The organism is Shewanella sp. 10B (genome assembly GCF_023475885.1).
Lineage (GTDB): Bacteria > Pseudomonadota > Gammaproteobacteria > Enterobacterales > Shewanellaceae > Shewanella > Shewanella mangrovisoli.
In genome coordinates, this window is record NZ_JAMDJO010000002.1 from 634,385 (window position 1) to 865,070 (window position 230,686).

The window sequence follows — 230,686 nt, forward strand, 5'->3', positions numbered from 1 at the left end:
ATCACCGCTTTATCGGAGAAAGGTGAACTGTTGAATCCGTGAATATAGAGCAGCATAGTTCCTCAAGCTGCGGTCACTCGCGTTAATAACCGCTGGAATCTTTATCGGGGGAAAACAGATTTCCCGGCACGCGATACACATTAGTGCAGATGCTACCATCGGCCTTCAGCTCCAGCAAACGATAACCGGGTTGCAGTCCATCGAGGGCAAAATAAGGCGATTGCGGTTTAAACTGGATACAAGTAGAAGGCGTTGCCATTAATTGCAGTGGGCCATGGGGACCGTCGTAGTCGGTATCCAACTGTTGATGCACATGGCCCCAGAGTAACCCCTTAACCTGTGGGTATTGTGCGACACGTCTGAGAAACTCAGTGCCGTTATCCATGCAATGTTGGTCTAACCAAGCGCAATTCACCAAAATAGGGTTATGGTGCATCACCAGTAGAGTGTGGCGGTCTGGATGCGCGGCAATGGCCTGTTCAATGAGTTCGAATTGACTCTCGGCCATATTGCCGCCGGGCTTTCCCCGCACGGTGGAGTCCAGCATCAAGATTTGCCATTTACCCGCAAGGATACGCTGCTGACCAAAAATCCGCTCGCCCTGCATATGCAGATACATGATCCGCGGATCATCATGATTACCCGGAAGATAATGGCAAGGTAAGTTGAGCGGCGCGACTGCGGCCACGAATTGACGATAGGATTCGGGGGAATAATCTTGGCTTAAATCGCCCGTGGCTAACATCAGATGCGCTGGATAGTCGACAGCGCGGATCGTATTAAGTACAGCAGCAAAACTTTTACTGGTGTTGACCCCTAATAACTGCGCCTCAGGATCGGCAAAAAGGTGCGGATCAGTGACTTGCACTATGCGCACACTTTCTTCTTCAGCTATTGAGTAAGAGACAGCCTCTTTCAGCACATTGAATACCCAATTCTAAGATTGACACACCAAACGTTGTTGGCAGCCAATCTTCAATAACTCCCCCAGGAATGCATTAACCTGGTACTTTTCATCGCTATGATACATGCGTAAATTGGGATAATCATACACTGGGCGCAATTGGTAAATCTGTTGACCAGTTAACACTTCTGCTAATTTAGCATCATGATAAATTCTCACTAACACCTTGGGAGTATTAATAAACTCCATGATTTTAACCGGGCGTGAGATCTCAACTAATTGAGTGTATTTGGTATTTTCTAAAATACGGATTACTAATACACCCGCTTCACCTTCGAGTTGCCAAGACTGGCCCACTTCAATATCGAGCGGTAACCACTTCTGCATATAGCCGTAGTTACGCCCGCATAGCGCTAAAAAGTCGCTCACGTTAGGTTGGTAGCGCGGTTTTCGGTGCGATGTTGAAGTAGCCAAACCTTTATCCAACTTTAACCAGTTGCTGATAGTTTAATTGCAACCACTGCAATCCAATTACGGTCGACGCATTGTCTATTGCCCCGTTGACGACCTGATTATAGGCATCCTCACGGTCTAACACATGCAATCGAATATCTTCGTGTTCGTCAGCTAATCCGTGCAGACCTTGCGCCAAGGATGAATCCACCTCGGCCCAATAGAAATAGAAACGCTCCGTACTGCCACCAGGACTTGCCAGATAACTATTCACATAATGCATATTGCGGGCAGTCAAGCCGGTTTCTTCCAGCAGTTCGCGGTGCGCAACATCCAGCGGCGTTTCGTCGGGCGCAATCATACCCGCGACCAACTCCATTAGCCAAGGAGATTTAGTGGTCGCTAATGCAGGAAAACGAATTTGTTCAATTAAAACAATCTTGTCACGCGCAGCATCATAGGGCAGGACCACCACTGCATGGCCACGCTCGAACACTTCACGGGTCACGGGTTTGCTCCAACCACCAGCAAATAATTTGTGTTTAAAAGTGAACTGTTCGAGGGCGAAAAAACCTTGATACAGCGACTTTTTCTCGAGAATTTCCACATCTGTTTGCGAAAAACCAGCAGGCTTCATATTTCAATCCTTAAGCGTTAAATTTTCGCCTATTATCAAGGCAATTTGGCTCATTTTTAAAATAAAATCTGTTACACTTCGCAGTTGACTTGAACGTGTGGGAGTTTTTAGACTCTACGACATTAAGTTTTAGCTGTATCGGGAAGCGTCGGGAAGCGCAAACCGCCTTGGTAAAGGCATTACTTAGTCTAAACGAAGTTACATATTTCTCCTTTGGGAGAATTTGTCTAATAAGGACAGCAAATGAAATTTAAGATCCGTTCTCTATGCGCAGCATTAACTCTCGCGGCTTCCGCTCAAGCGGTTCAAGCAGATGATTTACTGCAAATATATCAACAAGCACTGACGAGCGACCCGCTAGTATTACAAGCACAAGCTCAGCGTAATGCCTTGTTTGAAAAGATCGAACAAAACCGTGCACCACTGTTACCGACCATCAGCGCTAACGTGGGTTATGACAAAGCATGGAATGATCCTAAGAGCGATACCAGTGGATTGACCGGTAGCCTAAAGCTGAACCAAGTGATCTATGATCACAGCGCTTGGGTTGGCTTAAGCCTTGCCGAAAAAGCCGCTTCTCAAGCCGATTCGACCTATGCATCAGCACTGCAAAATTTGATCACTCGTGTGACTAAAGCCTACTTCGATGTATTAACGGCAAAAGATAACTACGAGTTCCAAGGCGCAGAAAAACGTGCGATTGAGCGTCAACTCGAGCAGACAAAACAACGTTTTGCCGTAGGTTTAACTGCGATTACCGACGTACATGAAGCGCAAGCTCAGTATGACTTAGCCTCGGCGACTGAAATTTTGGCTGAAAACACACTAGCCAACAGCTACGAAGCCCTGCGTGAAATCACAGGTATCGATCACAAGACCATTAATGTGCTCGACACCAACCGTTTCTCTGCGGTAACACCAGCACCTACCTCATCGAGTGAGTGGCTAAAGATTGCTGAAACCAATAGCGTCGATCTGATGACTCAACGCATCGGTAAAGATATCGCTCAAGAGACCATTAGCCTCTACAAAGCGGGCCATATGCCATCTCTTAGCCTAAACGCTGGCTATAACAAAGGGTTAGAGCAAAAAACGGGCGACGTAAATGAGCCAGATTTTGACAATGTGAACGTTGGTGTGAACTTAAGCATTCCGATTTTCGAAGGCTTTAAAGTCACTTCACAGGTCAAAGAAGCACAATTCCAATACGTGGAAGCGAGCGAGAAGTTAGAGCAAACCTACCGTAGTGTGGTGAAAAACGTTCGTAACAACTACAACAACGTAGGTGCTTCAATCAGCTCAATCCGTGCCTATGAGCAGTCAGTAATCTCATCTGAGAGTGCGTTAAAGGCAACACAAGCGGGCTTCGAAGTCGGTACTCGTACCATTGTTGACGTGCTGAACCGTACCCGTGACCTGTACGACTCAAAACGTAAATTGTCGGATGCACGCTATAGCTACATCAACTCAATTATTGCGTTGAAACAAGCTGCTGGTACATTAAATGAAGACGATGTTATCTCTATCAACAACGGTCTAAAAGCCGAATAAGATAGCAATACCTCCCATAAAAAAACCGCCTTAATGGCGGTTTTTTATGGCTGATTCATTAGCGCTAGCGCTTAGAAATCAATTTCAACACCGGCGAAATAGCCTTCAAACTTAGTATCGGCGCTGATGCCAGAGAAGTTGTTCACATCGAAGGCAAACTCACGGTAACCCACACGCACACGGGTATCCACCGCCACGCCGTCAAACTCCCAGCCTAAGCCGATAGCATAGTCGTGTACGTTAGACTCGTTTACCCCAAGCATTAAATCCGCAAAGCCGAATAACCCAAGGCCTGGCATGCTTACGTGCGTACTGGCATAACCCATCACAATGCCGCTATCGACGTCTTTCTCTTCTGGATGACCCGCATCTTGAACGCGCAGAGAACCGTTCATCAGCTTATAGGCAGCACCGAGATCCAAAGACAGAATGTCGTTATCCAGCAACTCGTAATACAGCACAAAATCGGTGTTGCTCAGATCGGTATAGCTGGTCACATTGCCAGTAAAATCATGGCCATTGAAGCTGAAGTCAGCGTTAGCCAGACTGCCCTTCTGATCTAAGCTATTTTCACGAATTTTAAGATTCGGGATAAATGGCAGCGGATGCTCAACCGCAATCCAGTAGCTACCTTGTGCCGATGAACTGTAGTCAAACCCTTGTTGTGGCTGACCTTTATCGGAAAAAGTACCGCTGGTATCGGCGCGCCAGTAATCGCCACCAATTTTGAATCCAACCACAGTAGCCGCTTGGGCTGAAGTGGCCATTAAGCATCCTAATACCGCACTGGCGAGGAGTGTTTTTTTCATAATTAACCTTGAGATAGCAAGTTCGTTAAATCAATCACCGCGGCATTCGCACGGGACACATAGTTAGCCATAACCAATGAATGATTAGCGACTAGACCGAAACCACTGCCATTAAGTACCACAGGGCTCCAAACCGTTTGTTGAGTTGCCTCCAGCTCACGAATGATCTGTTTCAGGCTGACCTCAGCATTTTTCTTTTTCAATACGTCAGCAAAGTCGACTTCGACTGCACGCATAAAATTCAGCAGTGCCCACGAGGCACCACGGCTCTCATAGAACACATCATCAATTTTCCACCAGCTGGTTTTCACCTGATGGCTGGCTAAATTCGGGGTCGATTGGCGCGCAGCATTGTCGCCGGCTAAATCGGTATTTAATCGTTCCTGGCCAACACTCGCCGATAAACGTTGCGACATACTGCCTAAGCGTTTTTGGACTTCTTTGAGCCACTCGTTAAGGTTGTCGGCACGGGCGTAAAACTGGGCATCCTGATTGTTTGGATCCATCATGCGCGCGCGATATAGCTTGAGCAGCTTAACCCCATCGCGGTATTCGCTCTCAGCGCTGGGCACTAACCAACTGGTATGGTCGATGTTCAGTTTAGCCTGCGCTTCGCTTAAGTCCTTATCCGCAGCGGATTGAGACTGAGAGCGACTAAACTCTTTACGCATAATCAGTGCTAAATCACGGACTTGCTCTAAAGCGCCGTACTCAAACGCGGGCATGTTATCCATAAAAATCGAAGGTGGCATCACATCGTTCGATAACCAGCCGCCCTGCTTATCCAGCAGTGTTTCAACGGTCAGGATCAACGACGTAGTGGTTGCATAACCCACGACATTCTTCTCTGTGGCCGTCAGCTGTTGTGGTGTCAGGGTATCGGGTTCAATACTCCACCACACACTGACTAGATAACCAATTAAAACAACAAATAAACCAACTCCGGTGACCTTCTTCCATGTTATTTGCATCAAGTGACTCCTTAATGATGGTGATGATGCTCATGTTCAGCAGCATTGTCGGCCTGCTTAGCAACAGGCAATGTAATCGTTAGATTCTCGCCATCGTCAAACGCTAACTGCAGTTTAACTTGCTGATCTAGGGCTAATGGGGCTTTGAGTCCGATGAGCATCACATGCTCTCCAGACGGCGAGAGGGTTAATTTTCCGTGGGAGGGAATATCGAAACCTTCAACATGGCGCATCTTTACCATGCCTTGTTCTTCGATGATGGTATGTAATTGTGCTTCCTTTGCGACCTCAGTGGTCACTCCGGTGAGGCGAACCGTTTTATCGCTATGGTTCTCCAGCGTAAAGTAAGCGGCGGTATTTGGTACTGTATCAGGCATTGCACGGACATGACCTTCGGTCATCACTACGTTAGCGAAAACAGAAAATGAGGCACAGGATAATGCGACAAAATTAAACATCTGTTTGAATATCGGTTTCAATGTCTTAAACTCCATGTCTACCCAATGTCGTCGTAAAGGAAAACAACCCATGAGTCATATACAGGTTCGGGATGATCAGGGCGTTCGTATTATCAGCTTTAATCGCCCAGATAAACGCAATGCACTTGATCTTAATATGTATAAACAACTGACAGAATACCTGATCGAAGGTGAAGCAGACAACGACATTCGTGCCTTTATGCTCCATGGTGAGGATAATTGTTTCACCTCGGGCAATGATGTTGCTGACTTTTTGAAAAATAGTGACTTAGGTCCAAATCACCCCGCGGTGCGCTTCCTATTTTGCCTATTAGAACTCAAAAAACCGCTGGTTGCCGCCGTCTCTGGTGCTGCCGTTGGCATTGGCACTACTGTGCTGCTGCACTGTGATTTAGTCTATGCCGACAACACGGCTAAATTCCAACTGCCCTTCGTGAATTTGGCCCTAGTGCCCGAGGCTGGCGCAAGCTTACTCTTACCCGAATTGGTGGGTTATCAAAAGGCGGCGGAGCTTTTATTACTCGGCGAAAGTTTTGATGCCAATACAGCGCACAGACTGAATATCATTAACGATGTCATCGCCCAAGAAGAGTTGCTCGGTTATGCCCTAAATCAGGCCAAGAAACTGGCTAATCAGCCACCGCAAGCACTGCAAATTACCCGTCAGTTGATGCGACCACATAAAAACCGCGTGCAACACCAGATGCATCAAGAATTAGAACAATTTAGTGCAAGACTTAAAAGTGATGAAGCAAAAGCCAGATTTCAGGCTTTTCTTAAAAAGTGATACTCACTTAAACAGTGTTCACTATTGGCATGAGGGTCGATGTGCCCTCTTGTTGATAGCATCCCGCTAAAGGCTATGTCCATAAACTTGCATCGGCTAACCCATTCACGTCCCCAAATTGAGGGAGCAAAAACGTGGGTTAAATCGGTCTTTTCCATTGGTCCACAAGTAAGGCCAGTACAAAGTAAACCAGCAGACTCACACCCGGCATAAACAGAATCGCGCCGGCCCACACTACACGAGTCCAAAAACAGGACCAACCAAATTGCCACGCCATACCAGAGGCAACACCACAGACTAAACGTGCTGAATTGTCCATTCGCATTTGCGCTCGTTTCATTTTGAACTCCAATTGATGAATAATTTACTTATCGCTGACACTGTGCCACTGAAACCAGCAGATAATTCCTGAAAACAACGCGAGGCTAATCACTGGTAGCAGTAGCAGAGTCATAAGAGGTGCTACAAACCACATAGGCAGCTCCTTACTTGTTTGCGCTGTATTCGCCTGAGCTGACAGACTCACCTTGGTTATCCGCGCTCAGTGTTAGCTGGCTATTGAAGTCATAGATACTTTCAGCTAATTGTGTTTGCAGTGATAACACCAGTTCACGCTTAGTGTTAACCAACAACTCCTGCGCTTGGGTGCTCAGCGTTTGCTCGATGGCGCCCACTACATCAGATACAGGCGCCGCTTCGGCGTGTACCGCAACACTCGCCATTAATGCACCGAATAACACACTTGCTTGAACTGATTTTTTAACGTTTGAAGTAAACATGATGTCGTCCCTTTCCGATTGATTAACTTGACATAGGGACTATTACAAAGGGCGTGCCAACTTATCAAAATAAACTTAACACACTGATTTAAAGTGATTTAATAATTTATTTTAAGCAGAAACGATATAGGCGAGATATTTGAGAAAGGTAAAGTGGTGAAAAATACTACAAGCATTAGTCAATCTCACTACTTTTTAAATCGAATAATTATTGAGCAAGCATTTCGCTCTGAATACTTTGATAAGCCTGCTTGACCACCTCAATACCTGCACCGTTTTTATGGGCGTTTTCGCTCAAATAACGACGCCACGCACGGGCACCCGGTAAGCCTTGGAATAAGCCAATCATATGGCGAGTGATATGATTTAAGCGCCCGCCCGCCTGCAAGTGAGCCTCGATATAGGGCAACATAGTCTCAATTACAGCTTCACGGCTAATCACCGCCTTCTGACTGCCACAGAGCAATTGGTCAACCTGCGCCAGAATATAGGGATTTTGGTAAGCCTCACGTCCTACCATCACACCATCTAAGTACTGCAAGTGAGTTTTAGCCTGTTCAAGGCTAGTGATACCGCCGTTAATGCTGATATTGAGCGTTGGATAATCACGCTTAAGCTGATACACCCGGTCGTAGTCTAAGGGCGGGATCTCGCGATTTTCCTTCGGACTTAAGCCCTGTAACCACGCCTTACGCGCATGGATAATAAACTCACCACAGCCTTTGGCCATAACAGTATCAATAAAGTGAGTCAAAAACTCATAGCTATCCTGCTCGTCAATGCCGATGCGCGTTTTTACCGTCACTGGTATATCAACCACTTGCTTCATGGCATCGACACATTCAGCCACCAGCTCAGGTTCCGCCATCAAACAGGCACCAAAGCGACCGTTTTGCACCCGATCGGAAGGACAGCCCACATTGAGGTTCACTTCATCATAACCGCGCTCGGCGGCAAGTTTGGCGCAGCGAGCAAGCTCAGCAGGATTCGAGCCCCCCAATTGCAATGCAAGGGGATGTTCTTCTTGGTTATAGGCAAGATAATCACCACGGCCATGCAAAATCGCCCCCGTTGTCACCATCTCGGTATACAGCAAGGCATTGGCCGACATTAAGCGAGCAAAATAACGGTAATGACGATCCGTCCAATCCAACATGGGCGCAATGGAAAAGGTTCTATCTATTGATTTTGGCATAAATTCTTTTGTTTCAAGGTGCTTAGCTAATGTCATTTAATTACAGTGAAAATATATATTTACTAATTTTTGCACATTTTTAGCTATTTTCCACTTGTCGGGGAACCAATAGGGAACCACAATACATTGGATTTTAGGATTCGGGGAACCACAAAATGGCGTCGTACAGTATTCAAAAACGAGAAAAAGCAGATGGAACTGTTCGCCATCGTTGTCTTATTCGAGTCAAAGAAAATGGAAAAGTATTATACACGGAGCAGCGAACCTTTACCAAACACGCGGCGGCTGAGGCGTGGGGTAAGCAGCGGGTGGCAGATATTGAAACCAACGGTTTTGAGGATGACGCTAAGCCGGAGGTGATGCTAGGTGATGTGATAGCGAGGGCGATTGCCGAACCCCACATTGACGCAACCATTGGCCGCTCTAAGCGCTATTGCCTTAAGTTGCTCGCTGATTGTGACCTATCAAAAGTGCCGCTTGATGAGTTAAAGCCTCACCATATTATTGAGCATTGCAAATTACGCCGCAGTGCGGGTACTGGTCCATCAACCATTTCAATCGACGTGAGTGTAATCCGCTGGCTACTACGCATTGCTAAATCAAACTTTGGGCATGATGTATCTCAGGTCGCGGTGATTGATGCTTATGATGCACTGTATACCCAAGACTTGATTGCAAAATCTGGTAAGCGCTCGCGCAGGCCGACCGCCATCGAAATCGATAAACTTAAGGAGGGGCTAGAGGCACGATCAAAACAGCGCGCTGCCCATATCCCTTTTGTTGATTTGCTCGATTTCTCGATACTCAGCTGTATGCGTATTGGTGAGGTATGCCGCATCACTTGGGCTGATGTTGATGAGGCGCAAAAGGCGGTATTGGTTCGCGACCGTAAGGACCCTCGCAAAAAGTCGGGTAATCATATGCTGGTACCGCTACTTGGTGGGGCGTGGGAGATATTGCAAAAGCAGCCAAGGTACGATGAGCGGGTTTTCCCGTACAATGCCACCTCTGTTACTGCAGGGTTCCAACGAGTGCGTAATGAATTGGGGATCACTGATTTACGCTATCACGACCTAAGGCGCGAAGGCGCAAGCCGGTTATTTGAAAAGGGCTACACTATTGATGAAGTGGCGCAGGTAACGGGGCATAGGAATATCAATACACTTTGGCAAGTGTATACCGAACTATTCCCTAAACGTCTGCATGATAAAGATATCTAGGACAACACTATGTGCGGACGTTTAAGTATCGATGGCCTAATACTGGCTCAGTCTGTTAAGCAACAGTTAGGCGTGCCGTTTAATCCTCAAACTAATTTGGATTTAAGGCCGACTGAACAGGTATCAACCTTAGTGCTATCCGATGGCCAACTGCAGCAGCAAGATTGCACCTGGGGGATAAAGCCCGCTTGGTCCAAGTCATTACTTATCAATGCTCAGTCCGAAACGGTGACAGAAAAGAAGACATTCGCTGCAGCCTTTGCCAAGCATCGCTGCCTAGTGCCCTGCTCTGGCTGGTACGAATGGCGTGATGAAGGCGGCAAGCGCAAGCAAAAATACCTGTTCAGTAATCCCGACGATCAACCGCTTTATATGGCAGGCATCTTCTACCCATTTGACGATGGCGCGCAGCTGGTGACCTTAACCACCTCACCTACCGAGCAATGCCTAGCCTATCATTCACGGATGCCGTTATTAATAGACCCAGCTGATATTGGATTTTGGTTCCAGTCAGCACCCACCATGCTGGATGCCCTGTTACACCACCCAAATGGAATGCCAATTTCGATTCAGGCGAGCTGAGTCAGCACTTAATATCAGGCAGGCTGCCCCAGTCGGTGGTGTATTGTGGAGTGAGTAGTTCGCGGCGCATGGCCCACTTTTGATTAATGCCTTGGGCAGCGAGAAATAAGGTATCGGAGCCATAGCGATGGTTGATGCTATCGAGGGCCTGCATCAACTGAGGGTTGGCGGTCGGTGCGTTGAATAAATCAAACTGATTGTGTTTTTCGCTGACTAAATCTAACAAGCCCACACCGATTTTATAATAGCGCACCCCTTGCCGAAACAATTTAGGGGCAGCTGTGCTCATCGCGCGAGTGAGCTCGGCGCTGCAATTAGTAGCACAGGGGAAATTAACTAATGTCTTTGCCCCTGTTGGATGCTCATCATAGGGTGAGTTATTGGCGAACAGCAGCATGGTTTTACACAACGAACCTTGCTTTCTGGCTTTAGCAGCCGCAATGCCAATATGCTTGCTTAAGGCTTGGTGGAGTTGTTGGTAATCAGTGATACGTTCACCAACACTGCGAGTCGAGAATATCTGCTTTTTATCTGCCCTTGCCTCGTCCCATTGCTTGCAGGCTTGGCCATTCAGTTCTCTTACTGTGCGCTCAATCTCGATACTAAATTGTTTACGGGCAAGTCCTGCTGGCATACTGGCCAGATCATAAGCGGTATTAATTTCCATTAGCGCCAGCTTTTTACTGATGCGGCGGCCAATCCCCCACACCTCGCCCACTTCTACCGACTTTAAAATAGCAAGTCGGTCTGGCTCATTATCTATCACGCAAACGCCTTTATAACCGGGTAATTTTTTGGCCGCGTGGTTAGCCAGTTTTGCCAGCGTTAAGGTAGCACCTATGCCCACACAGACGGGTAAACGGGCCTCTTTCCATACCGCACGGCGGATTAACTGCCCTTGGTCATGTAGCGACTTAATTGCGGGGCAATTTTTAAAAGATAAAAAGCTCTCATCAATGGAATACACATGCTGCTCAGGCGCATAGCGGCCGATAATCCCCATCATCTTGGTGGAGAGATCGGCATAGAGCTCATAATTACTTGAGCAAGCAATCACCCCCAACTTTTGGCACTGGTTCTTAAATTCAAAGTAAGGTGCAAACTTGGGGATCCCCAACTCCTTGGCCTGACGATTAGCCGCCACAATACAGCCGTCGTTATTACTCAGGACTATGATCGGTTTACCGCGCCAGTCTGGTCGAAACACCTGCTCAGCGCTGCAATAAAAGCTGTTGGCATCAACTAGAGCATACATCTTAATCTTGCCAGTATTGGGCTATCACGATGAAAACGGAGTGAGCTAGTAACAACACCTTCAATGTTGAAAGTGTCGTGCTCATTAATGAACTGCGGTGTATAGTGCTCGTTTGCTGATAGCAGTATGCCATTAGTTTTATCAATAATTTTGCAAACAAACTCGCCGTTATAATTGGCAACAATCACATCATCATCACGTGACGTTTCATAACGATCAACTATCAACAAATCGCCGAAAAAAATGCCCACCCCTTGCATTGAATCCCCTCGAGCAAACCCCATAAAGGTCGAATTGGGATGCCAAATTAGGAGCTGATCTAGACTCAAGCCCAGCTGACGATACTCTTCGGCAGGGCTTTCAAAGCCAGTAATGCCAGCACTAGCATAAAATGGAATAAGTCGCATAGCTAAAACCACTGTTTAAACATACAGTGATTTTAGCAGTAATCATACGGCTGGCAAGCGACTCATTCAGAAAAACGTGCTCGCATTAACTCTTCATCATATAGCTCTTCACGTAAGATCTTGACGCTACTGGCTGCGAGCACTCCTAACCGAGAGCCAGGAAGTGTGATGATTTTGATATCGGGTAGGTGATTGCCGTTCTCATCATAGATGTTTTGCAGCATGATGGATTGGTACTCGTATCTCTGTACTATCAACATAGGATCTCCTTGTCTAATGGGTGCAGATAGAAGTTTAGACGTACCTATCAAATGTATACAATTTTAAATTATATTATAGCAAAAATTTAAAATGATTGATGACTATAGTGATTTAAAACAATACTATATTAAAAGTTTTTATATTTTTTAAGCTGTGGCAGCTTATACACCGAGTACTAATATGGAAAATGAACCTTACGAAAAACCCATACTTGTGTTTAGGAAAAGAGAAAAATTCTTTTATGCAATGATTATAATTGCATTTGCTGCATTAGCTTATAGAGCCTATGTAGTTACTCGCGGTACAGAAAATGTTACAAAGACCAATTTAGTAATGATAGCTAGAACGCCTCAAAGCTTGACTAAATTACAACATCATTCTGAAAAAATAAATCTTATGATTAATGATATTGAATCATTACCGTTAAAGGACATAAAATCCACAATAGTAGAAACTGTTGATTTAATCAATTTAACTAGTAAGGAAATTGAAGCTCAGTACGCAGCTTGGATAAATTTAAAGAATAAAATGGATAATGACGGGCTTACATTTGTTGAATTAAAGAACAAATTAGAGACTGTTCAAATTCTTCAAAAGCAAGAAATTGAAAATTTAAAGGGTGTAATGAATGATATATATGAACAATCATTGCTATCTCAAATTACGGCACTGTTTATAAGTTTTATTATAGGCGTATTCTCTTCTATTGCAGCAAGTTTTTTGTTCCCTAAACTAAAGTTAAAACTATTAAAAGTAATAAGGAAAAACTAGTGATGTAAATAACTAAACTAGTTCATTCCCCAGTACCATATTGCACATCATAGCCAATTCTAGCGCTACCAATGACGCATTGATTGGCTCTGGCGTAAATATCAGACCTGATTAGATGTGGAGTTGTGTATAGCCATATACTCGGCGATATAGGCATCAACCGTGTCAAAAAATCCAGCTCTGCATTCAGCGTTTTCATTTAATAACATTGATGAAAATGAATTTAATGAAAAACAATGGCATGAATTACCTTGTCGAAATGATAAATACAATTCGGCCATAACCATGCCCTGCTCATATAACGGTGATTCCACTGCATCGTAGGTATTCTGTAAATTTGTCATACACGTATCCGCACCACAAAAATTTGTTGGGCTAACAGTACAAATCAAACATACTCAAGTCAAACCGAGTTTTTACCTATCTAATTGTTTTAATTACTTATATAGCAGTTTAAAAGTTAGAGATTCACTGCGTTGATTTATAACCATATTTTACGTCTCGTTTTGGTTAACGCTCGCAGGTCAGCATTCAACATACTAATTTTTAATTAAATTTATACTGTTTTTTAGCCAGCCTTATATATAGAAATTTCACTCTTACACCCAATTTAGTTGAAAGCATTTTTATGAAGCGTAAAGAAATGTAAAGAATTTTATTCCACAATTTTTAACCTCAAATCTCTATCTCCACAAATGGAAGACCGGGTGCAGTCCCTAGCACCCTACCATCTTGCACATAGATATGATCGCCAACACTGGCGCTACCAATCGCGCGAATGGTGTGGCCGCTCGAGCTGCTGGCGGTGACAGTGCCATCGGCATTTACGGCAGACACGAGCATGATCTGCCGTGGCAGCACCAAGGCAGATTGAAGTTGTTTAAGCATGGGGACCTCGATAGGGGCTAGACTCTAGAATCTATAAGAGCGGAGCCCGCTCTAGTTTCTAACTTTCTAACGGGCTGATGAGTGTGATGCTTTGCTCGATATCGATATCACCGCGGTCGCTTACAGTCGCGCGGATAGTCCAACTATCGCACACGCCTTTAAACACTTCGCTGTTGATGGTCACGCCAACCAACATGCCAGGTATTGCGGGTGGTAAATCGGCCATCACGGGCATCGACAAATTCACACTCAGCTTATCGCCCGTTTCGGCCAGTGCATTGGTGCCGGCTACACGGGCGGCTTGGTTGTCAACAATCAACTGGGCGCTGATATCAGCTGCGGGGATATTGCCCGCACTGCCTGCGCGTTTGACTTTGGCGCTAATGCCATGCTGTTCGCCACGCAGCCATACCACGTTACACAATGGATTGCGGCTAACCGAGTCGCTATAGCTAGTGATCACCGCATCGTGCAACGCTAGATCGGGCACTGCGGTAGCCATTGCCCACGGTGCCGTTGGCCAACGTGGGACTATGGTCAGCTTTTTGGCCGCATCATCGGTTAAGATCATGCAGCCCAATTGCCCTACCGCCTCGGCGACTGCCTCAATCGGGGTTTTATTGCCCACGCTAAAGGCACCGGCTGGGATGGTAAAATCAGTGATGCCGTTCAGCTCCACTATCCAGCCAGTATTTTGCAGTAAATCACCCAACAAACCCGCAAAACTGCGGGCGCTGGCGTTGGTGTAACTGATTGGCAATTTATACGGCGCGGCCAGTTCGGCAACACGGGATCGGCCAGTGCTGTTATAAGTGGCACTGCCAAACACTTTGCTTACACTTGGCTGTTCAGCAATCGCGTAAAACTCATAGCCGTTGATGGTGATCAGCAATAGCTCATTGTGGGCACGCTCGGCATCGATACGACTTGAGAACTCCAAGCTCAGCGAACGGGCCCACTGGCCACGGCTTTGGCTAATGCTCACGTTACTTACCACAATGGGTAAATTGTCTGACACGCGCATGCATGTAAGGGTTGGCTGCATTAGATAGTACCTGCGGATTTGAGGTTCAATAGGGATTTTAAAATCAAGATTGGGTAATGTCGGGTTGGCGTTGATTGGGCCGCCGCCGTTATCCCAGTGGCACACCATGGGTACTTGATCAAACTGCAGCGTGATAGGCGCAGCCTTTGGCACAAGTGGCTTATCAAATAGCAGCGTGACCTTGCCTTTTGGCGCAAAATCAAGCCAGCGGTCAGAACAAACCCAACGAGGGCGTGGGTAGCCCCACTGCACATTTGTTGCCGTTTTGACACTATCCCCCTGCCATGCAAGATGGGTGATGCCTTGGCACTGTGGCCCGGTCAACCAATTTGCTCGAGTACGCAGGTAAACCGCTGGATAACAGTGGTAGCCAATCTTAGTACGGGTTTGGTGGGGCGTTCCGAGGCGCCAAGCGATAGCCGTGCGGCTTTCACGTATTAGCGGTAGTGACCACCTTAGGCTGATTTGCCGAGTATGGCGCAACCTCACCTGCCATGGCATAGCTACTCTGGTACCCAATGGATGAGAGGCCCACGCCATGCGATTATGCACCTCGACCTTATCACCTTGCCACGCAGTAACTATGCGCTGCTCGGCCTTGCTGGCATGGTGGTTAAGGGCGATATGCTGTTCAATCGCCGCGATGGCCTGCCAACCTAACCCCACGGCAATCCCTAACACCTGCGGTACTCGTTCTGGTTCGGGCTCGCCTGTGTCATCGCTGCCATCAAAGCGTAAGGTGATAGGCGAGGTTTTAGCGAGCCATGGCTGGTCAAAGCTCAGCGCTATACCATCATCGCCAAAGGTTAACGTGATGGGTGAGGTTTTGGGTTTGGCCAGCTTACTAAAACGCAGCGTAACGGCCATGCTATTGACTCATATTGACGGTATTGGCATCGACCAGCTCTAACATCAGGCCATCGGTAAACTTACAGTCATAAACACCATCGTCATCAGCAATGCCGACAATGCAATAGTGGCCCGTAGCCAGTTCTTGAGGCAATAACACCTTGGCCACTTTACTGGGTGGTCTAATGCCTGCGTGTAATACCGTGAAAGATCGGCGGTCAATCAACAGAAAACGTTCAGCGTTAGCGTCCATTGTGAGTGCAAGCAATGCCAACGATCTAACACCGGAGCGCTTTACCACAATATCAGATAAGACTTTGTTAGGCATACCAAGTCTCCAAGTTAATCCAAGTTCGGCCGAATCGATAACCTGGCATTAGCATATGCTGTTGACCATTAATGGATTCAATTACAGGCCATGGTTGGTCGCTGTATCCAGTTGAGGGAGAATGCAATAATCCCGGGACTTTCCCCCTAATATACGGTTGGATAATGCTGTTAGTATTAATAACGCCAAGGCGATCATTCGCATCAACGTTAGCAACAGTTGATATAATAAGCGGTTCAAAGAATACCCTATCACCAGTAGGCACGCCTGCAATCGTCTGTGTTCCAACGTTATAACGTGGATCCATCTTATAATTAGCAAAGTTTGCACTGCCATCAGTATCATAGACTTTACATATTGTCGTTGAGCCACTAATAGCTATCTCAAAGGAAAGACTCCATGAGTAACTTGTCATATCAGAGGTAACACCATTCATGATATTCACAAATCTACCCGGATCATTTGCAGTAAAGGCGTCAAAATCACCAACAAAAAACAAACCTTTTGCGTTAGTCGATGGGTTTGGGTTTGTTAATGTGCTGGTGCTCAAAAACCAAAATCCCGCTGAGGTAGCAATCAATACCCAGTAGTCAACTACTGCCGAAATGCTAAATTGCATTTGGTACTGAGCATCGATAAACGTATCGAGTGCCGTCATGCTTTTAGCGCCGCGAAAGCGCATATTCCCTGAGTTTGCATCTGTACCATCTATGCTCCAAAACTGCACAAAGCCGCCACTGGCCTCTGTGGTTGAGTTGCGAAACGCTATCTTAAACGCTGCGGCATTTTCAAAGGCGACTGACCACCCCGCCCCCGCTTTCGTGCCATAGCCCTCGACCAAGCACTTTTTTAAAATCGCGATAATCTCAGAGGGTTTACCATTGGTGAGTTGTGGCGCCCCGGCATCATCCCAGCGGTATACCGTTACAGGTAAAGACATAGTTGTTATCTCCTAATTCGATATTTTCAAATGGGCTATGGCTTAAGACTCATTCCCACGGAATGCCAGCACAGCGCGGTCAGTGGTGATTTGGCTGTGGCCACTGGCGACTGAGCGCAGCAGCATGGCAGGCTTGCTTGAGGCATAAGTGCGGAAGCGCACCGCCTCACCCTGTTGCCAGCCAGCACCAAACGCCTCTTTGCGGATAATGAAGTAAGGCTGCTGTGTTAGCGGGTTAACTGGTGAAAAGTCGTTTATGGTGTCGCCTGTGGCTATTTGGCCAACGCCTTTACCTACACAGCGAAACGCTGTTGGCGAGGTGAAAATCAATACCCAATCTTCGTTAATGGCATTGTTATTAATCACCTCAATCGGGTAATCCACCACGTTCATTGAAGCGGTGGCGGCATCGCCATCGGTATTCCAATCGCCGCCCCATGCGGTCATATCACGCACTGGCCCGACTCTGGCCTGCAGGTCGCCCAGGTTTTGCACTGAGGCCACAATGGCGCCCACTGGGTAGGTGTTTTCTAACGGCGCGGCCAGTTGTAACTTCCCGTTTTGCACCTCGGTCACTAAGGCTTCCTCACCAATGCTATCGGTGAGCACAAACGGCGCCACAAAGCCTGCAAAGTTACTGTTAATGGTGACGACACCCGTGGCGCTATTATGGCTATAGTGCTGGTTATCGACCGTCCACAGGCTTGAGCCTAGCGAGTCGGTAATATCCACATAGCGAGCATTTACGCGCACATTAAGGGTTTGCGCTGGGGCTGGGTTAGCGACCACCTGCACATTGGTATGTTCGATGGTGATGGGCGTCCACGCGGTAAACATATCGACTATGCCGCCGTTCTTAAGACGCAGCGGGTTAAGGCCGAATAGTTCGGGCGGCGGGTTAAGGGTCACGGTTTCGCTAATGTCATAACGCAGAGTCGTCAAATCAACAGACTGGCTAAAGGTGAGCGATACCATGCCGTTTTCAATGGTGCCTGTGATGCCAGCCCCTGTAATCACGCCGTTATTATCGCTGCTGGCACTCAGCAATGTATCGGCAGTGGTCGATACCACCACGTAAAATGTGTCTAAAATCGGTGTCGTTTGGCTAAGAGGGAAGCTAACCGAATTATCTGATATGGCGGCATCTTCCACTAATGCCTCATAGGCCACTGTAAATTCGCCTCGGCTATCGGTATTTTTTGTGACTGTGCCAGTCAAATAATCAATGGTGGCGATGACGCGGCCATTAGACTCCCTGAGTTCACCTCCACTACCATATTCGTTTAACGTAATCGTGCCATAGTTGCTGTCGGCAAAGGTGGCATTTGCAAACACAGTGCCCTTAACCAGTTTCTTGGCGGCAGGAAAAGCGCTAGCGCTGCTGTAGGTGGCATATCGCAAAGATGAGAAAAACTTAATCCCTACCGTGAGACTGCTAGACATAGCAGTGGTGTATGTCACGGTGACTGTGTTGCCAGTGATGCTAACCGTACCTAGGTGGCTATATGAGCCAATAACCTGCACGGGTTTTAGGCCGTGGTTTTCTAAAAATGGGTCGTTAAACAGGTTAGGTACATTGAAAATATAGGTGGTGCTACCGTTACCACTGCGGCTAATCGACTCGTAAATTAGGCCGCTTGCTACATCTGCGCTGTCATCGACTGTGATGCTGTTACCTGAGCTCACCGCAATTTGGCGTACTTTGGGCAACAACTCGGTGGTGGTGTTGGCTACTGAAAGCAGACTGTTAGTATTTTCGGCGGTGAGTGTGGTCACGCCATGGTATTTAATATCTGCGTTTTCGCTGGTGTAGCGCAATTTAGTGCAACCCGATTCGCCATTGATCACTACGCTGGAATCCGGCGTATCGAAGGGTATGGGCGGGCTAAAACGCACTTGACCTTCTTGGCCGCCCATTACCGTTTGTTTGATCTCGCAAAAATGCTCAAAGCGCGGGTAAAGCGCGTTCTCATTACCTGTATATTCCACGCTAATGCAGATAATTTGCCCTTGGGCTAAATACACGTTTGACCAGTAATCGCGATCGTTATAACGGTACATGCTCTGCAAATAGGCACGCGGGAAGGAGTCTTGCCCTGCCAGTAAGCCAATCATGCCTTTACGAATTAACTGGCCTGCACGGACTGAGGACTCAAGGATATCCACCATATCCGTCATGCGGCTGGCATCGGTAAGAGAGGACGACTCGGCAATCAACATGCTCACTAAAGGATCCGCTGGCGGCGCACTGATAAAAATGTGACCATCTAGTAAGGTTTCGGTGGCTGGAGTGGCCAGCGCCGGATAGCACTTAACAATATCCACCGCCGAGGTGGCGTGGTCGATATCGGATACTGCCTTAAATAACTGGTTAAGCTCGCCGGATTGCACAACTTGGGTGGTGCGCTGGCCGCCAGCATCATCGTTACTGCCTAAAACCTCTGGTTTAAAGATCTTTAAATCGGCACGGGTGATAGTCATAGAGAGCTCACATTTTGATAAATTTGAGGGTGACGTTAGTCAGCTGCGGATAGCCGGCGACTTCGTCGAAAACATCTTCGCCGGTGATCGGCGCGCCTTGGGTGTTATCCCAAACTACGTTGTAATCGGTACCCTCATAAGCGAGGGTGAATGCGGTTAAGGTGCTGCCAGCATGGGCCTGCAATTGCTCAAACTCGCTACGAGCAATCCAACCGGATTTGGTACCGAGTTCCATGGCATGACCAGCGGGAATAATGGTTTGTTGCACCTGCGGCGCACCGTTTAAAGCGCGCTTGAAATTGGCCGCGACACGCACTTGATTGTTGCGATTCAGCCACAGCAGATCGGCGCTGATGACGATGCTATCAACGGTTGTCATGTGTCACCTTGGCAATGGGGTAAATAACGAAGGCGGCGCCCTTACGGGCTAACCGCCGATAGATTGCAAACGCTTGATCTCAGCTACTAACTCAGTCACCAGGCTGCGCTTCATTTGGGCATCAAAGGTAGTGCCACCCACTTGCAACTTAAGCACCACGGTATCCGAGCTATTGCCCACTGGGGCATTCGCGCTAGAGGTTGTGGTGGTTGTGGTGGTTTGGGTAACGGCTTTGGTGCTGGCAGCGGCGGCAACGGTTTGCTGCTTAGCCTCGGCTTCGCTTTTGGCCTTGGCGGCTTTATCGGCTTCTTGCTGGGCTTTCACTTCGGCGGTGCGGAACTCATACACTTGCTTGAGTGTGCGCTCGGCTTCTTGTAAGTCAGCAATTAGCTGTTTATCGCCCGTGCGTTCTGCTGCTGCAAGTTGCTGCTTAAGGTCGGCAATCTGCTCTTGATAACGGCGCTTTTCGATTTGGTCTTGGCGGCCAAGATAACCGTCGAGCTCATCCTGCAGTGACTTAAGCGTGGACTCAGCACTATCACGCAGGGCATCCATGCGCTGTTTGGCGCTGGCCAGTGCCGAAGTGAGCAATGACATATCTTGATCATTGACCAAATCCAGCGCTTTAGTGGCGCGGTCAGCACTCGAGATAAGCTTAAGGTTAGCGTCATCAGTGTTATCAAGCGCTTCAACTAATTGCAGTAATTCAAGCTTTTGCCGATAGTAGGCGCGCTCGGCAATCTTTCCTGCCTTTTCGGTTTCCAATGCCCAAGTGCGAAGGCCAACAAAGTCGATGGTTTTAGCGAGGGTATTGTCTAACTCGTAGATCACCCCGGTTAAACGCTCGATTTCGTTTTGTACTTCGCCCAGTTCGCCAAATTCCTTTTTGACGTTTTGAGCACCATAAACAATGGTATTGAAATAACGGGCGGCGCCATCGCTTAAGGATTGCACCTTAGTGAGTACCGCCGCCCCGATATCAGCAAAGTATTGGGCAATATCACCTAAGCCAGTACCTGCATCCTCGGCAGATTTGACTATCGTATCGAGGGTGTTAACCACCGAATCGCCCATGTCGCTCGCGCCATTATCAACTTGATTAAAGGCGTTACTGCTATTTTGGGCGAAATTGTTTTGGGCTGTTTCTACCCTGCCGTATTGCTCAATAAGCTTACCGAGCTGATCGGTTAAGCCCATCGCAGCCGCTTGCTGTTTGAGTGACGCGGCAATGGTGCCATCACTCGACTGGCCATATTTTAGCGAAGCTTGTTCGGCTTTTAGCGCGCTTTCGGCATAGGTTAAAAACGCTTGGTTTAAATCGTATGTCGATGCTGCGCCATCCTTGGCCCCTTGCTTAACTTGCTCAAAGGTCTTTTTGGCTTCGGCGGCCTGATCCTGCAATACCTTGGTGGTGGTAATGCCGGCTTTCGCCATCACTAACTCATAGTCAGTCGCGGCTTGTGCGGTTTTTTTAACTTCGGTGGTGAGTTGGCTTTGCGCTTTAGCCAGTTCTGCGGCCGTTTTCTTGGCGTTTTCTTGCGCGGCTTTATAGTCATCAACCGAGGCTTGGCCAGCGATAAACGCATCACGCACTTTAGTAAGCTGATCTTGCGCTAGCTGGTTTTGCTCATTGCGCAAATTTACCGTGGCGGCGGCTAAGGCGGCGTTACCATTAGCAAGCTGCTGTTGGCTATCCGCCTGACTCAGTTGCACATCACCTAAACGCAGTGTGGCATTTTCAAGGGCGATTTGTGCCGCTTCAAGCTCGGCCATGCTGGCGGTGCCGGAATTTTTAAGGGCGGTGTAATGCTCCTTAGCGGCCTGTTCGCGCGCCTTCCATGCTGCCACCTCTTTAGTGGCTGACTCACTCGCCTTTTCAGCGGCGGCAACGGCTTGTTGACTGGCTTCTAACTGCTGCTCAAGCTGGCTTTTAACCGCCGCTTTTACCTTCTCGGCATTATTGACTTGGGTCTGAGTGGTGCTATCCGAGTCTAAACGGATATCAACGCCCATTTGTTTAAGGGCGGCGGTAGCGTCGCGGGAATCTTGCTCAACTTGATCAAGATAAGCTTTCGAAACCGCCTTTAACGCATTGGCCTGTGTCTCTAGCGTTCTGGCTAACTCATCACCGCCGAGAGTACCAACAACCGTTGCCCAACCTTGCAGGATCAAGGCGAACACACCGCTAAGCGTGGCGCCAAACGTGGCTACCACCGAGCTGAACACGTTGAAGATCAGCCGCACAGAACCCGCGACAACATTTAAACCAGTGGTAAAGGCGTTGATGTTATCCAGTGTCGCCTTAAGGCTTTCGCCACCATCGCGCACAAGGTTGCGGAAAAAGTCGCTGATATCCTGCGCGGCGGCTTTAATGCTGCCGCTTTTGTTCAGTTCATCAAACTGGGTGTTGATATCTTTGAGCAAATCAACCGCGACTTGGTAAGCGCCAGAGTCGGCAATGATTTGTAAAAACTGCTCCCATTTATTGGAGATTAAATTAACTTGCCCGCTTAAGCGCTCAAGGCTCTTTGCTGCTTGGCCGTTGGCCTGTTTGCCCATTTCGTCAAACAGCTGCTGCATCACCTCGCGGCCAAGTTTACCCTGTTCACTCATTTTACTGAGTTCTAGGGTATTTTTACCTGTGACCTTTGCCAACAAATCCCAAACGGGCACACCGCGTTCTACCAGTTGGAGAATTTCTTCGCCTTGGAATTTTTGCTTAGCCCATGCCTGACCTACCGCTAAGATGATCCCCTCTAAATCCTCTTGGCTACCGCCAATCTTAGCGTTGTAATCGACCATGGCTTGCAGTGAGCCATTCATCGGGTCGATGCCGAAGGTTTTTAAATTAGCAAACGCTTGCTTAGCGCCTTCTAACTCGGTGCCAGTACGGTTGGCAAAATCCTTAATCCATGCAGTGGCTTGCTCGCCACCCGCAATGCTGCCCATCATCGCCGTCATTTGGGCGCTAAAGGCTTGGGCTTTATCGCCTGCGGTGAGGATTGATTTTAGGCTTTCCCATAGGCGATCAACGCCAACATACGCGCTCGCCATGGCGATAAGCGAGCCTGTGGCGGCTTTAATGCTGCCACCAAAATCACTCGCCTCTTTTTGGGATTCATTGAGTAATTTATTGTGGCGTTCAAGCCGAGTGTTAACGCCCTTAAGTGCGGTTTCGGCGGCGGCTTGTTGAGTCTTTAACTCTTTGCTGGCATCGGCCAGCTTGTTCATATCAATGCCGGCTTTATTGAGCACGGCTTGTTGTTTATCGAGTTCGGCTTTATTGCGGCCAAGGCTAGTGCCGAGTTGATTTAACTCGGTACGGGCACTTTTAACTTTTAGCGCGTACTCGGCTTTTTGTTGTCCGGCTTTATCAACTTCACTGCCGAGCTGCTTTAACTCAGTCGATTGCTTTTCGAGTTCGTCAGCCAACGCCTTGGCGCTGGTTTCGGTATTCTTTTGAGCAGACTCAAGCTGCTTTAAATCATCTTTGGCTTGAGAGAGCGCTTGCGCCTGTGCCTTGCTGGCCTGTGCGCCTTCGCTTTGGGTGGCGGTTAAGCGTTCAACCTCAGCACGGGCAGCGGCGAGCTGCTGATCGTACTTAGCCAGTTCGGCAACGGTTTGGCTATATTCAGCCTCAAGCTTAGCGGTTGAGGTAGCCGCCTCTTTTTGCGCGGCTTCAAGCTGCTTGGCTTGGGTTGCCGCTTGCTTTTGTTGTTTAACTAACTCATCGAGCGCACGGGTACTATCAACGTATTTACGCTCACCTTTGCTAATGGCGGTGGTGAGATCATCAATGGCAGCAATGGCGGCTTGTTGATTTTTTAAATCATCCAGGCGCTCGTTTAAGACTTCACTTTGGTTTGCTAACTCTTGTAATGCCTTTTCAGATTTTGCCGCCTCGCTAGAAAACAAGTCGCGGCCTTGGATGATCAGGTTAATGACTTGATCTTTAAAACTCATGGCATCACCAATGGAATAAGCAAACCAAAATAAAAAGCCCACAGCATTGAATAAATGCTGTGGGCCTTCGTTTTACGAGATTGAACTATCCGGAATTTCCGGATAGTTGCGCCAACATTATGCCGCGCTACGGACGAAGAACTTAGACTTGCCAGTGGCAACGATAGAACTATCGGCGAGCACGCCGCCTTCGATATCAAAGCTACCGAAGTCGTCGCCAATCAAGTCCATGCCCGCTGTGGGGCTTGGGCTCCATTTGTAGAACTTGAGCGTCCACGGTTTGCCTGTGGCATCGTTTACACCGTCAATCACCACCGGAACCATTTGAGCTGACTCGGTTAATGCTTGCATCGCATTACCGGCTTTTTTGGTGTAGCTCACTTTAAGCGCTTGGCCTGCGGTGATATTACCTGATGATAACGCGCGGATACCGCCAGCACTGACCACATAATCAGTGTCTTTGACATAGGTAGTGGCGCCAGTGTCGTTAGTGACTTCTGGATCAACTGTGGTGTCGATCATAAACTTGGTATCTGCTAGGCCGTCCAATACTGCCGTGATTGGCTCATCATCTACTGCGCCAGCCGTTAATACTTCCACTTTACCGCGCAATGCTAATGCCATGTTAGCATTGCTAAAGTCGTTCATAGTGAATGACAATTTAACCGATTTTACTTTGGTAATTTCGGCCGCATTGCCGCCACCGCCACGGTAGTTGGGTTTGGTTTTAGTTTCTTGCTCGATGGCAATTTTTACGCCTGAGGCGTTGCCAACGTCGCGGCCAGCAACGTAAACGATGCCTGAGCCGATGTAACTCTCTACTACGGTTTCAATCATAGTGATTCTCCAAATTTAACGGTATTAACAAGGGATAGGGTGAGCACCGCTAAGGCGTGTTTCTCATGGGCTTCGGGCATGATGTACTTGCAGGCTTCTAACTCTTTAAAGGTGATCACCGAGGGCAACCAACTTGGCTGTTCAACATTGCGCTCATCTTTGTAGAATGCGGCGCGTATGGCGCGCACGATGTTGATCAGATCTGCCGTTGGCGTTTGGGTTTTATCAACGGCAATTCCCGCCACCACTTGCAGCACCAGATCATCGCGGTAAGGGTTTACTCCATTCTTACCGCCAAATTGATCGGTAAACGGCTGCAAAAAGATAAACATCTTTTCTTTAGCCACGCCTTGAGCATAAAAACCTTCGCGCACGGTCGCGCCTTCAACCGTTTTTAAACGGTCGATGATTGCTTTGATCATGGGGAGTCCTAACGATTTCGAGGCTAAGTGCCGCTGTACTGGCCGTATTTATTTCGCAGATACGCAATAATCGGCGGCTCAATATCGTCGCTGATTTTGCGGAAACTGCCTGCCACTGATGGGCCGTACATGGCATTTTGCCCCTTAAGCTTGCGCCAACTGTTATCGCCCTTTTGTCGCTCAAACATGATTTGATTGCCGTTTTTACCAATCACGGTAAAGGTGCCTTTAAACCAGGTTGGCTGATTACGCAGCGCACTAATCATATGGCCGTCGGTTCTTGAACGGCCGTTCTTGCCTGTGCGGGTTAATGGTCTGGCAAAGCGGGTTAAGGTACTGGCGCGATAACGGGCGGTGATCACCCCTTTTAAATTGCGCGGGTCCACACTTACCGAGAGGTGTTGCTCAATGTAACTGCGGGATTTAAAGCCATAGCGGTTAAAGATGGCATCTACCGCCGCCTTTTGCCCAAACTTAACCGTGTCATCAATGGCACGGTTAATGGCTGGTGCTTGGGAGGCACGGATGCGGTTCAGTTCCTTTGTTACCGCCTCCATGCCTTCAATACGGATGCGCTGGAAATTTGCCTTGGACATAGGCCACCTAATCGCTATCCAAGCTGATATAGATAAACGCCACGCAAACGCTATCCATGCTTACCCGCTGAGTGAGTCGGCCTTGTTGGCCGTTGGGGATGAATACCCCGCTTTCGTCAACCGTGCCTAAGGCAAATATATCACCGGCATTTACCGCACCTTCGCTTAGTAAGAACTCGGCGCGGCTGATGAGCTCAGGGACATACTCATTGGCTGAGGCGGCAATTTCGGCGCCGTTATCATCTAAGCTCACCATGCGAGTAAATGGCTCAGTGCCATCGCTTGGGGTAAATTGACACGGGTCAGCCAAACGCTTAAATACCCGTGCCATTTTACCGTTCACACGGTCGGCAAAGTTTTTGCCCACGTTAGGCATTGATCTTTACCCAAACCGTTTCAGTATTGCTTGCCGCCGCAGCCCAAGCCTTACCGACTTTGGTATTGTCTGTGTCCGTGGTGGTCAGTTCTTTTTCTGTATCATCCCAATACAGCTCAACGCCCAACGCGACCACATCGGTGGATTTTTTAGGCAGTTCGAACACGCCTTCGGTCACGCCTTCGCCTGCTGTATTAGCCGCAATAGCGCCGATAGCGACAACTAGCAACATACCAAGCAGAACGGCTTCACCACTTGCAACGGCAGCGGTGGGAGTAAAGCTGATGGTCTTGCCATCTTGAATGTAATTTTTCATCTTGGTTTCCTAATGGAGTAAAGAAGGGTTTAGAAGCGAGGAGACTAGGCCCTAGAACCTCGGGCCGATTACCAATTACACGCCGGTTGATTTCACCAAACCACGGTGATCAAGTGGCGCTACACCCGCATCGATACGCACCTTGGTCGCTACGCCGTCGATGGTGAAGCCTTGTTGCTGCTCAATGTAAGGCGTGTCGATACCATCGAGGTAGGCCACCTCAATGGTGTCGCGACCTTGTCCTGCCGCAAGGAACCATTCTTTATCGCTGTTATCGTCCAAGCGTGGCTCGGCGATTACTTCGGCAAAGTTTTGGATTGGGTTAGCAATACCCGCGTTAACATCCGCACCTTTAACAGAGCTAGACTTGATGATCTGGTTCATGGTGGTTTCGAGCGCAACCGGACACAGTACAAACTCAGGGCGAATATTCAGGGTACGATTGCCTGACTTTTGCTTACGCATTAACTGGCGGTTAGCGTCCAGTGCCGCCACGCTAGGCGCGCCGCTGCCTAAGTTGCCATGGTCAGCATGGAATAAAGCTTTACCATCTGCCATCTTAGGATTTTTGGTTAATACGGCATAAACCAAGTCACCAATGGTACCTTTGGCGGCAAAGCCCATCTTCATTGGGATATCAGTCAACATGCTCATATCATCGTTGATAATGGCTTGACGGGTAATGCTGAACAGCTCGCCATAGGTTGCCAGCGCAATTTGTTGCGCGTGGTCGCCAACGGTAACGTACTTATATTCAGCCCCTTCACGCACTTGTCGCAGGCTATTAAAGTCACCAAGGCCAACACGCTGGGCGATCTTAAAGTCGCCTAGAATGCCTTTTTTGGTCCAACGCTCGAAGGTTTCTTCGGCGGTTTCCCAACCCATTAAAACGCCCTTGTTAGCAACATCTAACAGGATGCTGCCAAAGTCGCTTGAGCTGTGAGTAAACGCTAGGCCAACCATCTCCATTTTATTAAGTCCAGCGCAGCCAATACCACGATCCAGCAGTGATGCACGGGCCAGTTCAAGCAGTCCATAGCTTGAATAGTGGTTGCCAGCTTCCGCTTTTTCATAACCAGCACGGCCCATTAATTGAGCGCGAATTGAGTCACCGACGATATTGCCGTTGCCTGAGTGGATAATCACCCGATTTGGCATGGTCGCCGCTGGCGTGGTGTTTTCACCAAGCTTGGCCAAGATCATATCTTTGGCTTTATCGGCATCAATGGACGCATCAGCGATACACTGATTTTTTAACTCCGCTAATTGCGGGAATGCCGCAAACGCCGTGTTAATGCCATTCATGCGCGCGGTATTTAACGCAATCGCCGCCGCTTGAATAGCAGCAGGATCGGGCTGTGCAACTGGTGCAGTATATGGTGCAGGTGCAGGAACCTGAGCATTAATGACAGGTGCGGCCGCTGGAGCGGGTTGTTGGGTAGTTGCTGGTGCAGGAGTATTGATATTACCCTGCATTGCAAATAAAGCTTTCAGTTTTTCAGGCATGTTTTCATACTCCTGGAGTCGTTTTGGATCAATGGATGCAGCTAGCTGCAACGGTTCAATAATTTGGTCAGCTAACCCAAGCGCCACGGCTTCTTGAGCACTTAACCAAGTGTCTGATTTAAAGAATTGAGCTAGCTGTTCTTCACTCAATTTTCCCTTGGCTTTGTCTTGATAAGCCTTACCCATGCTAGCGCGCCATTTGTCTAGCAAATCGGCGTATTCGCGTAAGTCCTCTGCTGTTCCAACTGCGCCGCCCCAGTTGCTATGGATCATCAAGTAGGCATTGGATGGCATGATCACTATGTCAAAGGCCATGCAAATAACGCTGGCCATTGATGCGGCGATGGACTCAATGCAAATTGATTTTTGGCAAGGCCAGCGGGCGAGGATGTTATAAATAGCCATGCCATCAATCACATCACCGCCACCAGATTGGATATAGGCTTTGAGCTGGGTTATTTTTCCCATAGCCCGTAAATCGGTTGCGATTTGTTTGGCGGTAAAGTCCCAACCAACATCACCATATAAAATTAATTCTGCTACGCCGCCAGCAGCGGCTTTCATGCTGTAGAAGCCGCGCTTTTCATTACTCGCGGTCTGACTGTTGCCTTGCGGCGCGATCAGCGTTCCGTTTGGCAGCATTGCGCTTAGCGTTGCTACCGCTACTGCTATTGGGGTCTTTTTCACTATTTGGATCTCCTAGCGATGGGTCGGGGTCGTTGGCGGTTACCATGTGGTTTTCACGGTTGTATTCCACCTCGCGTTTACGCTGGCGCTTCACTTCGGTTGGGTTGCGGCCTCGGGCACGGGTCCAATCGGCCTCGGTGGCCACGTTGGCGGCAATCATCATTTCCCAACCTTCGGCCTCTTTGCGGGGGTCAATCCACGGCATGGTTGGGCCGTAGTACACCGCATCAAATAAGGTGCGCGGGTCGAGATCGGGCGGTAGCACTAATGGGTCTTGCTTGTTGAGCATTTCCATTTTTAAGAAGTTGCGAAACACGGGCCGCGACCAACCGGCACAAAACCATTGCTGCATAATGCGGTTTGGTTCGTCTTGCTCAACTAACTCTTGGCGCTGGCTTGAGTAACTGCCGTTGTAATCGCGGGCAATACTCGAGTAACTACTGCGGCTCCCCGATGCAACGGCTTTCATTTGGCCGTTGCGAAACTCCACCATGTGAACGTTGGGGCGATTTGATTCAATCATCCCGACATCTTCACCGGGCTTGAGATCATCGAAGGTCATGCCTGGTGCGATGGGGATTTCGCGATTACTTGATTCATTACTTTGATCAGGCACATAACTCTGACCATCACCACGCTTGATATAAAACGCCAGCGCAGCGGCAATCCGTGCGGCTACACGCTCGGATTCCTCATAGTCTTTAATGTCGGCTAAGCGGGTTAAAATGCCGTGGAATATCGACACGCCGCGCAGCTGGTGCAGGCGTTTAAATAAACCGAGGTGCATCATGCTCGATGCAGGTACCGCTTTGGTTTTGTGTCGAAAGCCAATTTGATCGGCTGGGTGATCAAGCAATACGTGGTAATTAATCACCTGCCCCCACGCATTGACCTCAAACCCTTGGCGTACTCGCTTTGTGGGTTCGTTTAACTCGTAGGGGATAAAGTCGGCCTCAAGCGCTTCGATGCTGTATTGGGTGCCCTGCTCGTTTGGGTGACCAAACTTACTAACGCGCCCCATGACATGCTGGCCAAATACATCACCATCCCGCAGCGCGCTACGGAGCACTAAGCGTTCAAGCTCAGGGCGGCTAAAGCGGCCTGTGACATCACACTTAAGCGACCAAGTCGCAAAACGCCGCTGAATATCATTAGCGAGTTCGTCCAAGATCTCGCCGCTCATGCTGCGCGGCTGCGGCTCAACCACAATCCCTTGAGCACCGATCACCCGTTCTTCAAAGCGGTCTAAGATACCAATGCTTAAGTCGTGGTTTTCATCCAGCCAGCGTGCTTGCTCGCGCAGGCTTTTACCCGCAGCAAATACCGCTTGGTTGGCGCCACGGCTTTCTTTTTTGGCGCGGTGAGTGCGGCTTGGGTTTGCAGCGTCATAACCTTTAAGGCCACGATAGCTCATGGCCGCCGCTTCACGCTTTAGCGCCCACGCAGGGGAAAATATCGCCAGCGCATCGTTGATAATGCTCATGGAAAATCCTTATGGCTGACGTTAGTTAAAGCTTGCGAATTTAACCCCGCCTTGTGGGCGGCTGTAGGCGGCTAAGCGGCGTTCCCACTCCATGCGGCCTTTGCGGATTTCGCCAAGATCTTCGGTGGTCATTAACTTGCCGTTGATGGTGGTTGATTTACCCTCAAGTACATCAAGCTCGGCTGCGAGATACGCATCGATCATCTGTTGGCATTGTTGTTTGCTCATGGCGTTACCTGTGTGTTCCTGTTGGTTAAAGCCAGCCGCCGCTTGCACCACCGCCGCCACCGTTTAGCCAGCTATTGGCGCTTGCCTTTGGCTTGGCTGCAGGTTTAGGTTCTGCGGCGGTTTGCTCGCTATTGGTGGTGATGGGTTTAACGTGCGACAACTTGTCGAGATTGATGCCGAATTTTTCGAGCGCGATATACAACGCGGCCAAGGCGTAGACAAAACAGTCCAACGCCTCGTTACGGCGATTACCCGCATCCCAGCGGTATACAATGCGACCATCCACCCGCTTAGGGATTTTGCGTTCGGCAGTGAGCTGTTGCAGCTCAATGTCGTCACACACGGATTCATTCAACGGGAAGTGAATTGCACCAGGCTTACGCACATCCACATCGGGGTCGATTCGCAGCATGGCCATGATTAACTCTTTGGCGTTGTCGGTACCGACTTCGGTTAAGTACACACCCTTGGCGGTGCGCTTACGGGGGAAGTTAGCAATCGGCTTGCCGTAGACGTTGGCGCCCTTCATTGGGATCACCCGCATCACGCCAAGTTTTTTACTCATGGCGTAAACATCGTCGGTGTAGTGACCGCCAGAGTCCCAACCCGCTACGCCAATATTGAGGATCACCCCATCGGCACGGGCATAACTTTGGCCGATACGCTCGGCGACTTTGTCTTTTAAAACTTGGCTTGATGGATCGCCATATAGGATAAAGCGGTCAATAAGTGCCACCTCTTTACCTGCGCCCCAGCCCCACACACGGCCCTCATAGCGATCGTCTTGGGTGTCGATACCGCAGGTGAGATACACCACCCAATCAGGTACACAGCCTTTGGGGTACATTTCGCGGCGGCGTTTTAAATCTTCCCACTCAACGCGCTCGCCGGTGTCGTTATCCCACGGTAAGCCAAGCTTGGTGTTAACGAAGGTTTGCAGCTTTTCTTTATCGCCTTTGGCCTTTAAAAACTCAGTAACCAGTTTTGCCCAGCTGTTGAGCGAGTTATAAGCCGACCAAATATGGATTGAGATATTGGGCGGCGTGGTGATGTCGTTGCCTTCGGCATCGTAAAAATCAATAAAGTCGCGGGTGCGGATGCCGGTGTTGTCGCAAATCCAAATGGCGCGAGGGTCCAACTCCATATCATCGAGCTGGTTATTTTCAATGCAGCAACCGCAGTGCTCACACAGATAGTAAGCGGTGCTTGGGTCGTGCTCGCCCTTCTCATTCTTGCGCCACTTAATGCCGAATGCTTCTTCTAGCCCGCCCCATTTAAGCGATTGCAGTTCGCCGCAGTGCGGGCAAGGCAAATTGAATTTAAAAAAATGTGGTGATTCGCTGCAGGCCTTTTCCATTTGGCATGTGCCGAGCACCTTTGGCGTTGATCCCCTGATTGATTTGGGGAACATCGACAGCTCGATACGGGTATCACCTAATGAGGTGGCGTTACCTTCGTGCTCAATGGATTCATCAAAACCCGCTAGCTCGTCGTAGATCACATCGTCGGTGGAGATTTCGCGGTAGTTCGCCGCGGCGGTACCACCGCGCACCATGAGCGTTTTGCCGTTGGTGAAGATTTTATCTTCAAGCGTGCTGTCTTTATGTTTGCGCCCCATCCAAGGTGCGAGCGCACGCCAAACGGGGATATCGCGGATCGCCGTTTCAACGTGCTTTTTCATAAAGGTTTTGGCTTGCGCATCACGCGGCTGGTAGATGAGCACGTTGCGCTTTTTGTGCTCAATCTTGTAGGCCGAGTTAGCCATCAGCATTTTGGTGTAACCGACACGCGCCGACTTCATTAAGTTGAGCACGCTGATTTGGTCGTTACCCATGGCATTAAGAATGCCGATTTGAAACGGTAAGCTCTCCCACTTGCCCTCAGTATAAGAGGACTCAGACGACATATAAAAATGCTCGTCGGCGTACTCTGAGCAAGTGAGCATGGGCGGGCGATAGAATCCACGAAGCCCAGCAGTAACGGCAGCTTTCAGATTTTTAATCTGTGCTGCCGATATACTCATTTAGTAGGTCCTCAATACCCGATGCCAGTTCGGCAACGGTGTTTTGACTTTTAATCACCTCCGCTCTAAAGGCGTCGATTATGCGTTCTGGAATGTCGGGATATTTTCGCTTCATCCGAATGTGGGCTTGATCCAACACTGGGGCGATTTGGGCTGAGATTCGATTAAGCACAAAGGTAGAAAAGCCGACTTCGACCACCTCTTTGCGGTCTTTTTCGTTTTTGATTTCTTGCCCGTCTGCTTGAGCCTTGGTTAAGCGCCAGCGTTCATAGTCGAGATTTGGCTTTTCTGGATCATCCTCATCGGGTTTGCTGAGGTGTTTTTTACGCTCGTTGGCGACGCGATTGGCTACCACATCGGCCATGGTGTACAAACACTCACGGCCTTTTTTGCTGTGAACTGGCACATCCCATTTATCAAACGCTTGGGTACTCAACCCTAAGCTTTTGCACAGGTCGGTTTTATTCAGCAGTACAGGCGTTGTCTCTTGGGGTTGAATGCGGGCCATTGCGTTGTTCTACCTGTTTTAACTGTGCCTTTAGCACTTGCGTTTGCAACTCATGCCGCTCAGCGTCGCGCCTGTCTTTAAACGCTTGATATATCCAGTTAACAAGGAATGTGAGCACTGTTAAAAATATCCCTATCCACAGCGCTAAATTATTCACTGTAAATACTCCTCCGGCTGCTGTTGTAGCGGATGCACTATAAGACGCAGCGGCGAGCATTTTTTGCGTGCCAACTTCGCGGATTGATTCAGTTGAGTTCATTTAATTTGGCCTCACGCCATGTTTCGATATTCTGCAAATCGGTATCGCATTTTTTGATCACTGCTAGCTGTTGCGTTAGGCAATCGGCTAGGTCGGCGTTTGCGCCCTTGTTGTGTAAAAGGTCACATTCGGCGGGTAAGCACTGGCTGATCAACTCTTTCGGCGGCAGCACATACTGGGTCTGCTTGGTGACTACGGTGCGCACAGTAGGCGGCGTGTTTGAGCAGCCGCTGAACATCATCAGGCACGGCAGTATTAGCCCAACTGCGAGTTTGTTCATTGGCTGAGGTCCTTAGTTTTTTAATGGCGTCGCGCTGATCTGCAAGCTGGCTTTCAATCTCGGCCTTGGCTTTGGCGGCTTGTTGATTGAGCGCTAAGGCAAAGGCGTAATCCTTTGCGATTCGGTCACGTTCTTTGGCCTGAGCTTGCAGCTCATCGGTAACGGTCGTTAGGTCATCCTGCAGCATTCGCTGGTTGATAGCGGCAGACTCTAGCTGCGCATTTTTTAGGGCTAGGTCGGTTTTGGTGGCGGTGAGACTCATACCGAGTAATGCAATCACCATTATCAGCGCGCCGATAATGTACAAGTGCAAGGTACCTGTGGCGTTAATGAGTTTTTGGAACATGGAGATCCTTAAGGCATATCGCCTGTTCGTTTTGGCGCCGTACTTCTAAACCAGGCAATTTGACGTTATTGGCATAAACGAAACCATTGCAGCCATACTTGCCGCAGGCCTCGGTGAGTTGGCGACAAGCCGCCACTCGTTCGCCACGCTTTAACAGCTTTAGCAAAGTGGAGGCTTGAAAGTTGCCCGCACCAAAGTTGTAAATGAGGCTGAGATAAGCTGCGTGCTCACCTTCGGTTAACTGCACCGGATACGTGAGGCGGCGAAGCTGGCGATCGGCTTTGCCTAAGTCCTCGGCGAACATTTCAATGCATTGCTGTTCGCTAAAAAACTGGTTGAGTTCAAGCTCGGGGCCTGTGTGCCCAAAGCAAGCGGTGAGGATTTGCACCGGATCAAGGTAGGTGTGCAGAATCGGCTCACCGTTTGGCGCTTCAGCTGGGGCAATTAAATTCGCCCCTGCCAATGCAACAGCGGAGGACAGCCCAAGTGCCATGAGCTTTTGCTTTAATGACATGGGCAATACTCCTGTAATTTGGGGTTAGCCTTAGCGCGGCCAACGGTTAGATCAACGGTGAGACAACCGCCTCTAACTGCTGATGTTTTTAGTGTCTTTCAACGTCCGAGGCGGTACTGTCAAAACCTCGGCAACACATACCCACCACGGCCACCATTGCAGCGGCCGCTTTTATTCAGCTGGGGTTGGCTACGATTAAGACTTAGGGACTTCTTTAATTACAATGTAACGAGTGTCCCAAATGGTAAGTTCTTCCAATTGAACATTATGAAGTTCAAATTCTTTTACTAAATTGTCAGGCGCTGAATCAGTTCCTTTATCCCAGAGCTGTACAACCACTTTGTGATCACTGGTATCAGCGTTTTCAACTCGAATACGTTTAGTCATAACTTCTCCCATAGATGATGCTAAAGCCTGCAAACTTAAATAATTCATGCGCTACTGATGCATTAACGGGGCGCGAACCCGAACTACGTCATGCCGTTACCATTTCTAAAAATGGCTCGACTACCTTTCGCTGACTGCGTTGCTATTGCTTAGAGCAATGCGAATTCTCTTTTGGATTACACCTGTGAGAAATCAGGCGGCGGTTATTGATCTGCCCGCAAACCTAGTAGCGTTATTTCATGATCCACCCCATCTTGAAAAACAATCTCTAAGCCAAGTTTGTTAGCTAACGCATATTCCGCTTTGGCACCTTTTGAACTCGCCCAGTTATCCAGCAGATATATCCGATCGCAGCACATCAACATCGGCAAGCAAATTGCCATGTACTCGGGTTCGGTTAATCCATCCGGTATTGTTGCCGGGTTAAGCACAATATGACCAAGCTCGCGCTGAACATCGGCAGCCAAATGAAACTCAGGGCGATTGCAATCAATCAACCCGCTCATGGGGCCAGCGATGTAAACTTTTTTGCGGAGCGAGACACGAGCCATAAAAGCACCAAATAAAAAGGCTCCACGAGGGAGCCTTTGAGCAGGAAGAGTGCGACCTATTAAACGAAGCTTTAGCAAGCGTATATAAATCTACCCGATTTTAAGGGCTTTAAAAGCGGCAGATCTGCCGCATAAAGCGGCAAATGTGCCGTTTCCAAATTTGTAAACCTGTGATATGTGAAAAATCAATCACAGGGATTTTTTCGATTTACTTATCACTTAACTGATTTAGACAGGTGTAAGTTAGACTTTTTGAATTACTTATCACTTAACTGATTTTGCATGTAAAGACAGAACCATTTCGACAGCGTCGGCAAAATGGTCACAGGACAAAACGCGATGGTGTTTTGATTGGATGATCGAGCGATCAAAAAAGATCTAGCAAAGTTGTTATTTGACTGCGACCACAAATTCCAAAAACAAGCATGAGCAGCAATTAAATGTTATCAATTAATAATCAATAACTTATATTATTTTCATAGTGTATTTACTTCCATGGTTAGGTCACTGCCCTATAAAACAACAACTCAACCCCAGAAATTTTTCGTATGTAGTGAACCACTGCGAGTCACCGCCCCCGCAGTGAAGGAGGCCGGAAGGACCCGTGATGATAACGGATCGCATCCAGCCTAGATGATAACAATTCTCACTTAAGTAATTGCCACTTGTGACCGTTAGAACACACTGCGCGTTTGGATCCTGACTTAGTTTGAGTCAATGCACCGCCGCACTTACCACATTGCACATCAGCCACTCGCTGCACCATTGCAACATCTATGCGCATAACGTTGTTCTTACGTACATTGCTCTTTGGCATTAGACCAAGAGCCTTAAGAGTTCGTTTGTATTCAGTAGCAATCCACTTACCATCACGCTCATGGTGTAAACCATCACCCATCATATCGCCGAGCTTAATCAGTTGTCGGTGTAAGTACGCTGTATCATCCATCAATCACCTCACTTTACTAATTGCATTTCGGCTCGTCTGAGCCAGTACACATAAGACTTTTTACTATCAAAGCCCATCAAGGCCCATTGGCCTTTACATACATAATGGGCACGGATAGCGCGCTTACAGTTTGGGGATAGCAGTTCAATCATCCGGTCGAACTGTGCCACATGCTTAGGCACGTCAAGCTCATGCACAACTGCACCACCACGGGTTAATGGATCCCCTAACTTATCGCAGGCGCTGCGGTTACCGTAATTGCGGCCAAGCTCTTGGTAAGCCCAGTAACGGCCCCAGGTGCTCAGGCCAACACGTAACGCTTTCAAGTTAATTAACTCCTCGCGCAAATCCCTGCGCTTAACCCACTCCTGCAACTGTTGATTAGATGGCCTCATTCGCTACCCCCGTGATTTGCTCGATAGATAACTGAAATACGTCATTCAAAATCGCCAAAAAATGATTTGATGGCACATTGCACTTACCACTTTCCCAGCGTTGATAAGTTCGGCGATCAACCCCGTAAATCTCAGCCACTTCATGCTGACTAAAACCCCGAATCGCTCTGCCCGTTTTTAGAATTGTTGCTGCGCGATTGCTCATAAATTCACTCCATTTAGTGCCATTGCATACTCCTTAGGGGTTGATGCAACGATCATCACAGCCACCCGCTAGCCATCTGGGTTTGCGTGTTCTGACTCTTTACCGACGATCTAGGGATTATCTCGGGCGCAACCTCGTTAAAACCGCGCAAAATTAAATGAGCATGATAAGCATCGAGTGCGCTCAACATGCCCTTATCCAAGGTCGAGTGAACATAGGTACGCAAAAGCACAGGCAAGGCATGATTAAGCAGCCGCTCGCCGACCATCGTATCAACGCCCATATCGGCAATAATCGTGCGGCAAAGCTTTCTCAGTGCATGAGAAGTAAACGCCTTAAAGCGAATTTGTTCACTCCAATACTGCGCCGTACGAATGCTAATCTCCCCCTCATCACCAGGGAACAAAAACGCCCGCTTACCCACATGCTTAACCTGCCACTGCAAGTAATGCGTCAACAACGCCTTAGCCGTTGGCGTTAAAGGCAACCTATGCTCTTGGCGGTTCTTCGCATTCGTAGCCGGGATAATCCACCAATCACCCGCAAAATGCTCCCACCGTGCCAAACGAGTCTCGTTAATGCGGGTACCAAACATCAGCATCAACATAAACAACATCGCCACAGGCCAAATCGCATCACGCAGCGCAGTAAACAACGGCCCTAAGTCAGACTCCATCAACTGCGTGCCAACCGTTGGCGCCATCTTCAAACTCATTTCCACCCGATACCCCGCCAACGCATTGCCCTCGATCAACCGCAAATCAGCCGCCGCACTTATCGCCCGCTTAAAAATCTTCACCGCACTTTTGATGTAGTTAGTTGAATAACCCTCAGCCAACATCGGCTTAACCAAGCGGGTATCGACCGCCACAAACGAAAGATCAGCCAGCGGCAAATCAGCAAACATTCCCAGCAAATGCTTACTCACCACTGATTTACAATTCGCTCGCCAACTGTGGCTAAATGAACGATTACCCTCGATATGGCCCAAAAACCACTTAAGCAGATCAACCACAGTCACAAACTCACCGCGCAGCACCTCCGCCCCCGCACTACGCTTAGCCATCACCACAGGCAACTGCTCTAAAAACGTCTTAATACACATGCTTGGCCACACACCTTGCTTTTGCCAAACCGTCTTACCGCCCTCATTAACCACCAAAAATAACGAGGCCTTTTTACGATCAGCCGTCGCCCGCAAACGCAACTGAGGAAACTCAGGATCCCGATAATCTCGAGTAACCCCGCCACGCAGCCAGCGGCGCATAGGTGCATCTTTCAACTTGCCAACTTCAACACCACTCGCGTTAGCCATCGCCTAAGCCTCCAACCGATATTCAAAGGTGTTTTTAGTGCCATGCCGAATACGCTTACAGCGTTTATCCAACGGCATATCCCTAAACCGTGCACTTAACGCCGTTTCGCTATCCAACGAGCCAAAGCGGGTTAAACACTCCTGTTGGATCTCAAACAGCGTCCAATAACGTGACCCGGTAATAATCTTTGCTAGGCGTTCACGCTGAGTTAACGGCTTAGCCGGTTGAGTTGAATTACTGCTCATGGGGAACTCCTCTAAATCGCTTTGACTGCCTTACCAAAAACTGATTTGCCTGTTTACGCGCAGCTGGCCCACCCTGAGCAAATATCCTTTCGTACTCGATACAAACGGAATGCTTAAATTCAGGAGGGATAACCGACATATGCTTCACAATCTTCTCCATGTCCGACTCACCGCCGCGGCAATGCCACATTTGTGGTAGTTCGCGCTCACGCATAAAGCCTTGGGCCCGTAACTCAGCGGCAGTCACCGCATTTGGTACAAACAACTGCGCATCATTAACCGCCTCTTGCACAACAGGACGCGCCGCAGTATTGCTCACCAAAGCCGAATAAAAATCGGGCGCATCATCGGGTAATTGCTTAAGTGCCGCCATGCTCACCTCCGCTTACCGCGATAACTCGGCCAATTGAACGTCACCGCCACCGTAGCCGCATCGCGCAACCGCTCATATGCCCGTTCACCCAACATCTTTTGCAGCGAATCAGTATCAAGATTGGTGATAAACCCAGTCGATTTAAGCCCGTACAAACGCTTATCGATAATCCGCGTTAACCACAGCATTTCGTCAACACTGCCGCGTTGCAGGCCAATCTCATCGATAATCAACAACTCAGGCCGCATAAACTCGGCGATCAAACGTTCTTCTGTCAGAGAACGGTCGTTATAGCTCTCACGTACCCGAGCAAACAGGTCCATCACACTCAGCAACACCACGGTGTGATGCTTAGCCATCAACGCATTGGCAATTGCCGCCGCCAAATGGTTTTTGCCCGTGCCAGGCGTACCGATAAACAAAAACCCCTTACCCACTGCCGACAGCTCGGCAAACTTCTCCACATAGCGCTTAGCCAAATCGAGCGCCTTGCGCTGATCTGCTCGCTCAACCTGATAATTATCAAAAGAACAACTTAAAAAATGGGCATTCAAACCGCTCTTACCAAACAGCGCGTTATTCACTCGAGTACGATGCTCAATCGACTTTTCCAACTCATCACGGCGTTGCAACTCACGAAACTTTTGGCGATAAACCTCAGGCGAATCAGGCTTGATATGCTCAGGGCAACCAAGGCGTTTCAGCAACTTGTTAACCTCTTGGCTCATATCCATCATCGTCAAAGCTCCGTATTAAACTGGCTGCTCACCGAGTCAAACCGCGCTGCCGACTCGTGATAAACCGCAATATCCAAATGCGAGTTTTGCACCGCAGGCTTAGGCAATGGCGTTAACCAATGGCGTTCGCGGATAAAACGAGTGATACCCAGCGCGTATTGCCCATTGGCATGAGTTTGCCAACTGACATCCGCAGCAGCGGCTTGAGTTAACCAGAGGATTGCAGCTTCACAATCGGCCTCGGTCAGCTTTTCAGCTTTCCAGACCTTCCAAGAATGGGCATCGCTACCGCCTTTGCGATGCGCGGGATAGATTTTGAAAAAGGGATTAAACGCAGATTTCGGACAAATATTATTTATATTGTCTTTTGTAATATTGTCTTTCTTTTGTATCTCTCGTTTTCGACAATCTGAGCTGTCGATTTCGACAATCGCGTTGTCAATTCCGACAATCGAATTGTCAGTTTCGACAACGCTTTTTTTAATGTTTTCAGGCTTAGATAACTTAGCACTCCACTCCGAAACAACCGTATTTACCCCTAACTTACGACCATCTTTTATCAAAATATTACGCTGGGTGAGTGAGCGAATAGCATGGCAAATATTGCTAGTCGAAATCCCCGTCATTTCGGCCAATTGCTCTAAACAAACCCAATCAGTAGCCTTACCGTAACCGTAGGTTCTGCGCATCACAGCAAATACCACACGACTCTCACGATCGCTCAATTTGGTGCAGCACAACGCATCAACCAGCGTGTTTGACAGCCTCAAATAACCATCATCAAGATCTGCCTTCACCACATCACCCCGCTTAGCACTGTGATCAGTCAGTGGTCGCAAATGCACCACATTGCTATTGCTAGCGTCAAAATTGACGCAATTACTTGTTTCAAGTACCATGATTTTGCCTCTCGGTATTGAGCCCGCATCCGTCGCCAAACATCAGCGGGCTTTCTTATTTCAAACACACAGCCGAACTATCAAACCGATAACCCGCCTCAAACAACCGTGTTGCAATACCCTCAGCGCTATGAGTGCGTACCGTACTGCGGATCACATTCGCCATTAATGCAATTTCATGATTGCGTTCAATGCGAGCGAACTCAGACAATTGTTGATTGCGTTCAAGCAGTTCAAATGCCTCATCTTCCTCAGGTGTATAGGGGATATCTGCGTAACTCTCGCCAACGCCAATCGCCTGATTTAACGCAGGCCAATTACGGTAACGATTCTTAGGCACAACCAAAGGACTAGCATCGTTAATAGAAGCGGGTTCAAAATGAACCTCGAACTTATCACTTAACTGATTTGATTCGGCCTTAACCGTAACCTCATCGGCATAATCAAACGGTGCTTTCACCGCAACCTCATCTGCATAACTCATCGTTTCACGCTCCCTTTTGTCGCCGCATTGCGCTCAAAATCATCACGGCAATCGGCATCACAAAAAATCCGTGGCGACTCAACAGACTCACCGCACCAATAACAACAGCCAGTAAATGGCCTCATCACAGGGCGCTGTCTGCTGGCCATCGCCGCCCGCAGCTGCAACTCAACTAATGCATCCGCATCATCCGCTTTATCCGACATCAGCCACTCTCTCGCTCTTGCGTAGTTCGGGCTTATTCGCCAAAAACGGATAAGCCAATTCAAGCGCTGCCATACTGCCCTGCGTAGTCGCAGCCGATTCTTTAAGTTCTTTATAAGCCCGCAGCACTTCGTCTTTACTGGGGTTAGCCACTAAATGAATCACCGCTACTTGCGCCTCAGCGTTTTCTTTAGTCAGTTGCGCGGCCATATCAGCAACATGCAATACATGGCCATCACTCATACGGTCAGCAATCACCGTTACCCCAGCGCAACCAAACACATCATTGAGGTACTGCACTCGCAAATGCTCAGGTAACGCCGCAACAAGGGCTTGCTCAACGAAAAACAGGCGTTCAACCTGCGGATGCTGCCCCTCATACTGCCCCAGCCAACGGAACAGCTTTTGCGCATTTACCCGTGCGTTGTTATGCACATCATCGGTACGGGCAAAATTAATCCCCTCAGCCGCTAACACCTCGTTAAGCCCAAGGCGATCAACCGCAGCAACAAAATCCATCGCCAGCCCAAAACGGCTCATCTTCGGCAACTCAAGTACCCGATGGATGGTTTTCATCAATAAATTCAAACGTGATTGTGGTTTCATGCTAATAACTCTCTCTTTGCTAATGTTAATAACAAGGGTTAAGCCGCTTGGTGAGCATTCGGCAGCTGTAACGCCCCAGCCTTTAGCTTTCCGTTGGTTAACCGCTCAATTTGAAAAGCGCGCAGCGCAGGAACGTCTTCACCCCACTGAGAAACAGAAGCGGGGTTAATACCAAGCGCCTTCGCTAACTTAGACTTACCGTTGAAGTGCTGAACAGCATCGCTAGTTTTCATTTTTAAGGCATCCTTAAAATTTAAGTTTTCCTAAGTATGAATACCAACAAAACCTAAGTCAAATTGATTTAAGATAACTTATATGAAAACATTCAATAACCGCGTTAAGTCGCGAAGAGACGAATTAGGTTTGACGCAAATCCAACTTGCAAAAAAAGTAGGAGTTTCAGGCGTTACCATTTCGCAATGGGAATCTGGTGACTATTCACCTAAAGGTAAAAACCTCTATAAACTAGCGGATGCTTTGGAGTGCTCGCCTGATTTTTTAATCTTTGGTGAAGAAAAACAAAGTAAACCTGTAGCCAATGCAGAGTTTATGGGCGGTTTCGAAACGTGGGATAGAAATAGCCCGCTCGGTGATGACGAAGTGGAGATACCGTTTTACATGGAAGTTGAGCTAGCCGCCGGTGCTGGAATTGCCGATATACGCGAATACTACGGCCCCAAACTCCGCTTTGCTAAATCCACCTTGAGGCGTCAAGGCGTCAGCGCCGCCGATGCGGTATGCGTTAAAGTCAATGGCAATAGCATGGAACCCGTATTACCCCACGGATCAACCGTTGGCGTTGACACCTCCCACACCGATATTGTGGACGGCAAAATGTACGCCATTAATCACGATGGCATGTTGCGAGTAAAAATGCTCTACAAACTCCCAGGTGGCGGCGTTCGCCTACGCAGCTACAACATAGAAGAATGGCCAGATGAACAGATAAACTCAGAACAGATAAAACACATAAAAATCATCGGCAAAGTGTTTTGGTATTCGGTGCTTATTTAAACTGCTCACAAAATAAACTTTATTTTATTGCAGACATTTTAAATACTGTGCAATAATTCAAATGTTAGCGATGGCTAACTGTTTAGCCCCGCTCTTCGGGGCTTTGTCGTATAAAAAGCAAAGCAAAATCACAAGATGTAGTATAAGTATAATTATAAAACACAACATATAGTGTGAAGCGCTAGGAGGCCCAGATGACACCACAAGATCTGTATAAATTAGCAAATATTAATTACAACGCACTTCCAGCTGGTCAACGTAGTGATCAATATGCACGTACTGTTGTTTTTGAAAAAACTACGCTGCATGCACCAGTAAACAGCAAATATTTGTACTCATCACAACCTCAAAATAACAACTCTACAAGCACTCTTTATAGCTACTAATCTATGCCAAATTGGAATGAAGTGTTAAACGAAATAGGGGAAGCGTCTAGAACTTCCCCTATTGATTTCGTGCGGAAAAAATATCTAAAACAACTACATCAACACACTGGTAGAAATGTTATAGCTTATTACTCTGCGTTTCTTCAAAAAAGCTCGCCTCAAGCTCAGGCGTTAGGGATGATCAGGGATGATGATAAAAATGGATTTATGAATGTCATCCATGGTATGGATGCAACTAAAGGTTTAGACATTATTCTGCATACTCCAGGTGGTGATATTGCTGCAGTTGAATCTTTAGTGGCCTATTTAAGGGCTAAGTTTGGCACTGATATAAGAGCCATTGTCCCACAAATGGCAATGTCAGCGGGTACGATGATGGCATGCGCCTGCAACACAATAATCATGGGTAAACAATCAAATTTAGGTCCTTTTGATCCTCAGTTTGGTGGTATACCTGCGTATGGTGTTTTGGAAGAATTTGAAAAAGCAAAAACGGAAATATTAGCTAACCCAGTTGCAGCACATTACTGGGGAATGATCCTGCAAAAGTATCACCCTACCTTTATTGGAGAATGTGAAAAAGCTATTGTTTGGGCAGGAAAAATCGTTGATGAATGGCTCAAAACAGGTATGTTTTCTCACTTACCTCCAGATCAAGCAGCAAGTAAAGCGAATGATATTGTTACAGCATTAAATAATCATGACGCAACCTTTGCTCATGCTAGACATATCCATATAGACCAAGTAAGAGCATTAGGGTTGAATGTTGTAGCACTCGAAGATGATCATCAATTTCAAGATTTAGTACTAACTGTTCATCATAGCTATATGCATACGCTAAGTAATCCATTGTTCGTTAAAGCAATCGAGAACCATGAAGGTATCGCCATGTTCTGGTCAACTAACGACAACAGCTAGTTATGAACGTAACAAAAACCGCCTCACGGCGGTTTTTGTTTATCTAATCCTGCCAATTAACTACTTTTCCATCACGCACATATGCATATCTGTGACCATACATACCATCCCTAAATACCCATTGTTCAGGACCATAAGCTGAACGATTAATGTTGATAGGACTTCCCCAACTTTGTTGAAGCGCTTCAACACTCATCCCCACTTCAACCTTACCAGCCTTGATCAGCTTATTTTCCCAATCACTAAACTGGCTCTCATCATAAGCGAAGGGATCAACCTTTTTGTGGTCATTCTGAATCACCACATCAACAGTGGATTGCCGAACACCATCAGGGCAAGGCGTATCTTGAATTACTAACTTACCATCCACCTCGCACTTATAAATATCTGCCACTGCTAAGGGACTATTCGCCGCAAAAACAGCCGCAATTTGAAAAATAATTAATCGACCGAAAAAGCCCATAAACCCTCCTTAGTTCAATGTCTTAACTTATAACACTCCTTGCTCTAAAAATCATCAAATCAAAAATAACCAAAAATATTTTAAGTTTTCCTAAGTTTTTCCTTGACGATAAACTTAAGTTTTCCTAAATTGATATTAAGAAATCTTAAGTACCACTACCGAGGACAGGGAAATGATCTTAACCAGAGTTCAAACATCAGCAAAACAGCGCACCGAGTTTCGTCTACTGGTCGCCATCCGCTTTGCTTGCCTAATGGCTATCGCCAAAGGCCACACCAACCCAATGGACTGCCCACGGGTACAAGCGCGTTGTGCGGAGCTAACCAAGCACTTTGCCTACAACCACCCAAGTCCCGCATTTTACAGCCAATATATTGGCCGCACTGGCGAACTGGGCAACAGCTTCAGCCTGCGCTTTAACGAACCCAAGCAAGGCTTGTTCGGCACCGTCACTGTTTGGCGCAACGACCAAGCGCCAACCAACGTGCATCAACTCGCATAAGGCACAGCTATGAGCGAAACCCATGTGAGTGCCTTAGCCGATTACTGCGATAAACAAATCGCCGAAACCCAAAAGCTAATAGCCGATTACCCGCACGAACGTAATGCATTAAACGCCGTGCTAATTGGTTGGCAACTATGCAAAAAAATTCACCTTGCTGGATTAAGCAATCAAGGCGAACAACTTCAACCCAAGGAGCCTGCATGAACACAGCCTTTTTACTCATGGCCCAGATAGGCAAAGCCGTAGTGCCGCTAGAGCAAATTAGCGATGAATATCTCGGCTTGGCACCTCGCACCGCAGCGAACTACGCCAAAGCAGGCCGCTTACCCTTCCCAGTTTTTCGTGGTGGGCAAGGCAATAAAGCGCCGTGGTTGGTCAACATCAACGACCTAGCCGCCTACCTCGACAAACAGCGCGACGCAGCCGCAAAAGACCAGATTAGCAACCAAAGCCGCGCAGCCTAGAAGTTAAACATTAGCCAGCTTAGCAAGCAGCAAAAAGCGAGAGAGAAAATGAAAACCAAATTCAACATTGAATACCTGCCAATGCTGGCAGCGTTCGCCGCTAAAAATGATGTTCGTTACTATCTAAACGGCTTTCACGTAAAGCCGCACCCCGAAAAAGGCGTGATCCTCACCGCCACTGACGGCCATTGCCTCGTCACTATTTATGACGAGGACGGCTTTAGCGATGGCGAGTACATTTACCCAATCAGTAAAGACTTGGTCAAAGCCGCCAACAAAAAGTATTTACCTTCCATTCAAAACATCTTTATCAACGATGGCGTGGCAATGCTCACATCGATTTGCGACATCCTTGATACCTTCACCACCTTTGAAGCGTTGGGCATCGAGGAACGTAAGCTTATTACTCACATTGAGTTTATTAACCCAATAGATGGGTCATACCCAGATGCAGGCAAAGTATTTAAGTCTCTGTTAAGTGATGAAAATAAAAATCCAGTATCAACATTTGGCATGAATGTTGAGCTTCTAGGCCGACTTAAAAATTTGAAGGTTGGCATTAAAAAAGGCGGCGTTTTACGCATTTATGAAGGGCAGGCGCTTACCGCAGTTATGGGCTTAAAAAACGAAATAGTCGCCGCAATCATGCCTATGAGTATGGGAGAAAATGAGCGAGCACTCCCAGGCAACTTTATTCACATTGCTGGCCGCCAAAAAGCAGAGCATACCTCCGCCACTCAAACCACCTCACCAGAGCCTGAACAGTCAAGCGCCGCTTGATAGTTGCCGCCATCACGAAAGAAGGAGTAGAGCATGCTAACCCACGACAAACCCCAACACCGCGATATCAAAATCGGTCAAGGCCATATCGTCGCAGATAAAGACGGTTGGATGTTACCTGGTGGCAAGTTCACCACCAATCGCGCCGTCGCCATTCGCGCCGCCAAAGGCCTGCACCGCTTTCTGGTTAAAAGATAAGGACGTCATATGAGCCAACAACTCACACCAAAGCAAATCGCGGCAAGGGCTTACTACCAAGCGCATAAGGAAAGTATCAAAGCGAAAAAACGGGCTCAATACGAAACTAAGGCGCGAAAGCCAAAAGTGATGAAGGTCGTTAACTCATCGACTTCTCAACCGTCAACTGCTGCACCTAAAGCTAAGACAGTCCGATTCCAAGAGGAAAAGGAGCCAGTCATCCAGTCAATTAGGATATCGGCCGAGGATAAAGCACGCTTGGCAAAACGCCGCCGCATCGAGGACATAAAACTCGCCAAAGAGCTGGGCCTAAGCATGGAGGATTTTGAATGATGAGCCAATTATTCTACCTGCGCGACTCGCGCACCAATGTCGGCAGCACCTGCCTATTTTGGGCGCAAGATGGTTGTGGCTATACAAGCGATTTAGACAAGGCGCATGCATACACGCTTGAAGAAGCTCAGCGCAAATTCAACAGCCGCCACACTGACGTTCCGCTAGCAGCAAGGCTGGTTGATGAATTGGCAAGAGAGCGAGTTGATTGCCAGTACCTGCCATTAAATGGCGAAAAAGCCGGATGTGATGAATACGTTATCTCGCCAAAAGACAAGTGGGACGGCAACGATATTTACTGGCTAACCTTTGATATGTTCAGCGTTAACTACAAAAGCGCCGTTGTATTCAGCTACCGCAGAGCGCTTGAACGTATCAATGAACTTGGCATTGAGGCAAACATCTACGCCAAAGCAGAAATCGACGCCATCGCTCGCCGGACTTTTCAAGCGGCCAATATCAACGAACGCAAGATGATCACCGCTGCTGGCATCCGCAAACCTAAGCGCAAACGCACCCGCCAAACCACGGGCAAAACTCGCGGAAACTGCCCACATTGTGGGGCCATCACTTGGGGATTCAACCCATACGAGGCTTACACCTGCGCCCAAGCCGATGCAGAAGACCGTGGCTTTAACCTCTATAACAATTGCAAAGAGGTGAAGCTAGCCAAACAAACACGCAACGCCAAGATTGAAGGAGAAGCAGCATGAGCGCCCCTAAATCATCCCGCGAAATGCTTTACCTGCTGGCAGGCTGCGAACCTGAGCCAAAGCTCGACTTACTGCTATCGCTAACGCGCATCACCTCCGAGCCAACCATTGCCGCCTTAAAGCTGCACTACACCACAGGCTTGGATGCAGAACGCTGCGCCGCTCGCCACCGTATCGAGCTATCAAACCTGATGCGCGCCCAAACCACGCTCAACAGCATCATGGGCGTGATTGAGGCAATCAAAGAACTCGACTGGGAAAAGCATCTTGCCAAGTTAGCCACCGCCAACACGCGGATCACCGAGCTTGAGCAGCTAGTTAGCCGCGCCGCCAACTATCTGTATGAAATCGGAATGAATGAAGAACTTGAGCAGCAGCTTAGCGCTGCAATCAGCAATTCAAAGGAGCATGCCGCATGAGCAAAAAATATCAGCTGATTTACGCCGATCCGGCATGGGCCTTTAGCAACCAAAACACGGGCGGCTCGATGAAATCCAGCGCCCAAGCCAAGTACACAGTCACTAGCACCGAGGACTTAAAACGCCTCGATGTTAACAGCATTGCCGATGAAAACTGTGTACTGGTGATGTGGTATGTGGGGGCCATGCCGCAGGATGCCATTGATCTGGTTAAAAGCTGTGGCTTTACCCTTAAAAACATGAATGGCTTTGTGTGGAACAAGCTAACAGTCAACAACAACCCATTTTTTGGCATGGGTTTTTGGACCCGCGCAGGTAGCGAGTCGGCCATTATCGCCATCAAAGGCAAACCAACACCAGATTGCCGCAGCGTGCGCGCCGTGGGCAACTACGATCCACAAAGCCTTGATGAAGTGCTCGCTCACCTCTGCTACGTGGGCGCATATCAAAACATTCGCCACAGCCAAAAGCCCGATGAGTTTCGCGATAAATGCGTCGAGCTCATGGGTGACGTCCCTCGCCTTGAAATGTTCGCCAGAACCAAAACAAAAGGCTGGGATGTGTTTGGGAATGAAGTGAGAGGGTCAATCAGAATACCAATTAAATCATAACAAAGCTGAAGGAAAATGTGCCAAGTAGAGAAGTAACCTAATTACTTACATTTGGCACTTTGTTTACGATGTTATCTATAAAATTTGGCAGTGTTCTTCTAAAATTAGACCTAGTGAGACCAAACTCCTGAAAATATAAAATGGCATTTATAAGCGTATTAGAGCACATTTTTATGTAATCGAAATCTATCATTTTTTTACAAGCTGCACCATGAACAATACTCGAACGAACACTATAAATCTTTCCAGCATTCTTATATATGCTTTGATCAAAACCTGAACTTGTCATATTCAAATACATCACTCTAAGCTTAAATGTTTCTGTCGTATTTTCTTCTTTAAAGTTTGTAAGTGCCTCTATAGCTGTTACAATTTTCTGCACTCTTTGAAGTTCATTACGTTCAGAAACGGCCTCACCATACCATATCAGAGAACGCTCAACTAACTCGAGAACCAGTGGCTCTGAATTATTAGGGATAAGCAATAATTCAGGAATTTTTAAGATGGCATTGAAAATAGTATTTGGATTATCTTTATTAATAATAAGATCTTGCCAAAGCTGTTTAGAGCGAGGTTCTAAAAATGTGCGTGTTCTTGAGCTTTCAAGCTTACTTCCAATTTCACCATATCTGTAAAACTCAAATAAATGGCCGAAAGAATCAGATGAAGTAATTAGTGGAGCACAACGACCATACAAGTCAACGGAAAGAAGATTAAGAGAATTACAAATTGCATTCATTGACCTTTTTGCCAGAGATAATGAAAGTTCGTAACTACAAGCAGTCACAACTTCAATTTGAATATAATAATTACAACCAAAAAACTTAGTTTGTTTATAATTCTCAAACTCTTTATCCATCAATTCATCAGAATTTAATTTTATGATTTTAATATTCTTAGTTAAACTAATCTCACCAACACCATTAAATGCGTTTACAGGAAACTGAAAAACAAATTTTTTTAGGTTATTTTTAAACACTAACATTCGCTTATCAAAAATAACCAACAAATGCTCAAATATATCCCCACCTTCATATATTTTTGATAACAAATTACTTATTAATTCATAAGCGCAATCTTCAATTAATGAATCCAACTCCCAGAAAAAACAATTAATGTTAAGGCTTTTTTGAATAATCCGTGACAACTCAGACACCAAATTCACAGATAATCTTGATCTATAAAGATTTAAACAGTATCTATCAACGCCATTATTAACTCGGTCTACATTAATATCATCAGGTGGCGTTATAGTTGTTAGAATTAATCCATCTCGAGCTTTCTCAACAAAATAGGCATCATGATTTTCATTAAATAGTTTTCTAGTTCTAGCAAACTCAACTAACAACTCATTAAACTTTGACTTAAAAACTTTTGAAAATTCCATATTTAGACCATCCATACAATCTTGACTCTAATCTATAAGACCACCGAAACAAAAAGGAAAACTCATTTCAACCATCCAAGAATTTAAATAATTAAAATTGTTCTAATTAACATTATATGACTAATCAAAACCTTCAAAAAATGAAGATACAAAAGATAAAAGAGATATACATTTAAAACTATTAACCTTTGTTCCGTAATCTAAGTGCTTTCTAGAACCATGCATTATCCCATTACGGTTTGGTCCATTTCTCTTTTTACTGTCACTTGCAGATGAAATTCCTGCTGAGAATTGATTTTTTGTCTCAAAAGGCGCACTTAAAAATAGCATACATTGCTCAGCCTTACTGTCAAAAATTGCTTTAAGCCTCTCTTTTCTTTGTTCGTGTTCACTGAATAACATAGCTCCAACATTCTCAGAAAAAATCCCTTCTGTTTGAGACAAAAATAAAGGAATACTTGCAATCCAATTGTCTTGCTCGTGCAAATAAAATGCAGCAGATAAAATATGTTCTCTTTCAGGATGACTTTTGATAAGTGACTTTTTAATATCAATGTAATTACAAGTCATTTCCTCTACCATATAGTTATCGAGGCATTCTTGACTTTCATCTAATGCTTGCTTCATATCTGACAAAACTATCTCTGAAGTTAGAAACCAGCCTAATGACGCTGCACTTTCAGAAAACTCCCTTATGTTTTCAGGAAATGAAAGCATTCCAAATACAAACCTAACTAAATTTTCGGCAAACTCAGGTTCTTCATTTATTTTGGTAAGAAGTTCTCTCCTAAACCTCTCTGATAATTTTTTATTCATTAGAAATTTCCTTTTTAAATATCATTATATATTCATTGGTTTCATTAAAGTGATTAAAATCAGGTAAAAGTCTATTTTTGAATAGTTTTAATAACGGTATATAGGCAAAAATTTATTTCATATCTATCTTAAGTTGCTCAATCTGCCGATCAATAGACGCCACTTGAGTATCGGCCTGTTGCGCCACTGCGGCCATTTCCTGCGCCAAACTTTGCTGCCAAGTTGCACCGGCTAAGTTGTTATTGGCATAGCGCCTGCCGTTCTGCAAGTCACGCATACGCTGATCACGGCGCTCAATCACCCGCTTTCTATCGTTCTCTAACTTGGATATCTCACGGCTGATCCGCTGATTATCAATGTAAGAGTTTATCTCCTGCCTCTTACCGTAATCAGTAGCGCCATAGGCAGAACTACTACCACTTTTAACCACACTGCCTACATTACTCAGGTCAACAGGCTTGCTTGTTTCATCACAGGGATCCGCCTGGTATTTACCATCAGCGCATTTATAGACTTCGGCCACGGCCGAAAAAGAAGGGATGCTAGTTAAAACCACTGCCAGCAATACAAAAGATATTCTATCCATAGATCACCTCAACGTTGATAAATCCATCATATCATCAGCGGGGAACCATGAAATAACTATTTAAAATCGGGGAACCAATAGGGAACCACGAAATTTTAGCAGCTAGCAAAATCAATTAGTTAAATTTAAATCTTACCTATCCAACATGGGCGCAATGGAAAAGGTGCGGTCGAGCTGTAGACCATCATTAAGATTATTTTTCAACACGTGACTATCGACTCAAGTAATTAAAATTTGCCAGTAAGTTCAAGCTTAGAAGGATAAAGCGCCTTAATTTAAGCCGCTGATGAGCAATCCAGCACCAGCGTAAAAATACAAAAACAGTAAACGAGTTAACGTTTACTGTTTTGTTGCCCCTCAGAGCTGGCGGGATTATACCCTAAACCGCCCGCTTTGGGGAGATGAAGCGAGGAGAGAAGCCTAGCTTAGAATCACTACAACTCGCTCCAACGTCTGAGCAAGTTATGGTAAACCCCCGTCAGATTAAACAACTCTTGTTCTGGCGCGGCCTGCGCCGTCAACGCTTGAATCGACTGGTCGAGTTGAAATAGCAAACGGCGCTGCCCCTCATCGCGCACCATACTCTGCAGCCACATAAAAGCGGCGGTACGTTCACCCGAGGTAACAGGAGTAACCTGATGCAGACTCGTCGAGGGATACAACACTAATGAGCCCGCCGCGAGCTTAATGCTTTGCTGACCATAGGTATCTTGGATGACCAGCTCACCACCTTGATAAGTGTCTGGTTCACTTAAAAATAAGGTGGCTGACAGATCGGTGCGCACCATGCCTTCGCTGGTCGAGCGAATCGCATTATCGATATGATAACCAAAGGTTTCGCCACCTTGATAACGATTAAACAAGGGAGGATAAAACTGTAATGGCAGGGCCGCCGAGACAAATAAAGGGTGGGCCAACAAGCGTGCCATGATCAGCTCACCGATTTGCAGTGCGACAGGGTCATCTTTATCTAACTGCTGGTTACGCTTGCGGGTGCTCGCCATTACGCCCGAGGTCTGATTGCCATCAATCCAAGTGCGGGCATCGAGCTGTTCCCTTAGCTGATTGACTTCTTCTTTAGAAAAAACATTCGGAATTTCAATAAGCATTTCAACATCCTATTGGAATAGCATAAACATCAAAGGCAGCCCTAGGGCTGCCATTCAGATCTCGATTAATACGGCTTAGAAGTGCATATCGGCACTTAACATCACTAAGCGACCAGGGGCCATATTAGCAAAGTGCGCGGTGTACGCCTTATCGTAATAACGCTCATCCGTTAGATTCTGCACGTTCAGGCGTAAGGTCAAGAATTCGCTCATTTTATAAGATGAAGTCAAATCAAAACGCCAGTAGGATGGAATCGATAACGTGTTAGCCGTATTACCATAAACTTTACCCATGTAGTACGCACCCGTACCGACAGTAAAATCCTCAGTCACATCGTAAGTCGTGAATAAACTTAAGCTATTTTTAGCCGTATTAGGGAAGCGGTTACCATTTTGCGCTTGGTTATAGCCATTGCTTTCCAACGTCGCGTCCAAGTAAGTGTAACCACCAAAACCGTGCCAATGCTCAGTAAAGTCACCGGAGAAACCGAGCTCGAAACCTTTCACCTTTTGCTCGCCAACGTTTTCCTGCGGCGAGTTACGATCGCCAGAGGTCGCGACCCGAGCGTTGTTTTTCTCGATTTGGAATACCGAACCATTCAGAGATAAACGTCCAGCAAAGAAGTCCCACTTAGTGCCTAACTCATAGCTTTCAGTATCTTCTGGCTCTAAATCGGCGTTAGTACTGCCGAGACGATCCGCGCCATCACCATTTGAGGTCCCCGGAGGGTTAGAAGAAGTACCCCAAGCCGCATAAATACTGCCGTTTTCGGCAGGCTTATAAAGTACCGATAATTGATAGTTAAAGAAGTCGGTATCGTTACTGAATTCAGAAGTCGAATTCTCAGCACTGGTGCTGTAATCATCCCAACGGATCCCGGCGTTCACCATCCACGCTTCGGTTAACTCAATGGTGTTAAAGGCATAAAGCGAGCGAGTATCGGTTTCTGTAACAGTCGCATCGGTGCCGAGGGTGATAGTGCCAACCCAAGGATCGTGCGGATTTGGATTATCCAGCAGCGTACAGTTGTAGTTATCTAGCATCGCCTGATTACAACCCGCGTTGCGGCCATTACCCGTATCGACGGTGTAACTCAAGTTGCTGGTACGTTCGTTACTGAGTTCAGTACCAACGGCAAAACGGTTAGTCATTCCCGCAAGTTTTGCTTCACCCGAAAGCTGCAATTGAGTTGCTAAGGTCTTAGTGACCGAATGGCGCGACTTGGTGTTTCGCCAAACATAACCATTAGCCACGTTGCCCGTAGTGTCGTCTGGGTTAGTCACAATATAGTAATTGCTGTTACGGCTATAGATGGAGGTCGAAGTGAACTGCATGTCGTTGTTAAAATCATGGCTGATCAACACTGACGCCGTATCATCCATAGTGTCGCGAAAATCCCGCGACAACAAACCGTAGAAGTTATCAGGGTCGACATCCGCGGGTTGACCCGTTGCCTGATCGTAGGGAATACCGTAATCAGGAATATCATGATTTTCAAAGTGATAATATTCGAGCGTGACTTTGGTTGGCGTGGTTAAACCAAAGGTCACCGAAGGCGCTACACCCCAACGATTACCCGTAACTTCATCCCGCCCCGGGGTGTCGGCATCGTGGGCCATCATGTTGATACGGACCGCAGCCTCATCGGCAATCACATGGTTGACATCGACACTGGCGCGTTTTAGCGAATCCGTTCCGACGGCAACATCGGCATTAATAAAGTCTTCGGATTGGGCCTTTTTAGTCACAATGTTGATGCTACCACCTACGGCGCCACGACCGTTGTATACAGAGCTTGGGCCTTTCAGGACTTCGATTTGTTCAATGTTAAAGGTTTCGCGGCTTTGTGAGCCCACATTACGCATACCATTGATAAAGGTTGAAGATTGAGCATCGTAACCACGGATAAAGGGTCTATCACCGTAAGGGTTGCCGCCCTCACCTGTCCCTAGTGTGATACCGGGTGTTGCACGCAGTGCATCGGTAAAACTCTGGGCGCCCATATCCTTGATGAGATCTTGATTGATAACGGTAACGGTTTTAGCGGTATTGAGCAGATCTTCGGTAAATTTACCCGATTGCACTTTACGGGTGTTGTAACCTAAGTACTCACCGTTCACTTCAATATGTTCAACTTTCTTATCAACGACTTGTGACTGTGGCTCCGTCGCCATAGCCGGAGCGGCTGAAACCGCCATACCAATCGTTAACGAACCTAAAACATGGGCACCGAGCGTAACTCGGCCATTGCGGCGTTTTGCAAATTTCATCAAAAGCATTCCTGTTGCGGAGTAAACTCTGTAACAGATGTCCCCCATCTGTTAATCGCCGCTAATATATGCAAAACATAAATTGCAATCAATAATTATTATCATTTACATTACAATTTAATCTTAGTCACAATTTGAGACCGAAATGCGCGCTAGGTCTTACTGACGGTTGAACAAGTAAGGTTTTCATACCGAATTAAAACTAACACTATGAAAATTAATGCAATTAAATTTATATAACGGTGACAATCGAGAATATTCTCAGGAACGACCTATGTTTATTTAGGTGAAATTGGCTGATCTACAGGGAGTAAGCAAACTTAGGCTGACAAAATCGCGTATCGATAATCGGAGCTAAAAATGTCGAAAATGCGGCTCTTGAGTAATGTGGTTTTAAGCTGTTTCGAGGATAAATAACAATAAAATCGTGAAATTAACCTCACATTTCCATTTGTGTCATCTAAGCTGATAGAGTGTGATTAAGATTGCTGTGGTTCAGCGACTTTTCGTCTAACCTTAATGACATGGTGACCATAAGGCTTAAGTTCATAAGAGGAAACACTGAAGCATGAACGTCAATTTTATTAACCCTTTTCTGCAATCCCTGCTCAATGTCATTTCGACGATGGCAAGCATGGATCTCACTCCGGGCAAGCCCCAAATTAAAACCGACAACTTAGCCAAGGGTGATGTGTCTGGGTTAATTGGTATGGTTGGGCCACAGACTAAAGGGTCGTTATCTATTACCTTTGAACAAAAACTGGTACTGCAGATCATGCAAAATATGCTTGGGGAAAACCCAGGTAAGATAAATGAAGAAGTCACCGATCTCGTGGGTGAAATCACCAACATGGTCACAGGTGGAGCAAAAAATCTTTTAGGGCAAAAGGGTTACGAGTTCGAAATGGCAACCCCTATGGTGGTTTCAGGTAAAGGGCATACCATTTCCCACAAAGCGAATGGCACCAAAATTATCATGCCCTTCAGCAGCCCATACGGCACTGCCTTTATTGAAATCTGCTTTGAGAATTAATCCGTTACCACTGACTCCCCTTTAGCCTTCCTTTGACGTCGCTCTGCAAGCTTGATTATTGCCTCAAAGGTGCAATAACCAAGTGCAGAACGGCTGACAATTCTCTCAATCATCCGCTTTCAGGGCATAAAAAACGGCGCAAATGCGCCGTTTTGGTATTCACTCCAATGGCTTATGCAAGGCAAACTGCCACCCTTGGGGTGAGTTTAGTCACTAACTCATAGGCGATGGTGCCAATATGTTCAGCCACTTCCTCAACAGGTAAGGCGGCGCCCCAGAGCAATGCTTCATCGCCCACAAGGTCTGTCGCATCTGCACCTAAATCAACAGTTAACATATCCATAGATACACGACCGACAATCGGTACTCGGCGACCATTAACCCACACGGGCGTGCCTTCTGGCGCATTACGCGGATAACCATCACCATAACCAATCGCGACAACGCCAAGGCGAGTATCTTGTTTCGCCGTCCAATAACAACCATAGCCAACGGGTTGTCCCGCCTTGTGATCGCGCACCGCAATCAAACGCGAGACTAAATTCATCGCTGGGATCAGACCATGATTGGCGCCGCAATCCCCCGTCACGGGAGACACACCATAGAGTGCGATCCCAGGACGTATCCAGTCCCCTTGGCTCTTAGGCCAATACAGGGCACCCGCAGAATTGGCTAAGGTTCTAAACCCAGGTAAATCCGCGGTTAATTGGTTAAAGGTTTGCATTTGCACTTGGGTGTAATGATTTTCAGGCTCATCGGCACAGGCAAAGTGAGTCATCAAATGGATGGGCTTGGCGACATTGTCACAGGCCATCAAGCGCGCATACACCTGCGTAAATTGCTCAGGGGTTACGCCTAAACGATGCATGCCGGAATCCACTTTCAACCATACAGTGACAGGTTTTGATAGCGTCGCCTGCTCTAACATTTCGATTTGCGACTCGTGGTGCACCACAGTATCGATATCGTGGGCCACCAACAAAGGTAAATCAGTGCTGCGAAAGAAGCCTTCAAGCAATAACAAGCGCGCCTTCACGCCACCAGCACGTAGCTCTAAGGCCTCTTCTAAACGGGCTAAGCCAAAGCCATCGGCCGTGTGTAAACAGTTGGCGACATTTAATAATCCATGACCATAACCATTGGCTTTCACCACCGCCATTACTTGGCTGCGACTCGCCTGTTGACGCAAGACGGCGAGATTGTTTTGCAGTGCACTACTGCTAATTTCTGCTCGGGGAAAAGGTTTCAAAATTTGCCTTCTCTATTTGGAAAGTCAGGAAATAAAAAGAATACATAAGCAGTGCTTAGCTTCTAACACCAGAAATTAATCTTCTTCAAACTGCGGGCCAGCGTAATTATCAAAACGGGAAAACTGGCCTTGGAAGGTCAAGCGCACACGTCCAATGGGGCCGTTACGCTGCTTACCGATAATGATTTCTGCGGTGCCCTTATCGGGAGAATCGTTGTTATACACCTCATCACGGTAAATAAACATGATGAGGTCCGCATCCTGCTCAATAGAACCCGATTCACGTAAGTCCGAGTTTACTGGGCGCTTATCGGCACGTTGTTCGAGCGAGCGGTTAAGCTGAGAAAGTGCAATCACGGGGATCTCTAACTCTTTAGCCAATGCCTTGAGAGATCGAGAGATTTCGGCAATTTCTAGGGTACGGTTGTCCGATAACGCCGGTACTTGCATCAGCTGCAAGTAGTCGACCATGATCATCGACAACCCGCCATATTCACGGGCAATACGGCGGGCACGGCTGCGCACTTCGGTCGGCGTTAAGCCAGAGCCGTCGTCGATATACATCTTGCCCTGCTCAAGCATAATCCCCATGGTCGAGGATACCCGCGCCCAATCCTCATCATCGAGTTGTCCGGTACGGATTTTGGTTTGGTCGACGCGGCCCAAGGAGGCCAACATACGCATCATGATCTGTTCCGAGGGCATCTCGAGACTGAAAATCAGCACTGGCTTGTCTTCATTCATCGCCGCCTGTTCGCAGAGGTTCATCGCGAAGGTGGTTTTACCCATAGAAGGACGCGCCGCGACAATAATCAAGTCGCCGGATTGGAAGCCAGCTGTCATGCGGTCGAGATCGCTAAAGCCGCTCGACACTCCAGTCACACCGTTGTGTGGGTTGTTGTAGAGCTGCTCAATCTTATCGACGGTTTTTTCGAGAATGGTTTTAATGCCTTCGGGACCTTCGTTGGCATTGGTGCGCTGCTCGGCAATCTTAAAGACTTTACTCTCGGCCAAGTCGAGCAAGGCGCTAGAATCACGCCCTTCGGGATTGTAACCCGCATCGGCAATCTCATGGGCGACACGGATCATCTCACGCACCACGGCGCGCTCACGCACGATCTCGGCGTAGGAAACAATGTTACCCGCGCTCGGAGTGTTTTTGGCAATCTCGCCTAAATAGGCAAAGCCGCCCGCTTCTTCGAGTTGATTTTCCACTTCAAGCTGTTCAGAAACCGTAATTAAGTCGATGGGTTGACCACTTTCGACTAAACGGTGCATGGCCGCAAAAATCATTCGGTGAGAGCGGGAATAAAAATCCTCTTTCACCACAGTCTCGGCCACTTTATCCCAAGCGTCGGCGTCTAACATTAGGCCACCTAAGACCGATTGTTCGGCCTCTATCGAATGCGGCGGCAGCTTTAAGCTATCGACCTGCACATCTGTCGGCTTATTCTTAGGTTTAAACGCACCTTGTTGTGACATTAACACTCCCGATTTCCAACAACTTAACAAAATATGATATAAAACCCGCGTCAAGCAAACAGGCCGTTTACATTCGCCTGTTACCTCATTCCAACGGACACTCTAACTAAAAATAAGGAAAGAACATGCGTATTGCATTGGTTGCAGCCTTAGTACTGACCTCAGGCGTAGCAACAGCCGATGAAGGACAATGGCAACCTTACCAAATGCCTTCAATTGCAGACAAACTCAGCGCGCGTGGAATCGATATTCCCGCCGACAAATTAGCCGATCTCACCAGTTATCCTATGAATGCCGTTGTCGGGCTGGGCTATTGTACCGCCAGTTTTGTCTCGCCCCAAGGGCTAGTTGTGACAAACCATCATTGTGCCTACAAGGCGATACAATATAACACTAAGAAAGAACATAACTATCTCGAACAGGGCTTTTTAGCCACCTCGATGGATAAAGAACCGTCGGCGGGCCCTAACGAGCGTTTATACATCACTGAAGCTGTGACTAACGTCACCAGCGATGTCACCAAAGACTTAAGTCAAGATCCGCTCAAACGCTACGAAGACATCGAAAACCATAGCAAAGCCTTGATCAAAAGCTGTGAGGCCGATGATAACTACCGCTGTAACGTTCGCAGCTTCCACAACGGCTTGGAATATTATCTCATCAAGCAATTGATGATCCGCGATGTGCGCTTAGTATACGCGCCACCTGAAAGCGTCGGCGCTTATGGCGGTGATATCGATAACTACGAGTATCCACGCCACTCGGGCGATTTTGCCTTCCTGCGTGCCTATGTAGGTAAAGATGGTAAGCCTGCGGCCTACAGCGAAGATAACATTCCTTACACACCAAAGAGTTACCTGAAAGTGAACGCCGATGGCGTGAAAGCGGGCGACGGCGTGTTTGTAGCGGGTTACCCTGGCACCACTAGCCGTTATAACCTCACCAGCGAGCTTAAATTTGCCAGTGATTGGCTGTATCCAACTCAGGCAAAACGCTATCAATTACAGATTGATACTATCGAAGCCATGGGTCAGGAAGATGCCGACATCGCCATTAAATATGCGGGCAATATGGCGTCAATGGCGAACCGGATGAAGAAACTCAACGGTCTGCTGGCTGGCTTTAAAGCCACGGATATCGTCGGTATTAAGCAGCAACGCGAAGATGATTTTCTGGCTTGGTTAAAGAAAAACCCAACCCTTAATCAAAACCTTATCAGCGAATTGGAAGTTTTATTGGCCGAGCAGCAACTGCAGACCCAAACCAATTATTACTTCACCAATGCCCAATCGAGCACACTGCTCACTGCGGCCAATAGCCTCTATCGCTTAGCCAAGGAAAAGCAAAAGAGCGATGCCGAGCGTGAAATCGGTTACCAAGAGCGTGACCTTGCCATGTTCAGCTCGCGCCTTAAGCGTATCGACTCCAGCTTTGACGTTAAAGTCGATAAAACCCTGTGGTTACAAGACTTAAATGCCTACTTATCACAACCCAACCGTGTTGCAGCCTTAGACAATATGCTGAATCTAGACGATAAAAACGTCAGCCTAGAAGCAAAACTCGACGGCCTGTATTCGCTAACGACGCTGACCGACCAAGCGCAACGTCTGGCGTGGATGGACGCCGATGCCAAAGCCTTTGAAACCAGCAGCGATCCTTTTATCCGCCTCGCTGTCGCGTTGTACGACACTAATATGGCACAGGAAAAGGCAGAAAAAATCCTTGCGGGTAAACTGTCTACCGCGCGCCCTGCCTACATGGCTGCCGTTATCGACTACTACAAAGCCAACAACTGGCCAGTGTATCCCGATGCAAACGGTACCCTACGTATCAGCTACGGCATGGTCGATGGTTATCAATCCCGTGATGCCCTGTACAAACAGCCCTTTACACGCCTCGATGGCATAGTCGCTAAGCACACCGGCGTTGAGCCCTATAACGCTCCGAAAAAACTGCTCGATGCAATTCATGAGCAGCGTTTTGGCGATCACTTAGTGAAATCTGTCTACCAAGATCCACGCGGCTGGATTTGCCGTCTGTTCTCTTGCTTAGACAAGCCAGAAGAGTTTAACTCTGTGCCAGTTAACTTCCTGTCGAGTGTCGATACCACAGGCGGCAACTCGGGCTCGCCCGTCTTTAACGGTAAAGGCGAACTCGTCGGTCTTAACTTCGATTCCACCTATGAAGCCATTACCAAGGACTGGTTCTTCAACCCTACCATCACCCGTGCCGTGCACGTGGATATTCGATATATCCTGTGGATGATGGATGAAGTCGACCATGCCGATAATTTAATTAAAGAACTCGAGTTAGTGAGAAATTAATATTAAGTTAATATTCAGCATTAATGGATAATAAAATCAGCTAATATTAACTCAATTAATGTAACCGATATAAATTAAGCATATTTAAAAACCGTTCAAAGAATACTCTTTGGACGGTTTTTTATTTTAAGCAATTTACTAATTTGTGATCTATTACATTTTCCATTCGCCATAATAGTTCATCAACCATCTTAATTAGTATTATTTAAACCAAGAGAGATCATGGACAATTTGTCCAAGCACAAAATCAAAACGAGTGATAACACCCTCATAATGCAATAAATCACACCGTAAGCCTTTAAAATACAACAAACAGTGTTAGGCAACTAAGGCCAATACTACAACGCACTGTATATAATAATAAACTTAAAAATACCAGATAAAGCACAAACGGAAAATCCTATTTTTATTTCTAAAAAATTATCAAAAACGACTAATAAAACCATTAAAAACGCCTGTTTTATCAAAAACAATAAAACTTGATCGTTCTCAAGTTTTTTCCAGAATCAATTTCCTATTATCCAGCCGTCTAAAACTTACCAATACGCTTTTGCCATAGGCATAAGCTGCCAAATAAATACATTAAATAACACTGAAAATATAATTCAGGTTGAAAATGAGGAACGCGAAATCCTATGACAGCGACAACTTATCAACCGGGAGAAATCCAAGGGCTGATCAAGATAAATGCATCTAAATGCAAAGGATGTGATGCCTGTAAACAATTCTGCCCAACCCACGCCATTAATGGCGCCTCGGGTGCTGTGCACGCTATTGATGAAGATAAATGCTTGAGCTGCGGCCAATGTTTAATTAACTGCCCCTTTAGCGCCATTGAAGAAACCCACAGCGCCCTTGAAACCGTCATTAAAAAGCTCGCCGATAAAAATACTACCGTCGTAGGTATTATTGCCCCTGCGGTACGGGTCGCAATTGGTGAAGAATTCGGGTTAGGCACGGGCGAACTCGTGACGGGTAAGCTCTATGGTGCGATGAATCAGGCAGGTTTTAAGATTTTCGACTGTAACTTTGCCGCCGATCTCACCATCATGGAAGAAGGCAGTGAGTTTATTCATCGCCTCCATGCCAATGCCAAAGGTGAAGAAAATGCAGGTGCGCTGCCGCAGTTCACCTCCTGCTGCCCTGGTTGGGTGCGTTACCTCGAAACCCGCTATCCAGCGCTACTGCCTAACCTATCCACCGCTAAATCCCCTCAGCAAATGGCAGGAACGGTCGCCAAAACCTATGGCGCTAAGGTTTATCAAATGCAGCCGGAGAATATTTTCACTGTCTCTGTGATGCCTTGTACCTCGAAAAAACTCGAAGCCTCACGCCCCGAATTTAACTCGGCTTGGCAATACCATCAGGAACATGGGGCTAACACGCCTTCGTACCAGGATATTGATGCTGTGTTGACCACAAGGGAAATGGCTCAATTGCTCAAACTGCTCGATATCGATCTCGCTAATACCCCCGAATATCAAGGCGATAGTTTGTTCTCTGAATACACTGGCGCGGGCACTATCTTTGGTACCACTGGTGGCGTAATGGAAGCGGCATTACGTACCGCCCATAAGGTACTTACAGGAACTGAAATGGCTAAGTTGGAATTTGAACCCGTACGCGGGCTAAAAGGCGTCAAATCGGCTTCCGTCAGCCTGTTTGATACACAACTCAACCAGAATGTAACGGTCAATGTCGCTGTAGTACACGACATGGGCAATAACATCGAACCCGTGCTGCGCGATGTAATGGCTGGTACTTCGCCCTATCACTTTATCGAAGTGATGAACTGCGCTGGCGGCTGCGTCAACGGTGGAGGCCAACCTATTGAAGGTAAAGGCTCTTCTTGGCTTGGTAACATTTAACGGGAAACAAAAATGAACAAGAAAAAACACCTATTTGCCGAGGACAGTTTCTTTCTGTCACGCCGTAAGTTTATGGCGGTAGGCGCCGCCTTTGTCGCCGCCTTAGCCATTCCTATTGGTTGGTTTAGCAGCAAACTTGAGCGCCGCAATGAGTACATTAAGGCCAGAAGCCAAGGGTTATATAAAGACGATAGCCTAGCAAAAAAACGAGTCAGCCACGCCAACCCTGCGGTAGAGAAATACTACAAAGAATTCGGTGGCGAGCCATTAGGACATATGTCCCATGAGCTACTGCACACCCATTTTGTCGACCGCACCAAATTAAGCTATTGATTGGAGATGAAAAATGCATCAAGAACATGATATGAGACCCATTTTAAAACATCCGTTAAACATCAGGATCTTCCACTACATTCTGCTACTGAGCTTTTTGCCGTTAGCCGCGACGGGTTTGTTATTGTTTTTTAAACCGCTTTCCCAGGAAGGCATGCAGCTAACCTATGATGTGCACATCATTGCGGGGATTGTTATGGCCCTCGATGCCGTGGCATTTACCATTATGGCATTCGACCGAGTAGTGCTATTTATCGCCCGCGTGTTCAGCTTCTCCGGACGCGACGTGAAATGGTTTATGGTGTTAGGCGGTTACCCACAAAAATTCTTACTGGGTAAAAAAGTGCCTATCCCTCCGATGAACAAGTACAACTCGGGCCAAAAGCTGTTTGGTGCCTGTGTACTTATTGGCGGCACAGTGCTTATCCTCTCTGGTTTAGTGCTGTGGCTTATCCCCCACGCTGCGCCGCGGGATATAGTGTGGTTTTTAGGTCAAGCCCATTTGGTCTCAGGCCTAGTGTTAACCGCTTTCTTACCCGTGCATTTATTCCTCGCGGTGTACCGCTTCGATGACTTCAAAGCCATGATGATCCACGGCAATGTGCCCTACCATGATGCCGCCGAGTACACCCCGCTATGGGTCAAAAATGAAATTGCCCCCGTTGCCACAAACGGCGAACAACTGACCAGCAAATAGCTAAGTCTCCTGCGGCAGTTGCTCAACAACTGCTGCATTTCTGCATTCATATTCAAGGGCATAGATAACCATGAGCACACACGAGCATCATTCCATTACCGTCTCTGACTATAATCCCAACGTCAGCTTTATTGACGATCAGGCGATTTGGCAGGCCATTGAAGACGCCTGCAATCCAAGTCGCGAGCAAGTCCTCGCCATTCTCGACAAAGCGCGCCAATGCGAAGGCTTAAGCATTCGCGAAACTGCTCTCCTGCTACAAAATCAAGATAAAGCGCTGGATGAAGCACTTTTTGCTGTCGCCCGTGAAATTAAAAACACCATCTACGGTAATCGTATTGTGATGTTTGCGCCGCTCTATGTGTCCAACCATTGTGCCAACAGTTGTAGTTACTGCGGCTTTAACGCCGATAACCATGAGCTAAAACGCAAGACCTTAAAACAGGATGAGATCCGCCAAGAGGTCAGCATCCTCGAAGAAATGGGCCACAAACGGATCTTGGCCGTTTATGGCGAGCATCCACGCAACAATGTGCAAGCCATTGTTGAAAGTATTCAAACCATGTACAGCGTGAAGCAGGGCAAGGGCGGCGAAATTCGCCGTATCAACGTCAACTGTGCGCCAATGAGTGTGGAGGACTTTAAACAGCTCAAAACGGCGGCGATAGGCACTTACCAATGCTTCCAAGAAACCTATCATCAAGACACCTACAGTAAAGTGCACCTAAAAGGTAAAAAAACCGACTTCTTATACCGCCTCTACGCCATGCACAGGGCGATGGAAGCGGGGATTGACGATGTCGGTATCGGCGCGCTCTTTGGCCTGTATGACCATAGATTTGAGCTGCTCGCCATGCTCACCCATGTTCAACAACTCGAAAAAAACTGTGGCGTTGGCCCGCATACTATCTCCTTCCCGCGGATTGAACCCGCCCATGGCTCCGCCCTCAGTGAAAAGCCGCCCTATGAGGTTGATGATGAATGCTTTAAACGTATCGTTGCCATCACTCGCCTAGCCGTACCTTATACCGGGTTGATTATGAGCACTCGGGAGAGCGCTGCGCTGCGTAAAGAATTGTTAGAGCTTGGCGTTTCACAGATCAGTGCAGGCTCACGTACCGCACCAGGTGGCTATCAAGACAGTAAACAAAATCAACACGATGCCGAACAATTTAGCCTTGGCGATCATCGCGCCATGGATGAGATCATCTATGAATTAGTCACAGATTCGGATGCCATCCCCTCCTTCTGTACGGGCTGTTACCGTAAAGGGCGCACTGGCGACCACTTTATGGGATTAGCCAAACAACAGTTTATTGGCAAATTCTGCCAGCCCAATGCCTTGATCACCTTTAGGGAATATCTGAACGACTACGCCAGCGATAAAACCCGTACGGCAGGTAACGCCCTGATAGAGCGAGAACTCGCCAAAATGAGTCCATCACGGGAACGTAATGTGCGCGTCTGCCTGAAAAAAACCGATGCGGGTGAACGGGATATCTATCTGTAAATGGCATCTTATTTATTTTCTGAGCCCGGCGTGAAGTTGCATTTTGGCTTGAATACGCACGCCTTACTCGAGGCAATAGCCCAAGCCAATGACATAGTGTTGCACGCGGCCATTTACAGCAACTTTGCTAATAATGCGGTGGGGCAATTACTCTTACAGCACTTACAAAGCGAAAGCTTCAAACAACTCACCCTGATAAAGCTTGAACCCACAGGTTCTTGGCGGGATGAATTCGCGACTATCCTACGCCCCGAGATGCCGCGGCAGGAAATTGAGCAGTTGTATGAAATTTCACGCCACTGGTGCGCCGAGCTAAAGAGACAATTTCCTGAGACAGTCAATTTAGTGTCGACCCAAGCGCTGCCACTGCAACCTATATTGCTGATTGGCGACAGACTCTTTGTCGGTCACTATGCCCATAGCCATACCACTTCGGCTCAGGGGCTTTGGATAGAGTTTAATGTTATTGCTTTAGGCCTTGCGCCAAACAGCTTAATCGATTGGTTTTATTCCGGCGTCACCACAGAGCAAGACTCGCCGGAGGCAATAACACTTGGCCGTTACGTGGAAGAATGTCGCCGCGCCGTGGGCGATCTCTGGTATCAAAGTGTGATTGCGCTGGATAAGGAGCGTCACTGATGCATACCAGCCATATCCCAATCATTCAGCAAGCATCATTCAGCCCACAACCCAGTTTGCTCAAACCTATGGCGCTCAGCTATGCGCAAATCCTTGAGCTGCTTCAAGGGCAGGACGATGAATGGCTGTTTAGCCGTGCTCAGCTCGCCACAGAGCTCGAATTTCAGCAACAGGTCTATTTACGCGGCATTGTTGAATTCTCGAATCATTGCCGTAACCACTGCCATTACTGTGGACTGCGTAGCGAGAATAGGCAGGTAAAGCGTTATCGGCTCTCGAACGAAGAAATCCTCAGCGCGGTGAATAACATAGCTACACTCGGCCTCGGCACTGTGGTGCTGCAATCGGGGGATGATTTTAGCTACAGTTGCAAGCGCATCAGTACCCTTATTAGTGAAATTAAGCAGCGCCATGACCTAGCAATCACTCTCTCCCTCGGCGATCGCAAACATCATGAATTGGAAAACTGGCGTGAGGCGGGTGCCGATCGCTATTTACTCAAGATGGAAACCTTCGACCGCGCCCTCTTCGCTCGCTGTCGCCCTAAAGCCCATTTCGATGAGCGAATTGCAAGACTTGCTCACCTTAAGTCACTCGGCTTTCAGACAGGTTCCGGCATCATCATCGATTTACCTGGGATGACTGACGCTATCTTAGCCCGCGATATTCAATGCTTAACTGAGCTGCAGCTCGATATGCTGGCCTGCGGCCCTTTTATCGCCCATGCGCAAACTCCATTTGCCACATCGCCCAACGGCAGCGCCCTTAAGAGTCATCGAGTGAGTGCGATTTTGCGACTGATGAATCCTGGGGCGAATATCCCTGCGACCAGCTCTCTCGATGCCCTCGAAAAAGGCACTCGGGAACTGGCACTCAAGCGAGGCTGCAATGTGATTATGCCCTCCTTCACACCAACACAGGTGAGTGGTGACTACAGCATTTATCCAGGAAAAAACCAGCAACAACATCCGGCAACAGAGCGACTTAAGCAAGTCTGCCAGCAAATTCAACGCCATGGGCTAATCCCCTCCTTTAACCGCGGTGATTCGAAAAGGACTCAATATGTGTCAAGGCATTAATCCACAAGAGCATTCCCAAAACCAATCGGCACCACGGGGCATGCGTTACCATATCGCCTTAGTCGGTCGACGCAATGCGGGTAAGTCATCCCTGCTCAATATGATCGCGGGGCAACAAATCTCCATTGTGTCCGATATTAAGGGCACGACCACTGATGCCGTGGCCAAGGCCTATGAGTTGCAGCCCCTAGGGCCTGTAACCTTTTACGATACGGCAGGGATCGATGATGATGGAGAATTAGGTGCCATGCGGGTGAAGGCAACTCGTAAAGTGTTGTTCCGCTCCGATATGGCACTCTTGGTGGTGGACGAACAAGGGCTTTATCCATCGGATATCGCCTTAGCGAACGAAATACAGCAGATGCGAATGCCGATACTGGTGGTATTCAATAAAGCCGATATCTGCATGCCTAAAGCTGAAAATATTGCCTTCTGCCAACAGCAATCCTTGCCCTTTATTGTGGTCTCAGCCACCACAGGGCTTGCGGCCAAGACACTTAAGCAGCTGATTATCGATTTAGCACCAGCGGAATATAAACAAGACCCTCAGCTAGCGGGCGACCTCTATCAAGCGGGGGACGTTATTCTCTGCGTCGTACCAATCGATATGGCGGCACCTAAAGGACGCTTGATCCTGCCGCAGGTGCAAATTCTTCGGGAAGCATTGGATCGCAGCGCGATCGCAATGGTGGTGAAAGAAACGGAACTAGAAAAGGCATTATCCGTCGTCACACCCAAACTAGTTGTCTCCGATGCACAGGCGATTAAGCAAGTCGCCGCTCTAGTGCCAGCATCTATTCCACTCACGACTTTCTCAACTCTGTTTGCGCGTTTTAAAGGGGATTTGACCACCCTTGCCGCAGGCGCAGAGGCGTTAGATAAATTGCAAGATGGCGATAAAGTGCTCATCGCCGAAGCCTGCAGCCACAATGTACAGGAAGATGATATCGGCCGAGTCAAACTCCCCCGCTGGATAAATAGCTATACGGGTAAACAACTCGAATTTATCGTGACGTCCTGCCACGACTTTCCCGATGATTTAGAGCAATATGCCCTCGTCATCCACTGCGGTGCCTGTATGTTTAACCGTAATGAAATGCTCCGTCGCATCCACGAATGCCAGCGTCGTTGCGTGCCTATCACTAACTACGGGGTCGCGATTTCAAAGCTACAGGGCGTGCTGCCACGGGTGCTCGCGCCTTTTAACAGCAGTCCGCAGCAATAACATATTGAGCCTTAGTGCCAGGCTTAGCTGCGATGAGGTGGCTAAGCCTATTTATCATTGATGCGCGATCAAAAGCCACTTACACAGCAATACGAGCTAAATCGCGCCCATAAAAAAACACCGCCGAAGCGGTGTTTTTTAGTTTAAAGCAGTTGGTAATTAAGCTTCTGCAACAACAGATACTTTAACAACAGCTTTAACTTCAGTGTGTAACTGAACTTCAACTTCGAAGTCGCCAGTAGTACGCAGAGCGCCTAATGGTAAACGAACTTCAGCTTTAGCCAGTTCAACGCCAGCAGCAGTTACTGCATCAGCGATGTCACGAGTGCCAACTGAACCAAACAGTTTGCCTTCATCACCAGCTTTAGAAGCGATAACAACAGCTTCCAGAGCAGCGATTTTCTCAGCACGTTGGTTAGCAGCAGCCAGATCAGCAGCTAATTTAGCTTCTAATTCAGCGCGACGAGCTTCAAATACTTTAACGTTGCTTTCGTTAGCAACAACAGCTTTACCTTGTGGCAGCAGGTAGTTACGAGCGTAACCAGCTTTAACTGCAACTTGGTCACCCAGGTTACCCAGGTTAGCGATTTTATCAAGCAGAATAACGTTCATTATCAAATCCTCTATATTCGATTAGGAATACTGCAATTACTGATGTAAATCAGTGTATGGCAGTAGAGAAAGATAACGAGCACGCTTGATTGCGCGAGCTAGTTGACGCTGATATTTAGCACTAGTACCAGTGATACGGCTTGGAACGATCTTGCCGCTTTCAGTGATGTAGTTCTTTAAAGTAACGATATCTTTGTAATCAATTTCTGCAACACCTTCAGCGGTGAAACGGCAGAACTTGCGACGACGGAAATAACGTGCCATTTGACAGTCTCCTAAGTTTTCAATTCGACATTTTCGGCATGGATGACTAAGCGATTTTGGCCATTTCGCCCCTGTTGAAGCGTCATAAAACCTTGAACTTGTACTTCCACACCTGCTTTCAGATTGTCTGCCACGCTTTCAAAGCGTGGGCCACTCAATATCACTTGTATTTGTACGTAGACGTTGCGGAGCATATCTGCTTCATAACGCTGCGATTTGTGTTCTAGCATTATCACACTATGTGCGATGCCTGCCGGGCTTTTAAAGCGTCTGGAACGGGTTATGGTTCCTGACAACACCAAGTTATTGGTGGTCACAGATAAACTTACTCAGCGATTTCTTCAGCGTTAGCTTCATCATATGAGCGGTCGCCAGCTGGGCCACGACGTGAATCGCGCTCATCTTTAGCTTTCGCCATTGGAGATGCTTCAGTAACGGCAACTTTAGTACGCATTACCATGTTACGCAGAACTGCGTCGTTGAAACGGAAAGCAGTTTCTAGCTCTTCAATCGTCTCTGCTGGTGCTTCAACGTTCATCAGAACGTAGTGAGCTTTGTGCAGGTCTTGGATTGGGTAAGCCAGTTGACGACGGCCCCAATCTTCTAAACGGTGGATTTTGCCGTTAGCTTCGGTGATTGCACCGGTGTAACGCTCAATCATACCTGGTACTTGTTCACTTTGATCTGGGTGAACCATAAATACGATTTCGTAATGACGCATTTATTGCTCCTTACGGTTATGTAGCCTCGTTATTGGCTCAGTCAGACCAAGTGGAGGCAAGGAACGAAAATAGTGACTGATTCGAGCGCGAGATAGTACAGAAAGCAGACGTGAAACTCAAGCAATAACTTTGCCTCACCTCTCAATACGGGTATGATGACGCCTCACCCCTATTCGGATATCAGACACCAGCCATTCAAGAACCCTGACTAATGTTACGAGCAATGCTAAAAGTTATCGCCCCTTTGAGTTTGTTTTGCCTATCTTTTCCGGCACTTGCGCTTGTACCTCCCGATTATCAGGAGCCGCCAAGCGATTTTACAGCAGAAGTCGAAGCCGGCTTACAGTTGAACACGGGTAACACCGAGTCGAGCAGTTTTAATGGTCGCACCCAGCTGATTTACGATGCCAAACAAACAAAACAAGAAGCCACGCTAAAAGCGTATTTTGCTTCAGAGAAAAACAAAACCACTTCAGAGAAGTACGAACTCCAACTGCAGAGCAACTACAAACTCACCAAGGGCTATATCTTTGGCCGTGGTGACTTTACCTGGGATCAGTTCGGTAGTTATACCCAAATCTCAACCCTTTCTTCGGGTTATGGTTTTAATGCTATCAGTACCTATAAGACTAAACTCAGCCTCGAAGTCGGCCCGGGTTATCGATACAACCTGCCAGCGGAATCGGTCGCTGAGCCCGATCCTGCCGCCGAAAAGGATGTGATTTTACGTACTGCAGCAAAGTTTTCGCAAAAATTGCAGGAATACACCAGCATCAATGCCGATCTCACCGCCGAGGTGGGCGAGAATAACAACACCCTCACCCTCGACATGAACTACAAGAACCTAGTATTTCAGGACTGGGCATTTAAAATCGGCATGAACGTTAAGTACACCGAAGTGGTCCCCGAAGGTAGTAAGCAGACAGACACAGTCACCACTTTTAACCTGCTCTACACCTTTAGATAATAGCGATACCCAGTGGTTTGGCTGAAACTAGGTTCATCCTCTCAGCCAAATCCCATTTCAGTCGAATTGAGTGACCCACACACAAAAATGATAAGTTAGTCATTAAATCCCAACATTTTGCAACACGGAATACACACCAACTCCTGATATACTCTCCCTGCAACCATACAAGGAGTAGTTAATGGCAAACCCGCTACGCACTTTCGCCTCTTTATATAGCACGACTCTATTAACTGTGTTGGCAGGCGGTTTACTCACCACCTATTTAGGCCTACGCCTGTCGGTAATGCACGTTCCACAGCTGTGGATAGGCGGCATGATGTCGGCCTATTACGTTGGCCTAGTGGCTGGCTCTAAGATTGGCCACCGTTTGATTGCCCAAGTCGGGCATATTCGCGCCTTTGTCGCCAGTGCCGGGATAGTCGCCGCTTCCGCACTCGGCCACGCCTTAGTGGATGAGCTAGCAGTTTGGATCCTGTTAAGGCTTATCGTCGGTATGGGCATGATGTGTCAATACATGGTGCTCGAAAGCTGGCTCAATGAGCAGGCCGAAAGCAGCCAACGCGGCACTGTGTTTGCCAGCTACATGATAGTCTCGTACTTCGGCTTAATATTGGGCCAAGGTGCCATCAGCCTCTATCCTGAACTCGGCCTAGAGCCACTATTACTGATCGCCATCTGTTTTGCCCTGTGTATTGTCCCCATTTCCTTGACTCGCCGGATTCACCCGGCGCCACTGGTGCCCGCGCCATTAAAAATAGCCCACTATTGGCGCAAAGCCCCGCAAGCACTGACGACTATCGCCATAGGCAGCATGATTGTCGGCTCCTTTTACGGCTTGGCACCCGCCTATGCCAGTAACTTAGGTTTACCGCCCGAGAAAGTCGCCACCTATATGACGGCCACCATTCTCGCGGGTCTACTGGCGCAATGGCCAATGGGGAAACTATCCGACATCATGTCCCGCAGTCGACTTATCCGCATTAACTGCGTACTGCTTGGGATCTTAGCCTTAGCTATCGCCCTCACGCCTTACCATCCCACGCTCTCACTGGTGATGACGTTTCTGTTCGGTATTCTTGGCTTTACCTTCTACCCCTTAGCCACGGCACTGGCCAACTCCCGTGTCGAGCAGAGTGAAAGGGTTGGTCTGTCAGCCACCATATTACTGACCTTCGGCCTTGGCGCGAGTATTGGCCCGCTTATCGCTTCAACCCTAATGCAATGGCTCGGCAATAGCATGCTCTATGGTTTTATGTCGGCCTGTACCTTAATTCTGTTTTTACGCCTGCGTTATGTTCACTCACAACAAAAGGCCGAAACTAATGTGACTCAAGACTACATCATGGCAACTGGTGACTTAGTCTCATCTCCGCTCGCGGCCGCCCTCGACCCGAGGGTTGATGTTGAATCGGTGCAGGAGCAAATGACTCCTACGCCCAGCGACGATGAAGAAGATTTAGGTGCCGATGCCCTCGAGGATAATGACACTGACAGCGAACAACAGCTGACATTCGAGTTTGACGTTAATCCAGAGCCGACTTTTATTGAGGCAGAAACGAACGATCTAGAAGAGTCAGATCTCGATGCGGTGAAAACCGCTTAAGAGGGAGTTCAGTTATTCGAGACAATAAAAAAGACGGGCTAGTCCGTCTTTTTTATTGAAAGCTATCGATTAGCTACGGCGTTGACGCACGGCTTCGAATAGGCAGATACCCGTGGCGACCGACACGTTTAAGCTAGAAACGCTACCCGCCATCGGAATCGAGACCAAGGTATCGCAACATTCACGACTTAGGCGGCGTAAGCCTTTGCCTTCGGCGCCCATCGCAATCGCCAGCGGTCCTTTAAGATCGGCTTGATATAGCTCGCAATCCGCTTCGCCCGCCGTGCCGACAATCCACACGCCCTTTTCCTGTAGATGACGCATGGTACGCGCAAGGTTAGTCACTTGGAATAAGGGCACAGTTTCGGCGGCGCCGCAGGCCACTTTGCTCACCACAGCCGTTAAGCCTACGGAATTGTCCTTCGGCACAATAATGCCCTGCACACCCGCAGCATCGGCGTTACGTAAGCAAGCACCTAGGTTATGCGGATCGGTAACACCATCTAAAATCAATAAAAACGGTAAATCGGTCTTAGCTAACAACTCATCTAAGTCATGCTCACCAAGGATTTTTGCCGCTTTAACACGGGCAACAATGCCTTGGTGCTGAGCACTCTCGGCTTTATCGTCCAACACTTTGCGTGAGGTCACTTGGATGCTAGTGCCAAAGGCTTTAGCCTGGCGGATCAGCGGCGTTAAACGCTCATCTTCACGGCCCTGCAGCAGCCAAAGTTCAATAATGCGCTCTGGGCTGTGTTTTAACAGCGCTTCAACCGCGTGGATCCCAAAAATAATATCTTGTTTCTTCATTTACTTCTTTCTCGTGCTCCGCTTCGCGGCCTTTGGCTTTTTCGCCGAATTTTTTACGCTTTTCTTAGGCTTAGCGCCTGCTTTAGACTTGGACTTACTCGCCCCAGCTTTATCTGAACTGGCTTTCGATTTCGCGCCTGTCGATTTAGCTGCCTTAGCCATTTTGGCGCCTTCACGGTTTACCCGCTCACGCGCTGTCATCGGTTTTTCTCGACTCGGTGCAGACTTACGGCGACCGCCTTTTCCGCTATCGCCAAGCATGACTAAGTCAATCTGTCTATCATCCAAGTTTACCGCAGCCACTTTTACCGTGACGGGGTCACCCACTTGATAGATTTGACCTGTATGCTCGCCAATCAAACGCTGGCGCATAGGGTCGAACTGATAATAATCGCTGCCCAAACTAGAAATATGTACTAAGCCATCGATAAATAAGTCATTTAAGCGAACGAATAAACCAAAGTTAGTGACAGAGGCAATCACCGCCTCGAAGGTGTCACCCACATGGTCCTGCATAAATTCACATTTCAACCAGTCGCTGACATCACGTGTCGCTTCATCGGCACGGCGCTCGGTGTTCGAACATTCTTCACCTAAGAGGTCTAACTCATCGAGTTGATAATGGTAGCCACCATCGGATGTCCACTTTTCATTGGCTTCGCCTTTTTCCTTCGCCAATAAATAGCGGATCACGCGGTGCAGCACTAAGTCAGGATAACGGCGAATTGGCGAGGTGAAGTGCGCATATTCTTCAAGTGCTAAACCAAAGTGGCCTTCGTTATCAGGAGTGTAGATAGCTTGGCGCATTGAGCGCAGCAACATCACTTGGATAAGCTCGGCATCGGGCCTATCGGCGATTTGCAGCATCACATTCTGGTAATCCGCAGGGGTTGGCTCGAGACCGCCGCCCATGCTTAAACCACGTTCGGCCAGAAACTCTTTAAAGTTTGCTAGCTTCTGCTCAGAAGGCGACTCATGCACGCGATAGAGGATTTCACCCTTGTGCTTTTTCACAAACTTAGCGGCCGATACGTTGGCCAAAATCATACATTCTTCAATGATTTTATGAGCTTGATTACGCGCTCTTGGCACAATCTTATCGATCTTGCGCTGGTCGTTAAAAATAAACTGCGTTTCTAGGGTCTCGAAGGCAATCGCCCCACGCTCGGCGCGCTGTTCATCGAGCGCTAAATAGAGCGACTGCAAACATTGCAGATGTGGGAATAGCGCTTCATGCTCAGGCGCAATCGGTCCGCCTTCGAGCATGGCGGCCACTTGAGTGTAAGTGAAACGCGCATGTGAATGCATCACCGCGGGATAAAACTTATAACCCGACAGCTTACCGCGTGCCGAAATCGTCATTTCCGCGACCATACACAGGCGGTCGACATGGGGATTGAGCGAGCACAGGCCGTTAGAGATTTTCTCCGGCAGCATAGGGATCACTTGCGATGGGAAGTACACCGAGTTACCACGGGCACGGGCTTCGGTATCTAAGGCCGAATCGGTACGCACGTAGTAGCTCACATCCGCAATCGCCACCCATAGACGCCATCCGCCACTGGGTTTGACTTCGGCGTATACTGCATCGTCAAAGTCGCGGGCATCTTCGCCATCGATGGTCACTAAGGGCAGATCTCGCAGATCGACGCGGCCAACTTTATCGGCTTCGGTCACTTCATCTGGGATCCGACGCAGCTTTTTCTCAATCACCGCCGACCAAGTGTGGGGTAAATCGTAATTACGCAGGGCAATTTCGATTTCCATTCCCGGTGCCATTTGCTTGCCGAGCACCTCAGTGACTTTACCAGCCGCTTTCACGAATCGACCCGGACGGCGGGTTAATTCGACCACGACCACATCGCCTTGACGGGCACCATTGCGATCTTCCGTGGCGATTAAGATTTCTTGGGTAATGCGCTTATCATCAGCAATCACAAATGCCATGCCGCTATCGACATGGAATCGCCCAACAATCGCGGCACTGCGCGGTTGGATCAAACGGACGATACGGGCCTCGCGGCGGCCTTTACGGTCCATACCGGCTTTTTGTGCCAGTACTTTATCGCCATGGAAATACATCAGCATGTCGCGATTTGAGATAAATAAATCGTCGCCACCTTCATCAGGTTTAAAGAAGCCGTAGCCTTCTCTGTGCCCAAGGACAGTGCCGGAAATCAGATCCATTTTTTCAGGTAAGCCGTAGCTTTGACCGCGGGTAAATACCAGTTCACCGTCGCGCTCCATCGCCCGTAAACGGCGACGCAGGGCTTCTAACTGTTCTTCATCGTGGATCTGCAGTGCAACAGCAATGCTGTCACGGGTAATAGGTGATTTTTGAGAACGTAAGTACTCGATAATATACTCACGACTTGGGATAGGGTTTTCGTACTTATCCTGTTCACGCTCGAAATGAGGGTCTTTGATCATTCAATATCCAATATTTCTGTCTCAATCTGTAGAGACAACTCAACGGGTTCGCAAGTGCTCTTGCTGGGCCCGCGCCACTGCACTGGCGGGCATTTTAGCGGCTAACACCTGCAGTAATGACAAGGCTTTTTTCTTGGTCGCCTCATCGGTAAATACATTGTTGTATAACCAGTTATAGGCCATTTCATAGTCCCTTGGACTACCATAACCTTCACCGTATAAACGAACCAGCATCATACGCGCGGCTAAACTGCCGCTCGCCGCCGCTGGCAATAAATAATTGACCGCACGGTCCTTATTACGAATAACAAACTTACCATTTTGATAATATTCGGCAAGTTTCACCATGGCCTCAGGGCTGCCCTGCTCGGCCGCCTCTTGCAATAATCCCATCCCTTTGACTGCATTGGCTTTTACGCAGGTGCCATGGTTGAGCATCTCCCCCCACAAAAACTGATATAGGGGCTGCTTTAAGACTTCGGCGCGCGCTTCGATATCTTGCACTAACTGACAGTCATCTTGCTTAACTCTTGCCAGATATTTTTCGCCGCGGATCATTTCAAGTAATTGATCTTGAGAATAAATATCCACCGCCTGTGTTTCAGCAAAGCACATTGAAGATACTAAGGGCAGCAGCGCAACTAATGCAGTACGTAGCATAACGACTCTCAATGACAATAGGGTGAATACTTGCATCGGCAGTATAACCTATTTCTTGAGCTCAAGCCGAATTTCTAACCACAGAAAACAAACAGGAAGGAACAACAAAGGAAGAAAAGGCCGTGAAACACGGCCTCTACGATTTTAGTTAAATGGGCTAACTAAAATCATCGTTTCATTACGGTCTGGACCGGTAGAAATGATGTCGATCGGCGTTTCTAACAACTCTTCAATACGCTTGATGTAGTTGATAGCTGCTTGCGGTAACTGCTCTAAAGAGGTCGCACCGAAAGTTGACTCGCTCCAGCCTGGCATAGTTTCATAAACAGGCATGACCTGCTCATAACCTTCAGCCGCTAATGGCGTAACCTTAGAGATAGTGCCATCTGGATGTTGGTAACCCACACAGATCTTCACTTCTTTCAGGCCATCGAGTACGTCTAACTTAGTTAAGCAGAAGCCGCTTACACTGTTGATTTGTACTGCGCGGCGCATTGCCACTGCATCTAACCAACCTGGACGACGCTTACGACCGGTAGTCGCACCAAATTCATGACCTTTAGTCCCTAAATGATCACCCACTTCACATAAGAGCTCAGTTGGGAAAGGACCTGCACCCACGCGAGTGGTGTATGCCTTCATGATACCTAAGACATAGTCTAAATGACGTGGACCAAAGCCGCTGCCTGTCGCCACACCACCTGCGGTAGTGTTTGACGAAGTCACAAACGGATAAGTACCGTGGTCGATGTCTAACAGCGTACCTTGTGCACCTTCGAACAGAATTGGTTCACCCGCTTTACGCGCGTTATCCAACAGTTCAGTTACGTCAACACACATGCTCTTCAGGTAGTCAGCTAAAGCTAACGCATCGCTCAATGTTTGCTCGTAATCTACGGCGTCAACTTTGTAGTACTCTGTCAGCATAAAGTTATGATATGCCATAACTTCTTTCAGCTTTTCAGCAAATAGTTCAGCATTGAACAGATCGCCAACACGCAGACCGCGACGGGAAATCTTGTCTTCATACGCAGGACCAATACCACGACCCGTAGTACCGATAGCTTTGTTACCGCGCGCTTTTTCGCGAGCGATGTCTAAGGCACAGTGGAATGGTAGGATCAGCGGACATGCTTCAGAGATCAGCAGACGTTCCTCAACAGGAATGCCGCGCTCTTTGAGCATTTTGATCTCTTTCATCAGGGCGTCTGGTGCAAGCACCACACCGTTACCGATAATGCATTTCACATTGTCGCGTAGGATGCCTGATGGGATCAGATGAAGTACGGTTTTATCGCCATTGATCACTAAAGTGTGACCCGCGTTGTGACCGCCTTGGTAGCGAACTACATATTTTGCCTGTTCTGTTAGAAGGTCGACAATCTTACCTTTTCCTTCGTCACCCCATTGGGTGCCGAGAACAACTACGTTTTTGCCCATTGTTTGCTGCAAGGTTGTGGTTAAAAATGGATTCTAACAGATTTTAAACCGCAAGTGGTAAGGCATTTATGAAAAAATAATCAAAATGACCAGCCCAGCGGTGACTAAAGAACCGCCTATTCGGTGTAAAACTTGCTGATTCTGATGAGAAAGTTCGTTCAAATATCGGCGCCATTTATTGGGGAATAACAAAGGCCCCACACCTTCTAAAATCAGCACCAATGCCACGGCTAGCATAAATAACTGTAAGCTCATCTTTCCCTCTCTTCGAACTGTCAGCAAAAAACACTTTCATTAACGCGAGCATAGCCAATTTTAGGCAATAAAAAACCCAGCATAAGCTGGGTTTTTTGAGATTCCAAAACGTATTAACGCTTAGAGAATTGTGGCTTACGACGTGCTTTACGTAGACCCACTTTCTTACGCTCAACTTTACGAGCGTCACGGGTTACGAAACCAGCAGAACGTAATGATGGACGCAGAGCTTCATCTAATTGCATCAGAGCACGAGTAATACCGTGACGGATTGCACCTGCTTGGCCAGTGATACCACCGCCCTTAACAGTTACATAGATGTCCAGCTTGTCAGTCATTTCAACTAGTTCTAATGGTTGACGAACAACCATACGAGCAGTTTCACGACCAAAGTATTGGTCCAAAGGACGTTGATTTACAACGATGTTGCCACTACCAGCTTTAGCGAATACGCGTGCTGTAGAGGTTTTGCGACGGCCAGTGCCGTAGTACTGAGTTGCAGCCATTTGCTTAATCCCGTTTAGATATCAAGAACTTGAGGTTGTTGTGCAGCGTGGTTATGTTCTGCGCCAGCGTAAACTTTCAGTTTACGGAACATGGCACGGCCCAGAGGACCTTTTGGTAACATACCCTTAACTGCTTTCTCGATGATCATTTCTGGCTTGTGAGCTTGCAGCTTTTCAAAGCTGATTTGCTTGATGCCACCAGGGAAGCCTGAGTGCGAGTAGTACGTCTTGCCTTGCGCTTTGTTACCAGTAACAGTAACTTTCTCAGCGTTGATAACGATGATGTAATCACCAGTGTCAACGTGAGGAGTGTATTCTGGCTTGTGCTTACCGCGTAAACGCAGAGCGATTTCGGTAGCGATACGACCTAAAGTTTTGCCGTCAGCATCAACGACGAACCAGTCACGAGTTACAGTTTCTGGTGTAGCAGTAAAAGTCTTCATTATTACAAAAACCCAAAGTTAATTTCTGTCTCACATGTTGCCTACAATGGTAAACAACACAAAATTGCCTTTCAGTACCCCTTCGAGTACTTAACTCGGCGTACAACTTCCACCTAATTTGGTGGAGTAACGTGGGCAGGTGGCGGATTATAGACAAACGTGAGCTAAAAATCACCTGATATTTTGACAAAAATCATAAAAAATCGATCTGTGAAGCTGATTTTCACTGGGATGGATGAGCCACAGGAGGTTTGCCTAAAAAACGCGCTAACCTCCAATGATTGGCACTCGCTAACCTAAGGTAAATGCTCTGATTTTAAGTAATCGTGGGATTGCATTTCGATTAAGCGAGAGCGGCAGCGTCTAAATTCAAAACTCAATAAACCATCGGCGTAGATCTCTTCTAGCGGCACCTGCGCGGAAACGATCAACTTAACGTTGCGCTCGTAAAACTCATCCACCATGGCCAAGAAACGTCTGGCGATATCATCACCCGTTAAAAACGCGCCCATTTGTTCTATGCCACTCACCAACACGGTATGATAAATCCGCGCCAGCTCCATATAATCCCGCTGACTACGGGGACCATCGCATAAGGCCCTGAAATCCGCGAGTAACACGCCTTGCGCCTGTTGACGAATGCTGATTGCGCGCCCTTCAATTTCAATCGCATCGGTTGAAATTTCAGCCTCGGGAGCTAACTGGCGGAAATAACGCAGCAGATTAGTATCGGCCTCTTCATCGAGTGGATGGTGATAAATCTCAGCCTGCTCCAGTGTACGCAGACGATAGTCGATGCCCGAATCCACATTGAGTACTTCACAATGCTGATTGATCAAGGCGATCGCGGGGAGGAATCGTGCCCGTTGCAATCCGTTTTTATACAAATCATCGGGAATGATGTTTGAAGTAGCGACTAAGACCACGCCTTCTTTAAAGAGGGCTTGGAATAAGGTGCCAAGTAGCATGGCATCTGTGATATCGGAGACAAAAAACTCATCAAAACAAATGACTCGGTATTTCGCGGCCATTTGTTTGGCAATCACTAATAAAGGATCGCGCGTGCCTTTGAGCGCATCCAGATCCAAATGCAGTTGATGCATAAAGCGATGAAAGTGCGCCCTTAGTTTTTGATTACCTGGCAGCGCATCAAAAAAAGTGTCCATTAAATAGGTTTTGCCGCGACCGACACCGCCCCAGAGATACAATCCCTTAGGCGCGACAGGCGCAGACTTAAGGCCAAAGGAGGTCAATAACTTGCCTAATAGTGAGCCTGGCGCTTCGGCAGCGGTTAAATCTTCGTAGACGCGTTGCAGCGCCTTTACGGCCATTTCCTGCGCGGGATCATGGGAAAAACCATCACGAGTCAGATCTTTTTGGTAATGCTGCCAAGGGCTTAACTGGGGCACGTTATATTTCTCTTTTATCCTTTGGAAAAACTGCGTCGATATTACCACGGCCACTCTGATGCGGCATATATTTATCCCCTAACAAGCTAAAGGACGCTGGATTCCATATTTCGGCACTCGGCGACAACAAAGCAAGATTAAGCGTGAAAGGATAAAAACTTATTTATAAAGCGCTATGCTGTTAACTTATTTCACGCGACGATGAAAACATTTTAAGACTTGAAAAAGGCCTTAAAAGCCCACAGGTTTCACTTAAGTTACACTCAATAAAATGCTGATAAAATAACCGTTAAGAAATTAACCTTTGTTAATATTGATGAACTTTTTCAATGAGGTGCGTGTCCGAATGGTTACCTAGGCAAATAGCCGGTAACGATACAGATTCGATCTGGTGCGGACACAACTCACGACGCATTACATCCAGATCCTTGATCCCTTATTTGGAGTTATGAATAGATGAAAACGAAACTATCTGTACTTTCAGCCGCAATGTTAGCCGCAACTCTGACAATGATGCCCGCTGTCTCACAGGCCGCTATTCCGCAATCTGTTGAGGGTCAATCCATTCCAAGTCTTGCGCCTATGTTAGAGCGCACGACCCCAGCCGTGGTTTCAGTCGCGGTTTCTGGCACACACGTTTCTAAACAACGTGTCCCCGATGTGTTCCGTTATTTCTTCGGCCCCAATGTACCGCAGGAACAAGTGCAAGAGCGCCCTTTTAGAGGCTTAGGCTCAGGCGTGATTATCGATGCGGATAAAGGTTATATCGTCACCAACAACCATGTGATCGATGGTGCCGATGATATCCAAGTCGGCCTGCACGATGGCCGTGAAGTTAAAGCCAAGCTGATTGGTACCGACTCAGAGTCAGATATTGCCTTGCTGCAAATTGAAGCGAAAAACCTGATTGCAATCAAAACCTCTGATTCTGATGAACTGCGCGTGGGTGACTTTGCCGTTGCCATCGGTAACCCGTTTGGTTTAGGCCAAACCGTCACCTCAGGGATCGTCAGCGCCCTAGGCCGTAGCGGTTTAGGCATTGAAATGCTTGAAAACTTTATCCAAACCGATGCGGCGATTAACAGCGGTAACTCGGGTGGCGCGCTGGTTAACCTTAAAGGTGAGCTGATTGGTATTAACACCGCGATCGTAGCTCCAGGCGGCGGTAACGTGGGTATCGGTTTTGCGATCCCCGCCAATATGGTGAAAAACCTCGTGGCGCAAATTGCCGAGCACGGTGAAGTTCGCCGTGGCGTACTGGGGATTTCGGGCCGCGACTTGGATAGCCAACTCGCCCAAGGTTTTGGCTTAGATACGCAGCACGGTGGTTTTGTGAATGAAGTGACCGCGGGCAGCGCCGCTGAAAAAGCCGGTATCAAGGCAGGTGATATTATCGTTAGCGTCGATGGCCGTGCGATTAAATCCTTCCAAGAGCTACGTGCGAAAGTCGCGACTATGGGCGCGGGAGCCAAGGTTGAACTGGGACTTATCCGCGATGGCGATAAGAAAACCGTGAATGTCACCTTAGGTGAAGCAAGCCAAACCACTGAAAAAGCTGCGGGCGCTGTGCACCCCATGCTACAGGGAGCCTCGCTAGAGAACGCTTCGAAAGGGGTGGAAATTACTGAGGTGGCCCAGGGCTCGCCTGCGGCAATGAGCGGCTTACAAAAAGGCGATGTGATTGTCGGCATTAACCGTTCGGCGGTGAAAGATCTGAAATCACTCAAGGAGCAGCTCAAAGATCAAGAAGGCGCTGTCGCCCTGAAGATCCTCCGTGGTAAGAGCTTGTTGTACTTAGTGCTACGTTAATCGGTACGCCGCTCTGATCTTTATCCCATTATCAGATGCGGATCAGCATAGGGAACGCGGGTTCCCTATGCTTTAACTTGTTAAACATGTTAATCTAACTCACCTTTTTCAATACTTAGCCTGCCATGACAATAAAAGAAACCCTGTTATATCTCGGTAAAGCCGTGCTCTTCGGCCTTATCATGGCGGCCATGTTTTTGTTAGTTACACACTACTTCGACAATAAAAATCTCGGCAGCTCGTTACTGCAAAACCGTGGTAACAATACAGTCGAACTCTCCTTTGCTAAGGCCGTCCGCCGCGCCGCCCCTGCCGTAGTCAATATTTATAGCTTAAGTATCGATCAGAGCCGTCCGCTGAACTCTGGCTCCCTCCAAGGCCTAGGCTCTGGGGTGATCATGAGTAAAGAAGGCTATATTCTCACCAATTATCATGTGATTAAAAAAGCCGATGAAATTGTGGTCGCCCTGCAGGATGGCCGCAAATTCACCTCGGAAGTCGTAGGTTTCGATCCCGAAACTGATCTTTCAGTGCTTAAGATCGAAGGCGATAATCTTCCTACTGTGCCAGTCAATCTCGACAGCCCACCGCAAGTTGGTGATGTGGTATTAGCCATTGGTAACCCTTACAACCTCGGCCAAACCATTACCCAAGGCATTATCAGCGCCACGGGGCGTAACGGCTTAAGTTCTGGTTATTTAGACTTTTTACAGACAGATGCTGCAATTAACGCCGGTAACTCAGGCGGTGCCTTAATCGACACTAACGGTAGCCTGATTGGTATCAACACTGCCGCCTTCCAAGTGGGCGGCGAAGGTGGCGGCCACGGGATTAACTTCGCGATCCCGATTAAATTGGCCCACAGCATTATGGGTAAACTGATTAAAAATGGTCGGGTGATCCGTGGTGCCTTAGGGATCTCTGGCGAGCCGATTAATCCCGTTGTTGCGCAAATCCTCAACCTGCCCGATTTACGCGGCGTATTAGTCACGGGTGTCGATCCTAATGGCCCCGCAGCACGGGCGCAGCTACAACCAAGGGATGTGATCATCAAATACGATGGTGAGGATGTACCAGGGGTCGAAATGCTAATGGATAGAATTGCCGAAACCACACCCGGCAAGAAAATCATGATGACGGTTATCCGCCAAGGCAAAGAGCAAGTACTGCCCGTGATTATCGATGAAAAGGTCGTCGTCGATAATTAAGCTCAGTAAGCTACCTTGATAAATCTCAGAATGAGGCATGTATAAAACCTCATTCTGAGCCATCGTCCAAATCACCTATTACCTCATCCATCAATTAGCAGCTCTATTTATCTTGCACTGTGATTTTTCACCGACTTTCCTTAAACAGTGAGTATCTGTTGCTGCTGCTATAGTTATCGCTTTTAGAGGTTTGGTCTCTTGATAAAACAAGTGGCAGAACCACTCGCAAGTAACTTACCTTCACTGTTTCGAATCGTGCTTTCGGCAATACCCAACGAGCGAGAAATATGTGTCACTTTCGCTTCAGCAATAAGCTGCTCATTCATGGGAACTGGTCTCATCATTTTAGCGGCTAAATCCACAGTCCCGTAGCTAACACCGGCTTCTAGCAGGCTATGTACAGCACATCCGGTGACAGAATCCAATATCGTTGCAGCAAACCCTCCGTGTACCCCTCCCATAGGATTACAATGTTGCTCTGTTGCACGGCAATCCAATACAACCGCTCCAGGGCTTACTTGAAGATTAAAGGTACCCATAGTGTCAAAAATCGTTGGAGGTGGTATGTCGCCGTTGATGATTGCGCTTAAATGCTCCAATCCGCTGAGATGAGAGATATTCAATTTTTATCCTTTAAATTATTTATGGTTAGTAAATTAACGAGTAACAGTACGAAGCGAATTTTTATAAAGCAGCAAAATGTAACCGATCAATATGCATCCCATTATTGCTTCTAAAGCGATAAACAAATGGATTTTGACGGCAATACTTTCTAGCGGAGCGAACTTGTAGTGTCCAAGCGTAAGCATGTTGCATGCCCCGTAAGCGATAAGAAGCAGTGCGCCTATATTATGGTGCCCTTTTTTAATCGCGTAGAATCCTAACGGCGCCAGAGGTGTCATAACAAACCAAAAGAGGTCAACAAGCTTAGGATTTAACCAGTTTGGCTCAGGGTAATGGGCGAAAAAGAGGATGTTGTCGACATAATGTAAAACACTACTCAAGAACGTAGCGATCAGTATCCATTTAAGGGGAATTAACCAAGGTCTCGATGTACTCATATGGCTTTATTTTCCTTATTAATCGCCGTGAACCAATCTAAACTTGCTTGCCATAAAGGAATCGCGTTTTTACGAAAGTACCCCATATGCCCAATCTTGCCCCCTAAGAGCTTTGGTGATAAATCAAGACGAGTTAATGGCGCATTACTGTAGTGCTGAATAAAAGCATCTCGCGATTCAGGCATAGCCCAAAGATCATCTAGCGCATTGGCTGCAACCATAGGGGTCTGTACCGATTGGAAGAGTTTTTCAATTCCATCCATGGTGGGATCATCAAAAAAGTAATGACGAAAACGACACCAGTACCGCCATTGTTTAAACACGTTTTTTGGCAGATCTTCGCCCATTCCCAATAGGTTCCAAGCGCAGTATCCCTTCCACCACGTCAGGAACGGCAGAATGATATTCCACATAGTTAGTACTTTAACTTGTTCAAACAAGGGCATATAACCATGCCAACCCGCGCCTGTACCAAATATATAAGCACCTGTGACTTTTTGATGATTTGGCAGTAAACCAAATGCATGACCACCATAGGAATGGCCAACAATAAAGAGTGGAGCGTCATCTTTACTCATAAACTGGACTGCAGCAGCGAGATCTTGTTTACCCCAGTCGAGAAGGTTCATTTCAAAACCCTCTAGCGTTTCAGGTTTGGATTGCCCTATTCCTCGATAATCAAAGGTTAATGTTTCAAATCCTTGTTCACTTGCAAATTGAGCAAAGCGGCGATAAAACGCCTGCGGCACACCAGTCGCCCCCGCAACAATGACTCGACCTTGAATAGCTTTTTCTGTGCAAAACAGCTGACCACGGAGTAAATAACGATCTTCCGTGTAAAACGATGTTGAGATCATAGTGCTCACTAATTATAACGAGTGTCTTAATGTATTTTTGATGCTAGCCTATAACAACTGTTATAACAAGTGGGATTTTCATGGGCACAATCTCTAATGAAGGTCGTCAGCGGGTCATTGAAGCCGCCGCAATCATGCTTGCTTCAAGCGGTTTACGAGCCATAAGCATTCGTGAAGTGGTCAAGTTTTCAGGTACTCCGCTTGGTTCCGCGTATCACAACTTCCCCGGTGGAAAACAGCAGATAATTACTGAAGCTATTATTTGGGCAGGCGCTCAAGCATCCGCACAACTCAGTGCTTGTCTTGGTAAAGATCGAAACAACGGCATTAATTTGTTTTTATCACTGTGGCGCCAACGCCTTGTTGGTTCACAATATCGTCATGGCTGTCCGATTGTTGCAGCAGCGATAGAACTGCCAGAAGAGGATGAAGCTTCAGAAATAAAAGCGGCAGTGGCACGAGTATTCAGTGATTGGCAATCATTATTAGCTCAACACTTTGAGTCATTAGGTCACACAAAGACCTCAGCTAATGCCATGGCACTTAGCATTATTGCCTGCATTGAAGGCGCGGTTGTGATGTGTCGGGGATACCAAAGTATTGAACCCTTCGATGCTATTTTGGAATGTATTCCTAAATTAGTTGAGAAGACGCTCTAACCAACTCTTATTATTCCCCTTTGTTTTTAGCTGAATGAATACAATAAAAAACCAGCACTTGGCTGGTTTTTTATTGGAAGCGAATCCTACGCAAATGTTATTGCACACGCTCTACATGCGCGCCCAATCCTTGGAACTTCTGCTCGATATGCTCATAACCGCGATCTAAGTGATAGATGCGATCGACGATGGTTTTACCATCGGCAACTAAGCCTGCGATCACTAGACTTGCCGACGCACGTAAATCGGTCGCCATCACCTGCGCACCACTCAAAGACTCAATGCCTTGAATAATGCAGGTATTGCCTTCAAGCTCCATGTTCGCGCCCATACGGATAAGTTCTGGCACGTGCATAAAGCGGTTTTCGAAGATGGTTTCGGTAATGGTCGCCGTGCCCTGGGCTAATACGTTGAGCACGCAGAACTGCGCCTGCATATCGGTTGGAAAGCCTGGATATGGCGCGGTCTTGATATTGACCGCTTTCGGACGTTTGCCTTCCATATCGAGCTCAATCCAATCTTCACCTGTGGTGATCTTGGCGCCCGCATCTTCAAGTTTCGCGATAACAGACTCTAACGAAGCTGGATCGGCCTTTAAGCAACGGATACGACCACGGGTCACTGCCGCAGCAACAAGGAAAGAACCCGTTTCGATACGGTCTGGCATCACGCGGTACTCACAGCCCTGTAGACGCTCAACGCCTTGAATACGCAGTGTGGCACTGCCAACACCGGTGATCTTCGCGCCCATGGCAATCAAACAGTTCGCCAAGTCGATCACTTCTGGTTCACGGGCCGCGTTTTCAATCACGGTTTCGCCATCGGCAAGTGCCGCGGCCATCAATAGGTTTTCGGTCGCGCCCACGCTCACCATGTCCATAAAAATATGGGCGCCCTTTAAGCGACCATCGACACGGGCCTTGATATAACCTTCTTTCACTTCAATCTTGGCGCCCATCATTTCGAGGCCATGCAAGTGTAAGTTCACCGGACGAGCACCAATGGCACAGCCACCGGGTAATGACACGTCTGCGGTGCCATACCGCGCTAATAACGGGCCAAGGATCAGAATCGAGGCACGCATGGTCTTAACGAGATCGTAAGGTGCGCAGAACTCGTTAAGGTTCTTGGTCGAAATACGGATTTGACCATTGCCTAATTCATCCACATCGGCGCCTAGGCAGCGCAGCAATTTGCAGCTGGTGCTCACATCGCGCAAATTGGGGACATTCGACACAATAAAATCAGTCTCGGCTAACACGCCTGCCATTAGAATCGGCAGCGCAGCGTTTTTAGCGCCGGAAATAATCACATCACCAGCAAGCGGAGGGCTTGCTTGAATCGCTAATTTATCCACTTTTCCTCACTACTAGCTGTTGAAAATTTTCTCGCGTTTCCATTGGGTCGGCGTGAAAGTTTTAATCGTTAATGCATGTAACTCACCGCTGGCGATATAGCTCATCAGGGGTGCATAAATGGCTTGTTGTTGTTTTACACGGCTCATGCCGTCAAAACATTCACCGACGGCGATCACTTTGTAGTGGCTGCCATCGGAGCTGGCGTGCACTTCATCGAGTGCTAACGCGTCACGTAAAATCTGTTCTATTAAGCTGCATTCCATGAAATTCGTTACCTTTTCAATTCGCTTCTTCGGTGAAGAAGGACTGTAAATCATATAAACCGATTAATTTTTTTAGCTGATCCGACGCTGAGCACAACTGCAATGGCGTGCCATGCTGACGCACTAACGCCAGCAAAAATGCCACGCCAGCACTGTCGCTGTACTCCAGCTCAGTGAGCGACAACATTTGGGTATCTTGGCTTAACAGGCTTTGCCTTTGCGGCCAAAGTGCGACCACTTGCTCCTGTGATAAACGCCCTTTGAGGTGGCAAATTTTACCCTGTTGCACAAATTCAACCACGGCGATTACTTCCCTGCTTTAGACTGTTTAGTCACTTTGTCTTTGGTACGCTCTTCCAGCATCTTGATCACGGCATCAATTCCCTGTTGGCGGATAAGATTCGAGATTTCAGATTGCTTAGAGGACAGTAAACTCACGCCTTCGGCAACTAAGTCAAACGCCTTCCAAGAGTCATCCTTAAGGCGACGCACTTTAAACAACAGCTTAATCGGCGGACGACCCGCTTCGATAATCTGTACGTTGACATCGACAATCTTCTCATTGCTGAAATCACTACCGGGAGAAAACTCTACTTTTTGGTTAGTGTATTCGGTAAACGCTTGGGCATAGGTTGAGACTAGGTAGCCTTCGAAGGCATCGACGAAGCGATTGCGCTGATCTTCGGTCGACTCTTTTAAATACTGGCCTAACACTTTGTAAGAGGCGTATTTATAGTCGATGTAAGGCATCAACTCTTCACGCACGATCACCTTGAGATGATCCGCATCGGCATCGATCAAGGCTTTATCTTGATGAAAGCGGTCGAAGGTTTTGTTGGCAACGGATTTCACCATGGCATACGGGTCCATAGTGTTAATCGTGGCATCATCCGCCAGTGCGGTCGTTGCAGTAAATATCCATACTAACGGCAGTAAAAAGCGCGATAAGCGTTTAAACATAGCGGTAACCCCTATTTATCCTTTGAACCCATACTATATAAGAACTGACCAATCAGATCTTCTAACACTAATGCGGAGCGAGTATCGTCAATCTTGTCGCCATCTTTAAGCATACTCACGTCATCATCGACAAAGCCCGGTGTTAATCCGAGGAACTGCTCACCGAGTAAACCTGAAGTTAAAATAGCTAAGCTACTGGTTTCTGCGAACTTATCGAAACGTTTGTCCATCACAATCGTCACCACAGCCACCAGTTTGACTGGGTCTAAATCAATCTTACTCACGCGGCCTACCACTACGCCGCCGACCTTGACCGGAGAGCGCACCTTTAAGCCACCGATATTGGTGAAGTTGGCAGTGAGGGTATAGCTGCTGTCGCTGGTCTGCACTTCGATATTGGCGACTTTAAACACCAACACCAAAAAGGCCGCTAAGCCCGTTAAGAGAAACATACCCACTAATAATTCAATTTTTCGTGTCAACATGCTCAGTTACCACTCTGTTAATCCGTCTATCTGTATCCTTGGCGCTGCAATCCGTTAGCGGCCAAACATCAGGGCTGTTAGTAAAAAGTCCAATGCCAGTACGGCGAGGCTCGATTGCACCACGGTTGAGGTGGTTGCACGGCTGATCCCTTCTGGATTCGGCACCACTTGATAGCCGCGATATAAGGCAATCCAAGTCACCACCACGGCAAAGACGCCGCTCTTAATCAGGCAGTTCACTATGTCTTGGCGCCATTCAACCGAGGCTTGCAGAATCGACCAGAAGGCCCCGCCATCGATACCTTTCCATTCCACACCTACTAAATGGCCGCCATAAATGCCTACCGCAGTAAACATCAGCGCCAATAACGGCATGCTGATCACCCCCGCCCAAAAGCGTGGTGCAATGATTTGCCTGAGCGGGTCAATCGCCATCATCTCTAAGCTGGATAACTGCTCGGTACTCTTCATCAGACCGATTTCAGCGGTCAGCGCCGAGCCTGCGCGGCCGGCAAATAATAACGCTGTGACCACAGGACCGAGTTCACGCAGTAAGCTCAAGGCCACCATGGGGCCTAAGCTCTCCTCAGTACCGAAACCGACTAAGATGTTGTAGCCCTGCAGCGCCAACACCATGCCGATAAACAGGCCCGAGACCACAATAATGACCATAGATTGTACGCCGACCACATAGATTTGGCGCACTAATAATGGAAAACCTTTACGCACCCGAGGCCAGCGAAAAATCGCGCCCCAGAGCATCAGGCCCGCACGGCCAAAACCGAGCACTAACTCGATAGCGCTGCGGCCGAGGTCGGCAATACTGTCGAATAACTTCACTTGCCAGCTCCTTTAGCCATTAATTCTTGCTGATAATCCTTCGCCGGGTAGTGGAAAGGCACAGGGCCGTCGGGCGCGCCTTGAATAAACTGTTTGAGCTGCGGATTGTCCGCATGCTTTAACTCCTCAGGCGTGCCATGGGCAATCACTCTTTTATCGGCCACCACATACACATAATCTGCAATTCCGAGCACTTCATCCACATCGTGGGACACCACAATCGAGGTTAGATTCAGCGCATCGGAGAGTTCGCGGATAAGCTTCACCAGCACGCCCATGGAAATCGGGTCTTGTCCGGCAAAAGGCTCATCGTACATCACCATTTCAGGCTCAAGGGCGATCGCCCGAGCAAGGGCGGCACGGCGCTGCATCCCACCGGATAACTCACTTGGCATCATCTGCGCGGCGCCACGCAGACCAACGGCTTCAAGCTTCATCAATACGATTGAGCGAATAATCTCTTCGGGTAAACCCGAATGCTCACGCAGTGCAAAAGCGACGTTATCGAAGACGTTGATATCGGTGAATAAGGCGCCACTTTGAAACAACATGCTCATGCGCTTACGCAGTTCGAACAATTGGCTACGACTCGCGGCATGCACATCCTGACCATCGAACAACACTTGGCCGCTATCGGGCGTTAATTGGCCACCGATAAGCTTAAGCAAGGTGGTTTTACCTATACCACTGGGGCCCATAATGGCGGTGACTTTGCCCCGGGGGATAGACAGACTAATATCTTCATATATGACACGCTGGCCACGGCTGAAGCCCAAATGACGGATCTCAACCAACGGCGTTTGTTCTTGAGTCATGCTTGATTCCGATATTTGAAAAGAGGTGGCCTACGCTTCCTGCCCAGACCAATCGAAGAGCCGCAAATTGTACGTAATTGCGCTTTAACCTACAACAGAATCGACACTATCGTCCTGCGATACTTTCAATTTGCCTCATTTCCAGCGAGAATGCGCCCTAAGTTTTCGCTCTGTGAAGCTAAAGTGTTACTTAATGTTTTCACCCTTGTTGATAAATCAGCAAGTTTGTTTAGTTAAGGCTAATAAGATAAGCGAAATCACACTGAACTAGGCAAGACAACTTAACTCAAAAGCCATATTGAATGTCAAACTGGTTATCATGGCGGCCATAGCCATAAAAGTGGCAGCGCTAAAACAACCAAGACGATGATTTTGCTCAAGGCATTCAATCGCTAAACAGGTTATCCTGCCCTATTGCCGTCAACCCTATAGGCAAAGGCAGAACAATAAAGTGCTACTCCGAGTAAGAAGCCGTTAATTTTATCATCTTTATCGCGTACCAAATTGTGCTATTCCAATCCCAGAACGGGGCGACAAAGACAATGCAAGAAGAGAGATAGACATGGTAGACCAATCACAATTGCGCCAGTGGGGCTGTAAAGTCATCGATATTGAAAAATCGGCCCTCGACAATCTTTATCAATATGTCGATTCCGTTGAATTTGCCCAAGCCTGCGAGTTAATTCTCAACTGCACCGGCAAAGTGATAGTGATGGGAATGGGGAAATCTGGCCACATTGGCAATAAAATCTCGGCCACCCTCGCCAGCACAGGTACCCCAGCGTTTTTTGTCCATCCTGGCGAAGCCAGCCATGGTGATCTAGGCGTGCTTTCGGACAATGATGTGATTCTTGCGATTTCAAACTCGGGCGAGTCGAGCGAAATCCTTGCTCTGATGCCAGTCATCCAACGAAAAGCCATCCCTGTGATTGCCATGACTGGCAAGCCAGAATCCACCATGGCGCGTCTATCTAAAATTCATTTATGTATTGAGGTGCCAGAGGAAGCCTGTCCGCTTGGGCTGGCGCCAACTTCAAGCACCACAGCAACCTTAGTCATGGGCGATGCCATCGCCATTGCGCTGCTGCAAGCCAAAGGCTTTACCCGGGAAGATTTCGCCATGTCCCATCCGGGCGGCGCCTTAGGTCGTAAGCTGCTGCTTAAAGTCAGCAACGTGATGCACAGCGGCGATGACTTACCTTTGGTTAAACACGATATCTGCATCACCGATGCCCTGTATGAGATCTCCAAGAAAGGCCTTGGCATGACCGCGGTTATCGATGAGCAAAACAAACTCGTGGGTATCTTTACCGACGGCGACCTGCGCCGCGTTATCGATGCCCAAGTCAACCTGCGCACCACGCCTATCGCCGATGTGATGACGCGAAACTGTGTCACAATTACTGAAAACGTCTTAGCGGCGCAGGCGCTGCAAGTGATGGATTCCAAAAATATCAACGGCCTGATAGTGATAGATAAAGAACATCATCCTGTCGGAGCCCTCAATATGCTCGATATGGTTAAAGCGGGAGTGATTTAATGCCACAGCAAGGTTTTTACGGCCCCATCAGCGACGATGTTTGGCAAAGGGCACAAAAAATTAAACTGCTGATCTGCGATGTGGACGGAGTGTTTTCCGACGGCCGCATTTATTTGAGTAACTCAGGGGAAGAGCTCAAAGCCTTCCACACCCGCGATGGTTATGGTGTGCGCTCGTTACTAACCAGTGGTTTTAATCTGGCGGTGATCACTGGCCGTCAGTCTAAAATTGTCGAAAACCGCATGACGGCGCTGGGTGTGACGCATATTTATCAGGGCGTGGATAATAAATTCGTGCCCTATGAAGAGCTGCTGTCGCTCTACAATGTCACCCCAGAAGAAGTCGCCTATATCGGTGATGATATTGTCGACTTGCCGGTGATGAATGTGGTCGGCCTTGCCGTCTGCGTTGCCGATGGTCATCCCTATGTCCGTCAACACGCCCATTTTGTGACTCACTTAAATGGTGGGCATGGCGCACTCAGGGAACTCACGGATCTGCTCTTACTGAGCCAAAATAAGTTCACTTCCGCCCATGGGATGAGCATATGAGTCGTGTGACCCTCGCCATTATCGCCTTTTTTGGTACTGCGCTGGCGCTATATTGGCAAGTGCAGCAAAAACGCGGTGGCGATACGGATGACAGCTTGAACGTCAGCGACAGGCCCGATTACATTATCGAAGATCTGCGCAGCATTGAGTTTAATGAGCAAGGGCAAGTTAACAGTCGCGTCACGGCAAAGCACATGGAACACTATGAGCTGAAAAACCAAACCGACTTTACTCAGCCCGTCTATCTTGTCTATCCCGACCAAGGTAAAGCAAAATGGCAGATCCGAGCCGACCAAGGTCGACTCAATAAAGATACCGGCAAGGTTGTATTAGAAAATAATGTTATTATCGATGCCATCAGCCCTGGTGAACCCATACAGACATTGTCCACCAGTTTTTTAGAACTCGATCTCAACACTATGATAATGACCTCTGACCGCATCATTTACGTCACAGGGAAAGATTTTAATATTCAAGGGCAAGGCCTTTATGCCGACCTTAACGCGCAGGAAGTGCAATTGACCAGTCAGGTAGTAGGAACCTATGAAGCAAAATAACATATTACTTGCCGGCCTAATGCTAATCACCAGCATGAGTGCCTTCGCCAAGGTCGGTGACTTACAGCAAGAAGTGAAAATTAAAGCCGTCAGCCAAACTGCGGACATTAAAAATAACCAGATCATTTTCTTCGGTCCGGTTGAAGTCACTCAAGGCTCGATTAAAATCCATGCGGATCAACTACGTGCATTTTCTGCCGAAGGGGAAAACAGCAAGATTTTAGTGGCAACGGGCAACCCTGCGACCTACAGCCAAATTCTCGACGATGGACGCCCAGCGTCGGCGAGCGCCAAAGAAATTCGCTATGAAATGGCGACCCGCACCCTGACCTTAACAGGCTCAGCGACCCTAGACCAAGCGGGTAGCCAAGTGACGGGTAACCTCATCCGTTACGATATTATTCAGCAGAAACTGATCGCTGAGAGCACGGGTAGCGGTGATGATCGCGTAATCACCATTATTCAACCTGACAACTATCAGGAAGAACTCAAGAATCAGCCTGCGGACAAACCTGTGAAAAAACAGGATTCTAAATGACCCAAATCACCTTAAAAGCACAGAATCTCGCTAAGAGTTATAAGAGTCGTCAGGTTGTGAAAGATGTCAGCCTGACGGTGAAAACGGGTCAAGTCGTCGGCCTACTCGGCCCAAACGGTGCGGGTAAAACCACCACCTTTTACATGGTCGTGGGCTTAGTCAAAAGCGATAAAGGCCATATCTTTATCGACGATGATGATTTAACCGCCGATCCTATGCACCTGCGCGCTCGCAAAGGCATTGGTTACCTGCCACAGGAAGCCAGTATCTTTCGCAAGCTGACAGTGCACGACAATATCATGGCGGTACTGCAAACCCGTAAAGAGCTCAATCGCGATCAACGCGAAGAAGAGCTGGAACATCTGCTCGAAGAGTTCCATATCACCCATATTCGCGATAGCCAAGGCATGTCGTTATCGGGCGGTGAGCGTCGCCGCGTCGAAATTGCCCGCGCCTTAGCGGCCAATCCTAAGTTTATTCTGCTCGATGAACCCTTCGCCGGTGTCGACCCGATTTCGGTTATCGATATCAAGAAAATCATCGAACAACTCAAGAGCCGAGGCCTTGGGGTATTGATCACAGACCACAATGTGCGCGAGACTTTAGACGTCTGTGAACATGCCTACATTGTCAGTCACGGAAACCTGATTGCCGAAGGAACTCCCGCAGAGATCTTAGACAATCAGCAAGTTAGGGCTGTGTACTTAGGTGAACAATTCAGGCTATAGTTACTTAAACAGAGCCAATTAGCCTTGAATTTTGGCTTATCTGCGCCATCAATATGATAACAAGCGGCCTAAATTCAAAATAATAACGTAGGGATCAGCGGTAACATGAAAGCGTCACTCCAGCTCAAACTGGGTCAACAGTTAACCATGACGCCACAACTTCAACAGGCCATTCGTCTGTTGCAATTGTCGTCATTAGAACTGCAGCAAGAGATCCAGCAAGCCTTAGACTCTAATCCCCTTCTCGAGCTGGAAGAGGAGCAATTCGACGCGCCTACCGAACGTAAGCAAGATATCGCCGATACCGACTTTAGCGAAACGACAGCCCAGCCACAGGAACAAGACAATTCCACCGTGGACATTGCCGAGTCGTTGACCAAAGAATCCCTGCCCGAAGAACTACCCATGGACACCACTTGGGATGAAGTCTTTACCGCATCGCCAAACTCAGGTTCTGGCGCCAGCCGTGAAGATGACATGCCCTTCCAAGGGGAAACCAGTGAAGGCCTGTACGAACATTTAGAATGGCAGAAAAACCTCACGCCCTTCTCTGAAACCGATTTAGCTATTGCCACCGCGATTATTGATGCCATCGACGATCAAGGTTATCTGACTCAAAGTACTGAAGATATCCTCGAGGCCATGGGCAATCCTGAGATCGAGCTGGATGAAGTCGAAGCCGTACTCAAGCGCATTCAACACTTCGATCCCGTCGGTGTCGCCGCAAGGGATTTAAGCGAATGTCTGCTTATCCAACTCTCCCATTTTTCGCCGGATACCCCACACCTCGAAAACGCCCGTATGTTGATCAAAGATCATTTAGATCTGATCGCTGCCCGCGACTTTAGGTTGTTGATGCGTAAAACCAAGCTTAAGGAAGATGATCTGCGCGAGAGCATTGCCCTCATCCAAACCTTAAACCCTCGCCCCGGTTTGCTCATCACCCCTGTCGATGAAGAATATGTCATCCCCGATGTGTCGGTGTCGAAGAAAAATGGTCGCTGGGTGGTCGAGTTAAATCCAGACTGCATGCCAAAAATCAATGTTAATCAGCAATATGCAGCCATGGCGCGCAGCACCAAAAGCCAAGCCGATAGCCAATTTATCCGCGGGCATCTGCAAGAAGCCAAGTGGTTTATCAAAAGCCTTGAAAGCCGTAACGAAACACTGCTCAAGGTGGCAAACTGCATAGTGCAATATCAACAGGGTTTCTTCGAATACGGTGAAGAAGCCATGAAACCTATGGTCCTAAACGATATCGCCGAGGCGGTAGAGATGCATGAGTCCACCATTTCACGGGTGACCACACAAAAATACATGCATACCCCAAAGGGACTTTTTGAACTAAAATATTTCTTCTCAAGCCACGTCGGGACTGATGATGGCGGTGAGTGCTCATCCACGGCAATCAGAGCCTTCATTAAGAAACTGGTTGCAGCGGAAAACCAGAAAAAACCATTAAGCGACAGCAAGATGGCGCAACTTCTGGCAGAACAGGGAATTAACGTTGCGCGCAGAACCATTGCGAAGTACCGAGAGGCGATGCTTATTCCCCCTTCCAATCAGCGTAAAAGTTTATAGCCTAAAGTGGAAATCGGAGGACGTTTATATGCAAATAAACCTGAGTGGACACCATATCGAGATTACTGAATCGTTACGGGCTTATGTTGAGGAAAAGTTTTCAAAACTTGAACGTCATTTCGAACAGATCAATAATGTGCACGTTGTGCTCAATGTTGAGAAAATGCAACAAATTGCCGAAGCGAGAATCAACCTCACCGGTGGTGAAGTCTTCGCGACTTCAGAGCATGCAGATATGTATGCTGCCATAGACGTCCTGATCGACAAGCTTGATCGTCAGGTTATTAAACACAAAGAGAAGTTAACAAAACACTAGCAATGGAACTTCGTACCATACTGCGGCCGGAATGCACGACCTGCGCCACTCCGGGCAGTAAGAAAAAGGTACTGGAACTTATCAGCGACTTAGCCGCTGCCCAGTACCCCACCCTCTCATCTCAAGAGATCTTCGAAAGCCTAGTGGCGCGCGAAAAGATGGGGAGCACAGGTATAGGTAACGGCATCGCCATTCCACATGGTCGATTAACCGATATAACACAACCCATAGCCATATTGGTGAAATGTGAGGAGCCGATAGCCTTTGATGCTATCGATAAACAACCTGTCGACATTTTATTTGCGCTGCTAGTGCCTGCTGACCAATGTCAACAGCACTTAAGCACTTTGTCCTGCATGGCTGAAAAGCTCAGCGACAAGCAAATATTGAAGCAATTGCGCAAGACGCATGATGAAACGGAACTCTATCAGGTAATCACTGGATGAAACTGGTCATAGTGTCAGGGCGCTCAGGCTCAGGCAAATCGGTCGCACTAAGAGTGCTTGAAGATCTCGGCTACTATTGTGTCGATAATCTTCCTTTGCCGCTGATTGGCAGCTTACTCGAACAGCTCAAGGGCAGTAACGATCTCGTCGCCATCAGTGTTGACGTGCGTAACCTGCCGGAGCAAGACAAGGTACTCGTCAAACAGCTCGCCAGCCTGCCAGAGGGCACTGAACTTACCAGCTTCTTCTTAAACTCCAGCGATAAAGTACTGTTAAAGCGCTACAGCGAGACGCGGCGCTTACATCCCTTATCTAAGAGCCGAGTATCACTGCAAGAAGCCATTAAGCTTGAAGGCAAGTTGCTCGAGCCCCTGTCACAGCAGATGGATCACTACATAGATACCTCGAATCTGAATATCTATGAACTCAGCGACCAAGTACGGCAAATCCTGCTTGGCAGTGTCGATAAGGAACTGGTGATCAACTTCGAGTCTTTCGGTTTTAAGCATGGTATGCCAACCGAAGCCGACTTTATGTTTGATGTGCGCTTTTTACCCAACCCCCACTGGGAACCCGAGTTGCGCCCCCTCACAGGTTTAGATGAACCTGTGGCAGAGTTTTTAAATCGCCAGCCCTTGGTCAATAAGTTTATTTGGCAGATTGAGAACCTACTCGAAACCTGGTTACCCCACCTCGAGCGTAATAACCGCAGTTATCTGACCATTGCCATTGGCTGCACAGGCGGACAACACCGCTCTGTTTATATCGCCGAGCAACTGGCTAAACGCTTTAGTAACGGTAAACATCAAGTCAATGCACGCCATCGGGAACTGACAAATGCCAAAGCTTGAACGCCAGGTCACCATCTGCAATAAACTCGGCTTACATGCCCGCGCAGCAACTAAACTCGTGGTGTTGGCCTCAGAGTTTGATGCCAGCATTACGCTGATCCAAGGTGAAAAACAGGCCTCTGCCGCCAGTGTTTTAGGGTTACTTATGCTAGAAACCGGCATGGGTAAAACCATTACCCTGATTGCCGAAGGCCCAGATGCCGAGCCCGCGCTCAATGCCATTTGCGCGCTTATCGACGCTAAGTTCGACGAAGCCTGTTAATCGTATCGATATCTCTTCTCGATGATTCCTGCCGTTATTCAGCACCCCGTTTGGTTTTGATTTCAGCACCTTATACCAGTAAAACACATTTGTGACTCGACGCCCTCCCGTGCGCTCAATTACAATATACTGCTGCGCTTTGGCTTAAGCCCTCAACAGCCAAACGTCCCTATCCACCGTCGCCATCTTGGAGGAAACATGCCTGTAGAAGCCTCAGACAGCTTACAAGTCGAACAACGTCTCGACCAACTGAGCCATGCCCTCAATAGCGGTATGTTTGTGCATGTCAGGCAAATGCTGCAAAACATGGCGGCGTCGGATATCGCATTGATTTTAGAGTCCTCGCCCCCTAAAGCGCGGCAAGTGCTGTGGCAACTTATCGATCAAGACCAGCTCGGGGATATTCTCGATGAACTCAGTGAAGAGTTAAAAGATCCACTGATCCGCGCCATGAGCCCTGAGCGGGTAGCCAAGGCGACCGCCAGTATGGATACGGACGATCTCGCTTATATCCTGCGAAGCTTGCCAGATACGGTCTATAAGCAAGTATTACAGTCTATGAGCCTGCAAAACCGCCAGCGGGTCGAGCAAGCGCTCTCCTACCCCGATGAAACCGCGGGCAGCCTAATGAACACAGATACTGTGACCTTAAGGCCCGATGTGAATATCGATGTGGTGCTGCGTTATTTGCGCCAACGGGGCAACCTGCCCGACACCACTGACACCTTATACGTGGTGGATAAGCACGATCGCGTACTCGGCGGCGTCAAACTTGCGGATCTGCTCACCTGCGATCCCAATACTCATATCAGCAGCATTATCGATACCGATATCGAGAGCATTCCCGTGGGCATGTCCGACAGCGAAGTAGCACAGCTGTTCGAGCGCCATGACTGGGTGTCCGCCCCCGTGGTCGATAGTGAGGGCAAGTTACTCGGGCGTATCACCATCGATGACGTGGTGGATGTTATCCGTGAAGACGCCGAGCACTCCATGATGGGGATGGCGGGGATGGACGATGATGAAGATACCTTCGCCCCTGTAGTGAAAAGCACTTTCCGACGCTCGCTCTGGTTGACGATTAACCTGTTTGCCGCCCTGCTGGCAGCCTCTGTCAGCAATATGTTTGAAGGCACAATCGAACAATTCGCCACGATTGCGATTTTAATGACGATTGTCCCTAGCATGGGCGGAGTCGCGGGCAATCAAACCTTAGCACTGGTGATCCGTGGGATTGCCTTGGGTCATATTGGCCAGAGTAACGCCCGCTGGCTGATTGGCAAAGAACTCGCCATTGGCTTTTTGAACGGCCTCATGTGGTCGATTTTGGTGTTTATCGCGGTATTAGTTTGGAAAGACGATATGGCGCTTGCCAGCCTGATTGGCGGCGCAATGCTTATCAATATGACTGTCGCAGGACTGGCTGGCGCCAGTATTCCGCTGATCTTAAAGCGCTTAAAAGTGGATCCTGCGTTAGCGGGCGGCATGGTGCTCACCACAGTCACCGATGTGATTGGCCTGTTTGCCTTCTTAGGATTAGCGACCCTGTATTTAATGCACTAGTACTCAACCTGCTAAAACGAACAACAAAAATGGCGCCATAGGGCGCCATTTTAATAAGTCAATTAGCACTATTTTTTAGGCGGCTGAAAACCATAGCCCGTTAAAATCGCTTGCCCCTCAGGAGACAAAATAAACTCGGCTAAAGGCGCAGCTGCATTATTGGCATCCTTTAACACCAATAAGCCATAGTCGGCACCGACCGCTAGCTCAGGCGGTAAATCGACAATCTTGAGGCTTGGCACTTCTTTTTGTGCCAGCACCGCATTGGTGCAATAGGTTAAGAACACGTCCGCCTGCTTATTTTCCATCACCCAAGCATAGGGATTACGATCTTTCGGCGGTTTAGCACTTTCAGGCCCACCCGTTAGCTGCAAGGCTTTGGTTTCTAATGTGGTTTTTGCATTGGCTTTTAAGGCCTCGGCTTTCGCAAACACGGCCCAAGCATAATCCCCCGCGGGATCGGCTTTTGGCGTTGATGTGCCGACTTTAGTTTGCGGCGCGAGCATGGTATCTAATAAATTCGCACTGGTGAGTGGCACATCCGCCAGGGCAATGGCGCAGAGCTGGTTACGGGCAAACATTTGCACCTGTTGACCCACTCCCGCATCGACTAAGGCCTGCGGGTGTTTCATATTCGCCGAGGCGAAGATATCGACTCGCTCACCCTCTTGGATCCGCTTGAGTAATAAGCCCGAAGGCGCATACTGCGCTGCCACCTTAGCATCTGATTTCGCCTGATAAGCAGCAATAATATCGTTCATCGCCGCCTTTAAACTGCCTGCGGCCCTGAGTTCAATTGGTGCAGTTGCCTCAGAGCTCATTGTTGCGCCTTGTGCCATTCCCGCCATCAATGTCGCCCCTAAACTGATTGCGAACACTAAACTTTGTTTTGCCATGCTGTACTCTCCATTCACACAGAAATGTCCTAGTGCATACATGACGGCAAAACCTTTAGCGGATCAAGTATTACCTCTGCCGGATAAATGCAAATCGGGACGATTGTGGCCAAGATCACTTAAGTCTTTTAGGTGACGGGACAAATTGTCCACTAAGGAAAATTGTTGCCTAATGCAAAGAATCAGCGAGTGCTGATAGTAAAAAGTCGCCCGTAGGCGACTCTTATTTTATAGAAAATTATTGCCCCGTTGGGGTTAACACAATTTCCACTCGACGGTTTTGGGCGCGACCTGCGGCATTCGCATTCGATGCGATAGGACTCGCCTCACCCATGCCCTTCGATTTAACCCGAGCAGAAGCGACGCCTTTGCTCATCAGGTAGTTGCCCACTTCGCTGGCACGCACTTGTGATAAACGTAGGTTGTAAGCATCTGAGCCGCTGCTATCTGTGTAACCTAATACGTTCAGTTGAGTCTTGCTGTACTCCTTGGCCACCAGCGCTACTGAGTTCAATACGCGCTTAGCGCCATCGCTCAGCTCAGTTTGGTCAACACCAAAGGTCACTTCGTTTGGCATGTTGAGAATAATATTGTCACCGTCGCGGGTTACACTCACACCTGTCGACGCCAATTGTTGGCGCAGTTTGGTTTCTTGCACATCCATGTAATAGCCAATACCACCACCGACGGCGGCGCCAGAGGCTGCACCAATTAAAGCACCTTTACCGCGGTCACTCTTACTTGATGACGCAACCCCAACGGCCGCACCGGCAACCGCACCAATTAAGGCGCCAGTCGTCGCTTTCGCCGTTTGTTGTTCGTTGGTATAGGGATTGACAGTCGAGCAACCCGAGGCAATCAGGGCACTGGTAACCACGACAATCGCCAGCTTTGACGCCGGCAGAGATTTAATCAGAGAAGGCTTCATCATTTATGACCTCATAACATGATTGATGATGGTATTTGCCCGCCAAAAGGCAAAGGGCGTGGCAAGTCGCCAAAAGACACCATAAAAACCGCAGTATATAAACATTCTCTGTTGAGACAATCTTTAATCGCTTTATCGCTCAGTTTATGACTGATTTAATCGAAAATAACACTAAATGTAAACATCTCAAGATCATCTGCACAACATTTAGAGTAAAAGCACTGAAATAGTGCAAGCTGCACCGTTTCAGACATAACTTAAAAAAGTCACCGTTTGAAACATTTTAATAAACATATGATTTTAAATGAAAATACAAATTTTAAAAAATTGGCACGGATCTTACATACTAATAAATAGGTAGAAGAGCAGAGGCGCTCAAGCGACTCACTCAACACCTTAAGTAAGCTGTTTGACATCGATGGACGTTAATCTAAGTGCCCGTTGTGAGGCATGGTAATCGAAGCACAATCCCAAAACGGATTGAGGAGGAAGAGATGAAACATCTGATGAAACTTATTAGTCATTGTCGCCACGAATGGTTGTCCCTGCGCCACCTAGGACATAGCCAGTGGGATATAGAGCAGCGTCACTAATCAGCAAGGAAAACACCGAAAGAACCAGCAAGTAGACAGATCATAGAGTAAGAGGGATAGCCCATGGGAATCGCCAATCATAGTCTTAAACCAGACGTTATTTTTGAAGTGAAAGTTAAAGGCAGATTACTCTCTGATGTCGCACGACAGTACGGTATTTCGGCTAAAGCGGTTTACCAATGGGTAAGGGAAAGCGAACAACAACCGCAGCAAAGGGAATCCGCGTTAATGACTGAAATAGCGCAATTGCAGAAACGCATTAAACAGCTAAACAGTGAATTACGCACTATAGGTTGAGGTGACCTCGCCAGTGCCCTTATCGACAAGGCCGGACCCCATTGCATATTGCCCTGTAGGTCTAACGCGATATGAAAGTTGTGCTAAAAACAATAATAACAGCGCCCTTTTACGTCCGGCCTTGTCATCCAATTAATTGAATTAGATATAAATAACAGTTTAGACAGGGTCGGATGGGTATCTATTATCGCTCCCCAACGACCTAAGATATAAATCGTACAAATAACAATAATAACTGTGCTGTTTACTATCCGGCTCTGTCAACTTAATGCTCAAAGGGTATGCAATAGCAACAAAGGAAAGGTTTTGACAAGGCTTTAGAGGGAGTTATCTCCCCCAAAGATCAAATATGTGAATTGTGCTCCCCCAAGTCACGAACATATTACCCTCTTGGGTCTTGTCCTTTTATTCACGGATCAATGACGATCCAGCGCTAGGCTAGGATAGCGCGCCACGGATGGCTGTGTTGCTTGCAACACCAAAGGTTTCGGCAAGGCTCGAGGGAGTTGTCTCCCCCAAAGATTAATATGTCGATAGGGCTCTGTGACCCATCAATATATTTCTCCCTTTGGTCTTGTCCTTTTATTAAGTGGTCAATGGAAAGGAAGGGGCTGAATGCCCATGCCAAGGACGGCAATATGAGATATTCAAAATCAATAACTTAATAATATTCTCCAATAAAAAGACGCTTATAAGCGTCTTTTTTATTGGGATGTCAGCTAATAGTTTTCGTTAGCCTCTTGAAGTCGCAGCTTACGCTCCTGCGCCTCATCATAGGCGGCTTGGATTTCATCCAATACAGAATTCACATCGGCATCGACTAATACTTCGGTAAATTTACCCGTGAGCGGCGTATCCGCTTTTAATTGTCCCGCCTCAAACAGCGCCCACATTTCTTTAGCATATTGAGTCTTGAGTAGCTCGGGGGCGTACTGACCGTAATATTGCGTCATGTTATTAACATCACGCTCTAGCATCCATTTAGCATGGTTGTTGGCTGCGGCATCGACGGCCTGAGGTAAATCGATAATCACCGGGCCATTAGCATCCACTAGGACGTTAAATTCGGATAAGTCGCCATGGACTAAACCTGCGCAGAGCATACGTTTAACATAGGTCATCACTAACCCATGGTCGTGGATGGCTTGCTCGGCACTAAAGCTCACATCATTCAAACGGGGCGCGACATGGCCTTCGCTGTCGGTGACGAGTTCCATCAACAATACGCCATCGAAACAGCCAAAGGGCGTAGGCACTCTGACTCCCGCATCGGCTAAACGAAACAGCGCATCGACCTCGGCGCTCTGCCAAGCTTCTTCCATCTGTTCGCGGCCAAACTTAGAGCCTTTCTCCATCGCCCTAGCGCGGCGGCTATTACGGACCTTACGTCCCTCTTGGTATACCACCGCCTGCTTAAAACTGCGTTTCTCCGCTTCCTTATATACCTTGGCGCAGCGAATATCCTCACCACAGCGTACCACGTACACTGTAGCCTCTTTACCGCTCATCAGTTGGCTAATGACTTCGTCAACCAGCCCTTCATCAACCAGAGGTTGGATTCGTTTAGGAGTTTTCATACCGACCTTATACCTTACTTAGGCGTAAGATGGAATGTGCCGGGCAAATCTTCATATAAAAGCAGCCTTATAAAGAGGATAGATAAAAAGATTCAGTTAAAGATACCTGACTTCAGTAAAAACTAAAGCACCTCGCGCAGGAACACAATAGCAAAACGTAGTGGAATTAAAGTCAGTAAAGCTGCTGAAAATTCCCCTCTATTGCCTGTACCTTGGCTTAACGAGCGCTTCGATTGACTCAAGCAACAAGAGACTCATATCCATTGTGATTTATACAAAGAGCGCTATCACACTGCCCACGGTTGCAGCGACTTTCAGCAATTGCCCGGCTTTGTAGTAGCCTTGGGTCCCCTCTTGAGGCGGAGTTTCGGGAGCACAAAGAGATTCAGGGGTCTTAGGTTCTGCTAAACCAAGCGCGCCATGGGCGAAAGATTGCAGGGCGCCGACCTCTGTCGGAGTATTGTTATCACTCGACTCTTGAGGTTCAGTGCCTTTTTTAAGTTCTGCTTGCACCTCTTTAGAAGACGTCGAAGTCGTCGCCATGTGCGGCGCAGACCGTTTTGCCCCCAAGGGCGAACTATCTGATGGCGGCAGTGGAGCCAACATAAGGATTTCCAACACAAGATACTGAAAAGTAAAACTAACATTAACTCAATGCCTTAGCATTATCACTGCAAGTAAGTTGTGACTCAGATAGGAAAAGTCGCCCTGAATTCTGCGCCAGCTAACCGTATTCGCGGCGAAATATAGCGCTAGCTCTCCCCTTCCCTAGGCTTTATGCTGATGCCATTTTGTGACTTGTCAGATTTTAGAATGCGCTACCTTAATTTTGCTTTGGCTCTTACCGCCCTCTCCCTCACCCAATGCACTAGCCTCTCACTCGAGGAATGTCGAGATAATGATTGGTACGCCACGGGTTTAGCCGACGGTAATCGGGGCGCTAACGCGAGCCAGCTCAATCAGTATCAGCAGGATTGTCGTGAGTTTAATCTCAGAGTGGATGCAGCCCAGTGGCAACAGGGATATCAGCAGGGACTTATCAGCTATTGTCTGCCCGAAAATGGCTATCGCGTAGGTTTAGCTGGGGAGAATTACTATGGCGTTTGTAACAACAATCAGTTTGTTGAGCGTTATAACCAAGGACACGAGCAGTATCTGGTGAATAAACGTCTAGCCGAAATTGCCGACCGCTTAAATGCTATCGATAGCGAGATCAGTAGCATCAACAACAAGCTAAACAACCTCACCGATAAAGCCGAACTGCTAAAGCAAAAGAACGCCCTATTGAACGAGAAAAACCATCTCCTCGACGAAAGACAACGCCTTCGCCGAGGCGATATCCGCTTTGAGTTTCGCTTCTAAGCGTCCGCCTCAGAATGGCTTAAGGGATAAGCCATCACTTAGAGATGGCTTCTTTAGTACTGATAATACTGATTTTGTTGGCGACTTTAATCTTGTTAACCTTGGGTACACGCAGGAAGAAGCCATAGTAGAGCAAGCTAGCGGATGTCCAAGCGATGGCCAAGCTCCATAAATCATGGCTTAAGAAATGGGCACCACGAAGCTCCTGCGCAAAACCAAACACCGCACCTAAAACAATGCCGAAGATTAAGCCAGCCTTAGCATACTGTGGGCGGTATTCCTTAAGCACATAATAGCTTGCTACCCAAGCAAAACCGCCGCTCGAATGTCCACCGGGGAAACACTGACCAAACTCGGCGCCCTCTGGCAAACGAGCAAATAGGGATGAGTGCATCATGCGACCACCAAACTCAAGCACATCCCAGGGACAAGTCATATGGGTAAGACTCTTACCAAGGCGCACTAAAACCACGCTGGCCAGCACACTGCAAAACAAATAGATAAAACCTTTACGATAAGGGCGCAACTTGTCGACGCGAAAGCTTAAGCCAATACAGCTTACAACAACCACCGCGAGCAAAATAACCAGATTGCGTCCAGTGACATGCAATAGGTTTTCAGTCAACCAATGGCCACGCAAAGGCCAAGAATCGACCCCACCCTGCCAGTGAAATAACAAGCTGGCGAATCGCATATCGGCATGGGTCAGTTCGAGCCAAAAAATAATCACCGCAAACACAAGCCAAGGTGCAAGCAAATGTCCCTTTGCGAAGCTGAAAAATGTCGTCCTAACATTACTTTTCATAGTGTGATGCACTTAGTTATCCACTCGCCAAAATACCCAGCACCAGACTACGGGCGAATTCTTATCAAAAGCTTAAGGAAATTAAAACACAAAAATTAACATAAACTTTACAAAGTAAAGCAAACTTAATCGTGGTGGTAAACTCGAGAACGAAGAAAAAGGCTATAGTGTATAAATAACAAAGTGCTTTTTGGATGAGCCTCAAATGCCCTACAAGTTTGCCCTCCAACAATCTCAAAAAGAACGTTTATTCGCGGATATCGCTATTGATACAGGCAAGATTACCGTGCCGCCTGAGATGCTAGAGAATTGGCAACAAACCTTAGATCTACTCTCCGAGATAGTGGATACACCGGCCGCGCTTATCATGCGTGTTCACCCTACCGAGATTGAAGTATTTGCCTCAAGCCATAGTCAGGGAAATCCCTACAAGCCCCACGATAAAGAGCATTTAGGCCATGGCCTGTATTGCGAAACCGTGATGAAAGAATGTCGAGAGCTCCACATCCCCAACGCTTTGAAGGATGCCGATTGGGATAAAAATCCCGACATAAAACTGGGGATGATTGCCTATTGTGGGCTGCCCTTGCATTGGCCCGATAACAGCACCTTCGGCACCATTTGTATGCTCGACAGTAAGGAGCGCAACTACAGCCAGCAGTTCCGCAGTTTATTGGCACGATTTCAAAATGCTATCGAAACAAATCTGATCACTCTGTTCCAACAGGCTAAGTTGCAGCTCCATAACCAACAACTCGAACAGAAAGTGCAGCAACGCACCCATGAACTGGCAGAACTCAGCGCCAAGTTAATCCGTGAAATAGAAACCCGTACTACGACCGAAAGCTCACTTGAGTATCATAAAAGCTACGATCCGCTGACGGGGTTACCCAACAGAATCAATCTCATCAATACCCTAGCGAATATGCTGGAAGAGATTAATCGTAAAGAAAAAATCTCAGTGTTTTACTTAGGGCTACGTAACTTTAAATCCATTAATGACAGCTACGGCTATCTTATCGGCGATAAGATACTCACAATCTTGAGCCAGCGCTTGCAGCATTGCACTGACGGCCATACCTTTATTGCCCGAATTGCGGGGGCGGAGTTTGTGCTAGTGCAAGCCCATAAGCCCTCGCAACGCGAAACGAATAAAGTGCTTAATCAGATCATCAACTGCTGCAATTCGCCCTTTGGTATCGCCGACTTTGTGATCACTATTCCCTCGTCAATCGGCATAGCCCAGGCACCAAGCGACGGTATTGATGCTGCAATCCTGCTCCAAAAGGCAGGTGCCGCCATGACCATTAGTAAGGCCGAGGGCACACCCTATAGCTTTTTTAATCAAGATACCCAAACGGCGCTGAGCCAGCGTTATCAACTCGAGTCCCACTTAGTTGATGCACTGCAAAAAAACGAACTGAGCCTGCAATATCAGCCCTTTATCGAGTTGAAAACTCACAAAGTGATTGGCGCAGAAGCCTTGCTGCGTTGGCACAATCCCGTGCTAGGGCAAGTTCCCCCCGACCGATTTATCGCCTTGGCCGAACGTAATGGGCAAATCATGGAGATAGGTAACTTTGTGCTCCACAGCGCCATTAAACAAGCCGCCGACTGGTGCCGAATACTGCAGCGGGACTTTAAAATCGCTATCAATATCTCCCCCGTGCAAATGCGTAATCCCCGCTTTGCCGAACATATTGCCGAGCTACTAACCCTTTACCAATTACCTGCCACGGCACTGGAGCTCGAGATCACCGAAGGAATGCTATTGCAGGACGAGCACTTAGCCCATAACGCCATTCAACAATTGCAGGAACTGGGGATCCGCATCTCACTCGATGATTTTGGCACCGGCTACTCTTCCCTAAGCTATCTGCAAAAGTATTCCTTCGATACCTTAAAAATCGACCGCTGCTTTATCAGTAAGCTCGAAAACAGCCAGCAGGACAGGGAGTTAACTAAGGCCATTATCGCCATAGGTAAAAAACTCAAACTGAAGGTGATTGCCGAGGGAGTAGAAAACACCCATCAGGACAGTTTTATCCGCAGTGAAGAATGCGATTTAGGCCAAGGCTATCTCTATGGCAAACCCATGACGCCAGCGCAGTTTGAGCGGGATTTTATCCGCAAGCCAGAGGCTTAAATTGATTTTGTAAAAGAAAGCACTGTGACTTGATGCCGTCATGCCTTGTTAATACCAAACAAACAAGCATCTAGCTTGAATAAGCCCGAACAAACAAATCGGCCGTTAAAATAAAAAGCCCCCGCAACCTAAATTGCGGGGGCTTTGCTATGAGGGGTTAGCTCATATCAAGGATGTTTACTTGTAAGTTGCTTCGCGTTTTTTAGCTTCTTCATCCCACTTAGGTAACACGTCTTTCTTGAATGCTTCTTTCTCTGCATTCATCTTGTCCATGTCCATACCCAGTGCAGCTTGAGCCTTAGCTTTGGTAGAGATATCAGGAATAGCAACCGCGTCAGTCACGCCTTTCTTCGCCAGTAATTGGGCTAATTTCACACGGGCATCGGCCGCTTTATCAACCGCAGTACCTAGGATACGCAGTGCTTCTTCAGGCGCGTGAGCCGCAACACCATGGGAAGCAATCGCGAAGTCCCAACGCCATTGAGCGTGGCGGATGTCAGTCAGAATTGGCTTCATTTCGGCTTCAGTTGCACCCACTTCCCACGCTTTAGCCGCTTCGAAGTGTGCTTTCACTAATTGACCTTCAGCGCGAGCTTTTAACTCTTTCACTTTGGCATAACGCTCTTTAGTGATGCCTTGTAAGAACTCTTTGCTTTGGCTATGGCAAGTTGCACAGGTTTCTTCAAAGCGATCGAATGGATTACCCACTTTATGATCTGTGTACTTACGGCCTTTGTCGTTAGTCACTTTAGGCATGTGGCAGTCAACACAGCTCACATCGTTCTTACCGTGTACACCCAGTTTCCAGGTTTCATAACCAGGGTGTTGTGCCTTCAGCATTGGCGTTTTAGACAGCGCATGAGTCCAGTCAGAGAACTCGATAGCATCGTAGTAAGCTTCCATTTGTTCAACAGTAGTACCTGAATCCCAAGGGAATTTTACGAAGTTCTTTCTATCTTCTTTCTTCTCGAAATAGTATTCAACGTGGCACTGACCGCAAACCATAGATTGCTTGTCTTTCTTCGAAGCTTTGTCGAATGGTGTGCCGATAGTTTCCATTGCGCGCTCAGCGAATGGACGTGAAATGCGTAGTTTTGGGGTGCCTTTTTCGTGGCAGTCGCTACAACCGATAGTGTTGACGACTTCTGGACCACCTTTAGCCCACTTACCTTTGAAGTAACCGTCTTCACCTTGTTCTTCGATCAGGCGTGGTACGTCAGGGCTCTTACAGCTCCAACAGGCCATTGGCATTGGGCCGTCTTCAGCATTAGTTGGTGCGCCAGTACGCAGCGTGTTGCGTACGTCAGTCACGGCATACATATGGCCGCGAGGTGCGTTGTAGTCTTTAGCAAAACCATAACCAGCCCACAGGATCACTAAGCTTGGATCACCCGCTAATGCGTCAGTGATCTCTTCGCTTTTTGCGGTGTCATGCCAGCTATTATATTGATTAGCAAACTTATCTTTATAAACTTCATTGCGAGGCTCGGTCTTATCACTCGCCATCGCACCCGCCGCCATGAAGCTCGCGGCTACCAATGCACTGAGTGCAAAGGACTTACCTGTCATCTTCTTCATCATCTCATCTCCGTGTTGCATTATTTTAATAAATCACGACATCTCCAAGGCCAAAGTTAGTGGCTTAAACCCTCCAAAGACATACCTCTTAGGGGGTATCTAGAACGAAGTTTGCGCTAGATCAAAATGTAATAGTGTTGTTGTTCACACTTTTATGTTTTCGTTAGTGTAGTACATTATTTTCTAATGTAAAACACGACTAAAGTGCCATTAAATCAATGGCCCATATATTAGGTAATGGACATATGAAACGAGGCAGCCTTACCTCTAAAATTTTGGGTTTAATGTTAGTACTGATTTTGCTTTCTAGCAGCTTGGCCATCTTCGCAATCATCAATTTGTCTTACAGTTTAGGCGATGCAAAGGCCATCAACGCCTCGGGTTCACTGCGGATGCAAAGTTACCGGCTGATGTTTTATGCCAATTCGGGTAGTGACGCCGCCCAAGAGAAGATTGCCGAGTTTGAAAACACCTTGCACTCCGAGGCATTGCAACCTTCCACGGGTTGGCTTAGCCCGAAAAAGATCGCCGATCAGTATCAGCTCGTCATCGATAAATGGCTGGTGATGAAGTACTACATAGAGCAGGAAAACTCCCGCGACTACGCCGCCTCGCTCAAGGACTTTGTCGATACCATTGATTTATTGGTGTTAGAAATGGAGCACCACGCCGCCTTTAAGCTGCGCCTGCTTGCCGCGAGCCAGATCTTTGGGCTTGGGCTGATGCTCGCCATCGCCTTTTTAGCGGTACGTTTTACCAAACGAAAAGTTGTTGTCCCCTTACAGCAGTTAATGGAATCAGCCAACACCATTTCAAAGGGTAACTTCGAGATAGAAATGCCCGAGACCGAATATATTGAGCTCACCGCCCTGACCCACGCGCTGCAAAAAACCGCCCGCGAGCTCGCGACCCTGTATGGTAACTTAGAATCCCAAGTGGCCGAAAAGACTCTCGCGCTCACTAGGGCAAATAATGAACTCGCGTTTTTATACGATAACCTATTGACGCTTAACGCGAATAAACTCGATTACAAGGCACTTAGAGCGGCGTTAAATCAATTAAAAGATTATGAGTCTATCGACTATTTACGGCTCATTATTCAGTACCCAGAGCAAGAGTTAGAAGTGGTTGAAGCCGATGGTGGCTGGCCAGAAGATACCCAAAACAGCACCCGCTTCCCACTGCAATTTGAGCAGGCCGATTTAGGTTACTTAGAGCTTATTTCAGCGCAGGATACGAATACACCGCTGTTTAAAAACTTCGCCATAATGCTCACTCGCTCCATCGTCATCCATAACGCCACCGAGCAACGCCAGCAACTGGCCTTGATGGAAGAACGCGGCGTTATCGCTAGGGAATTACACGACTCCCTCGGCCAGGTACTGTCCTTCCTCAAAATCCAAATTAGCTTGCTGCGCAAGAACTTAGATCATAGTTGCCGCAGCCCTGCGATCGAGGGGCAACTGACGGAAATCAATGAAGGCGTCAGTACAGCCTATGTACAGCTTAGGGAGTTATTATCCACCTTCAGATTAACCATCAAAGAACCGAATCTGAAGAACGCGATGGAAGCCATGCTAGAACAGCTTAGGGCCAATACCGATATCAAGATCCATCTCGATTACAAACTCTCGCCCCAATGGCTCGAGGCGAAGCAACATATTCATATTCTGCAGATCACCCGTGAGGCTACACTCAACGCGATAAAACATGCCAATGCCAGCCAGATCAATATTCGCTGTTATAAAGATGACAATGGCATGGTCAATATCAGTGTGAGCGATAACGGTATAGGAATTGGCTATCTAAAGGAGCGGGATCAACACTTTGGCATAGGGATCATGCATGAGCGTGCCAGTAAATTAGCCGGTACTGTTGTATTTAGTAGCAATGATACGCACACTAATAGCAAGGGAATTACTGAACAACTAGACCAAGAACAACCGGATGTGCCCTTAGCGTCTAATAACAAATCCAATTTGTCACAGGGAACCAAAGTTACTTTAATCTTCCCTTCCCAACAGGAGCCTACACATGGGTAAACCTTATTCAGTCCTCGTGGTCGATGACCATCCCCTCCTACGTAAAGGGATCTGCCAACTGATCGCCTCCGATCCGGATTTTAGTCTCTTCGGCGAAGTCGGCGGAGGCTTAGACGCCCTAAGCGCCGTTGCCACCGATGAGCCCGATATTGTACTGCTCGATCTGAATATGAAGGGAATGACAGGACTCGATACCCTCAACGCTATGCGCCAGGAAGGCGTCACCTCAAGGATAGTGATCCTCACAGTGTCGGATGCCAAACAAGATGTGATTCGACTGCTACGCGCGGGCGCCGATGGATATTTGCTGAAAGATACCGAGCCGGATCTGCTGCTCGATAAGCTCAAAAATGCCATGTTGGGCCACAGAGTGATCAGCGATGAGGTCGAAGAATATCTGTACGAGCTTAAAAATGCCGCCGATGAGCAGGAATGGATTTCAAGCCTCACGCCAAGGGAACTACAGATCCTGCAACAGCTGGCGGAAGGATTAAGTAACCGAATGATTTCAGAGCACTTACATATCAGTGAAGGCACGGTAAAAGTGCACGTTAAAAATCTGCTGCGTAAGGCCAATGCCAAGTCGAGAACCGAAATGGCGGTAAGGTATCTGAACAACTAACGCTTCAAATCGAGTGATTCAGCACTAAGCTAAAAAACAAAGGCAATCAATCGATTGCCTTTATTGTCTGCTGGAATAGAAATTTGTGCTATCGCCCTTTTTGCACAAACTCATACCAACTTAGCAGAGCTTCCTCTAAATCTTCTAATCCACAATAGGCTTCCGATTCCGCATCGTAGAGGGACATCGACTCCTCGAGTTCATACTCTTGCTCAAACCCTAAGGCATTGGCATAAATGCGCGCCTGTTCTTCATCCAGATCTAGGGTGAGATCACCGCCGATTAACCGCCAAGAATCACGCTTACCCGCTTGAATTTCTTTGATAATATCGAGCACTTGTTGAATTTTGGCTAACTCTGGCCCCAACTCTTCCGAAAACCATTGGCCCAGCACTTCATGGTCCATACTAAAGCTGGCTAAATAAGTGCCCGTCAAACTGTTACGCCGAAATTCATATTCCATTTTATCTTCTCAATGCATTACAACTATGGCTAATTTTAATCTATTTCATCGTAACTTGCTTGGCCAGCAATTTAGCCCCACCAAGGGCTGCAATTGTCAGCACAATCATCGCCTAGACTTCATTTTCACAACGAAATCAGTTAGCTTGAGTCCATGATTTAGCAAGAGATGGAATGCGATATGCACGATGGATTTATCTACAGCTTAGTGCTTAGCGGCGCGCGCGCGGGGTCAACCTTAACCCCAGAAGAGCTTGAAAACTGGGATCCCAAGGATGGGCTGATCTGGATACACCTACGTTATCGCCACAAAAAAGCCCGCCACTGGGTATTAAATAGCGGCTTGAATAAAGTCGAAAGCGATGCCCTGCTCGCTCAGGATACCCGTCCGCGGGCAGTACTGGCTGGTGAAGGCGTTTTGCTGGCCCTGCGCGGCGTAAACTTAAACCCCAATTCAGCCCCAGAAGACATGGTCGCGGTGCGTATTTACGCCGATAAACAGCGGATTATCTCAACCTGCGATCGTGAGCTGCTCTCAGTCAAAGATGTTGCCGAACTCATCATGGAAGGCGCAGGCCCCACCACCACAGGGGACTTTATCGTCGCCGTATGCGAAAGACTCACCACCCGTAAAGTGGATTTTATCGACACCCTCGAAGAGCAGCTGTCTGAGTTAGAAGAACAAGTGGTCTCTGGCAATGTAAAAGACTTACGCACAGATATCGCCGAGTTACGCAGGCAAACCGTGGCGCTGCGCCGTTATTTAGGCCCGCAGAAAGAAGCTTACGCTAAGATGCTGTCCGATCAGTTTGTCCTATTTAACGAGCCCGAAAGACTCAAGATGCGTGAAACCACGGACAAACTGATCCGCACCATTGAAGACTTAGACGCCCTGCGTGACCGAGCCAATGTGACCCAGGAAGAATTACTCAGCCAACAATCGGAGCAGCTAAACAAGCGCTTGTATTTCTTATCCTTAGTCTCAGCAATCTTCTTACCGCTGGGCTTTTTAACCGGCTTGCTTGGGGTGAATATTGGTGGTATTCCCGGTGCGGATAACACCTGGGCCTTTGCGACCTTCTGCGGCATTCTTATCTCGCTGGTCGCCCTGCAAATGGCGCTCTTCTATCGCTTTAAGTGGTTGTAGACTGAAATAAAAAACGCCAATCACAGGATTGGCGTTTTGTTTTGTGGATTGCCGTTACTGCGGCAACTCAAATAGATTCGTCATGACTTTATACAGCTCTGTGCCTTGATGCACGGACGCCGAAGCAAAATGGAGTATGGGCACACAATCCTGCGGCAAGCTTAGCGCCGTTAGCTCCCGCTCACTGCCATATAAGTCAAGGCGCAGCAGATTGACTAAGGTCTCACCCGCCGCCAGCAGTTCTCCCACGGGCGCCACATATTCCACCAATCCCGCCATAGGCGCATGGTACTTTTTGTAATCCTTAAGATAACAGCCAAAACGCGGTATCTTTGCGGGTGCGACTCGCTCGGCGATCACCCCACGATGACTCAAATAGGCCAAAATCCCCTTAGCATCGACTAAAGCATCCTCAAGGCAAATGCGTTCTTGGCTCGCAAGTTCCAAGGTAAAGGCCGAAACGGCGATCTCGAGATCCCGCCCTTGTGCTTTAGCGACTTCACTCAATTGCCACCAAGGGCAAAATGCCGCTTCATCCATAGCCCCGCCAAAACTATTGGGGATCACTAAGGTGTAAGGAATCGAGAAATACTGCGCCGCTGTAAGGTCATATTCAGGGCAATACAAGTGTTTACAGGATTTAGGCCCGGTATGCAGATCCAATACTATATCCGCCTCGTGGGCCATGGCCTGCAGGTTAACCGCTAATCTGTGACCAGTCGTCACGCCCCACTCATTGCGTAAACGCTGCTGACACGCCTCGACTAAAGTGCTGCGGTAAGCTTGGATAAGCGCGCTATCGCTCAGCTCAGCATGCTCACGGTACCAAGCGGGTAAATCAATCGAGTGATTTAAGTACTCGCGGTTCCAGTTTGCCCCTGTGATAGGGTCAAAACGCCCCAGCGTAAACTCTCCACTCTTTTGATTTATCCCCAGCGGATTCGCTAAGGGCACTAAGGTGATTTCCCCTAAGATGTCGCAGCGTTCGAGCTGCTTCATCAATTGGAAAATCACCGCATTGCCCTGCACCTCAGCGCCGTGGACATTGGCCTGAATATACACTTTAGGGCCAGCGACTTGGCCACTTGGCTTAAAGTGGTAAATCGGCAGGGTGAGTGCTTGCCCTGCGGCAAGCTCCCCAATGGTTAAAGACGATGCAGTCGGTTGCATATTACGCACCTTCGAACAGGTTTTCGTGCAGGGCTTTAACCACTTGCGCCGCTTCTGATTCGGCTACCAATACGCACAAGTTATGCGGGCTTGCGCCTTGGCAGATCATGCGCACATTGTGGGGCTCAAGCACTTCAAACACCCGGCGGCAAATGCCCGCAGTGGTGGCAATGCGGTTACCGATAATCGCCACCAGTGCTAAACCATCTTCAACACGCACGCGGCAATGCTGTGATAATTCCTGCAGCAGCGCTTCGCTCAATAGCCCCTGGCCGCTCGAATCAGAGCCAGTTTTATCTAGGGTCAGGGATACGTTAACTTCGGAGGTGGTAATTAAATCCACACTGATTTTATGCCTTGCCAGTGTAGCAAAGGTTTCAGCCAAGAAGCCCTGTGCATGCAACATTTGCAGACTGTGTAAATTGAGTAGCGTTTGGTCGCGGCGCAGCGCAACCGCGCGAAACACGGGCGCATCTTCAACCTGATGGCGGATCCAAGTCCCGCCCTTTTCAGGCTCCTTACTTGAGCCGACAAACACTTGAATTTGTTGGCGCACCGCAGGCAGAATCGTCGCTGGGTGCAGCACTTTAGCACCGAAAGTCGCCATTTCGGCGGCTTCGTTAAAACTGATTTCGGCTATAGGATGGGCGTTTGGCGCAAGGCGAGGATCGGTCGTGTAAATCCCGGCCACATCGGTCCAAATCTCAACCGCGGAGGCTTTTAAGGCTTCGGCTAACAGTGCCGCAGAATAATCACTACCGCCACGGCCAAGCGTGGTGGTTTGTCCCGCCTCATCAGAACCAATAAAGCCTTGAGTCACAATCACTTGTTCAGATAACAGCGGCAGTAAATGCTCAGACGAGAGAAGCGCAATTTGCTCAACCTGTGGTTCGGCGCGGCCAAAATGACTGTCGGTGCGCAGCACACGGCGCACATCGAAGGCACTCGAGTTAGCGCCTTTTTCCCGTAATACCGCCGCAAATAATGCCGACGAACACTGCTCGCCAAGGGACAATAACTCATCCATGGTGGCCTTGCTGCGCTGGGAGGCCAGCGCTTCGCTCAATACCGCCATACGGCTTAACAGCTTATCCAATGCCGCGGCTACATCGTTGGGACGACCCAGTTTATCTAAGATAGCGTATTGAATTTGCGCAATTTGCTTTAAGCGCTGTAAACGACCATCGTCGTTCATCGACTCTTGGGTGAGCTCAACCAAAAGGTTAGTCACGCCACTGGAGGCACTAACCACTACTAAACGGCAATCGGGATTGCCCAGTACGATATCGGCGCAACGATTCATTGCACCGTAATCTGCAACTGAGGTACCACCAAATTTTGCGACAACAAGAGACATTATCGTACCTCCGCAGAAGCAGAAGACACGGCACAAACTAGGATAAGATCTTGATTAACTAACATGATTACGCTCCGAACCAACTTCGTTCGAAGAGCCTGGTGCTCAATGATACGCACCCCAATAGAAGGGAAACAGCAATCGTCACCAGAAGCTCTCCACCAATTACAGGTGACAATCGTTAGGATTCAGCCTAAGCGACCGACATAAACATGCAGCAACCACATCTATGCCTCGGCGTTAATCTCCCTCATCAATCATCGCTGGAGTTTGTGCTCCTCTGACTGACTACCTAGTTAACGCTCCTCTTCTGTTCCTTTCCGCCGGAAAGGGACGAAAAAAGTAGCAATAAACCCCTAATGAAGTCAATGCTAATTTCACATCGCATAAACAAATTCAATAAACGCTTTTAAAAACAATGAGCAATTTAGCGGTAAAGCCAAAGCAAAAAATGGCGGCGAGGTATCGAACAGACATTAAAAGGATTAAAAAAGAAGTGACCTAGCCTTGCCCTTTACAGGCAAAGCCGGATAAGAAAAATAGTTAAAAACGCGCGGGTTAGGTCGCTAGATCTGGCAGTTCGTAAACCAAACGCACATGATCATTAAACAGGCCTAAACACACTTCATCATGCCCGGTGATGGTACAAGGCACTAAACTCACCTCACCCTTTTCCACCATGTAGATGGCATATTGATTAAACTTTTTCCCTAGCTGCAGCGCCATGCTTCTATCAACAAACACCGCCCAGCTCTTTTCCATATGGGATAAATCTGGCGATGCGCCCACCATTGCACGATAGGGGCTGCCGATTAATTCAATGTCACGGAGAAGTTGGCGGTCGAGTAAACGGTTTTGGCTGGGACTGAGGAGGGTTGAAGCGGGATTATGGGCGGTAATTACAGCAAAGGAAAAATCACAGGATAATGCTTGAGTAAGCAAAAACAACGGCTTCTGGTAATGCTGCCACAAATCTTGAGTCATGTTGTCCATTGGTAGTCTAGTCGAAAAATGAACCCGGGTTAGTGTAGCAGAGCGCCTCAAAAATCCAAAGAGGCGTGAACTGGCTCACAAGAATCAAAAATACATTAGTTATACTAATCAATGACTAAAGTAAATATCATGGTAAATCAGGGCCTCAACCAGAAATTTGTTAACATTTCATTTGTTAACAAATGCCTAAAACGAGTACAATGACGCCATTGGCTAGTTAAGCAGATAACATTAAGTTTGCTTAATCTTGACAAGGGTTTGTTAGATTCCTCTGCGAAATCACCCTAATCTGGCCAGACATCTTTTAAAATGTGTTCTACATTTGAGTTATCATTTAAACATTTTAAAAAAAACAATAGTTAAGGAACTATTTATAACTATTGCTTATCGAAGTTGATACTGGTTACGTTTTATCGTATTACACTTTAAACGTGCACTTTATATACATCCTGATGTGTCGCCGTAAAGATCTTTCCTTTGAAGCACAGAGCAGTTAGAGGAAGTATCAACATTTTATGAATATAAGGATCCGATGTAAGCGGTCCTTATGGTTAGAATAAAATTGGTTAAAATTTAGGTAATTAATATGCAAAATCCGCACATTCTGATCGTTGAAGATGAAGCCGTTACCCGTAACACGCTGAGAAGTATTTTCGAGGCAGAAGGGTATGTGGTAACTGAGGCCAATGATGGCGCAGAAATGCATAAGGCTATGCAGGAAAACAAAATTAACCTAGTGGTTATGGACATTAACCTACCAGGTAAAAACGGTCTGTTGTTGGCACGTGAATTACGTGAAATCAACAACATCGGTCTGATCTTCCTGACAGGCCGTGACAACGAAGTCGACAAAATCCTTGGACTTGAAATTGGCGCGGACGATTATATTACCAAGCCGTTCAACCCACGTGAATTGACGATTCGTGCTCGCAACCTTCTGACTCGTGTGAATAGCGCTGGTAACGAAGTCGAAGAAAAGAGCTCTGTCGAATACTACCGTTTCAACGATTGGAGCCTAGAGATCAATAGTCGTTCTCTGGTGAGCCCACAGGGTGAATCTTACAAACTGCCACGTAGCGAATTCCGCGCTATGCTGCACTTTGTTGAAAACCCAGGCAAAATCTTAACTCGTGCCGATCTACTGATGAAGATGACTGGCCGTGAGTTAAAGCCACACGACCGTACTGTTGACGTGACTATCCGTCGTATCCGTAAGCACTTCGAAAGCTTGCCAGATACGCCAGAAATCATCGCGACTATCCACGGTGAAGGCTACCGTTTCTGCGGTAACTTAGAAGACTAATCTTCTAAGTCCGTTTGAATAATAAAAACCAGATCCTCGGATCTGGTTTTTTTATCTCTGTAATATGGCCAATCCTCTGCCCCGCTTTATCACTCCGCCAAACTTGAGTAACTAAACTTGAATAGCCACACTTAAACAGCCATCGCAAACTTTAAGCGTATCAATTGGAATGGAGCCCTTACTCACGACCAAGTGCTATCCACAGTCTTAACTCAGCTATTAGCTAAGGTGGTAGCTAAGGTATTAGCCAAATACCGCGTAAAAAAAGAGTGAAGTGTTAGCCTCACTCTTGGATAACTGCATGCGCAAGTTTAACTGCATACGCGTGGTTAAACAGCGCTCTGCTGTAGGTTATTTGCCGCTTTTAAGCTGTCTATCGAGGAAATCCGCCAGCGAGCGATATAAGTGATTACGCACTTTTTCACCGCGCATCGAATGCTTAGAGCCAGGATAATCAATCATCTGGAACAGTTTTCCTTCGTCCTGCAACGCCTTGTACACGCGAGTGCTGTTTTCAAACAACACGTTATCGTCGGCCATACCGTGGTACATCAACAGCCCCGACTGATAGTTTTTCACATAGGGGAACACGCTACTGGCTTCGTAACCCTGTTCATTATTCGTGGGATGGGCGAGATAACGCTCGGTGTAGTGAGTGTCGTACAAGCGCCAATCAGTCACGGGTGCGCCCGAAATCGCCGCCTTAAAATAATCCGGCGCCTTAAACAGGCTCATCAAGGCCATATAACCACCGTAGCTGTGGCCATAAATCGCCACGTTGTTGCTATCGACAAAGGGCAAGCTGCGCAGATAATCGACGCCAACCTTTTGGTCGTTCACTTCCGCTTCGCCCAAGTGACGATAAATCACTTGCTCAAACTTAGTGCCTCTGTGGGCACTGCCACGGTTATCCAGTTGAAATACCACATAACCTTGTTGCACTAAGTATTGGGTAAAGTAATCCTGCTCACTCCAACTATTAGTCACCAATTGCGCATGTGGGCCACCGTAAACGCGCACCACCACGGGGTACTTTTTGCTCGCATCGAAGGGCACGGGTTTAAAGAGACGCGTTTGCAAGACTTGTCCGTCTTCCGCTTTTAGCTCTTTAAACTCAGGCAGTTGCCACAGGCCTGCATAGTCATACAGAGGATGACCCGCTTTGACTTGGTTTTGCTCAACCCAGGCCAAATGCTGGCCCTTATCGCCGTGCAAACTAATCTGTGGTGGCTGAGATAAGCTATTGAAATAATCCAGATACACGCTTTGACTATCGGCAAATACCGGATTGTGCATCCCCGCCTCGCTGCTCACCCGCTCAACCTTGCCACCCGCTAACGGCACACGGTAGAGATGTTTTTCGATAGGGGTATCTTTGCGGCCAGTGAAATACACCCAACCTGCGGTTTCATCAGTATATTCCAGCTCATCGACCGCCCAATTGCCCTTGGTCAGTTGCGTCTTCAGTTTACCTTTTAGGTCAAACAAATAGAGATGATTAAAGCCGTCACGCTCCGAGGCCCAGATAAACGCCGATTGTTGCTTTAAAAAGTGCAGGTCATTGTTAAGATTCACCCAAGCATCGCTACGCTCTTTGACTAAGGTTTTCGGCTTGGTCAGCGCATCGAGAGCCACCAGTTGCAGATCTAATTTTTGTTGATCGCGGCTCTGCCACTGGAAGGATAAATGCTTGCTATCGGGCAACCAATCGACACGAGGCAGGTAAATATCCTTATTTTTATCATCGCTTAAGGTGACCCAATTGATGGCTTTATTGCTTAACGTCACCACGCCCAGTTGGATCTCGACATTGTTTTTACCCGCCGCTGGATAACGCTGCTCAGTGAGCTTAATGCCATCGGCGTAGATTTCATTGCGGGTGACTAACTCCACGCCAGACTCATCGATACGGGTAAAGGCGATGGCCGACTCATCGGGCGCCCACCAGTAACCTGTCATGCGATCCATTTCTTCCTGGGCGACAAATTCCGCCATGGCATTTTTAATTGCGCCGCCACCGTCTGTGGTCATGGCCTCAAGCTTTTTAGTTGCTAAATTGAGCACATACAGATTTTGGTCCCGCACGAAGGACACAAAGTTGCCCTTGGGCGATAGGCGCGCATCGGTGGCAAAGCCCTCGCCTATCGGCAGTTGGCTGACGCTGTTATCCGCTAAGGAGAAGTAATACAGATTGCCTGAGGCAGGGATCAACAGCGCCTTGCTATCGTCCGCCCAGAAATATTCCATAATGCCTTCGCCATAAATACGTTGGCGCTCGCGGCGGGCCTTTTCTTCATCGGATAACTCATTGCTCGCCAGCTTATCGGCATTCAGCAATAGGCTAGATTTGCCTGTCTTCACATCCATCTGCCAGAGATCGTAAAAGTTCTGGTTGTCTTTACGTCCCGCAAGATAGGTCACCCTTTGACCATCGGGGGATAACTTTAATCCACGGGGGCTGGTGCCCGCCAAGGCAGGCGACGCATTCATGCGCTCGATAGTCAGCGGCGTTGTGCCGCCCTCAAGCGCATAGGCGGGGGTCAATATCGCGCTAGAAACCATGGCCAGTTGACTCGCTATCAGTAGGGATGAGGCGCCCAATGTCACCGAGCGCAGGGAAGAAGCTAACCCATTTTTAGTCATTATTATTCCTTGGAAGCATACTCGCCTTAAGGTGGCGATCAAAAACTGCCGTCATTGTGCCAAGGCAAAGCCTAAATAAAAAGCGCAGGCAATATACAGATACAAATTAGCTGGCGAACTCTCGTAGTTCGCTCAATTTTCACGATAACCCACTCAGCCTGACACAAAGGGATAACCCTCTTGGCTTAAATTGATTAAAACCCACAGCAACATCGCTGAAATTGTCAACTAACTGAGTTATTATTCGCGGCAAATAATGAAATTGACCTCAATGTTGAACCCCTAAAGGACCTAACATGCAGACTCTTGCCCAGCACTTAACCTCAAAGGCAGTGAACGAATCCCTCTCGCAACTGATTTTGACCTTAGCCGACACCTCCAAAGCCATCAGTCATGCCGTGCGCCACGGTGCCTTAGCTGGTGTGTTAGGCGCGACCGAACAGGAAAACGTGCAAGGTGAAACCCAGAAAAAACTGGATATCATCACCAACGATATGCTCAAAGATGCATTAAAAGCCGACGGCACAGTGCGCGGCTTAGCCTCTGAGGAAGAAGATCATGTGGTTGAAGTCAGCGCCAATGGTCAATATCTGGTGTGTTTCGACCCTTTAGATGGTTCATCGAATATCGATATCAACTCGCTAGTCGGCACAATTTTCTCTGTTTTACCTGCACCACAAGGTGAGTTAACTGAAGCGAGCTTCCTGCAATCGGGTCGCAATCAGTTAGCCGCAGGTTATGTGCTCTACGGCCCATCAACCATGCTCGCCCTCACCACAGGCCAAGGCGTGCAACTCTTTACCCTGCACCCAGAAACTAACGAATTTTTACTGACCAACGCGGCCATGAGCATCAGCCCAGACACACAAGAGTTCGCCATCAACATGTCGAACCAACGTTTTTGGGAAGCGCCAATGCAGACCTACATCGCCGATTTACTGCTAGGCAAAATTGGCCCGCGCGAAAAATCCTTCAACATGCGCTGGATTGCCGCCATGGTGGGTGACGTGCACCGCGTACTTTCTCGCGGCGGTATCTTTACTTACCCAACCGACAATAAAGATCCGAAAAAGCCATACAAGCTGCGTTTAATGTACGAAGCCAACCCAATGGCCCTTTTAGTCGAGCAAGCTGGCGGTAAAGCCTCTACGGGTTATGAAACCATTCTGGATATTCAACCAACGCAAATTCACCAACGCGTAGCGGTTATCCTAGGTAGCGCCAATGAAGTAGACGCTTGCCTAAGCTACCATGGTATCGATTACAGCGAAGAACCAAGTCTGGACTAAGCCGAATCGCTTAGATTTTGATTTTTATGATAAAAGCCACTGACCACAGTGGCTTTTTTGTTGTCGCAGAATGCGACATTTTGGGTTTTGATGCGGCTTTACTGCCGGAGTAATTGCGGCCTTACGGCCGAGAAATTTTACGTCGTGGGGCTTCAACCCTCTGCCTGATATTCGTGCTGTTTAGCACAATGCTATATTGATTGCGGCCTAGCGGCCGAGATAAATCAAGATCGTGGGGCTTCACCCCACACCCGACCAAGGAGGACTGCTCGTCCTATCAAAAACGTCCATGTTAAGCTGCCAGCTCGATATCCCTATCTCGCGCTCAAAACGGCCGCTGGCCTTCGCCCTTGGATGATCCAAGACGCCCCTACGGAGTTGAAAGCCCCTTGGGCATTAAGCGTTCTTATGCTATCGCGTCAGACGCTCGTCCCTGATTCGACTGACGCTATCTCGGCATCCATGCCTCGCTCACGCAATGAACGCAAATGCCCTGCGGCAACTCCGAGGGGAGGTGAACTCCTGTAACTTCTGTGTTGGCTGTAAATCCCAAAGATTTGCACTTTCCCATCTTTGAGCAACGTTAACGTTTAGCGATTTTTATCTTTATCTTTCAATGGCACAGTGGGTATTATGAAACCGATTATTATCAAGTTATGAATGGACGCTGTTGATAAATGATTCTGAAAACTAAAACACTTCAAAATACTCAAACACCACAAACTATTGCGGGTCAAAAACAAGAACAGGACGTTGCCTTCTACCTGCGTCGAGCCTTTAAAGATCACCCCGAAGTGTTAGTCATCAATGATTTTCGATTCACCTTTAACGGTGAAACAGCTCAAATTGATCACCTAATTATTTATCCCTACGGCTTTGTTTTAATTGAGTCTAAAAGCATAAAAGGTCATGTGGATGTAAACCAACATGGCGAATGGACTCGCAGTCACGGCAATAACTGGTTTGGTATGCCATCACCAATCAAACAGGTTGAACTACAACAATCACTGCTTAAAGAGATGCTAAAGCAGCATCGAAGTGAAATTCTCGGTAAGTTACTCGGCATAAGACAGCAAGGCTTTGGTATGCGGTGTTGGGATCATTTATGTGCAGTCTCAAGTGATGCAGTCATCAACAGAGAAACTATGCCTGCGGCAGTTTCAGAACTGTTAGTTAAGACAGAGTTTTTAGTCGAGAAGCTTGAAAAGGTCATGAATCTTAAAAGCAAATTCTTACGACTGATAAATGTGAGTGATACCCGTCCAGACTTTAATCAAGAAGAACTGAATTCAATCGCTAAGTTCTTAATCGATCGTCATATAGACCCATCTCAAGCTACGACCGAAATAACGTCCGTACAAACACCACAAGTCAAAGAACCTGTTGCCTCCTTTGACGTTAACAAGGTGGCAGAAGTAAAAAGCCAAGCAATAGCGCAATCCACAATAAACAGTATCCTTCGCTGTAAACATTGCGGCGAATCAACAAACTACACCCCAATGTACGGAAAGTTTGGTTACTACATAAAATGCAATCAATGCACCAAAAACACGCCAATGAAACAAGCATGCCCACAGTGCCAAAGTACACAAACGAAAATAACTAAAGCTAAAGAGACCTACACATTACATTGTAATTATTGTGATAACCATTATAGGGTTATCTAAACGAAATCAATTAGGATACTCATAATTTTGTCTACTACAGCGAACATGAAGCCCTATCAAATTAAGTTGAGGTACTTTTTATTACCAGTACTACTGCATATGAGCGGTATTACGCTATTATTTTTCTTATCATCTATATTCTTTACAAAGTATCTATCCGAGTTAATTGGTCACAATCACTTTTATCAAACCTATCTAACTAGCATTGAATGGAATGGGATTATAAGCCTATTCTGCATTTCTGGATTTGTGTCATACCTCTCAACTCGATTGATAAAAAAGCCTTTTTCATTTATTGAATTTAAAAAGCCAAGATATAAAGATTCAATGTGGTTATCACTTTTCTCACTACAGTCACTTTTATTAATATCTGCTTTTTTATTAAGTTCATTTGGTTTATCAAGGTTATCAGAATTAGATAGTCCAACCGAATGGCAAGAAAAAGGAATGCCTGTATATTTCACCGTCAAAACAGCTGATTTATCAGGGCAAAAATCAGCACACATCCAATTAAGTCCATCACAAAGATACAGCAAGGCGATAGATGTGTTCTGCGTTATTAGCCTTGATAGCAGTGGCAATTTTTGGGCAGGTTTCAACTACCCATTTTCGGTTGAAAAAACAGAAAAATACCCAAGTGAAAAAATAGACAAGCTAATCAGTGATAGTGTTAATAAGTGTAAAAGCACATCAAATAGTGATGTCAAATACTTCAAAAAAAGTAGTTTCGCCTTTGAAAACAGCGGTTATTTAAATGCTTTAAAGCGGATAGTTAGCAGCGATATACTAGAGAATAATAACATCACTTTATTTGTAGCATCACAACATCTCGAATTTAATAGTGTCAAAAGAGACCTATTAAATGGTTTCTTTATGATATTCGCTACTATTATGACATTTTTGGCTTATGATCTCTGGCAAGCTAAAATACACTGGGAAACTTATTGGGCCCTTAAGAAAATAGAATCAGGAAAGGCATAAATCTTTTGGGATTGACAACCGACACCGTGGGAAAGATAGGACAGGCACAAATCTTTAGGACTAACAGCTAACACCAAGGCAACAGAAGTTCACCTTCCCCTGCGAAGTTGCTGAAGGGCGTTGAAGAAAATCACGTGAGCGAGGCATGGATGCCGAGTTAGCTTTCGGGGTACAGGATGTACCATCGGAAGCGTTAGTGATTTTCGAATAAGCACAAAGCCACTAACCAATGCATGTAACTTCGCTAGGGGCGGCAAGGGAGATCCAAGAGGGAATTGCTGTTGATCCCCTCTTGGTCGGGTGTGGGTTGAAGACCCACGACTTTGACTTACCTCGGCCGAAGGCCGCAATGACTAATATACCCACAGCGATAACTTTGCCCATTCAAACGCCAAACAAACCAGCACGATTTTCGGGTGTGGGATGAAACCCCACTAACCTAACTGACTTAGGCTGTAAGGCCGCAAAACCAAATCAGCTATGCCCGTAACTTGGGCTTAGCTGCATATACCTCACGCCTTTGCGATTGGCCGATAGCGCGGCGTTAACCCAGTATGTTATTGTTTTGGCTTCATAGATTCGATTATTAAGCTTTAACCACTAAGGATTTGCTACATATGGAAAAAATATTTGAAAGGCTAATGTACGCATCACGCTGGATTATGGCGCCCATTTACTTGGGACTGAGTCTAGTGTTGTTGGGTTTAGGCATTAAATTCTTCCAAGAGATCTTCCATATTCTGCCGATTATTTTTGAGATGACCGAAGTGGATCTGGTGCTGGTCACCCTGTCCTTAATTGATATCACCCTAGTGGGCGGTCTGATTGTGATGGTGATGTTTTCTGGCTACGAGAATTTTGTCTCGCAGCTGGATGTCGGCGAAGACAGTGAAAAGCTCAGCTGGTTGGGTAAATTAGATTCGGGCTCACTAAAAAACAAAGTGGCCGCCTCCATTGTGGCGATTTCGTCAATTCACCTGCTGAAAATCTTTATGGATGTGAAGAATATCGATAACGACAAAATCATGTGGTATTTGCTTATCCATATCACCTTCGTGGTGTCGGCATTTGCCATGGGCTACTTGGATAAGATGACTCGTAAGTAAGCGGCGACATCGCCCCATGAGCGGCATTGCTGTTTGAGAGTGAGTGCTAAGCGTCACTAAACCCGCCATTGCCAAACAATGCCGAGAGCTAAAGATTAAAACAAGCCACTGATAATAGTGGCTTTTTTATTTTCTGAACAAAAACTGTGCCTCGCACTTTGGTATTAATTTAGTCGGCATTGCATAAGTGCATGTTTGAATTGAAATTATTGCTTGAGATAATAGCCCGAGTTTCAACCTAAACGGCGTTTGATACCAAAGGCTAACCTTTTGAATCAAATTCAAGACCAATTAACCCAAAAGGGTTATTAAAATGCGTCAAGATTCTTTATAATCGCCAACATTTTGACAATATCGCTACACAAATAATCACCTGTATTCGTCCGCACAATTAACAAGGTAGTAAAGTGAAAACACAGTTACTGGCCCTCATGCTCGTCAGTCATTTAGGCTACGCATATGCCAAGGAAGATTTAGCCACAAGCTTAGACACCGCAGAACCCGCCCCTAAAAGCCATAGCATCGACTTTATTGATAAAGGCCTCAAGCTGAGCTTGAGCTGCTCCGTTGGCGAAACCCAACCCATCTTAAACGTCACTATGGGTGAATCCTTTGCATTTGGTAGCGACCCAAGCGTGCTAATTATTCGCAGCGACAAGCAGCACAGTGTGAAATTTCGTGGCACCGCGACCTTGATGAACTTTACCAGTTTGCCAAAGGCTGATGACGATCTGTGGCAGGCGTTAGCTCAGCTGCAAACTCAAGAGCTAAGCCTTGAGGCCGTTTCGTTTCGCTCAAGCAAATACACTAGCTCAACCTTAGTGGCCGTGGGATTTAGTGAAGCGGTCAGCCAGCTAAAACAGAAGTGTAGCCAGTAAGGGCATGTCTCGTCCTGATACAAAAAAGCCACTGTAATCAGTGGCTTTTTTAGTTGTGCGATTTAAGACTCGCTATCGACTAGCTCGACTTGATGGGTCTTTTCGGTTTGGTCGACTATGGTCAACACCGCCGTATCCCCCACCACGTTGCAGGAGGTCAGCACCATGTCGATGATGCGATCCAGCGCGGCCACAATCGCAAAAGCTTCAATCGGCAAGCCCATTTGATGGATTAATACCCCAATCATCACCATGCCGCCACCGGGCACACCACCCGCGCCAACGGATAACAGGAAGATACTAAACAGCAGCGATGGCAATTGCTCGCTGGTGATTGGCATACCGAAGGCATTGGCAACAAAGAAGATCGCAATCGTGATATAAATTGCCACGCCGCCCATGTTCATGGTCGCCCCGAGTGGCACACCAAAACCAGCAACGGCGCGATTAACCCCAAGCTTTTCCGTTAGGGTGCGCATAGTCACAGGAATCGTGGCATTAGAGCTGGCAGTAGACAGGGAAAACAGCACTTGCTCTTGGGTTTTCTCGCGAAAGCTCTTGGCCGAAATCGGAGTAAAGAATCCCACCGCCAGCGGATAGACCACAAAAATCCACAGTAATAACAGCGCCAGAATGATCACGACATATTCGAGCACACTCATAAATACCGCCGCATCTAAGGTGGCGCCTAACTTAAACATCAGCGCAAACACGCCATAAGGCGCAAGGCTCATCACCACAGAAATCAGTTTCATCATGATTTTATTGGCGGTTTGAAAACCTTGTACCGCGCCAGCCACATGCTCGCCAAGGGATTTAATCACCCCGCCCAGCATCAGTGCCATAAAGATCACTTGCAGCATATTGCCCGACATAAAAGCCGCCACTGGGTTGCGCGGCACTATATCAATCAGCAGCGCCATTAAGCTGGGCAGTTCGGTCGCGGTAATCGCCACCCCATCAGTGCTGCTCATATCGACGCCTTTACCTGGGTCGAGCAATAGCACCACTAACAGGGCGGTAGAGATAGCGACCACAGTATTAACGATGTAAAAGCCGAAGGTTTTGCCGCCAAGGCGCCCAAAGCTTTTTAAGTCCTGCAGCTCACACACGCCACAAACGATACTGACAAACACCAGAGGCACGACCAACATCATGATCATATTGACGAACATAGTGCCGACGCCGCCAGCCAGTTCGACTAAATTGCCAGAAAAGAAGCCAATATCGTTTAGAAAATATTGCACTAAGGTGCCGAGAATAAGTCCCGCAAACAGACCGATAAAGATCCGTGTCGAAAGTGATTTAATCATGCTTATGGTTTCCCCAAATAGCTCATCTTTTATTCTTCATCTTCCTTGATGAGCAAAATCGCCATTCCCTTTTCGGTTCAGGCGGGGATAGTGAAACATGCTGGCAGTAAATTCAATGAATAAATTTACTTATTTCATTTTCAATTAAGCCAAACCCATCACAAAAATTTCTTATTTATATGATTTTTATTAAAAATAAAATTATCGATTAATAATTACGCTATTAGAATGCAAGTTAAAAAATCAAAATTTAAACAGTATTTAAACCAAATAAATACAATTAATCGATTCAGCCTGAATAATGCTAGATTTAAAAACCAAATAAGCATTTTAATTGGAATTAAAAACTACATACTGAGGCATTTATAGATAGATGGGGAAGAATTACGACTAACAATATGCCAGTAGCACTAGCTCAAGCCGATGCGCCAGCAGGTGCTGCTGTTTAATGCTAATGCGTTGCTGAATTAACCAAAGGCTTAATTGCCGCCAATTTTTTAAGTCGGCTGACTGTAAGTATTTAGCCTGAGGCGCTTGCTTGGCAAAGTCATCTGCGGAATTAATCTGTGGGATAGCGAGTAACTCGCTGGGCGCAAAAAGCGCTAACTGTGGCACGATACAATGGGTCATGCCCGTTAAGGTATGGGCAATTTGCAGCCCTGCGGGGTCGAGATCGGTAAAAGCAATGATCGGCATTTTCCCCGCCATCGCCTGTAAAAACTGTCGCACACCAATGGGGGAATGGTGGCCGCTACCACGGTAAATCACCATAACACGGCTAAGTTCTTCAGGTAAGCGCGCTTGGGTTATTGCATCGAATATATCTAGGTTTTCAACCACTAAGATGGCGTTAACATTAAACCCATGGCAAAGCTGCTCTGCTTCATCTAAGGGAATGCGTAACGCAGAGCGTGCAGACATCCCCATAGGAGGCGATTCAAAACCGAGATACTTCAACAGAACATACTCGGCTTCGGGGCGGATACTCGCCAGCTTTTCATTCTGGCTTTGGGCGGACATGGCGATACGGTTTAGATTAAAGTCCAGCGCCTGTAAATCCACGCCCTCTTTTGCCAATACACCTTGGCGCAGCAACTCAAAATCTCGCGGCGCAAAACACAAATATTTTTCCGCGCCATCCAGCTCGCCTACTTCTAACTCGCGGTAAATCGTTCGCCAATTCGGGCTGAGTTTTACCCTTGGAGAGCGATTAAGATAAACGCCCTCCAAGAGTTGCAACTGCTGCTTGCCTAGGCGAGCCATAATTCCACATCGCGGATAATAAAGTTACCGCTGTAGATGGGGTGAGGTTCACCTAAGGGTTCTAACTCAAAGTAAGCTTTATGCTCATCGGGTAAGCCTTCGTAGCCGCCAATCACTTGATAAATCCAGCTTTCGGCATCCCATGGCAGGGCTTTTTCGGCTAAGTAATCGAGCGCCGACTGACGTAAGCCCGACTCAATCACGTCGACAAAGTAAGTGTCGACCGCTTGCTTGAGTGGATTATCAGGAATATCAAAGTCTTCATTCTGCGTCAGCGGCACGGCCACATCCTGCTCGCGCACCGTTTCGACTATGCCCTGACGGCTAATCGCCTTGATATGGGCGACAATGTTCATCAGCTCAAACTCTTGACTGGCGTTATGCACATCCACAGACGCTGGGGCCAACAGCACTTCGGCGCGATTGAAAAGGCTTGGGATTTCCTTGTGGGACACATGGTCCGCAGGGCGATAATCCGGATGCAAATCGGTGTACAGTAACCAACCCTTAAGCAAGCGGGTACGGCCGCGAATTTGCCTAAAGCGGCCGAGAAGTTCGAGCAACCTGCCCTGCACCACACTGAGTTCCTGGGCGCAGTCGCTCATGGTTTCCTGCAAAGTCGTCACCAGCAGCTTACGCAGCTCACGGATATCACCGGCGATTTCACCTAATTCGCTAAACTGGAACATCTCCAAACCATTAAGTAATTCAGACACTTGGCTTTGAGCGAGTTCGTTTTCACGGATCTTAGCGTTAATGGTACCGACATAACCGAACTCGTTGTTGATGCGTCCCCACAACACGCGGATGGAGTAACGTAAACTGTCGGCAAAGCTATACACATGCTCACTTAAATCAGACAGATACGCCTCGGCGGCGCTGTAATCTGAGCTGTGGCGCGCTTCTTTATAATGGTCGGCCAAGGTCTTAATGGTGGCGAGCGCTGAGCCGACGTTGGAGTCGATTTGGCGATTGCGTTCATCACTTAGGCCCTCTTCGAGCAAGGCACGCACCGAGCGTTTAAGGCGCAGCTCTTGGTCTGGCTCTGGGCGCCATAAAATCCCTGCCTGCTTGAGTTTTTCAACTACGGCGGGGTCATGGCTCTCTTCCTTGAGCGAGCCTGCAAGATAGGCGTCCATAATGATGTCAGCATGGCGACCTAACTGCTTGAGTAGCTTCACCCCAGCCTGATGTAAGTTACTGCTCATCACGGCCTCCTTGGTTGATGCTGTGCGTTATCGTCCAAGGCATCATAGTAAATCCCGCTGCGTCGCCGTTTCCGCCTGCGCTTCAAGGCTTAGGCCTTCGGTCTCGTCGATAAAGCGGATCACTTCGTACAAATAATCCAACTTGCCAGTGGCGATATAAATTTGTTTTTCCACGTTAGGGCGCACCAGATAACCAAGTTCCACTAAGCGCTTGAACACTAACTTAATTTGCGCATCGCTATTGGTACTGGTTGAACCGAATAAGCGGTATTGGCTGAGTTTGGCTAACTGCTCACGAAACGCGGGCGTATCTTCAATTCGGCTTTGCAACTCGGTTAAACGTACTGGCGCGCCTTCGCTTAAGGGGGCATCTTGGCCGCTGGCTTCCTGCACTAATACCAGCCACTCCACCATAGGGATAAGTGCCTGACAAATATCCTTAAACTGCGATGAAATCACCTTGCGTTCGCTTTCGCCTAACTGCAAATAACCGCAGAAAAACACATCGCCCTCGGCGGCCGAGGCCACGGTGCGATTGATTTGATTCAAATAAGCCTCGACCCGCTCGCGGGTGCTGTTATTTTTCAATGCGCGCCAGCCATCTTCATTGGTGGTGCGGCAAATAAACTCACCTTTTAGCAAGAGTTCGATAATGGCGCCCGTGCCGACTAATACGGTTTGGTTTGACTCATTCATGGCAGCACTCATTAGATGGCCTCCTTGCTCAGGCGTTTACTCAACATATCGGCAATCGGATTGGCTTTGGGCTTCACCACCTGCAACTTCTTGGTTTGTTTATTAATAATGTAACGGTTCTCGAACAGGTTCAGCACTTCTGACTCAGGGTTCGGGAAGGCACCTAACACGCTGATATTGTTGTTACCACAGGCATCGAAAATCTTCTTCACGTTGGTGTGGTGCAGCGTGCCCAGCTCGTCGATCGGCCAGTGAATGGTCACATCGGCACGGCCACGTAGCAAGCGCGTGAATGCCAACAGGAACTTACACAGGATCAAATAAGCCATACCGTGGCTCGAGGATTCGTTCAGCTGTCTGTCGGTGCGGATAATCAGGTCGCTATTGCCCTCTTTGAGGCGCAGTTCGATTTCCAGCAACTTAGCAATGCCACCGGTTAAGGCCGCGCGGCCAATAATGTCTAAGGCGCGGCGCATACTGTTGGTGTATTCCTCATCGGGCAGACCATTAAAGCCGTCGGCCTTCCACTGTTTGAAGGCTTTAACGAACTGTTCAAGCTCAGGCCAAAACTCTAATTCACTGATTTTAGAGCGAATACGAACCGCAGACTCGGATACGCCATCGAGGAATAACTCCTCGCCCACTTCGCGGGTAATGCGCGCACTCTGGGAGGCGATGCGACGGTCGATATCGGCAAGTACATCGTAGAAGGCGGTTAAGTCGACCCCGAAGATCCGCCCCTGTTCGCGCAGCGCCATAATCGATTGCGGCACAATCACATTGAGTAACTGTTCTAGCTGCGGCACTAGCTTGCGGTAATCCAGCAGGCGAATCCCTTTGTCGTTGATAAAGCTCGATTCTTCGCGGGCGCGCTCCCAAGTCTCGGCTAAACCTGAGCCTGACTTGCTGGCAATTACAGAGTCGAAATGCTCCACATATTGCTTAACCGAGCCCATCAAATAATCGCGTTTTAGCAGTAAATCTTCGCCCTGACGCAAACGCTCACCAAGGCTGCCCTGAGCTTCTTCATTGTTGGCGGGCAGTTTCAGCTCGGCCAACTTACGCATCACGGCGCGCAGTTTAGTTAAGTTTTCAGAGGCTTCAATCTGCGCCGCATCCGAAGCCTTACGGTCGGTCTCGAGTTGTTGACGGCGAGTCTTCACTTCTTGGGTCTTGGCTTTAAGCTGCTGATCGATTTCTGAGGCGGCACGTTTCACGTCGCTCAATTGGGTCTGCAACTTAGGCTTACGCAGCAACCAAGTGTGTTGATACCAATCCTCGAAGCGCAATACTTCGCTGCGGCGCTGCTCGGCGCGGCTGATTTTGGTTTCAAGCTCACGGATTTGTTGCTTGAGCTTAAGGATATTGTCCTCATCCACACCGCGGGACTTAAGCTCGTTTTTGTACCAAGTTTCGCAGGCTTTCTGCTCGGCCTTAGCGCTTTCGCGGCGAGCGTCGATAGTCGCCTTGATTTGCCCGAGTTGATTGTCGAGCGCGCCAATAACTTCCTGCCAGTAGGCTTGTTTTTCCATCCGCGCTTCGAGCGCCTGCTCTTTTTGCTCTTCGAGCCAGAGCTGATGTTGATGCTTAAGCTGCTTTAGCTCGCCATCGAGTTGAGTTAAGCGCTGCTGGGCAAAGGCTTTACGCTCGGCCAGCGCCTTGTTGATCTTGTCCTGCTCACTGCGTTTTTCATCGAACAGACGACGTAAATCATCGCGGCTATTCTTGTAAGCCGTGCGGGCAAAGGTGAGTTCACGGCTGAGTTTATCCAGCTCACCGTTAATCGCCACCAGCTGAGATTCGGCCTCGGCCTGTAATTCCTGCGCACTTTGCAGCGCCTCTTCGGCCTTGCTTAAACGAATACGCAGTTCCTGCTCCGAAGCGGCATATTCAGGCACATCAATGGCTTTAAGATCCAAATGCACCCCAAACAGGGTGTCGCTCGTTCCTGTCACGCTCGGATGCAAATCGGTGCGGTGCAGTAACTCAGGGGCAATCACTTTACCCAGACTCTGCTCCCAACCTTGGGCTTCCTTACGCAGGAACTCGAGCAAGGTATGGGACTGCGGGAACAGCATATGGTGCAGTTCATCGAGCAATGTTTGGCGCTCGTTTACTCGCAGGCTGGCAATACGCAGGGCTTCGTTGGCTTGGTCGCGTTTGGCGCGCAGCTTACGCTCATCGCTACTTAAACGTTCAACCTTAGCATTGCAGCTTTCTTGCTCTTCGTCGGCGCGGTGAATCCGCTCGTCGAAAATTGCGAGGCTTAACTTTTCTTCCTCGGTGTAGGTCACGCCATCGACACGTAATTTAAGCTCGGCGGCATTGAGTTTGAATTGATATTCCTGCTCGCTAAAGCTCGCCTTACCCGCATCCATTTGGCTACGCCATTGGGCTTCGAGGGCATCGAGATCGGCTCTAGCCACTTCACGCTGTTTGTCGCGTGCTTCGCGTTGTTTATCCTGATCCGCGTGCAAACCTTCCAGCTCGCGGTTTAACTGCTCGCCAATTTTGCTGCGGCGGGCATTGTAAGCCGCTTCGATATCTTGGTGTTTTTCGGTTTGTAACTTATGGCGCTCGCTGAGGTTTTCCATGTCTGCGCGCCAGTTTGGCAGCATGTCCAAATCGGCCTTGGCTTGCTCGATATTGGCATCTAAAAAGGCGCCGTGCTGATCTTCAATCGCATCTAGCTCGTACTCGCACTTAGCCACGTCGCCCTTGGCGGCGGATAGATCGAGGTTTAGCTCGTCACGCACTTCTTTCCATTCGTCGTCCAACATTCGAAGCTTTAAATTCAGCTCCTTAGACAGAGTTTGTTGGATCTCTAACCGATCGGCCTCTAGGCTTTCGTCGTTGCGATAACCACGGGACAGGCTCGAGAGGCGCATCTCGGCGCTGAGCAATTGGTTAAATTCCTGCTCGAGCTTTTCAAACTCGGGGCGGATCACTTCAAAGCCTTGGATTAATTGACTCTCGCGGATCCATGCCTCGACGCGTTGCGGATTGAGGCGTGAGCTAGGTGGATTCACCCCGTCTTCTTCCAAAATGGCGGCGATCATGGATTTGACCGTTTCCATTTTGCCTTCTTTGGAGTGCACCGCCTTGGCGAGTTTCTCGATGTGGCGCAGTGAATGCTCACCTTCACACAGGGCGAATTGGTGCGCATAGGCTCGCAGTTCGCTGCGGTTGCTACCCGTGCTTAACAAAGTGCGATCGTTTTGAATAATCGCGCGGTATTCGCGGGTGTTGAGCAAATTAGTGGTGGCTACGCCTTGGTGTTTTAATTCGCGGCCGAGTTCTGCCATGGTGTGGCATAAAATGGTGTCACCATTTTGGGTTTTAATGTAATCGCTTAACTCGAAACCTTTGCCGATAAAGCGGTAGTTCACCCCTTTACCATCGCCCGCCGATGCCAGCACGGCTTGATAGAGCAAGCCATCGGCCTTTTGATATTCGTAAATGATGTAGCTTGAATCGTGTGGCAAGTACCAACGCTCGAAACTGTCACGGGTTGAAGGCACCACGCGGCTAGGATATTCGCCATAAAATACAGGCACTAAACGTTGCAGAGTGGTTTTACCCGAGGCGTTAGTACCACAAATATTGGTATGGCCATTGAGGGCGAGTTCCACAACGCCCGGAAGGTGCGTATCAATCAGCACAATACGAATCAAGCTTGGCATTTCATTCCTTATCCAAACGGGGTCAAAGCTAACCCAGATAAATCAAGCCCAAATCGAGACCATGACTCAAGATTAAACGCCGAGGCGTAAAACCTAAGTTCAACACACCTAAGCTCAACACAATAAAGGGGCGGTCAGTCTCAATGGACAAAAGCGTGTGACGGGTAATCATCCTTGCGAAATCATCTTTGCGAAAATTGCGAGGTAAAGTCCCATTTTGTGCCCCTAAAATAAGGCAAATAGGGGGCATAAGCAATCGAGCACCCGAGTCTTTCACCTTCGCGAAACAAGTCTGCTCAATGTTACCTCAATTCCCATCCATTTAACGGTTAACAAAACGTCAGTAGATCACCATTGGGTATAAAAGCTCAGGGGAAAACGCTCGGTTTCTACGCTCCGAGCCGATATAGAGGCATTAGCCGCCGTTAACATTTTCAGCAACTGTCAACTTGGGTAAAACAGTGAAAGACTCGGGATCAAAGCCGAACCAAAATCACATTTCATTCACTAATCACTGCAAGCGTTAACAATAAAACCCAGCTAAGTGAGTAGCCCAAATGACAAAAAATACCCGCCCCCCTTCACCGTTTAATACAATGCTAAACACCACGATAGACAACGCACCGCGCCGCACCTTACTCAAAGCCATCGGCTGGACATTGGTCGCGAGTCCCTTGGTCGGCTTAGTCGGCTGCGGTTCTGAGTCCGAAGAAAGCACCAACGACAGCAGCAACAATAGCAACACGGATACCGGCGCAGGCACAGATGTAACGACACCGAGCGATTGGGCGAGTGGCGGCACCGCCAGTATGACGGTTAATTTCCCCGATACCAGTTTGTTCACCGCCAGCGGTGCCTGCGCCCTGGCATTAACCCAATCGGCGGTGGAAGGGCCATGCTATTTCCAAGTCGATAATCGGGATGATATTTCGGATGCCGAATCGGGTTTGCCTATGCAGATTTGTTTTCAAGTGATTGATAAAGATTGCAACCCATTGAGCGGATTAGAGGTGGAAGTCTGGCATTGTAATGTCGCTGGCGTTTACTCAGGCGACACCAGCGGCAGCGCGGATAAGAGCCGCTTTAACAGTGGCTATTGCACCGGAAATTCGAGCAAGGCACTGCAATCCCAATGGTTTAGGGGCACCCAAGTGACCGACAGCGAGGGGCGAGTTAACTTTAAATCCTGCTTTCCAGGCTGGTACTCGGGGCGCACTATCCATGTGCACTTTCGGATACGAAACAACAATAACGACCAGTTGGTCTCCCAACTGGGCTTTAGCGAGAGTTTGACGACCGAGATTTGCACCAGCCATCCCGAATATCTGACCCGTGGCCAGCAAGATACCAGCCTGAGTCGCGACAATATTTTTGGTAGCAATTACAGCGCGTTTCTATTTAATACCAGCCAAAATGACGATGGCTCATTACTGGCGTGGCGCACACTCCAGTTGAATTAATTGAGTTGAATGAACTAATTCGATATGCATGATTGAGCCCGATAGAAAAAGCGCATCTTTCGATGCGCTTTTTCCTGTTAAATCTTTGGTTGCAGGAGTTTAGCTGCAAAGGCTTGGCGGCAAAGCTTTGCTTCTCGCGCCATTAATCAGAGTCCAAAGCCTTTAAATATTCGGCGATACGGCCATAGATTAAGATCATCTCGGCAAGCGAGCCAACCTGCATGCCCCGCATGAGATTGGAGCGGTGGATCTCAACCGTGCGCATAGCGATGCACAACGTAGCGGCAATCTCCTGATTTTTATAGCCTTTTGCGATAAGGGCGAGGATTTCCCGCTCACGTGGCGTAAGCGCCAGATAGGTTTTTACATATTGATTATCTTGATAATGCGCCTTGGCATGTTCTAGCGCTTTTACTACCGCGTCGGCCAACTTGGCGCCATCGGCGGGCTTTTGGAAAAAATCCACCGCCCCGAGTTTTAACGCCTCCACCGCCATGGGCACATCGCCGTGGCCAGTAAGATAAATCACCGCCAGCGGACTATTGTATTGCACTAATTGCGCATGTAACTGCGGCCCGCTGAGGCCAGGCATACGCACATCGACTAAGGCACAGCCCGGCTCGCTCAAGTCGATGGCGGCAAAAAACGCCTCGGCGCTATCAAAGTCGTGGATATTCAGGCCATAGCTTTCGAGCATAAACCGCAGTGAGCGGCGCACCGACTCATCGTCATCGATTAAATACACGGGCAATTCATGACTCATGCTGGTGCTCCATCTAGTTTACGGGGTAAGGAAACCTGTGCTTGGCAGCCGCCACCTAGGGCGGTTTCGAGACTAAAGCGGCCACCATGACTCTCGGCAATATCACGGCAGATCACCAGCCCCAGCCCTAATCCCTCAGACTTAGTCGAATAAAAGGCCTGCATCAGCAGATTGGCATCCTCGGTCAGCCCAGTACCGTTGTCTGTCACCGTGAGCAGTATCTTACGGTCCTGATACCTAAGGTCGATATCGATAGTGGGCAGATAGGTTTTTGCCGCATCGACCTCACTCTGCTGACGCTGCACACAAGCATCGGCGGCATTTTTCAATAGGTTGAGCAGTAACTGCTGCATGCCGACTTCGTCCAAGGGCAATGGATAGGCTTCGCCGCTAATATTGGTAGAAAGCAAGATCTGATGCTGCTCCAGCTCATAGGCGAGCAGCGGCGCAGTGTCGTTCACAAGCTGGTGCAAATATAGGGGTTGTTTTGAGACTGACCGTTTTTTCAATAAATTACGCAAACGGCTGATAATACTGTCAGCGCGGCTGACCTCTTGCTGAATCAAACTCAGCACGGATTGTAATTCTTCTGGACTCGTCCCACGCTGCAAACGCACCTCGGCGCCATGGCAGTAATGGCCAATCGCCGCCAGCGGTTGATTGAGTTCATGGGATAGACTCGCCCCTAACTCCCCGGCAATCGCGATGCGCTGGGCATGTTCCAACAGGGCACGGTTTTCACTGAGTTGCCTCTGGGTGTTTATCAACTCACGTCCACGGCGACTAAAACGATATTCGAGCCAGAAGTGGTACACATTGAGCAACACTAAAATCGCCAACGCTAACCAAGCCCAATGTTGATGCAGTTTTACCCATTGCCACGCCCGCTGCCACCACGGGGTTTGCAAAGGATGCATATCGAGATCTTTAAGCAGTTGATCGATCGCCAGTTGGCTCACAGCCGTAGTCCAACCCGCAGATTCGGCGGCTCTCGCGGCGGGACTGTCTTCGGGTAAGGCCAGTAGGGCTTGAGTCACCTGCTTGGCTAAGGATTGCGTCGCACGATTGGTCTTAGCCATAGACCAGTTGGGATAGAGTCGACTCGACACTTGGCAATGGAACCCAACGGGCGCCTGATTATCGAGTACCCGATAATCCTTTATGTTGATCAAGCCTTCAGCCTGCATTTGCTCAAGCTGACACACGGGCACAATCGCCGCATCTAAGCCTGGAGCTTTAACGCTGGGTACTTTACCGCTTAGTGCTTTACCGCTTGGTGCATCTGTACCACTAAGCTCATTTGTCCCCCCCTGCTGACCTATAGCGCCGAGCTGATAAACCAAGTTATCGAGTGGAAAACCTAAGAGAACAATTTCCCCAACAAAATCAGGTAAATCTATGCCCTTTAGCTGCGCCTCGTAGACCATAGTGAGATAACCACCGAAGGCATTTTTAGAGACAATACCAAGGCGCTTGCCCTTAAGATCCTGCAAGGTTTGATAGGGGGAATCGGCCCTGACCACCAGCGCCGAGCCCACCTGCATAGCCGCTCCATTGTTGATAGGGCTTCGTAGGGTGGCGAGCCAAGACAGGGAATACTGCCGCGCCAACATCACAGATTGTCCGGGGTTAGTGATCACAAAATCGAGGCCCTCGGTTTCGACCCCTTTGGCTAGCTCCTCAAGGCTTAAGGGATGCAACCTAAAGTAACTATTGGGAATTTGTGACTCAAGCCAGCCCATCAGCGGTTGCCAACGATTGATGGTGCCCTTATAGCCTCGAATGGCCAATACGCCCACATCGACTACTTGATAGTTAGCACCAGCTTCATCCATCAGCTCTCCCGCGGGCGCAACCGTTAATGCGCCTAACTCAGTTGCTTGAGCAGCCGATTCAGCCATAACTGAGAGACTCAGCAGGCTAAATAAGACGATGACGAATGTTAATCCCGTTCGCCAACTCTTGATTGATACGATGGTTGATACGACAACACTCAACACTGTGCCCATACTCCTTAGCCCTAGGATGAGATCCATTTTGTTGCTAAATCATAAACCCTAATTTTTGAGAGGTCATTCTAACTGATATTTGTTGCGCTAGATCAAGTCCCTATCGGATATGTGGAAAACCACTATAGAGATGCCACCCCGCCTTTTACAGAATGCGCCTAACGCTAAACCTTAAGTCTTTCGACCCGTTTTATCTGTAAGAGTGAAGGAAATTCCTATGGACAAGAGTAAACGTCAGTTTCTCGGAAAAATGGCCAGTGTGAGTGTCGGCGCCGCGCTCATTCCCGTCGTGCAAGTGCAAGCCCAACAGGCTCAAACTGCAGCTACGGGCAAACGCTACGGCATGGTGATTGACCTGCGCCGCTGCGTCGGCTGTCAGGCCTGTACCGTGGCGTGCACCTTCGAAAACCTGCCGCCCTTGGGGCAATTTCGTACCACAGTGCAGCAATACGAAGTGTCGCAACAGGATGCAGCTACGCCCCCCGCATTTTTGATGTTGCCAAGACTGTGTAATCACTGTGAAAACCCGCCTTGCATCCCGATTTGCCCCACGGGCGCCACCTTCCAACGCCCAGATGGCATTGTGGTCGTCAACAACGAATGGTGCGTCGGTTGTGGCTATTGTGTGCAGGCTTGCCCCTACGATGCGCGCTTTATCAACCATGACACCAACACCGCCGATAAATGCACCTTCTGCGCCCACAGGCTCGAAGCAGGACTCTTACCCGCCTGTGTCGAAACCTGTGTCGGCGAAGCGAGGGTGATTGGCGATCTGAACGATCCTCACAGCCACATCAACCAACTACTCAAAGCGAATCAAGCGGATATCAAGGTACTCAAGCCCGATGCCAATACGGCACCTAGAGTGTTTTATATCGGCATGAACAGCGCCTTTGAACACAGGATCAGCGGCCAAGCCCCCGTTCGCACCCTACTGACAGACACTGGCGAGGAGATCCACCATGGTCATTAAAGAAATCTTTACCCCAGATATCGCCATCACTTGGCTACCTTGGGCAGTACAATACTTCTTTTTAATGGGTTTGGCCTACGCCAGTGTGTGGGTGGCGACCATTCATTTATTTAGTGCGAAACAAACCGATGCCAGACTGCTCAAGCTCTGCGCCTGCTTGATGCTCACCGCAGGTATAGTCGCGCCGATTGCGCTGCTTGCAGACCTTCACCAACCGCTGCGGGCATGGCATTTCTATGCCCAAATCAGGCCGTATTCGTGGATGTGGTACGGCGCCTTTTTACTGCCGATATTTTCGGGCACGAGTCTAGTGTTTGCTTGGTTATTACTGCGGCCATATTTGCCTCAGGCGCAGTCTTCTCTTACAAGTTCGGCTGAAGAAGCGGATTGGTTAAGCCGTATCGGTCAATGGCTCAGATTCGGTAATTGGAGCAGCGATAAATGGCTAAAACCCATTGCGCTCATCGCCACATTGAGTGCGTGCTCCATTGCGCTTTATACCGGAATGGAGACCATGGCGATCAAAGCGCGGCCGCTCTGGCATACCTATTGGTTACCGCCATTGATGGCGACCAGCGCCCTGCTCGCCGCCTGCGGCACACTCGCTCTGCTCAATCGCATTTTGCACGGTTATCAAGCCAGCACCCAAGACAGATTACTGCAATGGGTCAGGGCAAGCTTTGGCCTCTTCGCCCTGTGTCTTATCGGCTGGGCCTTATTCGATAACGGCTCGGCGCACGAAGCGGCGCTGTTATTAGACACCAGCCCAAGCTGGCAACTGGCCGCCATCTGGGTCTTAGTCACCCTCGCTTTGCTGGCATTGCTATTAGCAGTGCGCCGCCTCCCCTCGGTATTGATGTTAGTCGTCAGTCTGACAGCGGTACATCTGGCATGGGGATTTCGCTGGATTGTACTTATCCAAGCGCAAACCGACCCTAAATACGGCGCGGGTACTTATTTCTATCAACTGCCATGGGGGCCTGAGGGTCTATTAGGTATCGCGGGCACCTTCGGCCTCTGGCTCGCACTGATGGTATTAGTGTCTGAATTTATTCGCCATCAACCACGCTCAACCCAACAGACCTTGTGAGCCTCATCGCTTTAATTAAGAGCATTGGCATTAAGAAAAGTTACCGCATTAAGGAGTCCGTAATGGATAAGAGTAAACGTCGTTTTATCAAAGGCGCTGCTGTGACGGGTGGCGTGGGATTATTTGCCGCAGGTTACAGCCATACCTTAGCGCAAATGGGCAAAGGTGTGGTGAATGGCAGTTCGGGCAAGACCACCCAAGATCCCATCCATGGCAATTCGCTAACCCCTGAATATAAAGTGGATTTAACCTCAGGCCAGCTGATTGGCAACGATGAGCAACGCATCGCCAATACCATGTGTCTCGGCTGCTGGACCAAATGCGGCGTGCGCGCCCGTATCGACAATAAGACAGATAAAATCCTCCGCATCAGCGGCAATCCCTATCATCCACTCTCGGCACGGGAACATATCGACTTCGATACCCCGGTCAAAACCGCCTTAGTCGGCTTAAGTGCCTATCAGGAGCAGGGCTTACAGGGGCGCTCAACCGCCTGCGCCCGTGGCAATGCCATGTTGGAACAATTAGATAGTCCCTATCGCGTCACCCAATGCCTTAAACGGGTCGGGCCGCGCGGCAGCGGGCAATGGCAAAGCATCAGTTTCGAGCAACTGCTAACCGAGGTCGTCGATGGCGGTGACTTATTTGGTGAGGGGCATGTCGAAGGCTTAAGGGCAATTCGCGATATCAGCACACCACTCGATGCCAATAATCCTGAATATGGCCCCAAGGCCAACCAGCTATTGGTGTCAAACGCCTCTGATGAGGGCCGAGATGTCATCATTAAACGCTTTACCTTCAATAGTTTCGGTACACGAAATTTTGCCAACCACGGCGCCTATTGCGGCTTTACCTATCGCGCAGGTGCGGGTGCCCTGCTCGACGATTTAAAGAAATACGCCCACCTTAAGCCCGATTGGGACAATAGCGAGTTTCTGCTGTTTATCGGTACCTCGCCGCAGCAGTCGGGCAACCCTTTTAAACGCCAGGCGCGGCAGTTGGCCAATGCTAGAGTCGATGGGCGAGAATTCAGTTATGTGGTGGTGTCGCCCATGCTGCCCAACACCTCGAACCACCCCTGCGCAGGCAACAATACTTGGCTGCCCATTCGCCCCGCAACCGACTCCGCACTCGCCATGGGCATGCTGCGCTGGATTATCGATAACCAACGCTACGCCAGTGCGTTTTTAACCGCGCCCAATGCCGAGGCGGCGAAAGCGGCGGGTTATCGGGGCTTTAGTAATGCCAGCTTCTTAATCATCAGCACGCCGAATCACCCCAGATACGGCCAATATTTGTATGCCAGCGATCTCGGTCTCCCCTTCGAAGGCAAAGCCTATGGCGAGCAGGATTCTCCACTGGTTGTCGATGCCGCTACTGGGCAGGTCCTATCGGCGGGACAATGCGCCAAGGCGCAGCTTGAGGTTGAGCAAAGCGTGAATACGCCAAAGGGTGAGCTGAGCGTGAAATCGAGTTTTCAGCTGCTCAGTGAAGCCGCGCGCAGCGTCGAGATGGCCGACTACGCCAAGGAGTGTGATATCAGCGAGGCGCAAATTGCCGCCCTCGCCCACAAGTTTACTAGCCATGGCACTAAGGCGGCGGTGATTTCCCACGGCGGCACTATGAGTGCTAACGGTTTTTACAGCGCATGGGCGATTATGATGCTTAACGCCATGATAGGTAACCTAAATCTTAAGGGCGGCGCTATAGCTAAGGGCGGTACTTTCCCCGCCTTTGGAGCTGGTCCAAGGTACAATTTGCAGGAGTTTGACGGCATGGTCGAACCTAAGGGTGTATTCCTTTCCCGCTCTAAGTTTCCCTACGAAAAAACCTCTGAGTACCGCCGAAAAGTCGAGGCGGGAGAGTCGCCCTATCCGTCAAAGGAGCCTTGGTTCCCCATCTCATCACCCCTGCTGGGCGAACATTTAACCGCGGCGGTGCATGGTTATCCCTATCGACTCAAGGCGTGGATCAACCATATGGGTAACCCGATTTATGGTCAGGCGGGACTCGGCGAAGCCATTGGTGAACAATTAAAAGATCCCAAAGTCTTACCGCTATTTATCAGCATCGACAGCTTTATCAATGAGACCTCGGCGCTGTCGGACTACATAGTCCCCGACACCTTAACCTATGAATCTTGGGGCTGGAGCGCCGCGTGGCACGGCACACTCACCAAAGAAGCCACAGGCCGCTGGCCGATTGTCGAGCCGAGGGTCGCCAAAACCGCCGACGGCGATGTGATTTGTATGGAATCCTTCCTTAGCCAAGTGGCGATAAAGCTCAATCTGCCCGGCTTTGGTGACAATGCGGTCAAGGCCGCCGATGGCAGTCTGCATCCTCTGAGCCGCGCGGCGGACTTCTCGCTCTACGGCGCGGCAAACGTGGCCTACCTTGGTAAACCCGTTGCCGATATCAATGCCGAAGATATGTACTTCAGTGGTGTTGGGCGCATTCAAGCGGAACTCAATGCCAGACTCAAACCCGAAGAGGTCAAAAAAGTCAGTTACTTATTTGCCCGTGGCGGCCGCTTTGAGAATATCAGCGCAGGTCGCGATGAGGCGGGCAACCCCAGCAAGGTTTGGCCAAAACCTTTAATGCTGTGGAACCCAGAGGTGGGCAGTCGGCGCAACAGCTTAAGCGGCGAATATATGAGTGGCTGTCCAAGGCGTTATCATCCAGCGCTCGCCGACGGCACCCCCTTGGAGCAAGCATTCGATAAGTCACAGTGGCCGCTGCTGATCAGCAGTTATAAGTCGCATACCATGAGTTCGATGAGCATAGGTTCGGACCGTTTACGCCAAGTGCACCCCAATAATCCGGTGCGCATCAATGAGCAAACTGCCGTACGTTTTGGCATTAATACCGGAGACACGGTTAAGATCAGCACGCCTAATGGCAGTATGGTGGCTTTAGTGGAATGTGTAGCAGGCGTGCATCCCGACTGCATTGCCATCGAGCACGGCTATGGCCATAAGGAGTTAGGCGCGCGGGACATAGTTATCGATGACAAAATAATAGCTGCCAATCCGCTGATCCGCGTCGGAGTCAATATGAACGACTTAAATCTGTTCGACCCAAGCCGCCATGGTCGCTACCCGCTGGTGGACTGGGCCAGTGGCGCATCGGCGCGGCAAGGGCTGCCCGCCAAAATCGAAAAACTCAGCTAAGGCCAACGCTAACTCCAAGGCGCTCCTTGAGCGTCTTGGGGTTATCTCAGCAGTTTCTCTTGCCAAATACCCACTTGTTTTTGCGCTAATAAATGATCTTAATTTGGATACTTTTGGTATCTATCTCACAGCATTAAGTTTCGTTGAAAAGCCACTTACGCGTAAAATCATGGCTATATTTACACTATGCCTAAATCAGCAGCTTAGGCACTCAACGCCGTTTTTGAGTTAACCCACTCATCAGGAGTATTCAGTGTTTAATTCTTCACTACGTAAAGACCTAGCAGAAAGCGAAATAAAGCGCAGGGAAGCCGAAGCCGTTGTCGATTCAATCAAGGCGAGTATCGCGACGATTGAGTTTACCCCCGATGGCATCATACTCGACGCGAATCCGCTGTTTTTAAAGGCTGTAGGCTACTCACTGGACGAGATTGTCGGTAAACACCACAAATTATTTTGCGCTGCAGACTATGTAAACTCCTCGGAGTATCAACAGTTTTGGCGCGAATTAAAGCAAGGACAGGCGAAGGAAGGCAAATTCCCCCGTGTGCATAAGAATGGCCAAGAGATCTGGCTTAGGGCGACCTATTTCCCCATCAAGCTGGATGGCAAAATCACAAAGATCATGAAAACCGCAGCGGTGATCACCGAGGATAAATACCAGCTAGATGCTCAAGCGGCGCTGTTTACCGCCCTGCAAAAATCCCAGGCGATTATCGAGTTCAGCCCCGAGGGCAATATCCTCAATGCCAATGCCAACTTCCTCAGAACCATGGGTTATAGCAAGGAGCAACTGCTGGGCAAGCATCACCGTTTATTCTGCTTCGATAACTTCTATCAGGACAATCCGCATTTTTGGGATGACCTGCGACGCGGGCAATACAAGAAAGGCCTGTTCCAACGTAAAAATGCCTACGGGGATTCGATTTGGCTTGAGGCCGTCTACAACCCTGTGATGGATGATCACGGTAAAGTGGTGAAGGTGATCAAATTTGCCAGTGACATTACCCAGAGGATCATCAAGAGTCATGCGATTCGAGATGCGGCCAATATCGCCCATGCCACCTCGCAGAGCACGGTGGAGCAGGCTAACCGCGGCGTGCAGTTGCTCGACGCGACGGTAAACACCTCTAATGCTATTGCGGCGCAGACCCATAAAACCACAGAGTCTATGCTGAAGCTCAACGAGCAATCCCAAAGTATTCAAGCGATTGTGGCAACCATCAGTGCAATTGCCGATCAAACCAATCTACTGGCACTCAATGCCGCTATTGAAGCCGCCCGCGCGGGCGAACAAGGCCGAGGCTTTGCCGTAGTGGCCGATGAGGTACGCCAATTAGCGGCGAGAACCAGTAAATCGACCGGCGAAATTGCTGCCGTGGTTGATAAGAACAGCCAACTGACTGCCAGTGCCACCAGCATGATGAACGAGGTTGAGCGCATCGCCGAGGAAGGCAAACAGCAATTAGCGGAAGTCACCGCCGTGATGGACGATATTCGCACCGGCGCAGAGAATGTCGCCGAGACAGTCTCGCAACTGTCTATTGATTAACCCATTTTGGCCAAGCGTTAAGGAATAGGCGAGAGACTTAACCCAATACTAAATTACATGGCTGAGCTAATAAGTTAAGTGTGAAAACGGCTGGAAAGAGAGGTTAGCAAGCTTAAGCGGGGAGAAAATTAAGTTAGCAAACTTCAGTGGTTAGACTGTTAAGTTAGAGAGCCAAGCTAAACGCTTGGAATAACAGACTTTAAGCTGTTGTTATCCCAAGTGGTTTGAATTGAGTCTTATCCGTTATCGGCGCCTTGGTTCATCCTAGGCGCCACACTCGCCGGAACACTCAGTTCTGACTCAAAATAAGCCTTACTCGAGATAGGTCTGACTCAAAATACCGCTTAAAAATCGGTTTTACGCCCTTCATAGGCGGCGCACATTTGCTGCATTTGCGCCTCTTCGTAGGGGCGTAGGCCGCTCATGACTAAGGTTTTAATCCCAGTACCGACGAAGGTATCGCCACTATGCAGCTCGAAGTGCAGTGTCACATCACCACGCTTGCCATCAATCTTAAGATCTTGTTGTACTAGCGATAATTTTACTTCCACAAAGTCGAGACTGGTTAAGTCGAATGACATGCTCTCGTAGATCACTAAGGGACGCTCGGGGTTAATCATCACTTGATGCTGTTTCATCAAAGGCACCAAGATATCGATAAAATTGTGTCCCGAAAACGCCACATAGTTGCGAATAAAGGATTCGGTTTGCGCGTCGCAGCGACTCACATCGCCCTGACGACTCACCTGCAAATAGGTTTTCTCGCGGTTATCGCAAATCGAAAAACTGTCGCTCACCTGCTCGGGAAATTGCAGCTCGACACCATCACCGACCATGCCAGCAAAGGTAAACTTCATGTTCTGGCTTAAACCGTACTGGGTTAAGACGAGGGCAAACAGCAAGTCGCCGGGCACACAAAAGCGCTTAGCACCCACATCGTGGATAGGGTTAAAGTCTTGGGCGATTTTCTTGGCGAAGTCACTGGCTTGTTGTGCAGAAACAGAAATTGATTGATTTGGCTTAGAAAAATACGGCGATAGGAACATATAAACTCGATCTTAACTGGCTCAATATTGGGCGAATAACAAAGGTGCAACGAGTCTACCTCAGTTTCGGCATTTCACTCACCCGATGACTTATCCTCTTAGGGTAACGAACAAAGTAACATCTGACTTACATTTGTAAAGATAAAGAATTTTAAGTTGGTTTTAAGTTAATAAAACTAAGCTCCGCGGCCGCAAACGAGAACAATTCCTGTTTGCAAAAAAATAAAGACAAGCACCATGTCCGATTCGGAGAGCCCAATGACCCAACTTAGCCCAATGCGCCTTAGCTTATTGGCCTGCGCATTAACTACCGCCTTCAATGCCCAAGCCAATTCGCCCACCCAAGCCCCCGCAAAAATAGAACAGATCAGTATTTTCGGCAGTAAAAATCCCCTCGATACCACGCCTGGTAGCGCCCATCAAATTACCGAAGCCGAATTAGAAACCTTTAAATATTCCGATATTATGCGCACCTTGGCCTCTGTGCCCGGCGTTTATATTCAAGAAGAAGATGGTTATGGCCTGCGCCCGAACATTGGTATGCGTGGCACGGGGCAAAATCGTTCTGAAAAGATTACCGTGATGGAAGACGGTGTTCTCGCCGCTCCCGCCCCCTATGCCTCCCCAGCGGCTTACTACTTCCCCACCTCAGGCAGAATGCAATCGGTTGAAATCCTTAAGGGAAGCTCAACGGTAAAATATGGCCCCCGCACCACGGGTGGAGTGATTAACATGTTGTCTCGACAAATTCCTCAAGAGGCATTAGCCGGCAAAATTGATCTTGCCTTAGGTCAAGATGGCTTCGGTAAATTACACACCTATGCGGGCGGACAAGGCGAGCGCATTGGCGCAGTGGCCGAGATTTATCGCTATCAAGCCGACGGATTTAGGGAGATAAACACGGTCGGCGGCGACACTGGCTTTACTAAAAATGATGCCTTAGCCAAGATCAGAGTGAACACCGACAGCACGGCCGCATATCAGCAATCCCTTGAACTCAAATTGAAATTTGCTGATGAGACCTCTAACGAAACCTATATGGGTCTGACCGATGCGGATTATCAGGCCTCGCCCTATAGTCGCTATTCGGCCTCGCAAAAAGATCAGATGACCACAGAGCATAAGCAAGTGCAGCTCAACCATATTATCGATTTTAGCGACACGCTAAGCCTTAGCAGCATTGGCTATTACAATGATTTTCATCGAAATTGGTATAAGGCCGACAAGGTTGGTGGCGAGTCATTAAGTGGTAAAGGGATCCAAAACGCTGCCGACTTTGATGCGGGTCTGCTCTCTGAGCTTGAGGTCAATGTCAAAGCCAATAATCGCAGTTACCTCGCCCAAGGCATACAAACGGAACTCAATTGGTTACTCGGGGATCACGACCTCGCCTTTGGTCTTCGCTACCATGAAGATGAAATGGACAGATACCAATGGGCCGACAGTTATGCAATGGACGCCAACAGTGTCATGTTACGCACTAAGAGTGGTGTCCCGGGCACCGACTCTAACCGTGTCGATAGCGCCACGGCATTTGCGGCCTATGTGCAGGATAAAATCAGCCTAGACGCTCTCACCATTACCGCCGGCCTGCGCTGGGAAGATGTCGAAACCCAACGCCGCGATTGGGGTAAGAAGAACCCCGGTCGCGAGGGGCATCCCGATAAACAGGTTGAAAGCCAGTTCAATGCGCTGCTGCCTTCGTTATCAGCAACTTACCAGATTAATGAGCAAGTATTACTTCTGGCTGGAGTACAAAAAGGCTTCTCGCCCGCCGCACCCGGCAATGCTAAGGGGCAAGAAGAACAGAGCTGGAACTATGAGGCTGGCGTTCGCTACCATCAAGATGCATTTAATGCAGAGTTAATCGGTTTCTATAGTGATTACAGTAACATGCATGGAAACTGTACGGCGGCGCAGGGTTGTGATGACACTAAACTCGACAATCAGTACAACGCAGGCGAAGTGGAAGTCAAAGGCCTCGAACTCAGCCTCGCCCACGAGTTTAATCGCACCGGAGCGATGAGTTTTCCAGTCAAACTCGCCTACACCTACACGGATGCCGAGTTTGGCAATAGTTTCGAATCTGAGTTTGAAACTTGGGATAAGGTTGAAGCGGGTTACAAGTTAACCTATCTACCTGAAAACCAACTGTATATTTCAGCAGGTGTGCAATCGCAACACTGGCAAATCACAGTGGCGGCACGTTATACCGATGAGATGCGAACCAAAGCAGGTGCAGGTGCCATTCCCGCAGATGAAGTGATTGAGGCCAAAACCTTAGTGGACTTGTCGGCGCGTTACTTTGTCACCCACAGTCAGGAAGTGTACTTAACCGTAGACAACCTCTTAGATGAAACCTATATGACGACGCGAGTACACGGCTCTATTTTTGCCGGAAAACCTCAAACGGTCACACTCGGTTACAGCTATAAATTTTAATCCCTCGTAAAACGAACAAGGGCAAACCCAGTTTGCCCTTGTAAATCATCTGTCTGCAATCACTGCGACTAAACTCGTTTAAATTCGCGCTTTAACTGAAAACTCTCGTCGGTCACCAGCTGTTCTAACACCTCAACCCGCTCGCGCAGTTTATCCAGCTCAATGCGTAACAGTTGGTTTTCGGCCTGAAGCTTAGTACTGACCGAATTGCCGCGCTCGCGGATCTTCATAATCGCGACTGTATATCCGCCGACAATGGCAAAAATAGGGATTAGTAATGCAAGCGTTGCTGCGTTCATAACGGGTCCTTTTCGAATTTATCTCTTAATCCAGTATGTGCAACATAACCTAAATGCACCAGTGACAAAAGTCATGAGTTGTCACTAAGCAGTTGAGCGACGCTCTACGAAGTCCCGCGCTATTCCTTATCGAAACTATCCACCACAATCGCCCCCATAGAAGCCGGCATAGTAATCACGATAATCCGTTTAATGGAGGTCAAAGGGTCGTCAATAAAGGGCAGCTTATCGAGACAAAGGAGCACCAAACTCACCACACAGGCGCTAATCAGATAGGCCATAACAATCCGAAAAATAAATACCGGCAGGCGGTGACGAATGTTTTGTTGGAACACACTCTGGTAAGTAAATACCCCGAGGAACAGCAGCGACAGACTCAATAACATCAGCAGATTCAGTAGCGGCAAGGTCTCCCCGAGTTGCCATGCCTCCTCCGAAAAACCAATAGGCACGGCGAGCGCAAAAGCGCCGACACAGACTTGAATCGCATCTTCAGTGTTAAAACGGTAGGTATCAAAGTTAAAGCTCATCGCGCCTCCCTGTAATTTCACGGCACATCATCGCCGCACATCGAATAAGCAAATAATAACCCGAAAAATATCACCCATTGTCGCTACTTTGGCTGCGCTTTTAATGCGTCGGATAGTATCTTAAAGACTACGATAGCATGGCTGCCAGAAGCAGCCTTGAGGTGGACTGTCGTCTCGCTAATCACCATGGTTCTCCTGTTTAACATCGATGTCGCCTGTTTGTTTTGAAGGAAGATGAGTAACTCGTTTGGGGACAAAAGCGATTAATCTTTTTATCTATTTATGGAGTTTATTGTCATTGTTTCCCCAGTGACTCGCCGTGAATATATCCCTATAGGCTCGACGGCGACATCCATGTCGCCAACGGTCACTGGTGCCCCAATGCCAATTTTAACTACCCATTTGCGATATGTACGTAAAAAGCAAAGGGACAAAAGTGTGTCAGGGCATCGGCTGCATCAGGTGAATTTCGGATAAAAATTTATATGGGTTAACACCCGCGTAATAGGCGCGAGCTTGCGAGCGTCCTAATTGACGCGATTGTTAGATTAATACGGCTCATCATCTAACTCAGAAATAATAATAGAATTTTTTTCGAATCCATGATCGATGCAGATTTCTCTGACCAGCTCCTTAAACCAAATGGGGGACATAGGCGCGACACATACGTTATGAATGAGATCCAAAGGGTTTACTGAAACTGAAAGGCCGAATTTGTCGTTTACTGCAGAGTAGTCGTGCATTTTTCCGTTACCATCAGGGCTTTCCTTGGATGGTGTTTTGTTGTCTTGAATTAACGCTCTCAACTCTCTTTCATGTGAAAATGCATTTCTTTTTATCATGTGTGGATTAAATGAATTATTTATTTGAATTACATCGTTTTTGTAATCAATATAAGTTAATTCACCTATAAAGCATTCTTCCGGCATCAAAGAGTGCAATTTTTCGTAGGTTGTTTGAATTGCGATAGCCTCACTCGTTTGTGCGTAAAGCTTCCACATAGCTGCTGATTCATGATTAGAGATATACCAGCAATTTATGTAAGTAAACTGCCTCATATGGTCAATTAAATGCTCCATGACCGCCCATTCTTGTCCTCGCATCTGCTGCAAGTTTTTTAATGGGTACTTACCTTCAAATGGATCTTCAAATTTATCACTTCGATTGAACCACAAGCTCTTCGTGGTCAGAAGATGCATGAATTTTGTGAAATCCATGTACCTCCATATTTTTTGCTCCCTGTCTATGGTCAGAGGAAAGCTTGGATGATTTTCTGTAGATGGCATGACCTTCCTTAAATCTAACATTTTATTAGTGCGCATACGCGTTTACCTCGTTGGACCAGTGAAAACGCGCACAGTTAACTATTTGTATGCAAAGAACTTATCAGCTTTCTGACGAATACACCATCTGGGAAAACGCGCATGCGCGTTTTCCAAACCTATTAACTAAAATTCAGTTACTATATTCACCTGATTTTATAGAGTTTTATTTATTTCGGATGGAATTAGTGCGCACTGATTTTGTCTAGAAATCATACCAAAACACCTAAATTTAAATACGACTGTATAGCCATACATTATTAGCCGTTTAGCGGTAGGGCCAAACATAGGCAAATAGATAAGAATATTTATGGCTGCAGGAGTGGGAATTTTCGATTGAGCCAACGAGCCGAAACACGGAATGGGTCAAAAACGCGTTAGTTTTTACTCTAAGTCGTTGGCTTTAGACTTTTATGGATAACACCCAAAATTTAGGGTAAGAATATGAGCCGTATTCACCATGCGGCCAATATTTTGTCCCTGCGTCGAAGGGAGCGATTAGATCAGATTGTTAGCTTTTCGCGGGTCCCAAATAATCAAACAAGCGATTCCTTTGCTCTTTATTTAACGCGTAGTAACTAAACTCTATATGTTCGCCGTTAGCCTCTAAGAGCTGTATTTTCTTTGGATACTGCGAGGTAACTTTATAGCCACAATATGAAGCTTTATCTATCTTCTGGACTTCCTCATAGGTCGAAACAAGAATTTTCTGGTCGTCTATTGTGATTGAAAATGAATCAATTTTTGATTTCCCAGTGTTGAAGAGGAGTAACCATACAGGAATGAGAATATTCACCGCTAGAAAAACAATAAACATCAGTAAGAAAGTATATTGATCACTTTTTGAACCAACGATGGTGAGTAATCCTAATTGTGGGAGGAGTAGTGTCAACGCAGTCTTATAGAGCCTGTCGAGAATGCTCTGCAAATTTGTTTGTTTTAAATCCATTTATACATACCAGAAGCTAACGTCTTATTATTGCGTATGCGCGTTTATCCCGTGAAAACACAGGATACGCGCACTATGAACTATTTTTTGAAAATAAGCGGTGTTGAGATGCAGCTTAATGCGTCGATAAGTAGCTTATTGACTCAATCAACGCTACCTGATTAAGTGCGATACAGCACCTTCACTACATGCCAACCAAACTTGGTTTTGACGAGATGTGGCACTAATAGCTCACCGGAAAAGGCGACTTTATCGAACTGCGGCACCATTTGCCCACGCTTAAATTCACCAAGATCGCCGCCCTTTTTCGCCGACGGACATGAGGAATAGCGCTTGGCTAACGCGCCAAAATTCGCGCCTTTATTCAATTGCTTAATAATATCTTCCGCCTGCTCTTTGTGTTTAACAAGGATATGCACTGCGGCTGCGGTTTTATACATCTGGTACTCTCTTTTTAAAAGACAGCGGTGCCATTTTGCGGCACCGCTGTTATCGCTTTACCTATCAAGAATAAGTATTACTGACCTAAAATCTTCTGCCACCACTGCAACGGCTCACCGCAGTTTTTCGCAGGATTATAGGTACCTCTAAGGGCTGGCAATGCCTCGGTATTGCGGCATCCCGCCTCCTTAGCTTCACCGGTATCACGGTCAAAGTAACCTTGGATCACGCCCGTTGGCGGAATCGAGCGTAGCCCAATCGGTGGACGCTCCTTCAAGAAGGCTTGATACACCGCCATCGCGCCACTGCTACCGTAGAGGCTGGTCTTACCGTTATCGTCGCGTCCTACCCAAATCGCCGCGACATTACGCTCGTCAAAACCGGCGAACCAAGAGTCGCGGCTATCGTTACTGGTACCGGTTTTACCCGCCAGCGCCACACCGGGGAAGGCATTGCCTAAGCGCGTTGCTGTACCCGAGCGTACCACTTGCTGCATGGCATATTGCACCAAGAAATCAGTATCCGGCGTAATAGCTTGCTCCTTCGGTGAGCGGGTCACAGGTAACGGCTGATTGTGACTGTCGAGCACCGCCGTCACTGTAGTGAGTTTGCGATAGGCACCATAATCGGCCAGCGTTTGATAAACCTGCGCCACCATTAAGGGCGAGCCATTCACGGCGCCCAGTAGCATAGACGGGTATTCGTTAAGCGGCTCTTGCCAGCCAGATTTCGCCAGCGTGGTTGCCACCGCATCCACCCCCACGGCAATCCCGAGGTTCACCGTAGGTACGTTCATCGACTTTTTCAGTGCCGTTAACAAGGAGACTTGTCCACTAAACTTCTTATCAAAGTTCTGCGGTGACCAGGTTTTGCCCTGCTCATTCTTTAGGGTAATCGGCTGATCTTTAAGTGGCGAAGCCAAGGTGAACTGGCTATTTGGCGCCAATGCAGTCGCATACACAAATGGCTTGATGAGCGAGCCTATGGGTCTGCGGATCTCAACCGCGCGGTTATAACCGTCAAAGCCTGGCGTCTTATCACCCACCATAGCCGCGATACCGCCAGTGTATTTGTCCGTCACGACCATACCAATCTGCAACGACTTATTGCCTTTATCTAAGCTCTTAAAGGTTTGAGTCACGGCGATTTCGGCGGCTTCCTGCGCCATAGGATCGAGTGTGGTGTAAATCTTGACCCCAGATTGCTTTAATAACGCATCGCCATAACGCTCGTTAAGCTCTTGTTTAACCAAGGCATAGAACGCAGGTAATTTTTGATGCACTGGTTTATTGGGATTACGCAAGCCTAAGGGCGACTCTACCGCCACCTTGTATTGCGCGGTGCTCAGCTCACCCGACTCCATCAAGAGACGTAGCACTAAATCGCGACGCTCTTGGCTGCGCTCAGGATAACGCCATGGGTTGTAATAGGAAGGCCCCTTAATCGCCGCCACTAAAAACGCTTGCTGCGCCGTGGTTAGCTCGCCGATGGGTCGACCAAAATAGAACTGTGAAGCCAGCCCCATCCCATGCACGGCGCGGGATTTATCTTGCCCCATATACACTTCGTTGAGGTAGGCCTCGAGGATTTCTTCCTTGCTGTAACGAAAATCGATAATCACCGCCATTAGGGCTTCGCGAATTTTACGCAGTAAAGAGCGCTCGCTCGAGAGGAAGAAGTTTTTCGCCAACTGCTGGGTCAGTGTCGAGCCGCCCTGTACGGTACGACCCGCACTGATATTCACAAAAGCGGCACGCAGAATCGCGAAGGGGTTGACCCCATGGTGCTCGTAAAAACTGCGGTCTTCCACCAGCAGCAGGGCTTTTACAATCGCCTTGGGCATTTCTTCTGTGGGAACAAACAATCTGTCTTCGCCGTCACCCGCAATAATGCGGTCGAGCAATACAGGTTCTAAATGGAATACCGCCAACTGGCGCTTATCTGACATACGCGCAATCGAGCTGATCCCATCGCTGTCGAAGCTAATCATCACTCGCTGCTCGGCCTGATCGCCCTCAGGATGTAAGAAGGGACGACGCCATAATTCGATTTTGGTGCTGGATGCAGAGAACTCACCCACCTCGCGGGGATTGGCGACTTTGCGATAACCTAAGAGTTTGAGTTCGGCCATTAACTGTGGATGACTCACGGCTGCGCCGGGATATAAGGCCATCGAGCGGCTAAATACCTGCGCGGGTAAGTGCCATTTTTGCCCCTCAAACTTGCGGGCAATAATTTGATCGAGGTAAATACTGTAGAAGGTCACAACGGCTAGGCCGATTAAGGCTAGTTTCCAAGTGAGCGACCAAATTTGCCCTAACAGGCCACGGCTGCGCTTCGCTTTCGCTTTTTTTGTCGTCTTAGTTGTCATATCTACTTCATCATTTATGCGTTAACGGCATCAGTCACAGGCACAACACAAGGTTGTAAATCAAAGCAGTCTAAAGGCTATGACTGAGATAAACCTAAGGTTTTCTTCTTGGTAAATTTTGTGGGCTGCGTATTGGCAGGGTCGTCCGGCCACAGGTGTTTAGGATAACGCCCACGCATTTCTTTTTTCACTTCCACATAGGGCCCTTGCCAAAAACTCGCGAGATCCGCTGTTAGAGCCAAGGGGCGCTGCGCCGGTGACAGCAATTCCATCGTCACCTTCAGCTTACCTTGGGCCAGTAGCGGGCTGTCTGCCATGCCAAAGGTTTCCTGCAAACGTACCCGCAGCAAGGCTCGCCCCGAAGCATCGTACAATATCGGCGCGAAGGTGCCCGTGGCTAACGGCCATGAGGTGGGCAACAGCGCATCGAGTGCCTGTTGCTGTGACCAAGTTAATTGGTTTACCAGCAAACTAAAGCAATCGAGTTTTTGTAATTGCGGCAGATTATTCACATTTTCAAGGTAGGGCGCCAGCCATGTTTCAAGGTTTGCCAGCAGCGCGGCATCGCTCATATCCGGCCAATCGGCATTCGGATCTAAATCGCGCGCTAACTGTAATCGAGCCTGAAACTGCGCTAAGTTATCGTGCCAATTAAGGATTTGTAACCCCTGCTGACGAATGTAACTCAGTAATGCCGCTACAATTTGGCCGCGATTCGGATTAGCGATAGCCTCTGATTTCAGTAAAATCTGCCCGACTTTGGTTTGGCGTTCGGCCACAGCGCGGCCTTTAGCTTCATCCCAGCCGCATTGGTCATAACGCTCCACCAGCTCGGCCAATTCCTCATCGAACAGACTTGGTGATAATGGACTGGCGAGATAAATCCGCCCGGCATTCTTGCCTTCGGTTTCTTGAAAATCTGCCACCACCAACCAAGGCGTTTGCGCTAAGGCATCTTCGGCGTTGAGCACCACACCCGTTCCATTGGCCAATTGATACCCCTCAACACCACGGGATTTGGCAATCCGGTCGGGATAAGCCAGCGCCAACAGCAAACCGACATCCTGATGATGGGAATGGGAGGCGACGGCCACTAAATCGGCCTGAGTAAATTGCTTATCTAGCGCCAGCTTTTTAAGCCATTGTTTGGCCTGCTGCCCCGCACTGCCTTGGGTGGCAAAGTGCAAATAATTCATAATATCGGCGCCTTTGCGTGGCAATCCCCGCGCCTCTAAAATCCCCGCCAGTAAACAGGCTAAGGCCGCCAGTTGATGTTCATCGCGAGATTTGGCCACCAATAACATATGGGCGAGGCGCGGATGACACCCCAGCTCATAGGCCGCTTTGCCATGCGCAGTCAGCTTGTTTTGTTCATCAACCATGCCTAAACGCTGAAGCAGTTGCCAAGCTAATGCCTCGTTCACCGTGGGCGGTGCAGTCAATAACAGTAAGTCGCTGAAGGATTTCGCGCCCCAGTAGGCACAGTCGTGAGCCATGGCAACTAAGTCGGCTTGGCTGATTTCGGGCTCATCGGCCTTGAGCAGACGTTGATGCTCCTCTTGGCCCCATAAACGGATACACTCGCCCGCCGTCAAACGCCCCGCACGGCCAGCACGCTGGGTTGCCGAGGCTTGGCTGATGCGCTTAAGGCTTAAACGTGTCACCCCAGTTTTAGGATTAAAACTGGCTTGGCGTTTATAACCGCTGTCGATAACAAGGCCAATGCCCTCGATGGTCAAGCTCGATTCGGCCACGTTGGTGGAGAGCACAATTTTGCGCCTGCTGCTGTCGGCCTTTATCGCCCTGTCCTGCTCCTGCGCCGATAGCTCGCCATAGAGTGGGCACACCGTCACGCGACTGTTATCGAGGCGCTCTTCTAGATACTGCGCCACTCTAAGGATTTCGGCTTTACCGGGCAAAAACACCAAAATATCCTGCGGGCCGTTATCACTTAATGATGTCGCTGCATCGAGCACAACGCGGCTTAAATGGTCGAGCCAATGCTGCTGCCCTGCAACGGGGCGATAGCGAATTTCGACCGGGAAACTGCGTCCTTCACTCTGTAGCAGGGCGGCATCGGGCATCAACTCGGCCAATGTCAGGCCAGATAAGGTTGCCGACATGGCGAGGATTTTTAAGTCGTCCCGCAGCGAGCTTTGCACTTCGAGCGCCAAGGCTAAACCGAGATCTGTGGTCAAATGCCGCTCGTGGATCTCGTCGAAAATGATCATCTCGATGCCTGTTAATTCAGGATCTTGCTGGATCATGCGAGTTAAAATCCCCTCGGTGACAATCTCAAGTCGAGTTTCACCACTGACCTTTGACTCGCCGCGCACGCGATAACCTACCTCTTGCCCTACCGCCTGTTGCCGACAACTGGCAATAAATTGCGCCACGCTACGGGCAGCAACACGCCTGGGCTCCAGCATTAAAATCCGCCCAGAAATCTCAGGCCAATCCAGCATGGCTAAGGGCAATGCGGTCGATTTACCCGCACCCGTTGGCGCTTCGAGGATCACTTGCGCATGTTTCGCAAAGGCATCGCGCAAGGATGGCAATAAGGAATGAATGGGTAGATTGTTCAATGCAACAGTATCAACAGATAAAAATGATGGGGAAGTTTAACATAGGCCTTAGGCAGTGTCCCTCCCGCGGCCTTAGCTTTGATACGCCGCAGTTTGGCATTGGCTTGCCTTAAAAATAACATCGCCCCAACAGCAAGACTCTCGGGGCGCCAATAGTACAAATAAGCCGAGTTAGAACTGATAGGTCAACTTAGCCCAGAGATTACGGCCCGGCTCATTGACCCTAAACATGGCCTCACTGCCCGGCAGATCGTTCCCCGTACCCGCCTTACTCACATGCTCGGCATAGGCGGTATCAAACAGGTTTTCGACACCCAAAATTAAGGATAATTCCTTGTTATATGACCAAGAAGCATTGAGCGCCAAGGTACCAAAACCGCTGCTCGGGCCTAAGTCTTGTCCCACAATGTTGCCATGACCTAAGGTGTAACGGTCCTGCGCGGCCACCACTCGCCACTGCGCCGCCATGGTCCAACTTTGCCATTGATAGTTAATGGTTAATCTGGCCTCTAACGGCGATATTTGCCCAAGCGCGACCTTGTCGGTATCGTTTTCGCCATGGGTATAACTTACCGTGAGTTGGCTCGACCACTGCTCATTCAACGCATAATCTAGACTGGCCTCTCCGCCGTAGAGACTCGCATCGATATTACGGGCAAGGGTGGCTTGGCCGCTGGAATCAATCAGAATATAGTCCGCAATCTCACCATAGAAGAGTGACACCGAAGCCTCGACAGGCCCCTGATAAATCCAACCTATATCGAACTGATTGGTGGTTTCCGCTTTCAGGTCAAAGGCTTTTTGTGCGGGGTTATCGGCGCTGGCCTTCATAATCTCCCAATAATCCGGCATCCGCTGCGCCGAGCCAAAGCCTGCATAATATTGGTGCTGCGCGGTTTGAAACTCATAACGCAGGTATCCGCTGTAGAGGGTATCGTCCCGCTCACCCTGCTGAGCAATCAAGAGCTCGCTATTCCAGTCGTCGATTCTCAATCCTGCAAGCAGACTACTACGCCCAAGCTCGCCCTCTTCAAAACGATAGCGCGACTCGGCAAACAGCCCATAGTTTTGATAGCGCATATCCTCTTTAAAGGGTTTATTGAGCAAGTCATTTAGCCCAACATCGCCGGGCGCCATGCTGCGACCATCATGTTTGCTGGACATATAATCCAGTCCAAGAGTGACATCCAGAGCATCGAGTGGCGCTAACTCGAACCACAAATGGCCGCCCTCTGTCATCCGCCGCACATTGGCACCGGAATTAACCCCTTCATCGAACCTATCCATAATGTGGTCGTTTTTATTGCTAAAGGCTTGCAGTTCGACCGCCGTTAGCCAGCTCGATTCAAACTCGTGTTGTAGCAGTAGCGCCGCATCACGATTATCGATTTGACGCGCCTTGTTTAACCTGTCGGCATACTCGGCTTCGCCGCTCGACTCACCGTAGGCCAACTCAAGTACAGTGCGCTCTGTCGGTGTCCACCCCAAGGCGAGATTGGCGTTTTGCCGGTCATAACTCGATTGTACTTTGTTGCCATTTCCATCTTCATAATGGTCACTACTGGATTGATTCATATCGAAATCAAGGTAGTAATTCTTATCCCCAGCGCTCAGCTCCACCATGGCATCTCGCCTATCGAAACTGCCGCCCGTAGCGCTGGCTCGGCCTTCAAGATCCGCCTGGTTAAAGCGATGGCGGTTTTTCTCAAATAGAATTGTGCCCGCAGTGCCGACAGGGCCGTACTTCACCGTCTGTGGCCCTTTGATTACCGTTATCTGATCGTAGCTTTCGGGATAAATATAGTTTGTCGGTGGGTCCATACGTCCACCACAGGCGCCATACACATGCTGACCATCATCGACTATGTTTAAACGCGAGCCGCCCAGCCCCCGAAACATAGGGTCGCCACCGGAGCCGCCTTTGCGGGTGATGTTAAATCCAGGGATCGAACGTAAAAATCCCGAGCCATCGTAGGCAGGCAATGGCAAACGGTTCTGTTTAGGATCGCTCACTAGATGAACAGGCTGGCGCATCACATCGCCAGATACCCGCAGATAATCATGACATTTTTTATCTTCACCACAATCGCTCGCCTCAGCAGACCAAGCCAATTGAGGTACAGCGGTGCCGAGCACTCCCGCAAAAATAACGGCTAATTTGATAGGTTGATACAGCACGATATTCCCCTACATATTGTTTTTAATGATTTTTGTGGGGGTATTGTTGTTACTAGCGGAGGAAGCGCAATCAAAAGTCGGCTGGGCGCGACAATCTGTCGCAGCCCAAATGGCGTGGAGTCACAATCGGATTAATATTGATAAATTAATCACTTATAGATTAAGAATTGCGGATTTTAAAAAATTGCCCATCGAAAATATGACTAATCCAGCATCCAATGCTGAGCGAGTCCTGAGGTCAAGGTCAGTAGTGGCGCGGGCTTATTGATGGCATAGCCCTGCGCATAATCCACGCCTAAGCTTTTCAACTTTAATGCGATTTCTTTTGATTCAACAAACTCTGCCACCACATCGAAGCCCATATCTTGTCCTAACTGACAAATGGCTTTGATGATGGCTTGGTCAGCCTCGTCTTCGCAGAGATTAATCACAAACTGGCCGTCGATTTTGACATAATCCACGTTCAAGCGTTTAAGGTAGGCAAAGCTTGAAAATCCCGCGCCAAAGTCATCCAACGCGAGTTGGCAATTTAATGGCCTCAGCACTTCAATCAATTTAGTGGCCTGATCTAATTGGCTCACCGCGGCGGTTTCGGTGATCTCAATGCAGAGCTTATCCACCAGCTCAGGTTCGGTCATCAGGCGCATTTCGAGCCAATTCATAAACTCGCTGTCACCTAACGAGGTCGCCGACAGGTTGACCGAGACCAACTCCAGCTGTTGCCAAATATCTAAATGGCTACTGCCCCACTTCAGCAGATTATCTATTACCCACAAGTCGACCTTGGCCGCCAAGTTATAACGCTCCGCCGCAGGGAGAAAGATCGCCGGCGAAACAATAGTGCCATTGGCCTGCACCATCCGCAGTAGCACCTCTAAATGCAGGCCGGATTCTTCGCGACTTAACGGGGCAATGCTTTGGAAATACAGCTCAAATTGATTTAGTGCAAGAGCGCTAACGATATCGACTGAGGCCATCATCTCGGTATAGAGGCGGGTCATTTTAGGATCTTTGGCACTGTACAAGTGCCAGCCGTTGCGGCCCTTATCCTTAGCAAGACGACAGGCCGCATCGGCCTGACTCATTACCGTATAAATATCCGTTGCAGACTTTTCGAGCTTAGCGATCCCCATGCTAACACTGACATTGTGGCAACGGTTTTCCCAAATAAACTCGTGGGTTGCTAACTGAGTGCAGATCCGATTCGCGATATGCTGAGCCGAATCCACATTGCAATAATGCATTAAAATCCCAAACTCATCTCCGCCCAAGCGCGCGACAATATCGCCCTTACGCACCAGTTGTTTAAGACGTAATGCTAACTGACACAATAGCTTATCACCCGCCTGATGGCCGCTCACATTGTTGATCACCTGAAACTGATCGACGTCGATAAAGGCCACGCAGGTGGGCATATCATCTTTGGTTTGCAGCAGGTTTTCGAGCAAGGCCTCAAAATGCAGCCGATTCGGTAACCCAGTCAAGGCATCATAATTCGCATGGAAGGATAGCTCATCGGCGAGGCGATATTTTTCACTAACATCTTCGGCAATCATCACTAGTGTGTCTTTATTGCCGTGGATTTGGCTAAAGCTCAACCTCAGCCAATCAAGCTGTTGATTCGATTTTAGGGGCAACTCACACCAGGCTTGCCCCAATACGCCTTCGCGCACCATGTGCAGCGTGTCGGTGAGCATGGCATGCTCCTCTTCGCGCACCATGCTGAATAAATCGTATCCATGCTGCACTGGCAGGGTTTGCAACGCCACTTTGTTCAGCATAGTCAGTTGGTTCTGTTTATCGAGCAAGGCGCAGGCTAAAGGCAGCTGATTAAAGACTTCGCGGTATCTGTGCTCACTGGCCAACATATCGTGGGCGATACGGGTGAGTTCCATCGCCGAGCCAATCATCACCGCCGCATGCTGAAATTCCTGAATAAACTCCTCGCTCCACTCGCAGCATTCGGAGCAATTGACCGCGCCGAGGGCAATACGGGTTTCGCCAAACACCACAGGCGGTAACACCAATAGGCTTTTAACGTTCCAATCCCGCAGTAATGCCCGCTCCGCTTGGGCCTCCGCAGGCAAGGTATCGACATCGGGGAGATTCAGCAGCGTAGGAGTTCTGACTAAGGAGCGAAAAAACGGCATACGCGCCAATGGCCAGACTCGTGTCTGTTGGCCCTGGCTAAATTGCGGTTTTAAGTACAAATTGCGGGTACGCAGATGATCTAAGGCTAAACTGCCTGTCAGCACAAATACCCCATCACAGTGAAGTTGTAATGTGATTGCTTCTAAGGCTTGATCAACATTTTGCTCTAGGGTTTCTAGTGGCGTTTCGCTAAAAATCGTCACTAATGCCTGTTGGAGTGGATTTGCTAAACCATCTGACATGAAAAGGGATTTCCTTACCTACAAGTCCATTTAAGGTATTATTTCTACACTTCCCGCGATGAATCTCAAGTCGTCTAAAGTCTATCATTAACCATTACAGCGGGAATTTCTGTAATACCAAACAAAAGCATAGCTTATGTTTGGCGTTTGAGTAGGTGATGGAGATAAACAGGTGTTACAACGACTCTTCCTTGGGTTTGCCCCCACGAGCATACAGCGGCAACAACTGCTGCAATTACAGCAAAGCTTGAGGTCACAGTTAGCGCCTAATGCCAAAGCTGTGACGCAAAACAATTTGCACTTAACCCTCGCCTTTTTAGGGCTCGCCAATCCGACTCAAGTGGCACAGTTGCTCGATAGTGTCGATAAGCTAGCTAGGCCTAAATTTAGCGTCACGCTCGATAGCATCGCCGTGTGGCCTAAGGCGCAGGTCTGTTGTTTAAAGGGGGATAGCATCAGTCCTGAGTTAGATTTACTCGCATCTCAGGCGCAGGATTTAGCACAGAAGTTGCAATTACATCTCAGTGAGCATCCGTTCCGGCCCCATATCAGCTTGTTTAGAAAGGCAAAGCCGTCAGGCATCTTGGTCAGAGAGCTAACGCTTAAGGAGCTGGTACAGCAGAAAGTCATCCAAGCTTCGATGCTTGAACTCACGCTCGCACCCGAGCAGCTGCATTTGTATCTTTCCACCAATGGCGGACGCGGCGTGGAGTATCAAATCTTACATTCTTGGCCGCTCGCATAAGCCCAATCCGCTAACGCGAATAAACAAGGCATCAGAAACAATCCGTAAAAGCAATCCATAAAAACAATCAGCCCGAGCATAGCTCGGGCTGATAACAAGACAAGCAACCACAGACGATGTTAATCGAGTAAACGCAAAGTCTCACGGTAGGCGCGCTTTTGCTCATAGCTGTGCAGGCGTTGCTGAAACTCATCGGTCTTGGTGGCTTCGGCCGTCATCTTTAAGGCGGCTATCGCTTTTTGCTGGGTCGATACCGCGGCGCCAAAATCACCGACTTCGGCATAGGCGGCCGCTAAGTTATCAAGATTAGTAGGATCGTTCTCGTTCACTTTCAGCAGCTGCAAGGATAACTCGAGCGCTTTATTACCATCGCGATATTCGGCTTCGGGGCAAGTTGCTAAAATCCACGCCACATTGCCAAGGGCAATATCATCCCCCACGCGGGTAAATTGCTCTACGGCTTTACCGCAGTTACGCGCAATGCCATCGCCACCCGAGGCATAAATAAAGCCTAAACGGAACTGCGCCCAGCGATTACCGCGCTCGCCCATATCCTTATACCAACGTTCGGCCACGGCTAAGTCACGCTTCACTAATTGCCCTTCAAAGGAGAGATCCGCTAAGGTTTGCTGCGCCTTTTCGTGTTGCTGTTCGGCGGCAAGTGTCATCCAATGTAATCCGGTCGGCACTTCTTGCTGTACGTAACGTCCAGAGAGAAACATCAGCCCCAGTAAAAATTGCGCATCGGCATCGCCCTGCTCTGCCTGCACTTGAATGTGCACAAATTTACTCGCCGCAACTTCATTGGCTGGCTGTGGAATAGAAAATGCGTGCGCGGCAGCACTCATCCCTAGGGATAAAGTGAATCCGGCGCCTAAAACCCATTGTCTGTATTTCACCTGGTAACCTCTTTACGAAAAACAACCGCGCCCTCAAGTTAGCCTGAATTATTCCCATAAGTCGAGCCTAAATCGGCGTAATCGAACCTATATTAAATAGAAATAACCCTTAAGGGGCCGCAATTATCCCATTCCTTTGATTCATTAGTCGCAATTGAGGTTATTTTCTTCGCAAAAACCCTTAAAAGCCTTTATAAGATGTGATTAACTCTACAGAGTTAAGTGAATCCAGTGAGTTTGGCACCGATTTAGTTGACTAATATCACTAAAGTAGCAAAATAAGCTCTAATTTTAGGTGGTTAATTGCATTTATTCACTCATTCTAAACTAAGAGGTGTATCAAGTTTTTATGAGTGTAATTGACGTAAAATGCTTATTTAGAATATTCTTACTTTCGTTTTAATCAATCGAGGAACATCGACATGGCTCTGATTGGTAAGCCAAAACCGGACCCAACTTTGGAATGGTTTTTATCACACTGTCACATTCATAAGTATCCCGCTAAAAGCACCTTGATCCATGCTGGTGAAGACTCAGATACCCTTTATTACATCGTAAAAGGTTCTGTAGCGGTATTGATTAAAGATGAAGAAGGTAAGGAGATGATCCTTTCTTATCTTAATCAAGGCGACTTTATCGGTGAGTTAGGATTGTTCGAAGAACAAGCTGAACGTACTGCTTGGGTTCGTGCGAAACAAGCATGTGAAATTGCTGAAATCTCTTATAAGAAGTTCAAGCAATTAATCCAAGTTAACCCCGAAATTCTGATGAAGCTATCGGCTCAAATGGCGTATCGCCTACAAAGCACTAGCCAGAAAGTGGGTAATTTAGCATTCCTCGATGTGGCTGGCCGTATTGCCCAGACATTGTTGCACTTAGCTAAGCAACCCGATGCAATGACTCACCCTGACGGCATGCAAATTAAGATCACTCGCCAAGAAATTGGTCAGATCGTCGGTTGCTCCCGCGAAACTGTGGGTCGTATCTTAAAGATGCTTGAAGAGCAAAATCTCATTCAAGCACACGGTAAAACCATTGTGGTATATGGTACCCGTTAAGATAGACTTCAGCTTGATTTAAGCCTGTTTCATTAAAGTGGCCTAGCATAAAATCTAGGCCATTTTTTATTGGGGAGCATAAATGAAACGGCTGTTTTTTATCTGTTTTTTCAGTCTGTTTACGCTGGTGCATCCAACAATAATTCACGCCGAACCGATTGAATTAGAACATTATCAAGCCAAGGCTTTAGTCAATTCCGGGCAAATTTTATCCCTCAATGGCACCCTTGCCGTGGTGAATCAATTTTGCCAAGGCGAACTAATTGACGCCCATCTCTATCAAGAAGATCATAAATGGCGCTATGATTTACAAATCAAAGTGCAACGCGGCCAAATAGTGAATCTGAGTATTGATGCCACCAATGGTCAGCTCGAACACTCCACCGCACTACCGAGCGAATGTCGAAAACATGAAACTGCTACTCGTTGAAGATAATCCGATGTTGGTCTCCGAACTGGAGAAACAACTCAAACAGGCTGGCTACGTTACCGATATTACTGACAAAGCAGTTGAAGCCGATTACCTCGTTAAAGAAACCCAATACGACTGCGTGATTTTAGACATTGGCCTCCCCGACGGCAATGGACTGGAATTACTCGAAGGTTGGCGTAATCAAGGCATTAGCACACCGGTTATTATGCTGACGGCTCGAAGCCAATGGCATGAAAAGGTCGAAGGCTTTAATGCCGGCGCCGATGATTATTTGGGTAAACCCTTCCATGCACAGGAATTACTTGCGCGTATCCAGGCGCTTATTCACCGCGCGCATGGCCGATTAAATAATCCGAGTAAACAGTTGAGCTATGGGGGCGTCACCTTAGATGAGGCCGAGCAGACGGTGAGCGTTGGTGAGCATTTGTATGAGTTGACCGCCATGGAGTTCAGGCTGTTAAAAATCTTCCTCATGTCGCCCAAGAAGCTGTTATCTAAGGCACAACTGACCGACAAGCTCTATCAGTTTGATGACGAGAAAGAGAGTAACGTGGTTGAAGTTTACGTGACTCACCTGCGTAAAAAACTCGGCAAAACCGCGATTGAAACCCGCCGCGGCCAAGGTTATATCTTCCACGGCCTGACTGCATGATCTCTATTCGCACTAAGCTCAGTTTATGGTTAACGGGCTTATTAGTGTTAGGCACAGTGATTGGACTCATATTGTTTGAGTCCATGCTGCGTCAAGCGTTTCACGACTCCATTATCAACCGCTTAGAAGAAGATCTTGAGCACATCATGTTGGCAACCCATATCAATAATGGGGAGATCCATATCGATCAGAGCCAACTATCGAGCTTCTACCGCCCCGCCTATTCGGGGCGTTATTTCCAGCTCAACCTGCCCAATGAAGTGATCCGTTCCCGCTCCCTGTGGGACATGCAGCTCGATATCGAACCTTTAGCGCCAAACCAGACCCGCGTCTGGCAGGCAAAAGGGCCGAAAAACAATGACATGCAGCTATTATCCCTAGGGCTAAACTCCAGCAGCGCCAATGTCACCGCAACCCTAACGGTAGCGCAGGATTTGAGTATCGGTCGGCGCGTGTTTAGTGAGGTCTATGGCACTAAGCTTGGGATTAACCTCGCCATGTTGGTGGCTATGATCGCGGGGATCTTCTTGATCCTGCGTCAATCCTTTAAACCGGTAAAACAGATCCAACATGCACTCTCCCGTCTGCAGGAGGGCGAGATTAACGCCTTAGAGCTGAATAACATTCCGCCCGAAGTGCAACCGCTAGCCAAGACCTACAACGAGTTATTGGAATACACCGCCAAGCAAATTGAGCGTAGTCGTAATAACTTAGGTAACTTAAGCCATGGGCTGAAAACCCCATTGGCGGTGATGCAGCAACAGGTTGAAGCCTTAGGGCTGAAAGATCCCGATACCGCCATGGCGCTGCAACAACAGCTCGACGCTATCCATAAAATGGTCGAACGTAAACTTGCTGCGGCGCGGATCACCGGTGATATGTTACCTGCCGCCCAGTTAGTGGTACCGAGGGATCTTCACAGCCTCGCCAATACCCTCAACAAAGTGCATAGAAGCAAAAGCATCGACTGCAACTTTGAGCTTGACCCTAGTATCCAGCGCCTGCCCATCCATAGGGAAGATGGTATGGAGCTCTTAGGGAATCTGCTCGATAACGCCTTTAAATGGGCGAGCAGCCAAGTCACGGTTAAACTGTGGAAGGAACAGAACAAGCTCTGCCTCAGCATAGATGATGATGGTCCAGGTGTTGCAGACGACGAACTCGATAAACTCACCCAAAGGGGTACGCGACTCGATGAATCTGTGATGGGCCATGGTCTAGGGTTATCGATAGTGAAAGAAATTGCCGAGCAATACGGCATTGAGCTTAAGTTTAAGCACAGCAGCCACTTATCAGGCCTCAGTATTGAACTGGTCTTTAGCTAACGAGTGCTTAGCTAAGAGTGCTTAGCGAACAAGTATTGAGCTAACTATTTGCTCTGAGTGTTGCTCTAGTGCCACCAATAAAAACGCCATCTATCGATGGCGTTTTTGTTTAAGATGACTCAACAACTACCTTAATTCATTAGCCCTTTTTCGCGTTGGTGCTCTCAAAAATCTTATCGGCTGATGCAGCCACGAACCCAGTGTACAGCTCGCCATTCGCCTTGGGATAACGCAGGGCAAATTCATAGAAGCAGCTTGGGATCTCAACCGTTGCATCGCTAAATGCCACTGCGATTTTATCAGCCATGGTCGATGATTGTTCCAGTAACACCTCTGGCGAACCTTTGATCTCGCCACCTGCACTATTGAGCACAAAGCCCGCTTGCTTAAGCGCATCATTCACAGACTCTAATGTCTCGAAGCCCTCGAGGTGATTGATAGAGACAGTGAAATGGTTCGCACGATAGCCAAAGGCCGCTACCCAAGCCGCATATTCGCTCTCTTCGAGCAGCGTCTCATAGGTCTTAGCATCCAGTGACCAATGGCGACCCGAATAGATAAAGTTATCTGCTTTAGTCGCCTCTTCATCCACTTGAGCAATCAAACCTTGGATAGTGCTTTGCAATGATGGGCTAAACTCTTCCACCAATAACTCAGAAATAAACACCTTTGGCTGAGTCGCATCTGGGTGCTCAAAATGCTTAGCCACCAGTTTTTTCTGTTCAAACTTATAATCACCACAAGCCACATAACCTAAAGAGGTAAAGTGTTCGGCCAATACGGCTAAATTCACCTTAGCGATGTTAAAAGTACGCAGGGCGATATGGTCGTTGATAATCGGCTTGCCGTGACCGAGTAGCTCGTGCACCTTGGCCGCAGATGGGGTCATTTGAATATAGTCTTGCCAGAGGGCGGCAAATAACGCATTGATATCTGTGTGCATAAAAACTCCTTTTATTGTGCTGCGACTATAGTGCGTATTGTTTTGCCGCTCGCACTCAATATAACGACCCTAGCCACTTGCTGCACAACGGCGCTCAGTAGCAGCCCAAGTAACGTTACTGCTTGTGATGAAAAAGGAAGAACCTAGGTTCTTCCTCAATGATGTCACTCTAAACTTAACCCTGGGCTTAAACTTGCGGGTAAGCTCACCGCATCCGCCTCAACGGAGGCAACGGGGTAAGCACAGTAATCAGCGGCATAAAATGCACTCGCCCTGTGGTTACCCGAAGCGCCTACGCCGCCAAAGGGAGCAGCACCCGAAGCACCAGTGATCTGCTTGTTCCAGTTCACAATTCCCGCACGAATGCGGGCGAGGAAATACTCATAATCATCACGACTATCGGCCAAGATACCCGCAGACAAACCATAACGGGTTTGGTTAGCAAGCTTAATCGCCTGGTCAAAATCGCTGTAGCGCACTAATTGCAGCAATGGTCCGAAATATTCCTCATCGGGTAACTCGCTCACCGCAGTCACATCGATAATTCCGGGGGAGACTAAGCCTGTTCCCGCCTGCAAATGAGTGAGTTCAACCAGCGACACACCGCCTAAGTTCTGCAAGTTAGCCTGCGCCGCGACCATACCTTTCGCTGCGCCTTCGGAAATCATTGAACCCATAAATGGCTGTGGCTGCGCGTTCCAAGGACCGACTTTAATCTGCTTCACCGCTTCAACCAGCTTGGCGACTAAGGCATCGCCCTGCTTGCCTTGCTCAACATAGAGCCTGCGGGCACAGGTACAACGCTGGCCAGATGAAATATAGGCCGATTGCAGAATATCGTGCACTGCCGCTTTAATATCGGCGACGCCTTTAATAATCAGCGGGTTATTACCGCCCATTTCTAAGGCGAGGATCTTACCCGGATGACCCGCATATTGCTGGTGCAACAGGTGACCAGTGCGAGAGCTACCGGTAAAGAATAGGCCGTCGAGTTGTGGATGCGACGCCAGCGCTTTACCCGTATCAACTTCACCTTGCACTAAGTTGATAACACCTACAGGCAGACCCGCCTTTTCCCACAGAGAGACCATCAACTCGGCCACTTTTGGGGTTAATTCTGAGGGCTTAAACACCACGGTATTGCCCGCGAGCAACGCTGGCACTATATGACCATTGGGTAAATGCCCTGGGAAGTTATAAGGCCCAAACACAGCAACCACACCGTGCGGCTTATGGCGCAGTACCGCACGCCCTGCTGGCGTGTCATTGGCCTCAGTGCCGGTACGCTTGTTGTAAGCTGTGGCCGACAGGCCAATTTTACCAATCATGGCAGCGACTTCTGTCGCGGTTTCCCATTGAGGTTTACCGGTTTCTTGAGCGATCGTCTCAGCTAATTCGGCTTTGTTCGCTTCGAGTTGGCTGCGATAGGCTTCGACTATCTTTAAACGCGCATCAAAACCTAACATAAACCAATCGAACTGAGCTTCACGGGCGGCATCGACGGCGGCATTGACTTGCTCAGCCGTTGCCGTTTGGCCGCGCCAAATGATTTCGCTATTTGCTGGGTTGCTAGAGGTCACATCATGACCCTTGCCAGCTTGCCACTGGCCTTTAATAAAATGTGTCATTTGCTATTCCTACATTGCCAAAATACGGATTTGATCGCCTTTTGCGAGTAACAAACCCTCGGCGAGTTCTGGACTAATTACCACCTGCTCAGTTTTGTCATCGACAGCAAGACAAGCGGAGGTCGCACGGTAATTGGCTAATTGAGTGTTAGAGACAATAAATTGCTTATCGGATTCAGGCATTTCACCAATATCTACGGTCAGCAGACGGCTTTCACGCACGGCGCGGATATCTGAGAGACGGCATTCCACCGTTGGACCGCCATCGAAAATATCCACATAACCACGGCATCTAAAGCCTTCGGCCTGCAGCAAACTCAAGGCAGGACGCGTATTGGTGTGCACTTCGCCAATCACTTTTTGCGCTTCTTCGGGCAGCAGGCAAACATACACTGGGTTACGGGGCATCATCTCCGCCATAAAGGCTTTTTTGCCTAGTCCCGACAGGTAATCCGCCTGAATAAAATCAATGCCTAAGAAGTTTTTCTGTAACCAGCAGTAGAAGGGAGAATTGCCAGCGGTGTCGCTCACGCCACGCATTTCGGCAATCACTGTCTCACCAAAGCGTTTAGCGTGCTGTGCCAAAAACAGAAAACGGCTGCGGGACAACATCCGGCCATTGTTCCCTTTGCGATAACCTTCGCGCAAAAACAGGGTACAAAGCTCGGCGGCGCCAGTGTAATCGTGGCACAGGGTTAAGGTTTCCACCTCGTTGCGAACTTCGATTTGCTCAGAATGATAGACCTCGGTCCCGAGGCGATAGTGGTAGAAGGCATCTTCCATACCTACGGCGGCTTCGATGGCACAGGTACCGACCACTTCGCGGGTCGCGGTATCCTCAAGCACCATCAAATAGCCTTCATCGAAGGGCTTATCAATCACCTTAACGAATGAGGCTTCTGCGCGGGCAATTTTATGCCTCAGCAAATCGGCATTGACTGGCAATGAGGTAAAGCCATGGCCAGATTCTTCGGCGATTTGATATAGAGATTCAAAATCGCCTGCCTGAATAGGACGTATGATTAACATCTTAGTGTCTCCTCACTTAAGCTTGCTGTGCAACAAGGCGCCTATCTTGAAAAAGACAGGATGGATGCACGCAAGTATTCCCTGACAAAAAAGGAGTGCGAATAATATTCAGCACTCCTTTGGTCGCTTAGGCAGCAGCGATGCTCGCCACAGCACGCTCAAAACGTGCCAGGCCTTCTGCAATATCTGCCTCAGGGATCACCAGTGAAGGAGCAAAACGTACCACGTTAGCACCCGCCATCAGGCTCATTAAGCCTTCCGCAACAGACGCTACTAAAAAGTCACGTGAACGACCTTGGTACTGTTCGTTTAGAACCGCCCCTAACAGCAAGCCTTTACCGCGAATTTCAGAGAAAACATGATATTTTTCATTAATTTTGTTCAGACCATCGCGCAATAACTGCTCGCGATGTTTCACACCGTTCAAGACTTCTGGTGTGTTAACCACGTCTAATACTGCGTTACCGATAGCGCAAGCTAATGGGTTACCACCATAAGTAGAACCGTGAGTACCCACTTTCAGGTGCTCAGCAATTTCAGCGGTAGTCAACATAGCGGCGATAGGGAAACCGCCACCCAACGCTTTAGCCGTGGTCAGGATATCCGGCACTATGTCGGTGCCCATGTAAGCGTAGAGTTCACCAGTACGGCCGACACCGGTTTGTACTTCGTCGAAAATCACCAGTGCGTTGTGCTTATTGGCCAATTCGCGAACCGCTTTTAAGAATGCAGGATCGGCATCGATAATACCGCCCTCACCTTGCAGTGGCTCAAGCATAATGGCGCAGGTTTTATCCGATACGGCCGCTTCTAATGCCGCAACATCGTTATAGGGTAAGTGGGTGATACTTTGCGGTTTTGGACCAAAACCATCTGAATAGGCCGCTTGACCACCAACGCTCACGGTGAAGAAAGTACGGCCGTGGAAGGCTTTATCGAAGGCGATAATTTCATCTTTCTCTGCGCCGAATTTTTCTAAGGCATAACGACGGGCCAATTTCAGTGCCGCTTCGTTCGCTTCGGCGCCTGAGTTGGCAAAATACACACGCTCAGCAAAAGTGCTGTTAACCAACTTAGTCGCAAGCTCAAGCGCTGGCTCGTTGGTCATCACGTTAGACAGGTGCCATAATTTTTCGCCTTGCGTTTTTAAGGCATTCACTAAGGCGGGATGACAGTGACCTAAGCAATTTACCGCGATACCGCCGGCAAAATCGATAAACTCGTTACCCTCTTGATCCCATACTCGGCTTCCTTCGCCACGTACAGGGATCACGGCAGCAGGCGCATAGTTAGGCACCATAACCGCATCAAACTGGGCACGATTCAACTTCATATCAACGCTCATTCTTCTTCATCCTTTGTTTAAATGTAACGGCCTCGGGAGCCGTCTGAGTCCCCAACGTATCTTTATCTTGAGTTAGTGATACAGGGTATGCTTGTGTCTATTAATAGCCATTATTAGCGAAATTGTGATCAAAATACCAGTTTTTCACAAACAACATTCGCCATGCTTTGGGTCAAAGTGCATAAAGATTGTAGTTTAAGAACTATACAAGCGTTTACGCTAGAGGCCTTTAGCATATTTAGTCAGAAAAAAAGTTATTTACCCCTATTTTTGCTAGCTATTCACTGAATATGAATAACTACACAATTTTAACGAATCAGCTGTGAAAGCACAAAATCTGCAATTTGCTCCCTCGCCTCAAGCGCTTCTGGCAACAGATGGAACAGGGGAAAAACATGGGGCATGTTATGATAAAAACGCGATTCTACCGCGCCACCACAGGCCTTAATTTGCATAACCAGTCGTTCTGAGTCCTGTAAAAGTAACTCGCGCGTACCAGCAATCACTAAGAGTGGCGGCAAGTCAGCCAAGTTCCCCTGTAAAGGTGAAACCCGTTCAGACATGGGATTCGCTCCAGCAAGATAAGCGCCGCGCAGCCGCAAAAGCGACTCAATGGTAAAGAACGGATCATCCGCCCCCAAAATCAGCTCGGTATCGCCGGTAATCGCTAAATCGAGCGCGGGTGACAACAACACACAGGCTTTAGGCGTGGGCAGATGGCGCTTTTTAAGTTCGAGCAACAGACTTAAGGCTAAATTGCCGCCGGCAGAATCGCCCATCAACACCAGATTATCGCAGCCTTTCAACTCAATTAAGTGCAGGTAAGCCTCGAGCACATCGTCACAGGGCGCGGGATACGGATGCTCTGGCGCTAAACGATAATCCGGGATAAACGTATCGAGGCGGCAACGCTCACTGATATCGGCCACCAGTCTTGCGTGCGCATGGGGTGTTTTAAAACAGAACCCACCGCCCCGAATGTAAAACAGATTACCCAAACGCGGCGTGTCATTAAGCAGCACATAATGCAACAGGGTGGAATGTTGTAAGGGAATCGAGGCGGTAACGAGTTTTTCGGGCCACGGCAGCCAGCGCTTATCCAGCTCTAATAAGCGTTGTCGCACTTGGCTTAGGGGAAGTTTGGCCTTACCTCGGCTGATCGATGGCCGTGCCACATAGGATAAAATAGTATTTAATACAGAAGCTTGCCAGCTTGGCATTTCCCATCCTCCACATCAGTGCCGCAATTGGACACCGATGGGAACGGCGTGCAGATCACAGCAGATCCAACTTCCGATAATTCTGTGCTTTTAGGCGCAGTACTTCCTGTTCGCTCAACTCGTAATAATCGAACATCAGACGTCTCTCCTGAGGTTCGATTTGGCGCATCTCTTCGAGCAACAGCACCTTAGCATAACAATTCGCCCGTGCCACTAATGCGGCCGGCATAGAGAGTTCACGGTAAGTTAAGGTTTGGTCCAACTCTTTAAGCAATTGAGTTAATGGACTCTGTTCAAACTTAAGTAACTCTAATAGCTGCCAATTAAGCTTATGCCCATGGCTCAGCACTTGCTCAAATACCGCCTTGGCCGGAAACTCAGTAGCAATGACCGCATCATACACTTCTTTATCGCGACTCGAGCTAGCCTCGCGGATCCAATTGCCCCAAGTTTTATCGAATAAGCGAGCACTGAGACTCAGCACAACCGAGGTGCCTAACTGATTCAATAATGCGCCACTATAAACTAGGGCTGAGTCAGTATTATGAAGCTGCGCTAACGCATTCGCTGCTATTCCGCTAACAATGCTGTAGCGCCACAACTTACGGGTGGTCCAGAGTAACTTAGCGTTGCCACTGGGCAGCCAATTACGCAGGCAAAAGTAAGGAATAATAGTGCGCAGGTTTTCGATGCCAATGTAATTCATCACTAATTTGATATCAGTGACGCGCACATCGGAGCTCTGCGGGCGGCGCGCCCGAAATGCCGGGCTATTGACCATATTGGTTAAATCGCGGCATAACCAGCTTAAATTACTGATTAAAGGTCTTAACCGGGTCGCATCGAGGTTTTTTGCCAGCAACAGCTCGAGTAACAGGATCTGTGACTCGTTAATATCCGACTTTGCCAGCACTAACTCTGGGGATGCCAGTTGATGCTCAATGGCATTATTGACCGTTTCGATGAGTTGCTTGGAAATGGCCTCAAAGACTTCACGGGCCTGAATTTGTTTGAGTAGCCGCGACAGAATCGCCTCTCGCTCAACATCGAGTTTATTGGCATCGGCCTCAAGCTCTCGGTCTAAATCATCCAATAAGGTTGGGCCGGCCTTTTGCTTACCGAGGATCAGTTGCTGATAGAGCCTATGTTCTATCTCTATAATTTTGCCGGGTCTAACGCCGCCCGCTACCGATATCGCCACAGTTTATCTTTCCTATCTCGCCCGTGCTAAGTGGCGCGCATACGCTAAAATCGTTAAAAACATGACAATTTCAGCATATAGGTTACATCTTGGCAATAAGCAAACAGGTGACTATTTTACAGCCCTGATTAGATTCACAGCCGCCGAAATCCGCGCAACAAAAAGGCCTCATATAGAGGCCTTCATATTATCGCGCGATTTACTTAAGCTCTTGTTCAAACAGCTTATAAATACGGCGATATTCGTCTAACCAGCTCGATGGCTGACGGAAGCCGTGGGGCTCAACCGGATAAATCGCGGTTTCGAACATAGGTTTTTCCAGCTCGATAAGGTGCTGCACCATACGCACGCTATCTTGGAAGAACACGTTGTCATCCATCACGCCACTCATGATAAGTAGCGGCTTAGTCAGACCTTGGGCGTGCTCGATGGGCGAGCTACGCTCGTAGGCGATAGGGTCAACATCCGGTGTGTTTAAGATGTTGGAGGTGTATGGCGCGTTGTAATGCGCCCAATCCGCCACAGGGCGCAATGCAGCGCCTGCTTGGAATAACTCAGGCTCAGTAAACAAGGACATAAAGGTTAAGAAGCCGCCGTAAGAACCACCATAGGTACCGACACGCTTAATATCCACGTTGGCATTTTGGCCCATCCAAGTCACGCCGTCTTTTAAGTCTTCGACCTCTGGGTGACCCATGTTGCGATAAATCGCCGTACGCCAGTCGCGACCATAGCCTTTAGAACCACGGTAATCCATGTCCATCACCACATAACCCTGCTGGGTCAGTAGGTTGTGGAACATAAACTCACGGAAGTAACCACTGAAACCATAATCGGCATTCTGTAAGTAGCCCGCACCATGGTTAAAGATAACGGCGGGGTATTTCTCAGCGCGGGATTTGTCATAACCCTGCGGCAAATAAACCCGCGCATATACTTGGCCAGCGCCATGGTTGGAAGGAACTGCAACCACTTCAGGTGCTTGCCATGGATATTGCTTAAAGGCATCGCTGGTGTATGACGTGAGCTGTTTTAACTCACCGCCAATCGGCTGAATATACAGCTCATTCGGCGCTGTACGGCGAGAGGCATTCAGCAGCAACTTAGTGCCATCGGGGCTTAAGCTGTAATCTAAATTACCGTCCCACAGGGTTAATTGCTCATTTTTGCCCGAGGCGATATTCACACGGTGAACGTTGTAAATGCCGGGGTGACTTTGGTTAGCCTTGTAGTAGATGTAGTTTGCATCAGGCGAGAGAGTAATATCGCTCACCACAAACTTACCTTGAGTCAAGGCGCGGGGCTTTTCGCCACGGGGCTTGATATAAAGCTGGGAATAACCTGTTTCTTCAGAGAGATAGTAAAGTGTGTCTGTTCCAGGTAACCAACCAAATTGGTTATAGTCGTAGTTCACCCAAGCATCATCATGGAGGCGGTGCTCGGTGATAAACTTGCCCTTTGCCAGATCGACACTGGCAATCCAGCGGTCTTTGTTATCGGTCGCTTCGACCATCACCGCCAGCTTGTCCTCAGACTCATGCCATTGAATCGCGCTTTGAGTCCAGCCCCAATCCTGCATCAGCTGGATTTTACGGGGAGCCTTAGTACTTTGATACGACTCACCTTTTGCCTTGGCGTTTTCACTCTTCACCTTAGCTAAAACGTCCTCATCGAAGCCTGTTAGGCCTTCGATAGTCACATCAATCTGTTTATGCTCATTTAGATCAAGTACCACAAAGCGTTGCCCCGGTGGCGTATCTTCTGCAACACGGGCGCGGACTGGCACAGGGTCGATATAGCCTTCGCTACCGAGGTAGTTTGGCATGATGTCGTGTTCACTGCTGCCGGTGTAGTTTTTATCGGTTAAGGCCACAAACAGATAGCGACCGTCTGGCGACAAACTCAGCTCAGACACCACCTCGGCATCACCGAGATACCAAGTGTTGGCGGCAAGGGTCGGATCGCTCTTTTGCAGTTCGTTCTTAAACTGTTCTTTGGCTTTGGCATTTTCTTGCTGCAACGCCACATATTGAATGAGTCTATGCTGCTGCTTGGCTAAGTAGCTGCTCGGCTCTTTCACGCCATCGGGCGCTTTCGCCATTTTGATTTCAGCCAACTGCTCCACTAATCCACTGTCTTGATGGATTTGGAAAACATTATCCCCTTGCCAATAGGCGATATCGCCATTGTTGAGGTAACGCAGTCCACTGATGGCAGTGCGCTGACGGGTAAGCTGGGTGATTTTGCCAGAGCTTAAATGCTTAACAAAAATATTGCCTTGATAGAGATACGCCTTGTTGGCCTTAGCATTGTCTAACACACCAAATTGTTGGTCCGCCGCGTGTAGTTTATCGATGGCCAGTTCAACGGCGCGGCTGTCATTAATGCCCTGCTGATAATAATTCCGTAGCGGCGATGCGCTAGGTTGGCGGGCAAAGAAAACGCTCTGGCTGTCATCGCTCCAGTAGGCTTCCTTGGCGAAAATCCCCATCCAATCTGGGTTCGCCATAATTTGGTTCAGCGTAAGGGGTTTTGAAACTTGGGGAGGCTGAGCTAAAGGGACTTGATAGGCCTGTGGTGTGGTTGCGGGAGTCGCCGTTTCAGTTGAGATGGCGGCGCAACTCGTCAATACCGCAACGGCTAACGCACTTAAACCCAAATTTCGCATTACGCTGTTCATTCGTCCTTCCTTTTATTGTTATCGCAGCCCTAGCAACACTATGGAGTAGACTCCAACGCGAGTGGGTAAGCGTCGTTTTGCGGCAGTTATATCACACTTGGGCGACATATTTGCTTAAAAGGAGGAGAAATCTTGTAACAAAGATTAGAGCTGAATGGATCTTTTCGATTAAGCCAGAGCCGATTGCGACAAGAAATTTGCCAACAATTCATGGCCTTGCTCGGTCAAAATCGACTCGGGGTGAAATTGCACGCCAAAGAGTGGCAGCTGCTTATGGCTCATGGCCATGATTTCGCGCCCATGGGTTGGGTCGTCAAACCAAGCGTCCAGCACAAATCCCTCTGGGACAGCATCAACCAACAGTGAATGATAGCGGGTTACAGTTAATGGCTGATTTAACCCTTTAAACAGGCGCTCGCCAGTATGAGTAATCGCACTGACTTTACCATGCATCACCCGCTGCGCTCGCACAACCTTGGCACCAAACACCTGCGCCATAGCTTGATGCCCCAAACACACACCGAGGATAGGCAAACGATCGGAAAAATGCTCAATCGCCGCGAGGGAAATCCCCGCCTCATTAGGCGAACAGGGGCCAGGAGAGATGACTAAATGGCTCGGTGCCAGCGCCTCGATTTCCGCTAAGCTGATTTCATCATTGCGTTTAACCACGATCTCTTGCCCTAACTGCTGAAAATACTGCACTAAGTTAAAGGTGAAAGAGTCGTAATTGTCGATCATTAGCAACATACAAAATCCATTGGCTCAAATGGTAAGTCGATGCACTCCACGGCTGAAATGCGGCGCAAATCCTACCACAGGCCTTTGCGCGGATTAAACCTTTATCCAATAAAAAAGCCAGTCGATAGACTGGCTTTCAAGAGTATAGAACAGGGTGCAAGTAACCTATTTAACTAAGGTTAAATGACTGCGACGCTTAGGCGGCTCATCCGTTGGTTCGGTTGGCTTCTCGTTTGTCTCGATAACAGACAAGGTCGATTCGGCTTCCTCTTCGACCAAGTATGCATCTTCAATATCGAAGACAGTCCCTGCGCCATTTTCACGGGCGTAAATGGCCACAATCGAGGCCATTGGCAATAATACCTGTTGAGGTACACCACCGAAACGCGCATTGAACTCCACAAATTCATTACCAATTTGCAAATTGCCCACCGCGCTGGCCGCGATATTTAATACGATCTGGCCATCCTTCACGTACTGCTGTGGTACTTGGGTGCCTTTCACAAAGGCATCCACGACAACGTGAGGCGTTAATTGGTTGTCCATCAACCAATCGTAGTAAGCCCTGAGTAAATAAGGACGATTTGGAGTCAACGCTTTCATTACATTCCCATGCGCATTTCGCGTTCAGCTTCAGTCAACGAAGCTTTAAATGATTCACGCTCGAAAATACGTGTCATGTAAGCTTTGATGTCTTTCGCTACACGGCTGTCTAACTCGATACCTAATACAGGTAAACGCCATAATAATGGGCCGAGGTAGCAATCCGCTAAACCGAATTCTTCGCTCATAAAGTAAGGCATTTCACCAAATACTGGCGCGATTGAAAGTAAACTTTCAGTCAGTTCTTTACGGGCCGCTTCGGCGCGGTCGCCTTTACGAATACGGTCAACGAGTGAGTACCAGTCAGTATCGATGCGGTGCATCATCAAACGGCTTTGGCCGCGAGATACTGGGTAAACAGGCATCAACGGCGGATGAGGGAAACGCTCATCCAAGTATTCCATGATGATACGTGATTCATACAGAACGAGTTCACGATCTAACAAGGTTGGCACTGAGTTATAAGGATTTACTTCAAGTAAATCTTCAGGCATTTCGTTTGGGTCGACCTGTAAAACATCAACAGTAACCCCTTTCTCAGCTAACACGATACGCACTTGATGGCTATACAGATCATCAGCACCTGAAAACAGTGTCATGACAGAGCGTTTGTTGGCAGCAACAGCCATTGATACCCTCCAGAGTCGAAATAAAACAAAAGTAAACGAGGGGCAAAGCCCCCCGTTTACACTATGCGGATACTATATTTTACCCGTTATTGGTGCCTAGTGTACATCTTTCCAGTACTCTTTCTTCAAGAGGTAGGCCACAATAAAGAAGATAAACAGGAATCCAAGTACCCACCAACCTAAAGCTTGACGCTCTAACTTAACAGGTTCAGCCGAATAGACTAAGAAGCCAGTGATATCACGTACTGCTTGGTCATACTCTTCTGCATTTAACTTACCACCAGAGACCACAATAGTGCCATCTTCTTGCTTAACAGGCGTGCCTTGCAGTTCTTCAAGAACGTGTGGCATACCCACAGATGGGAAGACAGTATTGTTTACGCCGAATGGACGGCTTGGGTCTTTGTAGAAGCCTTTGAGGTATGAATACACCCAATCTTCGCCACGAACACGTGCGACTAAGGTTAAGTCTGGTGGTGTTGCACCGAACCACTTAGCTGCATCTTTGTGTGGAATTGCGTTTTGCATCAGCTCACCGATTTTGGCATCGGTAAACATGTACTTGCTACGCATATCATCGGCTGAAATACCGATATCGTTCGCCACACGCTCATAGCGTTGATACTGAGTGCTGTGACAACCAGAGCAATAGTGTTGGAACATGTCCAGACCACGCTCTAAAGAAGCCTTATCATGCAGATCAACATTGGCTTTTTCTAAATGTACATTGTGTCCACTCGCGGCCATCGCCAGCGTCGGGATCAAAGTAACTAATGCAATCAGTAATTTTTTCATTAGTGTGTCAACCTCGCTGGAACAGGCTTAGTTTTCTCATTTTTGCTGTATAACCACAGTAATAAGAAGTAGCCGAAATACGTCACAGTGAAGATACGTGCAACAATAGTCAGCTCTGGTGTTGCAGGTACAGCGCCTAAGTAACCTAAGACGATGAACGATACAGCGAACTGAGCGATGTTCAACTTGTGCAGCGTGCTGCGGTAGCGAATTGACTTCACTTTACAACGGTCTAACCAAGGCAATACGAACAGCACTGCAATCGACAGACCCATCATTACCACACCGCCCAATTTATCGGGAACAGCACGTAAGATGGCGTAGAACGGAGTGAAGTACCATACCGGCGCAATGTGCTCTGGTGTCTTCATTGGGTTAGCCGCTTCAAAGTTTGGCTTCTCAAGGAAGTAACCGCCGCCTTCAGGGATGAAGAATAGCACGTAACAGAACACGATCAGGAAGCCCGCAACGCCCATAATATCTTTAACTGTGTAGTATGGGTGGAATGGAATACCGTCGACTGGCCAGCCATTCTCGTCTTTGTTCTTCTTGATTTCGATACCGTCTGGGTTGTTTGAACCCACTTCGTGCAGCGCGATTAAGTGTAAGAACACTAAAACCACTAACACTAATGGCAGTGCGATAACGTGCAGAGCGAAGAAACGGTTCAGTGTCGCGCCAGAGATCACGTAGTCACCACGGATCCACAGGGTTAAGTCATCACCGATAACAGGGATAGCACCGAACAGAGAAATAATTACCTGCGCGCCCCAGTAAGACATTTGTCCCCATGGCAGCAAGTAACCCATAAAGGCTTCAGCCATTAGCACGAGGAAAATCAACATACCGAATAGCCACAGCAGTTCTCTAGGCTTTTGATATGAACCGTAAATCAGACCACGGAACATATGTAAGTAGATCACCACGAAGAATGCAGACGCCCCAGTGGAGTGCATATAACGCAATAACCAGCCGTACTCTACGTCACGCATGATGTATTCAACAGAGGCGAACGCGCCTTCTGCTGTTGGTACATAGTTCATGGTCAACCAGATACCCGTCAGTAATTGGTTAACCAATACCAACATGGCTAATGAACCGAAGAAGTACCAGAAGTTAAAGTTAGTTGGCGTCGCATACTGACCCACGTGACGGTTATAAGTCGCCGTCATTGGGATACGCGCATCGATCCAATTAATTAAATTCTTAACCATTACGCCACTCCTTTATCTACACCGATGATAACGGTGCCATCATCAACGTATTGATGTGGAGGGATAACTAGGTTCAATGGAGCTGGAACGCCTTGGAATACGCGGCCCGCCATATCGAACTTAGAACCATGACATGGACAGAAGAAACCAGAAGTCACGCCTTGAACTTGCTCACCAAATGAATCTGGTAAATAAGTTGGTGAACATCCTAGGTGGGTACAAATACCGACGGCAATAAAATACTCTGGCTTAATAGAACGCAGAGGATTTGTTGCATATTCAGGTTGTTGCATTTCTGCAGACGCTGGATCTCTTAGCTTATCGTCGTGTGTTGGCAGTTCATTAATCACTGCTTCTGTGCGACGGACAACCCATACAGGTTTTCCACGCCATTCAACACGGATCAGCTGACCTGGCTCAATTTTACTGATATTTACTTCTACCGGCGCACCTGCAGCTTTCGCCTTGGCACTCGGATTCCATGACTTGATGAAAGGAACCGCTACAGCGACGGCACCAGCACCACCTACTACGGCGGTTGCGGCTGTCAGGAATCTGCGACGTCCGGTATCGACTGGCGCATTGCTCATCCACTTATCTCCCAGAGGGTGTTGGAATTTTTGTTTTTCAAAGACTTTCTGCCACCTAGTTATCACCATGGGCAAAAATCGAAGTTTGAAGCGGGGCTCATTATAGCTAAAAATTAGAAGCAGATCATAGTGAAAACACTCAACTAAGTTAGGGAGATTGCGTGTTTTTTAAAAAACGGACAAAAAAAGCACAACTATTAAGCGATTTTAATCGTTTTGATATACTTTTTGAGCAAATGGACTGTGAGGTCGGCATAATCCATGCATCGCTAATATAACTCCAGCTCCCATTTTGTCACTTTACATTTCCCGCAGATAAAAAAATGGGCCCTGTTGTCAGGACCCATTCAAAACACTATTGATTGCTTACTTCTTAGGTGAAGTGCTCTTCATATATTTGAAGAACTCGCTATCCGGTTCTAACACCATGACGTCAGAGTTGCCGGAGAAACTCGCACGGTAAGCATCTAAGCTACGTAAGAAGCTGAAAAACTCAGGATCTTTACTGTAAGCATCAGAATAAATCTTCGCGGCTTGCGCATCACCTTCACCGCGGATGGTTAAGGCTTTACGCTCGGCTTCAGCAATCTTCACGGTCACGTTGGCATCAATGGTCGCACGGATAATTTCAGACTGCTCTTTACCCTGTGCTCTATGCTCTTTGGCAACCGCTTGACGTTCGGCACGCATACGTTGGTAAATACTGTTACTCACGTTTGCAGGTAAGTTGATTTGCTTCACACGCACGTCAACCACTTCAATACCTAAGTCTTTAGCGCTTTCAGAGGCGTTTTCTAACGCATCATTTTGCAGCTCATCACGTTTACCAGAAACAATTTCTTTGATAGTGCGGCGACCAAACTCGGTACGTAAATCGTTGTTGATCTTACGTTGTAGTAAGGTCTCGGCATTCGACTTAATACCACCGTTAGTAGAGAGGTAATATTTTTCGAAGTCGAAAATACGCCACTTCACATAGGAGTCGACCATCAAATCTTTCTTCTCAGAGGTAACGAAACGATCCGCTGCACCATCTAAGGTTTGGATACGCGCATCGAGTAACTTCACTTTATCGATCACTGGCACTTTAAAGTGTATGCCTGGGCCGAAAACGCGGGTCACTGGTTTGCTGTCAACTTTGTCTTTAACGATTTCACCGAAACGCGCCACAATCGCACGCTCGCCTTCATTAACGACCATCACAGATGACAGACCTATGCCTAATACGATGGCAATCAGAACAATACTTAATCTACCCATGGATTACTCCCTCCCTTGGCGAGCACGGTCCTCGCGAGAAGGGCGTCCACTCAAAGGCTCACCAATGCGAGTCGTTGACATAGATGAAGAATTGACGTTCTGCTGAGCCTTATGCTCAACCTCTGGCGTAGTCACAGGCTTCTCTTTCATTAACTTGTCTAAAGGCAAATACATTAAATTGCCATTGTTCTTGGCGTCGATCAGTACCTTGTTGGTATCTGTCATCACCTGCTGCATTGCATCGAGATACAAACGCTTACGGGTGACTTCAGGTGCCGCTTGGTACTCAGGTAACAGTAACTCGAAACGAGCCACTTTACCGCGAGCTTCAAGAATTTCACGCTCTTTATAGGCATTCGCTTGTTGCGCCATACGCTCAACTTCACCGCGCGCTTTTGGCTCAACTTCACGAGCATAAGCTTCGGCTTCACGGATAAAGCGTTGTTCGTCTTCTTGCGCCGCAATCGCATCGTCGAAAGCATCTTTCACTTCTTCAGGTGGACGCGCTGGCAAAAAGTTAACGTCAACAATGGCTAAGCCTAATTTGTACGGCTCAATGATGCGCTCGAGTTCTTTCCAAGTGTCGCGACGAATCGCATCACGACCCGTGGTCAGAATATCGTCCATCTTGTTGTGGCCGATAACATAACGCAGCGCACTGTCTGTGGCTTCGCGTAAGCTGGCATTCGCATCAACGGCACTGAACAGATAAGAATACGCATCAAGAATACGATACTGTACGTCCAACTCGACCTTCACGACGTTTTCATCTGAGGTCAACATGCTGCCAGAAGCAGGAATGGAGCGAACAGACTGCACATCAACGGGATAAATCTGGTCGATAAACGTAGCCTTCCAATGCAGACCAGGCCCCACCTCACCAATGTGCTGACCAAAACGCAGCGCAACACCACGCTCAGCTTCTTTAATGGTGTAAAAACCCGAGAGTCCCCAAACAACAAAAGCGATGGCAAGAATGATGATTAAGCTGAACGAACTAAAGCTCTGGCCTGATGAGCCATTGCCTTTGCCGCCAAAGCGTTTTGAAAGATTACGAAAAACCTCATCAAGGTCTGGTGGTCCTTTGTCGTTACCACCTTTATTTCCCCAAGGATCATTACCCTTGTTACCGGGCTCGTTCCAAGCCATTTAGCACTCCATAAGTGGATGAAATAAATTAGATTATTAACAAACAGCCTTTTCTGTCGACGGATCGAAGATAAAGGTTTCTAACTCACCCTGACTCTGTTTAGCTAATCGGCGCCAATCGGCATCCGATAAACGAACAGACAAAATACAGTTCCCCAGATCGTCGTACTCTTTCTGCTGTATCGCATCCAGTCGATAAAACTGGCCAAGATAATGTCCAGCAGTTGCCGGAATCTTAAGTGTAAACTCATGAATAACTTCACCAATCAACTCGGTGATTGCCTTCAGGAGCAGATCAAATCCCAAACGTTTTTGTGCCGAAAGCCAGACGCGCACGGGCTTACCGTGTTCATCGTATTCGATGCGCGGCGTGACATCCTCAAGCAGGTCGATTTTATTACAAACGACCAACTGCATCACCTCGGCTGCATCGATATCTTCGAGCACGTTTTGTACCTGCTCGAAGTTATCCGCCATATTTTCATCAGCACAATCAACAATATGCAGCAATAAATCCGCTTGACGCGTTTCCTGCAATGTTGCCTTGAACGCGGCAACCAGATCGTGTGGTAAATGGCGAATAAAACCTACAGTGTCCGCTAAAATCACGGCACCGTCGGGCAGATCTAACTTTCTCAATGTGGGGTCGAGTGTGGCAAATAGCTGGTCGGCTGCATAAACATCAGATGAGGTTAAGGCATTAAACAGCGTTGACTTGCCCGCGTTGGTATAACCCACTAATGAGACTGTTGGCATGTCACTACGCTTACGGGCGCGGCGACTCTGCTCACGTTGTTTATCAACACGCTCTAAGCGTTTATTGATATTTTTAATACGGCCCCTGAGCAAACGTCTATCGGTTTCGAGCTGGGTTTCACCCGGGCCACGTAAACCGATACCGCCTTTTTGGCGCTCAAGGTGAGTCCAACCACGCACAAGACGCGTCGACATGTGGCGCAATTGCGCTAGCTCCACCTGTAACTTACCTTCATGGGTCCGAGCACGTTGAGCGAAAATATCCAAGATCAGCGTGGTTCGGTCCAATACACGGCACTGACACACCTGTTCAAGGTTTCGCTCTTGAGCAGGACTCAAGGCGTGATTGAAAATAACCACATTCGCCTCGGTCGCAGCCACTAATGCAGCTAACTCCTCGGCTTTACCAGAACCAATAAAAAACTTACGGTCTGGTGAGCGTCGACTTCCAGTAATGACCCCGACTGAGCGTGCTCCAGCTGACTCGACTAATAGCTGTAACTCGACTAAGTCTTCCCGGCGTTCCTCATCGGAAAAGTCGATATGGACAAGAACCGCTGTTTCTCCCGCCTCATAACGATCAAACAAGAAGCAAACTCCTCAATTAAAACTTATTCGCCACTTGGCATATCGTCTTGCGCGCCATAACCGCCCTGGGCATTTTGATGGCCAGCAACGTTAAATGGACGAGCAGGTACTACGGTAGAAATAGCGTGTTTGTAAACCATTTGGCTCACTGTGTTTTTCAACAGAATGACAAACTGATCAAACGACTCTACCTGTCCTTGGAGTTTAATGCCGTTTACCAAGTAAATTGATACAGGAACGCGCTCGCGGCGTAGTGCGTTCAAAAATGGGTCTTGTAAAGATTGCCCCTTAGCCATTTTATTATTTCCTTTTTAATTTATATAAAAATAAATCGTTATCAGTGAAGTTTTTTGTTTAGTTTTAGTATTATACAGCAAGGGCTAATAAGCTAGCGGCATTGACGCATAAGTGTAACTAAATTCCCCTCAGCACCACTTTCAAGCCAATTCAACTCTGGCCAACTACGCAACCATGTTAATTGACGCTTAGCTAATTGCCTAGTAGCGGCAACGGCTTTTTCGACCATAGTATCATAGTCAAATTCACCATCGAGATACTGCCAACATTGTCGATATCCCACGCAACGCATTGAGGGCAAATCTAAATGTAGGTCACCTCTCGCTTTCAGCTGGGCGACTTCATCAATAAAACCTTGCTCTAACATTATCCGAAAACGCTGCCCGATTAACTCATGCAGCACTTTGCGCTCACGGGGCGCAATGGCAAATTGCACCACATCGTAGGGTAAAGGAGCCGACTTGGTTTGAGTTAACTCGGTCAGACTCTTACCGCTTATTCTATATACTTCTATCGCTCTTGAAAGCCTTTGTGGATCATTAGGATGAATTCTTTCTGCCGATACGGGATCTATCTCCCTTAATTGCTCGTGCAGTGCTTCCCATCCGTTTGCGTCCGCTTCGGCTTGAATATCGGCTCGAATCGCCTCATCTGCACTCGGTAACGGCGATAATCCTTCTAAAAGCGCCTTAAAGTACATCATGGTGCCGCCCACTAATACGGGGGTCTTGCCCATGCTAATAATCTGTTCAATCTCGCGCAGCGCATCGGTTCTAAAATCGGCGGCGGAGTAGCTCTCTGCCGGATCGCGGATGTCGATCAGTCGATGCGGACCTCGTGCTAATTCCTCGGCAGAGGGCTTAGCACTGCCAATGTCCATGCCGCGATAGATCAATGCTGAATCAACCGAGATAATCTCGCAATTATGCTTTTCGGCTAATTCGAGTGCTAAAGCGGTTTTTCCGGACGCCGTTGGTCCCATCAAAAACACCACTTTTGGCTGTAATTCTTTATTCAATTGCTTGCTCTTCTAGCCACGATTGCCAAGGTAAGGATACTGCTTTATCGGCAATTTGCTGTCTTTTCTCTTCAGTTAACTGACAATAGGCCGCCCAAATATCCGCAGCCGAGGTAAATCCAGTTAAACTCTGCTCTGCCAGCCACACAGCCAATGCATTAGGTGCTGGAGCTTCAAAACGTAGGGATTGCAACCACTCGGGGATCACCTTCGCTAACTGGCTATCCCTGAGATATGGGGGCACTTTTTTAATTATCAACTGCTGATAGCGAATTGTTAGTTCTAATCCTAATTGCCGGATAAGTGTTTCATGTTCTTCGAGTAATGCAGGCCAATCCGTATCGGCGGCAATCGATACTGGCATCAATAAGGGCTGACCTATCAAACCCGTTGCCAGCTTTGTTTCTATCTCATGGCTACGGGTCGCTAACGCCACAGATTGAATCGGCAATAGACTCAAGTTTTGCCCTTGCGCCAACACCCAATATTGACCATTGAGTATGGCGGGCATTGCAAGCACAGGTTGATACGGCTTGTCCTGCACGCTATAGGATGGCGTCTGCAACAATTCTCCGTAACTGGCGATAGCCGCCTTAGAAGGAAGCTCGGCTCGGGCACGACTTTCCCCTGCCGAACCATTGCGAGACTCCCGCGGAACGGCCATACTGCCGTAGGCATTGCTCTGCACGCCAGCGTAAGGACGCGCACTGGCATTATCCCGAGTACGCTCACCTAGCGGCGAATCGACCCGGCTTTCCCGTGACATCTCGGCGCGAGAAGTATCAACACGTGAAGCTTCATCCCAAGTTGAATGCGTTTTAGATTCAGGCGATTGCAGCTCGAAGGCATGATGCTTAGTTTGTGCCTGCGCCCCAGATTCGGAGAGAGAGACCTCATCCCTAGCCTGTGGCGAATTCGGCTCGAAAGGACGCTCAAAACCCAGCTCGCCCGCTTCTTCGAGCGCCGATTGCAGTGCCTGAAGAATATAATCATGCACATAACGGCTCTGATGAAAGCGCACTTCGTGTTTCGCCGGATGCACGTTCACATCCACCTGATGGGGATCGATATCCAGCATCAACACATAACCCGGCTGTTCGACCTCGGCTTTTTGGGCAAATGCTTGGCGCACCGCATGATTGACTAAACGGTCGCGCACTAAGCGGCCATTCACATAAAAGTAATGGGTGTCGGTTAACACCGTTGACCAAGGCGACTGTAAATAACCACTTAAACGCAGGTCATCGTGTTGGCATTCGACCCGCAATGCCTCATCGGCAAATTGGCGCCCAGCAACCTGAGTCAACCGCTGCAAATACTGCGGCTCATTCATCGCCGGACGATAGTTGCGCACGGTTTTACCATTGTGATTCAAGGTAAAGTGGATATCCCCGCGCACTAATGCAATGCGCTTTAGCCATTCATCGATATGGGTAAATTCGGTTTTATCGCTTTTAAGAAAACGTCTGCGAGCGGGCGTATTAAAAAACAGATCGACAACTTCGATAGTTGAACCAACAGGATGCGCGGCCGGCATGACTTTTACCGCCATATCGACGCCTTCGGCATAAGCCTGCCACGCTTCCGTTTGCTCGGCCGTTCGCGAAGTCAAGGTTAAGCGAGACACTGAACTGATACTCGCCAATGCCTCACCGCGAAAACCAAAGCTGAGAATCGCTTCAAGGTCGTCAAGGGAATGCAATTTCGAGGTGGCATGGCGCGACAAAGCCAAGGCCAGCTCATCCTTTGGGATCCCCGAACCATTGTCGCGGATCTTAATCAGCTTGCTGCCGCCTTTATCGATTTCGATATCGATGCGCGTCGCCCCAGCATCTAGGCTGTTCTCGACAAGCTCCTTCACCACAGAAGCTGGCCGTTCGACCACTTCACCAGCGGCGATTTGGTTGGCTAATTGCGGCGGAAGGATCTGGATCCCCATAGATTTCATCCTATTAACTCTCAGGAATAACGAGTGTTTGCCCGAGTTGTACCACATCCGTTTTCATGCCATTGGCGCGCTTAATGCTTGCCATAGGCACTTGATAACGCTGAGCAATCGCCGAAAGTGACTCGCCGCGGCTCACCTTGTGCTTGATATTTCCCGAGGAGGATTTCGCGCTCGAGCTGGCCGTTGTGCCACCGCTATTACGCTTCGCGAGCAAGGTATCTGCCGGCGGGTTATTGTGGAAATAACGGCTAACGCCTTTATAGATAGCGGTTGCGATACTTTCCTGATGGCGACTGCTATTAAGTAACCTTTCTTCCTTCGGATTCGAGATAAATCCTGTCTCCACCAGAATGGAGGGAATATCGGGGGATTTTAATACCGCAAGGCTGGCAGACTCTGGGCGGCTCTTATGCAGCTCAGTCACTGAACCAAGATCCTTGAGAATATCCCCAGCAACAGAGTGACCTATGGCCATCGAACTGTTCATGGACATATCGAGCAAAGTCATTGCAAGATACTGTTCATTATCGGTATTTTGGATAATTTCCCCTGCACCACCTAAAAGTTCTGAGTGTTTCTCTTTTTGCTCTAACCAACGACCAATTTCACTGTTCGCGCGGCGCATCGATAATACCCACACAGACGCCCCCTTTGGCTGGGGCGAGGTAAAGGCATCGGCGTGGATAGAAATCAGTAAATCGGCCTTACTGTTACGGGCGAGCTCAGAGCGCTTGTTCAAATTCACAAAGTAATCGCCGGTACGGATCATCACGGCGCGCATACCCGGCGTGTCGTTGATCTTACTGGCCACTCTTTTGGCTATCTCCAGTGCCACTTTTTTCTCGTAAACACCAGAAGGGCCAATAGAACCAGGATCATCGCCACCGTGGCCCGCATCAATCGCCACCACAATATCACGGGAGGATTGCGCCGATTGAGTAACCGTTTTAACGGGAGTTGAACTCACCACAGCTGTCGCCGTGGTTAAGGTTTTATCCTCGAGATCCACCACCAGACGATTGCCATAGGGCGCCGTCACTGGTAGGGAAAATAGGTTGGCATTTAATGGCTTAACCAGATCGATCACCAAACGTAAATCACCTTTAGTGGGTGATTTGCTGACGCGAACCCCCTTAACCAATTTACTGTTGTTATCGATATTTTTCAGGCTCAGTTTTGTCGACGCCTTTTTAAGGTCGACCACCAAACGATTGGGCCCATCGAGGGAAAAATAAGTGTAATTAGGTGCTTCGCTCAAATCGAACACCACACGGGTCGACTCGGGGGCAGCCCAAATACGCACGCCCTCAAGCTGGTTAGCAGCATGGGCCGCTACAGCAAAAAAAGCGAACAGAAAAAGAGTAATAGTTTGAAAGTAATGCTTATTTTTAGTCATCTTTGTTTTTTATTTTATTGCGGCTAATAGCTTTTTACCTGATTCTGTTAAGGCTCGAATTTGGATTTCACGTCCTTGGTTAACATAATTTAAATGCAGGTGAATATCGGCATCGGGCAAGAGTCCATGACCTTTGTCGGGCCATTCCACAATGCACAGGCTGCTATCGGTAAAGTAATCACGGATCCCCATGAACTCGAGTTCTTCAGGATCGTTTAAACGATACAAATCAAAATGATAAACTTCGACACCGTCTAGCTCATAAGGTTCAACTAAAGTGTAGGTCGGGCTCTTTACCGCTCCTTTATGCCCTAATCCTTGGATTAACCCGCGGCTCAGAGTGGTTTTACCCGCCCCTAAATCCCCCGTCAAATACAGAGTCAAAGGCGCTTGAATATGGCGGGCCAATTTTTGCCCAACCGCAATAGTCTCGTCTTCGTTATTTAATTGAAAGGTTAACTCTGTCATTTCCGCTTTTATCACTGCTGTTATGGATGGAGGAGGCAACTTAAGCGCGGGAATGTCCTGCGCTTAAGTTTTACAGCGCCTAGAGTAAATCACTATTTACTAATTGGCGAATAAAAGGCATCAAATCGCTGGCTAACATGCCCCGCTCACCCTGCACTGCTGCCAAATCGGCCGCGCAGCCATGAACGACAACCCCAACAACGGTCGCCTGCATGTTATCCATTCCTTGAGCCATAAGTGCGCCTATAATACCAGATAACACATCGCCGCACCCACCACTCGCAAGCCCCGGATTTCCAACAGGTGCCACGACCATCTGTTTTCCATCAAAAATGATAGTACCCGCACCTTTGAGCAGCACCACGCCACCATATTTTTGCTGCAGAGCACGCACAGCAGCAAATCTATCCTGCTCAATGTCGGCGACATTGCATCCCAAGAGCCGCGCAGCTTCCCCTGGATGGGGCGTGAGTACCCAGTTAGTTTGCCTGCGCGGTTCTTGACTCAATAGATTTAGAGCATCGGCATCGAGCACACAGGGTTTATCGCTTAAGCCCGCGGCTTTAAACAAGTTATAACCCCAGTCGTGTTTTCCTAAACCAGGGCCAAGTACCACCACCTGCGCCCAACCTAGGCGCAGATAGACTTCCATATCGACCAGTTCACAGCCCCAAAACATCAATTCGGGGCGTGAGACGTTTACTGTCAGTTGATGTTCAGGCCTACTGATCACAGTCACCAATCCGGCGCCCACACGTAAACAAGCTTCACTTGCGAGGCGAATGGCTCCCGCCATACCAAAATCACCACCTATCAGTGTTACCTTGCCCGATTGCCCCTTGTGGCTGTCCCGTGCTCTTGCGGCAAAATGGCTTTTTAACATTTCACCGCCGACTCGCATTGCACTCTCGGCATCGAAGAAAGGCGTTAATCCCAGATCGGCAAAGGTCAAATGGCCGCAGTGGTGTCTCGCCTTACTGGTCAAAAGCCCCTGCTTTAACCCACCAAAGCATAGAGTGACATCCGCCATCACGGCGACGTGAAGAGCAACGCCAGTATCGGCAACAATTCCCGAGGGCAGATCTAAACTCAGTACCCAAGCTTCACTCTGATTGATCGCACGGATTAGTGCGGCCAATTCCTCACGCACAGCGCCCTGTACGCCTGTGCCCAGCAGACCATCGATAATGACTGGCGCCTGCTGTATCGCTTCGATATTGGGGGAATCGATAACACCGCCCAGGTTGAGATAGGCAGAAAGTGCTTGCTCGAACTCTGCTGTGCCTTGGGTCTTGAGCAAATAAACCTTGACCTGATGCCCTGCTTCTAAGGCTAGGCGCGCGCAGACCAGCGCATCGGCACCATTATTGCCGCTACCCGCCAGTACGAGTAAAGGCATTCCTTCAAGCTGAGGATGCCGCTCACGCTGTTGAGTGAAGCACTCGAATGCCGCCCGCCCAGCACGTTCAACTAATTGATATAAAGTGGTTTCCCCTTCTGAAACAGCGAGCAGTTCGGCGGCTCTCACCTGCTGCTGCGTATAAAGCGCCGTGGGTAAACTCGATAAATCTTGTGCCATAGAGGATCTCCTGCGCGACAAATAATCAAAAGGACTGCTCATCTAACACCCTGTGATTGGTGAGAACCAAGCATTACAAGGTCAAATCAACCAATGAGATCAAGAAAGTAGCAAAAACCGTCCCCAAAAATTATGACGTAAATCAGTTGCCATGCAAAAAGCGTCCAAAGTGAAAAATACTCATCCGGTAAAGACAACAAAGCCAGCATTATGCTGGCTTTGAAAGGTCATTCTGAATCGAATTAGATATCATCCATCCGAATTGTGCTATGCACCAAACGTTGCTGCTGAGTTTTCTCTACCCGAATCAGGCCCTCTAATGCGGTGCGGGCATCTTCGGCAGTCGTTGAGTTAACGGTTTTTTCCAATAAGCCAATCAGTCGATTTTCTAAATCGAGGTGCAGATTCAGCACATCATCTTCGGTCATGTTGGCGGGCAACATGGTGTCTTGACAGCGCTTGGTAAAATCTTCAAATACAAAGTCTTTATACCAAGTATCTAATACTCTAACGGGCGCCTCATCCATATAATCATGCAATTTTTCAGCCACATGTTTTTGATGAGACTCAAAATATTCCAGCATCATCTTCACGCGGGCAGAATCGGCCTGATTGTTCAGTCGGCCATAGAGTTGCGCCATATCTAAGCGGCAGTTCGCCACATACTCAAGTAAATCACGCAATTGTTGAATACGCATATAATGCACTCCAGTGTTAAGCCAACTACTTGGCGCTATTAACTTTGTCTGGATTCATTATGTAAGTAAAAGCGTTGCGAATATTTGAACAAGGTCATAATTTAACTTTCGCAACGCCATCTAATTTAGGAAATCTTGAAGAAACAAGGCGCAGATCACGCATTAACCTTGCTGTTTTATTTTTTACAAAATAGAAAACATCATCAACTACAGCCGCTAAGCATGCAACGTTTACCCATACTTAACCGCATTAGCATTAGAGATAACCGTGCAAACAAAGATTAATAGATTACAGCGATGAAAGTGCTAAAAAAGCCCTTCGAACAATCAAGAACGGAACAGACATGCGAAGCAGACAAAAGAGCAAAATAGCGCAACGTAAGTTGTGATATATCAGTTTGAAATGGAGAAGATTTAATGGGGATGCTTACGAGAAAATTGGAGCGACATATCGGGTTCGAACCGATGACCTATACCTTGGCAAGGTATCGCTCTACCAACTGAGCTAATGTCGCATTTACATTTTAAGACTGTAACCGTCTGAAATTGGAGCGACATATCGGGTTCGAACCGATGACCTATACCTTGGCAAGGTATCGCTCTACCAACTGAGCTAATGTCGCATAATTTTGTGTTTAATGACTTGGTGAATCACTAAATTTGTATTTGGAGCGACATATCGGGTTCGAACCGATGACCTATACCTTGGCAAGGTATCGCTCTACCAACTGAGCTAATGTCGCATAATTTTGTATTTAATGACTTGGTGAATCACTAAATTTGTATTTGGAGCGACATATCGGGTTCGAACCGATGACCTATACCTTGGCAAGGTATCGCTCTACCAACTGAGCTAATGTCGCTTTTTGTATCGCTGCCACATTTGCCTTCAACATTCACAAAGGTATCGTCTCCTAACCTTTATCAACTGAGCTAATGTCGCAATTACTTATATGAGCAGCGCTTCGTGTCCGCATCAAAAAGTTGAGGCCGCATTATATGAAAAATTTATGCGGCTGCAACCCCTTCTTGCAGATTTATCTGCTGATCGGTCAAATTTTAAATACTTTGCTGCGGTAATACTGTAATTCCGCGATCGACTCTTGGATATCTTGCAGCGCTTGATGGGTATTTTGCTTTTTGAAACCCGCCATAGTTTCAGGGCTCCAACGCTTCACTAACTCTTTTACCGTGCTCACGTCGAGGTTGCGGTAATGGAAGTAGTCCTCCAGTTCACGCATATAACGATTTAAGAAGCGACGGTCCTGCCCTACGCTGTTACCGCACATAGGTGAAGCGCCCTTAGGCACGTATTGCTCTAAAAATGCGATGGTTTGTGCAACCGCTTGTGCTTCGTTCACTTGGCTAGCACGCACTCTATCGATCAAACCCGATTCACCGTGGTGTTTTTGGTTCCAATCATCCATGGCCGCCAGCACATCATCCGATTGATGAATAGCAATCACAGGCCCCTGACCGATAATATTGAGTTCTTGGTCTGTTACTAAGGTAGCAATTTCAATGACTCTATCGACATCGGGTTCTAACCCTGTCATTTCGAGATCGATCCAAATGAGATTATTCGCGTCCGCCGCCATAATTCAGCCTTATCATGTCAGTTAGCCTAAATTCAGGCTTTTTTATTCAAGAGCGTGTATCATACTGCTTTTTTCAGACACAAAAAATCATCTAATTGACGAAGACAAATCAGTGAGTAAAAAGAAACCCCTAAGCCAAGGCCAATTACGCCGTATGCGCGCCAATCACGAGAAACGCCTCAATCGTGACAATGGTGATAAAAATGCGCCTGAGTTACAGGATAGCTCACTCGGCCCAGAACAGAGCGGAAACGTGATCTCCCGCTTTGGCCAACATGCCGATATTGAAACCGAAGATGGCCAAATCGTGCGCTGCAATATTCGCCGCACCATTAAGAGCTTAGTCACCGGCGATAAAGTGATTGTACGCCTCGCCATTGAAACCCAAGCCAACAGTGGCATTGCCGGCATTGTAGAGGCAGTACACCCAAGACGCTCTTCCCTCTCGCGTCCCGACTTATACGATGGCGTGAAAATTATCGCCTCGAATATCGACCAAATTTTGATTGTGTCTTCGGTATTACCTAGCTTTACCACTCAGATTATCGACCGCTACTTAGTGGCGGCCGAAGACACGGATATTCCGCCGATCATCATTTTGAATAAAATTGATCTGCTAACGCCAGAAGAAGCCCCCGCCATCGAAGCCGCCTTAAAGCGCTACGAAGCCATTGGTTATCCCGTGTATAAGGTCAGCAGTAAATTAGGTGAAGGGTTAGATACCATTAAAGCCCTGCTGAAAGATAAAGTGAGCGTATTTGCCGGCCAGTCCGGTGTGGGTAAATCTTCTCTGGTCAACGCCTTACTGCCCGAAGCCGAATTATTGGTGGGGGATGTCTCCGACAACTCAGGGCTGGGTCAACACACTACCACCACGGCTAAGTTGCTGCATTTACCCAGCGGTGGTGATTTAATTGATTCCCCCGGCGTGCGCGAATTTGCCCTCTGGCACTTACCCGCCCAACGTGTCGGTTGGTGTTTTATCGAATTTAGAGACTTTTTAGGTGGCTGCAAATTCCGCGATTGTAAGCATGGCGATGATCCGGGCTGTGCCTTAAAAGCCGCTGTCGATGCGGGTAAAATTAGCGAAGATCGCTTTAATAACTACCATCGTATTATCGCAAGCCTAGATGAGCAGCGCCATGCACGGCATTTTCGTGCCCAAAGCGATGAATAACTAACGCCATCGTTTCGCATAAAATTAACGTAGAACAAGTCTCAACCTAAGTTGAGCAACATAAAGGAAAGGAACATAAATTGGATAAAGTTAAAATTGCGCTGCAGTACATGCTGCCAAAGCACCTGTTATCTCGCTTAGTCGGTAAACTTGCCGCTTCCGAAGCTGGCGCATTAACGACTGCCGCGATTAAATGGTTTATCAAGCAATATAAAATCGATATGAGCGAAGCGGCTCAGAGCGAACCCGAAGCCTATAAAAGCTTCAATGACTTTTTTACCCGCGCACTAAAGCCTGGCATTCGCCCAATTAATACTGCGGCCAATATCATGGTGCACCCGGTTGATGGTGCCGTTAGCCAGCTCGGCCCCATCAAGGATGGGCGTATTTTCCAAGCTAAAGGCCATCACTATTCTTCACTCACTTTGCTTGGCGACCAAGCCGAAGATGCCAAACGCTTCGAAGGTGGGGATTTTGCGACTATTTATCTGGCTCCCAAGGATTATCACCGCATCCACATGCCGATAAAGGGCACGCTGTCGAAGATGACCTATGTACCGGGCGAACTGTTTTCCGTTAACCCCTTAACGGCGCGTCATGTGCCAGGCCTGTTTGCTCGCAACGAACGTGTTGTGGCGATTTTTGAAACCGAGCTTGGCCCGCTAGCCATGGTATTAGTGGGTGCGACTATTGTGGCCAGTATCGAAACCGTTTGGGCAGGCACTATTACGCCACCAACGGGCAAGCAAGTCTTCACATGGGAATACCCAACCGTAGGTCCAGACGCCATTACCTTAGATAAAGGCGAAGAAATGGGCCGCTTCAAGCTTGGCAGTACCGTCGTCATGCTGTTTGCTAAAGATGCTATCGACACCTTCGCCGAAGGCGTTGAGCCAGAAGCCGTAACGCGTATGGGTCAAGCCTTTGCTAATCTGAAAAATCAGGCGTCAGCCGACTAATTACGGCGACCCAATTGAGCCAGACCGCTAAACCTTCGGGATTAATCGAATTACACTTAGCTGTGCTGATGTTTGGTGGCACAGCTTTGTTTTCAAAGTTAATTCCCTTAAGCGCACTCGATATTACCTTCTTACGATGTGTGGTCGCGGCCTTGGTGTTGGCATCACTCATCAAATTCCGCGGTAAATACTTAAGCCTTGCCAGCAAACAGGATTATCTGGTCGCTATCGGCTTAGGTGTGATAGTCAGCTTGCACTGGGTTACCTACTTCGCCGCGATGCAACTCTCATCGGTTGCCATCGGCATGATTGCCTTCTTCACCTATCCGGTGATGACAGTCATTGCCGAGCCGTTATTAACAGGCAATAAAATCAAGCTGATGGATATTATCAGTGGTGTTTTAGTGCTGATAGGCGTGGTGCTATTGATTCCCGAAGCTAATCTTGGCAACGATACAACCCTAGGGATTGCGGTCGGGATTGTCTCGGCGATGCTATTTACCGCCCGTAACCTGCTGCAAAAACGCTATTTTTCCCAATATAGCGGCCCCCACGCCATGTTTTATCAGACCTTAGTGGCGGCAGTGTTTCTTATGCCTTGGCATCAAACCGAGTTACAGACTATCTCCCTCGAGACCTGGGGCTTGATAGTGCTGCTCGGGGTGGTGTTTACCGCCGCGCCCCATGCCTTATTCACCTCGGCATTACGCCAATTAAGCGCTAAAACTGTGGGGTTAGTCTCCTGCCTACAACCCTTCTACGGGGCGATGTTGGCATTAGTGATCTTAGGCGAAGCATTGAATCTCAACACTCTGATAGGCGGAACCATCATAGTCGCCACCGCCATCTTCGAAACCCATCAATCGCACCAGTCACAACGGCGAAAAAAGAACGTCTGAAACATACCAATCTTGGCCTAAGTTGGCTAAGATGAGTGCGTCTTTCGCCCCTAATTGCTTTTGCTTATATGCCACGTATTTTATTGTTCGTTATTGCTTTTTTATCTTTTTCTCTCCATGCCAATTCGCCACTGCAATTGGACAAGCGCCTTGGCCTAAACAACCAAAATCAGCAACAAAATATTAGCATTGACGATCAAATTGTTGAGCTTAAAAACAACATTGATAGATTGGCAGCGAATGCGAGCAGTTTTCAGCAGGCGCAGCTCGATTTTGAAGAAAACAAAAAAGTCATCGACCACGGCTTAAAAGAGGCCGCTAAGCCCTTGAAGCTGGATAAAGGAACTGATCTCAACCAGCAAGCCTCGATGGCTTATTTACGGCTGTCGGAATTAAAAGAGAGCGAAACCGCCCTCGGTAATCAAGTCAGCGAACTGTTACAGCGCCACAATCTGCTGCCCTCCGTCATCGCCAACGCCAGGCAGAATGTGCTGCAAAATAAGAAAACCGAGTTAGCCCCACTGGACACGCCAGCCGGCGAGTTACAGCAAACCCAACGGGTTTTCTTCGAACAAAGCCTAGCCACCAATGAGGCCGAGCTTGCCAGCAGCCAAAAGCGCATCGAACTCACCCAGCTCCAGTTACAATTGGTTCGCCAACAATTAAGCCAGCAAGAAGCCTTTATTGAAACCATCAATAAGGCGATGAATAAACAGCGTCAGCAACAAACCGATGCAACGCTGGCGAAGAATTTAGTGGATACCGCCAAGGTCGTGGATCCTGTGACCCGCAATATTGCCGACACTAACCAGATCTACGGCCAAAAACTCCAAACCTTAACCTTGCAAATCAACAACGTGGTTGAGCAGCAAGAGCAGGCCGAGCTGCAATATCAATCCCAAGCCAAGCAGTTAGCGAATATCCAAGAGCAAATCACTTGGGTCAAAATGAACTCTGCCTTTGGCGAGCGTTTTTTGCAGATGCTGCAATCTCTGCCGAAGCCGCCAAACCATGAGAAGCTGCAAACGCTGATCGCCGATGCTCGCCTCGATAGATACCACCTCGAGCAACAACAGGCACTTAACGAGCAAGAGTTAGAGCAAACCAACCTCTACAACGAGGGACAGATTAAACTGCTGCGCTCACAACAGGCACTGCTGACGCAGTTGATGCAAAGTTATGACCAATATTTGAGTGAACTCGGTAAGCTCAAAGTCAATTATCAGCAACTTAGTCAGCAACATCTGACCTTAAAAAACACTCTCAACGAGCACCTGTTTTGGGTGCCAAACGCCGCGAGCATCAATAAACTCTGGCTCACCGACTTGCAGCGCAGCGCCCTGTGGTTAGTGCAAGAGGCGCAGTGGGGGCAATTGGGTAAAGCCTGGCAGGAGCAAAATGACTATTGGTCATGGTGGATCATTCTGTTAGTGCTCTGCTTAGTAATCCAAGATTTAATCCGGCCTAAGTTCAAACGTTTACTCACTCACTATGTCACTTATGTTGGCAACGTGACTCAGGATAAATTTATCTACACCTTTAAATCCTTAGTCCTCAGCCTAGGTTATGCCCTGATCAAACCGCTACCCATAGTCGCGGCAGGGTGGATTTTCTATCAATCTGAACGTAACTTTGTGCAGGCCGTCGGCATGGGAATTTTAGCAATAGGATTAGTTTACCTATTGTATCGCTTGATATTTATCCTCGCCCTCGACAAGGGGGTCTTAGTAGGCCACTTCAAACGCCCCTCAAAACTCATCCAAGCAGGCCAGCTCAGGCTCAAACACTTCGTGTTTGTCGCCAGCCCCCTGCTCGGCATTATGGGCTTTACCGAAGTCCTCGACGCATCCCTTATCCGCAATAGTATTGGCCGCGGCGCATTTATCTGTTTTTGCGTGGTGTTATTCTTGTTATACAAGGATATCTTGGTGCTAAGCCGCCAGAATAGCGACACCCAGAAAGACGGCAAAAACAAACGCCTTATTCAAAAAATGCTCTGGGCATTGCTGATTTCTGTCCCACTGCTAAGTGCCGTACTAGCCTTTAGGGGTTACTACTTCACCGCCTTCCAAATGCTGTTGCAGTTACAACTGTCCATCGTATTGGGATTAAGTTTCCTGCTGCTTTATCAATTAATTAAGCGTTGGATGTTGATCGAGCGCCGCCGTATTGCCTTCGATCGTGCCAAGGCCAAACGGGCCGAACGGTTAGCGCAGCGGGAAAAGGGCGAGACTCACCATGTTTCTAGCGATGGCCTTGATACCTACGAAGAGCCCGTCGTCGACCTCGAAACCATTTCGAGTCAGTCCCTCGGGTTAGTGCGCTCCCTATTGCTATTGGCGTTTTTAGCCAGCTTGATTGGCCTGTGGACGCAAACCCATACGGCGCTATTTTCCTTCCTAGATGGCATCACCCTCTGGACGACAAATACCAGCGTTAATGGTGTCGAGCAGCAGCTGCCTATCACCATGAAATCGCTGTTATTGGGCTTAGTTATTGTTGGCTTCTCACTGATGATTGCGACCAATTTACCCGGTCTGCTCGAACTGATGATCCTACAACGGCTCGACCTGACACCCGGCACCGGCTTTGCCATCACCACGGTAAGCCGTTATTTAGTCGTGTTTTTAGGCCTGCTGATTGGCTTTTCGAATCTCGGGATGGAATGGTCAAAGCTGCAGTGGTTGATTGCCGCCTTGTCACTGGGTCTAGGTTTTGGTTTGCAGGAGATTTTTGCCAACTTTATCTCAGGCCTGATTATTCTGTTTGAAAAGCCAGTACGGATTGGCGATACGGTGACGATCCGCGATCTGACGGGAACCGTGAGTAAAATCCAGATCCGCGCCACCACCATTATCGACTGGGACAGAAAGGAAATTATCATTCCAAACAAGGCCTTTATTACCGAGCAATTGATTAACTGGTCACTGTCGGACCCCATCACGCGGGTGATAGTGCATGTGTCGGTTGCCCGCGATTCGGATCCCGCGAAAGTCGAGGCAACTCTGTATCAAGCGGTGCAGGAATGCGAAGATGCGCTGCCTAATCCAGAGCCAGAGGTTTGGTTTGCGGGCTTTGGTAAACATACCCAAGATTACGAAGTGCGTGCCTATGCAAAAGAGATGTCCGCCCGTTGGCCGCTGCGCCACGATCTGCATAAACGCATAACCCGTAAGCTTAAAGAAAACAATTTAGAGCTCGCCTATCCGCAAATGGAAATCCATCTTAAAAATGGCCAGACTCGCGATCAGGTCGGCATAATCCGCAGTTAATAGGACGAATATCAGATGCTTATTTTTGCTCACCGTGGTGCCAGCGGTTATGTGGCGGAAAATACCTTAGCCGCCATGGCCAAGGCCATTGAGTTAGGTGCCACAGCCATTGAGCTGGATGTGCATAATGTCGAAGGTGAGTTAGTGGTATTTCACGACCGCAGACTCGACAGTAAAAGCTCGGGCCAAGGCATCATCCATTTGGTCAATAAAGGGTATTTGGACACAGTCACAGTCAAAGGCGAGCCGATTCCCACGCTCTGGCAAGTGCTCGAACTGGTTGCCGGCCGCGCGACAATCAACATCGAACTGAAAGGGGTGAATACGGTAGCGCCGCTACTCGCGCTTTATCCTAAGGCCATCGCGGAACTGGGTTTCAGCGCGGAGCAATTGTTGATTTCATCCTTCAATCATCCCTATTTACAACAAGTCAAACAGGCGCTGCCACAGGCATTAGTGGCGCCCTTACTTGCCAGTATTCCCCTCGATGGTGCTGCGGTGGTGAGCGAGCTAAACGCCTATTCCCTGCATTTAGATGTGAGTTTTATCAGCAAGGCCCTAGTGGATGACGCCCACCAGAGGGGCGCTAAGGTGTATGTTTACACCGTCGATCATCGCGATGATATCCATGCCCTTCAGCAGTTGGGTGTCGATGGGATCTTTAGCAATTTCCCCGACCGCGCCATGCAGGCGCTGTTACAACCCACCAACACGGATTACTGCGGCTACTTCGAATAATCCCTTGGCGTGGATTTAGCGGCTTAGGCTTGGCTATTTCGCTGCGCCCAATAGCCAATAAAGATGAACATGGCAACGATCAGCAAGAACATCCAATGAGATTGCATGGCAACGATTTGCCTTGCCACCCAAGGCGTAGCTTTGACGATCAGCAGTCCGTAGCCAAAGGCATTCACAATAATAAAAACAAAGGTTCGAAGGATAAACGAATGGCCCAGTAAATGCCGTCTAAGGATACGATTCACATCGGCTGAAAACACTAAAATCAAACACACGACCATGGCCGTGGCGATATCGAAGGACCAAGGACGAAGCATATTTCCTAAATGGCCAATAATGGCGACTAACTGATCAAACATAATCACTCAACCTAAATTGACGCTGCAAAATCAAAACAACTACAGCAGCATATTGAAAAATAACGACAACTAAGCATAAAGGGAGACGACATGGGGCACAAGTTACTCTTACTGACCAAGGCGAATGAGCAGTATCGCCAGCTCATTGAAGCGCAGCAGTTGCCAGGGCTTGAGTTGCTCGATGATAATCCCGCGAATATTGCAGAGGCTAACATTTGGCTTGCCGAACCCAAGCTTGCCGCGCCGCTGCTGCCCCATGCAAAACAGCTAAAATGGCTGCAATCCAGTTTTGCGGGCATTGATGCCCTGATGAGCCCAAGAGCAAGAAAAGATTATCAACTCACTAACATTAAAGGTATTTTCGGCCCCTTGATGAGTGAGTATCTGTTTGGTTATCTGCTCGCCCACGTGCGAGGACACCAGTTCTACCAAGCGCAGCAAAGGCAAAAATCTTGGCAAGTGCAAAGTGCTGCACGTAGCAGCTTACAAGGGATGCGATTATTACTCCTAGGCACAGGCTCCATCGCCCAGCATGTAGCCAAAACCGCCAAGCACTTTGGCATGCATGTTACAGGGATAAACCGCAGCGGCCGGGAGGTCGAAGGCTTTGATGCGATCCAGCCGCTCTCGCAGCTCGCGCCATGCTTAAGCCAAAGCGATGTAGTGACCAATTTACTGCCCAGCACCCCAGACACACGTTTGCTGCTAAATGCAGACATGCTCGCCACCCTCAAAGCCGATGCAATTTTAGTGAATGTGGGCCGTGGTGATGTGCTCGACCTCGATGCCCTCAATACCCAGCTGATTGCGCGTCCTGTGCAGCAGGCCATTCTCGATGTGTTCACGCAGGAGCCACTCCCTGCGAGCCATCCGATTTGGGAAAGACCTAACGCCATCATAACTCCCCATATCTCGGCGCCGAGTCATCCAGAGCAAATCGTGCGCATTTTTAGTGAAAACTATCGCCGCTATATCGCAGCTGAGTCGCTACAAAATCAGGTCGATTTTATTCAGGGTTATTAATTTGTGGGCGAGTTTAGCGGGTGAATTAAAAGCGGCAAATCACAACTCTCGCAGGCAAAAACAAAAGGCAATCAGTGTATGATTGCCTTTTGATTAAGGATTATTGATATAGAAGTTAGACTTTAAAACTGCGCTTTAAAAACTGTCCAACTAGCACTGTATGGGAGTTCATCTCGCCTATCACTTCATCATTAAGGCTCACCATTTCGCAACCGAGTTGATGACTGGAGTGGGTAAATTGCGACACATTCACCACACTGCGATTCATCTCGTTCGCCACGCTCGATTGCTCCTCCACCGCACTGGCAATATGGTGGGTCATATCCGTGATGGTAGTGATCGCTTCACGTATGGTACGCAGCGCCGCGCCCGCAAGATCCGCCGTCGTAATACATTCGCCAGCCGCATCCACGCCCTCTTGCATGCTGCGCACCGCCTTATGAGTACCTTGCTGTAACAAGTTGATCATAGTGTGGATTTCTTTGGTGGCATCATGGGTGCGCTGCGCTAACGCCCGCACCTCATCGGCAACCACGGCAAAGCCCCGCCCTTGTTCCCCCGCCCGCGCCGCTTCAATCGCAGCGTTGAGCGCCAGTAAGTTCGTTTGCTCGGCAATGCCTTGGATCACATCCAGCACTCTGCCTATATCCCGGCTATGCCCTTCTAACTCAGTGATCACCTGCGAGGTTTCCTGTAACTGCTGCGCCATCGCCTGAATCGACTGAATAGTACTGACAACGGTTTTATCGCCGTTGATTGTCTGCTGTGACGCCATCTGTGACGCACTCGCCGCATCGGCGCAATTTGAGGACATATCCCCAAGGGTTGCCGTCATCTGCTGCATGGCCGTGGCCACTTGTTCAATCTCGGCCAGTTGTGACTGGCTTGTCCCTTGAATTTCTTCACCTTTGGCTGCAGAGATTTTCGCTTGCTGACTGACGTTATCACAGGAATCGCGCGCGCGGCCAAGCACGGATTTAAGCTCAGAATTTTGCATTTGCAGCGCGAGATCGATAGCCCCTAAATCGTCGGATTGCCCCGTATAAATGTGTGCCATCAAAGGGTTGTCGTAGATTTTCTTCGCTTTAGCAACCAGAGTGCGATAACGGCCTAAGATCAGATTGCCACCGATAAACAGCGCTAGAGCACTGATGGCTAATGCCACAAATCCCACCACTCCAATCTGCAGCGCCAAATACAACATGGGCAACAGGGCAACTAAGGCGAGTAACGCCAACTTAGTCGGCATCTCTAAGGTGCGTTTTAGCGCCTTAACTTGACCGTTTTTATTTAACTCGGCGTAGGCGGCTTCAGCTCTGTTGATCTGTTCACGGCTGGGTTTAGTACGTACCGACTGAAATTCGGCCACCTGACCATTCACCACAATCGGCGACACATAGGCATCAACCCAATAATGGTCACCATTGGCGCAGCGGTTTTTGACAATGCCTTTCCAAGGCTCACCCTTACGGATTGTTTTCCAAAGATCTTCAAAAGCTTGGGGTGGCATATCGGGGTGACGCACCATATTGTGGGGCTGGCCCAACATGGCACTGAGCTCATATCCCGCAACGGTACAGAATGAGGGATTGGCATAGGTAATATGACTTTTGGTGTCGGTCGTCGACAACAAAATCCAATCCGCTGGATAATCGTATTCCCGCTGTGTGACTGGTAAATTCTTTCTCATGATAACCCTTGGATTTATTGTGAATTTATTATTCCATCGTCCATGAGTTATCCATCCTTGATCGTGTCCAATGCTCCATTACCGCTAAAATCATCTCTCCTTTTCCCGCCTCCAGAACTCTGAGCATAGCCTAGAAAATGTGCGATGAGTAACAAAATAGATAACCAACACAACAAGTACACCATTAGGATTGCATTTGATAAGCGTTTTCATTTAGAATTAGCTCAATTCGTTTTGGAGTCGAAAAAATGTACGTTTGTCTCTGCCATGCCATCACAGATACGCAAATCAAAAACGCGGTAAGTCAGGGCGACTCTAGCCTTGCTGACGTTAAAAAGCGTTTAGGCGTTGCCGATCAATGCGGTAAGTGCGCCAGAATGGCCGTACAAATTATTCAGAACCAATTAGAAATTGAACCTAATTACTACGAAGTGGCTTAACTTCGAGCCTCCTGCTCTTTTTCTGTCAAACTATATCTGTATTTCAATTCTTGTTCCTTGAGCGAGGCACTCGCCTTAAAGGGACTACCGCAAATCTCAGCGCATCCCCCTATTTTGCGATAATCATATTACCCCTTAATGACACATCCCACTCAGCCCAAAAGCATAAATGCTTTGAACTCAATGGGATGCAATCTGATTATCTGCGTCTTAATAGATAAGCTGCTTCATTCAGCCAAGGAACTTCTTTCTTAACAAACCTTGGGTTGTCCGCAAGCACGTCCTGACAATCCAAGAGTTGGATGTCAAAATCGTCACTTAAATGTGTCTCCACCCAAGTTGGTGACACCGCAAAAGGCGGCCCACTTAAGGCCTCTTGCGGGTAATCGAGTGTCACTAATAAACCTACGCTGCCCTGGGGCAATAACTGCGCTAATTGCTTGGCGTATTGCGCCCGCATGCTCTCAGGCCAAGCAATCAAGGCGGCGCGATCATAAAAACCACTCACTTGCGCCGTAATAGACGCAGGCAAAGTGAAGATATCCCCTTGATATAAACTCACCTGCTCGGTGTGATAATGCTGATGCTCACCCAGCGTGCTTTGCTGCATAGGTAATTGGTTATCTTCGAAAAACTGCTGCACTGCGAGTTCATTTAACTCACAACCAATCACTTGATGCCCCTGCTCGGCTAAAAAGCACATATCTAAAGATTTGCCACACAGGGGAACGAAAACTTGGGCCTCGGCAGGCAATGCCAAGGTATGCCAATACTTTACGAGAAAGGGATTGATATCTTGCTGGTGAAAACCAATCAGCTGTTGCTGCCACTTCTCATGCCAAAAACCGGGTTCCATAGGTATATCTCAAATGACTAAAGTTATCCTTACTCTAATGGCATTCACGGGTGGATGCAAAATCTCAGATACCGTATGTTAATCATAGAGATGTAAACAGTTAATGACTAAGCCAGTGCCGTTTGTACCCGGCGGAGCCAAACGCAATTCTCACACTGGCATTGGCGGCGCGACAAATGATGCGGACTTAGGGATGAGTCGATAAAGTCAACGGCGATCAGCAACTGCTGCTTAAGCTCGGCGACGGATTTTTGCTCGACGGCTACCAGCTCATCGTTCTGGTTCATCCAGATACATTCCATGCCCTGGTGGCAAGTGAGACACTGCTCATCGCGATCATTAAAAAATACCGCATGTGGACAATGGGTCACCTCCATTGACTGCAAAATTCGCTTACGCGGAAACTCTAACAACTCGATCAATAAAGCCTTATCTTGGGCGGGCATATGCCCTCCTTTCATCCACTTTGTCCACGGGAAATTTAACAAAAATGTATCCCATCCAATGTGCTTAAGATTACCTAGACTCCATACGATTTAACTTGATATAAATCAAAGTCAGCGACGAAATGATGGGATAGGTAAGCCCTAAAAATCACAAGTTTATCGCAGGCAACACCAGTCACAGCATCCTAAGCCGATTTGCTTATCAGCCTCGCTTACTGTTTAAATAACCAAAACAAGGAGTCGCGCATTGCAAACACCCCAATTACAACATTTTTACATTTCCGAAGAGCAATCCATTTACTTGCTCAAAGCCAACGATGCCCGTAAGCACAAGGCGTGGATCCGTTTATGTAAACAACAGTTAAGTAAGTTGGGTTATCGCGACATTGAGTTTATCGGTAAGGGGGCTTACGGCTTTGTGTTTGCGGGGATTAATCAGGCCGATGAAGCCCATGTATTTAAATTCTCAAGAATTAATCTGCCGCAGCATATTCAAGATCGCTTAGAGGAAGAAGCCTTTATGCTGTCCTTACTCAAACACCCTAACATTCCAGGGGCGATCAAATTTGAGCGGGTCGGCAAACAAGGGATCTTAGTGATGGAGCGTGCTAAGGGTGAAGATCTCGAACAGCTTTGCCGCCGCTTAGGCGCCCTGCCCCCCGCCATGGTGATGAGTATTGCCCGCCAACTGGCCGATATTCTCTACTATCTGCGAACGGGAAAACCCTTAGTGCATGGCGACATTAAGCCCTCGAACCTTGTCTATGATATTGAAAGCCAACATTTATCCTTAATCGACTGGGGCTCGGCCGTATTTGCGCAACGGGATGAATATAACAAGGCCGTCGAAGACAATGTGATGACGTTGATGTCGAGCGATCAGCAGCACACCAATGCCCGCATGGGGGACGTGTATTTTATCGGTGAAGAACAGCTAAATGGCGCGCTCTCCAGCCCGCGTTTCGACGAGCAAGGCGTAGCTGCGACCTTGTATGCCTTGGCCTCAGGACAGGCAAGTCGCTTCGGCGCGCAGGTGATCCCGCCCACCAGCATAGGCTTACCCATGGAGTTGGCGCGCACCTTGGAAGGCATGCTCAGTATTGATGCCGTGCAGCGCAATCTGGCGGGGGATTATTTTCTCAAAAGCATGCGCCACAGCCATAGAATACACTTACCCGAGTTGCCCAAAACCGAACTGCTGGGTGAAATCCCAGTCTGGGTACAATCCCGCGAAAAAGATGTCGAAACCGTCAGTTATAGCTCGCGTAAATCCTTTTTAAAGGAACATAACGCGCAGGATCCCATCGCTAAGATGGATGACATCCAGCTCGAAAAATACTATCGCAACTTCTTAGCCGGCATGGGCGATACCGAAAAGGGCTTTATCGCCGCCGTGGGGCGACTCGGTCAATACCCTATCGTGGGTGGCCTTGCTATCCATTGGCAGGAAACGGGCGTGTTTATCGACTCCAACCTCGCCATCTACGATGCTAAACAAAAGAGTGCCCTCATCATCGCCGTTAATAATATGGTGACACTCGCGCGGGGGATTAAGCGTATCGGAGTGTTTAAGGCCTGCTTCTTTAACGCTAGGGACACGCTGCATATCGAGCGCGAAAACACCAGCGAACCCTTTGTCGCCAGCGCCGATCTCCAACTGCCCTTCGAAGTCGGAGATGTGCCGACCCTCGAAGATAAATCTCGGCTGCACTCTTACTTTGAAGACGGTAAGGATCCGGATGAAAACCTCGAATTACCAAGTGAAATCATGGAGGAATTGGCGCGTATCAACCAAATCCACCACACGGGCTGCATCATTTTCGAGGCGCTACCGAATCACTTAAAGATCCACAGCTACTTAAAACTGCTCAATCCACGTAAACAGGCGGCGTTTCGCGCTAGCCTCGACCGCATTTTGCATTATGTAGGTAAAATTCAAGGCCATGGGGTATCTGGCTTTATGAAACTACCCTATAAAAATACTCGCCGCTTTACCCATATTGAGCGTAAAGCCGAACATTTTTATCCTAGAAACCCAAAAGAAATAGGCGCATAACGAATCACCTCGTTAGCGCCTATGATGCTGAAAACCAAGCTTAGATTGGTGAGCCCGGCGGCAGTTTCAAGGGGTTAGGAATGAGTTTGCTGTTGGCATCTGTGAGCCCTGCACTCAGCCCCTGTTGCAACCAAGTGTAGTGGGAGGCCACCTTAGCATTCGCGCGATTCGCTTTGGCTTTGAGCTGTTTAATCACAAATTGGGCGCGCTCGTAAATTGCCGCCTTCACCTCTGCCGAGGTTTGCGGGTCGTGATACGCAGACAAGAGTTCATCAATCACCACCGCATTTACCCGCATCCACACACCTTCAATCAGAGCGAGCTTATCTTCTTGATAAAGGGTCGCGGCAAACAGCTTATTGAGTAAGGTTTCGACCGAGAGCTGCTCATTATCTGCCATTGCCCCTTGGCTGACGCGATTTAAGCGTTGTGGCATTAATAGCTGACCCACAGTATGGCGCGCTAACACTTCCGCCATGCCGAGGGGATCGCTCACCACCCCAAGCCCAGACTCGAAAGACTCCCGCGTCGCTTGATAATTGCCCGCTTTAGGCACCAGCGTATCGAGTAAGGTTTGCGGAACCGTTAAACTGGCCACATCTAAGGTGCTGAGCAGCGCATCGAGGGCCGACATTTGTAACTGCGGCGCGATATAGCTCCAGCGACTACCCTCACCGATAGACAAATAATTATAGTCAGTGCCGCCAATAAACTTAGTGACCGCATCGATTTGGTAACGGTTAAGCAAATAGATAGGCACAAAGGCATCGGCTAACTCACCCAGTGGCTCGCCCGGCAACAGTGCCGTGCTGCTAAAACCTTCGATGGCCTTAGCGCGAATACGGGTCAAATCCAGCAGCTGCGCGATAGGGTCGTCACCGCTGTCCCATAAACTCGCATAGGCTTGGCTGGCATCCGCTTGGCGCGAATCGGCTTCGCCAATATAGCGCAGCCCTTTTCGAGCCACTTCGACCAGCAACTGATTTTGCAGCGCCTGCTGCGCCGTTACATCGCCTTCATCGCTATAGCCGTAAGCGATAGCAAAGTTATCCCATGGCCCGACACCTACGCCATAGGGTGCTGATATATCAATGTCATTGCCTTTCAGCATGATCTTAGGATGGGGATAATCCATCACTGAGGCATCCTGATTAGTCGATGCGGCAAAGTTATGATCTAAGCCTAAGGTATGGCCGACCTCATGGGCGGCAAGTTGGCGAATACGCGCCAAGGCTAAGTCATTAGCCGCTTGCTCGGCGGCGCTTCTATCACGCCAGCCCGCAGTTAAGCCTTTGGCAATCAAGTAATCTTGGCGCACCCGCAAGCTACCTAAGGTCACTTGGCCTTTGATGATTTCGCCGGTACGCGGATCGGTTAGCGCCGCGCCGTAGGACCATCCGCGCGTGGCGCGGTGTACCCACTGGATCATGTTGTAGCGAATATCCTGCGGATCGGCATCGGGCGGCAAGAGTTCAACCTTAAAGCCGTTGATAAATCCCGCTTGGGTGAAGGCCGTTTCCCACCAGCGTGCACCATCGAGTAGCGCCGAGCGGATAGGCTCAGGCACGCCTGGGTCGAGGTAATAGGTGATGGGCTTGACTACTTCGCTCGGTGCAGGGCCAGGATTCACCTTTTGCAGACGGTGGCGCAAAATAAACCGCTGCACCAGTGGCGCCGAAAACGGTGTGGCATAGTCGCGATACTCATCGGATAAATAGCCGCTCATAGGATGATAAGCGCGGGGTTGATAGCCCTCATCGGGCAGCTCGACAAAGGAGTAGCGCATCCGCACCGACATTAAGGTGCCATCGGGCGTGACCTTAGCCACTTGCTCACCCGCCGCATCGGCTTTAAAGGTAAGCTGCACATCCACATCACTATTCTTTTCAAAAGATTTCACCCCAGCGGGTAAAATCGCCGAGCGGGTTAAATCGAGGCGATAATTCCCCTGCCCGCGATGCAGTAGAGCATCCGCGACACCGTGCAGATCGTTGAGTACCAACTCGCTGATCGCCACCATATCTGGCTTACCATCGAGTAACTTACCCTGCCACAATACCGAATCGGCAAAGGCCTCATCCACGGCGCGCTTTTCGGCGGCGTCTTGGGTATTAGCGCGATACTGGGTGTTCAGTTGCTTAAGTTGGATGTAGGGACCTTGGCGCTCAAACTGCACCATGCGAGTTTGACCTAATTGACCACGGTCGAGACCGATATCGTTAGAACCGACCCCTTCAGGCAAACTAGTCACCAATAAAAAAGGCTGATTTAAACGGCTCACCTCGAGGTATAACTCCCCCTCGCTTGGCTCATAGTAAAGATTAAGAAATCCCTTAGCGGCTTGGCTCTGCTTAACGACTTTAGTGCTCGGCAGATCCGCGGCGACGCTCAACGCGGGTAAACCTAAGAGTAGGATGGCGAGGGCTAGGCTATGGGGTTTCATCTTTCCTCCTGATTAGGCTGTCTACGTGGTCATGTTACACAAAATCTAAACCACGCGGGGCCATCATTGGCCCCGGGCAAACAATTAATGATGATTATTCTTGTGTTTTATCCAATGCGATAAGGTTTCAAACAGTTCAGTTAACACTATCGGCTTAGTAATGTGGGCATTCATCCCTGCCGCGAGACTCTTTTCTCGATCGCCCGACATCGCATGGGCCGTCATGGCGATAATAGGCAGCACGTCGGCACTAAAGCGTTCACGCAGTGCCCGCGCCGCGGTTAACCCGTCCATCACTGGCATTTGAATATCCATTAATACCGCATCGAAGGGGCGAGAGTCGATAATATCGAGGGCAATTTGGCCATTCCCTGCAACAACGACTTCGTATCCTGCGCTCTTTAGCAGCTCAGTCGCCACCTGTTGGTTGATAAAGTTATCTTCCACCAAGAGCACAAGCCCTGTATGTTCACCCTCTTCTACCGGCACTTCATCAATAGGTTGCACCACATTAAGCCTTGGCTCATCGGCAAAGGCGGCGATGATCTCATCGAACAGACTCGATGCCTTAAAGGGCTTTTGCAACACGGCAAACACATTGGCACTGTCGACTTCGTGCTGTAAAGGTTCCGCCGCATAGGCGGTCATCATGATGATAATGGGCCGTTTTGCGATGCGGCCTTCGGCCACCATGGTATCGATGGCAGTGATCACATCGCCACCATCCATCTCTGGCATCATCCAATCGAGCAACAATAAATCGATAGGATCCCGCGACAACTTATACAGCGCCTCGGCGCCGCTTGCAGCAGTATCCACCTCGAAGTGGAAGTCACGCATCAATGCCGAGTAAATTTGCAGCGCCGTTGGGTTATCATCCACCACAAGTGTACGTAAATTATTGAGTTTTTCAGGCACCACTAAGGGCTCAACCTTGGCCTCTTCGGCAATCTCAAAGCTGATGGTAAAGCTGAAGGTACTGCCAACGCCTAACTCACTCTGCACCTGCATCTTGCCGCCCATCATGGAGACCAAATGCTTACTGATCGATAAACCTAATCCCGTGCCACCGTACTTACGGGTCGTCGAACCATCGGCCTGAGCAAAGGCATCGAACAGTTTTTCCTGCTGATCTTTACTAATCCCAATACCCGTATCCCGTACCCAGAATTTTAAGGTAATTCGATGGTCGCGCTCGCCCACATCTTCGCAGCCCAGTTCAATCTCACCGGATTGGGTAAACTTCACCGCGTTCGATAACAGGTTAATCAGCACTTGGCCTAAGCGCAGCGGATCGCCCTTAAGAATGAGGCCTGCCGTGACTGGCGCATACAGTAATAACTCGACGCCTTGCTCCTGCGCCTTAAGCGCATTGAGATCGAGGGCATGGTCGAGCACTTTATCCAGCGGGAATGGCACCCGCTCTAGCTCTAACTTACCCGCTTCAATCTTAGAGAAGTCGAGAATATCGTTAATAATCCGCAGTAACGACTGCGCCGAGAATCCGGCCTTTTCGAGGTAATCCTTCTGCTGCGCCGTCAGCGAGGTACGCTGCGCTAACTGCAACATACCGATAATGGCGTTCATTGGCGTGCGGATTTCGTGGCTCATGTTAGCCAAGAACTCACTCTTATACAGGTTCGCCAGTTCCGCGTCCTGCTTAGCCTCCAACAGTGCTACTTCGTTACTCTTATGGCGCGTGATGTCCTTGTGGGTACCGACCATACGCTTAGGCTGACCATCGGCGGTAAATTCCACCACCCGACCGCGGGAAAGCACCCAGTGATAGCTGCCGTTTTTGCCTAAAATCCTAAACTCGATCTCATAGGCATCGACGGGATTTTGCAGATACTGATTACGGTATTCTTCGACCCGAATTCTATCGTCGGGATGCGTCAGCTGGTCGATAGCCGACACTAACGCAGGGAATTCATTGGGTTTATAGCCCAGCATCGAATAATAGGATGGGTTGCAAATAATATGCTCTGAATCCAGATACCAGTCCCACAGACCGTCTTCCACCGCGTCCATCGCTAAATGGTAACGCTCCTCCGACAGGCGTAACTGCTCGGCGGACTCGTACTCACGCGTGACATCGCGCCACACGGCAATTAAGCCTTGCAGCTCGCCACGACGGTTATAGAAAGGCAGTTTCAGGGTGTCGAGCAACACAGGTTTGCCGGCTAACTCGACTTTCTCTTGATAACGCAGCGGCGTGCGATCTTTTAAGATCTGCTCATCCTCGGCGCGAATACGAATGCCCATCTCCGGCGAGGTTAAATCCTCCGACGACAGACCAATCATCTCGCTTTCGGTGTAGCCCAGCATCCGCTCGGCGGCCTTGTTACAGCCGAGGTAATTGCCTTCTTTATCTTTAAAGACAATGGCTTCAGGGATGGAGTCGAGTAAGGAGCGCAACAACGCATACTCACGCTCACGGCGTTCGGTCGCATCTTTTAACCGCTCGGTACGGCGCGCGACCAGTTTGTCGAGTCGCTTATTTTGCTCGGCCAAATGATGGGTGTATTGCTTGTTTTCCTCAAAGATGCGGCTCACCAGCAGGAACCAAGGCTCCCAGCCCGGAGTGATTTTTTCCGGCGGTTTACGCGGCTCTTGGGAGCAGCCTTCTAAGTGCGATAACAGCCGCGATGCAGGGCTCACGAAGGAGCGGCGGGTTTGCCAGTGCACTATGGTCACCAGTACCGACAGGGCGATGACTACGAGGATAAAGGTCAGTTGCAGTTTTTCGACCGAATCTTGGAACAGATCGTCTTCATTTTGCAGATACAACAAGCGCCACGGCGCGTTATGCAGCGCGACCGAGTGAATATAGTAACCGTTGCGAATAATGCCTTCGTGGGCATCAAATAATTCGGACTCTGGGAGCGAATGCAGCTCAGACGGAATGCGCTGACTGATGTGGTACACCCGATTGATATCAGAGCCATCGAAGTCACTGTGGGACAAAATATTGTTCTGCTGATCGAGTAGGATCACCGTCCCCGGCATCTTGAAGTACACTCGAATTTGCCGCGCCAATGAGGCCAAGGTCATATCGAGGTTAATTGAGCCCATAAACTCATCGTCGAGATAAACGGGCACACCTAAGGTGGTCAGCAAGCCTTTGCCCGTCGAATCGACATAGGCCTCACTCCAAAACACACTGCGCTGCGGGTTCATCGCCGGGGTGGCGTATTGGAATTGTTTCTTATTGAGCAGCTCGTCCCTAAAACGCTGATCACCGTTGGTCCAAGGGAAGTAGGACATCATCCGCTGACGCGATAAATAATAAATCGCCGAGGCTTTAGGTGCGGCTTCCTTCGCGACAGGGAAAGACAGTGACAATTCAAACAGCATTTCCAGCTCTTGGTAGAACTTATCGCTGCGACCATCGAGGGAACCCGCGCCCGTGATCCGCCCCATGTTGGTAAAGGGTTTACCGCCCTTGGCGTAGTTAGGCTCTAAGGTAAAATACTGACCACTTTCATTAAATTTGCCGTATTGCGGTAAACGCTCTTTACGCACCAGCTCCCCTAAGCGCAGGTGATCCACGGCCACATCCCGCAAACTCTTCACCGCGCGGATGCTCGACTCCAGCAATAAGTCGATTTGCAATACGTGACGCTCGACCTGCTCTTCACGCTGATCCATCTGCTGAGTTTTTTGGCGATCGAAAAACATCCACGCCGTCAGCAACGACAGGACAATCACGCCGATATAAGTATAAAAAACAGCACGGTTATAATTCTTTTGGATCGGCGATTTTAGCTGGAGATCCGGCTCACTCGATTTCATCCACTACCCTTGATTGCAGCGCTTGATTTTAGCCATCGGTGGCAAAAGTGACTGAGTTCATTTATGGCTTCATATATTAGCAGGAAGAAACCCCGAGTCGCATCAAATAATTGCCGTACGAAGGCTGTCAAAGTCTATGATTAGTTGATTGAAAAACATAGAAATGCGTAAAAACAAAGGTCCCACGAGTGAGACCTTTTGTAACAATAAAGTAAATAGTTAGAGATGTTCTTCGGCGTATTCGGCCAAGCGTGAACGCACTACCCCATTCAAGTACAGGTTGGCGCTGCCTTCAAAGTCTTTAAAACGTTCCACTATGTAGGTTAACCCCGAGGTCACTGCGGTGAGATAATTCGAATCGATCTGCGCTAAGTTACCGCAACAAATCAATTTTGTGCCTTCACCCATCCGAGTGATCATGGTTTTGATCTGCGACGCCGTCAGGTTTTGACATTCATCCAAGAGCACGATGGAGTTTTGGATCGAGCGGCCGCGCATAAAGTTGATCGACTTAAATTGGATATTCGCCTTCTCCATGATGTAGTTCAAACTGCCTGTGGGATTCACATCATTCTTATGCAGCACTTCTAAGGTATCGGTAATCGCCGCCAGCCATGGCATCATCTTCTCTTCTTCGGTGCCGGGTAAAAAACCTATCGACTCAGCGATTTCCGGCGTATTACGAGTCACAATCACCTTATCGTAGCGATTGCGCTCCACCACCAGCTCAAGTGCCGCCGCCATTGCCAGCAAGGTTTTACCGCAACCCGCGGGCCCGGTTAAGATCACCAGGTCGATATCGGGATCGAGCAGCGCCTGCAACGCCATACCTTGGTAAACATTCTTAGGTTTTACTCCCCAAGCCTCGAGGTTTTTTAAGCGCTCGCGGCCCAGATCTAAAATATGCAGATGGGTATCGCTACGCTCGGTCACGCGGCCACAAAAATCAGATTCGGTATCAATCAGATACTGGTTAATGTAGAAGGGTTCGTTGTCTAAATCTTTTAATGGGACTTCGTGAATCGTATGTCGACCGTGGCGCTCAGTGGATACTTTGTTTAAGTGTTCCCAGAAATTTCCTTCGAATTGATAAAAGCCCTTGCTGAGGAAACGAATATCATCGATCAGCTGGTCGGTTCGATAATCCTCAACCAATTGAATGCCCGCGCCCTTGGCCTTAAGACGCATATTGATATCTTTAGTGACTAACACCACGGTACGTGGATGGTGGAGGTTTTGCAGGTGCAAAGCGGTGTTGATAATGCGGTTATCGTTGCCATCCCCCGGCAGGGCGCCTAGGGTAAAATCGACAAGATGGTCAGGGAAAATAGACAGCGCCCCTATCGCATCGGCATGCCCTTCTCGACTCGGTAAAGGGACACCATTAATGATTTGTTCCGGTGTAGTATCACCGCCTAGGGTATCTTCCAGCGCCCGTATGGCGACCCTAGCATCCCGACTCACGTCACTCTTTCGATCTTTAATCTGGTCTAGCTCTTCTAGCACTGTCATCGGAATGACCACATCGTGCTCTTTAAACGAATAGATCGCCAAAGGTTCATGTAGTAACACATTGGTATCCAGTACAAACAACTTTCTGTCGTCTTGTTCCATGGCGCCTCCAGAGTGCTCGATTGTTTTTATGCTACATCTCTTTCCCGGTGAGTGGATATGGCTCCTATGTCAGTTGGCGAGCTAAAGAATGATCTTAAAGTTCAAGCCTCTACTTAATAAAGACGGCTAGCGGCTTAAACTAATATTGGCACCATTCTCTCTGAATGCCAACCGAACGAACCTGTGTTTAAGTCGGTGACTCGAGGGCAGTGTAGGTCCCTCGATATGACAGTAGCATGACAAATCATCGAACGACTATAGAGAATTTTCTTCACTGTTCAATTTGTAATCTAGTGTATGGGGAATTAGGCTCTAACGGGTGAGAGGGCGATTCAAATATCCCTAGTATTGATATAACATACGCGCCCTTTGTTAGAGTCCGCCCAGAGATGAGAATTTAAGATGCCGTTTGCCTTAGGACAACGTTGGATAAGTGATACCGAGTCAGAGCTTGGTTTAGGAACAGTCGTACAAGTTGAAGGCCGTATGGTCACAGTGTTATTCCCTGCGACTGGTGAGAACCGCATGTTCTCGCGCAACGAAGCCCCCCTGACCCGTGTCATATACAACCCTGGCGATACGGTTGAAAGCCATGAAGGCTGGAGCCTCGCGGTTGAAGAACTCACCGAAAAAGACGGCCTCGTCGTCTACCACGGTATCCACAGCGAAACGGGCGAAAAAGCCAGCCTGCGTGAGACTCTGTTAAACCACAATATTCGCTTTAACAAACCGCAGGATCGCCTGTTTGCCGGTCAGATTGACCGCCTCGACCGTTTCGGCATTCGTTATCAATGCCAGTTACTGCGTCATCAATTGGCGACCTCAGATTTACTCGGCTTACAGGGTCCACGCGTCGGTCTTATCCCCCACCAGATGTGGATTGCCCATGAAGTGGGTCGCCGTTATGCGCCGCGTGTATTGCTGGCCGACGAAGTGGGTTTAGGTAAAACCATCGAAGCGGGTCTGATTATCCATCAACAACTGCTCACAGGCCGCGCCGAGCGGGTGCTGATCATTGTGCCGGATACCCTGCGCCATCAGTGGTTAGTGGAAATGCTGCGCCGCTTTAACCTGCGCTTCTCGGTATTTGATGAAGACCGTTGTGTTGAAGCCTTTGCCGATCATGACAACCCTTTCTACACCGAGCAGTTAGTGATTTGTTCCCTCGAATTACTGCGTAAAAAGAAACGTCTCGACCAAGCACTCGATGCCGATTGGGATCTGCTGGTCGTCGACGAAGCCCACCACTTAGAGTGGACCGAAGAAGCCCCGAGCCGTGCCTACCAAGTGGTTGAAGCATTGAGCGAAGTGGTGCCAGGGGTATTATTGCTGACCGCAACGCCGGACCAACTCGGCCATGAGAGCCACTTTGCGCGCCTGCGTTTGCTCGACCCAGATCGTTTCTACGACTACGATGCCTTCCTCGCCGAAGAAAACAGCTACAAAGATGTCGCCGTTGCCGCCGAAGCCTTAGCGGGCGACGGAAAATTATCCGATGCCGCCATCAACAGCCTCACCGAATTACTCAGCGAGAAAGACATAGCGCCGAGCATTCGGTTAATTCAAGCCGAAGATATCGACAGCGAACTGCAACAAGCGGCCCGCAGCGAGTTGCTGCAAGAATTGCTCGATCGCCACGGCACTGGCCGCGTGCTTTATCGCAACAGCCGCGCCTCGGTAAAAGGCTTCCCGAAACGTATTTTCAACGCCTATCCCCATGCAATGCCTGAGCAGTATCTCACTGCTGCCCGTGTGAATGAGATGATGGGTGGCCGTAAGACCTTAGAAGCAAAAGCAGCACAAGCCCTAAGCCCTGAAAAGCTCTACCAAGAATTTGAAGATAACAGCGCCAGTTGGTGGAAATTCGATCCTCGCGTGGATTGGTTAATCGAGTTCTTAAAATCGCACCGCAGCAAGAAAGTGCTGATCATCGCCAGCGGCGCCGATACCGCCCTGAGCTTAGAAGAAGCCCTGCGTACCCGTGAAGGCATCCAAGCCACAGTCTTCCACGAAGGCATGTCGATCATCGAGCGCGACAAGGCGGGAGCCTACTTCGCCCAGGAAGAAGGCGGCGCTCAGGCGCTAATCTGTTCAGAAATCGGCTCCGAAGGACGTAACTTCCAGTTCGCCAGCCACTTAGTGCTGTTCGATCTGCCATTAAACCCAGATTTATTAGAACAACGTATCGGCCGTTTAGACCGTATTGGTCAAAAGAACGATATCCAAATTCACCTGCCTTATCTGCAAGATACGGCGCAGGAGCGTCTGCTCAACTGGTATCATCAAGGCCTGAATGCCTTCGAGCTGACCTGTCCAAGTGGCCATGTGCTGTACAGTGAATTTGCCGAAGATCTGTTAAACGTTCTCGTCGGCGGGGATGAAGATGAGTTAACCAATCTGCTCAACCACACTCAGAGCCGTTACAAAGAACTGAAACACGCTATGGAGCAAGGCCGCGATAAGCTGCTTGAAATCAACTCCCACGGCGGCGATAAGGCCAAGGCGATTGTCGAACGTTTAGCCCAAAGCGATCAGGACACTAAGCTGATTGGTTCGGTGATCCGCTTGTGGGACATTATCGGTGTCGATCAAGAAGATAAAGGTGAAAACTCTATCATTCTGCGCCCAAGCGAACACATGATGTTCCCAACCTATCCGGGCCTGCATGAGGATGGCGTAACGGTCACCTTCGACCGTGATACCGCGCTGTCCCGTGATGATATCGCCCTGATCACTCAAGAACATCCGTTAGTACAAACAGGCTTAGATCTGATCACCGGCTCTGACACTGGCACGACGAGCGTCGCGATTTTGAAAAACAAAGCCTTACCCGCAGGCACCCTGTTCTTAGAACTGATTTATATGGCGGATGCCTCGGCGCCTAAATCGAGCCAGTTATATCGTTATCTGCCACCAACGCCTATTCGCGTACTGCTGGATAAAAACGGTAACGATTTGTCAGCTAAGGTGGATTACACCAGCTTTGACAAACAGTTAAGCGCGGTTAACCGCCATATTGGCAGCAAGTTAGTCACAGCTTCACAACCGATTCTGCATCCGTTATTTGCTAAGGGTGAAGAATATGCCCAAGCCGCGGTGAACGAGTTAGTGGCGCAGGCGCGTGAGAAAATGACCAGCCAACTGACCGGCGAATTAGACCGTTTAGAATCCTTGAAAGCGGTTAACCCGAATATCCGTGAGGAAGAGTTAGAGTACCTGCGTAATCAAATGCAGGAACTGAGCACTTACCTCGACGCGAGTCAGCTACAGCTCGATGCGATCCGTATGGTATTGGTGAGCCACGTCTAATCCGTAATAACGGTAAGCAAGAACCTCCTCAGGTTCGCTTAAGCGAATATGCAAACGCCCAGCAAATGCTGGGCGCTTTTATTTTCTCTTTCCGACTTTACAATAAGTATGGCTATGGACTGGATCTAGGGCGCTGCTATGCGCGGTAGCCGTCACGACCTCAAGCAAAAATTGCTTCTGCTACGCCGCTTCAGGTTATACTCTAGCTAATTGAATTTATGAGACTACACAGGTGGTTATCAATTCTATGGCGCGTATTATCTCCTCGGTATTGGGCCTAGCCTTAGCTCTCGCCAGTGCGAGCTTATTCGCCGCCGATCCCAGCACTCAAGCGCCAGACCCCAATACTCAGGCACCTGAAACAAGTACTCAGGCACCTGAATCCAGCCCGCAGACGCCAGAATCTACTACTCAGGCGCCAGAGACGACTCCCCAGAACGCCGAGACGAGCCAGCCTAGCACAGCGCCCAAGGGGCAAGCTGCGGCGAAAAGAACGAGCAACTATTTACCCGCCAATGAAATTAAGCAGATCACCATAGATGATCAGCCGCTCGAACTCTTAGTCCGTTCATGGGAAGGCCGCAAAAAACTCGGCGCCGCGATTATTTTACCCGCCACCAATGGCACCGCCGATGCGCCCGGATTAATGGCCTTTGTCAGACGTAATATCAATGCGGCCGGCTGGGCCAGTTTAAGCCTTACCCCGCCCACAGAGCCGCCCGCCCCCAACTTTGCCACCCCGGCGACCGAAGTGACCTCCGCAGGTTCGGCGCAGTTAAGCAGCCCTTCGAATAAACCGAGCCAAAAAGTAAAACCCGAGCAGAGCAATAAGCATCTGCTTGAGCAGGAAGACTTTTTAGTCAAAAGCATGTCACAGCTCGACAGCGTTGGCACCGACTTCCCCGGTAAACGAGTGTTGATCACCGCAGATCAAAGTGCGGGATTATTGATAAGCCTATTAAGCCAAAAGAAAATTGCCGATCCAGATGTATTAATCGTCATCAATCCCTACAGCGAAGATGAGGCGCGTAACCAAGCCATCGCCGAGAAACTGGCGAAGCTCACTATGCCGATACTCGATATTCAATCACCCGATGGTCACCCCGCATCGTTAGAAACGGCAGAGCAACGCAAAAGCCTCGCCGTGACGTTAGAAGCGCCGAATTATCGGCAAACGACATTGGCATTAAATCTGGATAACGAGAGTGCATGGCAGAATTGTTTAAGCGCCATTAGGGGATTCGCCGCCCGTATGAGCGGCGCCAATTGAGGTCAAGTCTTTCTAAAGCTTAAGCAATCCGTTGTTATGCGTTATCTAGATAGAATGATGTCACTACCAACCCGATTGGCGATCTTGATAGGCTTTATTGGGCTCCTTTAGCTGACGAGTCGCCGCAATCGCGCGATTTTTCCCGAGTAACAGTCTCACTTGGCTCCACGACTCACGGCATAGCAGTGCACGAATCGACGCCGTCCAACTGCGGTTGATGCTCAACTTAATCGCCGCTGCGGCATCGGGGGAGGTATTGAGAAGCTCCTGAGCCAATTGCTGCGCGCTTAACATGGGATTATCACTTAGCTGAGTCACTAGCCCTAAGCGACTAGCCTCTTCGCCCGACAACACTTTGGCCGTCAGACTGAGTAACATTGCCTGATCCTTGGGCATGATTTGCCTGAGCGCCACTAAGCCCGCCATATCCGGCACTAGCCCCCATTTGGCTTCCATAATAGATAACTTGCTGTCTGGGCTCGCAATTCTAACATCCGCACCTAAGGCGATTTGCATGCCGCCGCCATAGCAGCAGCCTTCTAACACCGCAATTACTGGCACGGGTAAACGCTGCCAGCCAAGGGAGACTCTCTGCGCTAAGTTGGCATTGCCTGGCAACCATTTAAACAGCAATTTAAATGCCTGCATCGGTGCCGACATCACACTCTTTACGTCCAGCCCCGAGCTAAAATGACCTCCGGCTCCAGATAAAATCACCAATCGAATACGCGAATTTGATTTAATACGTTTGATCGCTTTATCCAACTCGCTAAACATTAAATAATTAATTGCATTATATTTTTCTGGTCGATTGAGCTGGACATAAGCAATGCCATTCTCAATCGTTACTTGCACACAAGGCTCACTCATGAAATATTCCGTTACTGGTCAGGCCAGAACAAATGTTAACACGTTTGGAATAATTCACCAAAGGATGTAACATAAGGCTAATTTTTGACATGAGTCAAAATATTGTCAGCTGTCATTAAGTATTAGTGAGTGATTATGCTAGGCTCAGGTTGAAGCCTAATAACTTCAGAAGTGTGAACCCTTTATGTTCAATCATGGATGCAATTTGCACCTACTTATAAGTATTCATCTCTGAACATCAATCGCATTGAAGCGGCTCTTATCTACAGATGTGTCAAACCGACTGTAGCCATCCTTTGGGTGAATTAAGCGTATAAATACTCGCAAAAACATACATTCTGTTTGCGATAGATAAACGAAATTCGATTGGATTATCCAAGGTCTTTTACCCTTAACGCTTAGGGTTAATTGGGTAAACAGATGGAATTAGTAAATAAAATCTATAGGTTACATATAGATGATATAAATCAAACTTGCCCGAAGAGCTTAATTCGTCATTCAAAGATTAAGAATTAGTGTTATCTTCAATAAATGGGCAAATAAGGATCTGTAGTCAGCATGACAATCTCTGTACTCATCTGTGACGATTCCGCCATGGCGCGCAAGCAAATGGCTCGTACCCTACCAAAAGAATGGGATGTCGAGATCACCTACGCCACCAATGGTGCCGAAGGCTTAGATGCGATTCGCGCAGGTAAAGGCGAAGTCGTCTTCCTCGATCTCAATATGCCAGTCATGGATGGTTACGAAGTGCTGCAGACCGTGCAGCAAAACGATCTCCCCGCGCTGATTATTGTGGTCTCGGGAGATATTCAGATCAAAGCCCATGAAAGGGTTAAAGCCTTAGGCGCATTGGATTTTATTCAAAAGCCCGTCAGTGCCGACGCCATCAGTAATATCCTGCAGGAATACGGCATCCTCACCTTAACGCAGAAAGAGCAGGCGGAAGACACGCCGATGATCAAAGTCGATATGCGTGATGCCTGCCAAGAGATCGCCAACGTCGCCATGGGGCGCGCCGCCGATCTGCTAGCCAAGCTCCTCGATGTTTTTGTCCTCTTGCCTATCCCAAATGTGAACGTACTCGAAGTCAGCGAGCTGACGATGGCGCTCAAAGCGACAGAAGAAAGCTCAACAGTATCAGCCCTCTGCCAAGGATTTATTGGCGCAGGCGTGGCGGGAGAAGCCCTGCTGTTATTCCACGATTCTAGCTTTCAAGACATGGCAAAACTCATGGGGCTGGCCAATCCCGAGGACATCAGCACTGAGATAGAAGTGTTGATCGACACAGGCAACGTGTTGATTGGTGCCTTCCTGAACGGGATCTCAGAGCAGCTCGATATGAAGTTCAGCCAGGCTCACCCTGTAGTGCTAGGCCGCCACTGTACGGTGAACGATCTTATCCATGATAACTCGGAAAAATGGCACAGAACCTTAGCAATGGAGATTAACTATCGTATTGAAAACCATAATGTTCAATGCGATTTGTTACTGCTATTTACCGAAGACTCTATTCCGACGCTCAGTTATAAGCTCGGTTATTTACTCGATTAATCAGTTGGATTTTACCTTATGTCAAACGATCAAAGCGCAATGAACGAACTCCATTGGCTTATCGATATGGTGCAAACCATCGAAGTGGGTCTAGTGGTATTAGATCGCGATTATAATATCCAACTGTGGAATGGCTTTATGGAGAACCATAGCGGCGTATCCCCTAATTCGATTAAAGGGCAGAACCTGTTCACCCGTTTCCCTGAGCTACCAGCGACTTGGTTAAAGCAAAAGATGGAATCGGTTTTTATGCTGAAAAATCGAGCCTTTATCAGCTGGGAACAAAGACCCTACGTGTTTCAGTTTAAAAACTACCGCCCGATTACCGGACGGGCCGATTTTATGTACCAGAACGTGACGCTGTTACCTCTGGCCTCATTAACCGGAAAAATCACTCATATCAGCGTGATTATTTATGATGTCACCGACATCGCCGTCAACAAGTTACAGCTCAAGGCCGCCAACGAGCAGTTAGAACGCCTCAGCCAAACCGATGGCCTGACACAGCTGCATAATCGTCGCCATTGGCAACAATGTTTAGAGCATGAATTTGACCTCTACGCCCGTTATTCTGGGATGGCGAGTCTGGTCATGATAGACATAGACCATTTCAAAAATATCAACGATACCTATGGCCATGTCGCTGGGGATAAGGTTATTCAGCATATTGCCCATATCTTAAGCCATTCACTGCGGGAGACAGATTGTGTCGGCCGTTATGGTGGCGAGGAGTTTGCGGTGGTCATGCCCAATACCTGTGGCGCCGATGCCCTCAACTTTACCGAGCGTTTGCGGGAAAGAATTGCCGACTCCACTATTGTGTATGAAGGGCTGAAAATAAAAGTCACAGTGAGCCTTGGCGTGTGCGAAATCGGCAAACATATTACTAGCAGTTCTGGCTGGATTTCCTGTTCAGACAAAGCCTTATATGAGGCGAAACAGAAAGGCCGTAATTGCAGCATCCTACATACGGCGCAAACCTCTGCCTAATCCTCTGCCTAGTAAAGCAAAAAGCCCATCATAGATGGGCTTTTTATTATTCGTTTAATTCCGGCAATTAGTGCGGAAAACCATCGTCTTCTTCGTCATCACCTTCTTCATCGTCGATTTCATCGCCAACGAAGTAAGTGCCCCAACCGTCGTAATCCACTTTTTGCTTAGCCGCGAGTTGCAGTAACTGCTCTGTCGCTTTATCCAGTAATGGCACTTCCAACTTGTGGTAAGCAATAGCATCAAAACAGAAAATCACTGAGCCATCTTCCAGCTCCATTTCTTCGGCGTCGTTGACTTCAAAACCGAGTTTGAATGCATCAACGGCAGCTTTTTCTAAGCGGTCGAAGTTGCTAGATGAGAAATGGTGCTCAATGGTGTATTCCGCATCTGGCTCTGAGCCATCGTCAAGCAGGGCTTGCACTATGTCACGATTCTCGGCAAGTTGGGCTTTTAATTGACTTTCAATAGACATGGATTTGTCTCCGTTAAGGTAAAACTGGCTCAAATTGGCGCTATTATACGTCATCGCCTTCGAGAGTTTTACCCATTAATGTTGCCGCTTCACGATTTATCTCGTTAAATTTTGCCGACATAGTCTCATACACTTGGGCAGAAAAAGCCTTCACATCGGCTTTGTCTAACCCTTCGGTCGGAATAGGCGCCATCATCTCGATGATCACCACACCATTATCCCAACGGTTTAAATTAATATGGCTCTGGCAAGAGGCGAGCACTGGCACTATAGGTACCCCTGCGGCAATCGCAGTGTGGAAAGCACCAGCCTTAAAAGGCAGCAGGCCGCGGCCACGTGAGCGGGTACCCTCGGGGAAAATCCACACTGATAAACGGTTCTGCTTAATCTTTTCTGCAGTTTTAGCCATGGTATCGAAGGCGCTGTTTCGATTTTTTCTATCGATCAGAATATTGCCCGATAACCAGTAGATCTGCCCAAATAGCGGGATCCACACTAAGCTCTTTTTGCCTAAGCTGACAGTGCTTTTCGGCACGGCTTTAGTATGAGTGAACAAGTCGAAGTTATTTTGATGGTTCCCTAAAAAGATATAGGGGCCATCCTGAATCTCTTTATGCCGACGCACTATGACTTTAAGCCCGAGAATAGGGGCGACGGATGAGAAGATCTTGGCGAACATATGTACATTGTCACGGTGACGGGGTCGCAACAAGCAGACCAAACCACCAAAAATAAACGCGAGTAACAATGACACAGCCAACAACACAGATCTGACGAGTAACAGCACGACATACTCCAAGGATGAAAGTGGCGACAGTATAGCCACCCAGCCCTAGGGACTCAATATAATGTTTACATCTGTAAGCTGAGTTGCTAACAATCCAAACAAAAGCCCATCGGTACTCGCGCAATCATGCACGACGATGGGCTTTTAAATCAATATCTAAGCTTAAACCGCTAAGCTAAAAACCTAGTTTGCGACCTGGCGCATTGCCGCGGTTTTACTTAAGCCTAAACGGAAAACCAAGGCACTAAGGGCCAAAGTCGCGACAATTGCCGCGCCGCTCGGTAAGTCCAACGTTGCCGAGAGCACCAGCCCCAGCAAGTAACCCATAAGGCCGACCAGATAAGCGTAAAATAGGCTGTTTTTACCTTGGTATTTGTTGAGCGCAAGTGCTGGCAAAATGAGGGTGCTAAACACTAAATAGACCCCAACCAGCTCTACAGACAAGGTGATCACCAGCGCAAATAGCAGATAGAATCCCGCACCGTTTAAGATTTGTGGCCGCAAGAATATCACCGCTAACACAGCCGCATACACCACTGTCGGCAACACTAATTGCGACCAACTCACCCAAAGGATCTGGCCCGACATCAATTGCTTCAACAGCTCAGCCCCGTGGGGATCGTTCGCCAGCAATAGCATGGCCGCCACCGCCGACAACACGTAAAAGCAACCTATCATCGCCTCTAGCTCGCCCGCCATACGCTTGGATAACCAAGCGATAAATCCCGCCCCCGCAAGGGCGAATAAGGCTGGCATCCACACATTAGAAAATGGCATATTCTCTAACCTGTGGTCCATATGTGCCACAATCGCCCCTAACGCGGCGACTTGCGCAATGGCTAAATCGATAAAGATGATCCCACGCTTAAGCACTTGTTTACCAAGTACAATATGCGTTGAGAGCACTAAGATCCCCGCAGCTAGTGCTGGCAGCAGGATCGACATCAGTTCCAGATCCAACATAAGCTTATTTCACCCCGTTTAAGAGGGAAATGGCATTGTCGTAGAGGCTAAAGAGATCTTGGCTGGCATCGTTACCCCCTACCGACATTGGCAACATCAGCACAGGCAGATTGGCCTTTTCGCCCAACCAGTTAGCACCACGTTCATCCTGATAGGAAGCCACAACTACCGCCAGAATATCCTTCTGCTCGGCGCGGCTGAGCAGACTCGCCAAGTGGCCGCTGGTTGGTGCCAAACCGGGTTTAGGCTCTAAATCAGCAACTTGCTCTATGCCTAACCAGTTAAACAAGTATCTAAAACTGGTGTGATAAGCGATGACTTTTTTGCCTTTTAACGCTTTGGCTTGCTCTTCCCAGCGAGGAATAGCCGCCTGCCAACGTGAACTAAAGTCCGCTAAGGCCTTTTGATAATTCGCCGCCTCACTTGGATCCAGCTGACTCATCTTGGCACTCAGTGCATTGGCGACAGTGAGCAAACGATTGGGATCGAAGTGAATATGCGGATTCCCCTTGGCATGCACATCCCCGATGCTGCGGTCCACACTCGCTAATTTATCTAAGGTATCGATTTGATCTGCGGCGAAAAACAGCCCCTGATCGGTAGAGCGAACCTTAGCGTTAGCCGACTTCATTTGCAGCATTGGCAACCAACCGATTTCTAAATCGGCGCCCGCACAGACCACCAGATCCGCTTGGCGCATTTTAGCGATCAAACTCGGACGAGCCTGCACTTGATGCGGATCCTGCAGGGCCGTGGTTGCCGAATAAATGTTGGCATTTGGAGCCAGCTCTTTTGCCAGTGCGGCATACTCGGGTTCACAGGCAAACACATTAAGCTCAGCATGGGCAAAGCCTGAACAAGCGATAGACAGGGCCGCTGCGGCCGCTTTAACAAAATTAGAATTGATGCGCACCGTGAGCCCCCAGAGACATAATGTATTGAATAGTGAAAACATTGTCGTCTTCGATTCCATCGAAGTTAGTTCCCTTCTGATTGGTGTACTGGAAACGTACCGTCGAGAAATGGCTCGAATGCCACGCCAGACTCACCTCAGATTCCTTTAACTTCTGTCCATGGAAATGATCGCCATGGAGCTCTTGGGTATCCACCTCGCCGTAACGCACACCTGCAGACCAGCTTGGCGTGAATTGATACACGCTGCTTAGATACCAACCTTGATGATAGTCCTTGCTCGGCGCATCCTCAGGATGCAGGTCGCTCGGCACAAAGTCAGTCACGCGGTAATACTCACCGCTCAGGGTCAGGTTTTGGTATTTATAGTTGCCATTTGGCGCCCATTTATACACAAAATCAGCACCATAGGTGTTTTTACCTGTGTAAGATGCCGCGTGGCTATGGTCATGGCCTTCCTCGGCCGCTTCATCTTCGTGCTCGTCACCCTCTTCATGGGCAGTGACTTGACCATTTTCATTACGAAGGTAGCTTAATCCGGCTTGCCATGAGCTGTTGTCACCAATGTCGCCACCGATTTTTGAGTATAAGGTGTACACGCCTACGTTTTTAAACTCACGCTCACCGTGTTCATCGGCGGCGCGCATGCTCTCGCCTTTAAAGGCTTCGGCACCTATGGTCCAATACAGATCCGTTGGCGCCACAAAGTTTAAGCGCACACCATCATCAAAGTAATGGCCGCCGAAAAATGCGCGGTAAGCAATTGGGCGATCGGTGAATGAATCGGTATGTAAATGCTGGTTATTTAAATAACCGATATCCGAGAGGAAACGTCCGCCACGGATTGAAAAGCCCGCTGGCATCGCCATGGTTTGGATAAAAGCCTCTTCGAGATTGAGCTCAGTTTCACCATCGTGCATCTCAACAACAGCGGTCACTTTGCCGTAGAACATGTCGTCGATATTGGCACTCATCGCCAGCTCAGTTTCACCTAAGCCAAAGCCTTCGGCGGTTTCAGCCAATGGGCGCTCGGCCGTTTGGTAGTAGCCATTGAGTACTGCGCTAATCGCAGGGTTGGTAAGGCTCGAATCTTCCGCTAACAGTGCTGGCGAAACGAAGGCGCACGCCAAGGCCACCAAAGAAATTCGGTTGTTCAAAACAGTCATGATATCTCCAAAATACAACTAGCACTCGATGACTGAGCAAAGTCACCAAGAAATACAATAAGTTAAAATGTAAAAGTTGATTTAACGGAGAACTGGCGGCGCGCGGCTTAGGTAAACACTGACGTGTTTAGAGAAGGTAATGGGTAAGACAAACTCACAAACATCGAATCGCTGTATCGCTAAATCAAGCTTAAGCGGCTGGGTGAGCAGAATTTTATTCAGCTGATGTTGATGGAAGCACAGGGTACAGTGCGTCTTTGCCCCATCATCAAGGTGGGTCACACTATGGGCTGAGGCAACAAAAGACAGCAACACCAATACGGCGGCAAGCCATATCGAAATTGTGCGTCTTATGTGACTGTGCAGTCTCACTCAGTCGTCCCCATAGTAAAAAAGTGGCACAAGTTTAAGTCAGGCCACTAGCAAGTTGCAATAAGGTAATAGGCGCCCAATGCGTTACAAGATATTTACCATTGCAACTTTAGGATGAAAAACGCACAACAAAAAACCGGCTCAAGTTGGCAAAAAGAGTTATTTAAGATTAGCTTAAGTCAGTAAAACTATGATGTGCTCGGTGTGATACCCGCTCAATCTAGAATCCATTCAATCCAGCAAAAGGCAACCAAAATGCTAGCATTTTTTCGTGAAAACTTAGGATTAATCTTAGGGATAGTGATTTTCGGCGCAGTAATTTTGGGTGGTATTTATTACGTAGAACACTCATTAGAGAGTCAAGAACAGGTTGTTCAATAGCCAAGCTCTAGTCTAAACCAAGTTGAGCCTGTGCGATAAAACCTGCGCGGCTCCACTCGGTTAATCCAATCCCCTCGCCTCTAGCGATACTTTTGCCGTTGATCGCTATCGTCTTCTTTCTCTGGTGCCTCAATCGTTTGCAATTGATCCATAAAATGGCTTACCAGCAGCAACATCACACAGAAGATCATCACAGGGATCAAAAAATGCCGGGTCGAAGCATCGAAGTAGCTGTATAGGCCTGTAGCTACACTCGCATAAAAGCCAAAAAGTTTTAGCTTCAATAATTTAGGGTTATGCCCCAGCCATGCTGAACAATGGGGACATTGCACTTGAGCGTGAAAACCTTTGCCACGC

The 230,686-nt window shown here is 48.3% G+C and carries 223 protein-coding genes, 4 tRNA genes and 1 riboswitch (2 of these 228 cut by a window edge); of the genes, 77 read left to right on the forward strand and 150 right to left on the reverse strand.

Annotated elements, in window-relative coordinates:
• The 4 genes in view from M0415_RS10235 to nudF are tightly spaced (at most 26 nt apart) and all read right to left on the reverse strand, a layout consistent with a single transcriptional unit that may run on beyond the window.
• A protein-coding gene (locus M0415_RS10235; protein ID WP_249553881.1) for a YqiA/YcfP family alpha/beta fold hydrolase crosses the window boundary here: on the reverse strand, positions 1-56 show its start. 520 nt of this gene lie to the left of the window's left edge; the window shows 56 of its 576 coding nt (coding positions 1-56); it begins with the start codon at positions 54-56; its stop codon lies off the left edge, out of view.
• A gap of 26 nt (positions 57-82) precedes the next feature.
• Positions 83-922 (reverse strand): 3',5'-cyclic-AMP phosphodiesterase, encoded by an 840-nt coding sequence (gene cpdA / locus M0415_RS10240; protein WP_011715888.1) that lies wholly within the window; start codon positions 920-922, stop codon positions 83-85.
• A gap of 15 nt (positions 923-937) precedes the next feature.
• On the reverse strand, positions 938-1,378 hold the full coding sequence (locus tag M0415_RS10245) for a DUF1249 domain-containing protein (RefSeq protein WP_041417110.1): 441 nt from the start codon (positions 1,376-1,378) through the stop codon (positions 938-940).
• 4 nt (positions 1,379-1,382) lie between these two features.
• Entirely contained in the window at positions 1,383-1,994 is a 612-nt protein-coding gene (gene nudF, locus M0415_RS10250; RefSeq protein ID WP_249553879.1) for an ADP-ribose diphosphatase, read from the reverse strand.
• Between the two features lie 243 nt (positions 1,995-2,237).
• Here nudF and tolC point away from each other — a divergent pair, with 243 nt between their 5' ends.
• Positions 2,238-3,545: an outer membrane channel protein TolC gene (tolC, locus tag M0415_RS10255; protein ID WP_011715885.1), complete on the forward strand. Its 1,308-nt coding sequence runs from the start codon at positions 2,238-2,240 to the stop codon at positions 3,543-3,545.
• A gap of 71 nt (positions 3,546-3,616) precedes the next feature.
• On the opposite strand, the gene M0415_RS10260 is transcribed toward tolC, so the two are convergent.
• Genes M0415_RS10260 through M0415_RS10270 form a run of 3 tightly spaced genes read right to left on the reverse strand, consistent with a single transcriptional unit; the run spans position 3,617 to position 5,819 of the window.
• Positions 3,617-4,354: a TIGR04219 family outer membrane beta-barrel protein gene (locus M0415_RS10260; RefSeq protein WP_249553877.1), complete on the reverse strand. Its 738-nt coding sequence runs from the start codon at positions 4,352-4,354 to the stop codon at positions 3,617-3,619.
• Between the two features lie 2 nt (positions 4,355-4,356).
• Entirely contained in the window at positions 4,357-5,325 is a 969-nt protein-coding gene (locus tag M0415_RS10265; RefSeq protein WP_011623977.1) for a DUF2333 family protein, read from the reverse strand.
• A gap of 11 nt (positions 5,326-5,336) precedes the next feature.
• Entirely contained in the window at positions 5,337-5,819 is a 483-nt protein-coding gene (locus M0415_RS10270; RefSeq protein ID WP_220057330.1) for a copper chaperone PCu(A)C, read from the reverse strand.
• A gap of 34 nt (positions 5,820-5,853) precedes the next feature.
• Here M0415_RS10270 and M0415_RS10275 point away from each other — a divergent pair, with 34 nt between their 5' ends.
• The gene (locus M0415_RS10275; RefSeq protein WP_088211083.1) at positions 5,854-6,591 is read left to right on the forward strand and encodes an enoyl-CoA hydratase-related protein; all 738 of its coding nucleotides are present in this window, start codon (positions 5,854-5,856) and stop codon (positions 6,589-6,591) included.
• A 139-nt stretch (positions 6,592-6,730) separates the two neighbouring features.
• Here M0415_RS10275 and M0415_RS10280 read toward each other — a convergent pair whose 3' ends face one another.
• The 3 genes from M0415_RS10280 to dusA form a co-directional block, all read right to left on the reverse strand.
• Positions 6,731-6,931, reverse strand: coding sequence for a PspC domain-containing protein (locus tag M0415_RS10280; RefSeq protein ID WP_249553875.1), 201 nt, complete (start codon positions 6,929-6,931; stop codon positions 6,731-6,733).
• 145 nt (positions 6,932-7,076) lie between these two features.
• Positions 7,077-7,370, reverse strand: coding sequence for a hypothetical protein (locus M0415_RS10285; protein ID WP_249553873.1), 294 nt, complete (start codon positions 7,368-7,370; stop codon positions 7,077-7,079).
• A 208-nt stretch (positions 7,371-7,578) separates the two neighbouring features.
• On the reverse strand, positions 7,579-8,565 hold the full coding sequence (gene dusA / locus M0415_RS10290; protein WP_249553871.1) for a tRNA dihydrouridine(20/20a) synthase DusA: 987 nt from the start codon (positions 8,563-8,565) through the stop codon (positions 7,579-7,581).
• 155 nt (positions 8,566-8,720) lie between these two features.
• Here dusA and M0415_RS10295 point away from each other — a divergent pair, with 155 nt between their 5' ends.
• Positions 8,721-9,785 (forward strand): tyrosine-type recombinase/integrase, encoded by a 1,065-nt coding sequence (locus M0415_RS10295; protein ID WP_249553869.1) that lies wholly within the window; start codon positions 8,721-8,723, stop codon positions 9,783-9,785.
• Positions 9,786-9,794: 9 nt separating this feature from the next.
• Positions 9,795-10,367, forward strand: coding sequence for an SOS response-associated peptidase (locus tag M0415_RS10300; protein WP_249553867.1), 573 nt, complete (start codon positions 9,795-9,797; stop codon positions 10,365-10,367).
• Position 10,368: 1 nt separating this feature from the next.
• Here M0415_RS10300 and M0415_RS10305 read toward each other — a convergent pair whose 3' ends face one another.
• The 3 genes from M0415_RS10305 to M0415_RS10315 all read right to left on the reverse strand — a co-directional run bounded on the left by M0415_RS10305 (position 10,369) and on the right by M0415_RS10315 (position 12,289).
• Positions 10,369-11,622, reverse strand: coding sequence for a Y-family DNA polymerase (locus M0415_RS10305; RefSeq protein ID WP_249553865.1), 1,254 nt, complete (start codon positions 11,620-11,622; stop codon positions 10,369-10,371).
• The gene (locus tag M0415_RS10310) at positions 11,610-12,029 is read right to left on the reverse strand and encodes a LexA family protein (RefSeq protein WP_249553863.1); all 420 of its coding nucleotides are present in this window, start codon (positions 12,027-12,029) and stop codon (positions 11,610-11,612) included. Before M0415_RS10310 ends, M0415_RS10305 begins: the two co-directional genes overlap by 13 nt.
• 62 nt (positions 12,030-12,091) lie before the next feature.
• Positions 12,092-12,289, reverse strand: coding sequence for a carbon storage regulator (locus tag M0415_RS10315; RefSeq protein WP_249553861.1), 198 nt, complete (start codon positions 12,287-12,289; stop codon positions 12,092-12,094).
• Between the two features lie 181 nt (positions 12,290-12,470).
• Between M0415_RS10315 and M0415_RS10320 the strand changes: the two genes are divergently transcribed.
• Positions 12,471-13,061: a hypothetical protein gene (locus M0415_RS10320; RefSeq protein WP_249553859.1), complete on the forward strand. Its 591-nt coding sequence runs from the start codon at positions 12,471-12,473 to the stop codon at positions 13,059-13,061.
• A gap of 675 nt (positions 13,062-13,736) precedes the next feature.
• On the opposite strand, the gene M0415_RS10325 is transcribed toward M0415_RS10320, so the two are convergent.
• The 35 genes from M0415_RS10325 to M0415_RS10490 all read right to left on the reverse strand — a co-directional run bounded on the left by M0415_RS10325 (position 13,737) and on the right by M0415_RS10490 (position 41,899).
• Positions 13,737-13,949, reverse strand: coding sequence for a hypothetical protein (locus M0415_RS10325; protein WP_249553857.1), 213 nt, complete (start codon positions 13,947-13,949; stop codon positions 13,737-13,739).
• Positions 13,950-14,007: 58 nt separating this feature from the next.
• Entirely contained in the window at positions 14,008-15,861 is a 1,854-nt protein-coding gene (locus tag M0415_RS10330; protein ID WP_249553856.1) for a hypothetical protein, read from the reverse strand.
• A gap of 1 nt (position 15,862) precedes the next feature.
• Positions 15,863-16,171 (reverse strand): hypothetical protein, encoded by a 309-nt coding sequence (locus tag M0415_RS10335; protein ID WP_249553854.1) that lies wholly within the window; start codon positions 16,169-16,171, stop codon positions 15,863-15,865.
• Positions 16,164-17,111, reverse strand: a complete 948-nt coding sequence (locus tag M0415_RS10340) for a hypothetical protein (RefSeq protein WP_249553852.1) — start codon at positions 17,109-17,111, stop codon at positions 16,164-16,166. The genes M0415_RS10335 and M0415_RS10340 overlap by 8 nt, the downstream gene beginning before the upstream one ends.
• 42 nt (positions 17,112-17,153) lie before the next feature.
• Positions 17,154-19,592: a hypothetical protein gene (locus M0415_RS10345; protein ID WP_249553850.1), complete on the reverse strand. Its 2,439-nt coding sequence runs from the start codon at positions 19,590-19,592 to the stop codon at positions 17,154-17,156.
• 7 nt (positions 19,593-19,599) lie between these two features.
• Positions 19,600-19,971: a hypothetical protein gene (locus tag M0415_RS10350; RefSeq protein WP_249553848.1), complete on the reverse strand. Its 372-nt coding sequence runs from the start codon at positions 19,969-19,971 to the stop codon at positions 19,600-19,602.
• Positions 19,972-20,019: 48 nt separating this feature from the next.
• Positions 20,020-23,934 carry a tape measure protein gene (locus tag M0415_RS10355; RefSeq protein WP_249553846.1) on the reverse strand — a complete coding sequence of 1,305 codons (3,915 nt, stop codon included), beginning with the start codon at positions 23,932-23,934 and terminating at the stop codon, positions 20,020-20,022.
• 117 nt (positions 23,935-24,051) lie between these two features.
• Positions 24,052-24,771 carry a phage tail tube protein gene (locus M0415_RS10360; protein ID WP_249553844.1) on the reverse strand — a complete coding sequence of 240 codons (720 nt, stop codon included), beginning with the start codon at positions 24,769-24,771 and terminating at the stop codon, positions 24,052-24,054.
• Complete coding sequence (locus tag M0415_RS10365; RefSeq protein WP_249553842.1) at positions 24,768-25,193, reverse strand: hypothetical protein; 426 nt, start codon at positions 25,191-25,193, stop codon at positions 24,768-24,770. The genes M0415_RS10360 and M0415_RS10365 overlap by 4 nt, the downstream gene beginning before the upstream one ends.
• Before the next feature lie 23 nt (positions 25,194-25,216).
• Positions 25,217-25,789 carry a phage tail protein gene (locus M0415_RS10370; protein ID WP_249553840.1) on the reverse strand — a complete coding sequence of 191 codons (573 nt, stop codon included), beginning with the start codon at positions 25,787-25,789 and terminating at the stop codon, positions 25,217-25,219.
• Between the two features lie 7 nt (positions 25,790-25,796).
• Positions 25,797-26,165, reverse strand: a complete 369-nt coding sequence (locus M0415_RS10375; protein WP_249553838.1) for a hypothetical protein — start codon at positions 26,163-26,165, stop codon at positions 25,797-25,799.
• Positions 26,158-26,481 carry a DUF2190 family protein gene (locus M0415_RS10380; RefSeq protein WP_249553836.1) on the reverse strand — a complete coding sequence of 108 codons (324 nt, stop codon included), beginning with the start codon at positions 26,479-26,481 and terminating at the stop codon, positions 26,158-26,160. The genes M0415_RS10375 and M0415_RS10380 overlap by 8 nt, the downstream gene beginning before the upstream one ends.
• A gap of 75 nt (positions 26,482-26,556) precedes the next feature.
• Positions 26,557-28,674: a ClpP-like prohead protease/major capsid protein fusion protein gene (locus M0415_RS10385; protein ID WP_249553834.1), complete on the reverse strand. Its 2,118-nt coding sequence runs from the start codon at positions 28,672-28,674 to the stop codon at positions 26,557-26,559.
• Entirely contained in the window at positions 28,574-30,157 is a 1,584-nt protein-coding gene (locus M0415_RS10390; protein ID WP_249553832.1) for a phage portal protein, read from the reverse strand. The genes M0415_RS10385 and M0415_RS10390 overlap by 101 nt, the downstream gene beginning before the upstream one ends.
• A 21-nt stretch (positions 30,158-30,178) precedes the next feature.
• Entirely contained in the window at positions 30,179-30,385 is a 207-nt protein-coding gene (locus tag M0415_RS10395) for a DUF6148 family protein (protein ID WP_249553830.1), read from the reverse strand.
• A 25-nt stretch (positions 30,386-30,410) separates the two neighbouring features.
• A complete protein-coding gene (locus M0415_RS10400) occupies positions 30,411-32,408 on the reverse strand; it encodes a phage terminase large subunit family protein (protein ID WP_249553828.1) in 1,998 nt (665 codons plus the stop codon).
• On the reverse strand, positions 32,383-32,916 hold the full coding sequence (locus tag M0415_RS10405; protein WP_249553826.1) for a terminase small subunit: 534 nt from the start codon (positions 32,914-32,916) through the stop codon (positions 32,383-32,385). Before M0415_RS10405 ends, M0415_RS10400 begins: the two co-directional genes overlap by 26 nt.
• On the reverse strand, positions 32,870-33,175 hold the full coding sequence (locus M0415_RS10410; RefSeq protein WP_249553824.1) for a holin: 306 nt from the start codon (positions 33,173-33,175) through the stop codon (positions 32,870-32,872). Before M0415_RS10410 ends, M0415_RS10405 begins: the two co-directional genes overlap by 47 nt.
• A complete protein-coding gene (gene lysC, locus M0415_RS21520) occupies positions 33,162-33,416 on the reverse strand; it encodes an Rz1-like lysis system protein LysC (protein ID WP_425383172.1) in 255 nt (84 codons plus the stop codon). The genes M0415_RS10410 and lysC (M0415_RS21520) overlap by 14 nt, the downstream gene beginning before the upstream one ends.
• On the reverse strand, positions 33,298-33,801 hold the full coding sequence (locus M0415_RS10415; protein ID WP_249553822.1) for a hypothetical protein: 504 nt from the start codon (positions 33,799-33,801) through the stop codon (positions 33,298-33,300). Before M0415_RS10415 ends, lysC (M0415_RS21520) begins: the two co-directional genes overlap by 119 nt.
• A complete protein-coding gene (locus M0415_RS10420) occupies positions 33,782-34,315 on the reverse strand; it encodes a lysozyme (RefSeq protein WP_249553815.1) in 534 nt (177 codons plus the stop codon). Before M0415_RS10420 ends, M0415_RS10415 begins: the two co-directional genes overlap by 20 nt.
• Positions 34,316-34,510: 195 nt before the next feature.
• On the reverse strand, positions 34,511-34,702 hold the full coding sequence (locus M0415_RS10425) for a hypothetical protein (protein WP_249553813.1): 192 nt from the start codon (positions 34,700-34,702) through the stop codon (positions 34,511-34,513).
• Positions 34,703-34,905: 203 nt separating this feature from the next.
• Complete coding sequence (locus tag M0415_RS10430) at positions 34,906-35,253, reverse strand: DUF4406 domain-containing protein (RefSeq protein WP_249553811.1); 348 nt, start codon at positions 35,251-35,253, stop codon at positions 34,906-34,908.
• Positions 35,254-35,899: 646 nt separating this feature from the next.
• Positions 35,900-36,202: a hypothetical protein gene (locus tag M0415_RS10435; RefSeq protein ID WP_249553809.1), complete on the reverse strand. Its 303-nt coding sequence runs from the start codon at positions 36,200-36,202 to the stop codon at positions 35,900-35,902.
• An 8-nt stretch (positions 36,203-36,210) separates the two neighbouring features.
• The gene (locus M0415_RS10440; protein ID WP_249553801.1) at positions 36,211-36,597 is read right to left on the reverse strand and encodes a hypothetical protein; all 387 of its coding nucleotides are present in this window, start codon (positions 36,595-36,597) and stop codon (positions 36,211-36,213) included.
• Positions 36,584-36,802 (reverse strand): helix-turn-helix transcriptional regulator, encoded by a 219-nt coding sequence (locus M0415_RS10445; protein ID WP_249553799.1) that lies wholly within the window; start codon positions 36,800-36,802, stop codon positions 36,584-36,586. Before M0415_RS10445 ends, M0415_RS10440 begins: the two co-directional genes overlap by 14 nt.
• 55 nt (positions 36,803-36,857) lie before the next feature.
• A complete protein-coding gene (locus tag M0415_RS10450; RefSeq protein ID WP_249553797.1) occupies positions 36,858-38,117 on the reverse strand; it encodes a tyrosine-type recombinase/integrase in 1,260 nt (419 codons plus the stop codon).
• Between the two features lie 3 nt (positions 38,118-38,120).
• Positions 38,121-38,363: a hypothetical protein gene (locus tag M0415_RS10455; protein ID WP_249553795.1), complete on the reverse strand. Its 243-nt coding sequence runs from the start codon at positions 38,361-38,363 to the stop codon at positions 38,121-38,123.
• The gene (locus M0415_RS10460; protein ID WP_249553793.1) at positions 38,353-38,736 is read right to left on the reverse strand and encodes a hypothetical protein; all 384 of its coding nucleotides are present in this window, start codon (positions 38,734-38,736) and stop codon (positions 38,353-38,355) included. The genes M0415_RS10455 and M0415_RS10460 overlap by 11 nt, the downstream gene beginning before the upstream one ends.
• A 2-nt stretch (positions 38,737-38,738) precedes the next feature.
• On the reverse strand, positions 38,739-39,473 hold the full coding sequence (locus M0415_RS10465) for an ATP-binding protein (RefSeq protein ID WP_249553791.1): 735 nt from the start codon (positions 39,471-39,473) through the stop codon (positions 38,739-38,741).
• Between the two features lie 2 nt (positions 39,474-39,475).
• Positions 39,476-40,372 carry a replication protein gene (locus M0415_RS10470; protein ID WP_249553789.1) on the reverse strand — a complete coding sequence of 299 codons (897 nt, stop codon included), beginning with the start codon at positions 40,370-40,372 and terminating at the stop codon, positions 39,476-39,478.
• A gap of 55 nt (positions 40,373-40,427) precedes the next feature.
• Positions 40,428-40,856: a hypothetical protein gene (locus M0415_RS10475; RefSeq protein ID WP_249553787.1), complete on the reverse strand. Its 429-nt coding sequence runs from the start codon at positions 40,854-40,856 to the stop codon at positions 40,428-40,430.
• Positions 40,853-41,062, reverse strand: a complete 210-nt coding sequence (locus M0415_RS10480; protein WP_249553785.1) for a hypothetical protein — start codon at positions 41,060-41,062, stop codon at positions 40,853-40,855. Before M0415_RS10480 ends, M0415_RS10475 begins: the two co-directional genes overlap by 4 nt.
• Complete coding sequence (locus tag M0415_RS10485) at positions 41,052-41,666, reverse strand: toxin YdaT family protein (protein WP_249553783.1); 615 nt, start codon at positions 41,664-41,666, stop codon at positions 41,052-41,054. The genes M0415_RS10480 and M0415_RS10485 overlap by 11 nt, the downstream gene beginning before the upstream one ends.
• Positions 41,667-41,704: 38 nt before the next feature.
• Positions 41,705-41,899: a Cro/CI family transcriptional regulator gene (locus M0415_RS10490; protein ID WP_249553781.1), complete on the reverse strand. Its 195-nt coding sequence runs from the start codon at positions 41,897-41,899 to the stop codon at positions 41,705-41,707.
• Positions 41,900-41,981: 82 nt separating this feature from the next.
• Here M0415_RS10490 and M0415_RS10495 point away from each other — a divergent pair, with 82 nt between their 5' ends.
• The 3 genes from M0415_RS10495 (at position 41,982) to M0415_RS10505 (ending at position 43,984) form a co-directional block, all read left to right on the forward strand.
• Positions 41,982-42,680 (forward strand): S24 family peptidase, encoded by a 699-nt coding sequence (locus tag M0415_RS10495; RefSeq protein ID WP_249553779.1) that lies wholly within the window; start codon positions 41,982-41,984, stop codon positions 42,678-42,680.
• A gap of 194 nt (positions 42,681-42,874) precedes the next feature.
• Positions 42,875-43,066 carry a hypothetical protein gene (locus M0415_RS10500; RefSeq protein WP_249553777.1) on the forward strand — a complete coding sequence of 64 codons (192 nt, stop codon included), beginning with the start codon at positions 42,875-42,877 and terminating at the stop codon, positions 43,064-43,066.
• 3 nt (positions 43,067-43,069) lie between these two features.
• Positions 43,070-43,984 (forward strand): SDH family Clp fold serine proteinase, encoded by a 915-nt coding sequence (locus tag M0415_RS10505; protein ID WP_249553775.1) that lies wholly within the window; start codon positions 43,070-43,072, stop codon positions 43,982-43,984.
• Positions 43,985-44,027: 43 nt separating this feature from the next.
• On the opposite strand, the gene M0415_RS10510 is transcribed toward M0415_RS10505, so the two are convergent.
• Complete coding sequence (locus M0415_RS10510; protein ID WP_249553773.1) at positions 44,028-44,447, reverse strand: DUF4124 domain-containing protein; 420 nt, start codon at positions 44,445-44,447, stop codon at positions 44,028-44,030.
• A 172-nt stretch (positions 44,448-44,619) separates the two neighbouring features.
• Between M0415_RS10510 and M0415_RS10515 the strand changes: the two genes are divergently transcribed.
• The 9 genes from M0415_RS10515 to M0415_RS10555 are packed head-to-tail and all read left to right on the forward strand — an operon-like array spanning position 44,620 to position 48,470.
• Positions 44,620-44,949: a hypothetical protein gene (locus M0415_RS10515; RefSeq protein ID WP_249553771.1), complete on the forward strand. Its 330-nt coding sequence runs from the start codon at positions 44,620-44,622 to the stop codon at positions 44,947-44,949.
• 9 nt (positions 44,950-44,958) lie between these two features.
• On the forward strand, positions 44,959-45,156 hold the full coding sequence (locus M0415_RS10520) for a hypothetical protein (RefSeq protein WP_249553769.1): 198 nt from the start codon (positions 44,959-44,961) through the stop codon (positions 45,154-45,156).
• On the forward strand, positions 45,153-45,416 hold the full coding sequence (locus tag M0415_RS10525) for a pyocin activator PrtN family protein (RefSeq protein ID WP_249553767.1): 264 nt from the start codon (positions 45,153-45,155) through the stop codon (positions 45,414-45,416). Before M0415_RS10520 ends, M0415_RS10525 begins: the two co-directional genes overlap by 4 nt.
• A 48-nt stretch (positions 45,417-45,464) precedes the next feature.
• The gene (locus M0415_RS10530) at positions 45,465-46,196 is read left to right on the forward strand and encodes a beta clamp domain-containing protein (RefSeq protein WP_249553765.1); all 732 of its coding nucleotides are present in this window, start codon (positions 45,465-45,467) and stop codon (positions 46,194-46,196) included.
• 33 nt (positions 46,197-46,229) lie between these two features.
• A complete protein-coding gene (locus M0415_RS10535; protein WP_249553763.1) occupies positions 46,230-46,394 on the forward strand; it encodes a DUF1317 domain-containing protein in 165 nt (54 codons plus the stop codon).
• Positions 46,395-46,403: 9 nt separating this feature from the next.
• Entirely contained in the window at positions 46,404-46,727 is a 324-nt protein-coding gene (locus M0415_RS10540) for a hypothetical protein (RefSeq protein WP_249553761.1), read from the forward strand.
• Entirely contained in the window at positions 46,724-47,440 is a 717-nt protein-coding gene (locus M0415_RS10545; protein WP_249553759.1) for a hypothetical protein, read from the forward strand. The genes M0415_RS10540 and M0415_RS10545 overlap by 4 nt, the downstream gene beginning before the upstream one ends.
• Positions 47,437-47,859, forward strand: coding sequence for a hypothetical protein (locus M0415_RS10550; RefSeq protein WP_249553757.1), 423 nt, complete (start codon positions 47,437-47,439; stop codon positions 47,857-47,859). Before M0415_RS10545 ends, M0415_RS10550 begins: the two co-directional genes overlap by 4 nt.
• Positions 47,856-48,470 carry an MT-A70 family methyltransferase gene (locus tag M0415_RS10555; RefSeq protein WP_249553755.1) on the forward strand — a complete coding sequence of 205 codons (615 nt, stop codon included), beginning with the start codon at positions 47,856-47,858 and terminating at the stop codon, positions 48,468-48,470. Before M0415_RS10550 ends, M0415_RS10555 begins: the two co-directional genes overlap by 4 nt.
• A 37-nt stretch (positions 48,471-48,507) precedes the next feature.
• Here M0415_RS10555 and M0415_RS10560 read toward each other — a convergent pair whose 3' ends face one another.
• The 5 genes from M0415_RS10560 to M0415_RS10580 all read right to left on the reverse strand — a co-directional run bounded on the left by M0415_RS10560 (position 48,508) and on the right by M0415_RS10580 (position 54,639).
• Entirely contained in the window at positions 48,508-49,857 is a 1,350-nt protein-coding gene (locus tag M0415_RS10560; RefSeq protein WP_249553753.1) for a HEPN domain-containing protein, read from the reverse strand.
• Positions 49,858-49,977: 120 nt separating this feature from the next.
• Positions 49,978-50,673, reverse strand: coding sequence for a hypothetical protein (locus M0415_RS10565; protein ID WP_249553751.1), 696 nt, complete (start codon positions 50,671-50,673; stop codon positions 49,978-49,980).
• Between the two features lie 112 nt (positions 50,674-50,785).
• Positions 50,786-51,259, reverse strand: a complete 474-nt coding sequence (locus M0415_RS10570; RefSeq protein WP_249553749.1) for a hypothetical protein — start codon at positions 51,257-51,259, stop codon at positions 50,786-50,788.
• 434 nt (positions 51,260-51,693) lie between these two features.
• Positions 51,694-52,368 (reverse strand): Fe2+-dependent dioxygenase, encoded by a 675-nt coding sequence (locus tag M0415_RS10575; RefSeq protein ID WP_249553747.1) that lies wholly within the window; start codon positions 52,366-52,368, stop codon positions 51,694-51,696.
• A gap of 75 nt (positions 52,369-52,443) precedes the next feature.
• Positions 52,444-54,639, reverse strand: a complete 2,196-nt coding sequence (locus tag M0415_RS10580) for a TonB-dependent receptor (protein ID WP_011715880.1) — start codon at positions 54,637-54,639, stop codon at positions 52,444-52,446.
• A gap of 568 nt (positions 54,640-55,207) precedes the next feature.
• On the opposite strand from M0415_RS10580, the gene M0415_RS10585 reads away from it, so the two are divergent.
• On the forward strand, positions 55,208-55,672 hold the full coding sequence (locus M0415_RS10585; protein ID WP_011715879.1) for a chemotaxis protein CheX: 465 nt from the start codon (positions 55,208-55,210) through the stop codon (positions 55,670-55,672).
• A gap of 172 nt (positions 55,673-55,844) precedes the next feature.
• Here the strand turns inward: M0415_RS10585 and alr are convergent, their stop codons facing one another.
• Both alr and dnaB read right to left on the reverse strand, forming a co-directional pair.
• Positions 55,845-56,921, reverse strand: a complete 1,077-nt coding sequence (alr, locus tag M0415_RS10590; RefSeq protein WP_011715878.1) for an alanine racemase — start codon at positions 56,919-56,921, stop codon at positions 55,845-55,847.
• A gap of 75 nt (positions 56,922-56,996) precedes the next feature.
• The gene (dnaB, locus tag M0415_RS10595; protein ID WP_088211721.1) at positions 56,997-58,403 is read right to left on the reverse strand and encodes a replicative DNA helicase; all 1,407 of its coding nucleotides are present in this window, start codon (positions 58,401-58,403) and stop codon (positions 56,997-56,999) included.
• Positions 58,404-58,528: 125 nt separating this feature from the next.
• On the opposite strand from dnaB, the gene M0415_RS10600 reads away from it, so the two are divergent.
• The 8 genes from M0415_RS10600 to hydF all read left to right on the forward strand — a co-directional run bounded on the left by M0415_RS10600 (position 58,529) and on the right by hydF (position 68,078).
• Positions 58,529-60,727: a S46 family peptidase gene (locus M0415_RS10600; protein WP_249553745.1), complete on the forward strand. Its 2,199-nt coding sequence runs from the start codon at positions 58,529-58,531 to the stop codon at positions 60,725-60,727.
• A 635-nt stretch (positions 60,728-61,362) separates the two neighbouring features.
• Positions 61,363-62,595: an iron hydrogenase large subunit HydA gene (hydA, locus tag M0415_RS10605; RefSeq protein WP_249553743.1), complete on the forward strand. Its 1,233-nt coding sequence runs from the start codon at positions 61,363-61,365 to the stop codon at positions 62,593-62,595.
• A gap of 12 nt (positions 62,596-62,607) precedes the next feature.
• Positions 62,608-62,928: an iron hydrogenase small subunit HydB gene (hydB, locus tag M0415_RS10610; protein ID WP_249553741.1), complete on the forward strand. Its 321-nt coding sequence runs from the start codon at positions 62,608-62,610 to the stop codon at positions 62,926-62,928.
• A 13-nt stretch (positions 62,929-62,941) separates the two neighbouring features.
• The gene (locus M0415_RS10615; protein ID WP_249553739.1) at positions 62,942-63,625 is read left to right on the forward strand and encodes a cytochrome b/b6 domain-containing protein; all 684 of its coding nucleotides are present in this window, start codon (positions 62,942-62,944) and stop codon (positions 63,623-63,625) included.
• Positions 63,626-63,695: 70 nt separating this feature from the next.
• On the forward strand, positions 63,696-65,135 hold the full coding sequence (gene hydG, locus M0415_RS10620) for a [FeFe] hydrogenase H-cluster radical SAM maturase HydG (protein ID WP_249553737.1): 1,440 nt from the start codon (positions 63,696-63,698) through the stop codon (positions 65,133-65,135).
• Positions 65,136-65,774, forward strand: coding sequence for a hypothetical protein (locus M0415_RS10625; RefSeq protein WP_249553735.1), 639 nt, complete (start codon positions 65,136-65,138; stop codon positions 65,772-65,774). It begins immediately after the preceding gene.
• Entirely contained in the window at positions 65,774-66,853 is a 1,080-nt protein-coding gene (gene hydE / locus M0415_RS10630) for a [FeFe] hydrogenase H-cluster radical SAM maturase HydE (protein WP_249553733.1), read from the forward strand. Before M0415_RS10625 ends, hydE begins: the two co-directional genes overlap by 1 nt.
• Positions 66,837-68,078, forward strand: a complete 1,242-nt coding sequence (gene hydF / locus M0415_RS10635; protein ID WP_249553725.1) for a [FeFe] hydrogenase H-cluster maturation GTPase HydF — start codon at positions 66,837-66,839, stop codon at positions 68,076-68,078. Before hydE ends, hydF begins: the two co-directional genes overlap by 17 nt.
• A 159-nt stretch (positions 68,079-68,237) precedes the next feature.
• Here the strand turns inward: hydF and rplI are convergent, their stop codons facing one another.
• From rplI to rpsF, 4 genes are read right to left on the reverse strand one after another with little or no spacing between them, the layout of a single operon-like run.
• The gene (gene rplI / locus M0415_RS10640) at positions 68,238-68,690 is read right to left on the reverse strand and encodes a 50S ribosomal protein L9 (protein ID WP_011623996.1); all 453 of its coding nucleotides are present in this window, start codon (positions 68,688-68,690) and stop codon (positions 68,238-68,240) included.
• 36 nt (positions 68,691-68,726) lie between these two features.
• On the reverse strand, positions 68,727-68,954 hold the full coding sequence (gene rpsR, locus M0415_RS10645; protein WP_006083042.1) for a 30S ribosomal protein S18: 228 nt from the start codon (positions 68,952-68,954) through the stop codon (positions 68,727-68,729).
• 11 nt (positions 68,955-68,965) lie between these two features.
• Positions 68,966-69,271: a primosomal replication protein N gene (priB, locus tag M0415_RS10650; RefSeq protein ID WP_011073673.1), complete on the reverse strand. Its 306-nt coding sequence runs from the start codon at positions 69,269-69,271 to the stop codon at positions 68,966-68,968.
• Positions 69,272-69,279: 8 nt separating this feature from the next.
• A complete protein-coding gene (rpsF, locus tag M0415_RS10655) occupies positions 69,280-69,675 on the reverse strand; it encodes a 30S ribosomal protein S6 (protein ID WP_011715868.1) in 396 nt (131 codons plus the stop codon).
• A 224-nt stretch (positions 69,676-69,899) separates the two neighbouring features.
• On the opposite strand from rpsF, the gene M0415_RS10660 reads away from it, so the two are divergent.
• On the forward strand, positions 69,900-70,643 hold the full coding sequence (locus tag M0415_RS10660) for a DUF481 domain-containing protein (protein WP_220058108.1): 744 nt from the start codon (positions 69,900-69,902) through the stop codon (positions 70,641-70,643).
• Positions 70,644-70,824: 181 nt separating this feature from the next.
• Complete coding sequence (locus M0415_RS10665; RefSeq protein WP_249553722.1) at positions 70,825-72,249, forward strand: MFS transporter; 1,425 nt, start codon at positions 70,825-70,827, stop codon at positions 72,247-72,249.
• A gap of 69 nt (positions 72,250-72,318) precedes the next feature.
• On the opposite strand, the gene rlmB is transcribed toward M0415_RS10665, so the two are convergent.
• The 8 genes from rlmB to zapE form a co-directional block, all read right to left on the reverse strand.
• The gene (gene rlmB / locus M0415_RS10670) at positions 72,319-73,059 is read right to left on the reverse strand and encodes a 23S rRNA (guanosine(2251)-2'-O)-methyltransferase RlmB (protein WP_023268573.1); all 741 of its coding nucleotides are present in this window, start codon (positions 73,057-73,059) and stop codon (positions 72,319-72,321) included.
• A complete protein-coding gene (rnr, locus tag M0415_RS10675) occupies positions 73,060-75,489 on the reverse strand; it encodes a ribonuclease R (protein WP_249553720.1) in 2,430 nt (809 codons plus the stop codon). It abuts the gene before it with no gap.
• A gap of 39 nt (positions 75,490-75,528) precedes the next feature.
• Complete coding sequence (gene motX / locus M0415_RS10680; protein ID WP_011715863.1) at positions 75,529-76,185, reverse strand: flagellar protein MotX; 657 nt, start codon at positions 76,183-76,185, stop codon at positions 75,529-75,531.
• A 108-nt stretch (positions 76,186-76,293) separates the two neighbouring features.
• Positions 76,294-77,589, reverse strand: coding sequence for an adenylosuccinate synthase (locus M0415_RS10685; protein ID WP_249553718.1), 1,296 nt, complete (start codon positions 77,587-77,589; stop codon positions 76,294-76,296).
• 66 nt (positions 77,590-77,655) lie between these two features.
• Positions 77,656-77,844, reverse strand: a complete 189-nt coding sequence (locus M0415_RS10690; RefSeq protein ID WP_249553716.1) for a DUF2065 domain-containing protein — start codon at positions 77,842-77,844, stop codon at positions 77,656-77,658.
• Positions 77,845-77,957: 113 nt separating this feature from the next.
• On the reverse strand, positions 77,958-78,350 hold the full coding sequence (rpsI, locus tag M0415_RS10695; protein ID WP_006083052.1) for a 30S ribosomal protein S9: 393 nt from the start codon (positions 78,348-78,350) through the stop codon (positions 77,958-77,960).
• A gap of 14 nt (positions 78,351-78,364) precedes the next feature.
• On the reverse strand, positions 78,365-78,793 hold the full coding sequence (rplM, locus tag M0415_RS10700) for a 50S ribosomal protein L13 (RefSeq protein WP_011073682.1): 429 nt from the start codon (positions 78,791-78,793) through the stop codon (positions 78,365-78,367).
• 296 nt (positions 78,794-79,089) lie between these two features.
• Entirely contained in the window at positions 79,090-80,202 is a 1,113-nt protein-coding gene (gene zapE, locus M0415_RS10705) for a cell division protein ZapE (protein ID WP_249553714.1), read from the reverse strand.
• Positions 80,203-80,658: 456 nt separating this feature from the next.
• On the opposite strand from zapE, the gene degQ reads away from it, so the two are divergent.
• Both degQ and degS read left to right on the forward strand, forming a co-directional pair.
• The gene (gene degQ, locus M0415_RS10710; RefSeq protein ID WP_249553712.1) at positions 80,659-82,011 is read left to right on the forward strand and encodes a Do family serine endopeptidase DegQ; all 1,353 of its coding nucleotides are present in this window, start codon (positions 80,659-80,661) and stop codon (positions 82,009-82,011) included.
• A 125-nt stretch (positions 82,012-82,136) separates the two neighbouring features.
• Complete coding sequence (gene degS / locus M0415_RS10715; protein ID WP_011625166.1) at positions 82,137-83,219, forward strand: outer membrane-stress sensor serine endopeptidase DegS; 1,083 nt, start codon at positions 82,137-82,139, stop codon at positions 83,217-83,219.
• 182 nt (positions 83,220-83,401) lie between these two features.
• On the opposite strand, the gene M0415_RS10720 is transcribed toward degS, so the two are convergent.
• From M0415_RS10720 to M0415_RS10730, 3 genes are read right to left on the reverse strand one after another with little or no spacing between them, the layout of a single operon-like run.
• Complete coding sequence (locus M0415_RS10720; RefSeq protein WP_249553710.1) at positions 83,402-83,842, reverse strand: PaaI family thioesterase; 441 nt, start codon at positions 83,840-83,842, stop codon at positions 83,402-83,404.
• A gap of 33 nt (positions 83,843-83,875) precedes the next feature.
• Entirely contained in the window at positions 83,876-84,280 is a 405-nt protein-coding gene (locus tag M0415_RS10725) for a hypothetical protein (protein ID WP_249553708.1), read from the reverse strand.
• Positions 84,277-85,137, reverse strand: a complete 861-nt coding sequence (locus tag M0415_RS10730) for an alpha/beta hydrolase family protein (protein WP_249553706.1) — start codon at positions 85,135-85,137, stop codon at positions 84,277-84,279. The genes M0415_RS10725 and M0415_RS10730 overlap by 4 nt, the downstream gene beginning before the upstream one ends.
• An 80-nt stretch (positions 85,138-85,217) precedes the next feature.
• Between M0415_RS10730 and M0415_RS10735 the strand changes: the two genes are divergently transcribed.
• Positions 85,218-85,796, forward strand: coding sequence for a TetR/AcrR family transcriptional regulator (locus tag M0415_RS10735; protein WP_249553704.1), 579 nt, complete (start codon positions 85,218-85,220; stop codon positions 85,794-85,796).
• Positions 85,797-85,893: 97 nt separating this feature from the next.
• On the opposite strand, the gene murA is transcribed toward M0415_RS10735, so the two are convergent.
• From murA to mlaF, 7 genes are read right to left on the reverse strand one after another with little or no spacing between them, the layout of a single operon-like run.
• Positions 85,894-87,153 (reverse strand): UDP-N-acetylglucosamine 1-carboxyvinyltransferase, encoded by a 1,260-nt coding sequence (murA, locus tag M0415_RS10740; RefSeq protein ID WP_011621482.1) that lies wholly within the window; start codon positions 87,151-87,153, stop codon positions 85,894-85,896.
• Positions 87,154-87,165: 12 nt separating this feature from the next.
• Positions 87,166-87,417, reverse strand: coding sequence for a BolA family protein (locus tag M0415_RS10745; RefSeq protein ID WP_011621481.1), 252 nt, complete (start codon positions 87,415-87,417; stop codon positions 87,166-87,168).
• Positions 87,418-87,433: 16 nt separating this feature from the next.
• A complete protein-coding gene (locus M0415_RS10750; RefSeq protein WP_249553702.1) occupies positions 87,434-87,718 on the reverse strand; it encodes an STAS domain-containing protein in 285 nt (94 codons plus the stop codon).
• A 5-nt stretch (positions 87,719-87,723) separates the two neighbouring features.
• Positions 87,724-88,377, reverse strand: a complete 654-nt coding sequence (locus M0415_RS10755; protein WP_249553700.1) for an MlaC/ttg2D family ABC transporter substrate-binding protein — start codon at positions 88,375-88,377, stop codon at positions 87,724-87,726.
• An 11-nt stretch (positions 88,378-88,388) separates the two neighbouring features.
• Positions 88,389-88,862, reverse strand: coding sequence for an outer membrane lipid asymmetry maintenance protein MlaD (mlaD, locus tag M0415_RS10760; RefSeq protein WP_249553698.1), 474 nt, complete (start codon positions 88,860-88,862; stop codon positions 88,389-88,391).
• A 54-nt stretch (positions 88,863-88,916) separates the two neighbouring features.
• Positions 88,917-89,702, reverse strand: coding sequence for a lipid asymmetry maintenance ABC transporter permease subunit MlaE (gene mlaE, locus M0415_RS10765; protein ID WP_023268675.1), 786 nt, complete (start codon positions 89,700-89,702; stop codon positions 88,917-88,919).
• Positions 89,699-90,517, reverse strand: a complete 819-nt coding sequence (gene mlaF / locus M0415_RS10770) for a phospholipid ABC transporter ATP-binding protein MlaF (RefSeq protein ID WP_011715850.1) — start codon at positions 90,515-90,517, stop codon at positions 89,699-89,701. Before mlaF ends, mlaE begins: the two co-directional genes overlap by 4 nt.
• 562 nt (positions 90,518-91,079) lie before the next feature.
• On the opposite strand from mlaF, the gene M0415_RS10775 reads away from it, so the two are divergent.
• The 11 genes from M0415_RS10775 (at position 91,080) to mgtE (ending at position 99,450) form a co-directional block, all read left to right on the forward strand.
• Positions 91,080-92,057 (forward strand): KpsF/GutQ family sugar-phosphate isomerase, encoded by a 978-nt coding sequence (locus M0415_RS10775; protein WP_011715849.1) that lies wholly within the window; start codon positions 91,080-91,082, stop codon positions 92,055-92,057.
• Positions 92,057-92,608, forward strand: coding sequence for a 3-deoxy-manno-octulosonate-8-phosphatase KdsC (gene kdsC / locus M0415_RS10780; protein WP_023268678.1), 552 nt, complete (start codon positions 92,057-92,059; stop codon positions 92,606-92,608). The genes M0415_RS10775 and kdsC overlap by 1 nt, the downstream gene beginning before the upstream one ends.
• Complete coding sequence (gene lptC, locus M0415_RS10785) at positions 92,605-93,165, forward strand: LPS export ABC transporter periplasmic protein LptC (protein WP_249553696.1); 561 nt, start codon at positions 92,605-92,607, stop codon at positions 93,163-93,165. The genes kdsC and lptC overlap by 4 nt, the downstream gene beginning before the upstream one ends.
• The gene (gene lptA, locus M0415_RS10790; protein ID WP_220057315.1) at positions 93,152-93,703 is read left to right on the forward strand and encodes a lipopolysaccharide transport periplasmic protein LptA; all 552 of its coding nucleotides are present in this window, start codon (positions 93,152-93,154) and stop codon (positions 93,701-93,703) included. The genes lptC and lptA overlap by 14 nt, the downstream gene beginning before the upstream one ends.
• A complete protein-coding gene (lptB, locus tag M0415_RS10795) occupies positions 93,700-94,431 on the forward strand; it encodes an LPS export ABC transporter ATP-binding protein (RefSeq protein WP_011621471.1) in 732 nt (243 codons plus the stop codon). Before lptA ends, lptB begins: the two co-directional genes overlap by 4 nt.
• Before the next feature lie 105 nt (positions 94,432-94,536).
• On the forward strand, positions 94,537-96,012 hold the full coding sequence (locus tag M0415_RS10800; RefSeq protein WP_220057314.1) for an RNA polymerase factor sigma-54: 1,476 nt from the start codon (positions 94,537-94,539) through the stop codon (positions 96,010-96,012).
• A 28-nt stretch (positions 96,013-96,040) separates the two neighbouring features.
• A complete protein-coding gene (gene hpf / locus M0415_RS10805; RefSeq protein WP_007650503.1) occupies positions 96,041-96,328 on the forward strand; it encodes a ribosome hibernation promoting factor in 288 nt (95 codons plus the stop codon).
• A 2-nt stretch (positions 96,329-96,330) separates the two neighbouring features.
• Positions 96,331-96,774: a PTS IIA-like nitrogen regulatory protein PtsN gene (gene ptsN / locus M0415_RS10810; protein WP_011621469.1), complete on the forward strand. Its 444-nt coding sequence runs from the start codon at positions 96,331-96,333 to the stop codon at positions 96,772-96,774.
• Positions 96,771-97,625 (forward strand): RNase adapter RapZ, encoded by an 855-nt coding sequence (rapZ, locus tag M0415_RS10815; RefSeq protein ID WP_249553693.1) that lies wholly within the window; start codon positions 96,771-96,773, stop codon positions 97,623-97,625. The genes ptsN and rapZ overlap by 4 nt, the downstream gene beginning before the upstream one ends.
• Positions 97,612-97,887 carry an HPr family phosphocarrier protein gene (locus tag M0415_RS10820; RefSeq protein ID WP_011627201.1) on the forward strand — a complete coding sequence of 92 codons (276 nt, stop codon included), beginning with the start codon at positions 97,612-97,614 and terminating at the stop codon, positions 97,885-97,887. Before rapZ ends, M0415_RS10820 begins: the two co-directional genes overlap by 14 nt.
• Before the next feature lie 198 nt (positions 97,888-98,085).
• On the forward strand, positions 98,086-99,450 hold the full coding sequence (mgtE, locus tag M0415_RS10825; protein ID WP_011627202.1) for a magnesium transporter: 1,365 nt from the start codon (positions 98,086-98,088) through the stop codon (positions 99,448-99,450).
• Positions 99,451-99,518: 68 nt separating this feature from the next.
• Here mgtE and M0415_RS10830 read toward each other — a convergent pair whose 3' ends face one another.
• Positions 99,519-100,346, reverse strand: a complete 828-nt coding sequence (locus M0415_RS10830; protein ID WP_249553692.1) for a molybdate ABC transporter substrate-binding protein — start codon at positions 100,344-100,346, stop codon at positions 99,519-99,521.
• 238 nt (positions 100,347-100,584) lie between these two features.
• Positions 100,585-101,277 carry a YiaD family glycine zipper/OmpA-like lipoprotein gene (locus M0415_RS10835; RefSeq protein ID WP_220054667.1) on the reverse strand — a complete coding sequence of 231 codons (693 nt, stop codon included), beginning with the start codon at positions 101,275-101,277 and terminating at the stop codon, positions 100,585-100,587.
• Positions 101,278-101,930: 653 nt separating this feature from the next.
• Between M0415_RS10835 and M0415_RS10840 the strand changes: the two genes are divergently transcribed.
• On the forward strand, positions 101,931-102,164 hold the full coding sequence (locus M0415_RS10840; RefSeq protein WP_249553691.1) for a transposase: 234 nt from the start codon (positions 101,931-101,933) through the stop codon (positions 102,162-102,164).
• A 719-nt stretch (positions 102,165-102,883) separates the two neighbouring features.
• Here M0415_RS10840 and M0415_RS10845 read toward each other — a convergent pair.
• On the reverse strand, positions 102,884-103,741 hold the full coding sequence (locus M0415_RS10845; RefSeq protein WP_011715841.1) for a PA4780 family RIO1-like protein kinase: 858 nt from the start codon (positions 103,739-103,741) through the stop codon (positions 102,884-102,886).
• A 270-nt stretch (positions 103,742-104,011) separates the two neighbouring features.
• A complete protein-coding gene (locus tag M0415_RS10850; RefSeq protein WP_249553683.1) occupies positions 104,012-104,347 on the reverse strand; it encodes a hypothetical protein in 336 nt (111 codons plus the stop codon).
• Between the two features lie 207 nt (positions 104,348-104,554).
• Here M0415_RS10850 and M0415_RS10855 point away from each other — a divergent pair, with 207 nt between their 5' ends.
• The gene (locus tag M0415_RS10855; protein WP_220057310.1) at positions 104,555-105,103 is read left to right on the forward strand and encodes a DUF2799 domain-containing protein; all 549 of its coding nucleotides are present in this window, start codon (positions 104,555-104,557) and stop codon (positions 105,101-105,103) included.
• 34 nt (positions 105,104-105,137) lie between these two features.
• Here the strand turns inward: M0415_RS10855 and M0415_RS10860 are convergent, their stop codons facing one another.
• Positions 105,138-105,908, reverse strand: coding sequence for a phosphatase PAP2 family protein (locus M0415_RS10860; protein ID WP_249553681.1), 771 nt, complete (start codon positions 105,906-105,908; stop codon positions 105,138-105,140).
• 205 nt (positions 105,909-106,113) lie between these two features.
• Between M0415_RS10860 and M0415_RS10865 the strand changes: the two genes are divergently transcribed.
• On the forward strand, positions 106,114-108,054 hold the full coding sequence (locus tag M0415_RS10865; RefSeq protein WP_249553679.1) for a bifunctional diguanylate cyclase/phosphodiesterase: 1,941 nt from the start codon (positions 106,114-106,116) through the stop codon (positions 108,052-108,054).
• A gap of 177 nt (positions 108,055-108,231) precedes the next feature.
• Here M0415_RS10865 and nrfA read toward each other — a convergent pair whose 3' ends face one another.
• The gene (nrfA, locus tag M0415_RS10870; protein WP_249553677.1) at positions 108,232-109,635 is read right to left on the reverse strand and encodes an ammonia-forming nitrite reductase cytochrome c552 subunit; all 1,404 of its coding nucleotides are present in this window, start codon (positions 109,633-109,635) and stop codon (positions 108,232-108,234) included.
• A gap of 242 nt (positions 109,636-109,877) precedes the next feature.
• On the opposite strand from nrfA, the gene narQ reads away from it, so the two are divergent.
• Together narQ and M0415_RS10880 are read left to right on the forward strand one after the other, a co-directional pair.
• Positions 109,878-111,674, forward strand: coding sequence for a nitrate/nitrite two-component system sensor histidine kinase NarQ (narQ, locus tag M0415_RS10875; RefSeq protein WP_011715835.1), 1,797 nt, complete (start codon positions 109,878-109,880; stop codon positions 111,672-111,674).
• A complete protein-coding gene (locus tag M0415_RS10880) occupies positions 111,667-112,296 on the forward strand; it encodes a response regulator (protein WP_011621455.1) in 630 nt (209 codons plus the stop codon). Before narQ ends, M0415_RS10880 begins: the two co-directional genes overlap by 8 nt.
• Before the next feature lie 88 nt (positions 112,297-112,384).
• Here M0415_RS10880 and M0415_RS10885 read toward each other — a convergent pair whose 3' ends face one another.
• The gene (locus M0415_RS10885; RefSeq protein ID WP_011715834.1) at positions 112,385-112,759 is read right to left on the reverse strand and encodes a YacL family protein; all 375 of its coding nucleotides are present in this window, start codon (positions 112,757-112,759) and stop codon (positions 112,385-112,387) included.
• Between the two features lie 180 nt (positions 112,760-112,939).
• On the opposite strand from M0415_RS10885, the gene M0415_RS10890 reads away from it, so the two are divergent.
• Positions 112,940-113,905 (forward strand): zinc transporter ZntB, encoded by a 966-nt coding sequence (locus tag M0415_RS10890; RefSeq protein ID WP_220054659.1) that lies wholly within the window; start codon positions 112,940-112,942, stop codon positions 113,903-113,905.
• A 54-nt stretch (positions 113,906-113,959) separates the two neighbouring features.
• Here M0415_RS10890 and M0415_RS10895 read toward each other — a convergent pair whose 3' ends face one another.
• From M0415_RS10895 to M0415_RS10905, 3 genes are all read right to left on the reverse strand, one after another.
• The gene (locus M0415_RS10895; RefSeq protein ID WP_249553675.1) at positions 113,960-115,075 is read right to left on the reverse strand and encodes a succinylglutamate desuccinylase/aspartoacylase family protein; all 1,116 of its coding nucleotides are present in this window, start codon (positions 115,073-115,075) and stop codon (positions 113,960-113,962) included.
• 1 nt (position 115,076) lies between these two features.
• Positions 115,077-116,432: a lysine-sensitive aspartokinase 3 gene (lysC, locus tag M0415_RS10900; RefSeq protein ID WP_086901965.1), complete on the reverse strand. Its 1,356-nt coding sequence runs from the start codon at positions 116,430-116,432 to the stop codon at positions 115,077-115,079.
• A gap of 143 nt (positions 116,433-116,575) precedes the next feature.
• Positions 116,576-116,750: riboswitch (Lysine riboswitch) on the reverse strand.
• A gap of 240 nt (positions 116,751-116,990) precedes the next feature.
• On the reverse strand, positions 116,991-117,425 hold the full coding sequence (locus M0415_RS10905; protein WP_011621450.1) for a DUF3293 domain-containing protein: 435 nt from the start codon (positions 117,423-117,425) through the stop codon (positions 116,991-116,993).
• 586 nt (positions 117,426-118,011) lie between these two features.
• Here M0415_RS10905 and arcA point away from each other — a divergent pair.
• Positions 118,012-118,728 carry a two-component system response regulator ArcA gene (gene arcA, locus M0415_RS10910; protein ID WP_007644695.1) on the forward strand — a complete coding sequence of 239 codons (717 nt, stop codon included), beginning with the start codon at positions 118,012-118,014 and terminating at the stop codon, positions 118,726-118,728.
• 351 nt (positions 118,729-119,079) lie between these two features.
• On the opposite strand, the gene M0415_RS10915 is transcribed toward arcA, so the two are convergent.
• Entirely contained in the window at positions 119,080-121,371 is a 2,292-nt protein-coding gene (locus tag M0415_RS10915) for a S9 family peptidase (protein ID WP_249553673.1), read from the reverse strand.
• Between the two features lie 296 nt (positions 121,372-121,667).
• On the opposite strand from M0415_RS10915, the gene M0415_RS10920 reads away from it, so the two are divergent.
• The 5 genes from M0415_RS10920 (at position 121,668) to M0415_RS10940 (ending at position 127,292) form a co-directional block, all read left to right on the forward strand.
• The gene (locus M0415_RS10920) at positions 121,668-122,660 is read left to right on the forward strand and encodes a class 1 fructose-bisphosphatase (protein ID WP_249553671.1); all 993 of its coding nucleotides are present in this window, start codon (positions 121,668-121,670) and stop codon (positions 122,658-122,660) included.
• A gap of 677 nt (positions 122,661-123,337) precedes the next feature.
• Entirely contained in the window at positions 123,338-124,327 is a 990-nt protein-coding gene (locus M0415_RS10925) for a nuclease-related domain-containing protein (RefSeq protein ID WP_249553669.1), read from the forward strand.
• Positions 124,328-124,354: 27 nt separating this feature from the next.
• Positions 124,355-125,308, forward strand: a complete 954-nt coding sequence (locus M0415_RS10930; RefSeq protein ID WP_249553667.1) for a hypothetical protein — start codon at positions 124,355-124,357, stop codon at positions 125,306-125,308.
• 617 nt (positions 125,309-125,925) lie between these two features.
• Positions 125,926-126,414: a TIGR00645 family protein gene (locus M0415_RS10935; protein WP_011621445.1), complete on the forward strand. Its 489-nt coding sequence runs from the start codon at positions 125,926-125,928 to the stop codon at positions 126,412-126,414.
• Between the two features lie 407 nt (positions 126,415-126,821).
• A complete protein-coding gene (locus M0415_RS10940; RefSeq protein WP_086901960.1) occupies positions 126,822-127,292 on the forward strand; it encodes a hypothetical protein in 471 nt (156 codons plus the stop codon).
• Between the two features lie 62 nt (positions 127,293-127,354).
• Here the strand turns inward: M0415_RS10940 and M0415_RS10945 are convergent, their stop codons facing one another.
• From M0415_RS10945 to M0415_RS10965, 5 genes are all read right to left on the reverse strand, one after another.
• The gene (locus tag M0415_RS10945; RefSeq protein WP_089068495.1) at positions 127,355-128,605 is read right to left on the reverse strand and encodes a dicarboxylate/amino acid:cation symporter; all 1,251 of its coding nucleotides are present in this window, start codon (positions 128,603-128,605) and stop codon (positions 127,355-127,357) included.
• Positions 128,606-128,995: 390 nt separating this feature from the next.
• Positions 128,996-129,868, reverse strand: a complete 873-nt coding sequence (locus tag M0415_RS10950; protein ID WP_249553665.1) for a DUF7281 domain-containing protein — start codon at positions 129,866-129,868, stop codon at positions 128,996-128,998.
• Positions 129,856-131,076: a hypothetical protein gene (locus tag M0415_RS10955; RefSeq protein ID WP_011715822.1), complete on the reverse strand. Its 1,221-nt coding sequence runs from the start codon at positions 131,074-131,076 to the stop codon at positions 129,856-129,858. Before M0415_RS10955 ends, M0415_RS10950 begins: the two co-directional genes overlap by 13 nt.
• 42 nt (positions 131,077-131,118) lie before the next feature.
• The gene (locus M0415_RS10960; protein ID WP_037422308.1) at positions 131,119-131,772 is read right to left on the reverse strand and encodes a condensin complex protein MksE; all 654 of its coding nucleotides are present in this window, start codon (positions 131,770-131,772) and stop codon (positions 131,119-131,121) included.
• An 11-nt stretch (positions 131,773-131,783) separates the two neighbouring features.
• Positions 131,784-135,455 carry an ATP-binding protein gene (locus M0415_RS10965; RefSeq protein ID WP_249553662.1) on the reverse strand — a complete coding sequence of 1,224 codons (3,672 nt, stop codon included), beginning with the start codon at positions 135,453-135,455 and terminating at the stop codon, positions 131,784-131,786.
• Between the two features lie 557 nt (positions 135,456-136,012).
• Between M0415_RS10965 and M0415_RS10970 the strand changes: the two genes are divergently transcribed.
• Entirely contained in the window at positions 136,013-136,915 is a 903-nt protein-coding gene (locus M0415_RS10970) for a dioxygenase family protein (protein ID WP_249553660.1), read from the forward strand.
• Between the two features lie 142 nt (positions 136,916-137,057).
• Here the strand turns inward: M0415_RS10970 and M0415_RS10975 are convergent, their stop codons facing one another.
• A complete protein-coding gene (locus tag M0415_RS10975; RefSeq protein ID WP_249553654.1) occupies positions 137,058-137,678 on the reverse strand; it encodes a response regulator transcription factor in 621 nt (206 codons plus the stop codon).
• Positions 137,675-139,687, reverse strand: a complete 2,013-nt coding sequence (locus M0415_RS10980; protein WP_249553652.1) for a sensor histidine kinase — start codon at positions 139,685-139,687, stop codon at positions 137,675-137,677. Before M0415_RS10980 ends, M0415_RS10975 begins: the two co-directional genes overlap by 4 nt.
• A 217-nt stretch (positions 139,688-139,904) precedes the next feature.
• Between M0415_RS10980 and dsrO the strand changes: the two genes are divergently transcribed.
• The 4 genes from dsrO (at position 139,905) to M0415_RS21455 (ending at position 146,472) form a co-directional block, all read left to right on the forward strand.
• On the forward strand, positions 139,905-140,660 hold the full coding sequence (gene dsrO / locus M0415_RS10985) for a sulfate reduction electron transfer complex DsrMKJOP subunit DsrO (protein WP_249553650.1): 756 nt from the start codon (positions 139,905-139,907) through the stop codon (positions 140,658-140,660).
• On the forward strand, positions 140,650-141,750 hold the full coding sequence (nrfD, locus tag M0415_RS10990; RefSeq protein ID WP_249553647.1) for an NrfD/PsrC family molybdoenzyme membrane anchor subunit: 1,101 nt from the start codon (positions 140,650-140,652) through the stop codon (positions 141,748-141,750). The genes dsrO and nrfD overlap by 11 nt, the downstream gene beginning before the upstream one ends.
• A 62-nt stretch (positions 141,751-141,812) precedes the next feature.
• Positions 141,813-144,920, forward strand: coding sequence for a tetrathionate reductase subunit A (locus M0415_RS10995; RefSeq protein ID WP_249553645.1), 3,108 nt, complete (start codon positions 141,813-141,815; stop codon positions 144,918-144,920).
• A 253-nt stretch (positions 144,921-145,173) separates the two neighbouring features.
• Complete coding sequence (locus M0415_RS21455) at positions 145,174-146,472, forward strand: methyl-accepting chemotaxis protein (protein WP_342190624.1); 1,299 nt, start codon at positions 145,174-145,176, stop codon at positions 146,470-146,472.
• A 344-nt stretch (positions 146,473-146,816) separates the two neighbouring features.
• Here the strand turns inward: M0415_RS21455 and M0415_RS11010 are convergent, their stop codons facing one another.
• Entirely contained in the window at positions 146,817-147,518 is a 702-nt protein-coding gene (locus M0415_RS11010; RefSeq protein WP_249553643.1) for a DUF3581 domain-containing protein, read from the reverse strand.
• 258 nt (positions 147,519-147,776) lie between these two features.
• Between M0415_RS11010 and M0415_RS11015 the strand changes: the two genes are divergently transcribed.
• Positions 147,777-149,960 (forward strand): TonB-dependent receptor family protein, encoded by a 2,184-nt coding sequence (locus M0415_RS11015; RefSeq protein ID WP_249553641.1) that lies wholly within the window; start codon positions 147,777-147,779, stop codon positions 149,958-149,960.
• A gap of 68 nt (positions 149,961-150,028) precedes the next feature.
• Here the strand turns inward: M0415_RS11015 and M0415_RS11020 are convergent, their stop codons facing one another.
• From M0415_RS11020 to M0415_RS11060, 9 genes are all read right to left on the reverse strand, one after another.
• Positions 150,029-150,259 carry a hypothetical protein gene (locus M0415_RS11020; RefSeq protein WP_011715813.1) on the reverse strand — a complete coding sequence of 77 codons (231 nt, stop codon included), beginning with the start codon at positions 150,257-150,259 and terminating at the stop codon, positions 150,029-150,031.
• A gap of 119 nt (positions 150,260-150,378) precedes the next feature.
• Positions 150,379-150,789, reverse strand: coding sequence for a DUF2391 family protein (locus tag M0415_RS11025; RefSeq protein WP_011621427.1), 411 nt, complete (start codon positions 150,787-150,789; stop codon positions 150,379-150,381).
• 548 nt (positions 150,790-151,337) lie between these two features.
• Positions 151,338-152,075: a hypothetical protein gene (locus M0415_RS11030; protein WP_249553639.1), complete on the reverse strand. Its 738-nt coding sequence runs from the start codon at positions 152,073-152,075 to the stop codon at positions 151,338-151,340.
• A 547-nt stretch (positions 152,076-152,622) separates the two neighbouring features.
• On the reverse strand, positions 152,623-153,060 hold the full coding sequence (locus M0415_RS11035; protein ID WP_249553637.1) for a hypothetical protein: 438 nt from the start codon (positions 153,058-153,060) through the stop codon (positions 152,623-152,625).
• A 161-nt stretch (positions 153,061-153,221) separates the two neighbouring features.
• Entirely contained in the window at positions 153,222-153,500 is a 279-nt protein-coding gene (locus tag M0415_RS11040; protein WP_011627235.1) for a peptidylprolyl isomerase, read from the reverse strand.
• 77 nt (positions 153,501-153,577) lie between these two features.
• Positions 153,578-155,872: a penicillin-binding protein 1B gene (gene mrcB / locus M0415_RS11045; RefSeq protein ID WP_249553635.1), complete on the reverse strand. Its 2,295-nt coding sequence runs from the start codon at positions 155,870-155,872 to the stop codon at positions 153,578-153,580.
• Between the two features lie 77 nt (positions 155,873-155,949).
• Positions 155,950-158,457, reverse strand: a complete 2,508-nt coding sequence (gene hrpB, locus M0415_RS11050; protein ID WP_249553633.1) for an ATP-dependent helicase HrpB — start codon at positions 158,455-158,457, stop codon at positions 155,950-155,952.
• Positions 158,458-158,628: 171 nt separating this feature from the next.
• Positions 158,629-160,635: a TonB-dependent copper receptor gene (locus tag M0415_RS11055; protein WP_249553631.1), complete on the reverse strand. Its 2,007-nt coding sequence runs from the start codon at positions 160,633-160,635 to the stop codon at positions 158,629-158,631.
• 203 nt (positions 160,636-160,838) lie between these two features.
• A complete protein-coding gene (locus M0415_RS11060) occupies positions 160,839-163,028 on the reverse strand; it encodes a putative bifunctional diguanylate cyclase/phosphodiesterase (protein ID WP_249553629.1) in 2,190 nt (729 codons plus the stop codon).
• Between the two features lie 172 nt (positions 163,029-163,200).
• On the opposite strand from M0415_RS11060, the gene thpR reads away from it, so the two are divergent.
• Entirely contained in the window at positions 163,201-163,773 is a 573-nt protein-coding gene (gene thpR, locus M0415_RS11065) for an RNA 2',3'-cyclic phosphodiesterase (RefSeq protein WP_249553627.1), read from the forward strand.
• A 119-nt stretch (positions 163,774-163,892) separates the two neighbouring features.
• Here the strand turns inward: thpR and M0415_RS11070 are convergent, their stop codons facing one another.
• Positions 163,893-164,672: a tetratricopeptide repeat protein gene (locus M0415_RS11070; RefSeq protein WP_220054630.1), complete on the reverse strand. Its 780-nt coding sequence runs from the start codon at positions 164,670-164,672 to the stop codon at positions 163,893-163,895.
• Between the two features lie 422 nt (positions 164,673-165,094).
• On the opposite strand from M0415_RS11070, the gene crp reads away from it, so the two are divergent.
• The 4 genes from crp to M0415_RS11090 all read left to right on the forward strand — a co-directional run bounded on the left by crp (position 165,095) and on the right by M0415_RS11090 (position 168,140).
• On the forward strand, positions 165,095-165,730 hold the full coding sequence (crp, locus tag M0415_RS11075) for a cAMP-activated global transcriptional regulator CRP (protein ID WP_011070954.1): 636 nt from the start codon (positions 165,095-165,097) through the stop codon (positions 165,728-165,730).
• A gap of 82 nt (positions 165,731-165,812) precedes the next feature.
• Positions 165,813-166,160 (forward strand): PepSY domain-containing protein, encoded by a 348-nt coding sequence (locus M0415_RS11080; protein WP_011621417.1) that lies wholly within the window; start codon positions 165,813-165,815, stop codon positions 166,158-166,160.
• A complete protein-coding gene (locus tag M0415_RS11085) occupies positions 166,141-166,815 on the forward strand; it encodes a response regulator transcription factor (protein ID WP_011621416.1) in 675 nt (224 codons plus the stop codon). Before M0415_RS11080 ends, M0415_RS11085 begins: the two co-directional genes overlap by 20 nt.
• Positions 166,812-168,140, forward strand: coding sequence for an ATP-binding protein (locus tag M0415_RS11090; RefSeq protein ID WP_220057276.1), 1,329 nt, complete (start codon positions 166,812-166,814; stop codon positions 168,138-168,140). Before M0415_RS11085 ends, M0415_RS11090 begins: the two co-directional genes overlap by 4 nt.
• 139 nt (positions 168,141-168,279) lie before the next feature.
• Here M0415_RS11090 and M0415_RS11095 read toward each other — a convergent pair whose 3' ends face one another.
• The 28 genes from M0415_RS11095 to orn form a co-directional block, all read right to left on the reverse strand.
• Complete coding sequence (locus tag M0415_RS11095; protein WP_011715801.1) at positions 168,280-169,083, reverse strand: DUF1338 domain-containing protein; 804 nt, start codon at positions 169,081-169,083, stop codon at positions 168,280-168,282.
• Positions 169,084-169,247: 164 nt separating this feature from the next.
• Entirely contained in the window at positions 169,248-170,711 is a 1,464-nt protein-coding gene (gene astD, locus M0415_RS11100) for a succinylglutamate-semialdehyde dehydrogenase (RefSeq protein ID WP_249553620.1), read from the reverse strand.
• A 9-nt stretch (positions 170,712-170,720) separates the two neighbouring features.
• Entirely contained in the window at positions 170,721-171,740 is a 1,020-nt protein-coding gene (astA, locus tag M0415_RS11105) for an arginine N-succinyltransferase (protein ID WP_220057273.1), read from the reverse strand.
• A 127-nt stretch (positions 171,741-171,867) separates the two neighbouring features.
• Positions 171,868-173,085 carry an aspartate aminotransferase family protein gene (locus M0415_RS11110; protein ID WP_220054625.1) on the reverse strand — a complete coding sequence of 406 codons (1,218 nt, stop codon included), beginning with the start codon at positions 173,083-173,085 and terminating at the stop codon, positions 171,868-171,870.
• A 308-nt stretch (positions 173,086-173,393) separates the two neighbouring features.
• Positions 173,394-174,305: an alpha/beta hydrolase gene (locus M0415_RS11115; protein ID WP_249553618.1), complete on the reverse strand. Its 912-nt coding sequence runs from the start codon at positions 174,303-174,305 to the stop codon at positions 173,394-173,396.
• Positions 174,306-174,360: 55 nt separating this feature from the next.
• Entirely contained in the window at positions 174,361-175,506 is a 1,146-nt protein-coding gene (locus M0415_RS11120; protein ID WP_088211783.1) for an HDOD domain-containing protein, read from the reverse strand.
• Between the two features lie 199 nt (positions 175,507-175,705).
• Positions 175,706-178,186, reverse strand: a complete 2,481-nt coding sequence (locus tag M0415_RS11125) for a S9 family peptidase (RefSeq protein WP_249553616.1) — start codon at positions 178,184-178,186, stop codon at positions 175,706-175,708.
• A gap of 168 nt (positions 178,187-178,354) precedes the next feature.
• On the reverse strand, positions 178,355-178,936 hold the full coding sequence (locus M0415_RS11130) for an anthranilate synthase component II (RefSeq protein WP_249553614.1): 582 nt from the start codon (positions 178,934-178,936) through the stop codon (positions 178,355-178,357).
• A gap of 156 nt (positions 178,937-179,092) precedes the next feature.
• Positions 179,093-179,530: a ClpXP protease specificity-enhancing factor gene (locus M0415_RS11135; protein WP_011715796.1), complete on the reverse strand. Its 438-nt coding sequence runs from the start codon at positions 179,528-179,530 to the stop codon at positions 179,093-179,095.
• Positions 179,530-180,159 carry a stringent starvation protein SspA gene (sspA, locus tag M0415_RS11140; protein WP_011715795.1) on the reverse strand — a complete coding sequence of 210 codons (630 nt, stop codon included), beginning with the start codon at positions 180,157-180,159 and terminating at the stop codon, positions 179,530-179,532. The genes M0415_RS11135 and sspA overlap by 1 nt, the downstream gene beginning before the upstream one ends.
• 96 nt (positions 180,160-180,255) lie before the next feature.
• The gene (locus M0415_RS11145) at positions 180,256-180,954 is read right to left on the reverse strand and encodes a cytochrome c1 (RefSeq protein WP_011715794.1); all 699 of its coding nucleotides are present in this window, start codon (positions 180,952-180,954) and stop codon (positions 180,256-180,258) included.
• Positions 180,954-182,168, reverse strand: a complete 1,215-nt coding sequence (locus M0415_RS11150) for a cytochrome b (RefSeq protein WP_011715793.1) — start codon at positions 182,166-182,168, stop codon at positions 180,954-180,956. The genes M0415_RS11145 and M0415_RS11150 overlap by 1 nt, the downstream gene beginning before the upstream one ends.
• Positions 182,168-182,758 carry a ubiquinol-cytochrome c reductase iron-sulfur subunit gene (gene petA / locus M0415_RS11155; protein WP_011715792.1) on the reverse strand — a complete coding sequence of 197 codons (591 nt, stop codon included), beginning with the start codon at positions 182,756-182,758 and terminating at the stop codon, positions 182,168-182,170. The genes M0415_RS11150 and petA overlap by 1 nt, the downstream gene beginning before the upstream one ends.
• Positions 182,759-183,124: 366 nt before the next feature.
• Complete coding sequence (gene hflC / locus M0415_RS11160; RefSeq protein WP_249553612.1) at positions 183,125-184,018, reverse strand: protease modulator HflC; 894 nt, start codon at positions 184,016-184,018, stop codon at positions 183,125-183,127.
• 3 nt (positions 184,019-184,021) lie between these two features.
• A complete protein-coding gene (gene hflK, locus M0415_RS11165; protein WP_011715790.1) occupies positions 184,022-185,167 on the reverse strand; it encodes an FtsH protease activity modulator HflK in 1,146 nt (381 codons plus the stop codon).
• Between the two features lie 36 nt (positions 185,168-185,203).
• On the reverse strand, positions 185,204-186,511 hold the full coding sequence (gene hflX, locus M0415_RS11170; protein ID WP_011715789.1) for a ribosome rescue GTPase HflX: 1,308 nt from the start codon (positions 186,509-186,511) through the stop codon (positions 185,204-185,206).
• A gap of 23 nt (positions 186,512-186,534) precedes the next feature.
• Positions 186,535-186,807: an RNA chaperone Hfq gene (hfq, locus tag M0415_RS11175; RefSeq protein ID WP_011070934.1), complete on the reverse strand. Its 273-nt coding sequence runs from the start codon at positions 186,805-186,807 to the stop codon at positions 186,535-186,537.
• A 92-nt stretch (positions 186,808-186,899) separates the two neighbouring features.
• A complete protein-coding gene (miaA, locus tag M0415_RS11180) occupies positions 186,900-187,826 on the reverse strand; it encodes a tRNA (adenosine(37)-N6)-dimethylallyltransferase MiaA (protein WP_249553610.1) in 927 nt (308 codons plus the stop codon).
• Positions 187,819-189,765, reverse strand: coding sequence for a DNA mismatch repair endonuclease MutL (mutL, locus tag M0415_RS11185; RefSeq protein ID WP_249553608.1), 1,947 nt, complete (start codon positions 189,763-189,765; stop codon positions 187,819-187,821). Before mutL ends, miaA begins: the two co-directional genes overlap by 8 nt.
• A gap of 13 nt (positions 189,766-189,778) precedes the next feature.
• On the reverse strand, positions 189,779-191,170 hold the full coding sequence (locus tag M0415_RS11190; protein ID WP_249553606.1) for an N-acetylmuramoyl-L-alanine amidase: 1,392 nt from the start codon (positions 191,168-191,170) through the stop codon (positions 189,779-189,781).
• A 9-nt stretch (positions 191,171-191,179) separates the two neighbouring features.
• On the reverse strand, positions 191,180-191,638 hold the full coding sequence (gene tsaE, locus M0415_RS11195) for a tRNA (adenosine(37)-N6)-threonylcarbamoyltransferase complex ATPase subunit type 1 TsaE (RefSeq protein ID WP_011621395.1): 459 nt from the start codon (positions 191,636-191,638) through the stop codon (positions 191,180-191,182).
• Between the two features lie 79 nt (positions 191,639-191,717).
• On the reverse strand, positions 191,718-193,217 hold the full coding sequence (locus M0415_RS11200) for an NAD(P)H-hydrate dehydratase (protein WP_249553598.1): 1,500 nt from the start codon (positions 193,215-193,217) through the stop codon (positions 191,718-191,720).
• Positions 193,218-193,459: 242 nt separating this feature from the next.
• Positions 193,460-193,915: a ferritin family protein gene (locus tag M0415_RS11205; protein WP_249553596.1), complete on the reverse strand. Its 456-nt coding sequence runs from the start codon at positions 193,913-193,915 to the stop codon at positions 193,460-193,462.
• 439 nt (positions 193,916-194,354) lie between these two features.
• A tRNA-Gly gene (locus M0415_RS11210) sits at positions 194,355-194,430 on the reverse strand.
• 32 nt (positions 194,431-194,462) lie between these two features.
• Positions 194,463-194,538: transfer RNA gene (locus tag M0415_RS11215), tRNA-Gly, on the reverse strand.
• Positions 194,539-194,582: 44 nt separating this feature from the next.
• Positions 194,583-194,658, reverse strand: a tRNA-Gly gene (locus tag M0415_RS11220).
• Positions 194,659-194,702: 44 nt separating this feature from the next.
• Positions 194,703-194,778, reverse strand: a tRNA-Gly gene (locus M0415_RS11225).
• Positions 194,779-194,967: 189 nt separating this feature from the next.
• Entirely contained in the window at positions 194,968-195,513 is a 546-nt protein-coding gene (orn, locus tag M0415_RS11230) for an oligoribonuclease (protein WP_086902935.1), read from the reverse strand.
• Between the two features lie 112 nt (positions 195,514-195,625).
• Between orn and rsgA the strand changes: the two genes are divergently transcribed.
• From rsgA to M0415_RS11255, 5 genes are all read left to right on the forward strand, one after another.
• Positions 195,626-196,690 carry a small ribosomal subunit biogenesis GTPase RsgA gene (gene rsgA, locus M0415_RS11235; protein ID WP_249553594.1) on the forward strand — a complete coding sequence of 355 codons (1,065 nt, stop codon included), beginning with the start codon at positions 195,626-195,628 and terminating at the stop codon, positions 196,688-196,690.
• 80 nt (positions 196,691-196,770) lie between these two features.
• Positions 196,771-197,649, forward strand: coding sequence for an archaetidylserine decarboxylase (gene asd / locus M0415_RS11240; protein ID WP_011627258.1), 879 nt, complete (start codon positions 196,771-196,773; stop codon positions 197,647-197,649).
• 14 nt (positions 197,650-197,663) lie between these two features.
• The gene (locus M0415_RS11245) at positions 197,664-198,548 is read left to right on the forward strand and encodes a DMT family transporter (RefSeq protein WP_283771388.1); all 885 of its coding nucleotides are present in this window, start codon (positions 197,664-197,666) and stop codon (positions 198,546-198,548) included.
• A gap of 68 nt (positions 198,549-198,616) precedes the next feature.
• Positions 198,617-201,820, forward strand: coding sequence for a mechanosensitive ion channel domain-containing protein (locus M0415_RS11250; RefSeq protein WP_249553592.1), 3,204 nt, complete (start codon positions 198,617-198,619; stop codon positions 201,818-201,820).
• Between the two features lie 15 nt (positions 201,821-201,835).
• Positions 201,836-202,558, forward strand: a complete 723-nt coding sequence (locus M0415_RS11255) for a glycerophosphodiester phosphodiesterase (protein ID WP_249553590.1) — start codon at positions 201,836-201,838, stop codon at positions 202,556-202,558.
• Between the two features lie 23 nt (positions 202,559-202,581).
• On the opposite strand, the gene M0415_RS11260 is transcribed toward M0415_RS11255, so the two are convergent.
• Complete coding sequence (locus M0415_RS11260) at positions 202,582-202,917, reverse strand: DUF3392 domain-containing protein (protein ID WP_249553588.1); 336 nt, start codon at positions 202,915-202,917, stop codon at positions 202,582-202,584.
• A 90-nt stretch (positions 202,918-203,007) separates the two neighbouring features.
• Here M0415_RS11260 and M0415_RS11265 point away from each other — a divergent pair, with 90 nt between their 5' ends.
• Positions 203,008-203,940: a D-2-hydroxyacid dehydrogenase gene (locus tag M0415_RS11265; protein WP_249553587.1), complete on the forward strand. Its 933-nt coding sequence runs from the start codon at positions 203,008-203,010 to the stop codon at positions 203,938-203,940.
• A gap of 115 nt (positions 203,941-204,055) precedes the next feature.
• On the opposite strand, the gene M0415_RS11270 is transcribed toward M0415_RS11265, so the two are convergent.
• Complete coding sequence (locus tag M0415_RS11270) at positions 204,056-205,630, reverse strand: methyl-accepting chemotaxis protein (protein ID WP_088211794.1); 1,575 nt, start codon at positions 205,628-205,630, stop codon at positions 204,056-204,058.
• Between the two features lie 248 nt (positions 205,631-205,878).
• Here M0415_RS11270 and M0415_RS11275 point away from each other — a divergent pair, with 248 nt between their 5' ends.
• The gene (locus M0415_RS11275) at positions 205,879-206,070 is read left to right on the forward strand and encodes a bacterioferritin-associated ferredoxin (protein WP_011715776.1); all 192 of its coding nucleotides are present in this window, start codon (positions 205,879-205,881) and stop codon (positions 206,068-206,070) included.
• Between the two features lie 199 nt (positions 206,071-206,269).
• Here the strand turns inward: M0415_RS11275 and M0415_RS11280 are convergent, their stop codons facing one another.
• The gene (locus tag M0415_RS11280; RefSeq protein WP_249553585.1) at positions 206,270-206,926 is read right to left on the reverse strand and encodes a thiopurine S-methyltransferase; all 657 of its coding nucleotides are present in this window, start codon (positions 206,924-206,926) and stop codon (positions 206,270-206,272) included.
• Between the two features lie 107 nt (positions 206,927-207,033).
• Entirely contained in the window at positions 207,034-207,372 is a 339-nt protein-coding gene (locus tag M0415_RS11285) for a hypothetical protein (protein WP_086902944.1), read from the reverse strand.
• A gap of 247 nt (positions 207,373-207,619) precedes the next feature.
• On the opposite strand from M0415_RS11285, the gene M0415_RS11290 reads away from it, so the two are divergent.
• Positions 207,620-209,428 (forward strand): protein kinase domain-containing protein, encoded by a 1,809-nt coding sequence (locus M0415_RS11290; RefSeq protein WP_249553582.1) that lies wholly within the window; start codon positions 207,620-207,622, stop codon positions 209,426-209,428.
• A 40-nt stretch (positions 209,429-209,468) separates the two neighbouring features.
• Here the strand turns inward: M0415_RS11290 and M0415_RS11295 are convergent, their stop codons facing one another.
• The 3 genes from M0415_RS11295 to M0415_RS11305 form a co-directional block, all read right to left on the reverse strand.
• Positions 209,469-211,871, reverse strand: a complete 2,403-nt coding sequence (locus M0415_RS11295) for a zinc-dependent metalloprotease (protein ID WP_249553580.1) — start codon at positions 211,869-211,871, stop codon at positions 209,469-209,471.
• An 84-nt stretch (positions 211,872-211,955) separates the two neighbouring features.
• On the reverse strand, positions 211,956-215,666 hold the full coding sequence (locus tag M0415_RS11300; protein ID WP_249553578.1) for a response regulator: 3,711 nt from the start codon (positions 215,664-215,666) through the stop codon (positions 211,956-211,958).
• Positions 215,667-215,885: 219 nt separating this feature from the next.
• Positions 215,886-217,280, reverse strand: a complete 1,395-nt coding sequence (locus M0415_RS11305; RefSeq protein ID WP_011627270.1) for a PhoH family protein — start codon at positions 217,278-217,280, stop codon at positions 215,886-215,888.
• A gap of 402 nt (positions 217,281-217,682) precedes the next feature.
• On the opposite strand from M0415_RS11305, the gene rapA reads away from it, so the two are divergent.
• The gene (rapA, locus tag M0415_RS11310; RefSeq protein ID WP_249553576.1) at positions 217,683-220,589 is read left to right on the forward strand and encodes an RNA polymerase-associated protein RapA; all 2,907 of its coding nucleotides are present in this window, start codon (positions 217,683-217,685) and stop codon (positions 220,587-220,589) included.
• Between the two features lie 247 nt (positions 220,590-220,836).
• The gene (locus M0415_RS11315; protein WP_249556573.1) at positions 220,837-221,859 is read left to right on the forward strand and encodes a DUF3530 family protein; all 1,023 of its coding nucleotides are present in this window, start codon (positions 220,837-220,839) and stop codon (positions 221,857-221,859) included.
• A 63-nt stretch (positions 221,860-221,922) separates the two neighbouring features.
• On the opposite strand, the gene M0415_RS11320 is transcribed toward M0415_RS11315, so the two are convergent.
• Positions 221,923-222,729, reverse strand: coding sequence for a crotonase/enoyl-CoA hydratase family protein (locus tag M0415_RS11320; RefSeq protein WP_249553574.1), 807 nt, complete (start codon positions 222,727-222,729; stop codon positions 221,923-221,925).
• 558 nt (positions 222,730-223,287) lie between these two features.
• On the opposite strand from M0415_RS11320, the gene M0415_RS11325 reads away from it, so the two are divergent.
• On the forward strand, positions 223,288-224,283 hold the full coding sequence (locus tag M0415_RS11325; protein WP_249553572.1) for a response regulator: 996 nt from the start codon (positions 223,288-223,290) through the stop codon (positions 224,281-224,283).
• Positions 224,284-224,301: 18 nt separating this feature from the next.
• Positions 224,302-225,273, forward strand: a complete 972-nt coding sequence (locus M0415_RS11330; protein WP_088211801.1) for a GGDEF domain-containing protein — start codon at positions 224,302-224,304, stop codon at positions 225,271-225,273.
• Positions 225,274-225,340: 67 nt separating this feature from the next.
• On the opposite strand, the gene rraB is transcribed toward M0415_RS11330, so the two are convergent.
• The 7 genes from rraB to M0415_RS11365 form a co-directional block, all read right to left on the reverse strand.
• Positions 225,341-225,748, reverse strand: a complete 408-nt coding sequence (gene rraB, locus M0415_RS11335) for a ribonuclease E inhibitor RraB (protein ID WP_011621372.1) — start codon at positions 225,746-225,748, stop codon at positions 225,341-225,343.
• Positions 225,749-225,791: 43 nt separating this feature from the next.
• Complete coding sequence (locus M0415_RS11340) at positions 225,792-226,535, reverse strand: 1-acylglycerol-3-phosphate O-acyltransferase (protein WP_041412535.1); 744 nt, start codon at positions 226,533-226,535, stop codon at positions 225,792-225,794.
• Between the two features lie 183 nt (positions 226,536-226,718).
• On the reverse strand, positions 226,719-227,498 hold the full coding sequence (locus M0415_RS11345; RefSeq protein WP_249553570.1) for a metal ABC transporter permease: 780 nt from the start codon (positions 227,496-227,498) through the stop codon (positions 226,719-226,721).
• A gap of 4 nt (positions 227,499-227,502) precedes the next feature.
• A complete protein-coding gene (locus M0415_RS11350) occupies positions 227,503-228,411 on the reverse strand; it encodes a metal ABC transporter solute-binding protein, Zn/Mn family (protein WP_249553568.1) in 909 nt (302 codons plus the stop codon).
• Positions 228,395-229,576 carry a porin family protein gene (locus M0415_RS11355; RefSeq protein ID WP_088211806.1) on the reverse strand — a complete coding sequence of 394 codons (1,182 nt, stop codon included), beginning with the start codon at positions 229,574-229,576 and terminating at the stop codon, positions 228,395-228,397. Before M0415_RS11355 ends, M0415_RS11350 begins: the two co-directional genes overlap by 17 nt.
• Before the next feature lie 81 nt (positions 229,577-229,657).
• Complete coding sequence (locus M0415_RS11360) at positions 229,658-229,948, reverse strand: ABC-type zinc uptake system zinc chaperone (protein ID WP_249553566.1); 291 nt, start codon at positions 229,946-229,948, stop codon at positions 229,658-229,660.
• Positions 229,949-230,409: 461 nt separating this feature from the next.
• Positions 230,410-230,686: the 3' portion of a hypothetical protein gene (locus M0415_RS11365; RefSeq protein ID WP_088211808.1), read on the reverse strand. 53 nt of this gene lie beyond the right edge of the window; 277 of the gene's 330 nt are visible here — the last part of the coding sequence; its start codon lies off the right edge, out of view — the gene reads right to left on this strand; the stop codon is at positions 230,410-230,412.

What these genes read in the sequence shown, in the direction of transcription:
- M0415_RS11060 (WP_249553629.1), bottom strand. Translation starts at nt 163,028, where the DNA reads ATGTCAGATGGTTTAGCAAATCCACTCCAACAGGCATTAGTGACGATT.
- M0415_RS10865 (WP_249553679.1), top strand. Translation starts at nt 106,114, where the DNA reads ATGCCCTACAAGTTTGCCCTCCAACAATCTCAAAAAGAACGTTTATTC.
- M0415_RS11305 (WP_011627270.1), bottom strand. Translation starts at nt 217,280, where the DNA reads ATGGAACAAGACGACAGAAAGTTGTTTGTACTGGATACCAATGTGTTA.
- M0415_RS10455 (WP_249553795.1), bottom strand. Translation starts at nt 38,363, where the DNA reads ATGAGCAGTAATTCAACTCAACCGGCTAAGCCGTTAACTCAGCGTGAA.
- M0415_RS10415 (WP_249553822.1), bottom strand. Translation starts at nt 33,801, where the DNA reads ATGTTCCAAAAACTCATTAACGCCACAGGTACCTTGCACTTGTACATT.
- M0415_RS11285 (WP_086902944.1), bottom strand. Translation starts at nt 207,372, where the DNA reads ATGCCCGCCCAAGATAAGGCTTTATTGATCGAGTTGTTAGAGTTTCCG.
- M0415_RS11040 (WP_011627235.1), bottom strand. Translation starts at nt 153,500, where the DNA reads ATGTATAAAACCGCAGCCGCAGTGCATATCCTTGTTAAACACAAAGAG.
- M0415_RS11345 (WP_249553570.1), bottom strand. Translation starts at nt 227,498, where the DNA reads ATGTTGGATCTGGAACTGATGTCGATCCTGCTGCCAGCACTAGCTGCG.
- lptB (WP_011621471.1), top strand. Translation starts at nt 93,700, where the DNA reads ATGACCCAAATCACCTTAAAAGCACAGAATCTCGCTAAGAGTTATAAG.
- M0415_RS11315 (WP_249556573.1), top strand. Translation starts at nt 220,837, where the DNA reads ATGGCGCGTATTATCTCCTCGGTATTGGGCCTAGCCTTAGCTCTCGCC.
- M0415_RS10840 (WP_249553691.1), top strand. Translation starts at nt 101,931, where the DNA reads ATGGGAATCGCCAATCATAGTCTTAAACCAGACGTTATTTTTGAAGTG.
- M0415_RS10345 (WP_249553850.1), bottom strand. Translation starts at nt 19,592, where the DNA reads ATGACTATCACCCGTGCCGATTTAAAGATCTTTAAACCAGAGGTTTTA.
- hydB (WP_249553741.1), top strand. Translation starts at nt 62,608, where the DNA reads ATGAACAAGAAAAAACACCTATTTGCCGAGGACAGTTTCTTTCTGTCA.
- M0415_RS10355 (WP_249553846.1), bottom strand. Translation starts at nt 23,934, where the DNA reads ATGAGTTTTAAAGATCAAGTCATTAACCTGATCATCCAAGGCCGCGAC.
- M0415_RS10560 (WP_249553753.1), bottom strand. Translation starts at nt 49,857, where the DNA reads ATGGAATTTTCAAAAGTTTTTAAGTCAAAGTTTAATGAGTTGTTAGTT.
- M0415_RS10730 (WP_249553706.1), bottom strand. Translation starts at nt 85,137, where the DNA reads ATGATCTCAACATCGTTTTACACGGAAGATCGTTATTTACTCCGTGGT.
- M0415_RS10860 (WP_249553681.1), bottom strand. Translation starts at nt 105,908, where the DNA reads ATGAAAAGTAATGTTAGGACGACATTTTTCAGCTTCGCAAAGGGACAT.
- rnr (WP_249553720.1), bottom strand. Translation starts at nt 75,489, where the DNA reads ATGATCAAAGACCCTCATTTCGAGCGTGAACAGGATAAGTACGAAAAC.
- M0415_RS10800 (WP_220057314.1), top strand. Translation starts at nt 94,537, where the DNA reads ATGAAAGCGTCACTCCAGCTCAAACTGGGTCAACAGTTAACCATGACG.
- M0415_RS10965 (WP_249553662.1), bottom strand. Translation starts at nt 135,455, where the DNA reads ATGCCAAGCTTGATTCGTATTGTGCTGATTGATACGCACCTTCCGGGC.
- M0415_RS11280 (WP_249553585.1), bottom strand. Translation starts at nt 206,926, where the DNA reads ATGGAACCCGGTTTTTGGCATGAGAAGTGGCAGCAACAGCTGATTGGT.
- crp (WP_011070954.1), top strand. Translation starts at nt 165,095, where the DNA reads ATGGCTCTGATTGGTAAGCCAAAACCGGACCCAACTTTGGAATGGTTT.
- hydG (WP_249553737.1), top strand. Translation starts at nt 63,696, where the DNA reads ATGAGCACACACGAGCATCATTCCATTACCGTCTCTGACTATAATCCC.
- M0415_RS11295 (WP_249553580.1), bottom strand. Translation starts at nt 211,871, where the DNA reads ATGAAACCCCATAGCCTAGCCCTCGCCATCCTACTCTTAGGTTTACCC.
- M0415_RS10945 (WP_089068495.1), bottom strand. Translation starts at nt 128,605, where the DNA reads ATGATTAAATCACTTTCGACACGGATCTTTATCGGTCTGTTTGCGGGA.
- nudF (WP_249553879.1), bottom strand. Translation starts at nt 1,994, where the DNA reads ATGAAGCCTGCTGGTTTTTCGCAAACAGATGTGGAAATTCTCGAGAAA.
- rplM (WP_011073682.1), bottom strand. Translation starts at nt 78,793, where the DNA reads ATGAAGACTTTTACTGCTACACCAGAAACTGTAACTCGTGACTGGTTC.
- mlaD (WP_249553698.1), bottom strand. Translation starts at nt 88,862, where the DNA reads ATGTTGACACGAAAAATTGAATTATTAGTGGGTATGTTTCTCTTAACG.
- M0415_RS10485 (WP_249553783.1), bottom strand. Translation starts at nt 41,666, where the DNA reads ATGAAACCACAATCACGTTTGAATTTATTGATGAAAACCATCCATCGG.
- dusA (WP_249553871.1), bottom strand. Translation starts at nt 8,565, where the DNA reads ATGCCAAAATCAATAGATAGAACCTTTTCCATTGCGCCCATGTTGGAT.
- M0415_RS11325 (WP_249553572.1), top strand. Translation starts at nt 223,288, where the DNA reads ATGACAATCTCTGTACTCATCTGTGACGATTCCGCCATGGCGCGCAAG.
- M0415_RS11255 (WP_249553590.1), top strand. Translation starts at nt 201,836, where the DNA reads ATGCTTATTTTTGCTCACCGTGGTGCCAGCGGTTATGTGGCGGAAAAT.
- M0415_RS10550 (WP_249553757.1), top strand. Translation starts at nt 47,437, where the DNA reads ATGAGCGCCCCTAAATCATCCCGCGAAATGCTTTACCTGCTGGCAGGC.
- mutL (WP_249553608.1), bottom strand. Translation starts at nt 189,765, where the DNA reads ATGGGGATCCAGATCCTTCCGCCGCAATTAGCCAACCAAATCGCCGCT.
- M0415_RS10410 (WP_249553824.1), bottom strand. Translation starts at nt 33,175, where the DNA reads ATGAACTCAACTGAATCAATCCGCGAAGTTGGCACGCAAAAAATGCTC.
- M0415_RS10270 (WP_220057330.1), bottom strand. Translation starts at nt 5,819, where the DNA reads ATGGAGTTTAAGACATTGAAACCGATATTCAAACAGATGTTTAATTTT.
- rplI (WP_011623996.1), bottom strand. Translation starts at nt 68,690, where the DNA reads ATGAACGTTATTCTGCTTGATAAAATCGCTAACCTGGGTAACCTGGGT.
- M0415_RS10905 (WP_011621450.1), bottom strand. Translation starts at nt 117,425, where the DNA reads ATGGACAACATGACTCAAGATTTGTGGCAGCATTACCAGAAGCCGTTG.
- M0415_RS10570 (WP_249553749.1), bottom strand. Translation starts at nt 51,259, where the DNA reads ATGGATAGAATATCTTTTGTATTGCTGGCAGTGGTTTTAACTAGCATC.
- M0415_RS10895 (WP_249553675.1), bottom strand. Translation starts at nt 115,075, where the DNA reads ATGCAACCGACTGCATCGTCTTTAACCATTGGGGAGCTTGCCGCAGGG.
- M0415_RS10830 (WP_249553692.1), bottom strand. Translation starts at nt 100,346, where the DNA reads ATGGCAAAACAAAGTTTAGTGTTCGCAATCAGTTTAGGGGCGACATTG.
- M0415_RS10375 (WP_249553838.1), bottom strand. Translation starts at nt 26,165, where the DNA reads ATGCCTAACGTGGGCAAAAACTTTGCCGACCGTGTGAACGGTAAAATG.
- M0415_RS10600 (WP_249553745.1), top strand. Translation starts at nt 58,529, where the DNA reads ATGCGTATTGCATTGGTTGCAGCCTTAGTACTGACCTCAGGCGTAGCA.
- M0415_RS11020 (WP_011715813.1), bottom strand. Translation starts at nt 150,259, where the DNA reads ATGAACGCAGCAACGCTTGCATTACTAATCCCTATTTTTGCCATTGTC.
- M0415_RS10685 (WP_249553718.1), bottom strand. Translation starts at nt 77,589, where the DNA reads ATGGGCAAAAACGTAGTTGTTCTCGGCACCCAATGGGGTGACGAAGGA.
- M0415_RS11025 (WP_011621427.1), bottom strand. Translation starts at nt 150,789, where the DNA reads ATGAGCTTTAACTTTGATACCTACCGTTTTAACACTGAAGATGCGATT.
- rapZ (WP_249553693.1), top strand. Translation starts at nt 96,771, where the DNA reads ATGAAACTGGTCATAGTGTCAGGGCGCTCAGGCTCAGGCAAATCGGTC.
- M0415_RS10395 (WP_249553830.1), bottom strand. Translation starts at nt 30,385, where the DNA reads ATGAGCAAACAACAATGCCAACAGATGATCGATGCGTATCTCGCAGCC.
- M0415_RS10510 (WP_249553773.1), bottom strand. Translation starts at nt 44,447, where the DNA reads ATGGGCTTTTTCGGTCGATTAATTATTTTTCAAATTGCGGCTGTTTTT.
- M0415_RS10530 (WP_249553765.1), top strand. Translation starts at nt 45,465, where the DNA reads ATGAAAACCAAATTCAACATTGAATACCTGCCAATGCTGGCAGCGTTC.
- lysC (WP_425383172.1), bottom strand. Translation starts at nt 33,416, where the DNA reads ATGATGTTCAGCGGCTGCTCAAACACGCCGCCTACTGTGCGCACCGTA.
- M0415_RS10615 (WP_249553739.1), top strand. Translation starts at nt 62,942, where the DNA reads ATGCATCAAGAACATGATATGAGACCCATTTTAAAACATCCGTTAAAC.
- hydF (WP_249553725.1), top strand. Translation starts at nt 66,837, where the DNA reads ATGTGTCAAGGCATTAATCCACAAGAGCATTCCCAAAACCAATCGGCA.
- M0415_RS10470 (WP_249553789.1), bottom strand. Translation starts at nt 40,372, where the DNA reads ATGGTACTTGAAACAAGTAATTGCGTCAATTTTGACGCTAGCAATAGC.
- M0415_RS10490 (WP_249553781.1), bottom strand. Translation starts at nt 41,899, where the DNA reads ATGAAAACTAGCGATGCTGTTCAGCACTTCAACGGTAAGTCTAAGTTA.
- kdsC (WP_023268678.1), top strand. Translation starts at nt 92,057, where the DNA reads ATGCCACAGCAAGGTTTTTACGGCCCCATCAGCGACGATGTTTGGCAA.
- astA (WP_220057273.1), bottom strand. Translation starts at nt 171,740, where the DNA reads ATGTTAATCATACGTCCTATTCAGGCAGGCGATTTTGAATCTCTATAT.
- M0415_RS11300 (WP_249553578.1), bottom strand. Translation starts at nt 215,666, where the DNA reads ATGAAATCGAGTGAGCCGGATCTCCAGCTAAAATCGCCGATCCAAAAG.
- degS (WP_011625166.1), top strand. Translation starts at nt 82,137, where the DNA reads ATGACAATAAAAGAAACCCTGTTATATCTCGGTAAAGCCGTGCTCTTC.
- M0415_RS11270 (WP_088211794.1), bottom strand. Translation starts at nt 205,630, where the DNA reads ATGAGAAAGAATTTACCAGTCACACAGCGGGAATACGATTATCCAGCG.
- M0415_RS10495 (WP_249553779.1), top strand. Translation starts at nt 41,982, where the DNA reads ATGAAAACATTCAATAACCGCGTTAAGTCGCGAAGAGACGAATTAGGT.
- M0415_RS10500 (WP_249553777.1), top strand. Translation starts at nt 42,875, where the DNA reads ATGACACCACAAGATCTGTATAAATTAGCAAATATTAATTACAACGCA.
- motX (WP_011715863.1), bottom strand. Translation starts at nt 76,185, where the DNA reads ATGCAAGTATTCACCCTATTGTCATTGAGAGTCGTTATGCTACGTACT.
- M0415_RS10505 (WP_249553775.1), top strand. Translation starts at nt 43,070, where the DNA reads ATGCCAAATTGGAATGAAGTGTTAAACGAAATAGGGGAAGCGTCTAGA.
- M0415_RS11115 (WP_249553618.1), bottom strand. Translation starts at nt 174,305, where the DNA reads ATGCCAAGCTGGCAAGCTTCTGTATTAAATACTATTTTATCCTATGTG.
- M0415_RS10885 (WP_011715834.1), bottom strand. Translation starts at nt 112,759, where the DNA reads ATGGAATATGAATTTCGGCGTAACAGTTTGACGGGCACTTATTTAGCC.
- dsrO (WP_249553650.1), top strand. Translation starts at nt 139,905, where the DNA reads ATGGACAAGAGTAAACGTCAGTTTCTCGGAAAAATGGCCAGTGTGAGT.
- M0415_RS10725 (WP_249553708.1), bottom strand. Translation starts at nt 84,280, where the DNA reads ATGAGTACATCGAGACCTTGGTTAATTCCCCTTAAATGGATACTGATC.
- hfq (WP_011070934.1), bottom strand. Translation starts at nt 186,807, where the DNA reads ATGGCTAAGGGGCAATCTTTACAAGACCCATTTTTGAACGCACTACGC.
- mrcB (WP_249553635.1), bottom strand. Translation starts at nt 155,872, where the DNA reads ATGACAACTAAGACGACAAAAAAAGCGAAAGCGAAGCGCAGCCGTGGC.
- M0415_RS10855 (WP_220057310.1), top strand. Translation starts at nt 104,555, where the DNA reads ATGCGCTACCTTAATTTTGCTTTGGCTCTTACCGCCCTCTCCCTCACC.
- M0415_RS10465 (WP_249553791.1), bottom strand. Translation starts at nt 39,473, where the DNA reads ATGATGGATATGAGCCAAGAGGTTAACAAGTTGCTGAAACGCCTTGGT.
- M0415_RS10665 (WP_249553722.1), top strand. Translation starts at nt 70,825, where the DNA reads ATGGCAAACCCGCTACGCACTTTCGCCTCTTTATATAGCACGACTCTA.
- M0415_RS11260 (WP_249553588.1), bottom strand. Translation starts at nt 202,917, where the DNA reads ATGTTTGATCAGTTAGTCGCCATTATTGGCCATTTAGGAAATATGCTT.
- lptC (WP_249553696.1), top strand. Translation starts at nt 92,605, where the DNA reads ATGAGTCGTGTGACCCTCGCCATTATCGCCTTTTTTGGTACTGCGCTG.
- lysC (WP_086901965.1), bottom strand. Translation starts at nt 116,432, where the DNA reads ATGTCTCTTGTTGTCGCAAAATTTGGTGGTACCTCAGTTGCAGATTAC.
- M0415_RS10445 (WP_249553799.1), bottom strand. Translation starts at nt 36,802, where the DNA reads ATGAGCAATCGCGCAGCAACAATTCTAAAAACGGGCAGAGCGATTCGG.
- rpsF (WP_011715868.1), bottom strand. Translation starts at nt 69,675, where the DNA reads ATGCGTCATTACGAAATCGTATTTATGGTTCACCCAGATCAAAGTGAA.
- M0415_RS10390 (WP_249553832.1), bottom strand. Translation starts at nt 30,157, where the DNA reads ATGAGCATTATCAACGATGCGCTGGCGATATTTTCCCCTGCGTGGGCG.
- M0415_RS11150 (WP_011715793.1), bottom strand. Translation starts at nt 182,168, where the DNA reads ATGGTTAAGAATTTAATTAATTGGATCGATGCGCGTATCCCAATGACG.
- rapA (WP_249553576.1), top strand. Translation starts at nt 217,683, where the DNA reads ATGCCGTTTGCCTTAGGACAACGTTGGATAAGTGATACCGAGTCAGAG.
- M0415_RS11085 (WP_011621416.1), top strand. Translation starts at nt 166,141, where the DNA reads ATGAAACTGCTACTCGTTGAAGATAATCCGATGTTGGTCTCCGAACTG.
- M0415_RS10565 (WP_249553751.1), bottom strand. Translation starts at nt 50,673, where the DNA reads ATGAATAAAAAATTATCAGAGAGGTTTAGGAGAGAACTTCTTACCAAA.
- M0415_RS10340 (WP_249553852.1), bottom strand. Translation starts at nt 17,111, where the DNA reads ATGTCTTTACCTGTAACGGTATACCGCTGGGATGATGCCGGGGCGCCA.
- M0415_RS11250 (WP_249553592.1), top strand. Translation starts at nt 198,617, where the DNA reads ATGCCACGTATTTTATTGTTCGTTATTGCTTTTTTATCTTTTTCTCTC.
- M0415_RS10430 (WP_249553811.1), bottom strand. Translation starts at nt 35,253, where the DNA reads ATGGCTCGTGTCTCGCTCCGCAAAAAAGTTTACATCGCTGGCCCCATG.
- dnaB (WP_088211721.1), bottom strand. Translation starts at nt 58,403, where the DNA reads ATGTCACAACAAGGTGCGTTTAAACCTAAGAATAAGCCGACAGATGTG.
- M0415_RS10300 (WP_249553867.1), top strand. Translation starts at nt 9,795, where the DNA reads ATGTGCGGACGTTTAAGTATCGATGGCCTAATACTGGCTCAGTCTGTT.
- M0415_RS10365 (WP_249553842.1), bottom strand. Translation starts at nt 25,193, where the DNA reads ATGATCAAAGCAATCATCGACCGTTTAAAAACGGTTGAAGGCGCGACC.
- M0415_RS11265 (WP_249553587.1), top strand. Translation starts at nt 203,008, where the DNA reads ATGGGGCACAAGTTACTCTTACTGACCAAGGCGAATGAGCAGTATCGC.
- M0415_RS10405 (WP_249553826.1), bottom strand. Translation starts at nt 32,916, where the DNA reads ATGGCCCGCATTCAACCCCAAGAGACAACGCCTGTACTGCTGAATAAA.
- mlaF (WP_011715850.1), bottom strand. Translation starts at nt 90,517, where the DNA reads ATGACTCAAGAACAAACGCCGTTGGTTGAGATCCGTCATTTGGGCTTC.
- M0415_RS10520 (WP_249553769.1), top strand. Translation starts at nt 44,959, where the DNA reads ATGAGCGAAACCCATGTGAGTGCCTTAGCCGATTACTGCGATAAACAA.
- M0415_RS10425 (WP_249553813.1), bottom strand. Translation starts at nt 34,702, where the DNA reads ATGACTAAACGTATTCGAGTTGAAAACGCTGATACCAGTGATCACAAA.
- ptsN (WP_011621469.1), top strand. Translation starts at nt 96,331, where the DNA reads ATGGAACTTCGTACCATACTGCGGCCGGAATGCACGACCTGCGCCACT.
- M0415_RS10555 (WP_249553755.1), top strand. Translation starts at nt 47,856, where the DNA reads ATGAGCAAAAAATATCAGCTGATTTACGCCGATCCGGCATGGGCCTTT.
- M0415_RS10440 (WP_249553801.1), bottom strand. Translation starts at nt 36,597, where the DNA reads ATGAGGCCATCTAATCAACAGTTGCAGGAGTGGGTTAAGCGCAGGGAT.
- M0415_RS11030 (WP_249553639.1), bottom strand. Translation starts at nt 152,075, where the DNA reads ATGCCATCTACAGAAAATCATCCAAGCTTTCCTCTGACCATAGACAGG.
- M0415_RS10525 (WP_249553767.1), top strand. Translation starts at nt 45,153, where the DNA reads ATGAACACAGCCTTTTTACTCATGGCCCAGATAGGCAAAGCCGTAGTG.
- M0415_RS10315 (WP_249553861.1), bottom strand. Translation starts at nt 12,289, where the DNA reads ATGTTGATAGTACAGAGATACGAGTACCAATCCATCATGCTGCAAAAC.
- M0415_RS10935 (WP_011621445.1), top strand. Translation starts at nt 125,926, where the DNA reads ATGGAAAAAATATTTGAAAGGCTAATGTACGCATCACGCTGGATTATG.
- hflC (WP_249553612.1), bottom strand. Translation starts at nt 184,018, where the DNA reads ATGGGTAGATTAAGTATTGTTCTGATTGCCATCGTATTAGGCATAGGT.
- M0415_RS10325 (WP_249553857.1), bottom strand. Translation starts at nt 13,949, where the DNA reads ATGCTTAAACAACTTCAATCTGCCTTGGTGCTGCCACGGCAGATCATG.
- M0415_RS10335 (WP_249553854.1), bottom strand. Translation starts at nt 16,171, where the DNA reads ATGCCTAACAAAGTCTTATCTGATATTGTGGTAAAGCGCTCCGGTGTT.
- M0415_RS10975 (WP_249553654.1), bottom strand. Translation starts at nt 137,678, where the DNA reads ATGAGTCATGAATTGCCCGTGTATTTAATCGATGACGATGAGTCGGTG.
- M0415_RS10625 (WP_249553735.1), top strand. Translation starts at nt 65,136, where the DNA reads ATGGCATCTTATTTATTTTCTGAGCCCGGCGTGAAGTTGCATTTTGGC.
- M0415_RS10305 (WP_249553865.1), bottom strand. Translation starts at nt 11,622, where the DNA reads ATGTATGCTCTAGTTGATGCCAACAGCTTTTATTGCAGCGCTGAGCAG.
- M0415_RS10320 (WP_249553859.1), top strand. Translation starts at nt 12,471, where the DNA reads ATGGAAAATGAACCTTACGAAAAACCCATACTTGTGTTTAGGAAAAGA.
- tsaE (WP_011621395.1), bottom strand. Translation starts at nt 191,638, where the DNA reads ATGACAGAGTTAACCTTTCAATTAAATAACGAAGACGAGACTATTGCG.
- M0415_RS11320 (WP_249553574.1), bottom strand. Translation starts at nt 222,729, where the DNA reads ATGAGTGAGCCTTGTGTGCAAGTAACGATTGAGAATGGCATTGCTTAT.
- M0415_RS10480 (WP_249553785.1), bottom strand. Translation starts at nt 41,062, where the DNA reads ATGTCGGATAAAGCGGATGATGCGGATGCATTAGTTGAGTTGCAGCTG.
- sspA (WP_011715795.1), bottom strand. Translation starts at nt 180,159, where the DNA reads ATGGCTGTTGCTGCCAACAAACGCTCTGTCATGACACTGTTTTCAGGT.
- M0415_RS11035 (WP_249553637.1), bottom strand. Translation starts at nt 153,060, where the DNA reads ATGGATTTAAAACAAACAAATTTGCAGAGCATTCTCGACAGGCTCTAT.
- M0415_RS10450 (WP_249553797.1), bottom strand. Translation starts at nt 38,117, where the DNA reads ATGGCTAACGCGAGTGGTGTTGAAGTTGGCAAGTTGAAAGATGCACCT.
- M0415_RS11205 (WP_249553596.1), bottom strand. Translation starts at nt 193,915, where the DNA reads ATGCGTATTCAACAATTGCGTGATTTACTTGAGTATGTGGCGAACTGC.
- M0415_RS11095 (WP_011715801.1), bottom strand. Translation starts at nt 169,083, where the DNA reads ATGCACACAGATATCAATGCGTTATTTGCCGCCCTCTGGCAAGACTAT.
- M0415_RS10755 (WP_249553700.1), bottom strand. Translation starts at nt 88,377, where the DNA reads ATGTTTAAACGCTTATCGCGCTTTTTACTGCCGTTAGTATGGATATTT.
- M0415_RS10820 (WP_011627201.1), top strand. Translation starts at nt 97,612, where the DNA reads ATGCCAAAGCTTGAACGCCAGGTCACCATCTGCAATAAACTCGGCTTA.
- rpsR (WP_006083042.1), bottom strand. Translation starts at nt 68,954, where the DNA reads ATGGCACGTTATTTCCGTCGTCGCAAGTTCTGCCGTTTCACCGCTGAA.
- M0415_RS11330 (WP_088211801.1), top strand. Translation starts at nt 224,302, where the DNA reads ATGTCAAACGATCAAAGCGCAATGAACGAACTCCATTGGCTTATCGAT.
- M0415_RS10310 (WP_249553863.1), bottom strand. Translation starts at nt 12,029, where the DNA reads ATGCGACTTATTCCATTTTATGCTAGTGCTGGCATTACTGGCTTTGAA.
- M0415_RS11190 (WP_249553606.1), bottom strand. Translation starts at nt 191,170, where the DNA reads ATGACTAAAAATAAGCATTACTTTCAAACTATTACTCTTTTTCTGTTC.
- M0415_RS10850 (WP_249553683.1), bottom strand. Translation starts at nt 104,347, where the DNA reads ATGTTGGCTCCACTGCCGCCATCAGATAGTTCGCCCTTGGGGGCAAAA.
- M0415_RS10955 (WP_011715822.1), bottom strand. Translation starts at nt 131,076, where the DNA reads ATGAGCAGTAACTTACATCAGGCTGGGGTGAAGCTACTCAAGCAGTTA.
- nrfA (WP_249553677.1), bottom strand. Translation starts at nt 109,635, where the DNA reads ATGATGAAGAAGATGACAGGTAAGTCCTTTGCACTCAGTGCATTGGTA.
- hpf (WP_007650503.1), top strand. Translation starts at nt 96,041, where the DNA reads ATGCAAATAAACCTGAGTGGACACCATATCGAGATTACTGAATCGTTA.
- mgtE (WP_011627202.1), top strand. Translation starts at nt 98,086, where the DNA reads ATGCCTGTAGAAGCCTCAGACAGCTTACAAGTCGAACAACGTCTCGAC.
- tolC (WP_011715885.1), top strand. Translation starts at nt 2,238, where the DNA reads ATGAAATTTAAGATCCGTTCTCTATGCGCAGCATTAACTCTCGCGGCT.
- M0415_RS10745 (WP_011621481.1), bottom strand. Translation starts at nt 87,417, where the DNA reads ATGGAATGCAGCTTAATAGAACAGATTTTACGTGACGCGTTAGCACTC.
- M0415_RS10275 (WP_088211083.1), top strand. Translation starts at nt 5,854, where the DNA reads ATGAGTCATATACAGGTTCGGGATGATCAGGGCGTTCGTATTATCAGC.
- M0415_RS10295 (WP_249553869.1), top strand. Translation starts at nt 8,721, where the DNA reads ATGGCGTCGTACAGTATTCAAAAACGAGAAAAAGCAGATGGAACTGTT.
- M0415_RS10845 (WP_011715841.1), bottom strand. Translation starts at nt 103,741, where the DNA reads ATGAAAACTCCTAAACGAATCCAACCTCTGGTTGATGAAGGGCTGGTT.
- M0415_RS11135 (WP_011715796.1), bottom strand. Translation starts at nt 179,530, where the DNA reads ATGAAAGCGTTGACTCCAAATCGTCCTTATTTACTCAGGGCTTACTAC.
- petA (WP_011715792.1), bottom strand. Translation starts at nt 182,758, where the DNA reads ATGAGCAATGCGCCAGTCGATACCGGACGTCGCAGATTCCTGACAGCC.
- orn (WP_086902935.1), bottom strand. Translation starts at nt 195,513, where the DNA reads ATGGCGGCGGACGCGAATAATCTCATTTGGATCGATCTCGAAATGACA.
- M0415_RS10515 (WP_249553771.1), top strand. Translation starts at nt 44,620, where the DNA reads ATGATCTTAACCAGAGTTCAAACATCAGCAAAACAGCGCACCGAGTTT.
- M0415_RS10285 (WP_249553873.1), bottom strand. Translation starts at nt 7,370, where the DNA reads ATGTTTACTTCAAACGTTAAAAAATCAGTTCAAGCAAGTGTGTTATTC.
- M0415_RS10475 (WP_249553787.1), bottom strand. Translation starts at nt 40,856, where the DNA reads ATGAGTTATGCAGATGAGGTTGCGGTGAAAGCACCGTTTGATTATGCC.
- M0415_RS11090 (WP_220057276.1), top strand. Translation starts at nt 166,812, where the DNA reads ATGATCTCTATTCGCACTAAGCTCAGTTTATGGTTAACGGGCTTATTA.
- rpsI (WP_006083052.1), bottom strand. Translation starts at nt 78,350, where the DNA reads ATGGCTGCAACTCAGTACTACGGCACTGGCCGTCGCAAAACCTCTACA.
- M0415_RS11275 (WP_011715776.1), top strand. Translation starts at nt 205,879, where the DNA reads ATGTACGTTTGTCTCTGCCATGCCATCACAGATACGCAAATCAAAAAC.
- M0415_RS10920 (WP_249553671.1), top strand. Translation starts at nt 121,668, where the DNA reads ATGCAGACTCTTGCCCAGCACTTAACCTCAAAGGCAGTGAACGAATCC.
- narQ (WP_011715835.1), top strand. Translation starts at nt 109,878, where the DNA reads ATGAAACGAGGCAGCCTTACCTCTAAAATTTTGGGTTTAATGTTAGTA.
- arcA (WP_007644695.1), top strand. Translation starts at nt 118,012, where the DNA reads ATGCAAAATCCGCACATTCTGATCGTTGAAGATGAAGCCGTTACCCGT.
- M0415_RS10950 (WP_249553665.1), bottom strand. Translation starts at nt 129,868, where the DNA reads ATGGCTCGCCTAGGCAAGCAGCAGTTGCAACTCTTGGAGGGCGTTTAT.
- M0415_RS10915 (WP_249553673.1), bottom strand. Translation starts at nt 121,371, where the DNA reads ATGACTAAAAATGGGTTAGCTTCTTCCCTGCGCTCGGTGACATTGGGC.
- M0415_RS10330 (WP_249553856.1), bottom strand. Translation starts at nt 15,861, where the DNA reads ATGGCCGTTACGCTGCGTTTTAGTAAGCTGGCCAAACCCAAAACCTCA.
- M0415_RS11125 (WP_249553616.1), bottom strand. Translation starts at nt 178,186, where the DNA reads ATGAACAGCGTAATGCGAAATTTGGGTTTAAGTGCGTTAGCCGTTGCG.
- M0415_RS10585 (WP_011715879.1), top strand. Translation starts at nt 55,208, where the DNA reads ATGAACGTCAATTTTATTAACCCTTTTCTGCAATCCCTGCTCAATGTC.
- M0415_RS11010 (WP_249553643.1), bottom strand. Translation starts at nt 147,518, where the DNA reads ATGTTCCTATCGCCGTATTTTTCTAAGCCAAATCAATCAATTTCTGTT.
- M0415_RS10960 (WP_037422308.1), bottom strand. Translation starts at nt 131,772, where the DNA reads ATGAATGAGTCAAACCAAACCGTATTAGTCGGCACGGGCGCCATTATC.
- M0415_RS10970 (WP_249553660.1), top strand. Translation starts at nt 136,013, where the DNA reads ATGACAAAAAATACCCGCCCCCCTTCACCGTTTAATACAATGCTAAAC.
- hflK (WP_011715790.1), bottom strand. Translation starts at nt 185,167, where the DNA reads ATGGCTTGGAACGAGCCCGGTAACAAGGGTAATGATCCTTGGGGAAAT.
- degQ (WP_249553712.1), top strand. Translation starts at nt 80,659, where the DNA reads ATGAAAACGAAACTATCTGTACTTTCAGCCGCAATGTTAGCCGCAACT.
- M0415_RS11145 (WP_011715794.1), bottom strand. Translation starts at nt 180,954, where the DNA reads ATGAAAAAATTACTGATTGCATTAGTTACTTTGATCCCGACGCTGGCG.
- M0415_RS10265 (WP_011623977.1), bottom strand. Translation starts at nt 5,325, where the DNA reads ATGCAAATAACATGGAAGAAGGTCACCGGAGTTGGTTTATTTGTTGTT.
- M0415_RS10460 (WP_249553793.1), bottom strand. Translation starts at nt 38,736, where the DNA reads ATGGCGGCACTTAAGCAATTACCCGATGATGCGCCCGATTTTTATTCG.
- M0415_RS10360 (WP_249553844.1), bottom strand. Translation starts at nt 24,771, where the DNA reads ATGATTGAAACCGTAGTAGAGAGTTACATCGGCTCAGGCATCGTTTAC.
- M0415_RS10925 (WP_249553669.1), top strand. Translation starts at nt 123,338, where the DNA reads ATGATTCTGAAAACTAAAACACTTCAAAATACTCAAACACCACAAACT.
- nrfD (WP_249553647.1), top strand. Translation starts at nt 140,650, where the DNA reads ATGGTCATTAAAGAAATCTTTACCCCAGATATCGCCATCACTTGGCTA.
- astD (WP_249553620.1), bottom strand. Translation starts at nt 170,711, where the DNA reads ATGACACATTTTATTAAAGGCCAGTGGCAAGCTGGCAAGGGTCATGAT.
- M0415_RS10545 (WP_249553759.1), top strand. Translation starts at nt 46,724, where the DNA reads ATGATGAGCCAATTATTCTACCTGCGCGACTCGCGCACCAATGTCGGC.
- M0415_RS10575 (WP_249553747.1), bottom strand. Translation starts at nt 52,368, where the DNA reads ATGCTTATTGAAATTCCGAATGTTTTTTCTAAAGAAGAAGTCAATCAG.
- M0415_RS10350 (WP_249553848.1), bottom strand. Translation starts at nt 19,971, where the DNA reads ATGACAACCGTTGATAGCATCGTCATCAGCGCCGATCTGCTGTGGCTG.
- rraB (WP_011621372.1), bottom strand. Translation starts at nt 225,748, where the DNA reads ATGTCTATTGAAAGTCAATTAAAAGCCCAACTTGCCGAGAATCGTGAC.
- M0415_RS11130 (WP_249553614.1), bottom strand. Translation starts at nt 178,936, where the DNA reads ATGTTGCTAATGATCGACAATTACGACTCTTTCACCTTTAACTTAGTG.
- M0415_RS10280 (WP_249553875.1), bottom strand. Translation starts at nt 6,931, where the DNA reads ATGAAACGAGCGCAAATGCGAATGGACAATTCAGCACGTTTAGTCTGT.
- M0415_RS11110 (WP_220054625.1), bottom strand. Translation starts at nt 173,085, where the DNA reads ATGAGCGTTGATATGAAGTTGAATCGTGCCCAGTTTGATGCGGTTATG.
- M0415_RS10690 (WP_249553716.1), bottom strand. Translation starts at nt 77,844, where the DNA reads ATGAGCTTACAGTTATTTATGCTAGCCGTGGCATTGGTGCTGATTTTA.
- M0415_RS10880 (WP_011621455.1), top strand. Translation starts at nt 111,667, where the DNA reads ATGGGTAAACCTTATTCAGTCCTCGTGGTCGATGACCATCCCCTCCTA.
- rlmB (WP_023268573.1), bottom strand. Translation starts at nt 73,059, where the DNA reads ATGAAGAAACAAGATATTATTTTTGGGATCCACGCGGTTGAAGCGCTG.
- M0415_RS10980 (WP_249553652.1), bottom strand. Translation starts at nt 139,687, where the DNA reads ATGGGCACAGTGTTGAGTGTTGTCGTATCAACCATCGTATCAATCAAG.
- M0415_RS10400 (WP_249553828.1), bottom strand. Translation starts at nt 32,408, where the DNA reads ATGAGTATATCGGCAGCACAGATTAAAAATCTGAAAGCTGCCGTTACT.
- M0415_RS10835 (WP_220054667.1), bottom strand. Translation starts at nt 101,277, where the DNA reads ATGATGAAGCCTTCTCTGATTAAATCTCTGCCGGCGTCAAAGCTGGCG.
- hydA (WP_249553743.1), top strand. Translation starts at nt 61,363, where the DNA reads ATGACAGCGACAACTTATCAACCGGGAGAAATCCAAGGGCTGATCAAG.
- M0415_RS10535 (WP_249553763.1), top strand. Translation starts at nt 46,230, where the DNA reads ATGCTAACCCACGACAAACCCCAACACCGCGATATCAAAATCGGTCAA.
- M0415_RS11200 (WP_249553598.1), bottom strand. Translation starts at nt 193,217, where the DNA reads ATGGCACAAGATTTATCGAGTTTACCCACGGCGCTTTATACGCAGCAG.
- M0415_RS10735 (WP_249553704.1), top strand. Translation starts at nt 85,218, where the DNA reads ATGGGCACAATCTCTAATGAAGGTCGTCAGCGGGTCATTGAAGCCGCC.
- M0415_RS11080 (WP_011621417.1), top strand. Translation starts at nt 165,813, where the DNA reads ATGAAACGGCTGTTTTTTATCTGTTTTTTCAGTCTGTTTACGCTGGTG.
- hydE (WP_249553733.1), top strand. Translation starts at nt 65,774, where the DNA reads ATGCATACCAGCCATATCCCAATCATTCAGCAAGCATCATTCAGCCCA.
- M0415_RS10540 (WP_249553761.1), top strand. Translation starts at nt 46,404, where the DNA reads ATGAGCCAACAACTCACACCAAAGCAAATCGCGGCAAGGGCTTACTAC.
- M0415_RS10370 (WP_249553840.1), bottom strand. Translation starts at nt 25,789, where the DNA reads ATGTCCAAGGCAAATTTCCAGCGCATCCGTATTGAAGGCATGGAGGCG.
- M0415_RS11355 (WP_088211806.1), bottom strand. Translation starts at nt 229,576, where the DNA reads ATGACTGTTTTGAACAACCGAATTTCTTTGGTGGCCTTGGCGTGCGCC.
- M0415_RS10890 (WP_220054659.1), top strand. Translation starts at nt 112,940, where the DNA reads ATGCACGATGGATTTATCTACAGCTTAGTGCTTAGCGGCGCGCGCGCG.
- M0415_RS11015 (WP_249553641.1), top strand. Translation starts at nt 147,777, where the DNA reads ATGACCCAACTTAGCCCAATGCGCCTTAGCTTATTGGCCTGCGCATTA.
- M0415_RS10260 (WP_249553877.1), bottom strand. Translation starts at nt 4,354, where the DNA reads ATGAAAAAAACACTCCTCGCCAGTGCGGTATTAGGATGCTTAATGGCC.
- M0415_RS10580 (WP_011715880.1), bottom strand. Translation starts at nt 54,639, where the DNA reads ATGAAATTTGCAAAACGCCGCAATGGCCGAGTTACGCTCGGTGCCCAT.
- lptA (WP_220057315.1), top strand. Translation starts at nt 93,152, where the DNA reads ATGAAGCAAAATAACATATTACTTGCCGGCCTAATGCTAATCACCAGC.
- M0415_RS10995 (WP_249553645.1), top strand. Translation starts at nt 141,813, where the DNA reads ATGGATAAGAGTAAACGTCGTTTTATCAAAGGCGCTGCTGTGACGGGT.
- M0415_RS10435 (WP_249553809.1), bottom strand. Translation starts at nt 36,202, where the DNA reads ATGGATGATACAGCGTACTTACACCGACAACTGATTAAGCTCGGCGAT.
- M0415_RS10660 (WP_220058108.1), top strand. Translation starts at nt 69,900, where the DNA reads ATGCTAAAAGTTATCGCCCCTTTGAGTTTGTTTTGCCTATCTTTTCCG.
- M0415_RS10380 (WP_249553836.1), bottom strand. Translation starts at nt 26,481, where the DNA reads ATGAAAAATTACATTCAAGATGGCAAGACCATCAGCTTTACTCCCACC.
- M0415_RS10775 (WP_011715849.1), top strand. Translation starts at nt 91,080, where the DNA reads ATGGTAGACCAATCACAATTGCGCCAGTGGGGCTGTAAAGTCATCGAT.
- M0415_RS10420 (WP_249553815.1), bottom strand. Translation starts at nt 34,315, where the DNA reads ATGTCATTAAAGCAAAAGCTCATGGCACTTGGGCTGTCCTCCGCTGTT.